The following is a 187,539-nucleotide window of genomic DNA, read 5'->3' as shown; positions in this document are numbered from 1 at the left end:
AACGATTGAAACGCTCAGAGCCTACGTTCAGAGTCAGTCAACGCCAGATTGATCTTTAAAGCCCTGCGGGCTTTTCGCCTTATATCCCCGCCCGCACTGGCCGAGGGTTTACGGCGTTTTTCGCTAAGTTCGGTTTTGAAAATCTTTTGATCAACAAGGCAAAAAATTAATACCGTTATTAATTTTTTCTGCCCGATTCTCTTTGTGAAGTGACCTACTAAGTATAGTTATTTTATTTAGTGATATTTCATGGGGTGATTATGACAATTAAAAATAGCCAGAAACTGCAAAAAAACTCCGCAACGACGACGACACCACAAATGAATCGTACGATTCATTATGTCTTATCAGGCATGATCGCTCTTAGTGCAGGTCTACCCAATCATCTGGCCGCACAGGAAAATGAATCCCAAAAGACCAGGGAAAAACCGGAGAAACCAGAAAAAATGCTCATATTTCCTGCACTTTCAGTTGTTAATGGCTTAAATAACAGCGTCAGTGCTGGCAGCTCAGTATTGAAAAAAGAGGATATTGAACGCACCCAGGCGGATAATATTGCCGAACTGCTTGATCAACTTCCCGGCGTTTCTATGTCGGGATCACCTCGTCCAGGCGGCCAAACTCTGAATATCTGGGGAATGGGTGATACAGAAGACGTTAAAGTCACCTTAGATGACGCACCGAAAGGCTTCGAGAAATATCGCCAAGGCTCTATCTTTATTGAGCCTGAATTAATCAAGCGAGTCGATGTCGATAAAGGCCCGCATAATCTACTTGATGGTAATGGCGGATTTGGCGGAACAGTCAAAGTTGTCACCAAAGATGCCAGTGATTTGTTACGGCCGGGAGAAGATTTTGGTGGATTGCTGAAATACAGTTATCACACCAACGACCAACAAAATATTTATAGCAGTGCAGTTTATGGCCGGACAATAGAAGGCTTCGCTGATGGCCTGTTATATATGAGTAAACGGGATGGCGGCAATATTAAACGCCCCGATGGTACCCACTTTGCTTTCTCTAAAAGTGATCAGGCATCTTATTTACTGAAAACGAATTTTTACCTAAACGATGCTAATACGTTGACACTTTCCGCTACGCGTTTTGATTCTGATGGCTGGCAACCCTGGGCAGCAAAGAGTAATGAAATAGCCGTTCCGTCAGAAGCCGAGGTTGAAAAATATGGTTGGAATGAAGCCTGGCGCCGGAAATTGGTTTATCGTGATCAAACAGACCAAAATTACACAACTAAATGGAATATTGCACCGGAAGATAATCTGTTACTTAACCTGACAGCAACCTATGCCTATTCGAAAACAGAGCAGCATGATAAACGCTCTGAAAAAGCCCATAACGGTTTTATTGGTTCATTGGGAAATGAAAGCTGGATCAACTATGTGGATAACTTAATAGATATAAATAACAAAAGTGATTTTATAACCGGACCAATAGAGCACACATTATTAGCTGGAGTTCGTTGGCATAAAAATCAACGTAATACCCTTATCCATGATAAAAGCAAAGACAAGAGACCTGAATATAATTATGGCTATTTTCAGCCAACCTATATGCCTTCTGGCGAGCAAAAAACGAATAGTTTCTATTTACAGGATACGATGGTTATCGGCAGTGTTACTGTGACACCCAGTGTTCGCTATGACCATATCACCAATATTGGCAAACCCAATATCGCGGCAATCTACAATGATAACTCACCGAATGTAGGTCATGATTACAGCAATGTCACCTATACTGGCTGGTCTCCTCATTTTGGTATCATGTGGAAAGCAACCCAAAACCTGTCACTATTTTCGGATATCAGCCGGACATGGCGCGCTCCGTTGGTGGATGAACAGTATGAAATGCAATATGCACAGGCAAGTATCACTGCCACCAGCCGTAATCTGGATGTAGAAAGAATGACAGGCTTACGCTTCGGTGCGATTCTGAATTTCAATAGCCTGCTAGCAGACCAAGATAGTTTGCAAATCCGTACAACGTTATTCCGTAATAGAGGCAAAGATGAAATATTTGTCCGTCGTGGAATAGTATGTAAATCACCGGATTGCGGAAAGCCTGTATCTAACTACCGTAATTTACCGGGATACACCATTCAGGGGCTGGAAATCGAGACTTTCTACGACAGCACTCATTTGTTCGGAAAACTGTCTTATTCAACTATCCGTGGTCAGAGAGATGCTTCACCACGCAATCCTTGGGGTAATAAAACTTGGATTGCGGAAATTCCACCCACTGCTGCCCGCACTATGTTAGGCATAAAAATCCCTCAATGGCAGATGGCAATAGGCTGGACCGGAGATTTTGTCCGTAAGCAAGATAGATCGCCTAAAGATGGAGATCCAATGGCAACACTCTGGTCAATACCCAAAAGCAAAGGTTATGCACTGCATGGTTTATTCGCTAGCTGGCAACCTGATTTTCAACAAGGTCTTGAAGCACGTGTAACAATAAATAATTTATTTAATCGCGATTATAAACCATACCTCAACGAATCTTTTTCAGGAATTGGACGTAATATTAAATTCAGTGTCTCCCAGAAGTTCTGATTTCTCACCTGATAGTTCCCTCTCTATGAGGGAACGTAACTTGATAACAATAACTTGACAACCAATGGCCATATAAAAATAATAATCATTATCATTTGTTAAGATTGTTAGAAATCATAATGCCAACGCAGAAAGCCACATCTGAGCCTAATAGTTTTACTCATCAATTTTATTCTGAGCATTATGACTGGTTATATAATTGGCTACTCCACAAAGTCCCTTGTCCCTGCCATGCAGAAGATCTAACCCAGGACACTTTCCTGAACATTCTGTCTCGCTCAAACGTATCAAATATCCGTCAGCCACGGCCTTTTCTGACAACCGTGGCCCGCTGCCTGATTGCCAATTATTACCGCAAGAGAAAAATTGAGGAAAACTATTTAGAGTATGTGAGCGCCATACCAGAAACGACTATGCCTTCTACAGAAAGCAAATTTGCTGTATTTGAACAACTTGAAAAATTAGAAATCACTCTTGATAAATTACCAAGCCGGGTAAAAAAAGCTTTTCTGTTAGCACAACTGCAAGGTCTACGTTACAACGAAATCGCTGATCAACTGCAAGTTTCTTCCAGTTCAGTAAAACAGTATTTACAACAAGCACATAACAAATGTAAAAAAATTCAAATTCTCACTTAAAATTTAAAAAAACCGTGTTATATTCAAAATTAATTTCATTAAGAAATTATTTATGGTGTTAATTATTTTAATTTAACTATAACTGGATATTATGGAGAAAATTATGCGACACGGAATTACCGCTACAATCCTACTTTGCTGCTCTGTCAGCGCTTTCGCAACAACACCACAAATTATCGCTCATCGTGCTGGTACGGGTGATGCACCTGAAAATACCGAGTACGCAATTTCCAAATCCCTGGAGAATAAAGCTGACGCTATCTGGATCACTGTTCAGCTTTCAAAAGATGGCATTAAATCAGAATGGCTATAGGTTCACAGGGAAAAAGCGGTAGTGCCAGAGTTATCTATCTTCTAGCGACTGAAGATATTATCTATCTGGTGATGGTTTATCCGAAAAGTAAAAAAGATAGCTTAACGGATGCCGAGAAAGCAGAACTGAAAAAACTAACAAAATTACTAAAAAATGAGGTGTAACATGAGTTTTTTTGACGAGTTGAAAGCATCCCTCGAAGAAGCAGTTGAAATTAAACAAGGTAATAAAGCTGCAGCGCGTGTGACCCAATACAAAGTTGCCGATGTTAAAGCCATCCGTGCTCAACTTAACATTTCACAGGCAGAGATGGCGGAGGCTTTAGGCACTAGCCTTGATACAATTAAAAGCTGGGAGCAGAAGCGTCGAAATCCGACAGGACTAGCGGCAAAAGTGTTAGCTATCATCCAGGACGACCCTAATTTCTATAAGGCTCTGGCGACGCATTGATTAGCCGTAGTTTCCTCTTGGCTTTCGATATTGATCCCCAAAATAGTACCGCACCTTAATTTATAAAAAGGTGTTAATACATATATACCCGTTATCTTTCAAGTTGCCTCTTGGTTGACTGCACTCACTTACCCCGGCCACAGAGTTATCTATGCTCCCGGGGATTCGCGCCCTTACCGTCGCGATCCATCTTGAAATCCATTGGGTATAAGGCGCATTTTCCAAACTCAAGATAAGCTTTTTAATAATCAATCCTCAATTTCTTTAAGCGTGAGATCAATGTCGTTGGGTTCATTCCCAACAATTTTGCTGCGCCATCATCACCGAAAATTTTCCCTTTGCATTGTTTAACGGCAAGAGAGAAATTTTTAATTTCCAAGTTTTTTAGTTGTTGCATGGTCAGCACGTCTTCGATTTGTTGAAGTTCATTATGAATATTCCGATGCAGAGTTTCATTTTGCGGTTGATCTTGTTCTAGCAAATATTGAAAGGAAACAGCGCCTTGTTTGGCTGTAATGAGTGCGCGTTCAATGACATTTTGCAGCTCACGAATATTACCAGGCCAGTCATATTGCTGTAGTCCTAAAATATGCTTTTGTGAAAATGGCAGATAATTAATTTTACGCTTGTCACAAATCAACTTCGTAAAGTGTGTAACCAAAAGCGGAATATCTTCTTTACGGTCACGTAAGGCAGGTGAATAAATCGGGAATACATTTAAACGGAAATACAGATCTTCACGAAAGCGTTTGTGTTTAACTTCTTCTTTTAAATTGCGGTTGGTAGCGGCAATAATCCGCACATTCACCTGCCGCGTTTTCTCTTCACCGACCCGCTCAAAGGTGCCTTCCTGCAATACACGCAATAATTTACTTTGTAGCTCGATAGGAATTTCGCCAATTTCATCTAAAAACAGTGTGCCCTGATCTGCCAATTCAAAACGTCCGGCACGATCACGCACAGCCCCAGTAAATGCACCTTTGACATGTCCGAAAAATTCACTTTCAAACAGTTCCGAAGGAATGGCGGCACAGTTGACCCGAATAAGTGGTTGCTGTTTACGGTGACTGGATTGGTGAATAGCCCGAGCAATCAGTTCCTTGCCTGTACCCGATTCACCATAAATCATTACATTAGCATCGGTTGGGGCAACCACCTTGATTTTTTCGATAATCTGTAAAATGGATGCACTACTACCAATAATTTCATGGTATTGATTTTCTTGTAAAATTTCTTCTTGCAGATATTCATTTTGCTGTTCCAGTCGGCTTTTTAAATCTTGCAATTCTTCAAGGGCATGGGTCAGTTGCCTTTCAGTATTCAGCCGATCAGTAATATTGCGGAACACCACTACCGCGCCAATAATTTCTCTGTCACGAATCACAGGGGTACTGGTAAATTCCACTGGAAAACAGCTGCCATCACGACGCCAAAAAATTTCCTGAACACCTTCATGCACAATACCGTCATGTACCGCCGCATAAATCGGGCACTCTTCTACAGAATAGTGTTCGCCATTTTCATGGGTATGGTGATGAATCTGATGGATATTATTACTCAGTACATCTTCAGGTTGCAGCCCCAACATTTTCGCCCCGACAGGGTTAATAAAGGTACACAAGCCTTGTTTGTTGATACTGTAAATACCGTCACCAACTGAACTCAGCAATAAATGCTTGCCTGTATCGGAATCAATAAACAGCTCTTGTAAAACTTGCTGTTCTTTTAAACCTGTGCCGATGACTTCATCAGCATTTTTATTGAGTTGGCGCTGTTCTAAATCTTTGACATCCACCAGCGACCATATCAGCAAGGTTTTATTTTTATAGGGCAATGAAATAGAAGTAATATCCAACTGGATTTTTTCACCATTTTTATCCAAGGTATACAGCTCATTGTTCCAGGCCCGACCTTTTACCAACGCTTCTTCGGTAAATGCCACAAGGTACGGCAGCTGTCTGAAATGACCAAAAATGGAAGTTACCGTTTTTTGAATAATTTCATGACGTTCATATCGTAATAATTGGGTGGCGCTAATATTCACATCAATAAATTGATTCAGGTGTGGATCTAACACAATTAATGCCTGTGGCGCGTGTTCAAACACCAACGGGCGAATCGAATTTTCAGAAACTACCCAGTCCGAGATAAAATCAGTCGTATTCATACTATGCCCGTCATCTTTCAAGTTGCCTCTTTGTTGGCTGCACTCACTCACCCCGGTCACAGAGTTATCTATGCTCCCGGGGATTCGCTCCCTTGCCATTGCGATCCATCTTGAAATCCATAGGGTATATGAAATTTCATAATTAAAGTTATGAAATTTCATAATACTACGAAAAATCGTAGCTCCCTAGCAGTTCTATTTATCTCCAAAAAAATATTTTTATAAAAATTAAATGTTATTTTTCAATTCGATAGTAATTAACCTCCGCCAAAAAGTATAACTTGGCACAACTCTCGCATTAATACAGTCAGACTAGACTACATGTTGGTTCATTCCCAAATAACATTGAACTAGGAGTTGGTTATGCCAAAGATCGATATTGAACAATATAAAGACGGCGATTTTCTTGTTGATTATGAGGAAAAAGTGTTTGAGGACGTCAAAGCCCAACCAGGTGAAAAGGCATTGGTGACTTTCCATACCGTTGCATTTGAAGGATCAATTGGACTGCTCAATGTGTTACAGGCAAAGCGTTTATTGCGTAAAGGCTTTGAAACCAAAATCTTGCTTTACGGCCCAGGTGTGCAGTTGGGTGTACAACGCGGTTTTCCAACTTTAGGGGCAGAAGCTTTTCCCGGTCATCTGGCCGTCAATAATCAGTTGAAAGCCTTTATGGCAGAAGGTGGCGAAGTCTATGCTTGCCGTTTTGCGTTGCAAGCGATGTATGGTCAAACCGAAAAAGCACTTATTCCAGGAATTCGTCCTATTAATCCATTAGATGTGATGGACTTAAAACTGCTGATGCGTCGTGACAATGCCTTAATCATTGATACTTGGACTGTCTAAGTCAACATAAACTATATCAAAAAGATAACGGGTATATAAGGGGATAAGGTTATGAACCGAATAATTAAAGCGGCCGCAGTGCAATGTAGTCCTGTGCTTTATAGTCAAGCCGCAACGGTAAAAAAAATCTGTGACATTATTTTAGAGCTTGGAAAACAAGGCGTGCAATTTGCAGTTTTTCCTGAAACCGTCGTGCCTTATTACCCTTATTTTTCCTTTGTACAACCGCCATTTGCCATGGGTAAAGAGCATTTAAAGCTGTTGAATGAATCGGTGGTTGTACCTTCCGAAGCAACCTTAACGATTGGTCAAGCCTGTCTTGAGGCCAACATGGTGGTGTCGATTGGCATTAATGAACGTGCAGGCAGTACGATTTACAACGCGCAACTGTTATTTGATGCTGATGGTTCAATCATTCAGCATCGCCGAAAAATTACCCCAACTTACCATGAACGAATGGTGTGGGGACAAGGTGATGGCAGCGGTTTACGTGCCATTAATTCTGCGGTGGGACGTATTGGTTCGCTGGCATGCTGGGAACATTACAACCCGTTGGCACGTTTTGCCTTAATGGCAGATGGTGAGCAAATTCATGCCGCCATGTTTCCTGGTTCGTTGGTAGGGCAAGTCTTTGCCGATCAAATCCGCGCCACCATTCAACACCATGCATTAGAGTCCGGCTGTTTTGTGATCAATGCCACCGCATGGTTGCATCCTGAACAGCAGCAGCAGATTATGCAGGATACTGGCTGTGATATCGGTCCAATTTCGGGAGGATGTTTTACCGCCATTGTCTCTCCCGAAGGCAAATTCCTGACTGAACCGGTTACACAAGGGGAAGGTTATTGCATTGCCGATCTGGACTTCAGCCTGATTGATAAACGCAAGCGTATGATGGATTCGATTGGACATTATAGCCGTCCTGAATTGCTCAGCCTATTGATTAATCGTCGTCCAACACAGGTATTACACGAACTGAAAGTTGAAACGTCAGATCAAAGTCATCCCGAAAAGCTCTCAAAACTCAATGAAAAACATGTCGAAACCGTATTGATGTAAACCTAATCGATAGGGGGTTAAAGATGTCTGCAATACAACTATTAACCGATTTGCAATGTAATGGTCTGAAATGGGAAGGCAAGTTTGGCTTGTCCCGTAAAGGCGGCGCTGGACCAAGTGATCATAAAGCGCTGAGCCTTGACGGGCAGACCATGATGATTCCGGTGCTGAACCTTGCAGCACAAGATTCTCCCTATACCGCCAAACCTGAACCGCACTCTGACAAAGTGATTGTCTTTAAAAACCGGATTCCTGTGGCGACCTTAACTGCGCCTGCACGGCCACGTTTTTACGATTTAAAAACCGCAGAAGGCATTGCCTACGAACAAATTGCCACCTTACATAGCCGTGATGTGCTGGCGACAACGGTGTTACAACATTGCATTCGTATGAAGGATAAGGCAACTGCCTGCCAATTTTGCTCGATTGATCAGTCATTAAAAGAGGGGCGAACCTTAATCCGTAAACGCCCGGAACAATTGGCTGAGGTAGCGAAAGCCGCCGTTGAGCTGGATGGCGTCAAGCAAATGGTGATCACCACCGGTACGCCAAACACAGGAGATCGTGGCGCCAAGATTTTATATGACTCAGTTAAAGCGATTAAGGCGCAAGTCGAGTTGCCAATACAGGTACAGTGCGAGCCACCTGATGATTTTGCCTGGTTTCAACGTTTAAAAGATGCAGGAGCGGTGTCGATTGGGATGCACCTAGAGGCAGTGAGCGAGCGTGTACGGCAGAAAATTATGCCGGGCAAAGCCGAAGTATCGTTGGAAAAATATTTCGCGGCATTTGAGGCCGCCGTCGCGGTGTTCGGTCGGGGACAGGTTAGTACCTACATTTTGGCTGGTTTGGGCGACACCGAACAGGAAATCGTGGAGATGACCGCCCAACTGACTGAAATTGGCGTGTATCCATTTGTGGTACCGTTTGTGCCGATTCAAGGTACACCATTAGAACATCATCCTAAACCGGCTCAAGCTTTTATGCAGTCGCTTTATCCAAAAATTGGACAACAACTCAAACAACATGGTTTGAACTCAGAAAACACTCAAGCAGGCTGCGCCAAATGTGGCGCTTGTTCTTCGCTGAAAGCGTATGAATAAGGAGAATGTGATATGGAACTTTCTCACTCTCCTTATGAAGGGCTAAAACAATTTCTTAGCGATGACATTGCCATCAAAATAGTGTCGGAAGATTGGGAGCGTCGCCAATATTATCGTTTGCGTGAAATAACCTTTCGCGATGAACAGAAAATCTTGCAAGAAGATCGTGACGAATACGATGTTAAAGCATTAGGTATCGTTGCCATTGAGAAGATGTTTGGTGAGCATGACCGAGTGATTGGTGCAGTACGGATCTTCCCTGATGGCGAACAAACGTGGTATGGCGGGCGTTTATGCGTAGAACCTTTATATCGGCGTCGCCACATCATTGGTAAAGCGTTAATCAATACCGCAGTATCCACCGCCAAAAACTTGGGATGTCGTACTTTCTTAGCCACCGTGCAAAGTCAAAACGAACGCTATTTCCAAAGGTTGTGTTGGGATAGTTTGCATCAGTTGACCGTTGCCAACATTCCGCATGTGTTGATGCAGGCACAGATTGAAAACTATCCGCTACCGCATGTCCCGATACAAGCCTATATGCAGAAGGAGACGCGCTGATGGAACTCAGTCAATTACTCGAAATGTTAAAACAGACACCCGCTATACAGTCTAAGCTGGCGATTGCTAACAGTGTTTCAATCAACACAACTTGCCATGTAAATTCATTGGATAGCTTATATGCCCATCCTGGAGATGACACGGCGGCGCTGTTGCTAAATGGTCAATATATATTGCACGCCTGTGAAGGCATGTTACCCAGTTTTGTGGCTAATCATCCTTATTTTGCAGGATGGTCAGCGGTCATGGCGAATATGAGTGATATTGCTGCAATGGGTGGGCGGGCATTATCAGTAGTGAATAGTTTGTGGCATACCAGTAGCGAACATGCCCAGTTATTAATGCAAGGTATGCAGGATGCTTGTCGTGCTTATGGTGTGCTATTGGTTGGCGGGCATACCCATCTTGGGGTCGTTTATCAGCCCACTTTATCCGTTGCGATTCAAGGTATAGCGCGAAAACTGCTCTCGGTATTACATGTCAAACCACAACAAAAAATTCTGATTGCTTTAAATTTGCAAGGACAATTCCACCCCGAGACCACTTATTGGAAATGCTTTGAGCGTGTGCCTGACCACATTTTACAGTCACAAATTGCCTTATTGCCGCAATTGGCAGAGGCAAATCTGGTTCATGCCGCCCGTGATATTAGCAATGCTGGCATCTTAGGCAGTTTATTGATGCTGCTCGAAGCCACGGCATCAGGGGCACATATTAACCTGGATGCCATGCCTAAACCTGATGATGTGGACTGGTTTAAATGGCTACAAATCTTCCCCAGTTTTGGTTTTCTACTGACTGCCGATGCAAATGAATGTGAAGACATTATCGAACTGTTTCATCGTCAGGGCATTACCTGCGCGGTGATTGGTGAAACCAATGTCAATGGTGTAGTTACCGTACAGCAACAGCAGCAATACGACATATTTTGGGATTTTAACCACCAGGTGTTTACCGGTTTTTGTTATGCCGATGCTTTAAAAAAGTTACCGGCTCAATCCGTACAGATTAAACCTCAAAGTCAGCAGGAGTCTATGTTATGCCCAGTGTGAATTTTACTGTGAAATGGCCTGATGGGAAGTTGACTCAATATTACTCACCCTCAACGGTGATTTATGAATATCTATCTATTGGACAACCTTATCCAAGTACGCAATTCTTGCATCAAGTTGAAAATGGTCTGCATGCCGCATCGGAAAGGGTACGGGCACGTTATGGCTTTTTCTGTAGTTCGGCCATGGACAATCTGGCGCTGATCAAACGCCAGGCCAAACTCTTCGGGCTAAATCCAGAAGATCAAATTGAAGTGATTGAAATGACGAATCAATGAGAGGGATATTCCATGTTAAGTATCCAAAATCAAATGTTACAGCCCAATTATGATGTGGTGATTGTTGGTGGTGGTCAGGCTGGTTTATGTATCAGTCATTATTTACAAACAGCAGGCATTGACCATGTGATATTGGAAAAAGAATCCGAGTTAACTCATAGCTGGCGTCGTAAACGTTGGGATAATTTTACCTTAGTAACACCGAACTGGCAGTGTTTATTGCCTGAACATCCTTATCAAGGGAACGACCCCGACGGTTTTATGACAAAGCCTGAGATTGTGGCCTATCTTGACGAATTTATTGAAAAAACCCATCCTCCTGCCATTTTAAATATTCAGGTAGAACACGTGAAAAAAGTGGCCGCACATCAGTTTGTCATTAAAACCAATCACGGCACAACCACAGCCAAACAGCTTGTCGTTGCAGCAGGTGGGTATCACACCCCGATTTATCCAAAACTCAGTGATGCCTTGCCAGAGCATGTGAAAGTGATGCATTCGGAAGAATATTTAAATGTAGATCAACTGCCTAAAGGTGCGGTGTTGGTGGTCGGGTCAGGGCAATCCGGTGCACAAATTGCCGAAGATTTACATCTGGCAGGCAAAAAAGTCTATTTATCGACAGGCAATGCCCCACGTTGTGCTCGCTTTTATCGCGGCAAAGATGTAGTGAAATGGCTGTTTGATATGGGTTATTACGAAACGACTGTCAAAAATCATCGTTACTGTGAAGAAGTACGTAACAGTACCAACCACTATGTTACAGGGAGAGATGGTGGGCGTGATATTGACCTGCGTAAATTTGCCTTAGAAGGAATGCAATTGTTCGGACATTTTGATGACTTTAAAGAGGGTCAATTCTGGTTTAAACCTAATTTATCAGAAAACCTAGACAGTGCTGATGATACTTATAATCGCATTAATGCCTCGATTGATGAGTATGTAGAGAAAAACAATATTACTACCGATGAACCTGCCTCGGTGTATCAATCGGTTTGGCAGCCTGAGCGGGAAATCACACACATTGATTTAGCAAAAGAAAATATCACTTCGGTGATTTGGTGTATTGGTTTTAGACCAGATTATTCCTGGATTGATTTAGATATTTTTCAAACCAATGGTTATCCAGAACATGACCGTGGTATTACCATTGATCCGGATGTCACGTTTATTGGTTTACCGTGGTTATATACATGGGGTTCTGGACGTTTTCTGGGAATCGATCAGGATGCCGCTTACGTAGTGCAACATATTGAGCAACAAATAAATCAGCAAAATATACATATGCCCCCTACGCTGATCAAAGGTGCTAAATCTGAAATCAAAGATAAAAGAATATCTCAAATGTGAAATTCCTAACTTCACCTGACAGAGGATTTTTAAACTCGCTAAGGTGAGTAGAACGGTCAGATCACTCTGGTCATTCTACTCACCCTGGACTTTATCAAGAGCCTGTCTCACCCTGAGGCTGAAAAAGCCGGCACGAAAGAAAGACATGATGGTACGAATACATTAAAGGACAAAGTATAACGACGGATTATTGGTATTTCTCTATTGTTTAATGCTGAGAATATCGCTCATTTCAACAATTAATGATATGACATAATTATTATAAGAATAATAGTTCCCAAAAAAATATCATAAGTGTCTTATATTTAATCCCTGACATTTACCCGAAAATTAACCAATATAAAAATCATATCTAATTCATCACTAATGTATTAACATATAATAAGAAAAAACTTTCAGTAATTATTAAATTCATACTAAATAATACATCTCTTCGACAAATAAAGTACTTTGGCCTTTATCTAAGGATAAAAAACATGAAAAATGACGCTTTATATGACCCTATTGCACATCTTTACGAGAGCTTTTCAGACAGTACTGACCATATCAAAGTAGAAATCAGAACTATGTTCGATCTGGCAGGAGATATACACGGGAAATCAGTGTTAGATTTAGCCTGTGGATATGGTCTTTTTAGTCGAGAATACAAAAATCGTGGTGCGTCAAAAGTCATTGGAGTCGATATATCAGAGAACATGATAGCCATTGCGAAAAGCAAATCACAACAATACGGTGACGACATCGAATTTCACGTAAGAAATGTCTGCAAAATGGAGTCATTTGGCAAATTTGATATAGTCAATGCAGCCTGGTTATTCTGCCATGCAGAATCTCTTGAAGACCTTGAAACTATGTTTCGTGTTATTGCCGAGCATCTCAAACCTTCCGGTAAATTAATTGCGTATACCTTTGAACCTGATTGTCAATTAGAAAAAGTTAATTATGAGAATTATGGTATAAAAATTCTGAGTAAAGAGCCTGTGAAAGACACAACTTTCGTGAGAGCTGAATTTCTTACCACACCACCCAGCCCTTTCACTATGTATCATTGGAGTCGTGAGCAATATCAAACAGCGATCCAAAAAGCGGGGTTCAAACAATTTAGATGGCAAAAACCCATGCTATTAAAAAGCGATATTGAGGCTCATCCCCAAGGTTTTTGGGATGATTTTCAACGAAATTGCCTTGATACAGCTCTTATTTGTCAATTTTAACCAGATAATCCCCTGATCTGCGGTCTTTCCTATACAAATCCCCCGATTAAAAATCGAGGGATTTTTTTGAATTTCCCTCGTCCCGCCAGACAACTCTTCCAGACCTCCAACCTGACCATTTAAAAGCGTGAATATACCTGTTATCTTTCAAGTTGCCTCTTTGTTAGCTGCACTCACTCACCCCGGTCACAGAGTTATCTATGCTCCCGGGGATTCGCTCCCTTGCCGTCGCGATCCATCTTGAAATCTATTGGGTATATAAAGAGATTAAAACTTTCATATGAACAGGCTAATTTAATTCAAAAAATGAAATTTTCAAACAAATAGTAAATTATGTTTAATATAAATTAATTAAACATTAAAAAAGAATTGAAAATAAATCAGCAAGAAAAAAATACAATATAAATAGATTCATATTAAAATATTTTCTCGCCGTTATTTTACGAAGCAAACCACGATGATTATACTTAATAAAAAGCAACCCTTTCTTTCCGAAAAAAGGATAAATAAGTAGATAAATAGCTTTAATACCGGGGTTCCTTTCTAAAGCACTGAGGCTTTTATTTACCTGTTCGAGTTAATCGTTTTGTTTGTCTGAAAGGGTTGGGAAAACAGAATTTAAAGCATTTTATTTTATCATTTTCATACTTATATATTCATTCTCACCTCATCAGGTTAAATCAGATTTAGATGGGAGGCTTTGCTCTGTTACTCAGTTTTAAGCATGATAAAAGCCTAAGCCTGTAAAGGGTTTGAGTTATTATATAATCGATGTGGCTTTTTTTTACACAATGATGTTATACTCAAATTGGAAACTCCATCCGTTAAATACCGATGTGACAATTTTTGATTTTAAGAATATTAAAGGAAGTTTCACGATGACATATATACCCAATAGATTTCAAGATGCATCGCGACGGCAAGGGAGCGAATCCCCGGGAGCATAGATAACTCTGTGACCGGGGTGAGTGAGTGCAGCCAACAAAGAGGCAACTTGAAAGATAACAGGTATAAAAGATACAGGCCCTCTTGGGAAGGTTATATGGGGGACTTTCTAACAGGTAATGTTGGAATTAATCAATTTAGGGATCAATATCAGCTCTTTGATACGATTGATCTTGAGAAACAGTTAAACGAGAATACAACATATATTGCACTGCTATCCTTAGAAGAAGCGAAAAATGTTTTAGCGGATATTGATTCGCCAAAACCCAAAAGCCCATTTATGAAGAAAGTGTTTTCGGTTGCCGATCCCATATCACTCTATGCAGGTAATATACGCGACGCTTTTGACTTTACAAATGTAGTAAGAGAATTTAAAAGATTAGGAATTAAAGCCACAGAGTATGTTGGTAAACATGGGCAAAAATATATTAAAATTTCAGGTCATGCGGGGCTTAGAAAAATCATCACGGCTTCGAGATACAGCGCTTCTAATATGAAGATAATATCTATGGGGATAGGGCAACAAGGAATAAACAGTGGCATAGTTAAAGGAGTTAAATTCAGTATATTATTTGCCGCAGCTTATCGAACGGTTGAATATATCTTTAAGGATGAATACACACTGGCTGATTTCTTAGGCAATATTGCAGTAGATCTGGCTAAGGCGGCAGTAGGGGCTTTTGCTTCCTGGGTTGTAGGCGTTGCTCTTTCATTTTCATTTGTGACAGGTGGTAGTGTAATTGTTGTGGCTGGTGCAATGCTTGCTATAGGTGTTGCGACGGTATATTCACTTGATTTTTTAGATAAAAAATTTAAAATTAGTGAAACTGTGATTAATTTAATCAAAACAGAAATAGAGAGAAAACCAAGAACACCAGAAGCTAATTTCAATCAATTTCTTCATAACTGGGTGAAATATGGAAAATAAGAAAAATATCATACCAATAATCTGTGCTCTTGCTATTTTTATTTTATCGTCATGTACTTTCTTTTTGACAGGAGAGAATTTGATTTCTTTAATTAAAATGGATGAGAAAATAACATTCTCAGGTCCTGTTTTTATAATATTTTTTTCTTTTCCTTTTATTTCGTATCTTATGATTCTATCTATTCGTGTTAATATAACTGGCCGTTACCCTAAGCATCATGATACCTATGTTAAATACACAGCCGTAATAGCTTTTTCTTCATTTATTTTAAGTTTTCCTCTATCTTTTTATGTGGATTATAAATTAAAAAGTGAGAATTATTTGGTATGTAAAAGAATATCCTGGGCGTCACCTAATACCTATGTAAAAAATATTAAGCTATGTGATTAATATTATTGTGTTTAATTTCTTCATAACTGGGTGAATTATGGTAAATAAAAAAAAGATCCTGCATATTATAGGCGCTTTTTCTTTTATTATTCTAACGTTATTTACTTTTTTTTCTAGCGGAGAAAATTTAATTTCCTTAGTTAAAATGGAAGATAAAATAACATTCTCAGGTCCTGTTTTTATAATATTCTTTTCTTTTCCCCTGCTTTCATATAGCATGATTTTTGTTATTTACTTTAATATAACTGGCCGTTGCCCAAAATATCACGATAATTTTATTAAATGTTTTGGGATGATAACTGTCATCTCATTTTTTTCGAGTTTCCCCCTATCTTTTTATGTGGATTACAAATTAAAAAGTGAGAATTATTTGGTATGTAAAAGAATATCCTGGGCGTCACCTAATACCTATGTAAAAAACATTAAGCTATGTGATTAATATTATTGTGTTTAATTTCTTCATAACTGGGTGAATTATGGTAAATAAAAAAAAGATCCTACATATTATAGGCGCTTTTTCTTTTATTATTCTAACGTTATTTACTTTTTTTTCTAGCGGAGAAAATTTAATTTCCTTAGTTAAAATGGAAGATAAAATAATATTCTCAGGTCCTGTTTTTATGCTATTTTTTGCTTTTCCTTTCCTTTCATACTTTATAGTTTCTGTTATTTTCCTTAATATAAAAAATCGCTGGCCAAAACATCACGATAATTTTATTAAATGTTTTGGGATGATAACTATCATCTCATTTTTTTCGAGTTTCCCCCTATCTTTTTATGTGGATTATAAATTAAAAAGTGAGAATTATTTGGTATGTAAAAGAATATCCTGGGCGTCACCTAATACCTATGTAAAAGACATTAAACTATGTGATTAATATTATTGTGTTTAATTTCTGCATAACTGGAGGGGTTATGATAAATAAAAAAAAGATTATGCATATCATCAGCGCTTTTACTATTTTTATTTTAGCGCTATCAGGTTTCTTTTTGACTGGGGGAAATTTAATTTCCTTAGTTAAAATGGAAGATAAAATAACATTCTCAGGTCCTGTTTTTATAATATTTTTTTCTTTTCCTTTTCTTTCATACCTTATAGTTTCTGTTATTTTCCTTAATATAACAAATCGCTATCCGAAACATTACGATAGTTTAATTAACTATTTTTTGGTGATAGCTATTGTTTCATTTATTTTAAGTTTACCCCTATCTTTTTATGTGGATTATAAATTAAAAAGTGAGAATTATTTGGTATGTAAAAGAATATCCTGGGCGTCACCTAATACCTATGTAAAAAACATTAAGCTATGTGATTAATATTATTGCGTTTAATTTATTAATAACTGGGTGAACTATGGAAAATAAGAAAAATATCTTACCAATAATCTGTGCCATTGCTATTTTTATTTTTATTTTTATTTTTATTTTTATTTTTATTTTTATTTTAGCGCTATCAGGTTTCTTTTTAACTGGGTAAAATTTAATTTCTTTAGTTAAAATGGAAGATAAAATAACATTCTCAGGTCATGTTTTTATAATATTTTTCTCTTTTCCTTTGATTTCATATCATATGGTTTTAGTTATTATTGTTTATATAACTGGTAGTTATCCTAAGCATCATGATACCTATGTTAAATATTCAGCCGTAATAGCTTTTTCTTCATTTATTTTAAGTTTTCCTCTATCTTTTTATGTGGATTATAAATTAAAAAGTGAGAATTATTTGGTATGTAAAAGAATATCCTGGGCGTCGCCTAATACCTATGTAAAAAACATTAAGCTATGTGATTAATATTATTGTGTTTAATTTATTAATAACTGGGGTAATTATGGTAAATAAAAAAGATCTTGTAAATACCCGATTAAACTCACTTTACACTGTTTTAATCGGTCACATTTAATCTGACATCCATTCTTGATAGTTGTCAGCTCAGCTAAACGTGGTTTCGTATACGTTTTAATAACTCTGCATAGTAACATATCGCTACTTTTCGAATCATTTTCGCGCCCTGTTAACACTTAAATCTCCATTCAATCCACTTTTTATCCCTATCTCCCCCAAATACTAAAAGTTCGCTTTGCTCTCAATTAGTATTCAGGAAAGAGAATTCCGCAAATTCGTTAAACTCAGATAATCCGACGTTTCTCTAATTGAATCTGCCGAGCCGCTTCACGCGCCATTCGCTTTTTACGAGCATCACAAGGTTCTGGACAATCACAGACTTTCTCTACGCCAATGCTGCCTAAACCACCACAACTCCCTTGTATGCTTTTACGTTTAATCATATAGCCCAACGACATTCCCGCAAAAGCCAGCAGGAAAAAGACGAAGGCTGCAATAAATACTTTCAGCACTTCTTTCCCCTTCTCATTGATTTTTCTGTAGGTATGGCTCAAAGGCTTTACTGTAACGCTCTTCAAAACCTTTCTTCGTTTTTATAATCATAAAAACTGGGATATTAAGTTTTTCTGCTACTTCCATCCCTTTTTCCGGCCCTAAAACATTCAGTCCGGTAGAAAGCCCATCAGCGCTCATGCAAACTGGAGCAATCACCGTAATAGAGACTAAATTATGAGAAATAGGGTTCCCTGTTTTTGGGTCAATCGTATGTGAATAACGCACACCATCTTGCTCAAAGTAATTACGGTAATCACCAGAAGTCGCTATCGACATATCCCCAGGCGTTATTACTTCCTGAGCACTTTGTGCCATTCCGGTGTCAGATGGCTTTTCAATCGCAATCCGCCACGCCAGATCTTTACCATTATGGCCTGATGTACGGACTTCACCACCAATATCAACCATATAATCTTTGATATCTTGGGATTCCAGATATTCAGCAACAACATCTACACCATAACCTTTAGCAATAGATGACAAATCGACATACAGCTCTGGAACGGTTTTAATCAGGTTATTGCCTTCTACCGCCAGTTTCTCAATCCCTGTCCATTCACGGCGTTTTTCTAATTCATTCTCAGAAGGTGCTTTCGTCACACGACCTTCAGGACCAAAACCCCATAAATTAACCAATGGGCCAACCGTCACATCTAATGCACCATCCGTCAATTTACTAATATGAATCGCTTCCTTAACGACTTTGGCCGTCGCTGGCGATACAGGGAATGGTTTATTAATTTCACGACTTTGATTAAAACGACTCAATTCAGAATCAGGGCGATAAGTCGACATCTGGTCGTTAACTTCTTCCAGCAAACGATCAATCTCTTTTTGCAGCGTTTCTGGTGAAGGGGCCGATGAATTTGTAACAAATTTGATGGAGTAGTAAGTCCCCATCGTTTGCCCATTAATATTTTTCTGTTCCAAACCACCACATGATGCCAACAGCAACACTGCAAACGTTAACGCTATCCAGCTATTTATCTTTTTACGCACAATATTAATTACTCTTCTGAATCGTTAGCGCCCACAAAATTGTGGGCGCCAGTCATTAAAATCAAATTATTTATGACTTATCAGCCACCGAAGTCATCTAACATAATATTCTCATCCTCAACACCGAGATCTTTTAACATCTTAATCACTGCGGCATTCATGACCGGAGGCCCACACATGTAGAACTCACAATCTTCAGGAGCTGGATGATCCTTCAAATAATTCTCATACAGAACATTATGGATAAAGCCGGTGTAACCATCCCAATTGTCTTCAGGCAATGCATCAGATAAGGCAACATTCCAGGTAAAATTTTTATTTTCAGCCGCTAGTTGATCGAAATCCTCTGTATAGAACATTTCACGTTTAGAACGAGCACCATACCAGAAACTAATCTTACGTTTGGAATTCAATCGATTAAGCTGATCAAAGATATGAGAACGCATTGGCGCCATACCTGCTCCACCACCGATGAAGATCATTTCCGCATCAGTATCTTTTGCGAAAAATTCACCGAACGGACCAGAAATAGTCACTTTATCACCGGGTTTGAGTGACCAAATATAAGAAGACATAATTCCCGGAGGCGCTTCCGAATCCCTTGGCGGCGGCGTCGCAATACGAACATTAAGCATGATAATACCGCGTTCTTCCGGGTAGTTTGCCATCGAATAAGCCCGAACGGTTGGCTCTTTCACCTCAGAAACGAAACGGAACAAATTAAATTTATCCCAGTCTTCACGGTATTCTTTTGGCACATCGTAATCCGCGTAACGCGCAATATGTGGCTGAGCCTCAATCTGAATATAACCACCCGCACGGAAAGGTACGACTTGCCCATCAGGGATCTTCAATTTCAGCTCTTTAATGAAAGTTGCTTTGTTATCATTGGAGATAACTTCACATTCCCATTTCTTAACACCAAATATCTCTTCTGGCAGGCTGATTTTCAGGTTCTGTTTTACATTGACCTGACAAGCCAGACGGCAACCCTCTTTCGCTTCACGCTTATTAATATGAGAAAGCTCTGTCGGCAGAATATCGCCACCGCCATCTTTAATTTTTACGCGGCACTGACCACAAGATCCACCACCACCACAAGCAGAGGATACAAAAATACCCTGGCTTGATAACATATTCAGTAATTTATCACCGGCAGGAGCAGTAAAGCTCTTTTCCGGATCACCATTAACTTCAACTTTGATATCCCCAGTGTTAACTAACTTTGATTTTGCGAACAAAATCAGCGCTGTTAGTACCAACACAATCAGGGTAAACATCACTACGCCTAAAATTATTATATCCATGAACTCTTCTCGCCCTTATAGCTGCACACCGGAGAAGGACATAAAGCCCAATGCCATTAAACCGGTGGTGATAAAGGTGATCCCCAACCCTTTTAAACCAGCCGGAACATCAGCGTATTTCATCTTTTCACGGATAGAAGCCAGCAGAACAATTGCCAACATCCAACCTATACCTGAACCAAAGCCATACACGATGGATTCAGAAAAGTTATAGTCACGTTGCGCCATGAAAGAAACACCACCGAAAATTGCACAGTTAACGGTAATCAGTGGCAAGAAAATGCCAAGAGCGTTATAGAGTGAAGGGAAATAGCGATCAAGGATCATTTCCAGAATCTGCACCAACGCCGCGATTACACCGATAAAGGTGATAAAGTTCAGGAAGCTAAGGTCAACCCCTTCAACCAATACACCATCACGCAAAACCAGGTTATACACCAAATTATTGGCAGGAACGGAGATCCCCAACACCACCGTTACAGCAATACCCAGACCGAACGCTGTCGCTACATTTTTCGATACCGCCAGGAAAGTACACATTCCGAGGAAGAAAGCCAACGCCATATTCTCAATAAAGACAGCGCGGACAAACAGGCTAATATAATGTTCCATGTTGTCAGTTATCCTTTCTCAACCTGCGCCGGTTTCAAAGTCCTCAGACCCCAAATCAGCATACCAATAATGAAAAACGCGCTAGGTGCTAACAGGAACAATCCGTTCGGCTGATACCAGCCACCATTCTGTACGGATTCCATAACAGTAATACCAAACAGTTTACCGGAGCCGAACAACTCACGCAGGAAGCCAACCAGTACCAGAATAACCCCGTAACCTAAACCATTACCGATACCATCCATGAAGCTCTCAATGGGAGGGGACTTCATTGCATAGGCTTCTGCACGTCCCATCACGATACAGTTGGTAATGATAAGGCCAACAAATACAGACAACTGCTTGGAAATTTCATAAGCATATGCCTGCAAGATCTGATCTACGACGATAACCAGTGATGCAATAATTGCCATCTGTACAATAATTCGCACACTGCTAGGAATGTAATGACGGATCAACGAGATAAAAAAGCTGGAAAACGCAGTAACCAATGTTACCGCCATGGTCATCACCAATGCAGTTTCCAGTTTGGTTGTTACAGCCAGCGCTGAGCAGATCCCCAGAACCTGCAATGCAATCGGGTTGTTATCCAATAGTGGCCCAAGAAGGACTCGCTTTATTTCTTTACTATCAGCCATCTTTCAACGCTCCTTCGCGCACTTTTTTCAGGAACGGACCAAAACCGTTATCCCCTAACCAGAAATTAAACATATTCTGGACACCGGCAGAGGTGAGAGTCGCACCAGACAAGCCATCAACACCATACGGGTCATCAGTAGCCGCACCGCCACGGACAATTTTGATTGCCGGATTACCTTCATCGTTATACAGTTTTTTGCCTACCCACTGCTTACGCCATTGTGGATTATCAACTTCACCACCCAGCCCCGGTGTTTCACCGTGCGAATAATAAGTGATACCACGAGCCGTTCTGCCATCCACATCAACGGAGATAAAGGCATACATGACAGACCACAAACCAGAACCATAAACAGGCAAAACGATTTCACTGGTTTTACCCTGCTCATTTTTCACCAGATAGACCTCGGCCATATTGGCGCGACGGCGGATTTTCGCCAGATCTTTCTCAGGTGGTAATGCGATACTGGTATCATCACCGCGCAGTGCATCGTTCAAGTTAAACTTGCCCTGACTGCTTTCAAGCGTTGCAGTCTCCAGATTCAGTAACTCAGTTTTAATACGGCTTCTGAACGTTTCTTTAACTTCATCAGCGCTCATTTGAGGTTTCAATAAGCCAGCAACATCAAGAATATTACGTTGTTTATCCAGCAGTTTTTGTTCCTGTTGCTGAGATTTCAACCCTACCGCAGAACCTGCTACAACAATTGAGCAAACGAGACATAGCACAAAAACAACGATAAACGTTCTGCCGATGCTGTCATTATTTTTGGGTTTATCATTAGCCACGGGCTTTTCTCCGCTTAATATTGGCTTGCACTACCAGATAATCAAACAATGGCGCAAACAGGTTTGCGAACAGAATCGCCAGCATCATACCTTCTGGGTATGCTGGATTAACAACCCTGATAAGAACACACATCACACCAATCAGAATGCCGTACCACCATTTACCTTTATCAGTAAATGAAGCGGATACCGGATCTGTCGCCATAAAAATCATACCAAACGCGAAACCACCCAGAACCATATGCCAATACCACTGCATTGCAAACAGAGGATTAGTATCTGAGCCGATAGCATTCAACAAGTAAGAAGTTGCAACCATACCCAGCATAACCCCGGCGACAATGCGCCATGAAGCAATGCGGGTAAACAGAATAAGTGCGCCACCGATGAAAATCATCAGAGTAGACACTTCACCGATAGAACCAGGAATATTGCCAATGAAAGCATCCATCCAGGTAACAGGTTGGCCGGTAACCGTATTCACTAATCCCTGACTACCACCAGCCGCCCATTGAGATAACGGGGTCGCACCAGAGAAACCATCAGCCGCAGTCCATACCAAGTCTCCCGAAATCTGTGCAGGATAAGCAAAGAACAGAAAAGCTCGGCCAGCCAGTGCCGGGTTTAAGAAATTACGGCCTGTACCACCGAAGACCTCTTTCGCAATGACAACGCCGAATGTAATACCCAGCGCCGCCTGCCACAGAGGAATCGTTGGTGGAACAATCAGTGCAAACAGAATAGAAGTAACGAAAAATCCTTCGTTAATTTCATGTTTACGGATAATGGCAAACAGTACTTCCCAAAAACCACCAACCACAAATACGACGATATAAATGGGCAGAAAGTAAGTGGCACCAAGCAACATTTTACTGCCGTAACCCGCATCCAGCGTCAGTGATGCGCCCAAAAATTGCGCAACACGATAGTGCCAGTCAGATGCCAAAATTTGTTGCAGTTCGGCACCATTGTATAAATGATACAGTGCCGGAATCGCCTGCTGACCAACGTTATACATCCCCCAGAACATTGCCGGGAATACCGCCAACCATACCGTGATCATCATACGCTTTAGATCGATAGCGTCACGGACATGAGCACGGCCAGAAGTTACTGTACCTGGTGTATAAAAAATCGTGGTTACCGCTTCATACAACGGATAATATTTTGCTAACTTGCCTCCGGGCTCAAAATGGTGCTCAATTTTTTCAAAAAAGTTTTTCAGGCCCATGGATTATCCTTCCTGCTCAATCTTAGTCAGCACTTCACGCAATACCGGACCATATTCATATTTGCCCGGACAGACGTAGGTACAAAGTGCCAGGTCTTCCTCATCTAACTCCAGGCAACCCAGCGCCTGAGCACTGTCGGTATCACCTGCAAGTAAATCCCGCAGCAAATGTGTTGCCATGATATCCAAAGGCATAACACGCTCATAGTTACCGATTGGTACCATAGAACGTTCACCGCCATTAGTTGTGGTTGAAAAAGCAAAACATTTATTTTTCAGGAAATGACCAATAGTAGTACGAGTAATAGAAAACTTATCAGAACCCGGCATGATCCAACCGAACAGCTCTTTTTCACGGCCTTCACGCAAAACAGAAACCAGAGTGTGGAAACGGCCAAGATAATGGCGAGCGTCATCTGACTGAGTACCGCACAACACAGAACCTGAAATAATACGGTTTTCACCCTCTTTCAATTGATCCTGAGTCAACTCAAGCAAATCTGCCCCCAGACGGGTACGTATAAGACGTGGCTTCTCAACCTGTGGACCGGCTAATGCAATAACACGGTCAGTATAAAGAGTACCCGTAGTGAACAACTTACCGATAGCAATCACATCCTGATATCCCAGGTGCCATACAGTTTTAGTTGCACTGGCGGGTTCAATAAAGTGAATGTGAGTTCCAACTAATCCCGCCGGGTGCGGACCAGAGAACTGATTATAAGTGATTTGTGCATCATTACCGACATTCGGCAAACTTCCTACACCGTGGCAAACATGAACTTTACCTTCAGTCAGTTTAGTCAGCACATTCAAGCCATCAATGAAAGCCTCTTCTTCGGTAGCAATAATAACCTGTGGATTGGCAGCTAAAGGCTGAGTATCCATAGCAGTTACAAAAATTGCTTTTGGCGAGGAGCCAGGAACAGGACTTCGGCTGTAAGGGCGGGTACGCAGAGCAGTCCATAACCCGGAATCGATAAGATTCTTTTCTACTTGTTGACGAGATAACTGAGAAAGTTGGGCACGATCATAACGGTCAAAATTAACCTGTTCGTCTCCCGTTATCTCAATCACAATTGACTGCAAAACACGTTGTTCACCGCGATTAATCGCCACAACCTGCCCACAGGCCGGACTGGTGAAAACCACACCTGGATTCTTTTTATCTTCAAAAAGAATCTGCCCTTTTTTAACATGCTCACCTTCCTTAACCAACATAGAAGGACGCATTCCAACATATTCTTCACCCAACAATGCTACGTGGCAAATAGTCGGACCGTCTTCTATCACTTGAGCAGGCACCCCTGCAATCGGTAGGTCGAGTCCTTTTTTAATTTTAATCATAAGATTTGCACAAGTTTATCAATTAAATCATATGCTACAAATTACCTGGTGGTAATATAGCCACTCTATAAAAAACCCCTTAAGTCACGAATTGTGCTCAGGTTATTATTCTCCAATAATCATTACGATTTTCTCTTAATCTCAAGGCGGCAATTTTAACATCTCCCCCCTTAGACTGTCTGACTAATCAAGTGATTTAGTTCAAGCAAACAGGAATAATTTTGGCACTGAACCGTTAATAGATCGCAAAAAACGAACTATTATATCACCTTTACCGACAATTGATTATTTTTTGATCTTATAATCACTTTGTAGAAAAAAGCCATGGTTATTATTTTTTATTCACAAAGTTGATAACTCATGGCAATCTTAAGCTAAATTTTTAGTTAATTCGCTATGTCTCTATATGGTAGTCACATGAAAAAAACTGCTGCTTTTGCTGCAATAATATTGATGCTTTTTAGTTCATTCCCTATCTGTGCTCAGGATACTCCTGTAGAGTTTAAGTCAAACTCGTCTACACAACTTGGTTATCCTGTATTCATCCAAATATTCAAAGAAGAACGGATGCTAGAGCTCTATATTAAAAGCAGCCATGGAAGCTACCAACTGGCTAAAAGTTATCCCATCTGTAATTACTCTGGCGGCCTTGGTCCCAAAACCACAGAAGGGGATCTAAAAAGCCCAGAAGGTTTTTATCGTGTAAAAACCAGTCAATTAAATCCGAATAGTCGGTATTACCGATCTATTAATCTCGGTTTTCCAAATGAATACGATAAATCCAGAGGTTATTCCGGTAACTATTTAATGATCCACGGAGAATGTAAATCTGTAGGTTGTTACGCTATGACTAACAGTTATATGGATGAAATCTATCATTATGTAAAAAGTGCATTACTGAACGGACAATATGAAATTAATATCAGTATTTATCCATTCAGAATGACACCACAAAATATGTTACGTCACCGGGCATCTTCCCATTATATGTTTTGGCTGCAATTACAACCGGCCTATGAGTATTTTATAAAAACCCATCGACCGGCTGCTATCAACGTCATCAATGGTCAATATGTTGTTAACGCTATACCGATTAAATCGCCACTTTTGCAAAATCAATCACAATATGCGTTCACCAAGGTGAAATAATGCATAGCAACCCGGCTCAATCCGGTTCCAGGATTCATTGCCGGTTAAAGGCTGGGTAACAATGACAGAAACTACATCATCCGGCTGCGTGTGCTGCTGGAAATCAATTTCAACATCCTGATCCAGAAGCTTTGCTTTCCCAAATGGTGCTCGTCGGGTAATCCAATAAAGATTAGTTGAACAATATGCCATCACAAAACACCCATCTGACAATAGCATATTAAACACACCTTTCTTTCTGAGTTCGTCCGCTAATGAAGCAATGAAACGAAATACTGCTGACCAATTAGAGGGAGTCCTTGGATATTTTTGTGAGAGTCGATGCAAAATCCAACAAAAAGCATGTTCGCTGTCAGTTTGCCCGATGGGGCGATATTGACCTGTTTCAAGCTGCCGATAACCTCGAAGCTGCCCATTATGGGCATAAGTCCAATTACGTCCCCACATTTCACGAATAAAAGGATGAGTATTTTCCAACGCAACATTACCGCGGTTAGCCTGTCGGATATGAGAAACCACCACTCCAGATTTAATCGGGTATTCCTGCACGAAGCGGGCAACGGGTGAATTATAACCCGGTTGATGATCTTTAAATGTGCGACAGCCCCGCCCTTCATAAAAAGTGATCCCCCAACCATCTTTGTGGGGTCCAGTATGACCACCACGCTGAATCAGACCACGCAAACTAAAGCAGATATCTGTTGGCACATTTGCACTCATGCCAAGTAACTCACACATTTCCTACCTCTGTAGCCTGTAAAATCAAGCTTTAATCATCTCTTTTTCAATAAGTTGAATCAGTATATGAATAACTTTGATATGAATTTCCTGAATACGATCTGCATAACCAAAATGCGGGACACGAATTTCCACATCAGCCGTTCCTGCCATTTTGCCGCCATCCTTGCCTGTCAGCGTAATTACTTTCATGCCTTTTAGACGAGCTGCTTCAATGGCTTTAATAATATTACCGGAATTACCGGAAGTAGAGATACCCAGTAACACATCACCCTCTTTCCCGACCGCTTCCATATAACGGGAAAAAACAAATTCATAGCCAAAATCATTACTGACGCAAGAAAGATGGCTGACATCAGAAATTGCAATAGCCGGGTAGCCAGGACGGTTTTCACGGTAACGGCCCGTCAGTTCTTCAGCGAAATGCATCGCATCACAGTGCGAGCCACCATTACCACAGGACAGCACCTTACCACCTGCTTTAAATGAATCAGCCAATAATACCGCGGCTTTTTGAATCGCTTCAATATTCGCATCGTTACTTAAAAACTTTGCCAGTGTATCTGCGGCTTCACTCAATTCACTACGGATCAGGTCTTGATACATAGGTTCCTCACTTCAGTCAGGTAATCTTTAATTTTGTGCCAAATGTCAGTGTACCGGATCAGGAGAATTGAAAGAAGACACCATCACATTTCAGAAAAATTAATCCATGTCCGATCACCATGAGTTTGTGAGCTACATTGTAATTAAGATGTAAATATATTGATAAAAACGCCTTAGTCGTCTAAAAAGAAAAGAACACCGCAACAGGTCAGACCTCTGATGACTTACCCTGAGATTAACCGGGAGCTTTATTATGACCACATTTAGTATTGTTCTATTTTTAGTGTTAATTGGGATGCTTTGCTACCACAAAGTAAACCTCAATCTCAGCAGCCTACTGCTCCTTGTCTATACCGTCTTGATGAGCGCTATTGATGCATGGAGCTACTGGATGTTGTTACCAATGGCCATTATTCTGTTCCCGCTGAATTTTGCGCCAATGCGTCATTCCCTACTTACTGTTCCGGCCTTAAAAGCCTTCCGTAAAGTGATGCCAAGTCTGTCCCGCACGGAAAAAGAAGCTCTTGACGCCGGTACTACCTGGTGGGAAGGAGAACTGTTCCGCGGTAAACCCGACTGGAAAAAATTACATGACTATCCAAAACCTCAGCTAACTGCTGAAGAGCAAGCGTTTCTAGATGGACCTGTAGAAGAAGCTTGCCGTATGACAAACGATTTCCAAATAAGCCATGAACTTGCTGATTTGCCGCCTGAATTATGGAACTACCTAAAAGAACATCGTTTCTTTGCCATGATTATAAAAAAAGAATATGGTGGTCTGGAATTCTCTGCTTATGCCCAAGCGCGAGTATTGCAAAAATTGGCGGGTATTTCCGGTATCTTGGCAATCACTGTCGGCGTACCTAACTCCCTCGGTCCAGGTGAATTATTACAGCACTATGGTACTGACGAGCAGAAGAACCGTTATTTACCCGGGCTTGCCCGTGGTGAAGAGATCCCATGTTTCGCACTAACCAGTCCAGAAGCTGGCTCAGATGCTGGATCTATCCCAGATACAGGCGTCGTTTGTATGGGAGAATGGCAAGGTGAACAAATTCTGGGTATGCGTTTAACCTGGAACAAGCGTTACATTACACTTGCACCTATCTCCACCGTGCTTGGTCTGGCTTTCAAACTTTCTGACCCAGACCATTTACTGGGTGATACAGAAGAATTGGGTATTACCTGTGCATTGATCCCAACCAATATACCGGGAGTAGAAATTGGCCATCGCCATTTCCCACTGAATATTCCATTCCAGAATGGCCCAACTCGCGGTAAAGATGTTTTCGTGCCAATCGACTACATCATTGGTGGACCGAAAATGGCCGGACAAGGCTGGCGTATGTTGGTTGAGTGTCTGTCTGTTGGCCGTGGCATCACGCTACCTTCAAATGCAACGGGGGGCGTGAAAAGCGTTGCTATGGCAATTGGCGCATACTCTTATATCCGCCGTCAGTTCAAAATGCCAATTGGTAAAATGGAAGGAATTGAAGAACCGCTGGCACGCATTGCTGGTAACGCCTATCTGATGGACGCCGCTTCAACACTTGCTACAACAGGCATTATGCTGGGCGAGAAACCCTCTGTGTTATCAGCTATTGTAAAATATCACTGTACCCACAGAGGCCAGAAATCTGTCATTGATGCAATGGATATTGCTGGTGGTAAGGGTATTTGCCTCGGTCCATCCAACTTCCTTGCCCGTGCTTATCAAGGTGCACCTATCGCCATTACCGTTGAAGGCGCTAATATTTTGACCCGCAATATGATTATCTACGGTCAAGGCGCTATCCGCTGCCATCCTTATGTCCTTGATGAAATGGCCGCTGCTGAGAATAACCGTATCAAAGATTTTGATAAAGCATTGTTCCGTCACCTTGGTCACGTTGCCAGTAATCTGTTGCGTAGCTTCTGGCTTGGCCTAACCAATGGCCGTACCAGCAGTACACCCGTCAATGATGCAACACGCCGTTACTATCAGCAATTAAACCGTCAGTGCGCCAACCTTGCGCTATTATCAGATGTAGCAATGGGTGTATTAGGTGGCAGCCTGAAACGCCGTGAACGTGTCTCCGCCCGTCTTGGAGATGTTCTGAGTCAAACCTACCTAGCTTCAGCAACTTTAAAACGTTATGAAGATGAAGGTCGTCAAAAAGAAGATTTACCGCTAGTACAGTGGGCTGTTCAGGATAGTCTGTATCAGGCTGAACAGGCGATAGATAACTTACTACGTAACTTCCCAAACCGACTGGTTGCTGGTCTGATGCGCGTTATTGTCTTCCCGTTAGGACGCGTAAATTCGGCACCATCTGACCATCTAGATCACAAATTAGCACAACTCTTACAACAGCCTTCAGCTACCCGTGATCGCATTGGTCGTGGTCAATTCCTGACACCCAGTGAGTACAACCCTCACGGATTATTGGAAGAAGCTCTGCAAGACATTATTGCCGCAGAGCCGATCCATGCCCGTCTGAGCCGCGAAGCTGGTAAACGTCTTGGCTTTACTCGCTTGGATAAACTGGCAGAACGAGCATTCGCAGAACGTAAGATTACTCAAGAAGAGGCTGAAATTCTAAAACGGGCCGAAGCAAGTCGTTTGCGTTCTATTAATGTCGATGAGTTTGAACCAGAAGCACTGGCTGTTCCCGTTCCAGTTAAAAAGCCGAGAACAAAAGCAGCTTGATACTGACGGCTGAAAAAGAGTGAAAATTAATCACGGGGCGATATCCCAAGGTATCGCCCCGTATTTTATGACAAGGATACCTCTTCCAATGCTAATAACTCTTCAATCGTTTGACGACGACGAATCAATTGAAACTTGCCATTAATGAGCAACACTTCGGGGATAAGCGGACGGCTATTGTAATTAGAAGACATCGACGCACCATAAGCACCCGTATCATGGAAAACCAAATAATCGCCAACCTGAGCAGGCGGCAACATTCTTGGCGCAACTCCCCCCCCCTCAACCTGCGTAAAAACATCACCTGATTCACACAACGGACCCGCAACTAACGTTTCCTGTAATGGCAACTGCTCAATTTTACGTTCATCAGAAGGCAGAACTGAAATATGGTGATAACTGCCATACATTGCAGGACGCATCAAGTCATTGAATCCAGCATCCACCAGAACATAATTACGGCTACCCATCTGCTTAACCGCCCGGACTTCTGCCATCAGAACACCAGATTCCGCAACCAGAAAACGTCCCGGTTCAATTTCTAGCTCAACGTTATGACCCAAGTGTTGCTCAATTCTTTTGCGTGCATCATCCCACAACCCAAAATAATGAGTGATATCGATTTGTTCATCTCCCAACTGATAAGGGGTAGATAACCCCCCTCCAGCTGAAATTGCCTGAATATCTTCACCACAGAGAATAACCTGCTCAACCATTGCATCACACACACTGGCAAGGTGCTGATAATCAACACCAGAGCCAATATGCATATGTAAACCAAGCAACTTCAATTCATAGTGACGTATTTTCTCAATTGCCTGTGGCAGATCCTGGTACCAAATACCATGTTTACTATTTTCACCACCCGTATTGGTTTTCTGACTATGACCATGACCAAATCCCGGGTTAATCCGCAACCATACCGGATGCCCTTTTCTATATTGACCAATCTGCTCCAACATATCGATAGAACCCACATTAACCGGAATATCCAATTCAATTACCCGTTCAAGTGTTGGCACATCGATTAAATCAGCGGTAAAAACAATGTCTGCCGTTTCTTGACCAGAACAAAACCCGGCACGCAAAGCTCGTTCAACTTCACCCAGCGAAACTGCATCAACCTTCACACCATACTCACGCATAAGGCGTAAAATATGAGTATTAGAGCAAGCTTTCTGGGCGAACCGAACCACATCAAACTGATGTAATATTTTGATTCTCTGAATAATTGTTTCGCTATCATAAATCCATAACGGAGTACCATAAGTCTCTGGCAAACAACTTAGATTCTCTGGTATCAGAGCAAAACAATTATTACAGACAAAAGTATTCATCAGGGTTTCTCTCACAAAATCAGTAGATAACCTATTATTGTCAGTAAAAAAACAGGAATAAAAATATCTGTTTAGCTATAGTCTATTCATCTGTGATATCGGATTATCATCTGAAGGGATCATCTATGTCCTCTTGTTCATGGCGCCATATTGAAATCTTCCATGCAGTAATGACGGCAAAAAACCTGACGGAAGCCGCTGTTTTATTACAAACATCACAGCCGACGGTCAGTCGTGAATTAGCACGATTCGAGCATTTGATAAAATTCAAACTGTTTGATCGGGTAAAAGGCCGCTTGCATCCGACAGCACAAGGATTACGCCTTTTTGAAGAAGTTCAGCGCTCTTATTATGGGCTTGAAAGAATAATGAATGCAGCTGAAAGTATCCGCAAATTTCAGCATGCCCAGCTTTCTATTGCCTGCTTGCCGGTATTCTCTCAATCATTGTTACCGAAAGTTTGCCACAATTTCGTTCGCCAATATCCTGATACTAATTTGACAATCATTCCACAAGAATCCCCTCTGCTAGAAGAATGGCTGTCAGCTCAACGCTATGACCTCGGTTTGACTGAACATTTGCAAACACCACCAGGTACTCAAAGAGAAACCTTAATCACGATGAATGAGATTTGCGTACTGCCCGCAACTCATCCACTCAGTCATAAATCATTACTAACACCCGAAGATTTCAGAGAACAAAATTTTATTAGCCTATCGATAACAGACAGCTACCGCCAGCTCATTGATGGGATATTTGCAGAGCATCATATTAACCGCAGAATGATTATGGAAACTCACAGTGCTGCGTCAGTATGCGCCATGGTACGGGAAGGTATCGGTGTTTCTATTGTTAATCCACTGACTGTACTTGATTATATGGGCTGCCACGGCCAATCTGAAATATGCGCCCGCCCATTCAGTATTAACATTCCTTTTACTGTCAGTCTGATAAAGCCCATTCATCGCCCTTCTTCTGCGCCAGTCGATGCCTTTATTGAATATCTGAAAGCTCAGATCATACTATTTCCTCAGAAACTGGAGTCAGCTTTTCAACATTAAGTTTTGCCAGTATGGAGAAGAAACAAACCATTTCACTAAAAAATCCAGTAATGCCCTAAGCGTTACTGGCATATTTTGACGGCTGGCATAAATGCCATAAATCCCCATAGCCTGAGGTTGATATTCCGGCAACAACTGAATCAATTTTCCAGATGCCAAATGAGAAGCAACGGAATAATAGGGTTGCATAGCAATTCCAGCGCCTTGCAATGTGGCTTCCATTAATACAATGGATTCATTAGCACTTAAAGTACCACTGACGGGAACAGAATATTTCTCCCCCAGGCGTTCAAATAACCAAAGGCTTTTGCCAAAGAAGTTATAAGTCATACAATTATGCAAGGCCAAATCAGCGGGTTTTTGAGGGATCATTTTACCCGTCAGATAGGAAGGGGCAGCACAAACAACTGAATGACAAGTCGATAGCGGTCTAGCGATCAAATTCGGTTCTAAATTATTAGTGATCCGTAATGCCAAATCTATCCGCTCTTCAACCAAATTTATTGCCTTATTACTAATCTGCATATCAATGGCTATCTGAGGATAAATTTGCATAAACTCAGGGATAGCGACAGACAATGCACTCATTGCCAAAGACTGAGAGCTGCTTATCCGCAAAAGGCCACTCAGCTCCTGCGCTTCGACTGGTTGATGAACAGGTATCTCCTCTGCCAGTTGCAATAACTTGCGACTGCGCTGATAGGCAATCTCTCCTGCTGATGTCAGGCTGATCTTTCTAGTTGTACGATGTAACAGACGTACTCCCGCCCATTTTTCCATTTCAGCCAGATAACGGGATACCATTGCCCGCGACATATCTAACCGTTCCGATGCAGCAATCATGCTACCTTGTTCTACAATTATAGTGAACACCTGCGCAGCAGTGACTCTATCCATCAATTAGCTCGATTTATGCAACAAATAATTGCCAATTATGCGGTTTTTCCATCGAAAAACGCAACTTATTATGAACCTTGTTACACACAACATCAGGAATTCAATCATGACTCGCAAAACAATACTAAATATTGCGCTGGCTGGTATCCTTTCTATGGGTACCATCTCTCTGGCACAAGCCGTTAACCTAAAACTGGATGTTTTCAATCCAGGTGAAAGAAGCATATTTCCCGTCTCTTCTGAGCTCATCATCGGTGATAGAGAAGTTGTACTGATCGATGCTCAGTTCCAAAAAAATGACGCTGAAGCACTGGCCAGAAGAATTAAATATACCGGCAAAAAACTGACAACTATCTATATCAGTCAGTCCGATCCTGATTTCTATTTTGGCCTTGATACACTGACCAAAGCGTTCCCTAACGCAAAAGTCATTGCATCACCAGAAACCATTAAAGAAATCAAAAATACCAAAGATGGCAAACTAGCTTATTGGGGAGGTGTTCTGAAAGAACAGGCCCCAAAAAAAGTTATCGTGCCGCAACCGTTGGAAGGTAACACTTTTACAGTTGACGGTGAGAAGTTAATCGTCGAAGGCCTTAATGGCCCTGCAGCTGACCGTACTTTCGTTTGGATTCCAAAACTGAAAGCGGTAGTCGGTGGCGTCACCGTTTCAGGCAACATTCATGTCTGGATGGCAGATACACAGACTAAAGAGTCGCGTAAAAACTGGATGCAAACATTAGATCGTATACAAGCACTGAAACCAACAATTGTGGTTCCGGGACATTTCATTGGTAACACACCAATGACATTGGAATCAGTCAAGTTTACGCAAAGATACCTGACTACTTTTGAAAAAGAGTTATCAAAAGCAAAAGATGCAAAAACGCTGATAGCAGCAATGGAAAAGTGCTATCCAAAACTTGGAGACAAATCCAGTCTCGAATTAAGTGCTAAGGTGTTGAAAGGCGAAATGAAGTGGCCTCAATAAATCGATTAACTCTTTTTCAGGAATAAGTAATATGCCCGGAATGACTCTGCATTATATCTATGATCCACTGTGTGGCTGGTGTTATGGCGTTTCCCCTCTGATACAAGCAGCAAAAGAGGTCGCAAATGTGAAAATTGAATTACATGGCGGCGGAATGCTGACAGGTGATAACAGACGTCAAACAGACAGCGCATGGCGTGATTATGTCCTTAGTCAGGATAAACGAATTGCAAGCCTTACCGGGCAAGTTTTCAGTGAGCAATATGTCACACTGCTAAACGATAAATCACTGATTATGGATTCATTACCACCAATATCAGCCATTCTTGCAGCAGAAAAACTGGCTGGTAAAGGTGTCGAAATGTTACTGGCAGTACAAAAAGCGCATTATGTTCGTGGATTAAAAATCAGTGAAACTGAAACATTATTGAATTTAGCAAATGAATTACAGCTTAATTCAGAATTGTTCCAGCAGGAGCTGACACTGAATAATGAATCAGAAAGTCTCCAACACATTAGGAAAAGCCGTGAACTATTGGCAAAATTTGGCGGCTCTGGCTTCCCGACGTTTATTTTAGAAAATAACAGAAACGAGCTATCTATTATTTCTCTTGATAAATACCTGGGACAACCCAAACGTTGGCAAGATGCATTGATTCACTATCAGTTTTGATACCACAATTTTAACTACTGGCGCCCATACATTTTCAGCTATCGGGCGCCATCCACGATACCCCATCAATTCCCTTTAAATTCATGTGGATCATGATGATCGCAGAAAGAGCTATATATGGGCCAAAAGCAATAGACTCTTGGTAATTTTCTCGTATTCTCCACATCCACAAGCACCCAATCACACCAAATAATGAGGATAAGAGCATTAATAAAGGAATTGCACCAATCCCCAACCAAGCACTAACCGCCGCCATTAACTTAAAATCCCCATATCCTAATCCTTCTTTATCACAAATTATTCTGAATAACCAATAGATCGACCATAAAATCAAATAACCCGCAATCGCACCTGTCACAGCTTGTTCAATAGGCACAAAAGTTTGATTCAAATTCAATAATAATCCTAACCATAAAAGTGGATAATTTATTACATCTGGCAATAACTTAATTTTTATATCAATAAAAGAAAGTATAATTAGCATCCAAACAAATATTAAAACAACATACAAATGGAAATTCAATGGAAAATAAATCATAAAAAAAGCCGTTATAAACAGCGTCACTAATTCAACCTGGAAATAACTAAAAACTATCTTTTCATACCCATAAATAACTTTAGGGAATAGTGACACCATTTTATTCAAAGTTATTCCTGCCACTATTCCAATAAAAACGACCAGAATAAAGACATTAATGTTAAAATCCACTTAATAAAACACCTCTAACTTTATTATACAATTAAAATTTCGATTAAATAACAAAACAAATATTCATTATGTCTTTAGCATAAAAAGATAATAATAAACATCGTCACTTTAAAACAACAAAAAAATATAAAACAGTCAAATTAAATATAAATATGCGAGCAGACTCGCAATATCTATCCAGAGATAAAAAGAGATGTCAGAGATAACTTGATAGTTGGATTAAGCCTCCTTTATCATAGTCACCATTATTTATTGCCATATGTATATACCCAATGGATTTCAAGATGGATCGCGACGGCAAGGGAGCGAATCCCCGGGAGCATAGAGAACTATGTCATAGATAACTATGTCATAGAAAACGATGTGACCGGGGTGAGTGAGTGCAGCCAACCAAGAGGCAACTTGAAAGATAACGGGTATACCCCCGCAGGAAGGAAAGAAAAACATGCGTATACCCCGCATTTATCATCCAGAATTACTCTCATCTAACACTGAAACTTATCTAAGTGATGAGGCAGCTAACCATGTCGGGCGGGTACTCAGAATGAGTCATGGTCAACAGTTACAACTATTTGATGGCAGTAATCAAATCTTCAATGCTGAAATTACAGAAGCCAGCAAAAAATCGGTCAAAGTACATATCAGTAATAGCACACTTGCCGATAATGAATCACCACTTAATCTACATCTAGGGCAAGTCATCTCCCGCGGTGAGAAAATGGAATTCACCATCCAAAAATCTGTAGAGTTAGGGGTAAATACCATCACACCGCTAATATCTGAACGCTGCGGCGTAAAGCTGGATGGAGACCGGCTGGCTAAAAAGCTCCAACAGTGGCAGAAAATTGCGATTGCCGCCTGTGAACAATGCTGTCGTAACCGTATTCCTGAAATTCGCCCAGTGATGCAACTTGAACAATGGTGCGCCGAAAATGACGGCAGCTTAAAATTGAATTTACATCCACGAGCCAGCCAAAGTATCAATACCCTGCCTTTACCTGTGGAAAAAGTACGTTTATTGATTGGCCCAGAAGGGGGTTTATCAATAGATGAAATTGCTATGACGGCTAACTACCAATTTACTGATATCCTGCTAGGACCACGAGTCCTGAGAACAGAAACCACAGCGCTCACCGCAATTACTGCATTACAAGTGCGTTTCGGCGATTTAGGTTAAGGAGAAAGAATGATCAAACTCGGAATAGTGATGGACCCAATTTCATCCATCAACATCAAGAAAGACACCAGTTTTGCTATGCTATTGGAAGCACAACGTCGCGGCTGGGAACTCCATTATATGGAGATGAGCGATCTCTACTTACATCAAGGGGAAGCTCACGCACGAACCCGCCTATTGCAGGTAGAAAACAATCCACAACAATGGTATCAACTGAATAAAGAACAAGATCTGGCATTAGAAACACTAGATGTTATCCTGATGCGCAAAGATCCTCCATTCGATACTGAATACATTTACACCACATATATTCTAGAGCGTGCTGAAGGGAAAGGTACCCTTATCGTCAATAAACCCCAGAGTCTGCGCGATTGTAACGAAAAACTATTCACAGCCTGGTTCCCTGATTTAACGCCAGATACATTGGTTACCCGCAACGCTATTCGCCTACGTGAATTCCATCAGAAACATGGTGATGTCATCTTTAAACCTCTGGATGGCATGGGCGGTGCATCCATATTCCGTCTGAAAAAAGATGATCCAAACGTCGGTGTTATTATTGAAACTCTGACAGAACATGGCAGCCGTTTTTGCATGGCACAAAATTTCTTGCCTGCGATAAAAGAGGGCGATAAACGGGTATTAATTGTCGATGGCGAACCTGTTCCTTATTGTCTGGCACGCATTCCAGCGCAAGGTGAAACTCGTGGTAATCTTGCTGCGGGTGGTCGTGGCGAAGCGCGTCCACTTTCAGAAAGTGACTGGGCTATAGCCAAAGCTGTTGCTCCCGTCTTACAAGAAAAAGGGTTAATTTTTGTTGGACTGGATATCATCGGTGACAAACTAACCGAAATTAATGTCACCAGTCCAACCTGTGCACGCGAGATAGAAGCTGCTTTCCCTGACATTTCAATAACTGGCATGTTGATGAATGCTATTGAAAAACGATTAGCGAAATAAAAAACTCTTTTTGTTAATTTGCTTGTCAGGATTTGTCATTTATGCCTTTAGCCCACATACTATGGGCTAAATAACTCTTACATATCCAGGTTAATTACTAGAAATAAAATGAATCTACAGCACCATTTTCTTATCGCCATGCCCTCATTATCTGATCCCTACTTCAAACGCTCAGTTGTTTACATTTGTGAACACAATGAAAATGGGGCAATGGGATTGGTGATAAATAAACCTATTGAGCAAGTTTCTGTTCGGAAAGTTCTGCAAAAACTGAAAATATCGCCAGAAGATCAAGATGAAAGTATCAATCTAAATAAACCAGTCATGACGGGTGGCCCTCTTGCTGAAGATCATGGTTTTATATTGCACACACCAAAACCAGGTTTTAGCTCAAGTATCAAAATCTCCGATGACACGATGATCACCACATCGAAAGATGTACTTGAAACCCTGGGTACCCCTCGTCAGCCAAAACAGGTATTGGTCACGCTGGGGTATGCAAGTTGGGAAAAGGGTCAACTCGAAAAAGAGATAATGGAGAACAGCTGGCTAACAGCAAACGCTGATCCACATATTATTTTCAACTCACCAATCGCGGACCGCTGGCGGGAAGCGGCATCTTTACTCGGCATCAATATCTATAACATTGCCTTACAAGCAGGACATGCATAGATGAGTAACCGTACAATAATGGCTTTCGATTTTGGCACCCGTAGTATCGGCGCAGCTATTGGACAGGAAATTACGGGTACTGCCAGAGCATTAACCTCGTTTAAAGCCACAGATGGTATCCCCAACTGGCAGCAAATCGAAAAATTACTTAAAGAATGGCAACCCGATCTGGTTATCGTTGGCCTTCCTCTCAATATGGATGGTACTGAGCAATTTGTAACAATACAGGCTCGTAAATTTGCAAACCGGCTGCATGGCCGGTTTGGTGTACAAGTTGAACTCCAAGATGAACGCCTGACCACGGTTGAAGCCCGTGCTCATCTATTTGACCGTGGTGGTTACAAAGCCTTAGATAAAGGTAAAGTAGATGCTGCTTCGGCTGTCATTATTCTAGAAAGTTGGTTTGCGCAAAATTACTAACAAAAGTCATTGATCGCATTTTCTTTAACCCTCATTTCTTGCTGTTCTGCTAGTAATCCCTGTAATTTACGCTGCTGCCAGCCTTGCTCATAGGTTTGCATCCCACTGGCAGCACCTGTCTGCATAAGAGTTAATATCTGGTGATTTTTTCCTTCCCGTATCAGATGACTAACCGCTTGATTAACCACCAATATCTCATACACGGCAATTCGCCCTCCTCCCCGCGCAGAGACTAATTGCTGTGCTATCACCGCCTTCAAACTCCCTGCCAATTGGCTACATACCCATCCTTTTTCTTCAGCTGAAAAAATATCCACCAGCCGATCAATTGTCTGTATAGCCCCTCTGGTATGTAAAGTTGAAAATACTAAATGCCCCGTTTCTGCCGCAGTTAACGCCAAGCGAATTGTCTCTTTATCCCGTAACTCACCTAACAACAGTACATCAGGATCTTGTCGGAGAGCCCCTTTCAATGCTTCCTGATAGCTGGACGAATCCAAACCAATTTGTCGTTGTTGTATCAGGCAATTGCGGCTACGGTGGACAAATTCCACAGGATCTTCCAATGTAATAATGTGCTGACAGCAGTAACTATTCAGCATATCCACAATGGCAGTTAATGTTGTAGATTTCCCGCTACCTGTAGCACCTGCTACCAAGATCAATCCACTTTCTTCTCGCAAAATCATTTCACCGATAATGTCAGGCACTTTTAATTGTTCCAAAGTGGGGCACTGAGATGTAATTAAACGCAAAACTACTGACAACCCAGATTGCTGGCGGAAAAAGTTTCCTCTCAATCGTTGGCCATTTTCTGTCTCCAGCGCAAAATCTACATGTCCACCAGTTAATAACTGTTGTCGCTGATTTTCTGATAAAAACTGCCGGCTCCACTCTTCCAGCAATGCATTATTTACAGAGGGCAGTTGAGTTTGTGGATAAAGCACACCATCTATACGTAATACAGGAACTTGCCCAACACAAAGATGCAGATCTGAAGCATTATGCTTTACACTAAGGGCCACTAACTTATCCATATTCATTTTTTAATCTCCTGAGTCACCATGAACAATATTGAACAAAATTTACAAGATGTCAGGACCCACATAGCCATTGCTGCACAGAAATGCGAACGCGCTCCAGAAGAAATTACCCTGCTTGCAGTCAGTAAAACCAAGCCTGTGGAAGATATCGAAAAAGCAATAACTGCCGGTCAGCGCCAGTTTGGTGAAAATTACGTGCAAGAAGGGGTAGAAAAAATTGCTCATTTTGCAAATCATGATGATCTGATATGGCACTTTATCGGCCCATTACAGTCTAATAAAAGCCGATTGGTAGCAGAAAACTTTGACTGGTGCCATACCATTGACCGCCTGAAAATAGCACAACGGCTGAACGAACAACGCCCAGAAGGAATGAAACCGCTGCATATTCTTATTCAAATAAATATCAGTGACGAACAGAGCAAATCAGGTATTCAACTTGATGAATTACCAATGCTGGCAGCCGAAGTAAATAAACTTCCCAATGTGAAGCTACGCGGTTTAATGGCAATACCCGCACCAGAATCTAACTATGAGAGACAATTAGTGGTTTTCAGGCAAATGGAACAAGCTTTCCTTAATCTGAAAACTAAATATCCTCAAATAGATACCCTTTCAATGGGGATGACTGATGATATGGCTGCTGCTATCAACTGTGGTTCCACATTAGTACGAATCGGGACGGCGATTTTCGGTTCACGTCAGTATCACAACTAACCATTTCAATGCGACGAGGTACCCAATGGAAAAACGTAAAATTACCTTTATTGGTGCAGGAAATATGGCTCACGCCATCATTGCTGGATTAATAAAAGGAGGTTATCCCGCTGAGCTGATTAATGTCTGTGCACCAAGTCATACTCGCCGTGATGTACTGGCAAAAGAATATGGCATCAACAGCAGCAGTGATAATATTCGCTACGCACAGGAAGCTGATGTCATTGTTCTGGCAATAAAACCGCAAGTGATGGCAGATGTTTGCCAACCTCTAAAAGATCAGGTGAATTTCAGTAACAAGCTGGTTCTATCTATCGCATCAGGAATTCCTGTTGCACGTTTTAATGTTTTATTACAAGACAAACTCAATATTGTCCGTATTATGCCAAACACCCCTGCATTAGTTGGGCAAGGATTGAGTGGATTATTCGCACCTGAACAAGTTCGCCAATCTGACCGAGATTTTACTGAAGTATTGATGAACAGTGTCGGTAAAACCTACTGGGTAAAGGATGAAAACGGCATCAATGACATTATCGCCATAGCAGGCAGTGCGCCCGCTTATTTCTTCCTGTTTATGGAGTCAATGCAACAGGAAGCAGAGCGTTTAGGTTTTGACAGTGAAACAGCCCGTGAAATCGTTTTGCAAACGGCTGTGGGTTCTGCGGCACTGGCCGCATCAAAGGAAAATCTCCCTTTTGCAACCCTGCGCGAACAGGTAACATCTAAAGGTGGTACTACTGCGGAAGCATTACATATTTTTTATGAAGGCAAATTGCCGGAAATCGTATCCAATGCCATGCAGGCAGCTATTCGCCGGGCACAGGAAATGGAAAAACAATTTTAATCTTATCAGGGCTGCTAAATGCAATTTTTAACCTTTATTCTATCCACAGTGTTGGATTTATACATCGCTGTTTTATTACTTCGTGTATGGATGCAATGGGCGCGTTGTGATTTTTATAACCCATTTGCCCAATTTATTGTGAAAATAACTCAACCTATCGTTCGTCCATTACGCCGAGTTATACCCGCTATTGGCTCGCTCGATACTGCCTCGATTGTTTTCGCTTACATGCTGGTATTGTTTAAATTCATCATGCAACCTTTGTTCAATAGCGGTGAGGTTGTTTTCCACACACTTTTCTTTCCTATCGGGTTAATCGAATTGCTGACAGCAGCCGGTAAACTGGTATTTTGGTTAATACTGGTACGTGCTTTACTAAGCTGGATAAGCCAGGGGCGCAATCCGATTGACTATGTTCTCATGCAACTGACAGAACCACTAATGGCTCCTATTCGCCGTATTATCCCGGCAATGGGCGGCCTCGATTTCTCTGCAATGATCGTCATTTTGATTCTCTACGCACTGAACTACCTTCGTGCTGATGTTATCTCATGGCTAATACAGTAAATAAGAATTTAAATTAGGTTCAAAATGATGCAAAAAGTTGTTCTGGCAACCGGCAATCCCGGAAAAGTTCGTGAACTGGCGCAATTACTGGCTGATTTTGGTCTGGATATTGTCGCTCAAACTGAGCTAAACGTAGATTCTGCCGAAGAAACCGGGCTAACATTTATTGAAAATGCCATTCTTAAGGCTCGTCACGCCGCACAAGTTACCGGCCTGCCAGCTATTGCTGATGATTCCGGCTTATCCGTAGATATCCTTGGTGGTGCTCCAGGCATCTATTCAGCCCGCTATGCAGGTGAAAATGCCACTGATCAGCAGAATCTGGAAAAACTGTTAGATACGATGAAAGACATTCCTGATGATCAACGTCAGGCCCAATTTAACTGTGTGCTGGTTTACATCCGCCACGCAGAAGATCCAACTCCACTAGTATTTCATGGTCGTTGGCCGGGTGTCATTGCCCACAAGCCTGCCGGTAATGGTGGTTTTGGTTATGATCCCATCTTCTACGTACTGGAACTAGGCTGTACTGCGGCTGAGTTAACTGGCGAACAAAAAAATGCCGTTTCACACCGTGGGCAAGCACTGAAAATGATGTTGGATACACTGCGTGATGCTTAAACTTCCACCACTAAGTCTTTATATCCATATTCCGTGGTGTGTACAAAAATGTCCTTACTGTGATTTCAACTCTCATGCATTGAAAGGTGATGTTCCACATCAAGAATATGTTGACCATTTATTGGCAGATCTGAAAGCAGATCTGCCGATGGTCAAAGGGCGAGAAGTTACTACTATCTTTATTGGTGGTGGAACCCCCAGCCTACTCAGTTCACAAGGGATGCAACAATTACTGGATGGTGTTCGTACTCTCTTGACCGTATCGCCGCAAGCTGAAATGACTATGGAGGCCAATCCGGGTACGGTGGAAGCCGACCGTTTCAGCGGTTATCAGCAAGCAGGTATTAACCGAATATCCATTGGCGTTCAAAGTTTCAGTCCAGATAAACTGGTACGCCTTGGCCGCATTCACGGACCGGATGAAGCGAAACGGGCAGCACGTTTAGCTGCCAGTCTGGGGTTACGCAGTTTTAATCTGGATTTGATGCATGGTTTACCAAGCCAAAGCCTCAATGAAGCACTGGATGATTTACGTCAGGCAATCGCATTATCGCCTCCGCATCTTTCATGGTATCAGTTAACTATTGAGCCAAATACCAGCTTTGGTTCCCGCCCTCCGGTTCTGCCTGATGATGATGCGTTGTGGGATATTTTTTCACAAGGTCACCAATTGCTGACAGCAGCGGGTTATCAACAATACGAAACTTCTGCTTATGCCAAACCAGGTTACCAATGCCAGCATAATCTCAACTACTGGCGCTTTGGGGATTACCTTGGTATTGGCTGCGGTGCTCATGGAAAAATCACATTTGAAGATGGTCGTATTCTGCGTACAGTAAAGACCAAGCATCCTCGTGGATATATGCAGGGGCGCTATCTGGATAAACAACATCAGGTAGAAAATGAAGATCGGCCATTTGAATTTTTTATGAACCGATTCCGTTTACTAGAAGCAATGCCAAAACAAGATTTCAGTGATTTCACTGGATTATCTGAATCTTCAATCCGCCACCCAATAGATCAAGCCTTAACCACAGATTATCTTGCTGAAACAACAACACATTGGCAAATTACGCAGAAAGGTAAATTATTCCTGAATTCATTATTGGAGCTATTTCTTTAACACAAAATTATCCCCGAAGAATTCAGCCTCACAACAATCATCTCGTGTATGAAAGGGTTTCGAGTCTATTCACAATACATTTATCCCCATTGGGCTGCAGTGGGGATTTCCAGACGGTAAGAGTGATTGCTCAGTATCAGATTACTGCTTACGAAAGGCTAATTCCCAGCAGTTAGACAAACTAATAACCGAAAAATGACCTAAATATTTAGTTAAAACAGATACATCCATATAGAAAGTTATTATATTTTATAACTGTAATTACAAATAAAATAATATATAATTTACAATTCAATGATAAACAATAAAATGCCAATATATTGAAAAAATAATCATCCTAAATCAATAACATTAATATTTTACAATTTTTCCTGTAAATATATTTATCCATGTGGACAATAATTAATAACGATCATCAATAAACGTATTAATTCCAATCAAATAAAATTAAAAAATATATTTACCACAAGATTATAACAATAAATCTTTAATATATGTGAATTGCGACACAATAATATAATTTAAATTATCTCAAATACGACTATATTTAATTTGTGCTTGGTTATATTTCTATTCACAAGCACGAACATTTAAAAAATTTTAATTTCACTTTTCTTGGAGTAAAAAATGAATATTGAAAATAAAGAAATGTTATATACCTTGTCCAAAGAAGACCTCGCCACAGAACTAACTCCGTATTATCAAGATTTTTATGATCAACTTTCCGATCATCAAAAGGAAAATATTAGCTTTGACATGGTTGTAAATGATGCTTACAAGAGATTGCATTTTAATAATTCATCTCCAACTGATACTGATGTAGGATTAAAATTAATAGAGTACGCAGGTGAATCTCCATGCACTCTTGCAATTGGTACAGTTGTCGCAGATGCTTTTAAACTTGCATTTAAATTCATGGGCATACATGAATCCGAAAGAGAATCAGCCACACAGATATTATTGAAAAAATTAGGTCATGATGCTATACATGATTTATTTACTATAGTTCATAACATTAAGAACTCTGATTCTATTACTGATAAATCAAAGCATACTTGGTCATTAATTTCCGCAGTTGAGGATATTTTAGGTATTTCTGGAATAACTGATTGCTTAAAAGAGACAATGCATTGGTACAACTGGATGATTACTGGAATAACTGCAGTAGCACAATTAACTATATGGTTTGCTACAGGTGGAGCTGCATTTATTGTAGAAATCGCACTGGCTGGTCCTGCTATAGCCAGATTGGCACTTGACTCTGCAAACGCAGTCAATACTTGCTCATAAGACCTTTATATTTAATTTCATTTAATTATCAAGGAACTTATTGTTTATTATAAGTTCCTTTCAATATAAATATCATTTTTATATCACAAATATAAATAGGTTAAATACTAAATATATAAAATTAATAATGATTACTGGACACCTATTGAATATAAAAATTATGACATTTCCCCTAGTTATTATTTTATATTTCACCAAGTGGAATAACCCAGAATTTTACAAAAACCTTAGTTTTAATTTTCATTGCTGAAAATAAGAAGATAAATAAAGCCTCATAATAATACATTTGCTTTATTTTAATACTCAATTTGGTTATATATGAAAAACTTCCGATAACAGATTTATTATTTAAACTAACTCAATCCTTTATTTAGCAAATACTGAAATAAAACAAAGCCAAATGAAATACTTAAAAGAAAGAGAGCCTGATAATACCTGACAGTTACCAGTATAATAACCGATAACTGTCAGCGAAGATCTGAATCCTATATTGTAGAACTTCAATCACTACCACAAATTCAACATGATCAAAGTCACCTGATTAAAGAGCATTCTCAACAGCATTGATTTGTGCCGTCAAGCTTTCCAAACCACCACCAGACAAGTACCACAGATCAGATTTTAGATAAGTAATTTTGCCATTCTTATACGCTGAAGTGGATTTTACTTTATCATCTTCAAACTGTACTTTGTCCAGCTTACCTGCATGAATTGCTTCACTACGATCAATAATTAAAATCACATCCGGATTAGCCTGAGCAATCATGTCAGAAGTGACTACACGGCGTTTAGTTTTACCCTCATCAGCAGTTGCGGGTAATTCCGCTTTGTGTGCCTTAACCACGTCATAGACTACGCTCTGGTCACTCAGAATTAATTTACCTGCGTTATGCAGCAATACTAAAACCTTAGCACCAGAAGCCTTCGCTTTATCCTGAGCTTTAGCAATTATTTTTTCCAGATCAACAATCTGTTCTTTTACTTCACTCTGTTTACCAAACAATTCACCTAATAACTTCAGGTTACTTTCAACTGAAACCAAGTAGTTTGTGCTGTCAGTTCCCAGATTAATTGTTGGTGCTATTTTTGACAGATTTTCATAAGAAGGGCCTTGGCGGGCAGTGATAACGATCAGATCCGGTTTAATTTGTGCCAATTTTTCCAAATTTGGCTCTTTTATACCACCTGCATTTTCTACCCCTTTAGGCAAATTATTGCGGAGATATTCAGGTGTATTATCAATAGGTAATGCAACAACCCGATCTGACAATTCTAATTTAGCCAATGAATCGTAAGTACCGAAATCAAATAAAACGACTTTCTGAGGATTCCTTTTAACCTCAGTTTCACCAGAGAGATGTTTAACTGTAACCCTATCATCAGCCTGAGCTATAACAGCATTTGGAGTGAATACAGCAGACGTCTGACTCACTGCAGAATGGCTTGCAACAACAAATAATGAAGCCAGAACAACAGGAATTATCTTTTTCATATATCGTGCCCCAAGAAAAATATTAATAAGAATTTGCATTCTAGGTAGCAAGAAAAATATGTCAATACAAATAAGAATCAATTTCAAATTGATTCTTATTTGTCATTATTAATGATTATTTAATAGAGTTAAGTAATTCAATTCGTTGTTGTTCAAGAGTACTCACTTTACCGCAAACCTTTTTACCAAAACGCTGGAAATCTTCTTCTTGTACTTTCCATTCAGCTTTCAAATTATTCTGCAATCCACCTAAACTACCCAGCAGAGATTGTAGTGCCTGATTATTATCACCGTTCAGACTGAACTGTTTATTACCAATCTCATTGATGCTGTCCTGCAAAACCCCACCAAGGCTTTGTTCAATTAAGCTACGACTATCTTTTTCAACTTGCTTAATCGCCTGATGATGGAATGCCATACCATCCGAACGGATTTCAATAATCTGGTCTATCTGCTTATTCAGCCCTGATTCGAGTTCAGACAATCGGTTACGCATATTACTATCCTTACCCATAGTATCAACCACAACTTTGTCTAGAGATTTACGGGCAGTTATCAAATGCTTGCTTGTCTCTTGTTTTATCCAGGGTAAATCCTGCCGTAAAGCCTGCTGATAACGTCGGGCTTTCTGACGCTGCTCAGTATTTAAGTTCAGGTGATTACCGTCACGGATAATCGAGCCATCAGGTGAAATCTGGAGATTGCCACTCGCTCCCACAACCTGAACTGATTTAGGCGTGATAATAATGTCATTCTGTGGGTTTACCTGGCATTCATAACGTGCCTGGGCTTGAGCAACAAATAGCAAAGAGACTGCAATGATAGTTTTGCGTAACATATTTTCTCCTCAGAAAACCACCTGAACGTTAAAAAACAGATCGACCTATACGATCGGCTAATAATTCTAAGGCAGCACAACCGGCTAAAGAGTTCCCCGAACGATCTAACTCTGGTGACCAAACAGCAACAGTAAACTCTCCCGGCACGATACACACAATTCCACCACCAACACCCGATTTTCCTGGCATACCAATTCTGAATGCAAATTCACCTGAACCATCATACATACCGCAGGTCATCATTAATGCATTAATCTGCCGGGTCTGGCGAGGGCTTAAAATCTGCTGCTCAGAACCAATCGTACTCCCCTGATTCGCCAAATAAACGAAACATCTGGCAAGTTCAATACAGTTCATTTTTAAAGCACAATAATGGAAATAAGTTTGCAACACAGCGAGCACATCATTATCGAAATTACCGAAAGATTTCATCAAATAGGCAATCGCGGCATTCCGGTGAGAATGTTCCATTTCAGAACGAGCAACTTTGTTGTCATAACAAATGTCAGAACAACCAGCAAGTTTGCGTACAACTTCCAGCATACGCTGTTTAGGTGCACTCAACCGCGACTGCAACATGTCACACACAATTAATGCACCCGCATTAATAAAAGGGTTACGAGGTTTACCTTTTTCCAGTTCCAACTGAACTAATGAGTTAAATGGTTGACCGGAAGGTTCCTGCCCGACCCGCTGCCAAATTTCCTGTTCCTGATAACGCGTCATCGCTAAAGTCAGACTAAATATCTTGGAAATAGATTGAATCGAAAAACGCTTCTCAGCATCCCCAGCTTGAAATATTTGCCCATCAATGGTGCAGATAGCTATTGCCAGGTTATCAGCGGGAACTTCCGCTAATGCAGGAATGTAATTTGCCACTTTCCCTTGGCCAATCAGGGGGCGAACTTGTCGCAAAATATCCGACAATAACGTGTTAGAGAACGTTGTACTACTCACTGATTTTACTCCAGACAAGGGCACCCAAAAACTAATAGGTACCCCTGTTGTTATTCATTCAGGCTATTTTACAGCGATATATCAATCAATCCCACCAAACGTCAAACAATTCAGAAGTCATGACATCTTCCATACCACGATCCTTTAGCCACTTCTCAACTAATTGGCGATGTTCTTCTGTACACATACCAATTTTTTGCAGGCAGATTAAACCTTCCCAATGCAAATAACCACTAGCATCCAATGCTAAACCATTAGATTCAATTAACTCATCAATAAATGCATCAACGGTACTGTCGATAACATCAACAGGCGTGTTAGATGGAAAGCTCCACTTAACAGAAAAGCCCAATTCTTTGAATTCGTCAATGTGCATCTTTTTACGCAAACGACGACTGCGGTTTTTAACCATTACTTAACCCTCTTAAACATTATATCCCACACGCCATGCCCCAACCGCTGACCGCGCAATTCAAATTTGGTTACCGGGCGCGAAGATGGACGCGGCACATAATCACTATTTTCAGACAAATTAAGATAATTATCCACGCTATTCATCACTTCCAACATATGTTCAGCATATGGCTGCCAGTCAGTCGCCATATGGAATACACCCCCCACTTTTAATTTGCTTCTTATCAATTCAGCAAATAGTGGCTGTACAATCCTGCGTTTATTATGACGTGCTTTATGCCACGGATCTGGAAAGAAAAGCTGTACCATTTCCAGACTGTTATCTGGGATCATATTCTCCAGCACTTCAATAGCATCATGACACATCACCCGCAAATTGCGGATTTCTTCATTTTCAGCGGAAGCCAGGCAAGCACCGACACCAGGCATATGTACTTCAATCCCGAGAAAATTTTTTTCAGGATTCTGATTTGCCATCGTGACAAGAGAAGCTCCCATGCCAAAGCCAATTTCCAACACAATGGCAGCGTCACGCCCAAAAAGCGCCCCCATATCCAGCTTTTCTGCCTGGTATTCAACGCCTATTTTGGGCCAAAGATTATCAAGTGCTTGTTGCTGACGATTAGTTAACCGACCCTGACGGCGAACAAAACTCCGGACATGACGCAGTGCCCTGCCATTCTCATCAAATTCTGGTGAAATTACGTTATTTATCATAGTATTTCTGTCAGTTTTAACGGCATTTATTCAGGAATTCATGGCTGCTTTACTGGCAAACCACCTAAAGAGAGCGCATTATCCAAAGATAGACGATTTTAGCAAGCCCAGAAGTTACAAGTACAATTTTAATCCCAAATTGCGCAATACCACGAAAACAAAGTTCCGGTTTACAGCGAGGTTACACTATGTTGCAATCTTGCTCACTAAACACTGATTTTCCCTGAAGATAATTATCCTAATGATAGAAGCAAAGCAATTCGCCAAAGTGGTACTAGATTGGTACTACCTTTACGGTCGTAAAACCCTGCCTTGGCAACTAGAAAAGACGTCTTATCACGTCTGGCTTTCAGAAGTGATGTTACAACAAACTCAAGTTGCAACAGTCATTCCCTATTTTCAGCGTTTCATTTCACGTTTTCCTGATGTGACTTCACTCGCCGCCGCGCTGCTTGATGAAGTCCTTCATTTGTGGACTGGCCTTGGTTACTACGCTCGTGCCCGCAACTTACATAAAGCAGCACAACAAATCGCGGAACGACATCATGGCAAATTCCCGACAACATTTGATGATGTCGTTGCCTTACCTGGTGTCGGTCGTTCAACAGCAGGTGCAATCCTTTCACTTTCTCAGGGTAAACATTTCCCTATTCTTGATGGCAATGTTAAACGAGTACTGGCTCGCTGTTACGCTGTGGAAGGCTGGCCGGGTAAAAAAGAGGTTGAAAACAGCCTTTGGCAAATCAGTGCTAATGTAACACCGGCAAAAGAAGTGGAATACTTTAATCAGGCAATGATGGATTTAGGGGCAATGGTTTGTACCCGCAGTAAACCAAAATGCGAAATCTGCCCGTTGAAGCAAGGATGTATCGCTTATGCGAACCATAGCTGGACAAAATACCCGGGTAAAAAACCTAAACAGCGCATTCCTGAAAAAACAGCTTATTTCCTGCTGATGCAACATAACAATTCGGTCTGGCTGGAACAGCGCCCCCCAACCGGGATCTGGGGGGGGTTATTTGCGTTTCCTCAGTTTGAAAGTATAGATTCACTGAATGGCTGGCTGGAACAATCAGGTATTTCTCACAGCAAGCATGAGCAACTCACCGCATTCCGCCATACATTCAGCCATTTTCATCTGGATATCGTACCGATAAAAATAAATATTTTATCTTTTGTTGCCTGCATGGATGAAAATAAAGGACTTTGGTATAACTTACAGCAACCCGCGACTGTTGGGTTGGCAGCTCCAGTTGAATATCTGTTGCAACAACTGGGCTGAATCCCATACTCGCTATATTTGAGGATTTATTATGAGCAGAACTGTTTTTTGTACTTTCTTACAACGCGAAGCCGAGGGACTGGATTTTCAGCTTTATCCAGGAGAGTTAGGCAAACGCATTTTCAATGAAATTTCCAAAGAAGCATGGGGACAGTGGATGAGCAAACAAACCATGCTAATCAATGAGAAAAAGCTTAACACCATGAACCCGGAAGATCGTAAATTACTTGAACAGGAAATGGCTAAATTTCTGTTCGAAGGTCATGATATTCAAATTGATGGATATACCCCACTGGAAAAATAATATATACCCAATAGATTTCATCAGAGCCGCTGGCTCTGATGTTGTATTCAACACCAGATGGCAATGTAAGATGAAAAAATTGTTAGCTCTGTTTGTTATTGCCCCACTTCTCGTTTCCTGTACCAACACCAAAAATATCGAATACAACGAAAAATATATAAAAGATACCAACGGCTTTGATATTTTGATGGGCCAGTTCGCTCACAACATCGAGAACATTTGGGGATTGCACGAAGTATTAATTGCAGGCCCAAAAGATTACGTTAAATATACCGATCAATACCAGACCCGCAGCCATATCAATTTTGAAGCTGGGACGATCACCATTGAAACAATTTCTCCGACTGAATCAACAGCACATTTGCGCCAAGCGATTATCTCTACCTTATTAATGGGTGATGATCCAGGTTCAGTTGATCTCTATTCTGATACTAACGATATTCAGATCAGTAAAGAACCATTCCTTTACGGGCAGGTTATGGACAATAACGGTCAGCCGATCCGTTGGGAATGGCGGGCAACACATTTTGCAGATTACCTGATTACCAATAAATTACAGAAACGCCAGTCTGGTTTACATATAATCTGGTCTGTCACTATGCAATTGGTGCCGAACCATCTGGATAAACGTGCACATAAATATCTGCCGCTGGTTCGTCAAGCTTCCATCAAATATGGTGTGGATGAATCCCTGATTCTGGCAATTATGCAAATAGAATCCAGCTTTAACCCGTATGCTGTCAGCCGTTCTGATGCACTTGGGCTGATGCAAGTTATGCAATATACCGCTGGCCGTGATGTCTTTAAAATGAAAGGCAAATCAGGACAACCAAGCCGCAGTTATCTGTTTGACCCAGAAAATAATATTGATGCTGGTACTGCATATTTATCGATATTACAAAACAGCTACCTGAATGGCATCATTAACGCAACATCTCGCCGTTACGCGGTAATAACAGCTTACAATGGCGGTGCTGGCAGTGTATTACGGGTATTCTCCAACGATAAGAAAAAAGCAGCTCAAATCATTAATAGCATGGCACCGGGTGATGTTTATGAAACCTTAACGACCAAACATCCATCGGTAGAATCACGCCGCTATCTGATGAAAGTAAATAAGGCCCAGAAAAGTTACCATCATTAGAATATTAAAATGTTAAGACAGTGAAATAATAACGGAGAGCAGTTTTTCTACTCTCCGTTATTATTTGCTTATATTTTTAGCCAACAGACTAATTTTAGGGCATAAATTACTATTTCAGAAGAAATCTATTGACGAGTTCTACCAAATACGGTTTAATGCGCCCCGTTGCCCGGATAGCTCAGTCGGTAGAGCAGAGGATTGAAAATCCTCGTGTCGGTGGTTCGATTCCGCCTCCGGGCACCAATTCAAAGTGCGTTGATTGAGAGATAAAAAGCTCAATGAGCGTTCGATGCTGGAACCTAAAAATGCATCGCATGGCCTTATTCAATCATGCAATATTTCGATGTTAATTAAAGGGGTTCTAGGTTCAGGATATCTGAGAAATCAGATGTCCTTTTCTTTGTTAGAGCGCAATACTTACAACAAGTTCTATTGCAACTGTCAAGCCATCCAAACCAAAATCAATGAATTATCAGTTCAGTTGCCAATGTATGCCGGAAACGGTGTGGGCCCACATCAAATCCACACTCCTTTGATAAGCGCCGAAAGAATGATTTTATCGTCTGTAACTGGTCGGTTTCACTTCCTCTGTCTATTTTGGTGGTAAAATAGTTCACACAAAACAGGGGATCACTCAATTTTGCCCCAGCAGCCTGAGCACGTTCCAGCAAAATCTCCAGTCGCGGATACAGCCATTTCACCACTGGCACCTGATGTTCATAATGGTTCTTACTCCCCTCGGAGCAAAGAATAATCCGACGCTCATGCAGGTCAATATCCCCCAACCGGATATGTAATAACTGATTTTGCCGCATCCCGGTATAACGCAACGTATCCAGTACCGTCAGCCAGTACCAGGTCGGATATAATGCACAGCGGGCACGATGGTTATCCCCTGCCTGTCGCTCCCGCTCTTCAAATTGCCCCATCGTGAGATACAAGGTTGTCAGTTGTTTTTTGGTTAATGTTTTCTTTTTCTTCTTGTTCACATTAACCACGACACCATTAAAGGGGTTTTCCTCCTAGGGCAGTATTCTTTCTTTTATCGCCAAATTAAATAACGCCCGCATATGCGCAATCTTACTATTCTCGGTCATACTGTCCATCTCTACTTCCTCGCTTCATCAATTTAAAAACCATTGCGGGGCGCAGGAAAGTATAGCCGATATCTCCGCACCAAAGGGGTATTCGGTTCCCGTGGGATAAAAATTCACGTCTTACCCGGTTCGGTGACGCCACTGATTCCTCAGGGCAAATCCGATAACGATGTCCCCCCGGTTGGCGACTTGTCAGACTGCACTCTTTCATCAAACGACGCACCTTCCAGCGACCTACCGGAATACCGGCTTCTCTCAGTTGGTGCATTAACGTGCGACTCCCCGCCGTCCCACGGCTGGCCGAGTACAGTTCCCTGAGCCGCACCTTAATTTTCAGTCGGCTATCATCAATCACTTTCCGGCTCCCGACATAATAAGCACTACGGGAAACATTCAAGAGACGACAAAGGTCAGTAACCGACCAACGCCGACTTAGCCATGTGATTAAAGAGTAAACTTGCCGGGTATCTCGCTCATCAACATGGCAGCCTGCTTTAAAATGGCTTTCTCCATTTCCAGACTCCTGACCTGGGCTTCCAGCGCTTTAATGCTCTGTTGTTCAGGCGTTAGCGCGATACCGGAAGGGGTAATCCCGTTCAGTTCGGCCTGATATTGTTTTATCTACTTGCGCAAGGTGCTAGGGTCGAGTTCGAGAACCCGGGCCACATCAGGCATACGTTGCCGGTGTGTAATAACTTGTGTAATCGCTTCCAATTTGAATTCCGTGGAGAAGCGATGTTTAGTTTGATGATTGTTCATGCATTACACCTCAATCGATTGTTGTAACATTAACAGGCTTTGGATGTGTCCGGGAATATTAGACCACTACAGACTGAGGTTATTTTGTTCATCCCTGACACGTTTTGGTCTGAATCGATAGTGCTTCCAAATACACTGGACACATTCTATTTTCCTCTTTAATCCTTTCTTGCATGAGCCATCATTGAATGAAATTCTTGCCTTTTTTACTTGTCATGACTGACTTAACGAAAGAACCAGATACACACTTCGTTTACCCGTGACTGAATTGGAAACGTTTGAATCATTGCGTGCTATTGTCATCGATTAATTTTTATTACCGGGAAAAGAGTTTTGCCTTGTCCCTGCCAGAGGATGTATTAAGATTTTTGGAAAAAAGGGAGATTAATCGTGTTTAAAAAAATTAAAATCCTGCTGGCGGGAACATCCGCAGGAAAAAAGTCACTTCCACAACCAAAACCCACCTCCATCTCAGAGACGGTCAAAGCAGGCTACTTTTTGCCGTCTGAGTCTAGGCTGTTGCTGGATACTTCCCGGCGCCGACAGTGTTTACAGTCTCTATGGGACAATAGTGCATTACCCCAAACACACTATCAGTCTCTGTGGCTGGCCCCGTTACATGAGTATGTTGAATTGATGCAACAACTTCCGGCTGCACCTCAGGGACCTTATGCCCATAAGAGTGGCTTGATACATCTACAGGATATGGCATTCCGGTTGGCATTCGAGTTAGCCGAAGAAATGGGGGGACAAGACTGGGAAATGATGACACATGAGCGGTACAACAATGAAATCTGGAAATAACGCACGGAAAGCTTCTTTGTCTCCCGATAGTCTGATTGCTTTTACGTTAGAGCAAATGAATACAAGACTGGCAGCGCAAACTGAGAGGGATGAGAAAAAACAGTTGCGTAGTAGGCTGTTGTATCTGGGGAACATGCATGGTGCTATGCCCCGTCAGTTAATGCTGGATACCCGATTATCTCCGCTCGATAAGATGGCCTGGATAATGATACGACTGTATGCGCAGCAAAATACGGGGGCGGTCTTCCCTACCTATGATGAACTGCAATTGCAACTGGCCTCTCCACACAGCGGTAAAGCCTCCCGGGAAACCGTCAGCCGGGTATTGTTGATGTTACGAATAACCGGCTGGCTAAGTTTGTGCAAACGCGTCAGAGATGAAAAGGGGCGTGTTAGAGGAAACATCTATGCCCAGCATGATGAGTCTCTGACATTTCATGATGCTGAAGCACTCGATCCGAGTTGGCTGGACACGGTGGGTGAGGCGTGTCGTCACAAGAATCGGGCCATGAGTCAGACTGCCTGGGCGGTATTGATGGAAATTAAGGATGATCCGATGATGCGCCATCGCCGTTCCCGTATTGAGTTACTGGAAAATCGGTTAGGTCAGGTACAAACGCCGCAGCAAATGGCGGCGCTACAGACTGCATGTTTACCGGGTTCGGAAACCGAACTTAATCAAAAAGGTCGGAACAGACCGGGTTCGGGATACGAATTCAGTACAGGAACAGGAGGTGATAACCCGAATTCGGAAACCGAACTCAGCCTGAAATCAAAGGGTTATGACAGAGTTCGGCAACCGAACGGTTACGTACGTCATTTCACACAGAGTGTGAATAAAAATACGTACGTAGCTCCATCGGATGGGGACGACCCGATGGATAAGCCTCTGTTGCCCACGATGTTAAGCAAGCAACTCTCTAATGACGATATCAGCATGCTGACAGAACAGCTCCAGGCACTTCCGCCTGCTCAGAGGCATTTGGTGTTGGAGAGTCTGAGTGCCCCACTGGAAAATGGCTCGTTAAAAAATTCGGTGGGTTACCTCCTGACGCTGATGAAACATGCCAGACAGGGGGCGTTGAGAAGCTCCGGTACAGCAAATCAGGGGGAAAACCCCGGTATGAAAAAGCCTGTGCCTGTCAGAGCCGTCAGAAAGACAGACCTGCTTTGCCAGAGGCGCAAAGAAAGGCCAATCCTGCCGTGATGAAAAAAGTGATTGCTGAAATCCGGCAGAATTTTATGAAGAATAAATAAGTGGATGCGATGTTCACCATATCACTATGAGTACATGGTGCGAAAAATATACAGTGATTAGGGCCTAATCATAGTGCAAAAAACATACAGTGATTAGAGTCTAATCATGGTGCGAAAAACATACAGTGATTAGAGTCTGATCATGGTTCGAAAAACATACAGTGATTAGAGTCTAATCATTATGGTTATGGGATGCCAATCAGGTTTTTGGGGTGAGCAAAAAAGAGTTTTGAATTGTAGTCACAGGCTGATAACGCAACTATCTCAGCGATATCCTTATGTCACAGAGAGAATGTACCATGACTGAAACTAAAGAGACACATGCTGTTCGCTCAGGCGCACTGCATTCCTCACTTACCATTGAGTTGCATACTCATTACGCTATTGGCCTGTGAAATGGCGACGACAATACGAACGTGAAAATTTATTGGCTATGCCTACCGAAGTAAAACAAAAGGTATTTCTGGAAAGTACGATGCAAACGTTATTGCTGGATACATCTTTGTGATAGCTGGACTGTTCTTTTTCTGGGCGATATTTCCATTGTTTACACACGTTCCAGTAGGATTGCGTGCCATCACTCTACATCATAAAGTCAATCAAGTGGCTTCAATGATTTAAGAGCTTACCTAAGCAATTAGTATTAAAACCTGCTTTTTGCTCATCGCTGCACGGGGTTATTGTTGCGGGCAGTTTGGTGTCAGAGGCTGACATTATTAACCTCATGAAGTGCTGTTTAGCGGGGAAAGGATCACTTTACTACTTGATTCACAATCGGGACTCACAATCACTGCTTAGTTTATGGTAAGTCTGACTATTCGGCCTCACCCATTTCGCCAAGAACCAATCGTGCTGTAGACTGCCGTCCTTAGAAAATAAGTCTTTGCCCTGAATAAGAGAGAAAGAGAAAGTATGCCTTGTCTTCTCCACTCCAGTGTAGAGGCTAGCAACGATTTCAATATCTTTCCCATACTTTTTTTCAAAGGCTTTATTCAGGATATCTACAAAGTAGACTTCATGAATACCTGTGCCTGATTCTGGTGGAAAGGTATGTATATTCTGTAAATCAAGCCCGTCCATAAGCTCACTAAGCCCCGGAAGAAGAATTGATTGACTGATCATAACCCACAGGGTCTGACCGGGTTTGATTGTCAGAGGCTCATTTCGATTCACATCAGAGGTAAAAGCGCACCTTGATTGCCAGCCTGCATTACCCTTGGTAGCCAAATTGCTTCCTCGAACATCAATATTAGCTGAGACAATCATCATGGGAGACGTGTCGTAGTTCCTGATTTCTATCATCAGGAATACTTCATCTTGCCCCTCTTTGATGTGTGGCATGGTACGAAAGGGCTGCATGCGAGCTTTGATAACAGAAATATTCTCTTTTGCAGAGATCCAAGATTGGACTATGTCCTTCACATTGTTAAGGGTTACAAATCCTGTGGCAAGAGCAATAATACCAGTAGTTATAGCAAGAACGGTTTTCCATTTAGCTTTCAGATACTGGGTTAAACCTACCGTTGCCATCCTAGTTACATATCCTCGGATATCAATGAGATGTATTCAATATATACAGAACAGTGCTATCCCTCAACAATGTTTCTGTGGCATTGACACCCATTGCTGACTACAGAGCCGATTAATCCGTTTTTCGCTCATAGCTGACTGTCAAATAGGATAGCGATTAATCGAAATAATTTACCTTTTATCAGGGAAAATAAGGCTATTCCGTTTCTCCGTTCTGGTAACAGATCTGCTTAATATAACGTCCACGCCCGTCACCGTGACCCAAATCCATTGCGACCAGCGCCAGTGTCTCCTGTTCACTAAAACCCTGCGCTTTATAATGTTCACCGGATTGCTGGGCAAAATGATAGCGCATACTGTGCGGGGCTTTATTCCCCGTTAGTCCGGTATTTCTGACAATATAGCGGTAACGATCGATTGTCTGAGTGATCGTTAGCTTATCAATCAGTTTGCCATTGTGCCCCGCCTGCTCTCGTTCCGCGTAGGTTATAGCATGTTGTAAGGCATCCCGATCCGATATGGTCGTTTGTCTGGGCCGCCCGCCTTTGGTACCAAAGACTACCCTTACGGATGTATGACCATTTTCCAGCGCATTTTTCCAGGTGGCTAAGGATTTATAGGCTTACACCGCTTCTTTGGTGCGCAGTCCCAGCACATACGCCAGTTGCATGACCGCCGCTACGCTTCGATCTTTTTGTTCGGCCTGCTGAAAAACTTTTCTGAATTCTGCTGGAGTCAGTGCCGTTTTTGTTCCCTTACGGCTGATATTTTCGATCCCCAGTGCCCGGTTGTTCAAGCGCGCATTGTCGATGGAGGCCAGCTTGTGTTTTCCAGCCTGCGTTAGGATCATGCGCAGCGCCGAAGCCTGTTGTCAGGCCGCGGGTTAAAAAACAAACTAATTAAGTCGATTCAGGCAGAAAAATGCCCGTGAAACGTGGTGACTTTGAGTAACGCGTGGTTCAAATCTGGCGTAAAGTCAGACCTGACGTGCTCTGGACATTGGCCGCCCGGCGGCGTCACTTGGTAATCGCTTCGCGCCAACACAAGTGACGCCGCGTAATTTTCGTGACGTTTATCGTGATGAAGACAAAACGTAATTGAATGTTGTACCGGTTAAAACGGTATCGGTTAGCGTGGAACAGAAATGCTCTGCTCTATTGTGTGGTAAGTCGGTATCACGATCAAACCGAGAACTTTCATTGCCAGACGAGGGGTAGGTGTCTTGACAATATCTGCTTCCAAAAGTACGCAGATATACCGCATCACATGCTCTCCCTTTCAAGCTACAGGAGTTTTTTGCCACCTAATGGTTGATCCTTGCAGGCGAGGGATCTTGTGTAGTTACAGCTAGATCCTGTATCTGTTGAATTGAGTAAGATCAAATTTGTATTTAATATTACAGTGTGAAGAAAACCATTTCCATGACGGGAATGGTTTTCTTCCTATTTATATTAACCCTGCGACAATACACGAATATACGTCATCAATCATGGTTCTAGCTCCAAGCTTACACAGAGTTAATACCATTAATAATCTTATGAGGTGCTAAAAATTTTAGTATCACAATACTTCTCCGTTTGGAAACTCGCTTAAGCCGTTTTCCGAAGAAAAATAAAAGATACTATGGATAAAAATATGGCAAGTATTACAGTAGAACCTGCAACTACAGCAAGACCCGACGCAAAGGCATCACTTGCTTGTTCTCTGAGATAAGCACCTTTAACTCCCCCCAACGTGGAGGCTTCTGCCATAGCGATAGAAAATGAGTTCGCAGCATGTTCTACAATAGAACTATTAATATCACTACTAGCAAGACCTCCGGTTAAAATTCGTTGGTAAACAGCTGTCCCTAGTGTACCGAAAAGGGCTATACCTAGCCCCATACCAAGTTCAGTCGCCGTTTCAGCTGCTGCACCTGCTGAAGCACTCTTGCCTTCGGGAGCTGAGGAAATCACGATATCAGTACCTAGTGCATCAAAAGGACCTGATCCTAAATACACAGCAACAATACCTGCTACCACCCACACTGGGCCTAGTTGAACGCCAAGCGCTATAGTAACAAGACCTACTGACATCACGAGAAATCCTGTCCCAATAACTGCTCCACTGCTTTTCATTTTCCTTGAAAGAGTGGGAGATATAAGCGCTCCTATAAGCAGTCCAATTGATGCGCCAGCAGCAACAGGACTTAATCCGTAAGCCAGCTGGAGATATTGAGGTACAAAAAGAGTTAAACCTCCTATAATAGAAGGCCCCAATAAAAGTATCATCAATGCAGTCGCTAGCCCTGCATTAGATAGGATCATTTTAAGATCCAGAAGGGGGTTATTGACTTTAAGTTGGCGAATAACAAATACTCCTCCGGCAATAAACCCCCACGCTAAAACCACAGTAGTACTTAGCTTTATTTCAGTACTGACAAGTCCTTTAAACCCATAAACAAGCGGAAGTATAGTAGCAAGAAAAAGTATACTACTAATCCAATCGTATTGTTTTTGGTTTTCAAGCTTAAATCCTTTAGGAAAAACTATCGGACCAGCTATTAGCAAGGGGAGTATTACGGGAACAGCTAAGAGAAAAATAGCTTCCCATCCAAAAAATTCCAATAAAGCGCCACCTATTATTGGCCCAAGAGCAAATCCAGCCATGAAAGCAGCAGTCCATATCGCAATTGCTCGTCTACGCTGGTGTGGATTTTGGAATAGCTCACTTATCAGCCCAAGGGTCGCTGGCATAAGTGTTGCACCAGCAATGCCTAGTGCTGCCCTTACTATAATTAGCGTAGAGGAGGTTGGTGACATAGAAGCTACAGCTGAAAGCACTGCCCCCAATTAATAAGACGCGACGATTTCCCCAACGATCACTCATTCCTCCCATTGGCATGAGAAATCCTGCAATCATGAGTGGGTAGATGTCTAAAATCCACAGTTCTTCTACTGACGTAGTGTCTAGAGAGGCAGCTATGTGCGCTAAAGCCAAGTATAATGCACTCATATCTAAAGCAAGCACAGCGGTTGGTAAACAAAGCAGGCAAAGTGTCAGCCAAGATTGTGATTCGTTCAACGTTATCCGCTGACCTGTTTTTATTGACATTAAAACCCTCCTATTTGCTCTTTTGCTCTAGAATCAATTTATTGTAAGTTTTGATAAATCTAGCTGCGTCTGAGTAGCAAAGCATAATTACTAGCAGAACTAAATCTAAAGAGAAATCCCTATTATTATTTTAAAGTTAAACTCACAATTCAAGCTGCTGAGTAATTAACCCGAATTCTATTTAAACCGTCACAGAAAAATCGCCTTCCTAATAGAGAACTTTCAGTGATGGCTTCTTCCATTTAAGACAATAAGCAATCAAACCACCTAAAACGGTCAACATAAATCCTTTTATACTTCGGTGGCGAGAATGCTCTATTTGAGAAAGGGTTTTCAATTGCCCATTAATCGTTTCGATGATAAAACGCCTTGATAACATTATCTTATCCCACTAGCCAGCAGGCGTGCTTTCATATTTCGGCGCTTTTGGGTGACGAAAGTGACACCGGTTTTGCCTAAATCGTCTGCCAGTTCCTGACTGCGATAACCTTTATCGCCGTAAAGTGAACCCGTTAATTCTGTTGTTAATTCGCGAACAGGTTCCCGATCATCCACATTACCGGCAGTCACTTTCAGCGCCAGAATTTCGCCCTGATGGTTAACAACCAAGTGTAATTTGAAGCCGTAAAACCATATATGGACGCCCCGATTATGCAAGCACTAAATTGGTACGGTTTGCGACCATATATCCAGCGTCATAAAGGGCTTATTTGCTCGCGCCATGATGTCATCCGCACCCTGTTTCCTTATCATCCGTCATCGGTATGTAACTACCTCGGTTTTACTCAGGTTATCGCAGGGCCGATAGCCGTTTTTTCATCAGTGTTTGCAAACTCGGTGTTTGCTCAGGGAAAAGAGACGATTTTTCCCGCCTGAACTGTGTTGCCGGGGGATTAAACCACACTAGGCAGACAGTTGCCGGCCATTGGCAAATTGAGATGCGCTGACGTCACTCACGAAAGCAGCCGCAATAAGGGGACCGACACCGGGAATAGTGAGCAAATGGTCATAACCCGGTTGCTGGCGAGACAGTGCCGCAATTCCTTTATCCATATCCATATCATGTTTTGGCAAGGTCAATGCCAACCACGTTGATCGTATTCATGAGCTGTTCTCCCGAAATTCAGTGCATCGGAAAAAAAGATGGCACTGTTTACCGCTGAAAAAGGGGACGTCCATCACATCACCCCATTGAATTTTTTCCGCGCTTCTCTATCCCGGCAAAGACCTTATGTCGAGGAATGCGAATGTTATAGCAGACACTCAAACGGGTGGAATCAATAAAAGCAATGCCTGTTGGTTTTCCTTTTCATTGAGTCAGATAGGGGCATAGTGGCACCAAAACGGAAGGGGCCACACTGACCAAACGAGGATAGCTGAGCAAGGCGGGAAAATCGTTATGGTGATATTTCCAAATATGTTCTAGATAAAAATGTTTAAAATCACGGTAATGTGACAGATGAAAAATTGTCATGATTTCACTGGGATACATGTGACCTTATCGGCGGAGTAAATGAGACAAAATTGTTCCCATTGCGGGATGAAAGGTTTGGATGCGTTCATGACATTTTCCTCCCCGGAGCTGTTTTCAGCGTTCACCAAAACATGGCTCCTGGAACAGACTTCACGTCAATTGCTTATCCAGAATTCGAGTTAAAGTTAAACTTGGATCGTACCTGAAACCACTAGGTAATAGGTGGTTCAATAGATCCAAGTATAATGTGTCAATGTGACAAACCAAACATTAACAGCCTTTTATGGCTGCTACTGGCGCATACCTACAGCAAGCCGATTCATTCCGTTCATCAGAGCGATCGCAAAAGTGAGATCAGAGATTTCTTTGTCAGAGAAATGCTCTTTCACGGGTAGATAGTCGTTATCATCAGCGTGTGTGTTAATCACATACGTCAGTGATTCAGCCCACGCGAGCGCCGCCTTTTCACGGGAAGTAAATTGAGAGCTGACACGCCAACCTGCTAGTTCTGCTAGGCGACGCTCAGACTCACCATGTTCACGTAATGCTTTGGTATGCATATTTAAACAGAATGAACAGCCATTAATTTGTGATACACGCAGATAGACTAGTTCGATAATTGGTAAACCTAATGGACTACCTTCCAATCCTTGTTTTACCTGACGGAATCCCTGCAACAGATCTGAGGAAAGTTCATAGTAAGCAAGACGTAAAACAGACATAATTAATACTCCTAAAAATTAACTAAGTTAGAAGAAATGGTATATAACGTTTTGTCTGAATATCAGAATTTCTACAATTGTTCTTTAGTAAAGAACTTTTCAAAATAGTAGATCACTTGGAGGGAATTCAGTCCAATTTTTGCGATCTGATCAATTGCAAAAAATCCCAAGCCACTAAAAGGACTGAGTTATGCCTATCATAGCACTGATACCCCGCAATGAACGACGCCAGATGAAAAAAATTATCCAGACCACCCGAGATAAAAATTATGCACGCAGATTCATGTCCATGTTGATGCTACATCGCGGTGAGTCTGTCTCACAGGTCGCCAGAACCCTTTGTGCCGGGCGTTCTTCCGTCAATCGCTGGATAAATTGGTTTACTTTATATGGCCTGGAAGGTTTGAAAAGCCTGCCTGCGGGCAGACCCGCTGTCTGGAATTTAATCCCACTTTATCCTTTGCTATCTTTTTTATTGCACCATTCTCCTCAACAATTGGGTTGCTTGCGTTATCGTTGGAGTCTTGAATTTTTTATAATTAAAATCAATGCATTATTAAATATAAAATTACCCATCAGTACCTTCTATCGTTACTTACATAAATTTCGCCTCTCTCTGGTTCAACATTGATATACAGCATCAACTCGCACTCCAGTAAATGCGCATCCAGATAACACATTTCAGCCCGACCTGATGCAACACATATCTATGCCACGCCAGTACCGGTTGTCGGATCACTTAAGCAAGCCGACTATTTACGCCAGCAAATACCGGGAATGTATTCACCACCTTGCGATAACTTGACCGTAAGCTTTCGATAGGTTTGATCAATCATGATTTATTTCTACAGAAAGAATGATTCAACCGGAGACAGGAAGAGCTTTATGCCCCTCCTGTGGTTTTTCCTGCTAGCTCAAGACAGTGAAGGCACCTGTATCGCCTGCCAGCTTAACGGTTTTGCAGCAAGCTCTTGCGAACACCGTCTCCCCACTCAACTTAGCCAAACCAAGGCTCTCCGCGTCCGTGACCTAGGCAACAGCATTCGCCGCCGTCACCAGCTACTGGATGGCCCAAGACAGTTCAAACAAACCATCCTTAGCCACTCCCATCCTGGTAAAACTCTTGACCAAGTGATCAACGTTGATCACCGACAAGGAACCTTCTAGCTTGATTTGCAAATGCTGGTGCGTCACAGCCTGACTACCAAACGCCTTACGTATCACCAGGGCCGTGCCATTGGCCGAGTCGGTCAATATCAGGTCATCCCCGTGACGGCTGACGAGGATTTTTTCCGCATCGGTCACCGGCATGATCACGCGGTCCAGAGCCTTGCTTAGATCATCGTTGTCGCTTGGGTCATCGTTGTCAATGACGACTGTGCGGTAATGCGACCACATTGGTTGACTGAGGCGATAGGTATCGCTATCAGCACCGCCATGCAGCACCACGCTATCGACACCGTCGATCGGCGGTGGGTTCAGCTCGTCACAACGATCATCCGCGCCCCCGCCCTGAAACAATAGTGACGAATCAATGCGCTCGACGCCGGAGTAACGGTTCAGCTTCTGCTGATAGCCATTTTTAACCCGGTATAGCGTCTGATCCCCTGGGCTATACACGTACGCGCCCTTCTTCCCGGCAGCAATTCCGACGAAACGCAGGTTGTCCGCAGCAGGGATGCCACCGCGTAAGAACACCTGACCACTACCAACATCGAACCAGCCTTCTATGTCATCGTCATCACCTTGCAAAATCAGCACGTCTTTGGCTTGCCGCTGAGCGGCAACCTCAGCAAGTGCCTGCGGCAGACGAGCGAGGTTGTCCTGCTGCCAGCCTTTATCAACGGACACCAACCGCAATTTGTCGTCATTGATTCGCAACAGGATCTCACCCTTGACGGTGGTCAAGCGCAGCCCGGCATCAACTTGCTCCGCCGCCTTGAGGTGCAGTTCAGGTGTCAGTTCACTGGCAGCGGGAAGCTGCGCCGAAGCTTCAAGCACCGCGTCGGTACCGAACGCGGCAACCAGCGCATCGGCAGTCATAGGCGGCTGACGATATAATTTACCGCTGGCGGGTTCGAACAGTCGTGCGTTGGAACCGTCCGCTTCGAAACCCAAGAACTGTAGATGCTTGTCTTGCAGGGGAGCCGAAGCCACCACCACTTGGCCGTTGTGGTACCACACCGGCAGCAAGTTGTCATTGGTGCCTTTGACCCCGAACACCGCTAGAGTGGCTCTGAAGCCGGTAACATCAGCCAAGTCCTTCCACCAGTGGGTACGTTCCTTGAGCCAATGCTCGTTGACCGCTGCGTAGCTAAGCTGTCCCAGTGCATCAAGCCGGGCAACACGCCCATCCTCGGTCATCACAATCAGGTGACCGTTCACATTGATCACGTTAGCCAAGGCCGGTGTGGTGACCCGTAATGCGCTCGGCTGGTTAGCATCGAGTACCTCCTGCCCCGGTCCTTCTTGGCGGAACAGAACCTTTTGCTTCTTGCTGTAAAAGAAAAATACTTCCTTGCTACCGGAGCCTCCGAGCTGCGGCATGCTCCCCGCCAACACTAGGTCGGCGGGGATCTTCCAGGCACTGCAAATCTGTTCGTGCGCTTCGAAGTGCCAGTTCTGATCCGCCGGTGGTGCCAGATTTGGTTTGATTAGCATCCCGTCGCTGGTACGTATCCAGTAGCGATGCGGCACGCGAGCCGCATCCAAGCCAAACACAGTGACCAGCTCCGCACTGGTTGACTGGATCAGCCGTGCGCCCAGAAAATACGTCGGAGTCTTGCGCGAGGTACTATTGCTCTTATAACCCTGGTGTATGACCTCGAGCGCATCATCATGCTGGCCAGTCCGTGCCAAAAGCTGAAGCAGTTCATCATCACCCACCGCGCTAACCAACTCCATTCGGTCACCGAGGATCTGATAGCCCAGCTCAGCCGTATCCTTCTCCTTTAGCCGATAATGGCGCGCTAGGTAGACTGTTTCTCCCTCCTGCCATAACCGACTGATCTCACCGTCATTCTGGTTGAACCATGGTTCAAACTGTGCATCGACCTGTCCGGTGGTGATGTATACCCGCCACACCGCCACGTTATCGGCGTCGTAGAAATAGGCATAGTCGTCTATCACCGCACCCAGTTGGGCATGTCTGGCCTGTTCCTGGTCAGTGTCGGTAAACAACATACGGTCCTTGACCACATCGTAGAACGCTCGACCGACATCTCGCCCATTGTGGCGGTAGTTCTCGACCACTACGTACTGTCCGTGTAGCTGATGCGCCTTGTTCAGTTCTTTTAGGTGCTGTTCGATTTGCTGGCCTGGTCCCTGCCATTCGTTCGCATTTATGCTTACCAAATCAACGGTCAGCTTCGAGTTAGAGAAAACGACTGCGTGCACCTCACCCTTGCCACTGACCACAGATACCGGCCTGCTCTGGGCCGGGTCAAGCTCTACCACAATCCCGCCGACTACCAGCTGGTTCTGCGACACGCTGATGCTGTCACTGGCTAGCTGACTGCGGTCGATGATCCACTCACTGGCAACAACGTTGGTGAGCTTAACTCGAGTGCCTTCGTTGAGGCCAATCTGGTACTTACCCCCGGCACCCTTGAGCTCGTAACGCAGGTAGCCATGCAGCTCCTTGGGTAGCTCAGGCACCACCAGTTGCTGGTCGCGCTTATCGAGCACCACCTCAATCGAAGTATCGACATACTCATGATGAATCCTACGGATCGTCTGCTCACCCGGAAAGATGTAGAAGTCGTAGTCGAACCGCTTGTCTTCTTCAAGCCTGCGGATCACGTCAAAGCCAGCGTCGTGGCGTGTGGTAGCACCGGGGAGCAACATGTATTCATATTTGATGTAGGACTTGGGCGTGCCCGGCAGGATCACTACACTATCGCCGTACTCAAGAGTCTTGGAAGCCTCCTTGTAACCAATGCCGCTGCGCACTTCGATCGCCTGACCTCGGTCATGGACCATTCGCGGAAAGTCGCCGATCCAGAAGAAGTAATTGATTTCCCCCGAACCGGTAGAACCGGAATGGGTACGGTAGATGTACTGGCTGTCGAAGACTATCTGGTCATTTTTCAGGTCGAGGCGCTTGACTACCGCCCCAGGCAGGGGCACCAGCACCTTACTCTCGTTCTCGACTTTATGATCATAGCCGTTGTTGCTGTAGGCATGATCAACCGCGTAGAAGTAACGGCCCACCGCTTTGGCATCCTCGGCGACCGCACCAAAAGCCTGCGCCAGTGCCGTAAAGCCCACTGCAAGCCCGCCAAGGATCACTCCGGCCCCACCAAGTACTGCCGCAGCCGTCGAGGCGCCGACCAATCCGGCCCCCACCCCTGCTACGCCGGTAACTAAGCTAGCCGAGTCGAACGCCAGCTGGGTACCGAACACGCCCTTCTGCACATCGTTCTCGGCGTGGGCCAATTCATAAGCATCCAGACCGACCATGGCGAAGCCAAACAACACACCGGCGCCTTCGTTGACAGTGTGGCCTAAGCTCAAGGTAAAGTCCTTGAGCGAGGTTTCGCCAGCCATCACTTCGCTGCGCAGCGCCGTGCTTACCAGTTTAGTGATCTTAGCCACATCCTGGATACCACCGTGGGCCATCTGGGTCAGACCAAGATAACTGTGGACCTTGAGTGCAGTGGCTAGATCAGGCGAAGCTACTCCGCTTGCAGCATCATGACGGTTCTTGTCAGCAAACCACTGGATCAGCGTCTGGACCATAAACCCGGCGTTCAATCCATCCACCGGCTCAACCTCACCAATCCCGCCGCGAGGCTGTATCCGGCTATTCTCCAAGGTAAAGTGCTCGTTCAGCACACTCATGTGTTCATCGACGAAACGACGGAATTTGACAAAGGTGCTATCGTCGGTGATCAACCAACGGGTCTGCTCAGGTTGGTCACGGTTAATAAACTGGACCCGGTAGCGACCTTCCCTCCGTTCTTCGGTTGTGGCAATGATCGGTAGCCAGTGGCTATCCAATTGGTGCTCTTGTGCCAGCCGGATGCTAGCGGCTTCAAACCGTGCGCCCCATTGCTCGGCATCAAAGGTCTTCAGCACCGTGCTCAGTCGCAAGTCTTCCGTAACCCGCTCTTGTGCACTCACCGCCTGTTCGACCTGGCGCCGTTGCCCGATAACACTAGCCAGTTCCTCGAACCGGGTCAGGTCGGCCACGTTTAGGCCGTTACCCACGGATACCTCAGCCATCTTATCGGTATTGATCTCAACCAAGTTGAAGGTCGGCTTCGACTTGCTGCCGAACGAGCCGTAATGCGCAGCCAAGTTGCGTCCCACCAAGTGCTTCTCCATCGCCCTAGACAAATTATTCGTGTTGTCGAAGGCAAAGATTCCGACATTCGGGTCATAGAAGTAGTAGCGACGCCCTTCGGCTGTGACAGTGATCCCGACCATCATCGAGTGATTCTGGGTATTTAGCGCGAACATCGAAGGGTGGGTCGTTGCAGATAACCGCGACACCACTTCGGACAAATTGAACAGATCCAACAACTGTGTGGATGCCTGAACGGCTTCAACATTAGAGTGCAGTTTGATCAGGCTGTTCTTGAGCAGCGTGGAACTGCCCGCCTGCGGGTCAGCAGAAGCAAAGAACAGCTTTTGCACTAAGCTGTTGATGCCGGTCTCACCGCCTCTAGCCAATGCCACGGCCATAGCCCTAACCAAAGGGTAACAGCGACCACTGAATCGATCACCAACCAGCAACAGATAAAAGTCCTGTGGTATCAGGCGATTGAAGACACTGCCGGCGTCATGGAAGTCTTCACTGAACACTGCGGTCTGCCGCAGTACCTTGTCGATGTACTCGGCCTGGCTGGCTTTGGTGATACGACCGCTCAAGGCGCCCCGTTGCTTAGTGGCGAGTTGTCCCTCAAGAAACAGGAGCTTCATGTCCAGGACTGACGTTTTATCATCCACCCCGGGGATCTTAATCTCACGGAAGTTACGTAAACCATCGGTAAACTCAGTACCCAATACACCACGCTGGTAAGCCTCGGCGATCGCATAACGCTCACCCACGCTACTGATGCGCTTCCCGCCCTGAATGGCCGTATCGTCAATCCGTACCACCGCAGCGCTGCCGTCTTTGGCCTTGATCTGTTGCCAGAGCCAAGCCTTTTCGACAAAGTCGGCTTCACGCAATACTGAATCGTACTGCGACCTGTAGTAGTCCTGCGTAAGATTGAGTTGCTTGATCTGCTGGTCGATCAAGGCCGTATCGCTTGAGGTGCGTCGTGCTTCCTGGAGCTGGTAGCGTTTACCCTCCACCCGGTCGATGTCGGCTGAGACCTTGGCTTGAACTGCTTCGCGCAACCGGGTCCATGCAGCAATCGCTGGATGTTCGGGAGAAAACTCGCCCTCTTTGTAGACACCGTCGGTAACCCCTTCAACCGACACGCCAAACTGCGTTGCGACTTTCTTCAGTTGTTGGTGAACTTGCTCGCGGTAGGTAGCAAACTTGCCCTGATTACGCTGCCCCACCTGACTGTCGGCGGCCTGGATCGAGAGTGACTCCCCACCACCGCGCAACTTCGGCCAGATCATCTGTCCATCTCGTTGATATTCTTGACGCTGGAACACCAGTTGCCATTTACCATTGACGTACTGCATGTACGCCGCGGCAAGCCCCTCAGCGGTACCGGATACTTGGTAATCCTTATAGTCGACCGCCATCTCCACGTTGTCGTACAGCAGCGAGCTGTTGACCCGGCCATCGTGGTAAACCCGGTAGGTCTTGTCGTCAAGATTGGTCACCACCAGCGAACCACCTGACAACGTACTGGTGAAGAGGTAGTTGCGCAGTGCCGCCTGCTTAGGAATGTCCACATAGGCGGGCGCTGCATTGGCCTGATTCGAACCGTTATAGCCAAGGAAGTACGCCGCCACGCTGTTTGTCGATATGTCACTAGTTCTTTGCCCGGTGTATTCAAGCTCATACAAGTTAGGCGTGACCTTCACCAACTGGGCATTACCCTCTGCCGGCAGGCGGCCCGACTTGACCAGCGCCTCAGCACTGATGGTATGGGTTTTAGCGAACTGTATAGGATCGGTGGCAAACCGATGGATATCGGCACTGCCTTGGCGGGACTCAAATCCATCACCTACAGACGCCAATCCGGCCCTAAGTTCGAGATCCTTCGCCGCCTGCCCCAACAGCGCCGGCATTGGGCCAATGCGGGTAAAACGAGGTGGATGAAACTCATCAGCCACCGGCAAACCCTGATTGATGATCGGCAAGACTCGCGCCATTACTCCGTTATACAATTCACCCTGCAACACCATCTTGCTGCCTTCAACGCGGTACTCGTCGAACATCTGCAATATGTCCTTACCGATACTACCTGCACCCTCCGGTTCGTAACGCGCAGCAACGTAGAAGGTTTCGAAGAACGAATGATAGCCGTTACGGATCATGAAGGCCGCATTGGCCATCTGGAACTGCCAGTACTGCTTGACGCTCAACGCGCTACCGAACAATTCCGGCAAGGCATTGCTGACAGTCTGAGTGGTCCCGGAAATTCCCCCCACGAACGGGATGTCCAGGTCATTCATGTAACGTGTGGCGTCATTATTAAGGTCCGGACGGAACTGGTTGTAGCTGCGATATTTATCATCCTTGATCAGGTACGGACCATCGTGATACGCCAGCTCCTCAGAGCTAGTATTGAGGAGCAGATACGGGTCAGGCTGATTCAAACGGTTATTGATCATAACCTTGTTGTCACCTAGCGCGGCGTGGGGATTGACCGGGACTGCGGCTTTGGAAAGGCTATCGGCTACCGGACGTAAAACATGGAACAATACCTGTTTGCGCAAGCTCCTGCCTTCATTACTCAACAGCGCCGCCTCAACTACCGGACGCAGTTGCACATCGTCGCTCTCAAGGCCATTAGGACCGGCCAACAGCAAGGTGAGCAACTTGCCATCCAGCAAGCGCTCAACCGCAACTTGATCGAAAACCTGTATTTTGGGGTTGTTTGGATGCTGTGCTGCATTGGCGCTAGCAACCCGCTGGGTTTCCGCTTCGACAGCCTGAATGCGCCACTGTTCATACAACGGTGCCAACAAATTCTTGGTCTGGGCAATATCACTTTGCACATAGCCACTTTGCAGGACCTTGACTACAGCTGGATTTTTCACTAGGTTCTCCGCCAACCCGAATAGCAGCGGATCATTATCAGTACTATGCCAGACCGAAGCGGCAAATGCCTGTTCCCACAGCACCTTGTTCAGATTATTGCCCTTGATATCACGCATTCTGTCATAGGTGTACTCCGACTCCAACACCCCTGCGGGGGTGATGTGATTGCGTTCTAGCAAACGCACCAGTTGCTGCTCGAACGCTGTACGTTCGCTGCTGTTAAACAAACGACTGGCCTTCTCACCATCGTCTCGCAATCGATCCAGCTTCTCGAAAAATGCGGCATTGTATTGATACAATTCGGCGGTCTGTGCCTTACTCAAATGACTGCTGCTAACCTTGTCGCCATCAACGCTCATCACCACAAAGGGTGTTGCGGACAGGTAAGTTTTGTTCGGAGTTTTGCCCTGTGGCATTTCCAACAAGTATTGGCGACTGGCAAAACCAACCGAGCGTTCCAGCTCATGGATATTGACGAAAAGCCCGTCACGGTCCGGGTGGTAACTGTTCTGGCGAAACCCCTCCAGACCGATAGTCTGGAAGCTGGAGATATCAGCATTCTGGTTGATCAGGTCACTCAAGACGCCTGGCAATGGTACCTCACGGGTGATAGTGTTATTCAGAGCCTGACCAGACACCTGAATCCCAATCTGGTTCGGCACCTTACGATCAACATTGGTCAACAACATCTTGCGGCCATTACCCAGCAACTGCGCTTTGAAGCCTTCGCGCAAAGTGCTTTCCGAAACCAGGTAGTTGGCAAAGTACTTCTCGACGAATGTAGTTTTGACCAGCACTGAGCGAATTGGCGTATAGGTCGGCGAGCGGAAAGATGGCGGCTCACTTTTGAGCCGGTATTGTTGTTGCCAGGCCAGAGAGCGGGCTGCGGTACCGAAGGAAAAGTTAAGTACACCGTCCGTCGGCACGACCAGCCTACCATTCTCTAGGAAGAAGTCCTTGAAGCGACCATCAGTGCTGACATTGACCAGCGCGACGTTCATGCGGATGTAGCCAGGACGTTCCTCCATCATCAGTAGTGAAATATTTACCGGCAGATCATCGGAGGCTTGGGGCACCTTGGTCAGCGCGGCGAGGGCCGTAGCTTCTTCCGTAGGAGGTACCTTGAGCAAGGCGTTGTAGCGGGTATTGACGTCCCTGTAAGCCTGCAATTCGGAAAATAGCGTCACATATTTTTGGCCGAACGTGGAAACAGCCACCTGTGTGGTCAGTTGCTGTTCCAGATGCTTGATCTTGGTATCCAGTTTGGCCTGCTTGCCCACCGCATCCTCCCTCAAGGTCACCGCATTCAGGGTCTTGGTACCACCGGGACTGAGGATGGCTAAAGCCCTATCCCAAGTGCTGTCAAAGTGCGTCATGGCCGTCTGCTGGCGGCTGTACAACAGGATGTCACGGTCTAATTGCTGCTTGTAAGTGTTGATCGCCGGCGTATCGAGCACATTGATCATCTGCTGCCGTCTTTGCTGTAGCGTCTGCAACTGGTCGCCGACAGAAACGGGGTTGTCCTGCATCTGAAAATGCTGGGCAGCCAGCACACTCAGGGTACTCTGCTGCATTTCTTGCAGCCGTTCGTTTACCTGCCTGATATAGTCGGCACGCTCGTCAGGGCTCATGTTGAACCATTCGGTCTGACGACCTGCTGCTTTGATCTGTCGATCGATCAGGGTATTAAGCAACTTCGTAAAATCTTTAGATATAAAAGCCATTGCAGTGATCCTTTGTCTGTTTTTGAAGAAAGCCCTTCGCACCGCGAAAGACGGTCTGTCGATACGGATTTGTTATTCAATTACTCGGGAAATAGTCGCAGACCATGGTTCTTTAGGTTGATGAATATTGGATAGTCAATAGTTCTTTGCTCTGTAGTTGCGGTCATCATTATTTCCTCTATTTTTCGTTTATATTGCAGATCACATGAGTGATAACATGGGAATATAATCAATTTTCGGTATATTTAAATATCAATTATTAACAACTGGTATTATTTATTAAAAAAATTATGTTCACGCGAACATAGTTTCAATTATGTTGTTACGTTTTTTATAATATGTTGAATAAATAATGACTAATTTCATAAAGGTTATTTATTGGCGAATTGTTATATCTAATTTTTGCGTTATAACGCGATATTTAAAAACCCAACAACAAAAATTAATTCATTAAAATCAATAACTTAATACAATAATTTACTATTATTGGATTAGATGTCTGTATTTAAAAAAACCACCTCTTTATTTATCAAAAAAAACCGTCATGGGTGTCATTTACATGACCTAAAAAATTCTCCGTCTGCCACTAGAAAAGGCAAATTCAGACAACAGCAAAGACAATCAATATTGTCTGATTAATATCCAACCTCTTTCCTACTTAACATCGATATACAGCATCAACTCGCGTTTCAATGTATATCCGGCAATACTAAAGCGGCTTATTAACAACAGACAATGCGATATTTGGCCTGATCGTTTCAATGTTAAGACACGAAAGCTGAGGAGGTACACATGCTAATTTCCGACAGTTGTCATTGTAGGAATATTGAATTTACCTTTAATTGGAAACCAGATCCTCTGGAAATTCCGGCACGAGCATGTACTTGGGAATTTGGTACTGTCGGTGGCGCTTATTTACTAGCCGCGCTTGGAGCATTGTTTTACCTAAAAAAATGAAACACTAAACTAACCTTTCCAATCACTGAATCCTGTGCATCAGGATTCAGTACTATGACAGGCAGGTAAACGCGAAGAATCTACCTATCCGTCATTCTGTATCTCGAACCCAGCTGCTTTCCAAGCTGGAAATCCCTCTTCCAAACGCCGCGCAAGAAACCCCTTTGATCGCAGTATCTTCATCGCATTAAGGGAAAGTACACAATATGACCCACGACAATAAGCTACAACCTCTTGCTCTTTATGCAGTTCTGACAAACGCCACTCAAGTTCTTCAGCTGGAACATTGATAGCCCCTTCTTGTGCTGGGCAGCCCCTAAAAGTAAACGCATCCTGTGTTCACAAATAAACCTGCTTAAAAACCTCGGTGTAAATCTACCGAGGTACTCGTGTCAACGGATTCGCTTGTAAGATACTTTAAAATGATCGAAGATATCTGCATAAGTCAAATCGCACATCTTCCAAACACGTCAGATTACTGATAAGCCTCACTCACAGTAATATGGGTAGGTTCTTGGATCACTGTCACCATAGGTTTATTCATTGTGACTGTTCCCCACCCTATCGGATATAGGGCCAGGGTTTACGGCGGATTTCACTAATGTTATTAAATAATTATCTTTCCCAGTAAGATTCTTCCAGGCTATCTTCTTTTTCCGGCAAACCACGGCTTAATCGTGGGGAATGCTGACTCAATACCTGATAGCTAACTCTGTTTGAATATTTACAAACCTGAGCAAGGGATGAATATGTCAGGTAAATACGAGCATGCTTACTGGAATTCGGCACATTCATTCTGTGATAGTTGTTAGCCGTTATATCATGCAGTAAAGCAGATAAAGCACCATCACCTGCACCATTGGTATTCATAATTTTTTCTGGTCCACCCATATAAGGTTCAATATGAGAATAAACCTTCATAGGCGTCTGGCAATCAGATTTACGCATAGCACGGCTAAATTCATAACGGTTAAATTCAGCAATAGCCCCCGGTAACAATGGATGAGTTGTCTGGCGCTTATAATCTTCTTCGGTATAACCCGCCATATATAATCCAGCCGGGCCAGCAGTACACAAAACTAAATCTACCCAATTTAGTGCCATATCTGAAGCCAATAACGGATCACTGAAACCAGTAAGCTCATATGCTTCATCTTCATTCATTGCGAGAACAGAAATATTCTCAGCCAAGAAATCACGCCACCATTGTGGATCATCAGCAATAACATACTTTGTCCCCAAAGTCAGAACGACAGGAACACTATGCTTTTTCGCATATTCAATAGCTTTCATTGTTGCTTCAGGCATTGGCTCTCCTGGTTTGCAACGAACCAAATAAGCGGTTAATACTAATGCTGAAGCTTCAGCAATAATCTGTTCGGGAATACTCTCAGGCTTAATTTGATTCATTTGTCCGGGACTGATGGCAAAAGTCCGTTCACCATTTTCTGTTACCAAAGTAAAACAGCGGCCAATTGCTCCATCCACACCTTGCAAGTAATTTAGATCAGTACGGCTAGAGGTATTACACAAATAGCGATAAGCATAGCTGCCAATCTGAATATTGTTACACATAGCTCCCAGTAAAACGGAGCGATCATCGGCAAGAACTGAGTAATTATGGAGGGTATTACCGATAGTACCACCAGCAAATTCGTGGCTAATAAGATTATTATCAGTAAGTTCTTTATACAAGGTTTCAGCTACATCATCTTCAATAACTAATGAGTGTCCCTGGCTAAGGTTATAACGCCGGATAAAACCTTCGTCTACTTTCGCTTCAATATCCACTAATATCTGATCGATACCAACGATATAAGCCCGATTATTCTCACTATCCATCATGTCTTTAATTGGCTGGAGTAAGGGATCACGCAGGCTGACAGGAAAATAGTGTTTTGATTTACGTTTACCAGGGAATTTCATATTTGATTGATGCTATAGAGACATAAAGATGCAGCATACTAACACACTAAAAACAGACAAGCAGCAAATGACACAATGACACAATGACACTTGCTGCCAGAGAACATTAAGCCGCTTGTTGACGACTACGCACCATGTGACGAATCATAACGAAAATTACAGACAGTATCAGGCCGATAAAAGCACTGCCTACCAAAATAAGCAGGCGCTTAGGCGAATCTTTCGCCGTTGGTTCATAAGGAGCCTGCATATATCTGAACGGTTGGAAGTCAACTTTATCTATTTTAAGTGATTTAAGTTCATTTATATAGAACATACGGTTACGTAAATCAGCATCAATTGAGGCTGGATCTTTAATTTCTTCCGTAATTTTTAACTTACGCTGTAATGCATCAGAGCCTAAAGCAATAGAGTAATCTGGATCGTCTTTGATCATTGCTCCTTCACTAGAAATAGGTTTTTTAATTCCCGCTGAATTAGCAATGGACAATGCATGTTTCAGTCGCTCAACATTAGCTTTCTGTATATTACTCACGCGGTTTAAATCAACTTGGTATAAACCATCAGAGTAAGCAATCTTCTGTTTAACCATATCACCCAATTCGTTTTTCACTTGGTCACGAACAACAGACGATGCATAGTTAATGTAACCATTTAGCAAGTTATATGCATCTTCAGCTGTCTCTGCACTGAAAACCAGTTTAACCTCACCATTGTCATCATCTTTTTCCACTTTTGAAGAAGATGAAATATTATCATTTAAAATTTTTTCAATAAGTTTTCTTTTTGCAAGTGGTGAATGATCATCTGATTTAGCTACCAGATTTTTAAAATACTCCGTATTAATCAGATATTCTTCCTGTAAAACCCGTGAATTAAAATTATTCAAAAAATTATGATACAACGACGATGAAGTTACCGATGGTTGTAAACTTAAAACCTCTAACGTAGTCAGGAGATTTTTAAGTGGCTGTATTTCTTCAAGTTGAGGTTGAATAACTGAAGCTGAACTAGTCCATTTTTGAGGCATTAAAGATGCTACAGTAAAACCAATAACAGCAAAAACGATAGTAACAGCAATAATCAATAATTTTGATTGAAATAAAACAGAAAATAACTCAAACAAATCGATTTCATCGTCTTGTTTTGAATTGTAATAATTAAAGTATTCTTCATTGAAGTTAGTGCTTTTAACCGGTTTGTTAATCATTATTTATATCCAAATTCAAATATGACTGTTACTAATTACTCTACAAAACATCATCCCACTGAACCCTATGGTTAATTGCATTTATCCTAAAAAACCAAGTATGGCAGTTCAGATAGATAGGCACTTGTGTAGGAATATACCATTAAAGAATCAATTAACCCTAATGATAGATTAATTCCATTACTACTCAACTCTACCTCTGACAAACCTGTTCACTAACGCCTCAAGCAACAAAATATGACGACTATTGTCGTTAAGCGCCGGAATATATTCAAATTTCTCTCCACCAGCATTAAGAAATATCTCCTGATTCTGCTGCTTTATCTCTTCAAGAGTCTCTAGGCAATCAGATGAAAAACCAGGACAAAGTACCTGAATATGTTTTATTCCCTGATCAGGTAAGGATTTCATAGTCTGATCCATGAATGGCATCAACCACGGTTCTCGACCAAAACGAGATTGATAAACCATCATGACTTGCTCTGCTGGATAATTAATAGTTTGCTTTAGCAATCGTGTTGTTAACTCACATTGCTCCGCATAAATATCACCAGTATCAACAAAACGTTGAGGAATACTATGATAGGAAAGCAATAATCTATCCGGTTGACCATGCTCGTAAAAACTCTTCTCAATTGTCTCCTTCAGTGCAGAAATATAAGCCGGATGATCGGCATAACTGCGAATAAAGTGAACTCCAGGAATAGTGCGGTATTTCTGTAATGCTAGACTAATACCATCAAATACAGCCGCAGATGTGGAACTAGAATACTGGGGATAAAGTGGTAAAACAATCAATTGTTCAACATTCTGCCTGAGTAGATTGTCAATCGCCTGTTCAATAGATGGAGAGCCATAACTCATTCCTAGTTCAATAGGAGTGTCTACTAATTTTTCTGCCAATAATTTCTGCTGACGACGGCTATATACCAACAGAGGAGAACCTTTATCAGTCCAGATTTTCTGATATAACTTCGCCACACGTGAGGAGCGTAAAGGCAAAATAACACCATGTAATATTGGTTTCCAAATTAGTTTGGAAACATCTACAACTCTTTTATCACTAAGAAACTCGGCTAAGTAACGCTTTATAGCCGCAGTTGTCGGCTGATCAGGAGTGCCAAGATTAACTAATAAAACGCCATACTTATCACTTTTGCTCATTATGCCGACTTCCGATTGTTTTCACTGATGAGAACCCTAACATAATAAAATACAGATGAAAATCGTGTTTATCCATGAGAACAATAAATAAAAATCAGCTGAAATAGTAAAGAAATAATATAAGATTAAGGCAGCTTAAAGCCGCCTTTTAAGAATCACTCAGCTTGATTAATCAGAATTTTGGTTAATTCTTCGCTAACTTCAGACACCTTTCGAGTACCATCAATTTTGAAGTATTCAGTGTTGCCTATCTCAGCTTCTTTCTGATAGTAGGATACCAAAGGTGCAGTCTGCTGATGATATTCAACTAAACGTTTACGCACGATATCTTCGTGATCATCTTTACGGATAGTCAGTTCTTCACCAGTAACATCATCTTTGTTTTCCATTGCAGGTGGATTAAACTTGATATGATAAACACGCCCAGATAATGCATGTACACGGCGTCCAATGATACGTTCAATAATCAGCTCATCAGGTACATCGAATTCCAGAACATAATCAACATTAATACCGGCTTCTTTCATTGCATCAGCCTGAGGAATAGTTCGAGGGAACCCATCCAACAAGAATCCATTGCGGCAATCATCTTGTTTGATGCGCTCTTTTACCAAAGCAATGACGAGTTCATCGGTAACCAGCTTGCCATTATCCATCAGCTCTTTTGCTTGTAAACCCAATTCTGTGCCAGCCTTAACTGCAGTACGCAACATATCACCGGTAGAAATTTGAGAGATCCCATATTTCTCCATGATAAATTGCGCCTGAGTCCCTTTACCGGCGCCCGGAGCGCCCAGCAAAATAATACGCATTGCGTAAATCCCCTTGCTAATTAGTTTTTATATTTTAAGAAAACGAATCACCATACCATTTGGAGTGGGGTTCGCTCAAGGAAACAGGTAAACGATTTCGTGATATTTTTCTGCAAAAAATAAACCACGCCCCATTTCACTACCAGAGGCGTGGTTTACAATCGTTACCAGGATATAACTAAATCAAGCTTTTTCAGATAGTAATAGCTGATTCATACGACGGATAAACTGATTTGGATCTTCCAATGTGCCGCGCTCAGCAAATAATGCCTGATCGAACAGTAGTTCGACCCAATCAGCAAATTGTGTTTCATCACTAATATCAGCCGCCAGTTTTACTAATTGATGATCAGGATTCAGTTCAAAATTGTATTTAACTTCCGGTACCTGCTGACCAGCCGCCGCAAACAATTTCGCCATCTGTGTACTCATTTCATCCGCGTTTGTTGTTACAATTGCCGGAGTATCAGTTAGACGGTAAGTCAGTTTGACCTCTTTTATCCGATCGCCAAGCAATGTTTTCACACGTTCAACAAATGGCTCTAGTTGCTTTTCAGCTTCTTCCTGCTCAGCTTTGTTTTCATCTGCCAGTTTATTCAAAGATTCATCAGCCTTACTGACTGACTGGAATTTTTTACTATCAAACTCAGTAAGATAGCTCATCATCCATTCATCTATGCGATCTGACAGTAGCAGAACTTCGATACCTTTCTTACGGAACAGTTCCAAGTGAGGGCTGTTTTTCGCCGCAGCATAACTATCCGCAGTGATGTAGTAGATTTTATCCTGACCTTCCGTCATCCTACTAACATATTCTTCCAGAGAAACTGTCTGCGCAGAACTGTCATTATGGGTAGAAGCAAAACGTAACAATTTAGCAATAACTTCTTTGTTAGTATTATCTTCTGCCGGACCTTCTTTCATCACCAAACCGAACTGTTGCCAGAATTGCTGGTATTTTTCTGCATCATCTTTTGACAATTTATCCAGCATCTGTAATGCACGTTTGGTCAGTGCATTACGCAAATTACGGGTAATAGAATTGTCTTGCAGAATTTCACGGGAAACATTCAGCGGCAAATCATTGGAATCAATCAGACCACGAACAAAGCGCAAATAGTTTGGCATGAACTGTTCTGCATCATCCATAATAAACACGCGTTGGACATACAGTTTCAATCCGTGTTTATGCTCACGGTTCCACATATCCCACGGAGCCTGAGATGGAATATAGAGCATGCTGGTATATTCCTGTTTACCTTCTACACGATTATGGCTCCAGATCATCGGATCAGTAAAATCATGAGAGATATGTTTGTAGAACTCTTTGTATTCTTCATCTGTAATTTCAGACTTACCACGAGTCCACAAGGCTTGGGCTTTATTAATCTTTTCCCAAGTTACTGTATCTTCTTCGCCTTCTTCTTCACTCTTATTTTTAGTTTCAATTTCAACTGGAAGAGCGATATGGTCAGAATATTTGCTGATAACAGAACGCAAACGCCAGTCATTCAGGAATTCATCTTCCCCTTCACGTAAATGAAGAGTGATCTCTGTACCACGAGTTTCTTTTTCAATATCAGCGATAGTGTAATCGCCTTCACCAACCGATTCCCAGAATACCCCTTGATCGGTTGAAGCACCAGCAGCACGAGTACGTACAGTGACTTTATCCGACACAATAAATGCAGAGTAAAAACCAACACCAAATTGACCAATTAGCTGGCTGTCTTTCGCCTGATCGGACCCAATAGACTCCAGGAAAGCTTTTGTTCCTGATTTAGCGATAGTCCCAAGATTATCAATTACTTCATCACGGGTCATACCAATGCCATTATCACTAATCGTAATAATTCTCTTTTCTTTATCAAAAGAGAGGCGAACACGCAATTCACCATCATTTTCATAAAGATCTGGGGCAGATAATGCGCGGAAACGTAATTTGTCAGCAGCATCGGAAGCGTTTGAGATTAGCTCACGAAGAAAAATCTCTTTATTAGAATAGAGTGAATGGATCATTAATTGCAGAAGTTGCTTTACTTCAGACTGAAATCCACGGGTTTCCTGACCTTTCATACTCATTTGTTACCTCAATCTAAATCCAGTTCAGACAGATAAAATCAGACGATGAAGTTCAAATGGGGATAAATAAACTGAATTTCAAGTTAGGTTATTCAAAAGAATGTAAAATAGGGTGAATAAGTTAAATATTTAAATAAATTATAGCCATACGCTGCATAAATGCAGCGTCTCAAAATCTTCACGGTTTGATCTATAACAGGCTACGCAACAATATTTTTCCAGTCAGACAAAACCATAAGGCATTGGCAGAAAATTAATAAGTAATCTTCTGCCGCCCAGCAAGTGAATGCGACAAAGTTGTGCCATCTACCATTTCGAGTTCACCACCAACCGGTACACCATGAGCGATACGGCTTGCAGTTACCCCGTACTGAGCGCACATCTCTGCAATATAATTAGCAGTTGCCTCTCCTTCTACTGTCGGATTGGTCGCCAGAATGACCTCTGAAATCACTTCAGTGGAGAGACGTTCCTCAAGGCGATCCAACCCAATATCCATCGGACCAATACCATCCAACGGAGATAGGTGCCCCATCAACACAAAGTAGCGCCCCGCAAACTGACCAGTTTGCTCAATGGCATGAATATCCGCTGGGCTTTCAACCACACAAATTTGACCATTTTGCTGACGGCGTGAGTTGGCACAAATAGTACATTGCTCCTGCTCAGTAAAGGTTCGGCAATATTTACAGTGTCCAATTTCCGACATTGCTCTTGTTAATGCCTGAGCCAAACGCATTCCACCACTGCGATCACGCTGTAGCAAATGAAAAGCCATCCGCTGCGCAGATTTAGGACCAACCCCTGGCAAACAGCGCAATGCTTCCATCAAGGATTCAAGGAGAGGACTAGTTTGCATCAGAATGGCATCTTAAAACCTGGTGGCAGTTGCATTCCGCTAGAAACGCTTGCCATTTTCTCTTTCTGAGTTTCTTCGATGCGACGAGCTGCGTCATTGAATGCCGCAGCAATGAGATCTTCTAACATCTCTTTGTCGTCTTCCATCAGGCTTGGATCGATTTCAACACGACGGCAATTATGAGCGCCGTTAATGGTCACTTTAACCAAACCTGCACCAGATTCACCAGTCACTTCCAAATTGGCAATCTCTTCCTGCATTTTCTGCATTTTGTCCTGCATTTGCTGGGCCTGTTTCATCAAATTGCCCAAACCACCTTTACCAAACATAGTTTTCTCTCTTCGCTATGGCTACATCGTACAACAGGTACAGATTGCAGCGGTTAGACCGGCCGGATACTCTCTTCATCCAATTCAGCATCAAATACTTGCCTTAATGTCTGAATAGTTTTATCCGCAATAATTGATTGGCGAGCTTGTGCCAACTTCTCTTCATAAATGGCTTGTCGCCACTCCAACGGGGTTTTCTCCGCCGGATTATCATCTTCAATAATGCTGAATTCAATCGTTACACCATACAACTCGCTTAATGCTTCCGTTAATGACTTTTGTGCAAAAGCGGAATTAAGGTGACGCTGGCTCGAACGCAAGTGTAAACAGATCTGATTACCACTAACCTGCTCTTTGAACGCATTTAATGCTAATTGTTGCACCAGCTTAGGAATTTTAAGTTTATCAACTTCTGCTGCCCATGCATCTCTTTGTTTGGATTCTTCCGCTAATTTCTCTGCCAGCTCTGGTGTTTTCTCATGTTCCAACGCTGTTCTTAAAGCCTTTGGCGTAGCCACATAAGTTTCTGGTTTTTTCTCAACATTCTTAGCACGCCAACGGTAAGCTTCTTTTTTCTCAGGCTTGTTTTCCTGAGTTTTGACTACCGATGATTGAAGTTGTTGCCCAGACACTGCGGCAATCCGTTCCAGTGCCGAGGGCGCCGACCTTGTCTTAATAGACGTAGCCGGTTCAGACTTTTTTGGTGGCGTTTGCTCTTGTTGCCGAGATAACGCATTCCTTGCTTTTAGTAGTTGCGCGGTCGGGCTTGATACAAGTGCCTGAGGTATCTGAGGCTCTGTCTGGGAAGTTTTATCCATCTGTACCAATTCACTAACATGATTAGTAGAAGGAATGCTCTTCTGGTGGTCATGTTGCAGCTGTGCTGTGGTGGATGGCATAACCGCGGGTTGTACCATCGGTACAGAAACCTCTTCTATGACTGTTTTTGGATGAAATGCCAAAGCCCTGAGCAAAGCCATTTCAACGCCCATTCTGCGTTCTGGTGCATATGCCAGATCTCTACGACCAATCAGTAAAGTTTGATAATAAAGTTGCAAATCTTCCGGTGAGATAGCCTTTGCTAATAGCCGCAAACGACCGTCAATTGAAGAAGGGGCGATCTCTGATTGCGAAGGTAATAATTGGATCATTGCAATACGATGCAGCAATGAAAGAATATCCACCAACAAATTTTCCCAGTCAGAACCCCGTAAACCAACTTGCTCCACCAATGCCATAACCTGTTGACCGTCAGCTCGGACCAATGCTTCAATTATTGATAGAGACTGTTCATCATCCAACGTTCCCAACATCCGGCTGACTATTTCAGCCGTCACCTGTCCTTGTCCCATAGCAATAGCCTGATCTGTCAGGCTTAAGGCATCACGCATACTGCCATCAGCAGCACGAGCCAAAAGCTGACGAGCACGACTGTCACTCTCTAGATGTTCAGCTTTAAGAATATGCTCAAGCTGATCGCTTATTTGAGCGACATCCAGCGCTTTGAGATGGAACTGTAAACAACGAGAAAGAATGGTCACTGGCAATTTTTGTGGATCAGTCGTTGCCAGTAAAAATTTCACGTGCTCAGGCGGCTCTTCCAACGTCTTCAATAATGCATTGAAGCTGTGCCGAGAAAGCATATGCACTTCATCAATCAGATAGACTTTAAAACGCCCTCGAGTTGGAGCATATTGCACGTTATCCAACAGTTCACGCGTATCTTCAACTTTGGTACGAGAAGCAGCATCAATCTCAATCAGATCGACAAACCGTCCTTGCTCGATTTCAAGACAATTAGCACATTTACCACAAGGCTTATCAGTAATACCTGTTTCACAATTCAACCCCTTGGCAAACAAGCGGGCAATCGTTGTTTTTCCAACTCCTCTGGTGCCAGAAAACAAATAAGCATGATGAAGCCGGCCATGGGCAAGACCATTAGCTAACGCAGTCAGAACATGTTCCTGACCAATCACATTAGAGAATATTTGTGGGCGCCACTTACGGGCAAGTACCTGATAGCTCATTGATACCGGGGAAATTGAATATAATTGGGCACCATGCTAACACAGCCCCGCCATAGACAGCGAGGCCGATATGTCAGTAATGCGAAAATAAGCAGATTAATGACCTGGGAATTCAAGCAAGGTAAAGCTACTCACACCTTGTCTTTGCAGACGCTCAACGCCCCCCAAATCAAGCAAACCAATAACAAAGGCCGCTTCAAAAACTTCACCACCTAAACGACGAATTAAGTGGGCGGTTGCCTCAACAGTACCACCGGTTGCTAACAAATCATCAATAACCAGCACCTTATCGTTCTCTATTATACTATCCTTATGCATTTCCAGTGTATCGGTGCCATACTCCAGATTGTAAGTTTCACTCAATGTTTCACGAGGTAATTTACCTGCTTTACGCACTGGAACAAAACCAACACCGAGACGCAACGCAACAGGGGCTCCGAATAGAAAACCACGAGCTTCAGTACCAACAATTTTTGTTATGCCCTTGCCTTGATATCGCTCTACCAGAAGATCAATTGTTGCCTGATAGGCTGGAGGGTTATCCAATAAGGTTGTAATATCACGAAAAAGAACCCCTGCTTTCGGGTAATCGGGAATAGTTTCTATGCTGTCTTTAATAAATTGCAGTTGCTGCGCGTTTGCGGTCATAATCGGTGCCAGTGAGTAGAACACGAAGGTGCTAAAATCTATGCAAACTGATAGAAAAAAGCAACCAATGAACATTCATTAGCCTATTTTTTGTCGTTCAAAATCAATTCTGCTTCACAACACATAACCACTTTAGGGTATAAATGAGTACACGAAATTTATTAAATTTGCTCGAAAAACAAGTTGGTATACTGGCAAAAGAGATCGCTCCACTAGCAAACACACCATTTTCCACTGCCCGGTTTGATCAGGCTTTATTTAACCGACATAGTGATAAGCTCCGTGACTATCTCCAAGAAGTAAAGCACAACATGGAACAACTCAAAAAGTGTGTTCAGGATAACCAGACAGAACAAGTCGCATTTCTGGCTGAACGTTTAACGAGCCAAATAGAAGCATTAAAGCGTGAATTATCTACCCAGTCTCTGAGAAAAAAAGAGAATCAGTTCGAGCACAAACAACAAGCTACTGACCTGTATCATAAACTCGCTGAGCATCAGGATTATGAACGCCGTCTACTCGCAATGATCAAGGATAGAGAACTAAGATTGAATCAACAAACTACACTTAGTAATCAGCAAAAAGTACAAAAAGAAATTGCTGCCTTAGCAGGAAGACTAGCACGTTGCCGCCAGTCTATGATACGAATTGAAAAATCAATCGAATATAAAGAGAACACAGATTAACGACTCAGATGAGGAATGTTTTATGTCTGTCGAACACGCACCGCCTGAAGTTCAACTTGCTGTTGATCTAATCTATTTGCTGGAGTGTAATGAAATCACTCCTGAAATTGCACTCGCCGCACTGGAAATAGTCAAACGTGATTATCAAGCAAAGGTAGTGAAGCAACCACAATCTACAAGTGAATAATTAGGTGATTTACTCCAAACACCTCAATAGATATAGATACCTCGTCGATACTACAAAAGATCCGCATTAGTCTTAATGGGTTCTTACACACTCCCAGTTCAGCCTTTGTAACATTTCAAATGGCTTTGTGTTCACTTCGCCTTTAATTCTTCCCGTCGCTTCCTTTTAGGAACGTTGAGGCATAATCATCAACAGCAATTCGAGTACAAAGTTGCTCCCACTCACAACCTACACAGGCGGCCCTTACAATCCCACGTCTGAAAGCCCATCGAGCCTGTCTAAAATAGGCTGAATCAAGTCTTAATATATGACCTATTTCGACAGGCCAACCCATAAGAGTGCTAACAGCTTCTAAAGCATGGCTATCCCGAATAATGACACTTTCTCCTAAACAATGAGGGGCATCCTCTCCAAGTAAAGGCATACATATATCATCTGGCCCCGCCACAATCAGGATGTCTTCGTCCCGAATTCGGGGAATAATTTTGTTGTAGTTTTCAATAAAACTAGGGGAATATCCGTTGCCGGCGTAGGTAAGAATACAAAGAAGGTGGTGACCTCTCAGAGATATTGTCATTATCGCGCTCCTGAACATGGTCAAGTGTTGCATTATTATACAACCAGTGTTATATGATCAATTTTCCTAATATAAAAAAATAAACTAGGAATTGGCTATCATGTTGTCAAGGTGGGTATCAAACGAACTTATCAAATTATCATCAGAAAGCTTGCAAGCACTCATAGATAACAAGATTCCAGCAGCAGTAATAAATAATTTTGCAACGACAGAGGAATCTGAACAGCTTTCAACTGCAATACTGAGTATGAAAGCAAAACCTTATGAATTCGGGAGACCGGGTTTTTACCTAGGAAATCCGTTAGCTCATTATCGTAACCGCCCCAAAGAAGAGTACTTTGCTCAAGTCAGCGCAGCTGAGAAAGAACGTACTCAAATCATCAATCAGGCTTTTGATCCAGTCGATCGGTTTATACGATGTATCGATCATGATACAGATTTCAACATTTCAGTCGCAGAAGAGCCGGGATTAGGTCCCTATTTTGCCGGTATCGTTCGCATTATCTCCGGTGGTTCTGACTTGCATATAGACTATGCACCCACTTTTGCGAAAGGAAACCTAGTTATCGGAGATGTGTCTACCCAGCTTGCCTGGAACCTCTATGTTTCGTCTCCCTCTCAAGGAGGAGAAACTGTGATCTATAATCAACCATTCAAAAATACCATCGTAGATAAAACATATAAGCCATATGACAGTTCTCTATTGGTTGATTGCGAATCTTTTACCTTCCAACCTCAAGTTGGTTCCGTCGTCATTTTCAATACTAGTAATCCTCATATCGTCTTGCCTGCGGGAGGCAATCGGATCGCCACAGGCTCTTTCATCGGTCTATTAAGTGAGAAGTATCTGATCCTATGGTCGTAATGCATTTTGATAAGATGCTGGAGTCTAAGCATGAAGATGCCCTTTTCTTACGCTACTGCTGTTCTGTTCATCGTGACGATCATCACGGGAGGAACATCGTGGTATGCAGCAAAACTGCAATTAACTGACGTTTCACCTGTAATATCTCTGATTTATCGTTTTGGGTGTGCATCAGGATTGTTACTTCTGATAGCAGCAATTTCGCGGGAAAAACTCACATATACCTGGCGCGATCACCTTTCCTTCGCTTCGCTCGGAGCGTGCGGATTTGCTGTTGCATTCTTACTAATTTACAAAGCTGCGGCCTTGATCACCACCGGTTTAATCGCTCTCACCTACTCTTTAGTCATATTATTCAATTCCGTGAATACCACTCTCTTCCTGCGACAATCAACTTCACGAACAGTTCTGGTAGGTGCGCTAGTCGGTCTGGCAGGGATAATTTTAGTCTTCAGTCCAGAATTTTTTAATAATGAGTGGAATTGGGTGGGATTCGGTTATGCCATCTCCGCAACTCTCGCGTTCTCATTCGCCAACATTTCCGCAGTTCAATTACAAAGAAAAGGTATCACTGTTCTACCAATGACCGGTATTTCTATGGGATATGGCGCTATATTCCTGCTCAGCTATGCTTTATTAACCAAGCAGACATTTGGTTTTGATCCGTCACCAGTCTATGTAGCATCTCTATGCTATTTGATCCTGTTTCCTTCTGTGATTGGATACACAACTTATTTCGCTGTTGTTGGCCGTTTGGGTGCAGAACGAGGAGCTTATACGATGCTTCTCGTTCCACTTGTCGCATTAGCCATCTCCAGCGTGACAGAAGGCTATCGTCCAACTATCTGGGCCATCATCGGTACAATGATGACTCTTAGCGGCAACTATTGGGTGCTCACAACCAAGTATCAACCAGTCACAAAGACCAACGTTTAAAAATGTGACTCATGAGTGGGGTAAGCCCGACGAACAGTTTTAGCAATCAAGATAACCAATATGACTTTGATAATATCTCCTGGTATGAATCCAACCGAACCTACGGTTGCTTGCCAAAGGTTGATATTGGCAAATACTGCAACCCATGGAATGCCAATCACGTAAACAAGCACTATCCCACCAAAGGCAAGAAATCCAGATTCTTTAAAAACATTCAGCTTTGCAAGATTCTGTTCATACAAATAGCCGATGACAAAAGCTGCAATCGGCCATGCCAAAACAAAACCACCACTCGGACTGAGAAATACCCCAAATCCCCCCATACCTCCAGCCATTACCGGTAATCCAATTGCAACGAGCACACAAAAAAGCAGCAATGCTAATCCCCCGCGTTTTGCACCAACAATAGCACCAGCGAGCATCGCTCCCATTGATTGAGCCGTTATCGGAACGCCCACAACAGGAAGTGCTAATGGTGGAAATAAACCCAGCGCTGCGGTTAGTGCAGCAAATAATGCGATATAAACAATATCTTTCGTGGACATTTGATCCTCTTTCTTTTCGATAAGGCTACAAATTGTGCTTTATTTACTGTTTGATTTTTTTTTCTCAAACCCGGGATCATAGGAGCGGGCGTCGATAGCAGCGGAGATATCATCTGCCATCTTAAGCGTTCTTACAATAACGGGCACCGCAATTGCTATGACACTCTTGTCAAGACCTCTTGCCTTCTGCGCTTCCCGTACCTCCCCTGTAATTGACGCTAGAACAGGGATAAATCGTAAAGCAAGCGATAATGCCAAGCTCACTTTTCCAGGATTAACACCAAAATAGTACAACCACCCAAAACCCTTTTCCAATGCGTCAATCATATCAGAGGTACGAGTAGTGAAAGTAACCAACGAAGCCAGCAGCAAAAGTGAAACAAGGCGAACTACCACAAGAACACCAACAGTCCAATGATGCAAAAACACTTGGACGATAAAAATAAGTAACAGAACCCATATAGCAGGCCGCAGTTGCGCCCAAGCTGTTTTCAATGAGATTCTGGCTAACAAATATAAAAGTATGATGCCTGCCAAAGCTGCAACTGAAAGCTCAATACGCGGAACAACGAAAAGTAATGTTCCCAAAATAATCAAAGAAACAATCTTGAGCCCTGGGCTGGCTCGATGCACAAATGATGAACCATGCTCATACCCAGACAAACTCATGACATCATCCTTATATATTCAGGAATAGCGATAGTGGGAATGTCATCGACAACCACCTGACCATCATCAAAAACAAGTACGCGATCAAACCCCGCCAAAAACTCAAGGTCATGAGATACCACAATCACAGTTTGAGATAAGTTATCGATTGCTTCGGCAACACGGCGCTTATTTCTCAAATCAAGCAAAGTTGTAGGCTCATCGAAAATTATGTAAGCGGGGTCCATCACAAGAACACCTGAGATTGCAAGGAGTTGTTTCTGACCGCCACTTAAAAGATGGGCAGGATGCCCCCTAAACTGAAGTAAATCATATCGTGAAAGTGTCTCCTGAATTCTCTGCTGAATCGTGTCTTTGGTAAAACCGAGATTTTTCATTCCAAAGGCCAAATCCTCTTCAACAACGGGAAAAACGATCTGATTGTCAGGATTCTGGAATACAAAGCCGACCTTGCGCCGGATCGCTTTACCATCTGTTCTAGTGTTCAAACCATCCACCAGAACATCACCACTTTTCGGTACCAATAATCCATTGAGAAGACGCACGAATGTACTCTTGCCACAGCCGTTACTACCTATGATGGCAATTCTTTTTTCCTTCAGCTGCAAATTTAAGTCTTTTAATATCACACGCTGGCCGTAGGCATGCGTTACATTTTGTATTTCCAGCATAGATAGTTATCCCTCAAAAGTTACCGACCAACTACGTAATGCTGTATCAACTCAGAACTATGCCTGATCGCAAAACCTACCAGGCAATCTCAACCAATGTACTGATTTCAGCACCATCAACCAATTTCAATTCGCTGGTATCACAAACATCTGTATCAGTCTTGCTGAATTCTTCCGGTATATTTTGCACAGTCAGAATCTCCAGAATTTGCTTTAGGTTATAACTTTCCTTAGGGTTACACTCTTAAGGCTAGTAGCAATAGTATCTGATATTAGATATAACTTTGGGCCAGCTTCTAGGTATTGTTCTTTTTATAGATAAACGAAGAGCACAAGATAATGACTTTTGACCATTAGCCAAGCTATTAAGCAATTACCAAAATAGAATTCCTCTATATTCTGATTCTTCATTTTTCAACAATTTTCATATACTCACTATATTTAAGCACATCGATAAAGCTATCCGTTAACAATTCAGCTTCTTTCTGAATATCAAAACTATCTGGTGCAAACAACCAATTCTCCAGCAAACCGGTTATCAACCCTCTCAACATGATAGCGGCTCGCCTCAGATTCAGATTATAAGGAAGCTGACCTGATGCAATGCAATTAGAAAGTGACTCTTCAATACGAACATAGTCTGCAACACACAGTTCCTGACGAGCTTCCACCAAGGCAGACATTTCACCAACAAACTCACATTTGTGGAAAAAAATCTCCATCAATAGTCGACTTTTCGGATCGTCAACAACCGACGTCAAAATATGAATTATGAAAGTTCTTAAAATCAGGAGTGGATTATTAGAATATTTTGCTTGATACTCTTTTTCTAATTCATCAATCTTAGAATCTGACATTTTACAAGCTTCAGAAAACAGGTCTACTTTATTTTTAAAGTGCCAGTAAATTGCTCCTCGGGTTACCCCAGCCGCTGTGGCAATATCTGTCAGTGAAGTAGCCGAGACACCACGCTCAGAGAACTCTTTTATAGCCGCGTCTATAATCTGTTGCCGGGTCTCCTCAGCCTGTTGTTTAGTTTTTCGTGCCATATACTCTGTTTTTAGCCTGAAGTTGATTTACATACATTCATGTATGTTTGTATTATAGCATGCTGTTATCAATGGAGTAATGGTTTTACGGATTGAAAGATTAACATTTAAAAATATTGAGGTTTACTTATGCGAACAAACAGGGGAGTTTTGCCTCTGGCTACAGTACTGGTACTCTCAGGCAGCTTAGCTCTTTCAGGATGTAACGACAAAGACTCTCAGCAAGCTGCTGGGAACCAACAGGCTCCTGAAGTCGGTATCGTGACGCTGAAAACTGAACCTCTGATGGTCACGACCGAACTACCAGGCCGAACATCAGCTTTCCGTATTGCAGAAGTCCGTCCGCAAGTAGGTGGTATCATTCTGCAACGCAATTATGAAGAAGGAAGCGATGTAAAAACAGGGACATCCTTATACCAAATAGATCCAGCGACTTACCAAGCTGCCTATGACAGTGCAAAAGCTGACTTAGCAAAAGCTCAAGCTAATGCAGAGATTGCGCGCCTGACAGTAAACCGCTATAAGCCACTGTTAGGAACAAACTACATTAGTCAACAGGAGTTTGATAAAGCCAATGCTGATTATGCACAGGCGAATGCAGCAGTACAGGCAGCAAAAGCGGCTGTAGAAACTGCCCGTATCAATTTGGCCTATACTAAAGTGACCGCACCGATTAGTGGCCGCTCCGGCAAATCGACTATTACAGAGGGTGCTCTGGTCTCTGTTGGTCAACCAACAGCACTGACGACTATTCAACAGTTGGACCCAATTTATGTGGATGTTACTCAGTCAAGCGATGATTATCTGCGCCTCAAAAATGAAATCGCCAAAGGTATTGTGCTGAAAGAGAACAGTAAACCTAAAGTTCATCTGATCATGGAAAACGGTAAAGAATACAGTGAAACAGGCTATCTGGAATTCTCCGATATTACGGTAGATGAAACAACGGGTTCTATTAATATCCGTGCAGTATTCCCTAATCCGAAAGAAGAATTACTGCCAGGTATGTTTGTTCGTGCAAAACTGGAAGATGGTGTTCGTCATGACTCAATATTGGTTCCCCAACAAGGAGTTACCCGTACACCTCGTGGCGAAGCTAGCGTCATGGTAGTTGGTAAAGGTGAAAATGTCGAACTACGCATTATCACTGCAAATCAAGCTATTGGTGATAAATGGCTAGTAACTTCCGGCCTGAAAACAGGTGATCGGGTTATCGTCACTGGTTTACAAAAAATTAAGCCCGGTATACCGGTCAAAGCAGAAGAAGTGGATTTAAACGCAAAACCTGCTGCAAACCAGGCTGAGCCTGCGAAAAAGTCTTAATTAAGGAGTCGGTGATTCATGCCTAAGTTTTTTATAGATCGGCCAATATTTGCATGGGTAATCGCAATCATCACCATGCTGGCTGGGCTGCTGGCAATTATAAAATTACCTGTGGCGCAGTACCCTACTATCGCACCACCGGCGATTTCTATCTCCGCAACTTATCCCGGTGCTGATGCGACTACTGTGCAAAACACAGTTACCCAAGTTATCGAACAAAATATGAATGGTATCGATAACTTGGTTTATATGTCTTCCGACAGTGACTCTGCTGGGAACATGAACATTACACTAACCTTTGAAGCAGGCACTAACCCTGATATTGCACAGGTACAGGTACAAAACAAACTGCAACTGGCTATGCCTCTGTTACCTCAGGAAGTACAGCAGCAAGGGATACGTGTTGATAAGTCCACCAACGCCTTCCTGATGGTCACAGGATTCACCTCTGAAGATGGAACCATGTCTCAGGAAGATATCTCTGACTATGTAGGTGCAAACATTAAAGATCCTCTGAGCCGTGTAACTGGTGTAGGTGATGCAATGCTATTCGGTAACCAATATGCCATGCGTATTTGGTTGAATCCAGACAAGCTCATTAACTACAAAATGACGACTCTGGATGTAATAAATGCAATTAAAGCACAAAATAATCAGATAGCAGCCGGCCAATTAGGGGGAACTCCCCCAGTTCCAGGTCAACGGTTGAATGCTTCAATTATTGCCCAAACCCGCCTGACTTCACCTGAAGAGTTCAGTAATATTCTTCTACGTATCAATACAGACGGTTCTCAGATCCGTCTGAAAGATGTAGCAAAAGTGGAGCTAGGTGCAGAAAACTACAACCTCATTGGCCGCTTTAACGGCAAACCTGCTGCGGGTATCGGTATCAAACTAGCAACAGGTGCTAACGCTCTGGATACATCTAAAGCGGTAAAAGAAGCCCTAAAAAATATGGAACCGTTCTTCCCTCACGGGCTGAAAATCGTATATCCATATGACACCACCCCATTTGTTAAAATTTCTATTAACGAAGTAGTAAAAACACTAGTTGAAGCCATTATGCTGGTGTTCGTGGTAATGTATCTATTCTTGCAAAACTTCCGCGCAACACTTATTCCTACCATTGCGGTCCCAGTCGTATTGTTGGGAACATTTGCGATACTCGCCGCATTTGGCTATTCAATAAATACATTGACCATGTTCGCTATGGTACTCGCCATTGGCTTACTGGTAGATGATGCCATTGTTGTTGTAGAAAACGTTGAACGCGTTATGCAAGAAGAAGGACTATCGCCGAAAGAAGCAACCAAGAAATCAATGGGGCAAATCCAAAGCGCCTTGGTTGGTATCGCTATGGTACTGTCTGCCGTATTTGTTCCAATGGCTTTCTTTGGCGGCTCAACCGGTGCAATTTATCGTCAGTTCTCAATCACCATCGTATCTTCAATGGTACTGTCTGTATTAGTAGCATTAATCCTGACGCCTGCTCTGTGTGCTACCATGCTGAAACCAGTTGCTAAAGGTAGCCACGGTAAACAAACCGGAATCTTTGGCTGGTTTAACCGAATGTTTGATAAAAGTACCCACCACTACACTGACAGTGTCGGCCGCATTCTACGCAATACAGGCCGTTATTTGGTGATTTATGTATTGCTGGTTGCGGGTATGGCTGTCATGTTTACTCGTCTGCCATCTTCTTTCCTTCCTGAAGAAGATCAAGGCGTATTGTTGACAATGGTTCAATTGCCAGCAGGTGCAACACAAGAACAGACACAGAAAGTTTTGGATAAAGTAAGTCACTATTTCCGTACAGAAGAAAAAGATCGTGTAGTTTCTGTATTTACAGTAAATGGCTTTGGTTTCAATGGTCAGGGGCAAAATACCGGTCTGGCATTTATGAGCCTGAAAGACTGGAGTGAGCGTCCTGGCTCTGAAAATAAAGTACCTGCTATTGTTGCCAGGGCAAGTGCTCACTTCCAGCAAATCAAAGAAGGCATGGTTTTTGCGTTTAACGTCCCTGCAATCGTAGAGTTAGGCTCAGCAACCGGTTTTGATTTCGAATTAATGGACAAAGCAAACCTTGGGCATGACAAACTGACCGAAGCCCGTAACCAATTGCTTGGCATGATACAACAACGCCCAGATATGTTAGTAGGTGTTCGCCCTAATGGTCAGGAAGATACTCCTCAATATCGGGTTAGGATTGATCAGGAAAAGGCTGAAGCTTTAGGTGTTTCCATCTCTGATATCAATTCAACGCTAAGCACGATGTTTGGTAGCCACTATGTAAACGACTTTATCGACCGTGGTCGTGTCAAAAAAGTTTACGTTCAGTCAGAAGCACCTTATCGTATGCTGCCAAGTGACATCTACAAACTATATGTCCGTAACAAACAAGGTGAAATGGTTCCATTCTCTGCCTTTGCAGATACGTCTAAAGAACCATGGTCGTATGGCTCACCACGTTTGGAGCGCTATAACGGTCTACCATCAATGGAAATTCTAGGTGAAGCAGCTCCAGGCAAAAGTACTGGTGATGCAATGGCCTTGATGGAAGAATTGGCATCCCAATTACCAAATGGCATCGGTTTTGACTGGACAGGTATGTCTTATCAAGAACGCCTGTCAGGTAATCAGGCGCCTGCTCTGTATGCATTGTCATTGATAGTGGTATTCCTCTGCCTAGCTGCACTGTATGAAAGCTGGTCAATTCCATTCTCAGTCATGTTGGTAGTGCCATTGGGTATCATTGGAGCTTTGTTAGCAACGACATTCCGAGATCTCGATAACGACGTTTATTTCAAAGTTGGCTTGTTAACCACCATCGGCTTGTCAGCAAAAAATGCAATCCTAATCGTTGAATTTGCTAAGGATTTGATGGAAAAAGAAGGCAAAGGGCTGATAGAAGCTACGTTAGATGCAGTAAGAATGCGTCTTCGTCCTATTCTGATGACATCATTGGCATTTATGCTGGGTGTCATCCCTCTGGTACTGAGTAACGGAGCAGGTTCCGGCTCTCAAAACGCAGTAGGTACCGGGGTATTAGGTGGAATGATTGCCGCTACTTCGCTAGCTATCTTTTTCGTACCGGTATTCTTTGTGGTTATCAAACGACGTTTCAGTAAGAAAGCAGAGGAGATTGAACCAGCATCAGAATCTCACTAATGCAACTAACAATAATCGGAAGGCCGTTTAACGGCCTTCTTAATATAATAGTTGCTTCCATTAAGCAGATTCTGATCATCAACCTATCCGCTTAACTTTTGCATAATTTCGTTCAAATTTAATTAAAATCACCCTTTATGAGTAGAAAATATCCTTAAAAATCCGCACATTACTAACTTTAATAAAATTATTGGGAAAGTTGTTGGGCAAGAACTGCTTTATCTTTTTTACATTAAATGACAAAAAACAATACCAGCACATAGTGACTTATGTAATAATGATGTTATATTCGTTGATTATTGTAGCCATCAGGCTATAATCTGCTGTTACTAGCGTCTGAGGGTAGTACTATTTTATATAAGCCTACATATTAATTCACATATACTGGCCGATATTTATAGTTTATTGCGTTAAGGGTATGAATTTTTGTTAAGAGATGATTTTGCTTTACCAAAAGCAAACCAGAATCATCTGTAAAAAAGATAAATAATCCCAAAGAACGATTATAGGCACATAATAATAATCTCTCGAAAAAGAGTTTCTATAATACATGTATATGTTTAGCGCCTTTGACTCAAATTAAGTAATAGCATATACAGGGGGATCAACATGGCATGGATGAATAATTCACTAGGATGATATGATATTGCTGAATTAAAATGCTTATGTGAGAATCTAAGACAAGAAGTTACTTCCAGTGTTAGAGTACACCGATACTGGTTGTGTAAATAACATTTACGTCTCAGGACAATTTAAAGCTAAATGAATTGATTGAGTACATATCAACTTTCGTTTAGCACGTTAAAATCAAATATTCTGATGATTTCAGCCTTCTTGCTTGAATTGATGAATATTTTGATGGTACATATACCTATACTTTGTTTGTAAGCAATGAGATTAGTTTTTCTAAACTTACAGAATGCCCCAAAACTAATGAACGTTTAACCAGCATTTTGTTGTATGACTTAAATTGTTCCTTGAGAAAAATTTGGCTGATATTTCCTTAAATAATTTTTTATATATGTTAATAAGAAAGGCAACTATGACTAAAACTGATTATCTGATGCGTTTAAGAAAATGCACCACGATTGATACACTAGAGCGTGTGATTGAAAAAAACAAATATGAACTTTCAGGAGACGAACTTGAACTATTCTACTCTGCTGCGGATCATCGCCTGGCTGAGCTGACCATGAATAAACTGTATGACAGAATTCCACCTTCAGTATGGAAATACGTTCGCTAAAGTAGTCTTCATCAGACAAAAAACGATCCGGGCCGGTAAAGTGCTATCGGCTTATTAGGTCAGCTATCAACAAAATTGGCGAGGGCTCTGCCAGCGACATCCCGGCACACACATCCCTTGCTATAGCTGCTTCCTTCCGGACCTGACCAAGTTAACAAGTTAGCGTTGCGGGAGAACCAACAGAGCCCCCATTGACTGATTGCTTTGGCTTCAAAGCGGCGCCATTATCATTCATACCTGTCTAAATAGCAAGACAAGCAGGTTCGAATGATGATTTCTTATACATTGAGAATAAATACTCAAGAACATGTATTATCTAACCGCTTTTAGTATAATTTCGATATCTTTAGTCTTCCCATTATTAATTACTTCATATGCAGTATCTGTAACAAACATTAAACGATTATGTAGAGAAACAGAAGCACTGACGACAATACGCGCATTTGGCTTAACGTCGCTTGGACGATAAGGCAGAACAAAATGAAAAGGTGATTGTTTTCCGTCTAAGCGTTCTCTCTTCTGGGATAAAGTAATTGAGGGTGCATCAGCCAGAGATACATCAGATAAAGACACTGTCAGAATAGCATCCGCTGGCAATGCAATACGCTGTAAGATATTGATATTGCCTTTAACATAATGCTGTTTTACTGGATTTTCAATCTGCTCTACCCGAGTATCTACTGTCTCGGTGCCTTTGCTATTACACCCAACCAAAGCAGCTGCCAGTAATACACTCGTAGATATTTGCCATAATTTCATACACACTTCTCCATTCTTAACTGATCTATATAAATAATAAAATGAATTTGAATATCAAACCATTAAATCTAAGCCACCTAAATTATAGATTAGAAAAATGAATATAAGTCCCAGATAAATCTCATATTCTTTATTGCACTACTATCAGGGCCTGAAACATTTACAATTTAGTTATTTATCTATCATTCATTAATGGGACAATAATCACCTGTTATATTTCTAATAACCCAATAAAAAACAAAGGCATATTATGAGTAAGTCATTACACAATCTGATCAATTTGATGAATCTAGAAAAAATTGAAGAAGGCATTTACCGGGGTCAAAGTAAAGACTTAGGTTTTCCTCAGGTTTTCGGAGGGCAAGTGATCGGTCAAGCACTCTATGCTGCCACACAAACTGTCGCAGATAATCGGATCAGTAATTCTTTCCACAGCTATTTCTTACGTCCCGGAGACAGTAGTAAACCTATCGTCTATGACGTTGAAATTTTACGTGATGGAGGAAGTTTCAGCGCCCGACGAGTGAGCGCGATTCAAAATGGCAAACCTATCTTTTATATGACAGCCTCATTCCAAAGCTATGAAGAAGGTTTCGAACACCAAAATATGATGCCAGATGTACCATATCCAGAAGAACTCACCCCTCAAGATGAAATTGCGAAGAAAATATCTCACCTATTACCCCAAAGAATGCAAAATATTTTTCTCTACCCATGCCCGTTTGAAATGAGGCCCGTAAAATATTACAGCCCATTTAATTGTCCACCAGAAGAACCTATACGCTATGTCTGGTTTCGCAGTAATGGTGATATGCCTGCTAATCCTTTAATTCATCAATACTTACTTGGCTATGCCTCTGATTTTAACTTTCTACCAACAGCATTGCAGCCTCATGGTGTTGGATTTCTTGAGAAAAATATCCAGATAGCAACTATTGACCATTCCATGTGGTTCCACCGCCCATTTAAACTGGACGACTGGTTACTATATGCTATAGACAGCCCATCAGCCTCTGGGGCCCGTGGCTTTGTTCGTGGACAGATTTACAACCGCGAAGGGGTACTTATCGCCTCGACTGTACAAGAAGGACTGATTAGAAAGCGAACCAAATAAAATGTAACAAAGGCAGCAAATAAGAAACCAATATCACACTTTATGGCCTTACCGCTGCCGTTTCGTTTATATTACAGATTAGTTATAAGCACTTTCGCCGTGAGCATTAATATCCAATCCTTCTCTTTCAGTTTCAACAGTAACCCGCAGCCCTACCAGTAGATCCGCTATTTTGAAAGCAATAAACGCAACGATTACTGACCAAACTACACAAACTAATATGCTGAAAGCTTGGATACTAACTTGCTCCAACATAGCTATTCCTTCAGAATAACCGGTTCCTCCCAACGACTTAGCTGTAAAAATCCCGGTCAAAAGACAACCAACTATCCCACATACGCCGTGTATACCAAATACATCACACACATCATCAGCACGTAACCACCTTTTCAGGATCACGACTCCCCAAAGTCCTGCAAAACCTGCTATCAGACCAATGATAAGAGCCCCACCGACACCAACCGTTCCCGCAGCTGGTGTAACACCAACCAGCCCAGCAATACAGCCTGAACAGGCACCCAAAAGTGATGGCTTATTACGGAAGAACCATTCAGCGAAAATCCACGATAAAATAGCAGCGGCTGTCGCCACAACTGTATTCAAAAATGCTAGAGCAGCTATCTCATTAGCTTCACCAGCAGAACCTGCATTAAAACCAAACCAACCGATATAAAGTACAGCTGTACCGATGAAAACCATTGGTAGATTATGTGGCTTGAATGCTTCTTTCCCAAAACCAGTACGTTTTCCCAATAAATAAGCACCAACCAGCCCTGCTACAGCCGCGTTAATATGCACAACCGTGCCACCAGCAAAATCTAGCGCCCCATCTTGTGAAAGTATCCCCCCTCCCCAAACCATATGCGCCATAGGTAGATAAGAAAACGTCAACCATAACACACTGAAAATCAATAAAGCTGGAAAGCGAATACGTTCCCCTAAGGCACCAGTAATCAAGGCGACTGTAATACAAGCAAAAGACCCTTGAAATGCCACATGAATTAATTGATAAAAACTGCCAGTTAAATCAGTCAATACCAAGTTCTTCAACATCATCTGACTAAAACTACCGAAGAAACCATTTCCCGGTTCAAAAGCCAAGCTGTAACCGTAAATTATCCACAACACACATACCAGAGCAAAACTCACCATAACCTGAGCCATCAGAGATAAAACATTTTTGCTCCGCAACAATCCACCGTAAAACAGAGCAATGCCCGGAATTGTCATAAACAAAACAAGTACTGTACAAATCATCATAAAAGTATTATCTGCTTTGTCGGCAACACTTTCTGCCGCTTGAGATAATGATGGTAAACAACTGGCTGCAATACCGACAGCCACAGAGAATTGTCTTTTCATATATATTATCTCTATCAGTGACTTATAGTGCTGCATCATTGGTTTCGCCTGTTCTGATACGAATAACTTGCTGTAATTCGATAACAAAAATCTTACCGTCACCAACTTTTCCAGTGAAAGCGGATTGCTGAATAGCATGAATTACCTCCTCAACTAATTCATCTGCTACAGCGATATCTATCTTTACTTTAGGTAAAAAGTTAAGGCTGTATTCAGCTCCACGATAAAGCTCGGCATGCCCTTTCTGACGACCAAATCCTTTTACTTCTGTTATAGTCAGCCCCTGAACACCTAGACCAGAAAGAGCCCCCCTTATATCCTCCAGTTTGAATGGCTTTATAATTGTCGTAATGAGCTTCATATATCCTCCTACCACTCGGTTATTGTGTTTGCAATTAAGTAGATAGCAAGGGATGTGCCAGAAATTAAAAACATATAAAAATCAAATAATAATAAAGAAAATACAAATTACGGGGAGAGGAAGAAAGGGAGAGCAACGAATGTACTCCCCCATTAGCGCACTAGATTAGTGCAAATAAGGTTAAATCAATATCTCTTTCTCAGAAATTGCGCCGCATTCATTTAATGTATCACCTACTTGTTGTAGCTGATACATCTGATAATAACGCCCACATTCCGCCAATAACTGCTGATGGCGTCCTTGTTCAATAATTGCACCACGATGCAGCACTAGAATAGTATCGGCTTCTACAATAGTGGACAAACGGTGAGCAATAACAATCAAAGTCGTTTGCTGACGAATCAATCTCAAAGCCTGTTGTATCGCTTGTTCTGTACCTGAATCGATATTTGCTGTCGCTTCATCAAGGATTAAAATTTGTGGTGTTTGCACTAACACCCTCGCCATAGCAAGCAATTGTTTTTGCCCTGCTGACAACGTATTACCCTGCTCTCCCAAGATAGTATGAAGACCATTAGACAATGAACGTACTAATTCAGCTAATTGTACTGTTTCCAATACCTGCCAGACTTTCTCTTCTGAGATATTCCGACCAAGCGTAATATTACCAAAGAAAGAGTCAACAAGAACAACCGGGTCCTGCTGAACTATTGCCACTCCATTACGTAACACCGAATGAGACAAGGATGATACAGATCGTCCGTCAAGGTAAATTTCCCCCTTCTGCCACGGGTAATACCCCATCAGTAAATTTGCCAACGTACTTTTACCACTGCCAGTATGCCCAACCAAAGCAACAAAACCGTGGGTCGGAATCTGCACATTGATATCTTGTAACACTACTTTGTTATCTCGGTAAGAAAAACTCAAATTTTCTATTTCAATCCGACCGCTGGATAACGGCTGACTATCTATACCATAACCTTGTTGAGGACTATCCATTAACTCAAATATCCTCTCACCAGAAACTACAGCTTGTTGCAGGATAGATTGCTGAGCAGCCAGTTCGATTAGTGGTTCATTCAGTCGCCCCAAGTAATTAATAAAAGCATACAATACCCCAACACCAATCACTCCTGATCCACTGAATCCAAACAGCACTATAAGACCACACAACACCATAGCCGATAACAAACTCAGTAATGGCCTCAATAAAATCCCATCCAACCGTAGTGCCTGCATTCTCACTTTATAATGAGCACGGTTAGTCAACAATATACGCTCACCAAAACGAGCCTGTTGCCTGAATTGCTGAACAACATGCATTCCATTGATGATCTCGTTAAAGTTATCATTAATATCAGCCAGATAACTACGTACCCTCCGAATAATAGGTGTACTCAAGTGCTGATATATTGCCATGACAATCAACACAACAGGGAAAATAAGAATAGCAACCAATGCCATACGCCATTCCAGCATAAACATAGCAATCAGCATCGCGCCAATTAGTGCTATACTGCGGAATACTGCTGGAACCACATTGACATAAAGATCTTTAATAACTTCAGTATCGTTCGTTACACGGGAAATCAATTGCCCGACCGGTTGATTATCAAAAGCACTTAAAGGCTGGCGCAATGCTGCATTCATCACATCAGTACGAAGTTGCTGAACTACATCAACTGACACTTGATTAAATAATAAAGCTTGAAAATAATGCAATGCAGCTGTAATCAGTTGCAAAACAACAAAGGTTATAGCTAACCCTGTAACCACTTCAACAGGCATATTACCCGTTGCAACCATATTATCGATAAAATAACTAATTAAAACCGGGCCGCTTACTTCCGCAATTGCAGCCCCCCACAGCATCAGTACCGCCAGCCCTAATGGTTTACGATAATTTTTTCCATAAACTAACAGACGTTTCAGAGAAGGCCACAATTGACGAACCTTAGTCATCTTTATTTCCTTCTACTACTCCATCCTCGTCATCTAGTGCTGCTTCAAGTTGCTGATAATGATACATATCACGATACCATCCTGGCTGTTCTACCAATTGTTGGTGCCGCCCTTGATGTATAACAGAACCTTGCTGCATCACCAGAATATTATCTGCATCAGTTAATGCAGATAGGCGGTGAGCACTGATAATAACGGTGCGTTGTTGCCTCCATTGGCTAAGGTTTTGCAAAATATTGTACTCAGTTTGCCCATCAACTGCCGATAAAGAATCATCCAGAATTAAAATCTCTGCATCTAAAAGTAAAGCCCTGGCAATAGAAATGCGTTGTTTCTGTCCACCAGATAGCATCACACCACGCTCACCCACTTCCGTTTGATATCCCTCAGGTAAACTAAGAATATCTTCATGGACATTGGCAAGACGGGCAACCTCTTCAATTTGTTCCTGTGTTGCATCTGGACATCCCAAAGCAATATTCCTAGCAACTGTATCTGAAAATAGAAAAGGTGTTTGATTTACAACAGCAAACCGCGCTCGCCACTCATCTAACCGGATATCAGTAATTTTTATCGATTGGAAAAGAATTTCCCCATCAGTCACATCAAACTGTCTTTGTATCAGCGCAAGTAGCGTGCTCTTACCTGAGCCGGTCGGACCACAAATCCCCAGCAACTGCCCGGGAGCTAAACAGAAATTAATCTGACTCAGAACAGTTTTGTTACTTTGTGGATAATTAAACGCTTTGATATTTACATTCAAAGTACTACGTTCAGGCGATAAATGGCGGGTACCATCCTCAATGACCGGCGGCTCTTGCAACAAACTACGGATACGGCTGTATGCAGCACTTCCCCGTTCAACAATATTAAACATCCACGCCAACGCCAACATTGGCCAAATCATCAGGCCGAGATACATCACGAAACTAGTGAGTTCACCAAGTGTCAAAACACCATTCAACACCATCCAGCTACCACCACCTATAGCCAAAAAATTTGACATACCGATCGCAATAAAAATTGTCGGATCAAATCTGGCATCCACTTTAGCAACATACATATTCTTACGGCCAGCTTCCACAGCAACCTGTTCAAACTGATTTGATTGCAGATCTTCAAGGCCAAATGCCTTGATCATTCGGATACTGCTCAAACTCTCTTGGACTTGGTTATTCAGAGCAGAAAATGCACCTTGTGCGGATTTGAAACGGCCATGAAGCTGATCACCATATCGTTTAATGATAATTGCCATAATAGGCATAGGTAACAAAGATAGCAGAGTTAACTGCCAGCTGATTTGTACACTCATCATAATCATCACTGAGCAACCCATAACCAACGAGTCAACTAAAGTAAGAACACCTTCACCCGCAGCAAATACTACACGATCCACATCATTAGTAGCACGGGCCATCAAATCCCCCGTACGGTGACGCAGATAAAATTCGGGATTTTGACGGCTAAGCTGCCGGTAAAAATTATTGCGTAATTTAATCGCTAATTGATATGACGCCCCAAACAACCATAAACGCCATATATAACGCAGAATATAAACCATCAATGCAACGACCAGCATAACACCAACCCATACCATCAATTGGTTAGATGACATAGATCCGGTACTAATACCGTCAACAATTGCACCCACTAGGTATGGAGGAATCAGTAGCAAAATAGAGATAATAATAAGCAGAGTCACTGCTCCAAGATAGCGACGCCACTCGCTGCGGAAGTACCAACTTAATTGAGAAAACAATCTCACACGTGTATATCCCGAAGTAGAAATAAATAATGTAAATATCGATCAAAATTCAGAGTGATTGAACTAATTTTCTAAATAATAATCAGTTATTCTGGTATCGGCAATGCAGTAGTATATTTTATTTTTTCCATCGCAAAGCTAGATGTAACATCAATCAATCCAGGAATACCGTTAACCATACGCTTATAGAACAGATCATAACTTTTCATATCCACAACTTCTACATGCATTAGATAATCACATTCACCAGCCATCCGGTAAAAAGCTAAAACTTCTGGCATCTGCTTTATAAATGCCACAAATTGCTCATACCAACCACTGTTATGCTGCTGCGTTCTTATCATCACAATCACTGTCAATCCTAATCCTAACTTTTCACTGTCAAGCAGAGCAACTTTGCCAACGATATATCCTTCATCTTCAAGCCGTTTTAGCCGTTTCCAGCAAGGTGTGGAGGTAAGATTAACTGCTTCCGCCAATGCATTCAGTGACAAGCTGCAATCTTTCTGTAATAACTTAAGCAATTTGCGGTCTGTTTTGTCTAACATATCCACCTCTTATAGAAAATTTTTCCATAAAGAAACCACATATTAAGAAAAATAATAATCCATTTCTCCCAGTATAAAGTTAATCTACTCATCATCAATTATATTCTAATCAAGAGTTAGTAATTTATGTCACACAACTGGACTACCAAAGCAATCAAAGAGATTCAGGCAGACTATCAACGCAGTTCTGATACTCACCTTATCCGCCTTAATTTACTGGCTTTTCCTGGTATCCATTTATACCTAAAAGATGAAAGTACTCACCCAACCGGTAGCCTGAAACACAGGCTTGCCCGTTCCTTATTCCTTTATGCACTCAGCAATGGTTGGATCAAGGAAGGTACTCCAATTATCGAGTCCTCATCTGGTAGTACTGCTGTATCAGAAGCCTATTTTGCCCGTCTGCTTGGATTACCTTTTATTGCTGTTATGCCGTCATATACTGCGAAACGTAAAATTCAGGAAATTGAGTTTTATGGAGGAAAATGCCATTTTGTCGACCATTCAGCACAAATTTATGCTGAATCAGAGCGACTAGCAAAAGAGCTTAATGGTCATTATATGGATCAATTTACTTATGCCGAGCGTGCAACAGACTGGCGAGGTAATAACAATATTGCTGAAAGTATTTTCCGTCAGATGCAAATGGAACCATTTCCTGAACCAAATTACATCGTTATGAGTGCTGGCACTGGCGGTACTTCTGCTACTTTAGGACGCTATATCCGTTACCAAGGGCACAACACCAAGTTGATCGTTGTTGATCCGGAAAATTCTGTATTTTATGACTGTTACCGTCAAAATTGTTGTGACACTCTTAGCAATTGTAGCAGCAAGATTGAGGGTATTGGCCGTCCTCGGGCAGAACCTTCTTTTATTCCCTCAGTTATTGATGACATGATACAAGTACCCGATTGTGCCAGCATTGCAACAATTTATTGGCTAGAAAAACTACTAGGCAGAAAAGTGGGTGCATCTACAGGGACCAATATCTGGGGAGCCCTCTTTCTCGCTAAACAAATGCATGAACGTGGAGAACAGGGATCGATAGTAACTTTGCTGTGTGACAGTGGTGAACGCTATCTTGACACTTATTACAACCCAGATTGGGTAAAAAGCAATATTGGTGATATTTCACTTTACCTCAAGCAACTACCCAATCTCTGTAGTTATAAGTAACATAACCGTTTTATTTCAATGAGGATGTTACAATGAGACGAGCTGTTGTTGTATTCAGTGGTGGACAAGACTCCACCACATGCCTTATTCAGGCGATTAATCAATATGACGAAGTACACTGTGTCACTTTTGATTATGGTCAGCGCCACCGTGCTGAAATCGATGTCGCACGTTATATCAGCCATTCTCTTAATGTTGTTGCGCATAAAGTTCTGGATGTCACATTGCTTAACGAACTCGCTCTTAGCAGTCTGACTCGTGATAACATCCCTGTTCCTGACTATAATGAAAGTGAAAAAAGTACCATACCCAACACATTCGTTCCTGGTCGCAATATCTTATTCCTGACTCTAGCTGCTATATATGCTTATCAAGTTGAAGCTGAGGCAGTCATTACTGGCGTATGCGAGACTGATTTCTCCGGCTATCCTGATTGCCGTGATGAATTTGTCAAAGCCCTGAATAAAGCTGTAAACCTTGGCATTGCCCGTGATATCCGTTTTGAAACCCCATTGATGTGGCTCAACAAAGCTGAAACTTGGGCGTTGTCTGACTACTATCAGCATTTAGACTTTGTTCGTAGCCAGACACTAACTTGTTACAATGGCGTTCAAGGTAATGGTTGTGGTACATGTGCTGCTTGCCATCTCAGAGCTAACGGGCTAGAACAATATCTGGATGCGCCTGAAAAAATAATGACTGAAATGAAAGCAAAAACACATTTAGCCTAATGCAAATGGCAATGGGAGCCTTTTGCTCTCATTGTCCTGTTTTCACCAAAGCTTTCATTATTTCACGTAGTTCACCTTCAATAGACAACGCTTTCTGCGTTTGTCTATCAATCCAAACAAACGTAGTTTTCGCATCTGCAATAGGTTGATTATCCTTTCTACGTATTATCTGCTGAGAAAACACACCACTTCTATTTCTCAACTCCGTTAATCGGCAATCCACCTCTAATTCATCACCAAGAACTGCTGAACTACGATAATTAATATTAATGTTAACCACCGCGAACCCAACATCATTTTTCTGTATCCATTCCACTATAGAATATTTGTGCAACCATTCCCAGCGGGCACTTTCCATAAACTCCAGATAGCGAGCATTGTTCACATGTTGAAATAAATCTATATGATAGCCATGAACTTTTATAATTGAACTCATAATATTGCCTTTAATGTTAAAGTCACTCATCTGACCAGATTGATTTAACAATAGCAAAACAAAAAATTGACATTAATTAAAGTAATTTATATGTGATCTACTTCACAACATCCTCAATCACAAAACAAGTTATGAATGAGGATGCTGGATGATACGCTAGTAACTCAACTTACTTCGGTTCCGCTCAATGAAAACCGGCCCTATTCCCTGAACCTCCTGTAATTGTTCCACTGTAGTAAACGCACCATGTTTTTCACGATATTCAACAATTCCCTGTGCTTTTTTTACCCCAATACCACTCAGTGCTTTTGCTAACTCCTCTGCACTTGCAGTATTAATATTTACCACCCCCTTTTCTTCTACTTTCAAAGTGTCTTGACGCTGTAACTGCTTTTCTGATGAAGAATTATTGGTAGTATTGGCTGTTTTAGCTACTTTGTCTTTTACTTGCTCGGCAGCAATTGCAAATTGTCCCCCACACACATAAAGCAAGCTAGCAAGTAAAATAGATAAAACTCCCGATTTTTTCATATCAATCCCTCCATGTTTTATTTGACGCCGAGAAGATTGCCACAGATAAATTTAATCACAATGAGCAAGTATCAGATATGCGAAAGGCCGCGAAAGCGGCCTTGATTAGCAAGATAATTACAAAGATATTTGCGATATTCCCCGCAAACTTTATTCGATATGACCTAACTTAATTTTAGCCTTTTCACGCAGGTTAATCAGTAAAGACTCCAGCATAGCGTTACCTATCTCATTCTGGTAACTATCAGTCATACCTTTAATTTGCTCTTCCGATATAACACCTGAAGTAACTTTATCCAATTGAATCAGAACAATGTCATCCAGACTATTTTTCACTAAACCATACTCGGCTTTATCTTCTTTTGGCTGTGGTAAAGCAAATACTGCATCAACCAATGCATTATTCTGAGGTGTACGTTGAATAACCTGAGACTCACCAAACTTAATACCAGCATCTTTCAAGACTTGTTCACCTTTGCCTTCTTTTAAAGCGGCTAACAATCTCTCACTTTCAACTTGAAGCTGTTTTTCAGCTTTCTGACGCTTAACTAGTTCGGTAACCTGTTCTTTAACTTTCTCAAATGGTTGCACTATTTCCGGTTTGTAGTTATCTACACGCAGAACAAAGGCACGATCACCTTCAACGGAGATCACATCAGAGTTAACACCTGTTGGTCCTTGTCCATCAACAAGATTACCTTCAAAAATTTCATGAATAACAGAACCAAAGTTAATCTCTGCTGGCACATTGTTACGATCAAACCATCCCGTTGTCACAACCTTAGTACCTGAAACCTCCTCAGCAGCAACTAAGGATTCATTATCGTTAGTAGCCGCATCACTAACTTTCTGTTGTAGAGCATAGAAAGCATCTACCGCTTTTTCCTGCTTAACCGTTTTCTCAATTTCAGAGCGAACTTCAGACAAAGGTTTGGTTATTTGAGGCTTAACATCATCCAAATGGAAAATGGCGAAGCCATTAGGAACCTTAATAACGGAAGAAATTTGGCCCTTCTCTTTCAAATTAGCTTTTTTCATCTCTTCAGGAAGAGAATCCTCTTCCATCCAGCCAATCTCACCATTATTTTTTGCTGAAAACTTATCTGTGGATTTTTTAGCCGCCAATTTGCCAAAATCAGCACCTTTATTCAGCTCATCAAGCACTACTTTGGCTTCAGCTTCAGTTGCAAGCTGAATCAGGCTATACTTTTTCTGTTCTGGCTGAGTATAGCGCTTCAGGTTATGCTCATAGTAAGTATCAATATCAACTGATGTGACAGAAACTTTATCTATTTCATCTGCGGCATCCATTTTGATATAGCTGACTTTCACTTCTTCAGGAGCAATAAAACCGTCCTTTTTCAGATTGTAGTAATCTTGTAATTCTTTATCTGTTACTTCTTGCTGAGCCTGAATTTTCTTTAGCTCCAATGTCACCAAACGAACGGTTCGTTGTTGCAGAAGCAGCTCAGCATTGAGTTTTACTTCACCAGGCAGTACGACTTCACTATCAGAAAAAGCCATAATTAATTGCTGATTAATTAAATTCTGGCGTGTTTGTTCAGCAAAAACATCCGGACTAAAATTCAAACGATTGAGCAGTTCCAAATATTTGTTGTTATCAAATTTACCGTTTGTCTGAAAATAAGGGGTATTTCGGATGGAATCCTTAACCTGCTCATCGCTAGCAGACAAACCCAACTCACGGGAATATTGATCAATCAACGCATTATTAACCAGGCGTTCTAAAGCCTGACTACGAATCTGCTTCATGCTTTGTTCATTACTCGCCAACACAGAGAATTGATCTCCTAGTTGTTCTTGCAACATGTTTCTCTCTTGCTGAAATGCCTGCTCTAATTGAGCACGACTGATAGTCTGGCCATTCACTTCGGCAGCATAACTACCAGTTCCACTTGTCAGATAGCCCCCAACACCAGTCAGTACAAAAGACAAAATAATGAGAGCCAGCACGATTTTAAGCACAGGACTGTTTGCCGCCGTGCGTAGGTTGTCCATCATAAAGAGGCAAAACTCCGCTTTGGTGAAATTGAAACTACCATATTACGCTAATTCAAGCGCTAAGAGAAAAAAAGCACACCAATCAATTGATGCGCTTCTATTCTAACTTACCAAATCTGTCTCGTCAGTTTAGTTTGCCGATATAACAAGCACTGACAAACAATATTTAGTTTGTGTTACCGTTAACAGCATCTTTCAAACTCTTACCTGGACGGAAAGCAGGTACTCTAGCCGCAGCAATTTTGAGCTCTTTACCTGTCTGAGGGTTACGACCAGTACGTGCAGAACGTTCACGAACAGCAAAAGTACCGAACCCTACCAGAGCAACATCATCACCATCCTTCAATGCACCCGTTACAGAAGAAATGAATGCATCTACTACACGCCCTGCAGCTGCTTTAGAAATATTAGAGTCAGCAGCAATTTTGTCGATCAATTGTGATTTATTCACTCTTATCATCCCCATATAGTATTTTACTATCGCATCAGAACCCTAGCGGATAACCCGATAGCAGTGCCGTTATATCAATCCTTTCCAATATTGGCAAGAAATCATAAGACAGCCAAATATTTATCAGACAGTTCATCGATACAAAAAAGCTGGCAAGTCTGAGTTAACTTACCAGCTTATATTTCATCCATAACTCTTGAAATCGTTCACTATTTTATATTACTTCACTGACACCAATTCTGCACCAAACACTGGGTTCTGCAATGTAATAGTTAAAACATCTTCAATACGCTTAACCGGATGGATCTGTAGATCTGCAATAATATTCTGTGGAATCTCTTCCAGATCGCGTTTATTCTCTTCTGGAATTAAGACCGTTTTAATCCCACCTCGATGAGCAGCCAATAGTTTCTCTTTCAAACCACCAATCGGCAGAACCAAACCACGAAGTGTAATTTCACCTGTCATAGCAACATCAGCACGAACTGGATTGCCTGTCAGACAGGAAACCAATGCTGTACACATAGCGATACCTGCACTTGGACCATCTTTAGGTGTCGCCCCTTCCGGAACATGGACATGGATATCCCGTTTCTCATAGAAATCAGAGTTGATACCCAATTTATCAGCACGGGCCCGAACAACGGTTAATGCTGCCTGAATCGATTCCTGCATGACTTCGCCCAGTGAACCGGTATAGGTCAGTTTACCTTTTCCTGGAACACACGCGGTTTCAATTGTCAGTAAATCACCACCGACCTCAGTCCATGCAAGTCCTGTAACCTGACCAATGCGGTTTTCTGTATCTGCACGGCCATAGTCTACACGTTGAACACCCAGATAATCTTTTAGGTTATCTGCACTGATCTCAATGTGTTTCAAACTCTTATCCATTAGCAATGTCTTCACCGTCTTACGGCACAGCTTAGAAATTTCTCGCTCTAAGCTACGCACCCCAGCCTCACGGGTGTAATAACGGATAATGCCAATGATGGCACTGTCATCAATAGTTAATTCATGTTTTTTCAGAGCATTACGCTCAATCTGCTTAGGCAGCAAATGACGTTTGGCAATATTCAGTTTTTCATCTTCGGTATAACCGGACAGACGAATAATCTCCATACGATCCAATAATGGTGCAGGAATATTCATGGAGTTGGATGTTGCAACAAACATGACATCTGACAGATCGTAATCAACTTCCAAATAATGGTCATTAAATGCCACATTCTGTTCCGGGTCCAAAACTTCCAGTAAAGCAGAAGCTGGATCACCACGCATATCAGATGACATTTTGTCAATTTCATCCAGCAAGAACAGTGGGTTTTTCACCCCAACTTTGGACATTTTTTGAATCAATTTGCCCGGCATAGATCCAATATAGGTACGGCGGTGACCACGGATTTCAGCTTCATCACGGACCCCACCCAGTGCCATACGCACATATTTCCGCCCAGTCGCTCGCGCAATAGACTGGCCTAAAGAGGTTTTACCTACCCCAGGAGGGCCAACTAAACATAAAATTGGCCCTTTAATTTTGCTGATTCTGCTTTGTACTGCTAGATACTCAAGAATACGCTCTTTAACACGCTCCAGACCATAATGGTCGGTATCCAAAGTTTCCTGGGCGTTAACTAGATCTTTTTTAACCTTACTGCGAGTAACCCACGGAACCTGTACCATCCAATCGATGTAACTACGGACAACAGTTGCTTCCGCTGACATAGGCGACATCATTTTCAGCTTTTGCAATTCAGCTTCCGCTTTTTCACGGGCTTCCTTTGGCATTTTTGCCGCTTCAATTTTGCGCTTGAGAGTTTCATACTCATCAGGCGCATCATCCATTTCACCCAATTCTTTCTGAATTGCTTTCATTTGCTCATTCAGGTAGTACTCGCGCTGGCTTTTTTCCATTTGTTTCTTCACGCGGTTACGGATTCGTTTTTCTACCTGTAACAGATCAATTTCTGATTCCATCATTGCCATCAGATATTCAAGGCGCTCAACGACATCAGACATTTCCAGAACAGTCTGTTTATCATTGAGTTTCAGTGGCATATGCGCAGCAATTGTATCAGCTAGTTTAGCTGCATCTTCAATACTGTGTAACGAGGTCAGAACCTCTGGTGGAATTTTCTTATTTAGCTTAATGTAACCTTCAAACTGATTAATAGCTGTCCTTATCAAAACTTCCTGCTCACGCTCATCAACGATCGGTGAATCAAGATACTCAGCCTGAGCAGAAAAATGCTCACCATTATCAGCCAGAGTCGTGATACGAGCACGTTTCAACCCTTCAACGAGTACTTTTACAGTACCATCAGGCAGTTTTAACATCTGTAAAATAGAAGCTACTGTACCAACGGAGAAAAGGTCATTAACCCCTGGCTCATCAGTTGAAGCTTCTTTTTGCGCAACTAACATGATCTGTTTGTCATGATCCATTGCTGCTTCCAGGCAGTGAATAGATTTTTCACGCCCTACAAACAGTGGGATCACCATATGTGGGTAAACCACCACATCGCGCAAAGGCAATACAGGGATTTCTATGCGTTCGGAACGCTCAGGATTCATAGAGCTCTCTCTTCGTTTAGCTTTCGCCAGTTTTTAGGGAATCTCGTGAAACACGGTTCTCACGAGTTTCACATCATAGAATATAAAATATATGGGGACAGGAATTTGACATTCAATGGTACAGTACGCCAATAAAAACAAAATGAGGGTAACCCCCTCATTTTATTCAATAATACCCAGTTTAATGAATTCCCTGTCCTGATCTCAATCACTCACCAGAAACCTGAGCATCCGGTTTGCTGTAAATCAGTAATGGTGCAGATTGACCATTGACAACAGATTCGTCTACAACAACTTTTCCAACATGTTCCATCGATGGCAGATCATACATAGTGTCCAGCAATGCACCTTCAACAATAGAACGCAAGCCACGAGCACCTGTCTTACGAACCATTGCTTTCTTAGCAATAGCGGTCAGGGCTTCAGTTCTGAATTCCAGATCGACACCTTCAAGGTTAAACAACGCCTGATACTGCTTAGTCAACGCATTTTTAGGTTCTTTCAGAATCTGAATCAACGCTTCTTCACTCAGTTCGCTGAGTGTAGCAACAACAGGTAACCGCCCAATAAATTCAGGAATCAGCCCAAATTTGATCAGATCTTCTGGTTCAGCCTGGGCAAGAAGTTCACCTTCAGTCGCTTTTTCTGACTCACCTTGCACCTTCGCACCAAAACCAATACCGGTACTGGTATTTAGACGCTGACCAATTACTTTATCCAGGCCAGCAAACGCCCCACCACAAATGAATAAGATTTTAGAGGTATCTACCTGTAAAAACTCCTGCTGAGGATGTTTACGTCCCCCCTGAGGCGGAACTGCCGCAATTGTACCTTCAATCAGTTTTAATAGTGCTTGTTGTACACCTTCACCAGAAACATCCCGGGTAATCGATGGGTTATCAGATTTACGTGAAATTTTGTCAATTTCATCGATGTAAACAATACCGCGCTGGGCTTTTTGCACATCGTAGTCACATTTTTGCAGTAATTTCTGAATAATGTTTTCTACGTCTTCACCCACATATCCCGCTTCAGTCAGAGTAGTCGCATCCGCCATAGTAAAAGGGACATCGAGATAACGGGCCAGCGTTTCAGCCAACAGCGTCTTACCACTCCCTGTCGGTCCAATGAGCAGAATATTACTTTTACCTAATTCAACACCGTTACTCATATCACCATTACGCAACCGCTTGTAATGGTTATAAACAGCAACTGCCAGCACCTTTTTCGCCGTTTCCTGGCCGATCACATAATCATCCAGATGTTGACGGATTTCATGAGGAGTTGGTAATGCACTACGCTCACGATGTGGTACAAGTTCTTTAATTTCTTCGCGAATGATGTCGTTACATAAATCCACACATTCATCGCAGATATACACTGACGGGCCAGCAATCAATTTTCGCACTTCATGTTGGCTTTTCCCGCAGAAAGAGCAATACAGCAGCTTTCCTGAACCGTCTTTGCGCTTATCTGTCATCAGTCACAACCTCACTTTATCAACTGCTACCCCAGATTCGTCTGGCAAAGCAGGAAACTTCTGCTATTACCCCGAGAACAACATTGCCTTACCAAATGATAATGGTAAGGCGAATATTTATATTATAGCTTCCGGGAATAATAAATTAATCGCGATGGGTAAAAATCTTATCAACCAACCCATATTCTACGGCTTCACTTGCTGATAAGAAACGATCACGTTCTGTATCTTTCTCGATTTCTTCGAGAGGTTTTCTCGTATGCTTAGCCATCAAACTATTCATACGCGCTTTAACCTTAAGTATTTCCTGAGCATGAATTTCAATATCTGTAGCCTGCCCTTGGAAACCACCTAATGGTTGATGGATCATGACCCGGGAATTTGGTAAACAGAAGCGTTTTCCTTCTGCACCAGCGGTCAGTAAAAATGCCCCCATTGAACACGCCTGTCCCATACAGATGGTGCTGACATCTGGTTTAATAAACTGCATAGTGTCATAAATAGACATTCCCGCAGTAATCACACCACCTGGTGAATTTATATATAAGAAAATATCTTTTTCCGGATTTTCTGCCTCAAGGAACAACATCTGGGCCACAACCAGGTTTGCCATATGATCTTCAACCTGACCCGTCAGAAAAATAATACGCTCTTTTAACAGACGTGAATAAATATCGAACGAACGTTCCCCTCGTGCAGTCTGTTCAATTACCATCGGCACCAAAGCCATATGAGGCACATATTGATCCCGCTTGTCGCTATATGACATTTCCGTCTCCTAATAGAATTCATGTTGGTGCCATTCATAACCGATTCTACTTGAGATAAGCGATGATGACCATGATTCAAAGTTAGCCAATCAAGGGAAGACCTCCCCTGAAAAATTTTGCAATCATATACATAATATGAAAAAGGATCTGGGGTTAAATCCACTTTTTTCAAGAAAAATCTCGCCTTCCACGAATAAAAAAACCTGCAAATAAATCTACGGGTCAGATTATTAACAGAGCGTTGTTTTTTTATCCATTACTTTGTTCTAATAAAATATCGTACAAAAAAAGAGCTGATTGCCATGTTCATGTTTAAGGATATCACCTTCTACACAACTTCATCCCTGAAACGATCTCCCTCAAAGGGTAGGGGGTAGTCGCCTGGAACCATCTGGTCCGTAAAGTAGATACACTGAATACTATCTAATAGTTAATCTGGAATTCCCCCCACTAACCAAACCTTCATTTTGAATTTCAGGGCAATTATCTGTTCAAAAAGGACTCGTTTCACCCGTTTTTCAGGGAGAATTACCAGTATACTTTAAGATCGCGCAAAAAATACCCCATTTGATAAAAGCCAAAAATTAGCCACTTGTGTTTATAATAGATTGATATTTCTGGTTAAAAACATAGAAAATGTCATAAGTTCTCCTTTGGGCCTCTCATTAACAATAAATTATTCAATCTTGTTAATTGATTGGAATTGATGTCATCAAAGGAAAAAGGAGATATTTTAAATGTATCAAAATTTCGTAAAAATTAACCCATGTGTAGTAGGTAAAAAAAACGCAACTGAAAATATTCCACTCGTAACCAAAAAGAAAATAACCTGGCACTTCGATAGAAAAAAATTTCTTTCTGAATATCTTAAAGAATTATTTGTTGTAGGTAACACTTATATTTATTCGTGGATGGATGAAAACGCAGAGGGATATCTAGGCGGATTTTGGGAAATATTTGAGTTAAGTAATGGAGGTTTTTTTGTAGCTCCTCCAGATGGTTATGTGGTTTCTCTTAAAAATAAATTTAAAGGTTATTTAAATTCCGAACAGTGTGGAATAGCTGTAACTTTTTATACATTAAAATATTTCCAAAACCTAGCAAAATGGAAAAATGACGAATTACTTTATGAACACTACTCAATGATGAAAAATTGTTTATTTGAATATATTGCTACATTTAATACCAGAACACAAAAACTGCTCATTTCCGTTATATCTTAATTTTTCTATCAATTAGTTATATCCGATTATTTCTTGTAACCGATCAGACAGGTGACTAAAAAATGGAGTCATAAAAAAGACTTATATTATTGACGAGAAATAAGCCACCTCGTTATTGTAAAGTTCATTATCGAATTGCGCCCACAATTCGGAAAATTATAAAATCAAATTAATAAAATCTGACCAGGTAACTGGTCAGATTCCCTTACTATATCCAATAGATTCCAAGTTGTAGCGCGGCGGCAAGTGAACGGCCCCCAGGAGCATAGATAACGATGTGACTGGGGTAAGTCAAAACAGCCAACAAAGCAGCAACTTGAAAGAAGAAGGGTATATTAATTTATTGTATTATCTAATCCTACTACTGATAAGGTGTTATTTTTTTAGGCTACTGATCGTTCCTTTAAACAGATAGATTCAGATGAGTGAGAAAGTTCATCTCCGCAGTACCAACACAAAACAAGCTATCTTTCACCAGCTGGTCAATTATATCGAACATAGTGCAGCACCAAATTTTAAACTTATTTTATAAGCATTTTTTCTGACGGTCGTCAGCATGAGCTAAATGGCGAATTAAACCTAAGCGAGCATCAATATGCTGCCTGCGATTCGTCATGATACTAGTAGCCTCCATGTACATATCGCTGTCAATCCTATTAACTATAAAGCAACCCGCATATAAAAAGATTATGACATGTTACAACAATGCCTTATGCCTTAGAGCACTTTAGCGAAAATAAGGGTTTACACCAAACGAGTGATAATCAGCCTAAATACACCTTCTCGCAGTTGGCGGCGGCTTTCCTGATTAAGAGAAGATTAAGCCGCGCTCTTCATTTTGATTCAGGGAAATTTTTCTTCAAGAAATCAGAAAGTGAGCACACTGAATCTTTTATATGTTGAATTTCTAAATGGTAAAGATTCTCAATTTCAACATTCGATAAGAAAAGGCTCAATACTTTCTTTGCAAAGATATCATCTTGAATGTAGAAATAGCATTCTGGATAATTAAGTTTTTTAGCAATGGCAACCACAATTTTAAAGGATGGTGTATAGCGGCCAGTCTCATAATTTGAGATCATTTTTCGTATATCAACACCATCTAATTCAAGCAGTTCTGCCAACTCTACCTGCTTCAGCCCTCTGTGCAATCGGGCTTCTTTTAAACGTTTCGGTACCATTTTTTCCTCGCTCACTTTTTCACTAGCATAACGATTAAATCAAAAATGTGAGGTTCGCTTAGAAAGCAAAACTTGAATATAAAGCAAATTGTTGTATTATTACTTGATATTCAAGCAACCATAAAATTTATTTATATATTCCTACCTCGCGGATAGGAAATGGGGGCGGCTTCCCTAAAAACTAAGGAGGAAAGAGTGAACTGCTGGTATGTGCTCTATTGCACTGTTCAGGATGTCGAAAAAATTTCACGGCGAGTCAGTGCATTAGGTATTAATGTTTTTCGGCCTATGTTGATAAAAGTCTCACCTAGAACGGACTGCAATTCCTTCCGATATACCCAGAAGCCTATGCTTCCAAATTATCTTTTTCTGCAGTTTGATATCCATAAAGTTCACACAACAACAATTACTAATATTCCAGGAGCTATTGCATTTGTCCGTTTTGGAGGGGAGCCTTGTATTGTTCCACAGCACATTATTAACGAATTGGAACATTCAAAAGAAGTTCTATTAAACCTTCAAGATAAGTCTGTGGAATGTCTTAGCGCAGCTCCTTTACTTCTTGCTGAAATTCAGCACATTGCGCAAATTACTTCAGTACATGAACGCCAATGCGCATTTTTACGCTTTCTCGAAAGCCGTGAAATCCGTTATAGCGTTTCCTGATTCTTTAAAAAATATTTTTTTCAATCTAGCCGCTAACGTTTATGTTAGCGTTTTTTTTCTCAATAGGCATTTTCCATGTCAAAACGGAAACCAAGGAAAAGTCACTACAATAGTCGTTACTGAGTAGGTAATCACCGATATCAGGAGTCATGCCATCATACCCGTGAAATTAGTTAATTAACTAAAAATAATATCAAACCGAGTACTTTTGCATTTTTTAATTAATCAATTTAGTAATCAAAATAGAAAGCTCTTATTAATGACATTCAAGAAAAAACTTCAATCACTGGGGTAGTTCTGGACATAAAGGATCTCTTCTGATCACAGTGATACTTGCAAATGTGTTTTTATCTGAATGTTCCGTATCTACTCCGAAAGTAAAGCAAGCTTCGGTAAACAAACGGATCAATAGCCAAATATTAAAAAATAGCTTTAAGCAATCAGCTACAAAATCGAACCCACTATCCTCAACGACATAGGAATACCCATGAAGCGTTATTTTCTTGCTGGATCGGCGGCTGTGTTATTATTGGCTGGATGTCAAACCCAAGTATTAAATAATCCTCCCAAGGTGGCCCCAGAAATAACCGTCGTTACTGAGCAGCAACAAATTCTTGGATTAGAAGGTGTCGCAAAATCACCTAAAAATATGGCAATGAAAAATATTGGTAAAGGACATGAAAATAAAACGACTATTGCAGCCTTAACTCCCCCCAAGGTAACCATAAAAACACCTGTCATTGCTTCACAAAATGCAGGAAAAATGGAAGTCACAAAGCAAGCTCCTAAGCCAAGGGCTATATCATCGAATACATTTAAAGGTACAACGACTATAAAACCAATCAATTTAACGCAGAATCCTCCTCCCGTTACCCCAGTTGAAAAACAATGGCGTATTGAAAAAGGAACAACATTAAAAGACGGCATTATGGCTTGGGCAGTAAAAGAAATGTGCTCAGCGGCAGATTCCATTAATTGGACGGTAATATGGGAAACCCCGATTAATTATCGTATAGATGCCCCATTACAATTTAAAGGTCATTTTAAATCAGCACTCAATGACGTATTTAGTCTCTACCAATACGCCCAAAAACCCCTGTATGTAGAAACCAATACACCACAATGTCTCATTCAGGTTATGGAACAATGAGGTGTAGTCATGGGGTATCTACTGCTTTCCTTTTTCCTTGTTGTATTGACTCTGACAAGTCTTTATGAAAATCGTCAGAATTCACAGCTGGATGTTGTTGAAACCTTAACGATTATGACACAGCGAGCAACTGAAACTGTTCAGTATATCAATGCGATAAATGATTACCTTTATGATCATCCTGACGTGAACGCGACACCGAATGAGATAGTATTAAAACCTGACCAGATCGGCATGAAGCCAAATCATGAAATCTATCATGTAATTTTTAAGCAGCGTGTTTATGTATGGCAAAAACCTGAGCGTGGGTTAATGAATGCTCTCAAAACACAAACTCTATCTTCTGCGTTGCTTGGCACAGTTAAGCAACGTCATCTCATCGACAACAGTGGCAAAGATATGACCGTACCAGTACCGATAAGAATTCCCGATGGCGCGGTTGTCTATCTGAACTAATCAATAGGATAAAAGCATGTGTAATAAAATATTTGTTCTAACGCCAATATTGGCGGCGTTAGTTCTATCCGGCTGTGCCAGTATCGAGCGTATCAATAACAATATGCAACATGCTGATAACGATTACGCCCGAGCACAAGAGCAAATGAACCGACTGAAATCAACAGGGCCGATGGTTGGAGAAGCAAGAAGCCAGTGGATTAACCCTGTTCCGATTATTGAAAAACGTCAAACTCAAAAGTCCGTACCTGATTGCACCATTACACTAAATCGGCAAGGTAACATCACCCTCAACGAAATCTCTCAACGCATCGCTGGTGTTTGTCGAATCCCGGTGACGGTAACCCCTGATGTTTCAATGGTATTAGGCAGTACTGGAGGAAAAACCCAACAACTGACAAACAATATCCCATCGCCTGATGCGAACGGTATGGTGCCTCTAGCTACCATGGGAAATTCATTTCCAGCTATATCTGCTAATCCTTCTGGTACGCTGAATGGGCTGTATTGGAGCGGTTCACTGTCAGGGCTGCTTGATAGCGTGACCAGCCGGTTAGGGATGTCATGGCGTTACGAAAAGGGACGAATTTATCTCTACTACCTGGAAACGCGATCTTTCAATATTGCGTTTATGGATTCTAAAGCAGAATTCAATTCAAAAGTCGTCAGTGGTACGACATCAACAGCGGGAAACAGTGGTGGTCAAAGCGGAAATGCCATTACAGGTGATGCTAATACCTCACAAACGACCACAATGGAAATTAAATCTTCTCTGTATGCTGATTTGCAGAATTCAATTAAAACCATGTTGACTCCAAACGTTGGACGAATGTTCCTTTCGTCTGGGCATTTGACGGTCACTGATGCACCACAAGTTTTGGATGTTGTAGGACAATTTGTGGCAGAACGTAATAAAGAATTGAACCGTCAAGTCGTACTGAATGTGGAAGTCTTGAGCATTGAAAAACATAATAAAGATCAAATTGGTATTGACTGGAATGCCATATTTAGCAGCGGCAGTGTTGGAATGACGTTAACCAGTGGATTTTCCGGAGCAGCTGAAAACGCCATGACCGGAGGATTGTCTATTGTTGATGGTAAGTTAGCTGGTTCAAAAGGCTTTATCAAAGCACTTTCTGAGCAAGCTAAGGTCAGTGTAGTCACTCAACAGTCTAGTGCAACGACCAATATGACATCACTGCCGCTACAAGTTGCTGAGCAAGAAGATTATGTAGCGCAAGTGACTACCGAGTCTACCGCCAATGTCGGAACATCGACTTCTATCCAACCAGCCACAATTACAACCGGATTCAACATGACATTGCTGCCATACATCATGCCGGATGCGAATAATCTACAACTGCAATTTTCAATCAGTCTTTCTGATCCACCAACTCGCAGGACATTTACTAGTGGAGGAAGTTCGGTAGAACTGTTGAATACTAAATTGAAGACCGTCAATCAACGCGTCAACATGAAATCAGGGCAAACCATTGTACTTTCTGGATTCCAGCAGACTAACCGAAAAGCGGGAAAAGAGGGAGTTGGGCAGCCTTGGTTCTTTGGCTTAGGCGGTGGTCAACAGAATGAAGATGCAGACACAATGTTAGTGATCCTGATTACGCCAGTGATTTTACAGGAAGTATAATGCAACAGCACAACAACACTATGACAGCCACGCCTGTCATTCGAGGGCATATTGCATTTCTTGCTGGTGTTACCTGGGAACCAGTTTCATCGCGTGATCGCAGAAATATCAAGGGATTGGCTCGACGGCTGGGTGCCGATCACGTAGTGACTTATCGTTACCGTGATAGTGAAGGCCAAGCCCAGTTTGTAGCCGGCCTAGTCCGTCGATCAACACTGACATTACCTAGAAAAATAAAGGGACTCTACTCATTGGGTTTGTTGATAGCCTCTCAACAGATTAAGAGTGGCTATACCATTATGCCATTAGAGACGGACAAATTTGCCTTTGTCAGCAGTATTGATGGTGTGTTGATAAACGATGTAGTAGGCAACCGCCTCCATATCGAACAAGCACGAGAAACCTTTACGCAATTTAACCACGAACCTAAAGACGGGTGGCAATGTTTTGCACCGACAGATTGGCACATTGACGGTAGCCAGCCATTTAATCTTGATGCATTCCTAAATGGGAGTCGATTTCCTGCTTCTAGCCACTTTTACTCAGCATCCATGAAAAAAACGCTATTTGGCATGGTGACATTCGGGATTGCGGTTCTGGTCAGTTACTGCGGTTGGACGCTTTATAGTGACCACCAAGAAGCGATTCGACAGGAAGCTGTCCGTCAGGCGATATTGGCTCAGCAGCAGGAAAATATATCGGCGAGTTCTGTCATTATTCCTCCATGGATTACCCAACCGCGATTGAAAAATTTTGTGAATACCTGTGCTGCACGTTGGCAGGCCGCTCCTATATCGCTGGCTGGCTGGATCTTCAAGGAAGCACAGTGTTCTCAGGAGGGTTCCATCCGTTTTGCCTATACCTTGCCTGATGGAGGCAATGTCGGCGATTTTGCCCATCGAGTAAAACAAACGTTTACTGAGCATCCTTATTTCAATTTACCGGGGAGTGGCGATATTGGTGGTTTTAACCAGTCCATCTCATTTGAAACACCAGCTGATAAACGCGAATTGCCAAAGGGAGAGGTACAAATCCAGCGATTAACGACATTCACCCAACAAATGCGACTACCTCTCACTCTTCAGGAAGAGGATAACCGCATTGTGACTCCCTCAGGAGAGGAATCGGTATTGCCTTGGCGGACATTTAGTTTGTCACTCGATACAACTATCCCACCAACTCAATTGTTTGCAGGGATAGATGATATCGGTATCCGACTCAACCAAATCACTCTGGTGTTAAGTCAGGGACGACTGAACTACAAAATTGAAGGAAAACTCTATGCAAAACCGTAATTACTTATCCCTTATTGTTGTTCTAATCTCAAGTACATGTCTACCTGCCAAAGCATCAACAACAGATAACGAAATAGAAATGCCCCAAAAGACCAAACCGCCAGTGATGACAAACTATACCTTACATCAGCTGGAACAAATTCAGGCTGAAACGGTGATCCTAGAAGCGCAAGCAGCACGAGCACGGGCGCAAAAAGAACTTGCTGAAAATGTCAGCGAAAATATAACAACAACAATGTCCTCTGTTACTGACAGTGAAATGCATTCATCGGTCATGCCCAGAATGCAGCAGTTACCTCATATTCAAGAAATCTACGGAACAGGTAACCGGTTAATTGCCCGCTTAGGATTGCCTGATGGCAGCTGGGTTGAAGCCACAACAGGGCAATTTATTCCAGGTACAGCGTACAAAATTAAAGCGATCACGGCACTCGAAGTCCGAGTATCCAACGGCTCAAATGAACGCTCTTTACCATTTAATTAAAAGAGGAATGGTATGACAAATTTTGTCATTGAATCACCACCGCAGGAGATTGCCCGCTATATCTGCGTCACACCAAAGGAGGATGACATACTGGATATTTGCTACGCAGAAAATCGTAGCGGGGATTTCTTGATACAAAACTATGTTAGTCGTGTACAGAAAGCTAACCCTGGTCGAACTCGTTGTAGAGCTGTTTCGTTAGATGAAGTAGTACAACTGAATGATGCTCAGCAAAATAATAGGACACAACTTTCATCGACTCAAAGCAAGGTTCTGCGCTACTTTCGCGAGGCAATTAAGCTTGGATCATCAGATTTGCATTTTACTATAGGACGCGATAACAGCGATTTTTGCTATATCGAAGCACGGGTACATGGTGAATTGCTGGTGCTAGATTGTATTGATAAAGAGGAAGGTTGGGAGCTAGCGTCAACCATCGTGTTGTCGATGTGTGATGTGACTGAAAAACAGTTCTACCCAAACCAGCATCAAGATGGTCGGATTGCTGAAGCATTTGTGAAACCGCTAGGAATATTTGGCGCTCGTTACGCACATATGCCAGCTGTCGGCGGGTTATATGCCGTTATGCGCCTGATTAAAGATGATGGTGCTCAAGTGCCGAGTTTTGAATTGCTGGGATTTCTACCGCAGCAAATAAGTACCATTAAGAGGCTTCTGTGTCGGCCGGAAGGAATTATTATCCTGTCAGGTCCCACTGGTTCAGGGAAATCCACCACATTACGCACGGTATCCGCTGCCTATTTATCGATGAACGGATACACCAACCGGTTACCAGTGAAACGGTTACTGACCATTGAAGATCCCCCAGAAGGTCGTATACCTGGAGCCATTCAAACACCAATAATTGCGGATAAAAAGAATGTACAAGAAGTCAGTCGCGCCTGGTTACTCTCCATTGCCTATGCCTTACGCTCTGATCCGGATGCCATTCTGAACGGTGAAATTCGCGACTATGACTCGGCGATGGCGGCGATTAAAGCTGCAATGACTGGGCACTTGATGATGACCACTCTGCATGCTAATAACCCTATCAACATTATTGAGCGTCTGGAAACCGAAGGTGTACCAGGCCGGTTGATCGCCGACCCTCAACTATTGATGGGATTAATCAGTCAACGTCTGGTTCAACGCATCTGTCCGCACTGTAAGCGTTCCTATGCATCAGTTGCCTCCCAATTGACCCCCGATGAGCGGGCGTTGATAGAACGCTACTGCCAACCTGAAAAGGTGTTTATGCGTCATGGTGACGGTTGTGAATACTGCTACAAAGGCATTATTGGGCGAGTTGTTGTGGCTGAGGTAATTTCTCCAGATGCCCAGTTTTACAAACTGTACCGAACTGATGGGCCGACAGCGGCTAAAACCTATTGGCATCGTTCATTAGGAGGAATTACTCGTAATCAGCATGTTCTACATTATATCAATACCGGAGAGGTTGATCCCTTGGCTGCTGATGCTATCTGCCCGCTTGATGAAGACAGCTACACGCTGTTGAAGGAGGACTAGTGTTTAAGCAACAGCGAGAACATGCGTTATCCGTAGATGTTCAGGTGTCTGCGGTTGTTCGCTGGATATACCGTAAAACTTTTTCAGCCAAAGATCGGATTGCCTTTTACGACATGCTGGCGTTCCTGCTGGATAACAATAAATCGCTACGGCAGGCATTGGTCGATATGCGTAATGTAGCAACAGATTTTGGCAAGAAAAAGCATCCAATTGCCGTGCTACTGACGGACTGCATTCAAGCGTTGGATAAAGGTCAGGACGCGCTGGAAACCATGCTGATGGACTGGATTCCGGTTCAGGAAGCTACCTTAATAGGTTCTGGGGTGTTAGCAGGTAATATTGCCGATGCTTTGCGTCGTGCCAGCCGCATTGTACAAGGGAAAAGTGAAATGACATCAGCGTTAACAGGCGCGGTAGTGTATCCCGCGTTTTTGCTTTTCCTTGTTGTACTGATGATGAATCTGGTGTGTGACAAATTTATTCCTCAGTTAGCGAAATTAGTTCCGCGAGAGAAGTGGCAAGGACCACTCAAACAACTGACCAATATTTCGGAATTTTTTGTTCATCATGGCATAGTCATTATTTCCATTCTGTTACTGCTTTCAGGACTGATTTATTGGTCATTGGGACATTGGCAACATCGGAAAATTGCCGATCTCCTGCCACCTTGGTCTGTTTACCGAACTGTTCAGGGTGTCTATTTCTTGCTCAACATTGCTGCATTATTGCGGGTCAATATCCAGGTATTAAATGCCGTGAAAATGTTGGGCGAAACCGCCAGCCCTTGGCTAGAAACTCGAATCAACGAAACCGTGCATTACATGAATCAGGGCCAACATCTGGGACTGGCTTTAAAGAGTACCGGTTACCACTTTCCATCAAAGGATTGTGTTAACCAAATGATGTTATTAACGGAGGAAAGTGGCACCGAAAATATTCTGGAACATTATGCTGATCGCTGGCTGGAGCAAACCATTAAACAGGTCAAGAAGAAGGCTGCGTATTTAATGGCACTGTGCTTCTTGCTGGTGTTTTCGTACATGTTGCTGCTGTTACTGGCAACGAAGGATTTGAACAATCTAGTTAATCAAATGGGGTAAACAATGAGTGTAAACATAAAGGATCACATAATGATGATTGATGCAGAAAAAGCAGCTGAACAACAGAGAAATATGTCTCTGCACCGGGGATTCCTGAGTCTAGAAATGATGGGCGTACTAGCCATTATCGCGGTTGCGATTGTGCTGTCTGTAGGGGCTGTATCTGGAATGTTCAACAAAAATACAATCAATGACGAGATATCTAATGTGCAGATGCTGGTCACACAATCACGAGGAATGCTGAAAACACAAGGTGAATATCCATTTACAAGTGCGGCCAAAATGACAGGGACACTGGTTCAGTTTGGTGGAGCACCCGGCAACATGACCATTAATGGGGATAAGTCTTCAGGAAATGCCAAAATTGCCAATGGCTGGGGAGGTGATGTCATCGTTTCACCAGAAAAAGTTCAAGGCTCAACCAACAATAAAGGGTTTTCTATCACCTATAAGAATGTGCCTCAGGAAGCTTGCACTATGATAGTAACTAAACTGAGTGGTAGTGCCATGATCCATGAAATGAATATCTCAGGAACCAATAATATTGGTGCTATTAGCGCCGAAAAAGCAGGTACCCAATGTAAAGCTGACAATGGCTCAGTTGGCATAAACACGCTTATCTTTAAATCAAACAGTTAATTGAATTATAAAATTCACCCTTTTTCCGACAGAAAAGGGGAAGTTCCCCTTTTCTATTTTTTAGGCGGGAAAGATGAAAATAAAAGCATTATTGTTGATTGCAGCTATTATTTTTTGTTTTCGTACTCATGCCTTCTGTTTTAATGAAGCAGGGGCAAAATACCGAATTGATCCCTTATTACTGAAAGCGATCGCAACACAGGAAAGCGGCCTTAACACACAAGAAATGAATATCAATCGTAATAAAAAGGGCAAGGTTCTTAGTATCGATTATGGCCTGATGCAAATCAATTCTATGCATATTCCAGAATTAAAACTTCTGGGAGTAATTCAGTCTAAAGATGATCTGTTAGATAATTCGTGTCTGAATATACAAATAGGCGCTTGGATTTTAGCAAAACATCTACAGAAATGTGGCATTAACTGGACATGCCTTGGTTCATACAACGCAGGATTTAAAAAAGATAATGATAGCAAGCGAATGAATTATGCCAGAAAGATATATGCCTTGTACTTACCAGCATTGCAGGGAGAAAAGCGATGAATCACTGGCAGACAACATTCGGTTATATGGTGCTGGCTGGCATTCTGTCAATTCAGTGGCAACTGCTAGCTGCATATGTAGCAAGACGCTTTTTATCCATGTATAACGAATCTCCACTTTCATCGGTCTGGCCTTTTGTGAAGTATGTCATTCCAATGTTTACTCTGTTTTCCGTGATGATGGCCTGGAATGAGATATCTTTAATTCATCTTTTATTCTTCATTATCTGTAGCGGATTCCTGTCACTGTTTATTTTTTTGGATAGTGCCAGTCGCTGTTTGCCTCAGTGTTTTACGGTGACATTCTGGCTGATAGGAACCGTTTATCGTTCCTTAATACATCCAGACACATTATTCTTCACTACATTCACCTCCCTGATATTGTTTGGCGTGCTGTGGTATGTACGAGCGGCTTATAACCAATGGGCAGAACAGGAGTTATTCGGTCTTGGCGATGTATACCTAATAGCAGGATTAGGAATGTGGTTTTCTATACTGTTTTTATTTTGGATTATTGGGATCGCTGCGGTGATAGGAACGCTATTTCTGCTGATTAAAAAAATACGTGATCCATTGCGGTGGCAGAAACAAGCAACTTATCGAACTGCACCATTTGCACCATTCTTATGTGGAGTCGCGGCAACGTGGTTGCCGTGGATTACCCGAGGTTGAGAACGTGAACAAAAAGTCTCTTACTACATTGATGCCACATCGTGGTTTTGTCTCGCTGGAAGTATTAGCCGCTTTGGCTATCATCTCGTTAGGGGCAATTTATGCTGCTGAAAAGTACAGTGAATATCTTAATGAAAAAGAATGGAGTGTAGCAGCTACACACGCCAGCACGTTTAATGAAGCAGCTAAGCAATATATAGCTGACAACACGGATACAATCTTGACTAAACCCTTACCATTTCGCATCACTTCCTCCTTACTGATAAAAGAAGGCTATCTTCAAAAAGGATTTTCGGAGAAAAACAGTTTTGGTCAAGGCTATGTAACCGGCGTAGTTAAAAACAGTAAACTTAAGAACAAACTTCAGGCTTTGACATGCAGCGTCAATGGTTCAGAGATTACCTACAAAGGCTTAAGGGCGATATCAACGCAAATTTCAGGGTTAGGCGGATATATTGATGAAAAAAATATTGCGACAGGTGCTTATAATGGCTGGAGCAGTCAGCCCAAAGATTTTGGTATTGATTGTAAAAAGGGACATATTGCAATAGCACTTTCATCGGAAGTGTTAGGTACAGCATTACAGGAAAGCGACCGCCTTTATCGTTTTAATGTTAACAATAGACCTGAGCTAAATCGTATGTATACGTCTATTGATATGAATGGTAATAATTTGGACAATGCTGATAAAGTTAATGCAAAAACGGGGCAATTTTCGAAAAATGTGATATCAGAAGGTGATATTAAAAGTAACAGTGGTTGGCTTGTGACACAAAACAATAAAGGCTGGATGAACAGCACCCATGAAGGTGGCTTTTATATGTCAGATAAAGATTGGATACGTAGCGTCAACAATAAGGGGATTTATTCAGGTGGACAAATTAAAGCAAAAGAACGTCTTACTACCGAAGAATATCTGTTATTAGAAAAAGTTGCAATTGTTGGAATGCAGTGTTCTCCAAAGGGTTTAATCAGTCGAGATAAAGAAGGAGCTATTTTAGCTTGCCAAGCGGGTAAATGGAGTAAATCAGGTGGTACAACAGCTCAATTATCCGAAAAAGGATGGTGGAAGGATGAAGGAACGGGATTAATCTATCAATGGTCTGATGGTATTTGGGTAGGAGGAGAAGAAGAAAGGCAATATATTAAATTTCCAATACCATTCCCAAATAAAACATTATCTCTATCGGTTACCGCTAGAATAAATAGTCGAACATATGGAGATATGTTTTTTCAAATTTACGATTTTGATAAAAATGGTGTGACCGTCATTCCAAATGGTGATCATTACGGTTCACAAATAAAACCTTACGTGATTGCTATAGGTTATTAGAGATAAAAATCAGGGTATATATACCCAAGAAACTTCAAGATGCAGTTTTTATCACCTGAAAATGGTCGTTAATTCTAGACATCAGCGAGTCCGCTATATCAGGTAGTGTTGTGGTGAAAAATTTGAATACGTTGTCTCGAAATTCATGTTTATTAGCGAAATACGGTTATTTCGAACATGTTCATTCATGACCTTCCATAATCGCTCTATCGGGTTTAAATTTGGGCTGTATGGTGGCTTACGCCTCATGAGACTCTAGAACTATTTGTGATAAACTTAAAAATGATATATTGAACATGTGTAAGATGTTGTGTGCTCTGTACAGATTTTTTGCGCAGAACTTGAGACAATTATTCAGATAAAGATAGGAGAAATCGGTGAAAATTGCTATTTTGAGAAGGAATGGTCTGGGAGACTTAATATGTACGCAGCCTTTAATAAATTACCTAAAATTAAAACACCCATCATCTGAAATACATTTATTCATTGAATTCAATAATGAAGAATTGACTAAATATCTTTGTCCTGATGTCATAATACACACTATACCAAAAGGAAATAAATATACCTCTCTTTTAACTACAGCATTAAAACATAGAAAAGAAAAATTTGATATGGCGATTTCTGCAAAGACCTCGCCTATGAAACTAAATAATTTATTCTTATGGGTTGTAAATGCAAGAAAACGTTATGCTGTAACAGGCCATAAAAAATGGCATGAGAAATTAATTAATGTCCCAACGGATTTCAGAAGAATTGATGGATTCCATCAATCACTAAAATTATTAAAGATTTTTGATCCAAAAATAGAATCAATACCATTTGATTTATCTCCAAAGATCGTTATGAAAGATTTTAGTGGTTTCTCAAACAGTAAGTTTCCTAAAATTTTATTTTCTGTATCTAATAATAGGACAAGAAGTCAAATTACAAATGAAAGAATGGCATCAATAGCGAACGAAATTATAAAAAATTTTCCTGATGCATATTTTTTGATCTCAACACTCCACAAGGATAGAGAAAAAGCTAATGAACTATTAACCATGATAGAGGGAAAATCACAGATTATAGAAAGCGAAAATCTTAAATCTTTTCTATCACTAATAAATAGTGTTGATCTTGTTATCGTTGGTGATGGTGGCATTTGTCATTTGGCAGCAGCTCTTAATAAAAAAATAGTTGCTCTTTACGGTGTAACAAAACCTCAAAATTGGGGACCTCTTATTTCAGATGAACTATGCATAACACTATACGATAAAGAGAATGTGAATAATCTTTCATTGCAAGAAATATATTTATCAGCTCTTAAACTTCTTTCGTTGACATAATTTATTGGGAATAAAAGCCATACAAAATTTTCATAATTTTAGCAGGGCTTGCCTGCAATCTGACCCGCAGATAAATCTGCGGGTTCATTTCACTAAGATGATAAACTCATTATCTCACGGCAAAGCCAAAACTTATGCCATTTGATTCTGATTCATTAACTCGTTGAAAGTAGTTTCTTTTTCAGAAATTTTTGCTTTACCCAGAAGAATTTCAACAGCTTGTTCTTCCAGAGCAATATTGCGAACATTGCCCATCAATTCTTGGTTTTTACCATAGAATTCGATCACTTCCTGAGGATCTTCATAAGCAGAAGCCATTTCCTCAATCAGTCCTTTAACACGCTCTTCGTCAGCTTTCAGCTCATTGCTACTGATAACTTCGCCTAACAACAGGCCAACAGCAACACGACGTTTAGCTTGTTCTTCAAACAGCTCACGAGGCAATTCCAGAGCTTGTTTTTCATTGCCACCAAAACGCTGAGCAGATTGACGACGCAGAACATCAATTTCACCATCAACAACTGCCGCAGGAACTTCAATTTCATTAGCCTTAACCAAGCCATCGATAACCTGAGATTTAATACGGTTACGAACTGCATTTTTCAGTTCACGTTCCATATTTTTACGTACTTCTGCACGCAGGCCGTCAACTGTACCATCAGCGATACCGAAACGTTTGATGAATTCTTCAGTCAACTCTGGCAATTCACGCTGTTCCACTTTTTTCAAAGTGATAACAAACTTAGCCGCTTTACCTTTCAGATTTTCAGCATGGTAATCTTCTGGGAAGTTCACATCAATGGTAAATTCTTCACCCGTTTTATGACCAACAATGCCCTCTTCAAAACCTGGGATCATACGGCCCTGGCCCATAGCCAGAACAAAGTCAGAAGCTTTACCACCTTCAAACTCTTCATCATCAATAGAACCATTGAAATCAACGGTAACACGATCTTCTGCACTAGCAGCTTCTTCGGTTTCTTTCCATTCAGCCTGCTGCTTACGCAAAGTTTCCAGCATTGTGTCAACATCTTCGTCTTTGACTTCAACAACAGGTTTTTCAACTTCAATGTTTTCCAGATCTTTCAGCTCAACTTCTGGATAAACTTCGAACTCAACAGAAAAAGTGAAGTCTTCACCATCTTTGAACTGCTCCGGTGCATAGCTTGGAGCACCAGCTGGATTGATCTTTTGTTCGATGATTGCATTAATAAAATTACGTTGCATCAGATCACCCAGAACATCCTGGATAACAGAAGCACCATAACGTTGTTTAATGATGTTCATAGGCACTTTGCCTTTACGGAAACCATCAATACGAACTTTTTTTGCTACATTGACTAACTCACTACTAACTGCTTTTTCGATATCGGCAGCAGGAACGGTGATTGTCACACGACGCCCAAGGCCTTGAGTGGTTTCAACAGAAACTTGCATCTTTTTACCTCAAAAAAATCATAGTGCTCGGTCAACTCCAGAGACCATGCGGCTGGCACACGTTCTGTGTACCAATCACAACACTCTCTAAGAACCGGGGCGGTCGCATTTAAAAACCGAGAATCCCTGATGTCAGAAGCGTCCCGAAACCATTCTAAAAATTAGACGCGACATTATAGCGATGCAGACGGTGTGAGTCGAGAATTGCTGACAAAAGCCGAACTATAATATTATTGATTATTACCACCCCGACATGCTGGTGAAGCTAAAACGGTATCCTGTAATTCATTCCACTCTTTTTCTGTATAGGTATGCAACGCCAAAGCATGAACACCTGCGGCCAGTTCTGCCGACAATATTCCGTAAACGGAACGATGACGGTTTAACATGCGTTCACCAACAAATTTATCACTAATAATCACAACCTTAAAATGGCTTTCAGAACCTACGGGTACATTGTGACGATAACTTTCATCAATAACCTCTAAATATGAAGGGTTAAATGCCGTCTGTAATTTCTCTTCTATATCCTGATACACCATATTACTCTCCTTAACCACACAGCAGTCATGTTATCAACTATATTAATGATTTTAGTCTATTCTTCATGAGTTATAGCATCAGCACATTAAAATACCTTTAATCGAATCCCATATTATCAGGTTTTTATATATGTTTACCCCATCGGGGATATGCCGCGATCAAAGGCGGTGTTATTATTGCAACAGTTTATACTATTGATAAGTATTACTGGACATCCTTATCACTGATGAGAAAATCAACATGTTGAAAAGAATCTTTTTGCCGCTTATTACTCTTTTTCTCCTTACAAGTTGCGCTGCTCCCAGCAATACTCTGACCATTGATCCTAAAATTACCCTGCCAACAGCAGACCCAACTATGAGTGCTATCACCATCAGTATCAGCGGTGCCGACAATCGCCAGTCTCAAACACTTGCTCAAGTTAACCGCAATGCCAAGCTGGAAGTACTGAAACCATCCCGCGATCTACGTTTTCTGCTCCAGGAAATCCTGGAAAAACAGATGGCCGCCCGTGGTTATATGATTGGCTCTCCAGCCAATGCCGATCTGCAAATTATTGTGAACAATCTGTATGCAGATGTTAAGGAAGGCAGCCTGCGCCATAATATTTCAACAAAAGCCGATATTTCTATCATCAGTGCTGCACAAAATGGAAGCAAACAAGTTAAGAACTATCGCACCAGCTACAATGTCCAAGGCCCTTTAGGGGCAACAAATGAAAAAATTGCTGATGCGGTAAATACTGTACTATCTGAAGTTATAGCAGATATGGCCCAAGACTCATCTGTCAGCAACTTCATCAAACAAAATGCCCACTAATTAAGGATTAATTGCTTACTCTGCCCCTCAGGGGTAGAGTTTGGGAGGCCCATGTCTTATCGTTATCTCACCGTTTTTACTCAACATAATTCACGTATCTTACTTTTACTCGGTTTTGCTTCTGGTTTACCTCTCGCACTCACTGCCAGCACCTTGCAAGCATGGATGACCGTTGAAGACGTCGATCTTAAAACAATAGGTTTCTTTTCCCTTGTTGGCCAAGCATATGTTTTCAAATTTTTCTGGTCCCCTTTTATGGACCGGTTTACCCCCTCTTTTCTTGGACGTCGCCGTGGCTGGTTGCTTGTAACACAGTTATTACTCATAGCCAGTATCGCTGCAATGGGCTTTCTCCAACCGTCTCAACATCTATGGTGGTTAGCCGTACTAGCGGTAACTGTTGCTTTCTGTTCCGCATCACAAGATATCGTCTTTGATGCTTATAAAGCAGATTTACTGCACAGCGAAGAACGGGGGGTAGGTGCCGCAGTTTCAGTACTGGGTTATCGATTAGCAATGTTAGTTTCGGGTGGATTAGCATTATGGATCGCAGACCGCTATATTGGCTGGCAACATATATACTGGTTGATGGCAGGATTGATGCTAATTGGCGTCTATGCGACTTTAAGGGCTAAAGAACCTGAAGTTGACATTCTTCCCCCTAAAACACTCCAACAAGCTGCAATAGAACCATTAGCCGATTTTTTCAGTCGTAATAATGCATGGCTGATACTGTTGTTGATTATCATATATAAGCTAGGAGATGCCTTTGCTGCCAGCCTAAGTACCACGTTTCTTATCCGTGGTATTGGTTTTGATGCTGGTGAAGTCGGCATGGCCAACAAAACACTGGGATTAGCCGCAACCATCGTTGGGACATTATATGGCGGTTATTTAATGCAACGATGGAGTTTATTCCGCTCACTAATGATATTTGGCATTCTTCAAGCTATCTCCAACATCGGATACTGGCTGTTATCGATTACTGACAAAAATATCTATACCATGAGCAGCACCATCTTTTTGGAAAACCTCTGTTATGGAATGGGGACCGCTGCATTTGTTGCTCTGCTTATGGCTTTATGTAACAAATCGTTCTCCGCCACACAGTTTGCGCTATTATCTGCCTTATCAGCTGTTGGGCGGGTATACGTCGGCCCAATTGCTGGTTGGCTCGTTGAATTATATGGCTGGTCAAACTTCTACTTATTTTCCATAGCCGTTTCTGTCCCAGGGTTATTACTGCTACTGATCTGCCGTCAGACTCTAGATTATACCCAGTACACTAATGATTTTATACCACGCACTAAGTTCAAAAATTTCTATCGACTGGCTCTTGGATTATTGTCATTAGCAAGCATCCTTCTTACATTTTGGTTAATTACCATAATCACCAACGCTCTTACCTGGACTAGTGCACCTGATCTGGCCGAACACTTACTATTATGGGGAGTCCAGATTGGTATCGCAGGCATTGTCTTAGGTTGTTTTCTAGATTATCTCGCATTAATAAAGAACAAACCGGCTTAAAGATATAAATATTAAATTAATTTATTAAAAGGTTGACTATTGTCAACCTTTTATATTCCCTTAAACATTTAAGTGACAATGATCACATTTCAGCTAGTATTTTGTCGAAAAGTGCTATTTTTGAGCAACTATTTAATTATTGAAGATTCATATCCGCATAGAATCAGACTATCATTTTAAGGCTTATATAAATTAGCTTTAAAAACAAAAAATTCTTTTCATGGATGCGTTAGAGAAATTTATGAGAAACACTATTCTAGCTACTGCTTTGTTTACGACTGTCTCAGTCCCAGCTTATGCTGAATATCAATGGGGCTTTGCCAATGTCAGCATGAACTATCTTGACTGGACTAGCCATACTACACATAAGTCAGGGCAAACTACTCATAAAGACGACTTTGCCTACCTGGAATTGGAAGGTGGAACTGGGTTTGACTGGGGTGAATTATACGGTTTTTTTGACCTGGAAAATGCTTTCAACAGTAAGCATGCTCAACCTGGCGATAACCAAAGATATACCTTTAAAACAACCGGGCGCTTCTATCTGGCTGACACTGGTTTTAATCTCTACGGCCATGTTTACGGTACTTACTCCCTACCCGGTAAAGCACATGGCGGAAATTTCCATGAGGTAAATACCCTTTATGGTGTTGGCTACAATACTGAGCTTGCTGGCGTCTGGTTAAAACCATTCGTTGCATTGCATTATGTTGATCAGACTTTCTACTCCGGAAATAACGGCTACGTTGTCGGCTGGGTAGCCGGTTATGATTTTCAGCTCTGGCAAGAGAAATTCAGTGTAACTAACTGGAATGAAATGGAGTTCAACCGGAATGAACGCTATGGCAATGGTGGTCGGGACGGCATTAATGGTGCAGTAGCATTGTGGTGGACACCTCACCAATCCTTCACAACGGGTATTCAATATCGGTATGCCGATAATAAATTAGGTGAAGGATTCTGGCAGGATGGGGTTGTCTACACTATCAAATATAATTTCTAATTATTGATTTTAACTGTGAGTTACTTCTTGCTGTAGCTCGCAGTTAATTTAATTCTTAAATAAAATTCCGCCACAAAAATCTTTAAAGTAATTTACTATTTTCCTTTCCGCCGAAAAATATAAAATTATTTTCGTGTAAATTAGTATTTCGGCACCATTTCGTTACATTTAAATAACCTTTTCAAGCTAACTTCTGATTAATCCTACATTTGCATGTGATCCCATTAACATAAAGGACCAACAACTCCACAACTAACTATTACAAATGTTTACACTCCAATGGCCTTACCGTAGAATGCCCCCACTGATGAAACGACAATAGAGCTTTTGTTATTTGGAGTCGTTAGATGAGACTTATGAAATACAATAAAAGTATTGGGATATTGTCAATACTCGCAGCCACTCTTATGCTAAGTGGTTGCGATATGGTATTGATGAATCCTAAGGGCGCTATCGGCGCTGAACAAAAAACACTAATACTCACGGCTATTGGCCTGATGCTTATCATTGTTATTCCGGTAATCATCATGGCATTTACATTTGCCCTGCGTTATCGTGAAACCAACAAAAACGCTACCTACCGCCCTAACTGGGCACACTCAAATAAAATTGAGCTGGTAGTGTGGACTGTTCCTATCATTATCATTATTATTTTAGCAACCATTACTTGGAAAACAACCCACGAGCTTGACCCATATAAACCACTGGTCAGTGATGAAAAACCAGTGACTATTGAAGTGATTTCTCTTGATTGGAAATGGCTGTTCGTTTACCCGGAGCAAGGCATCGCTACAGTTAACGAAATTGCTTTCCCTGCCGGGGTTCCTGTTAACTTTAAAATCACCTCTGATTCTGTGATGAACTCATTCTTCATTCCACAATTAGGTGGTCAAATCTATGCAATGGCTGGTATGCAGACGAAACTTCACTTAATTGCCGATGAACCTGGCACTTATAAAGGTTTGTCCAGCAGCTACAGCGGTCACGGTTTCTCTGGCATGAAATTTACTGCCACTGCTACCGCAGATCGTGAAGGTTTTGAACAATGGGTTCAAAAAGTGAAAGCTTCTCCCAAAACCTTGGATACCATGCAAGCGTTTGATGAGTTAGCCAAACAAAGCCAAAATCATCCGGTTGAATACTTCTCAAGCGTTAAGCCTAACCTGTACCACGATATTATTGCCAAATTTATGGACGGCATGAATATGCATGGCGGCCATAGTGCAACTGCAGGTCATAACATGAATATGAGCGAAACTGCTCATGCCGGAGTTGAGGAATAAAGTAATGTTGGGAAAATTAACACTTGATGCAATCCCATTGCATGAGCCCATTATCATGGTTACTCTTGCAGGGATTCTCTTCGGAGGGCTAGCAATTGCCGGAGCCCTGACCTATTTCCGTAAATGGAAATGGCTGTGGAGCGAGTGGTTAACCAGCGTTGACCACAAAAAAATCGGTATTATGTATATCATCGTGGCAATGGTCATGATGCTTCGTGGCTTTGCTGATGCCATCATGATGCGTGGTCAGCAAGCTGTTGCCTCTGCCGGTGAAGCGGGTTTCCTGCCACCACACCACTATGACCAGATCTTCACCGCCCACGGTGTCATCATGATTTTCTTCATGGCGACGCCTTTTGTTGTCGGCCTGATGAATATCGTGGTTCCACTACAGATCGGCGCCCGTGACGTAGCATTCCCATTCCTGAACTCACTGAGTTTCTGGTTCTTCGTCGTCGGTGTTGCACTGATCAATATCTCTCTGGGTGTTGGTGAATTCGCTCAAACCGGTTGGTTAGCTTATCCTCCGCTTTCAGGTATAGAGTATAACCCTGGCGTTGGGGTCGATTACTGGATATGGAGTCTCCAGATATCCGGTATCGGTACATTGCTGACAGGCGTTAACTTCTTTGCCACGATTCTGCGCATGCGTGCTCCTGGCATGTCTATGATGAAAATGCCTGTATTCTCATGGGCAGCACTGTGTACTAACGTACTGATCATCGCAGCCTTCCCGATTCTAACTGTTACCATTGCTCTGCTGACTTTAGACCGTTACATGGGCACCCATTTCTTCACCAATGATATGGGCGGCAACATGATGATGTATATCAACCTAATATGGGCTTGGGGCCACCCTGAGGTTTATATTCTGGTGCTGCCGGTCTTTGGTGTTTTCTCTGAAGTTACAGCGACGTTCTCGAAAAAACGACTGTTCGGCTATACCTCTCTGGTATGGGCAACTATTGCCATCACCGTATTGTCATTCATCGTATGGCTGCACCACTTCTTTACGATGGGTTCCGGTGCGAACGTTAATGCCTTCTTCGGCATAGCTACCATGATTATCTCGATTCCTACGGGAGTTAAGATCTTCAACTGGCTGTTCACTATGTACCGAGGCCGTATTGAATATAAAACGCCAATGTTGTGGACTGTCGGCTTTATCGTCACCTTCTCTATTGGTGGTATGACTGGGGTTCTGTTGGCCGTTCCGGGTGCAAACTTCGTTCTGCATAACAGCCTGTTCCTGATCGCACACTTCCATAACGTCATCATCGGTGGTGTTGTCTTTGGTTGTTTCGCTGGTACCGCTTACTGGTTCCCGAAATCCTTTGGTTTCACACTAAACGAAAAATGGGGCGTCCGCGCATTCTGGTTCTGGATCATAGGCTTCTTCATCGCCTTTATGCCTGTTTACGCGCTTGGCTTTATGGGCATGACTCGTCGTATCAGCCAAGATATCAACCCTGAATTCCATACTCTTCTTGTTGTTTCCGCAATCGGTGTTGCACTGATCGCAGTAGGTATCCTGTGTCAGGTCATTCAATTCTACGTGAGTATCCGTGACCGTGACCAAAACCGTGACCTAACTGGTGACCCTTGGGGTGGGCGTACTTTAGAGTGGGCAACATCTTCTCCACCGCCGTTTTATAACTTTGCTGACGTTCCACATGTTCAAACCCGTGATGCATGGTGGGATATGAAAGAAAAAGGCACAGCTTATAAACGTCCTGCTAAATATGAAGAAATTCATATGCCTAGAAATGCAGGTGCCGGTGTGATTATTGCTGGCTTCAGCCTGATTTTCGGTTTTGCTATGATTTGGCATATCTGGTGGATGGCTATCGTAGGCTTCGCTGGCATGATCATCACTTGGATCGCGAAAAGTTTTGATGAAGATGTTGATTACTACGTACCCGTTGCTGAAGTTGAGCAAATTGAGAATCAACACCATGAACAAATTAGCAAGGCAGGTCTGAACCATGTCAACTGAAACTATGACTAACCACAATCATGCCCATGAAGATCATGGGCACCACGATGCGGGAGCCACCAAAGTATTCGGTTTCTGGATCTACCTGATGAGTGACTGTATTTTGTTCGCATGTCTGTTTGCGACTTATGCAGTGCTGGTTAACGGAACCGCAGGTGGCCCATCTGGTAAAGAAATTTTCGGCCTCTCTTTTGTATTGGTTGAAACTTTCCTGCTGCTATTCAGTAGTATCACTTATGGTTTTGCCATGCTAGGCATGAATAAAGGTAGCATCAGCCAAGTTAACACTTGGCTCGGTATGACTTTCCTGTTCGGCCTTGGCTTCGTAGCGATGGAATTGTATGAATTCCATCATCTAATTGTAGAAGGCTACGGCCCTGACCGCAGTGCATTCTTGTCTGGATTCTTTGCACTGGTTGCTACTCACGGTATCCACGTTACCTGTGGTCTGGTCTGGATTATCATCATGATAATTCAGGTAACACGCCGCGGCCTAACAGATGTTAACAAAACCCGTCTGAATTGCCTGAGCTTGTTCTGGCACTTCCTGGATGTAGTGTGGATCTGCGTATTTACCGTTGTTTATCTGTTAGGAGCTATGTAATGAGTCATTCGAATACAGCTCATACTGGAGCTAGCCACGGTAGCCTGAAATCTTATCTGATCGGCTTTGTTCTTTCAGTCATCCTGACAGTGATTCCATTCTGGATGGTAATGGATGGTTCTGCCTCCCATACGACTATCTTAACAACGGTAGTCGCGCTGGCTGTTGTGCAGATTCTTGTTCATTTTATCTACTTCCTGCACATGAACACTTCGTCAGAAGAGCGCTGGAACTTAGTCGCATTGCTGTTCACTATTTTGATTATCGGTATTGTTGTTGTTGGCTCGCTATGGATCATGTACAACCTCAACATTAATATGATGGTTGATTAAAGAGCTGCATATATGATTAAGCAATACCTGCAAGTAACTAAACCAGGAATTATTTTCGGCAATTTAATTTCTGTGATCGGTGGTTTTCTACTCGCCTCGAAAGGGGTGATTGATTACCCTTTGTTCTTATCGACTCTGCTCGGTGTTTCATTAGTCGTGGCTTCTGGTTGTGTATTTAACAACTACATTGACCGTGACATTGATCGAATCATGGAAAGAACAAAAAACCGGGTCCTTGTGAAAGGGCTTATTGATCCGAAAATCAGCCTGATTTATGCATCAATATTGGGTATTGCTGGCATTGTGTTGCTCTATGTAGCAGCTAATGCCTTAGCAATGCAATTAGCGATTATCGGTTTTGTCGTATATGTAGGGGTTTACAGCCTTTACATGAAAAGGAAATCTGTCTATGGCACGTTGATTGGCAGTTTATCCGGTGCTGCACCTCCGGTTATCGGTTATTGTGCAGTGACGGGTCAGTTTGATACGGGCGCGTTGATCCTGTTACTGATTTTCAGCCTGTGGCAAATGCCGCACTCCTATGCCATTGCTATTTTTCGTTTCAAAGATTATCAGGCAGCAAACATCCCAGTATTACCGGTAATTAAAGGTATATCTGTGGCGAAAAACCACATTATCCTTTATATCCTGGCATTTATGATTGCAACCCTAATGCTAGCAATCAGCGGTTACGCGGGTTACAAGTATCTGGTTGTTGCAGCAGCAGTGAGCGTCTGGTGGCTGGGAATGGCGTTATCCGGTTACAAAACCGCTAACGACCGTGTTTGGGCCCGTAAGTTGTTTATATTTTCCATTGTGGCAATTACTTCCCTAAGTGTCATGATGTCTGTTGACCCGACTGTGTCCTCAGAAACCTTTTTAACTTACGTCCGATAATTCTTCCTGATGGCAGTGGTATGCACACTGCCATTATTTCCCTTTCATACTCATCCCCTACCCTTATATAGCCAATAGATTTCAAGTTGCAGTGCGGCGGCAAGTGAACGCATCCCTGGGAGCATATATAACGATGTGACTGGGGTAAGTGAACGCCGCCAACAAAGAGGCAACTTGAAAGATAACAGGTATAATTCAATATTATTAATTCAATTAACTATTTACCGCTTGTCAAAAACCTATCTACAATGACGTATCAAAATACTTCGAGGTAATCATGAACGATAATAAAATGACGCCACTTGAGCTTCGAGCAACATGGGGCTTAGGCTCAGTTTTTTCTCTGCGTATGCTGGGCATGTTCATGGTTCTTCCTGTTTTAACAACCTATGGCCTTAACCTAAAAGGCTCTACCGAAGCACTTATCGGCATTGCTATTGGTATTTATGGTTTAACTCAGGCAATTTTCCAAATCCCTTTTGGTCTGCTTTCAGATAAAATCGGCCGTAAACCCCTAATTGTTGGTGGACTAATACTCTTCGTACTTGGCAGTATCATTGCAGCTCTCGGCGATTCCATCTGGGACATAATAATTGGAAGAGCACTACAGGGAGCTGGGGCCATATCTGCTGCAATTATGGCTCTGCTTTCTGATTTAACCCGAGAACAAAATCGAACTAAAGCAATGGCTTTTATTGGCATTAGTTTCGGAATTACTTTTGCTATAGCAATTGTACTCGGCCCCATCCTTACTCATGCCATTGGATTAAATGGATTATTCTGGGGAATTACCATTCTGGCCGGCTGTGGCATTCTGATAACATTATTTGCTGTTCCCTCTACAGACAAACGTATCCTTAACCGTGAATCGGGCATTGCTCGTCACAGCTTCCATAAAGTTCTCGCTGATAGCCAGTTACTGAAACTTAACTTTGGCATTCTCAGTTTGCACACTTTACTAATGGCAAGTTTTGTCGCTCTACCTTTAGCTATGCAGAAAGCAGGATTTCCAGCACAACAACATTGGAAGGTTTATCTGATCACCATGCTGATTTCATTCTTATCTGTTTTGCCCTTCATTATTTACGCAGAAAAAAAGCGCCGCATGAAACAAGTGTTTCTGTTATGTATCGCTATGCTATTTATTGCTGAAATTGTTTTATGGTCAGCGGGGCGCCATTTATGGGTGATTTTTATTGGAATACAAATTTTCTTTATTGCTTTCAATATCATGGAAGCTATTCTGCCATCACTTATCAGTAAGGAAGCGCCAGCAAGTTATAAAGGTACGGCAATGGGTATTTATTCCACCAGCCAATTTTTAGGCGTAGCTTTAGGGGGTAGCCTTGGTGGTTGGTTATATGAACTAAAGGGAGCATCGCTAGTATTTATGGCGGGTATCGTACTGACAACCATTTGGTTCATTATCAGCACGACAATGAAACAACCCCCTTATGTCAGCAGTATCAGAATTTCGCTGCCAAAAAATATAGTCAATAAGGCATTATTGGAGCAAAAAATTCTTATTCAGCCGGGTGTTTGCGAAGTCGTTATTGTGCCAGAAGAGTACAGCGCGTACATAAAGGTAGATACCAAACAGACAAATAGAGCACAACTTGAGCAATTGATAGCCAATAATGACACGATAGATTAAGTATCAAACCTGAACATATAAAAAGCGAATAAAAAACCACTCATTCTGGTTCAGTATTAAGCCAAATTGGGAATGGGGTTTCCGGTCAGGAATACCCCACTCCACATCAGGCTAAATATATCAATCCATTAAGCGGCAATAGTTAGCCAATATGAAAAAAATCAATCCCGGAAATTAGTAAACTGAAATGGCTGTCCTAACTCTGCTCCGCGAACCAATGCAATAACACTTTGCAAATCATCACGAGCTTTGCCGGTTACCCGCACCTGCTCACCCTGAATCTGTGCCTGCACTTTTAATTTACTATCCTTAATCAGCTTTATAATCTTTTTGGCCGTAGGGGTATCAATCCCCTGCTTCAAAGTTGCTTCAACGCTGTAAGTCTTACCACTGTGCAACATATCATCAGGGATATTCAATGCAGCTCCATCAATACCGCGCTTAGCCAGCTTTTCACGTATAATATCAACCAATTGATTTACCTGAAAATCTGACTCACTGGCAATCTTGATAGATTCACTTTTTTCATTTAATTCAAAACTAGCGCTGACATTACGGAAATCCCAGCGTGTAGCAAGTTCGCGCTGTGCGTTTTCTACTGCATTGCGAACTTCATGTATATCAATTTCTGAGACAATATCGAAAGATGGCATTATCCGTGACCTCCTGATAATCAATAAGTTGGCATGATAACCGCTTTCCATTATCAGCAAAAGCTCTATACTCGGATTAGCGGGATCTTGTTATTTCCATTCATTATGACAGCGTCTTTCAAAAGGTATATACCCTATGGATTTCAAGATGCATCGCGACGGCAAGGGAGTGAATCCCCGGGAGCATAGATAACTATGTGACCGGGGTGAGTGAGTGCAGCCAACAAAGAGGCAACTTGAAAGATAACAGGTATATATGAAGATAACCGTTCTTGGCTGTGGCGCTATAGGAAAACTGTGGCTGGCAGCATTATCACAACAAAAACATCAAGTACAAGGTTGGCTAAAGACTTCCCAGTCTTATTTATCTGTTCATATTGACGAAATTAATGGCGAAGTCTTCAACCAACCAATCCCAACTAATAGCAATGACCATCTTGCCAACAGCGAATTATTGATTGTCTGCCTGAAAGCATGGCAAGTCGCTGATGCAGTTAATGATTTACTTCCCAAACTTTCAGCTGATTGTCCAATCTTATTACTGCACAATGGTATGGGTACTCAGGAAAAATTGCTATCAGCGCCTAATCCAATACTTCTTGGCGTCACAACACATGGCGCATATCAGAATGCCCAACAGGTTTATCATACCGCTTCCGGGCTAACATATATTGGCTCAGCAACGCCAAATGCTACCGGACTCAGCTCTTTAGCTAATGTATTACATCGATCTTTGCCGAATGTTACATGGCATGATGAAATTCTCTCGATTAGCTGGCTGAAACTTGCCGCTAACTGTGTCATAAACCCACTAACGGCACTTTATGAATGCCGGAATGGAAATTTACTTCGTTACCCGGAACAATTGAATCTTTTGTGCGAAGAAATTATTCAGGTTATGCAACGAGAAAACATACCTATCTCTATCGACAACCTGACTGCCTATGTCTACGATGTCATTGAGCGCACAGCAAAAAATTACTCTTCCATGTTGCAGGATGTCCGCGCAAAACGCCGCACTGAAATTGACTATATCACTGGTTATTTATTGCGCCGTTCCTATGTACATGGCCTAGCTACTCCTGAAAATACCCGTATCTATAACCTAATAAAACATAAGGAGGACAACCATGAATACTTCAGCACTCATCTGCCTGGCTCACGGTAGTGAAGAAACAGAAACCGTTACAACAATCGATTTACTGGTACGTGCTGGCATCAGTGTTACAATCGCCAGCACCGCCAGAGATGGAGAACTGGTTTTAACCTGCTCCAGAGGCGTGAAACTGGTCGCGGATATCACTCTGGAAAAAGTTATTGATGACTCCTTTGATGCCATCGTCTTACCCGGCGGTATGCAGGGCGCGGAATGTTTCCGGGACAACCCGCTAGTTATCGAAAAAATCCGCAAAGCACATTATCAAGGGAAAATTATCGCTGCAATTTGCGCAGTCCCAGCCATCGTGCTTGAACATCACAATTTATTCCCTGCTAGTAAGATGACCGGCTACCCCAGTTTGCAAGATAAAATTTCGTCCGATAAATGGATTGATTGCAGAGTCTATTTTGATGATCGCGTCAATCTATTGACTAGTCAGGGACCAGCAACGGCTTTCGATTTCGCTTTAAAACTGATTGAATTATTAAAAGGACGAGAAACAGCAGCAGAGGTCGCGGCTCAACTCATATTACCACAAGGTGTATATACCCTTCATCTTTCAAGCTGCTGCTTTGTTGGCTGCGTTTACTTACCCCAGTCACATAGTTATCTATGCTCTTGGGGATGCGTTCATTTGCCGCCGCACTGCAACTTGAAATCTATTGGGTATATTCCTATCAGGACTGAAAAAATAGCCAAAAATATCTTTCTTTATATGATTAGTTGGGGTTCACGTATGGAACCCCTAAATGTTTAATGAAAGCAATTAAGGCCGATAAACCTTCACATTATCAAAACCCTGCTCAGTTAAATAAAGGGCCTGTAAACGACTCATTACCCCACGTTCACAATAGAGCAAATAAGTTTTCTCCTTTGGCAAATCACCAAACTGGCTACTCAACTTATAGAATGGCAGTGATTTAATCTCTATGCCATTCATCTGTAATGGCCGCTCGTCTTGTTCATCAGGTGAGCGAATATCCAGTAGTACATCCGTCGGAGCGAATTCAGTCACTGTCTCAACTTCAACTACTTGCTCACGACTTTGTTCCGCGATCTGGCGGATATCCACATTCTGAGCTTCACTGACAACTTTTTCCAGAATGTCAAAATCGAAGTTAGCCTCTTCCGCTTCAATTTTGGCTTTAACCGCTTTTACTGTCGGACTTTTGGAAATAACACCACAAAACTCAGGCATTGTACGAGCAAAATCCTCAGTGCCAATTTCACGTGCCAACCTGATAATATGCTCTTTATCATGTGAAATCAGTGGCCGCAGAATCAACGTATCCGATGCATTATCAATCAAACGCAGATTAGTCAATGTTTGGCTGGAAACCTGCCCTAAAGCCTCACCGGTAACAATAGCCTGCACCCCATAACGCTCTGCAACTTTAGAGGCCGCTCTTACCATCATCCGTTTAAGCACTACCCCCATTTGACCATCATCAACTTTTTCCAGAATTTCAGCGACCACAGGCTCAAAATCCACCGCAACGAAACGGACCTTATGGGAGCTACCAAAACGGTTCCAAAGATAATGAGCGACCTGCTTCACACCAATTTCATGAGCAGAACCACCAAGATTAAAGAAGCAATAGTGAACACGACAGCCACGGCGCATTAACATATAGCTGGAAACACCAGAATCAAATCCCCCAGAAATCAGGGACAACACATCTTCCTGCGTTCCGATAGGAAAACCACCAATTCCCTCATAGCGGGCTTTTACCAAAATCAGCACATCCTGATCAATTTCCAAATTGACGGTAACATCAGGATGATTAAGTTTTACTTTCGCTGATTCAATATGCTGGTTTAAACCACCGCCGACATAGCGTTCTACTTCATTGGAAGTAAATTCATGTTTACCACGGCGTTTAACCCGCACACAAAATGTCTTGTTATGGAGCAATGCGCCATAAGCCTCATAAGCTTGTTCAAAGATATGATGCATGTCACGAAACTCACGCTCTTCTACTTGCAGGATATGGTGGATACCAGGAATACGTGTCAGCACATCACAAATTTGAGGGCCAAGGTTTTCATCTTTAGTGCGAACTTCGATATTATCCCAATGGCGAACCACTGCGATATTATCGCCCAACGTCTTAAGTACATTGCGAATATTACTGGCAAGAATTTTAATAAAGCGCAAACGAACAGTTTGGCTCTTAATCGTGATTTCTGGGAATAATTTAATAATAAACTTCATAGTGAGTTATAGTAGTAGTTAGGAGTTTTGATAAATAAAACTGACAATCATGTTCTGGTAGTCAAATCAAGCTGCGAAGTATAACACCATCTCGCTACATGGCGCGTAAAAAATACAAAACCAGCTAAGGATTTGTTTGCACCAGCATAATAGGATAGTCTGCCTCCCCAGGCGAATTCTGTATAAGATAGTAAAAAGATTATGCCAAAGAAAAATGCAACATCAGAAAACACAAACAGTACGCCAGAAACGGCACCGACAATGACGTTTGAACGCTCATTAAAAGAGCTAGAACACATTGTCGTCCGACTAGAATCAGGTGAACTGGCACTGGAAGACGCCCTGAACGAGTTTGAGCGTGGTATTCAATTAGCCCGTCAGGGACAACAGACTTTGCAACAAGCAGAACAGCGGGTACAAATTCTTCTTAACGATGATGCCCAATCTCCGCTGAGTGATTTCTCCCCGGATACTGAATAAACCTATGTCTGAACAAAATTCCATTCAATTTGAAAAGCAGCTTAAAACCTATCAGCAACGGGTCAATAAGGTTCTGATAAACACATTATCTTCACTGACGTTTTCAAATAGCCCACTGGTTCAAGCAATGCGGCATGGCACGTTACTTGGTGGCAAACGCCTGCGCCCATTTTTAGTTTATGCAGTCGGTGAAATGTTTGGATTATCCGCCAACAATCTGGATGCTCCAGCCGCAGCTGTTGAATGTATTCACGCTTATTCCTTAATTCATGATGACTTACCCGCCATGGATAACGATGATTTACGCCGTGGGCAACCAACCTGCCATATTAAATTTGGAGAAGCTCACGCTATCCTAGCGGGAGATGCACTACAAGCTTTGGCATTTGAAATCTTATCTAAAAGAGAAATGCCCGATGTTACAACAGCTGATCGTCTTGAAATGCTAGCTGAATTGGCGACCGCCAGTGGCATAGCCGGCATGTGTGGCGGCCAATCCCTGGACTTAGAAGCTGAAGGCAAACACATTGATCTTCATGCGCTAGAACAAATTCATCGTCATAAAACTGGGGCTCTCATCCGTTGTGCTGTCAGAATGGGAGCCTATGGTGCAGGCCAGAGTGGACATAACGCTTTACCTGAATTAGATCAGTATGCTCAAGCTATTGGCCTCGCTTTCCAAGTTCAGGATGATATTCTTGATGTTATTGGCAGTACCGAAATGATCGGAAAACGTCAAGGCAGTGATCAACAGTTAGGAAAAAGCACCTATCCCGCATTATTAGGGTTAGAACAAGCACAGCAAAAAGCACACCAGCTGTATCAAGAAGCACTAAAAGCGCTGAATAAACTGGAAGAAAAATCTTATAACACAACAACGCTGCGCACACTTGCCAGCTTTATCATTGAACGTAATAGCTAAGGTTTGCTGGTAAATTTATCCACTGGCAACTCTCTATTAATAAACACTTCTTAACGAGCATCAAATGAGCATTGATATAGCCAAATACCCAACATTGGCATTAGCGGAAAACCCTGAAGAACTTCGTATGTTACCAAAAGAGAGCCTGCCGAAGTTATGTGATGAACTTCGGCAATTCCTGCTAAACAGTGTCAGTCGCTCTAGTGGTCATTTTGCCTCGGGTCTTGGTACCGTTGAGCTGACTGTGGCGTTACATTATGTTTATAAAACACCTTTCGATAAGCTGGTATGGGATGTCGGTCATCAGGCTTATCCTCATAAGATCCTGACAGGACGTCGAGATCGTATTGACACAATTCGTCAAAAGAATGGGCTTCATCCTTTCCCATGGCGGGACGAAAGTGAATACGACACCTTATGCGTCGGGCATTCATCAACCTCTATCAGTGCTGGGTTAGGTATGGCGGTTGCCGCTGAGCGCGAAGGCAAAGGCCGTCGTACCGTCTGCATTATCGGTGACGGCGCGATAACTGCCGGTATGGCTTTCGAAGCGATGAACCATGCTGGGGATATCGACCCGGATATGCTAGTCATTCTTAATGACAACGAAATGTCTATCTCAGAGAATGTTGGTGCGTTAAATAACCATCTGGCCCAGCTTCTTTCCGGCAAGCTCTACACCACATTGCGGGAAGGCGGAAAAAAAGTCTTTTCCAACCTGCCACCAATTAAAGAACTACTGAAAAAGACAGAAGAACATATTAAAGGAATGGTCATTCCTGGCACTTTGTTTGAAGAGCTGGGCTTTAACTACATTGGGCCAATTGACGGGCATGATGTGCTGACATTGACCCAAACTCTGAAAAACATGCGGGAGTTGAAAGGGCCACAGCTACTGCACATCATGACCAAAAAAGGCCGTGGCTATGCACCCGCAGAAAAAGATCCTATCAGTTGGCATGCGGTACCTAAATTTGATCCAGCGACGGGTACATTACCTAAAAGTTCAGACAATCGCCCTACTTTCTCCAAAATTTTTGGGGAGTGGTTATGTGAAGAAGCGGCTAATGATAAAAAACTCATGGCAATCACACCTGCTATGCGTGAAGGCTCTGGTATGGTGCGTTTTTCCCGCGAATATCCGGATCAATACTTTGATGTCGCTATCGCAGAGCAACATGCCGTCACTTTTGCCGCAGGTCTGGCAATTGGTGGTTATAAGCCTATTGTCGCTATCTATTCAACATTCCTACAACGTGCTTATGACCAAGTCATTCACGATGTTGCAATTCAGAATTTACCGGTCCTGTTTGCAATAGATCGTGGCGGTATCGTTGGTGCTGATGGTCAAACACACCAAGGAGCCTTCGATCTCTCATTCCTGCGTTGCATTCCTAACATAGTGATTATGGCGCCAAGTGACGAGAACGAATGTCGCCAGATGTTACACACAGGCTATCATTATCAGCAAGGTCCGGTAGCCGTGCGTTATCCACGAGGAACAGGAACTGGCGCAGAACTTCAACCATTTGAGCAATTGTCAATTGGTAAAGGTGTTATTCGCCGTCAAGGTAAAAAAGTAGCTATTCTAAACTTTGGTACCCTGTTACCCGACGCGATAACAGCAGCTGAATCACTGGATGCTACCGTTGTTGATATGCGCTTTGTTAAGCCACTGGATAAAGAGTTGATTCTAGAAATGGCTGGCAACCATGATTTACTGGTCACTCTGGAAGAAAATGCCATTATGGGCGGGGCTGGAAGCGGTGTTAATGAACTGCTGATGCAAGAAGGTCACCTTGTGCAGATTCTAAATATCGGCCTACCTGACCAGTTTGTGCCACAAGGCAACCAGGAAGAAATCAGAGCTGATTTAGGACTGGATGCTACCGGTATTAAAAATAGCATTAACAAAAGGCTGTTGTCCTAAATAACTAGCGGCAACATAACCAGCTTAGGGAAATTAAGTGCTGCGTACTTCCTCATCCGGCAAGTGCTGAAGCTCCAACGCAGTCTCACACTGCCGGGATCGTGATAGCAACACTAACCAGTGGTCAATTGCCTGTATTCAGTTTACGGGCAACTTCCAAGGGCTTTGAACCAGACAGTGCCCGGATCAGCCGATCACAGCAGCTTGTTCAGGTTGATATACCGTTATCAATCCCATGCTACTGGAGTCTAATAAAGCAAAATTCCATGAGTAAATTGCGTGAACATAGAGTTCACGCAAACTTATTCAGGTTTAATATAATTATTAGAATTTATCGGGGCGGCATTTTAATTATTATCCTGCCTATTTTTTTAAAAAAATTAGTAACTGGGGGTGAGATATGTTTATATTCTTCAATGACTTTACTATTCTTTAAATCATGTCTTATATGTTCATATTTGGTTTGCACATTTCCTATCTTCGCCTTAATATCAGAATCGCCACTAATAACATAACTCAATTTTTTTAAGTTCTTCCCTAACTTATCTAAATCTTTTAATATTTTTTTTAAATTTCGTTTTTCCACATTTTTTTCCAATTTTTCAATACGACTCATGATCTCCTTGTACTTTCTGCTACTGCCAATTTCTTTATCTCCCTTTCCATATGTAGCACTTTTCACTCCAGTCACCGATTGCGATAAGCTTTTTACCAAACCCGAGATCCTTGAGGCTGTATTTGAAGAAAGCTTATCATCAGATTTTTTGGCGAAAACATGGGAGAAAACAATTTAATAAGTTCATATTAACAAGTTCATAAGGCCAGTCTTTTTAGACTAGTGGAAATATTAAATGTTCCGGTTATACCGAGAAGTTGAGTATTATATATAAAAACACTTACCTCCAAATAAGAATTCAAAAATTAACAGAAAAAATCTCTTCTGTTATATTAAGTTTCAAAAAAATCATGCTATGTCAGTTATATAATTATAAAATTGTTGTATCGCATTAATAACATTGATAGGTAATTCTGTACAGCTATTACCGAGTTTAAGGTGATCGCTTATGCAGCTATCATTATATTAATCACGATTTCAATTAAGTATCTGAGGGAGGCTAAAATAGCCTCCCTTTAGTTAAAATACATTTTCTTGAATAATCAAATGCTATATTAATTCGTTAAGCATATTATGGGACTCTTTGATAATTGACTAAATAGCAATGTATTTTTTTTAAGTCGTGATAATTCTATATAATAGTCATTGCCCCCAATCTCATAAAAAAAAGACATTAAATTAATAGGCGTATTATCGATAGTTTTAGGTTGTGAATTCGTATATTTTACAACATAAATTCCGTTATTATCGTCATCAGAATAAGTAAAACTAATTATTCTATCCAGAATATAATGTTTTGCTTCATCCTGAAGAGTACCATAAATGCTAATAGTACCTTTTCCGTTCCCATGAAAGAGATGAATAGTATTCACATGCAGAGTTATCATTTCATCTTTAATCTTCTTTCTGATAATCACCTCTGTTTCACAATTCAATGGTCTGGTTTTCACGTAAGAGGATTTATAGATGAGCGAGGTTATAAATAGCACTACTGCTAGAATAAATAGAAAAAAACTACGATATATCATATGGATGCTCCGTAGTGATTTATAATAGAGAGGCAATGGTTATATTTTCCTGACGGTGCTATGGAGCAAATTCCAATAAAGTACGTTTTTGCAATATTATTTTCAGGCATGATTCTCCGATGGAAAATGGACTGTTTTACGCTCTGGCAATCAATCTTTTCGTTGCTAATATCTTGTTTAGCCATCTCTCTTAATGTTGCCTTAGAATAACCGAGTTTATAATCGAGCGAAAACACTTTGCATTTGCCTGTTGTATAAAGATAGGAATAAGGTTCTTGGGATATTTCCACTGTCCTTTTCGACAGAAAAAATACATAAAAAGAAAGTAACAAAAAGATAAACGCAATACCTAAAAAAATACGGGATTTTAACCATTTATTTACATGGTTATTCCTGTGTTTTTTAAGAACACGATTTTCACCTTCAGGGTCCTCCACTCTCGGTCGATCTTGGCTATGCAAGCTATTAATATCTGACTCTGATATTATGATATCTGTATCTGCGTTGTTTTCTTCTTCGGGAGATTCCTGCAATGATACTTGTATATCTGCCTCCAGTCGGAAACCTACTTTTGGGATTGTTTTAATTATGGTTAAATCGGTACTTAAGCTGGCAAGATTTTTTCTTATTTCACTTATGTAAGAATTTAAATTACTATTTGAACCGGTAAAACCATAATCTTCCCAAACATTCTTCAGTAAATCTTCTCTAGGGATCGTTTCACCATTATTTTTTATTAACTCAAGAAATAGGCGGCTAGCTGGATTTGAGAGTTTTACTGTGTTTAATGGATTATTGAATAATGCTAATGTCTTTTCTTTGGGATCAAAGACAACAATAATATTTATAACATATTTCATGAAACTCATACTCTTCCTATCAAGATCTCTTGTATTGTTATACATGCAAAATAGCATATCAACAGGTTCTTTCATTTTTTTAATAAATAATGAAGGATAATTTGAATCTCTGAGATGTTGCCGGTTGCAACTTTTCAGGGTGAAAGAGATTGATACAATTGATAGAGCTATGATTACAAGTCTCTGAACCTGACGCATAATCTCTATGCTGGCTTCACTAAAACTCATGTATCTATTGCATGACACCCATTCCGTTTTCAGATTTAGGAAGAACCGTTCCCTTGGGCTATTGACACTTCTATGTCCAGCATTGTCACGGAGTATATTTTAAGTTAGCCAAAATGATATTACCTAATCAACCGGTTTGTGGGAAAACAGGTCCAACACAACTGTCAGTTTTGTTGATTGGTTGTTATAAGTCATGTTAATGAACTTGCTTAGTCGTCAAATATCATACGAAATAATTAAGAAAAGTTTTTTCCTGATTTTTTACAGCACTGTTGAAAGTAGTAGTCAGACTGACTCCCTCGGTAAAAAATGTTTCTGTGCTAAAGAGAGCATATAGCATTCGAATTTATACCTGTTATCTTTCAAGTTGCCTCTTTGTTGGCTGCACTCACTCACCCCGGTCACAGTGTTATCTATGACAGTGTTATCTATGACATAGTTATCTATGCTCCCGGGGACTCGCTCCCTTGCCGTCGCGATCCATCTTGAAATCTATTGGGTATATAAGTTATTGATGAAATTTAAAAAAACGGGGGATAGACTTGTTAGCCTTAATGACTTTAAAACCATGTTAGGAATTAAAGATAAACATTTACAATTTAGAGATTTGAATAAACTTCTTTTAAAACCCGACATTAAAGAATTAAATCAAAAAAATAAAAATAGGGATTTGAATCACCATTTTTACATTCAACTTTAATGCAAGTAACAAACAATATTTTAGGTTTCTATTTCTTGATTGATATTACTATTGTAATTAAAACAATTCCGAGCGCTTTTTGGATTACGTTACGCTAGTCGATATGTCGGACGCCACTGTTATTTCAGTGACGTCAATTTTATTATTCTGCTATTTGGTTTACTTGGTCAATCGCCACACAAAATTGTTCATCAATCTTCACTAAAATTCCTGTAGCAATCACTTCATTTCCACTTTTTAGTATTACTTCTGACTGAACAAAATTCGTTAATGACTTTACTTGTCCTTTCTGCAAATGAATTAGCTCATCAAGTGTCATGCTACAATTAGCCACCACAACGTCTAGCTTTACGCGCATAGTTTATTACCTCTCAGCGAAAGAAACTACAGCTCGGCGGACATCTCGAATTTCTTCCTGAGCTGAGGTGATCTGTGTCATCATATTTTTAAAATCTTGCTGCAACTTATCTAAATCCACCTGAGTGCTATCTGAATATGCGGTCATAGTGGCATTCATTGACTGTAACTGATCGTAGTTAACAGTTGTCTTACCCCCAGTAATAGCATTTATCCCTGAAGGATCTTTCAGTGTTTCTTTTATATACCTATCAATTTCATTATATACAGAGCTACTATTAGAATAAATATTCGTTGTCTTATCTATTTTTGTCGGGTCTAACTTAGATATATTCTCCGTCATCAGCGTTCCCCAAAGACGATTTATTTCTGCTACGGCCTTAGACTTTTCTGATATTTCCATAGCTAAAGCTTCGGCTTTTGCAGTCTGCGTAATGATATATTTCGAAAGCAATGCATCAATCAAGCTCAACGGATCTCTGTGGGTAGAGGTGGCCTGTTTGAAAGTACTTTCTACAGTTTTACTGTCCAATACAGTGACAGTATCATCAACAAATTTTTTTCGCTGAGTGAGCGCATCAAAACTCAAAAATGATGCCTCAGAATTTACTATATTATTATGACCATAAGAAAAAGTTATTGAATCCGTCATATAGTTACCTATTATCTATGAATGAAATAAATCTTACTTTTGTTATCTTTCTTAAAAATAATCTTTTCTTCAGAAATTGAATCAATTACCCCAAACCCCGGTACATTGCTCCCTTCCCAATAACGCACTTGTTGATCATATATATATCCGCCTCCCTGAGTTGAAAAAAATACTGAATAAGGGAAGTCTTGTGCATCAATTATTTGACTATCATCATAATTTGATTTCAATTGAGAAAGTTCAGAGTTATATCCTTTAGATTTTAACAATTGGCTTGCTTTGGCAAGGTCATTCACTAACCAGACATCATCTTTACGTACAAAAGTTATCCCGTATTCGCCAAATAATTGCATTATCAGCATTTCCTTTTCAGGAAAATCAACCCGAATTTGCGTGTAATTCTCTTTATCTATCAGCTGATAAGAGAGTGGTTTACCACTGCTATTAGAGACAACTCCAACATTCAGATGTGCAGCTGCCGGATAATTATCACTCTGAATAACTTTAGTTTGATTTTGCCAGCCATCAGGGAGTTGCTGTTTTATTTTCTGATCAAATACATAAAGTTTTCCATCTTTTATATATCCACTGCCCACCTTATTGAAATACTCACCAATGTTTTTTTCCTGCTGATGTTGGATAAGAAACAATACCACGATCAATACAAACAAACTCAATAAAAAGGTCATTAACCCTAATGTACCATAGCGCATAAAATAGAAACGCTTAAGCTTTGGGTTACGATTGCCCTGGGAAAAAACGAAAAACCTCAAACCTGAAATTGAATAAATAACATTTTCTTTTAATTTTATTGTTCTTTTTTTCCACCCATTTAAATAAAGCCCTTTTTCTTCAAGTTTTATAACAAGATTTACATTACCAGAAAGATATTCTGGAACGCTCAACGTGTTATTATCCGTGACTTCCTGTTCACCGGTTAGCAATAACCTTGGTTCAATAGGCAATGTCAATCCATTCAAATACCCCTCTGTGAATTCAATCAACCACATTATATCAACTTCTCTTTCATCAAATTCCGAACAAGTTCAACCGTTTCATTAAGATAGTCATGCAACTGATTGGTGTGCTCCGGTATTAGAAAACTTCTAACTAAAAAATAGCCTGTATTATTAATTAAGGCAATGTAACTATCTAACATCAAATGGAAATTACCATTCAATTCGAGAGCTTTCACAGGCTCCAAAGAGGCTTTACTTAATGATACAAGCAAAATCAAATGCCCCGGCAACCCGGCATGTGTTCCATCTTCAATCCTACACTCTATCTCACCATACATTCCCACTAATGCTTGATTGCCATCAAAATTTATACCTGAAGCTTTCACTGACTGAATGAAATCACGCATTAAGAAGATAAATTTTCGATTATTCATGGTGCTAACCTCACCTCAATCATAAAACGACGCTGCTGTACGCGTTGTAATGCTGTACTTTCACTGTTCTCGACACTGCCTCGTATCAAAATCGGAATATCTCGCAGACCTTCCTCAATCAAGAATTGACGAACAGATTCAGCTCTCTTATTGGCTAATACTTTGTTCATCGGATAATTTCCTGATGAATCCGCGATACCGTAAATAGTCATTTCAGAGACGGGTATTGATGACAATTCTTTCAATACTACCAGTAACGTAGCTTTACCTTTACTGGTCAACTGTGATTCATTAACCGGAAATAATTCTGAAAAAATAAGATGAACCAATTTACTACCACCAAATTGAGTAGAAACGGCTAAACTCTTATTCCCATTATCACTACCAAACTGAACAGTAACATCTGAACGCTTATTCCAACTTTCATCACTGAAAGGTTGAAGATTTTTTCTTTTAACAAAGTGAGGATCACTTAAATAAGACTTTCCACAATTAGAAATCTCATCAAAACCATAGGTACTGAGGTTTGCAATATAAAATCTAGATGGTTTCATTGCTTCTTGCACCTCAACACAGGCTCTTTGATGTGGAGAACCATCAGTGTATTCTGGCGGCTGTCTCACCCAGAACCGTAAATTATCAACATCGTCAACATTAGTGTAAACCAAATTATATATGTCTTGTTTCCAGTCCATATCCAAGAATAAATTGCCATCCTTGATTTTACTGCTGCAAGCACTAATGCTCATTACGCCGAAGAATAGCCATATGCACTTAATTTTTAACAAAACTTTTTTTCCTATTTAATGCAACAATAATCAACGCAATATCGCGATAGAATTCTTTATCAATATAATTCTCCCCACGCTTCATCTTATGCAAAATTTTTCTAGCTAATGGCTTATCCTCAATAATTGGCACCCCTAACGACTCGTAATAACTCCTTTTTCCCAATGCCATATCATTAGTATAAATACTCAATACAATAGGAGCCTGATCAATTTCCGGTTCATAACAAATTGGCACTAAAATATGCGTTGGATTTGCTAATGCAAAAGTTGGACGCCGGCCTTTTGTCATAGGTTCATTCATTAATTCACGCATTTTATGTCGTCTTTCCATTTTTATCAGCGGTGAACCTTCTGTATCCTTCATTTCATTTTTCATTTCTGTCATCGTCATACGATTCTTTTTTTGAAACCGATAGGATTCAAATAAAAAGTCCACCGCACCGACACAAATGCCATAGATAACCATCAGAAGAGAGGCTCCCCCTATATAGTATACTAAGTCATACACAAAAAATGACGGGTTACTGACTTTATGTAATTTATTTAATTCAACGCCATAAGTATCGAAAACATACTTAAGTAGAAAAATCAAAAACACAAGTTCCAGCACTTTTCTAAATGAATTGATAATAGCATCAAAACCTAACGTATTTTTAAATCCATTAACCGGATTAATCTTATCAAGATTAAAACCAATCCCTTTCGTATTCAACACAACCTTATTAATCACCACCCAATTAACTATAAAAAAGATAAATTTCGCTATGGCAAAAAGTACCATAATAACAGTCAAAGATACCAGAACAGAGTCAAAACCAGAGGATAAATCCGCATAGACAATAAATTCAACCCAATAATTGAAATCACTGAACAATAACACAATAAAAATAGATATTGATATAAAGAATAGAATAATAGCAAAAGTAGGCTCTGCCAATTCCGTTTTCGGGAACTGCCCTTTCTTTCTCAAATCTCGCAACTTTTTTGCTGTAGGCGGATATTTTTTAGGTTCTGTTGATTCCACTATTACACCCTATTATCACGGAATTGTAACCTGAAGCATTTCAGTATCTTTAATGAGGTTGGAATTAGTAATGTCACTATAACTGCAAACCGCAAGTGAAGAGACGACCTGATGCATAAAGGATTTCACAAAATTAACTTCTGCATCACTGACTACCAATACAGGTTTAACTTTATTTTTTTCAGTTAACCGACAAATTTCATCTCGCAAAGACTGTCTCACTGACATCAGCATATCTACATTTTCCTCCTGACCACTCACAAAAGACTCCATCAGTTCAGTTAATTCAGCAGGTAATATCGCAGCAAAAATCACACCATCTTGATTGACTAAACGAGAAGTAATTTCATAGCGAGCTTGGGTACGTATTCTCATAAGCCAATTTTTGGGTTCACTATCCAGCCTTGACCAATAGATCAATGATTCAAAAAAACTAATAGAATCTAAATAAAATTCAGGGCAATTGATCATCTGTTTAATAACATCATGTACTCGATTTATACCTATAGCAGAATCAATTTCCTTCTTCATGACTTCGCTTGCTTTAGATAAATCATCAATGATATTACTTGTAAATTGAATATTATATTTCTCAATTAACCGCTTACGTAAGAAATAACTAATAATGACTGTCAAATTATTGGTTATTTCTGATGAATGAATAAATATCTCATCCCCCAGAATGTCGTCAACACCAATAGCCTTATTTTGTACAAATGAATATAATTTAATCCCTAATACACTCACCTCAATATCACTTTCTAAATGAGGATCGACTACCACACAGGGTTTCCCCATGCTCTGTCCCCAGAGCAGATTCTCAATTCCAACCACACCATCATAGATAATATATTGATGTTTACTATCTTTAAGACGAAAAGTTAGGGATTCGAACAGTCCACTTCCCTCGCCGTCCAAAATTTTAACCGCCGTGTGAGATTGCCCTCGCCGAAGAAAAAATGCGATTGCAAGACAAACAATAGAGATTGGAATACACACATACATTAAGTCGGTGTTGAGCATCCCCAAAAACATCATGATCAAGCCAATGAGCGCCAGGTTTTTCCAAAATGCACCAATCTGAGTTGCCAGTTGCCCCATGAAAGAGCTAGACTTTTCATCTACCCCTTTAATTCTCGTCAGGTACACCCCACAGGCTACCGATAATAATAAACTTGGAATTTGTGAAACCAAACCATCGCCGATGGTTAATATCGAAAACCGCTGAACGCTCTCAGAAACAGAAAGATCAAATTGATTAATCCCAACATAAATACCGCCAAACAAGTTCACGAGGCTGATCAATATCCCAGCTATCGCATCCCCTTTAATAAACTTCATTGCGCCTTCCAGTGAGCCAAACAGTTTATTTTCTGTGCTCAACTCTGCTCGCAATGCCTGCGCCTGCTCCCCGGTAATCATATTGTTTTTGAGATCGCCATCAATCGTCATCTGACGTCCCGGCATCGCATCAAGAGAAAAACGAGCCCCTACTTCAGCGACCCTCTCCCCGCCTTTTGTCACCACCAGAAACTGAACAATGGTAATGATGACGAAAATAATCAAACCAGAGAGCAAACCAGCCCCCATGACAAAATGGCCTATAATTTCAATGACCATTCCTACTTCATCATTTGCAAGAATATTTCTAGTTGTAGCAATCGATAATAATAGTCGAAAAGTTGTCAGTAACAGCACCACCGTAGGAAGAAAAGTGACTTTTAATGGTTTGTCATTCTCCAACATAATAACCAGCAGCATTACCGAGATAATAAAACTGGACAGAACAAAGATATCAATAACAAATCCTGGGAGTGGTAACAATATTACAGCCGGTAATAATAAGGCAATAATAACGCTACTTGGCTTTAACCAACCAGAAAACTCCCCAAACTGCTTAATCATCAGATATATTCTCTAAACAAGATTTAAGTTCAGATAATAATTCTTGCGTGTTAATACTCACCATACAGTCGTCATTTTCAATAGTTAATGTGGTCCCGTTATCACTGTAAGATTTGACAATCACCAATGACTTCTCTACGTCATTTAATTCAGCATGTAGCGCATCACTCAAATAGCCAATCAGACTATCACTTTGATTCATTTTTATCAGTCTGTTGCGAATAGCTGATGCCATGCTATTCCTGGCATCAGCAATAGCTTCACTCAGTCTTTTTTCCTGTGCATCGAGCAGTTTATTCAACTGCTCTTCTGCCTTTTCAAACCATTGCTGCTGTGAAAGAGTTAATTGATGAATGACTGACGCTTGTAAATGGCTAATATGTTCATTTAACTCCCGCTCTTTATCCTCTATCATTTGAATTGTTTGCTGTTCAATAAGTTTCTGAAACTCCTGAACCTGCTCTTCAATGGCCATCAGCAATGCATGAGCATCACTATAAATGCGAACATGCGATTTCTTAATAATACTCGAGTGATGATCACGCTTAAATACAAGCAGGGGAATCGCCTTATATGATGATTCTATTTCAATAAACAAAATACTATCCAGTGGTAACTCTTAATAAAGAATCAACAATAAACTTTACTCTCCCCTGCACACAATGGAAACAACGTGAAATATCATGAACAGGCAAAGCGAAACATATCATTCATGTGAAAAATTAAGCTGTTTCATCCTGAATGGAGATACCACCCGAGCCTCACCTTTTTGATTCCAAATATTCAAGTTCACCGGCTTGTCCATCCCAATATTATCCCGATGTGATTGGGAAAATAATTTCACTTTCTCAGGATCTAATCCTTGAGTCCTTACCCTATCAGTATAATTATTCCCTTGATCGGAAATAATTGCCGGCTCTGCTACTCCCGCTCCAGTATTAGTAACGTTGACGTTATTCCTCACGCCGCGGATATGATTATCACCCCGCCCGGATATCGCCCCCTGCGAAGTTTTCATCCCGTAATCCGCCTTCACGGTCGGCCACCGTTGTTTCTCAGCCGCCGCCGCAATTCCCGGCGCCGGGCTGGCAACCTGAGGGGGTTGTTCTGTCGCTGGCGCGTTATTCCTCACTCCGGCGGTATAATTATCACCCCGCCCGGATATCGCCCCCTGCGAAGTTTTCACCCCATAATACGCCTTCACTGGCGGCCAGTGTTTTTGTTTCTCAGCCACCGCCGCAATTCCCGGCGCCGGGCTGGCAACCTGAGGGGCTTGTTCCGGCGCTGGCGCGTTATTCCTCACGCCGCCGGTATGATTATCACCCCGCCCGGATATCGCCCCCTGCGAAGTTTTCACCCCGTAATCCACCTTCACTGGCGGCCACTGTCGTTTCTCAACCGCCGCCGTAGTCCCCGGTGTTGGGCTGGCAACCTGAGGGGTTTGTTCCGTCGCTGGCGCGTTATGCCTCACGCCGCGGGTATGATTATCACCCCGCCCGGATACCGCCCCCTGCGAAGTTTTCACCCCGTAATCCACCTTCACTGGCGGCCATTGTTTTTGTTTCTCAGCCGCCGCCGTAGTCCCCGGTGTTGGGCTGGCAACCTGAGGGGTTTGTTCCGTCGCTGGCGCGTTATGCCTCACGCCGCGGGTATGATTATCGCCCCGCCCGGATACCGCCCCCTGCGAAGTTTTCACTCCGTAATCCACCTTCACTGGCGGCCATTGTTTTTGTTTCTCAGCCGCCGCCGTAGTCCCCGGTGTTGGGCTGGCAACCTGAGGGATTCGTTCTGTCGCTGGCACAGATTCCGCCGTCAACGGCACTACTTCACCTATATAGAGTTTCATCCCATTTTCAAGATGAATCATTCGCTGCGCTACAGCCACCATGTCCGAAGAATTTATGATATTTTCTGAATTCGGCAATTCCTGCAATTGATCAGTAAAGTCCACTTGATCAATTTCATTTTCGTGTTCAACGTATTTAATAACCGGAACATCTTTGAACTTTTCTTTTAATTGATCAATAAGCGTGGGTTGATGCTTATCATTATTTTTATCTTCAGAGCGAGCTTTCTCATCAATCATGTCTTGATCAATACGTTCAGATTTTTCACCCTCGCTTTCTGGATTATCTATTTTTACTTCTTCTGAATGATCAGTTTCAGAAATATCAGGTCGCTGAGCTTCTTCATCAACAACAGGCACTGACCAACGACGTGCTGACCTATTAGGGGAGTGAAAGTCTGGCTCATTCAACGGCTCCCGTGGTTTATCTATATCCGATTTATTCTCATTATTTCCTTGAGGATTACCTAGTAAATACTGGGAACCCCCATACATCGCCATAGCAGAAGCATTACCAAACAACACCACAAATGCCGTAGGTAACAAACTGATTCCTGCGGTAAATGGAGCCAAAGCAATTCCAATAACAGAAGCGAGAGTTAAGGTCCCTACATGAGCTATGGCTTTACTCTTATTACTGATTGAATTGGATGTTCTCAATTTTGCTTGTTTCTTTGTTTTTGCTGTTGTTTCTTTATCTGCTAACGGCAACAAAGGTGACTCTACATGCACAGCAGACGGCAGCTCATTATGCGCATGTATTCTTTGGCTGCTGCCTCCTGTAATAATTGAATTTATGACACCCACTTGAGATATTTCAGATTCAACTACTGGAGAAGCGGTATTGATATTATTATTACCTGAGGTAACAGATATTCTTATTCCAGATCCTGACATATTAAAATCTCATAATTTGTAAAATGTGAATGACCATATTTATCAGCTCTTTTTCTTGATAATTATTTTCAGAAATAACAGCCGTTAAATACCCATCTACACGAATCATCATGCTATCAAATGTCTTATCGATGTTTGCCAACGCCTCCATGATCTCTTCAGTATTAACAATATGTACCAACTGGAAAAAAGGAAGAATCGGAAAAAGCAAATAATCCTGAAAAAACTCAATCACTTGCTCTTCATTATTTTCCAGGCGCAGCAAAAAAGATTCAATATGGTCTTTCGTCATTTATTTATCACATAATAAAACAAGATCTTCATTACTTAAATCACGAATCTCTTGCGTTTCCAGTAATGTTTCAAACAAAATCACATCCAGAGACAACTTCAATGTTCCTGGCCAGGAACGTTTTCGCCCTCGGAGATATTCCGAATCAATCTTCAAGTAGTTTAAATCACACAGGATTGAGTAGTATTCATCGTGTATTTTAGCCTTAGCAGAGACTAAAATAGACTGCTGCTCCCGTTCACTCTTACTGATATAACGCTCAAACTGAATGCCATACTTTCCCATATGATGAGTAAAAATATACTCAAGATAAGAGGGGGAGAATAGTTTAGTATCTACATTAAGTATTCGCCGTGCCTCTAAACAGGATAGGTAAAACTCGCCACTTATTCCTACATGTTCAATACGTAGAAGAAAAACATCCTGTTCTAAATCATCTGTATTATGTAAGCCATTAAAATCGATAGATAAGTCTTCATTATCAAAGCGTTTACCTGCTACCCGATTAAATTGTTTAAAAAAAGCACCATCTAATTCAAGCAAAGGTAAAAAATTTTCCTTCTCTTCCATTTAAACACTCCCTCGGTTTTTCGATAGTAAAGCCAAGACGTTTTGACTCATTGAAAAATCCTCATCATCAATCCAGTCCCGGAGTGTTTTTGGCATACTGCAAACAAAATTATATAATAAATTATAAACTTCCATAGAGGATTTTTCCCTGAAATCCTCTGACTGAACCAAACTCAAGATAAATGAAATATTATGAAATTTATTATCAAAAATCCCTTCAATAATGGCTAAGTTTACCATTTCATCAGAGTAATCACGCAGCAGGGAAAACCACTCAATAGTCGCGGCCTTATCAAGAAAAATGTCTGGGTTTGACAATCCATTCCAGCTTAATCGTTTTGATTTATTCTTAAGCATTTCATAAGGGTCCAGACGTAAACTGCTGGTATTAGAATGTCTGATTTTCTTCGAAGGTATTTTTTTATTCATTAACACCTCTTTGCTTTAATCTAACTTTATGCTTTTCGTAACAACGGCATAAATTTAATAGCGTCATCAAATCAGATATGACATTGTCTCTTGCTAAAAGATTTTGAATAAGTTCAGCATCCACCTCGAGTAAATCATCAGTATTCATCTCTAATTTCTCAAGATACACACTTAATTTTTCATAAACATCTTTGGGGTATAAATAGCGAGAATGATATGCTGATTGAACAACAAAGAGCGTAGCATCATCCAGCTCTTCTGGTTCAGGTAACTGATCAACGTAGCCATGCCAGTCACTAATTGCTCTAAGAAGATCCCCATTAACTCGTCTGGCAAAATCGCGCTGATTTCTTCGCGTTGATTGAACAGACCTAATTCGGAATAACTTAGGTCTTTTTTTAACCAGTCGCTCAGCGGATTTGATATCACGAACTCGGCGAATCTTACCCTTATCATTAAGTTTATGTTCAGTCGCTCGGCTTGGAGATTCAGGCGATGAAATAGCCCTAATTCCCCTAAACTGTGAAAAAGAAGTTGGTAATATCGCCATATACTGATAGTGCGAGCGACAAGCGCTCGCTCCTCCTCAATTAACGGTTAGTAACCAAAGCTGCACCCTGAATAGCTTCCATCATCTTTAGCAATTGCACCAATTCATTACCTAAACTCTCAATGAATTGCGTCAGTTGCTCGTCAAATTTCTGCTTCGTCTCTTTTGATGCCTGATTTTCCTCATCATGTCGCACATTATCCGCATGTAAGAACTCAACCCCATCAGAGCCAATCTTATTGGACATTTGAGTTAAGTTAGTAACATTATTATATTTAGCCGTTCTGGCTTGCTGTAATGTTGCGGAAATGTCATTACGCTGTTGTGCCGAAAGATCAGAAACTTTGCCCTCCGGCAAATGTTTATCTTTTACTGTCTTAAACTTGCTGGTTTGGTAGGCAGATGCGGTTTGTATCGTCATGGAAACAAGAGATATAGCCATATTAATACCAAATTTAACCTGCGCAGTTTCCTTTTTGTTTTGTGCCAGAGCAATGCCCAGTTCCAACGTGGACATCGCTTCATCAATTCGATTGAACAGCAACTGTGAACGCAACTCTTTTGATGAATCGATTATCATACCGATCAGTTTCATTAGCTGGCCCATGCTAACAGTCCCCGATTCAACCTGTTGATTTAGAGACTTAGCCAGAGGCTCAATATTCGCCATTTTTGCGCTAATTACCTGTAATTCCTTATTCTCTACCCCGGTCTTAAGTTGGTCTTCGAACGGAGATGTCATAGCGGATACAGCACTGAATTGAATGTTTGACATATCTCATTTCCTTTTTACAAATGTATACTAAGCATCTTTTGATTAAACTCACGTTCATCACTCTTGATTTTGAAAAGAGATTCAAACGATTTCGTCAATGCTTTCATCGCCGTACTTAACATAATTTGAAGTTGCTGAAAGCGGGCTTCCATCTCTTCTTGTTCAGCCTTACTAACCTCAAGATCTTTCATTACTGAAGCAGATTTGATGGCATAACCACTTCCGACCACAGAAACAACATCGGATGAAGCGGATGTTACCTGACCAATTCTCGCTGCTGCCAATTTACCACCTTTGGCAAACTCTTGTATCTTCGCAAATAAAGGTTCCAGCAACTTTAATGCTTTATTAATAATATTCTGCGCTTTTCCTGCAATCGTGTTGAACGCTTTAAAGGATTTAAGCACATTCATGGCTTTCTCAACCAGTTCTACGGCTTTAGCCGTCGTACTGGCGATAGTTTTACTCGCAGAAGCTAAGATATTGCCTGGGTTAAAACTCAACACGGCCCCCACGATGCCAATGATCACTTCTAATGAGACGTTTACCCAATTGCGAATTTTTTCATCAACACCGCAAGCCTCAAGAATTTTATCTACAACCTTAGGCACGACGATTGCAGCGACCATAGTACCGATCATCACTGCGGCCATAACCGGATTAAACGGGGCTATGACAATAGCAGCAATAAAGCCAAGGGCCATTCCAAGCTTGCCCCAAAAACCTTTTTTCTTCTCAGCCGCTGCCTGCTCTTCCAATTTCTGCATACGCTCATTCAATTGTGCGATTTGTGCATCCTTTAATGTTGCAATCAACGCCTTCTTAGCTTCTGAATTTTCTTTAGCTGTGCCAGACATTCCATTAGCCAATGTCTTAGCCGCCTCAGCAATCATTCGCCACAACGCATTCTCCGATAGTGTGCTGCCTGGCAGAGGCTGTGATGGAGAAGCTGATGGTTGCAAACCTTTTTGCCCTGATTTTTGCAGCTCAAGCTGCTGCTCTTTATTTTCTTCCGTGCGGATATATCCGACATCAGAAATAACATTGATGCTAGTCATTTAACCTCCATACGGGCCTGGTAAATGGAGTTCGTTTAACCAAAAGAACGTGAACTCCGTAACACTGAGAATAAATCTCAGAAGTGATATTTTTAATTTCTCATCAGATATTACGAGCTATTGCTAACTGCTCATCCTTGCAAATCTGAAACCAATATTTGAGTGTTTGCTGAATCATTTTCACCTGATCACCAATACGGTTAATTTCTTCTAATTCATCTTCCGATAGCTCTCTACCAGGGAAATTACTATATAAATTAACCAAATCATTAAGATCTATACCGCTACCAAGCCAATCAAGACGACCGTCTGGCAACATCCGCCAGGTTGTATTTGCTTCAAGCCAGTTTAAAGAAGCGCTGGAATACTTGACGTCTTTATCATCTAATTCAAATTTATCTTTAACGAATTTATCCACGTCTTCCAGACTGCCAGTCAATATCAGTTCAACTTCTTCCTTGCTCATACTTTGATTCTCAAGCAAAGAACTTAAAAGAAACAATCTAAGCATAGGGCTTATTACTGTGGCAGAAGTAGGATCGTTAATATTTATATTTCCTCCGCCCTTGTTAAGCCACCACCCATATTCATCTTTCCACCCTTTAATAATCTGATCGGATATGGCTTTTCCCCCACCGGCCTTCCCCAGCTCTTGCATAACTTGATCGAGAAATGAGCCAGAAGGAATCTGGCCATTTTTCATAATGCCGTCATAAAGTTTAGCAACCACAGCGCCAAGCTTTTCTGGGCTATTCCATGCTTCCTCATGCAGTGAATGACTACCACTACCTGTACTTTCCAATATATGACTAATATCTACTTTATTCTGCTCGTACCAACTTTCTAACCCATACTCTTGTGGATTACACATAATCTCAAGTAATGCCAGCTGGAATAAATCTTCCAGATCAGTTGGCTGAACCCCATCGGCTTTTATATTGTCAAACATCAACATTAAGCTGGATCTAAACATTTCTACGCCGCCATTAGTCCACCCTTGTATGCGTTCTAATTTTTGCGCATAAATCTCAATACTATTAGCTAGTGCCAAAGCAATTGCCTGTTCAGCATTGATGCCCAACATTGCCAATACAACCTGTTTTTGCTGTGTGGCTATCATTGCCAGCACCGATGCATTGGCGTCATTGGGCATTGTCGCTAAACGTTGGTCAATCTTTTCATGTTGAATTTCAGAACCTTCTATAATTTTTATGTTATTCATGGCCAACTGCTTTTGGCCTTTAGCATCGTCATTATGATCAAAGGGAACTATTTCATTTGACGACCTACTAGAAGGATACAAAGTGTGAATCATTGATATTTTCCTATTAGTCTACTCTCTGATTCTCTGATGCTTAATTTAATAAAAATCAAAATAAAATAATTTAAACTCTTTGATTTAAAAATAAAACCCGAGCATGCATTTAACGTGTGATAAAATATATATACCTGTTATCTTTCAAATTGCCTCTTTGTTGGCTGCACTCACTCACCCCAGTCACATAGTTATCTATGCTCCTGGGGATTCGCTCCCTTGCCGTCGCGATGCATCTTGAAATCTATTGGGTATATAAAAACCACAACCAGCTACTGGTTGAATAGATCTTCGAAATATTCATCACACTTCATCTATACCCTTCATCTTTCAAGCGGCTGCTTTGTTGGATGCGTTCTCTTGCCGCCGCACTGTAACTTGAAATCTATTGGGTATATTTCTTAATTCTCATTTTTATAAATATCAGCATTAAATTATCATCATAAAACGACGCTATCAAATGTGGTGTTGAATAATAGCACCCTGTCATGTTTTAGAAAGTCTAAGCATTCATCTGTTTAATTTTTTATCAAATATTACGAGCTATTGCTAATTGCTCATCCTTGCAGATCTGAAGCCAATATTTGAGTGTTTGTTGAATCATTTTCACCTGATCACCAATACGGTTAATTTCTTCTAATTCATCTTCCGATAACTCTCTACTAGGGAATTCGCTATATAATTTTTTCAGCTCTTTAATTTCGATTCCATCACCTATCCAATCGATCTGGTCGGTATTATGTTTATCTTGCATCTGCCAATTAGCATGATCAATAAGCCACTGCAATGATGCACTCTTATATTTACCCTCTTGCCCATCAAATTCTGAAGCAACGAATGCATCTATTTCGTCCACAGATCCCGTTAGAATAAGCTCAACAGATTCCTTGCTCATTTCTTTATTTTCCAGCAATGAACTCAAGAGAAACAGTCTGAGCATAGGGCTGATTTCTGTAGCGCTTCCGGGCTTATCTCGATTAACCCACCATCCATAATCATCCGTCCATCCACTGACTATCTGATCGGATATGGCTTGTCCCCCACCGGCCTTCTCCAGCTCATACATAATTTGACCGAGAAATGAGTCAGGAGGAATATTGCCATTGCTCATGATGCTGTCATAAAGTTTAACCACCACAGCGCCAAGCTTTTCTGGGGAGTTCCAATTCGTCTCATGCAAGGAATGGCTGCCACTACCTGTACTTTCCAATATATGGCTAATATCTACTTTATTCTGCTCGTACCAACTTTCCAGCCCATACTCTTGTGGATTACACATGATCTCGAGTAACGCCAGCTGGAATAAATCCTCCAGATCAGTTGGCTGAATCCCATCAGCTTTTTTATTTTCAAACATCAACATTAAGCAGGATCTAAACATTTCTACGCCGCCATTAGTCCATCCTTGTATGAACTCTAATTTTTGCGCGTAAATCTCAATACTGCTAGCTAATGCCAGAGCAATTGCCTGTTCAGCATTGACGCCTAGCATTGCCAGTACAACCTGTTTTTGCTGTGTGGCTATCATTGCTAGCACCGATGCATTGGCATCATTAGGCATTGTCACCAAACTCTGGTCAATCTTTTCAAGTTGGTTTTCAGAGCGTTTTATCACTAAAAGCTCCTGACCTTCAGAACCATCATCCTGAGATAAGGGAGCTATTTCAATAGGCGATCTGCTCAGCGTATTTAAGATGTTAATCAAAATATTTATCTCTCAAGTATCAATATAGGGCTTAAGCTGCCGCTGTAAAAATTGATAACGTTTGCAATAAAAATCACTTAAATTCTCTGGTTTAACAATATAAAATACAGCGCTAGAATTTGCGTACTCTTTTAATTTATAGTGACACAATGCAATATTTATCAATACTTCATCTAAATCACAGGTTGGATATGTTTTCAACACACTTAATAAATCCAACGCTTTTCTAAACTCTTCTTTTTCTAAATAGATAGAGGCAAGGCTACCAGGCCCCCGATGATCATAGGGACTAAGAACTGAATAGGATAAAAATACTGCCTCTGCTTCCTTTAGCTGCATATTAGCATAAAACTTAACGCCTAAATTGTATATTGATTTAAGTTGATTTATTGTGATTTTATTTGATTTTGCTAATGTCGCAAGTTCTCTCTCTATCCTTTTTCCATCAAGAGAATCCAAAAAAACCTCAAAATCATCACTTGCATCATTATCTTTTTTTACATTTAACTGATGATTCATATAAGTATCTCTTTCTCTTTATTTAACATTATTTTCAATCATCCCAAAAATAAGAGATTTTAAATATTCAGGACGCCCCACTATAACCCGCCCCTCTGGTAACTTAACACCCAGTCTTAAGGACCAAACAATTGCCTGACGCCGATTAACCGCCGCTAATACGATAAGACCAAGCTCTTGCGAAGTATAACCTCCAGGTATTTCTCTGAAAAAAGCCGCCTCAGACCACAAATAATAATTCTGCGGCAGTTTTTTTCTATAACCTAACCAATCTAACCCAGTATAATTTAACCTCGCTCTCTGATATTGAGCCACGAGTGAAAGTAACTCAATGACCTTAGACACTCTGGTTCTGGACGAAGAAAACCACATAACAATTTCTTCATCACTTAACTCAGTAATAATGTTAAATGCTTCCTCATTCAGAAAACCCTTTACCAAATAGTAATGAAGAATTTTATAGTAATGTCTTTTAGATTTTTTCATCAACTATCGATTGTACTAAATATTCAACGGTTAGAATATCTCGTTCAGAAACAATGCCTTTCAAGAATTTTTCTATACTACTTCTACTGGTAGCATCTAATTCTTTAATACTAATGATAAGAACGGAGACTCTTTTACTTTCATTACCCGAAACCATCACATTAGAGCGTAATACATCAGGTATGACATTCAGCTTATTGTATATCTCTCTCCCTTCTAACAGATTACTTTTAATATTTTCTAACTTGCTTAAACTTGCAAACTTTGATTCCAACAAATCATTAAGATCCTCCGTCTGAAAGTAAAAATTGAACCTTGATAGTAGGGTCCTTGCTTCCATAACGTGAGTCTCATTAACGAAAATAGAATAACCATTTTTTGTTGAAACCAAGTCGGCGTTAATCTGAGATTGATTCAATAATACTAATACTTTATTCGCAATATCTGCCGATTCAAACATAGCAATAGAGACTCCATTGCTATCATGGCATCCTACTAACAAAAAAAAGAGAAAACCACGAATCACATTTCTCAAACGTATCATCACTGAGCCTTCATAACATCATTAACAGCTGTTGCAGATTTAGAGGCTACCTTTGTTACCATTTCCTGATACATCGAAAACTGGAACACAGCTTGCTGAAGCGCGAAAGTGTCCGTAACTGTTATATGCCCTCCACTCGCATTAACTTCGTTCAAAACATCAAATATCTCTTTAAAACCTTCACCTACATTATTATAAGTTTTTTCAAAAACAGTCGCCTGCTCGTTCCGTATACTCGCAATCTCAAAATCATTCATCTTTAACTCATTATCCTCTGTCTGACAACACAACCATACTTACCACCAAAGTACCAGCCTGAAACTGCTTGTATAGTGAATTTTTCAGAATTCATCTTGATTCAAAAATTTGAATTTACCAAGTAGTCTACATATATCACTCATGAATTTAACATTTCCCAGCCAAATAATTTCGATTTATTAGGCACTTATTCTATTGAAGGATAAGGACTGTATTATTACAAAACCACTGTAATCTCAGCGCTGACTAATAAATGTGATTAATCCTGTCGTTATCACTGATGAAAATAAGGATGAAAGAATAACGATATATACTAGATTTAAAAATGACTTACTAACCGCAGGAAAAATGCTACTTTGAAGGCTCAGTTCATCAGAAACAGCATCTATTTTTTTATCTTGACGACTAAAAGATAAGCTAACTTCTTTAGGTAACAAATTTTCTTTAATACACCAATTATCAAGTTTTTCATCAATGATAAAAATATATCCTTCTTTTGGTATAGTTTTTATTTCACAAGTCAAATCATCAAATCCAGATAACGCTTTCCGAAGATTAGAAACAGCCTTAGTCAACGACGTTTCATTAACAATCACTGCTCCCCACACTGATTCATGGATCTGTGTCTTATTAATCACTTCATTTGGATTTTTACAGAATAACTCTAACAGGCTTGCTTCCCTACTTCCTAACGTTATTTCCTGAACTGTAGATGAAATATTACATGTTAAGCTGTTAAAAAATACATTCCGGCCAATAACATAATCTTTCATTTTATAACGCCTCTAAAATTCACACCAAATGTCTGGCTAATCAATATAATAAGGAGCTCAAACAAATCTCAGCAATAAGATCTTCCCTCCCAATGGGAGCAGATGACGTTCGTCTCCCCAAGCCTTCTACACAACGATACTATTCAACTAACCTCATCAAGCAGCACTTTATTTCACATACCATCATATTCAGCCATAAGTACCTTGAAGAAAGGAAGTTGCATTGAAAATCACATAAAATATAGTTTTTTATTTCAAAAAAAATAAAACATATAGATTTATATTACAAAACCGGCAGATAATTCAGCTTTATATCGAAGTCTCAGAAAATGCGACATCTCTACTTAGTCATAGCCATAACCAAAATATTTTTCCTTTTTATCATTTGACATTTGAATGTGGTTGCACTCAAAACCACAAAATTTAGCATGGAAAAACTGTACTAACGGTAGAGTTCACAGTCCGTCAAATAACCCGCCAAAAGGCAGGTTACCTATTATTTTCTTGTTGTTACTGGCCAGTTGTTATCGAGATAATTCACCATTATTAAAACTGTCTTTTTAATAAAACCTTCCACCATCTCAATTCACTAACATTCATGTTAATTCAGGGGTGAATAAATTAATCAATTTTAACTTTTACTTCACCCATTAATGATTTCATAGACAATATTAAAGGATACTAATTTATCTAACAATTTATCATCTAAATTTTTACTTTCCACATCCAGATGAGTGAGTACAACAAGTTTTTTCTGTTTCACATTCATATGTAACTCCTCATCTGCTATAAAAACCTCCATAACTTGTGATGATTTCATTTGTAGAACCCGAAAATCTTTAATTGGTATTTCTATAAAAATTAGTAATGTAAAATCATCGTCATAGGTTATATATATCTCTGCCCCGCCGTTTAGTTCAATACAAACAGGTTTATTGCCATCAAGCCGTGACAACATCACCGCATCCAAACCTAACTTCTCAATTAAAACTCTGGAAATAATATTTCTAAAATTTTTCAACGTAATCATCCTTATAAATTTACTTTTGTTAATAACAAATTACAAAACACTAAATAATAATTGAAACTGTTCGTACACATCTTTCCCTGCATGGGTTAAAAGAATGAAAAGCACAATCAACTTTGCAGTTAATGGCAACCCTGGATCTTGTACACTGAATATAGTTTGTAACAGACCAACAGACACACCAGTAATAACAAACCAGATAGAAAATATGAAAACTCCATCTTTCAAAATACTCAAACACAATGCCGCAACATCAAGAGCAGTCATCCTCGCCTCCCTCATTGAACCATGCTTTTTCTCCAGTTATTTTAAATAAATAGCGCATACCTTTAAAGAAAACACGATAATTACGAGCCACCGGGTTGCGATAAAATGCATCAGCAGGTGAATTTTTCAGATTAGCTAAATAGGTATATTTTATACTTTCATTTAGTAATGAATTTTGAATCCAACCAGTACTATTGTCGAAATTAGAAATATTCGAATACAATGAATTAGATTTATAGACAGTATTTTTAAACATAGGGCCAACACTAACTTCTACAGCAGAAAATCTTGCTCCAACAACCGCCCTATCGCAATGGTTAAAATCCTGAGTACCCTTTATTTGATTATTCTTTGGAACGTATGAATTCACTATCCTTTCTGGCGACACCATAGATAGATACTGCAATCCCTGCTGGAACTTATAGGGTAATGATAATGGATTCTCTTTTACTATGTCGGAGAAAATATGAATGTATTGAGAAACATCTTCTGTCTGGAAATCTTCCTGCTGAATTTGAGTGTTATATGGCAAGGCTTCATTGCACTTACCCAATCTAGCCTTATCACTTAACCCCTGCGGTGAAAGTTTCCCCTCCATGCCCACTTTATTATTAGTTGGTGCTCTGTCAGCATTAAACCGTAAATTAGATTTTGTCTGGAAACCTTCCCGCTGAACTCGATTATTACCTGACAAGGTTTTATTATATTGACCCAATCTAGCCTTATCGCTTAACCCCTGCGGTGAAAGTTTCCCCTCCATACCCACTTTATTATTAGTTGGTGCTCTGTCAGCATTAAACCATAAATTAGATTCTGTCTGGAAACCTTCCCGCTGAACTCGATTATTACCTGGCAGGGTTTTATTATATTTACCCAATCTAGCCTTATCACTTAACCCCTGCGGTGAAAGTTTCCCCTCCATGCTCACTTTATTATTAGTTAGTGCTCTGTCAGCATTAAACCGTAAATTAGATTCTGTTGGCTGGAAACCTTCACGCACTCGAGTACTGCCTAGCAAGGCTTTATTATATTGACCCAATCTAGCCTTATCACTTAATCCTTGCAGTGAAAGTTCCCCCCCTATACTTACGTTATCATTAGTTAGCGCTCTGTCAGCATTAAACTGTAAATTAGATGAGGCTTGGAAAGATGAAAAACAAAGATTATCCGGTTCTTTTTTTTTCACCTTCCTTTTTTTATCTTTATGAATCGATGACATTCGTTTCATCTCTTTAACAAATTTAACATCATTCATTGTTTCTTTAAGAACACTTTTAAAACCCTGATCTGCATCATCAGAATTCAAAGACTCAGGCTCATCTATACTGATTAATTCTAGTTTCATTCCCGCCTCTTAAGTCAATTGTTTTTTTAATTCATCCAATACATCTTTCCGCTTCTCTAACCTCAGTTTTTCCGATTCTGCTTTTGCTATTTCTATTTCTATTTTTTCTAACTCTTGCTGAACGACAGATACATCAAATACCAAAGATTCTATTAACGATCGAATATTCTCTCTGCGCCTAAAAAAAAACTTTAGCGCATCAACCTCATCTTCAACATTTAACATCTTCAGCTTACTTTGCGCTGTTTGTACATCTTGCCAGTAATCGGTAATAGTCATTCTCAACATATCATGTTGTTTATTAAGTTTTTTTAATTTCCTTTGCTGCTTACCAATTCCGATATCGATAATGCTAATAATCTGACAGAATTCTTTCCATCTCTTGGAGGGTTTCTTCATACTCTACCCCTTCATACCCTTGCTTTAGAAAATTCATAATTTCTGGATAGAGTTCTATTGCATTATCGGTCAATAAATCGTTACCCTTCTCGTATTCCCCTACACGAATCAATAATTCAACATCAAAGTAACGATATACCATATCTTTAATCCGTTCAGACATTTGTACATAACGTTTATCCTGAATCTTATTCTGCAATCGACTTTTACTTTTCAGTACATCTATTGCGGGATATCTTCCCGTAGATGCAATCATCGTTGAATAAACCAGGTGCCCATCAATTAAAGATTTAACTTCATGTGCAATAGGATCGCTATCAATATCAGTTTCAATTAACACGGTAAAAATACCGGTAACCGAACCATAAACGGAATTACCACAACTCTCGACTAATCGTGACAAGGCGAGAGAAACACCGATAGGTATTCCTCCCTGAATAGGGGTTCCATCCAGCATTGCTTGAGCTCTGGCAAAACGAGTTAAAGAGTCAAAATAGAGCACCACTTTTTTCCCTTGCTCCATAAAATAACGGGCAATAGAAACAGCAACCAAACCAGAACGGACTTTCTCTAATGGATTAGCTTCGGACGTCGACACAATTGTTATTGCTTTCCTAATGACTTCTGGACCTATTTCTCCTTCCAAAAACTCAACGACTTCACGAGCGCGTTCACCAATCATGGCAAAGATTACAACATCTGCATCCATATTATTAGCCATAATAGAAACGGTAGTGGTTTTTCCTGCCCCTGCTGGGGCAAATAACCCTACGCGCTGCCCTTCTCCGATAGTAAAAAGGCCATCAATTATTTTCAACTTAGTCGGGAATACTTTTTCAATTGAAGCCCGATTTTTCAAAGGAATAGGTTCAATCGAAATAGGTAAGTCAAAATATTCTTTATGCTTTTCAAGATAGGCATCACCATAAAGTGATTCACCATAGCAATTAATAACCTTCCCTATCAGCGCATCCTCATTCATTGGGAAACAAAATCGACGATATGGAATTTCAACTTTTCCATTACGCTGAACAGTACCGGGTTGTAGCAGTTTTATTTCTATCTGATGCCCGGCTATTTTCATAATTTCCCCTCGGATACGCTCGCCCTCAACGGTATGTACCAGACATTCCTGCCCGACAAACGTATCAACGTTCACATAGCAGATAACCATATCTTGATAGGACTCTTTGATTTTAAAAAACCGTTGCAACATTAATCAATCACCTGAAATGAAACCGCAATATATCGTTTGTATTTACGCTTCGTTAACTTGGTATTTTTAAATATCTCACCTAATAACGGAATACTCGATAAAACTGGCACGCCTGATTCAGAAGATAGCGTTTCTATATTATCAAAACCACCCAAAATAATCGTTTCATTTGGTTTAATAAATGCTTCTGAGGATAATGATTGCGAGCTGATTTTTGGCGGCTGGGAAACGCCATTCTGGTTACTACTTTTATCATCATCAAAGTGTTCCTCGATATATTCAAGCTTAGCCTGAACACCACCGGAAGGAAGTACACGACCGGTAACATAAAGGCTATTATCCGCCTCTATCTTCAGGCTCTCGACCTCTTTATTAGAAACCAGATTCACCGTTATCGTATCTTTCTTACCAAAATGCCCTTGATGGTTTTCCAATATAAGTAGGTTAGTAGAATAAACGCTTCGTGCTAATCCATTACTATACATGGCCTGAAAGTTATTTAAAAAATCCTTGGTCGCGGAATAAGGCAGAGTCAATATGTCATATATTCCTGTAGAACCATTCAGCATTGAGCTGTCGGCACCAAAGTGCTCTGTTCTGTCCGCAGCGACATCATACACTTTCAGGGAAAACATCAATTGCTTTCCTTTAACATCAATCATTGAGGCAATGCGTTTTGCCAGTGTAATTTCGTCCGGGGTACCGCGTACCAGTAAGGCATTAGTACCTGGAATAACCTGAACTTTTGATGTTTTTTCCTCCTGCTCTAATTTTTGCTTATCACCCTCATTTAACTTTACCTTGTAGGCACGTTCCAGCATTTCACCATCTGCCGCATTTTTAAATTGGCCCATATTTGAAAGAGCACCAGAAATAAGTGAACCTGCCCCAGGGAAATTAACCGACCCACCAAAGGTATTGATATTACGGTCAACGACCGATAGATAGTTAAACTCAATCCTGGCAATTTCAAGATCATTACCGTTTTCCAAAAATTCGTTATTGTCTGTCATGCTCGAGTATGACAGAACATCATTGATAAAATTACGAGGCCCGGAAAACAATAAAGAGTTTCCTCTTTCTATCAATTTTATCTTTATCGTACTATTAGTTTGAAAAGCATATTCAAGCTCAGTTAACAGGACTTCGGGAGAGATATTCTTCGGTTTATAGGTATAATTTATATAAGACTGCCCTGACTGTACGCTTATCGTCCCACCATAAATATACCAGTCAAAATCATAGACATCCGAAAGTTTAGCCAATAATTCTGTGCCTTCTCCTCTCAGCACCTGAGTTAACGGCTGTCGACTTGTCTTATCATCCAGACCATCTACCAGTTTTAATTGCTCATCTTTCGCAATAGCAATTAAAGCCTCTTTGAGGTTCATTTCATCTTTTTTCAGCATAACTTGTGCATTAGCTGTAGTGCCTATCAAGCATAGCAAGAAAAAAAATACGACCTTACTCTTCATCTAAAATTTCCTTCATTGCTTCTTGATGTTGTTTTAACATCTTAATTGTATTATTAGTTATCATATATTGAATTATAATTTCAGCCATCTCTTCATCAGGGATAATCTCATCATCTGTATCAGACTTTATCGACTCATTTGATACCAATTTAGTTGGTGACTCCTCCTCTTGACTCATTTTTGTCATCATCTCCTGAAAATCTGAAAATTCATTTGGTATAGCAAAATGAAGTGAAGGAATTGATATTTCATTCATGGGAAACCCCGGTCATTTTCTGGAATAAATACAATTGATCATTAAAAAACCATGTATTCAAAAGGATAATCACGAGTATTGTTTTTAGGTCGGCAGTAACAAATATTGATAATGAGGATTTTTTGAAAAATAGATCTACCATTACCACACAAATCGAAATAGATATGATGACAATCATATATTTACTTGCCACTATTGCCGTCATTTTCAGATAACCAACGATTAAAAAGTACAGTCGTTGAAAATCCATATCGCTGTACTCTCCAGTGCCAATACTGATGTCACCATTTAGTAAGTTAATAATAGGTGTAAATAACGCACCGTTATCCAAAGCATACATAATGAATAATAAACCACTCATCCTGGCTAATGCTTCAGACTCTTCAGTAAACCGCTTATCCTGAACCGATTGTTCATTGAGTAACAAAAGTTGCTGAATAATACTACCAACCATACTACCCAACCAAAAAGGAACTGAGACAAACAATGCAAATACCACAGCCCTAACAACCCAAAGGTAGTCTGGTGCTCCTCCCCAATCCTGAGAACCCACATAAACAGCAAAAAATACGGATATTGCAGTGATCGTTATATTGTCAAGAAACAATCGGGTTGGATTATATATTTTCAGAAATAAGAAGAAAGCAGCATAGCTTAACCAACTGGGGAAGAGAAAATTTTCCATCATCCGTCCAATGTATTGAACAAAATAGTCCAGCCGTCGGAAAAATAAAATACAGCCAATTTAATCGGTATTGATATGACTGTAGGCGATAGCATGCTCATACCAACACCACTAAGGATAATAGCAATCAAGAAATCTATACTGACAAATATCATATAGAGTTTAATTCCCAATTCGAACCCTTTGTATAAATCCAGTATTAGCCCCCCAAGCAACGGTTTAAGCACACTGCCACTCCCATCATTAAACTCTATGGGAAGAGTAAATAACTTTTCTAATTCCAGAGATTTGCGTTCAGCCCTTGCTATTATTTCAGGGAAGTATTCGTCAATACGTGAAACCAAATGATACATAGTCACATCACCTGATTTGCTCAGATCATTATTGCTAATCCCTAATCCGCCAATAGGATCAATTATCGGTATTGATTTATCATACGTATCAGTAAAATATGGCTTAATTCTTTCCAGACCCGGCTCTAAATCTCCCCAAATACTATTTAATGCTAAAAGGGCAGCTAATAGATTCACAACAATAGATGGTGGTATTTGTTGAGTCCCCATAGCATTTTTCAAAATATTCAAGACAATATTGTACTTAACAAAGCCCGAAAAGCAGATGAAAAAAACAGCTGACAGAAGCACCAGGCAAAGCAATATTACCAGGTTCACCCCAGAGTAAGCATTTTCTGGACTCAACAAATGTACCATTAAAGACTCTTCTATGTTAAAAATATATTTTACTACCCTTTTTTCAAGGCAAATATTAGATATTACGTGCTGCCGCTACGATATTATCTTTTACCGCTTTTAACGTGGATGTCCCTGTTTGAGCGGCAATACTTTGATCTGACATCAATTGCTGAAGCTTTAATGAGTCCGCAGATGAAAGGTTTAAAGCCCCACCTTCTTCGGTATGAGCTGTTAGAAACTCTTCAATTGCTGTATCTGCAACTTTAATGAATTCCTGAAATGTGCCAGCAGCATCAATCGTAGTCAGTCGACCATCTGTTAAATTGGGTTTGCTTACTGTCCCAGCCATTAGATATAACCTCTTTATAAAAAATAGAATTCTACTTTACTCATTCATACTGAAGTAGATTATTGAATACAGTTAATAACCTATATTCGAGGCACAAGACTACCCATACCATCGTAAAATCACCAGTGAAAAAAAAAGACTCAGTTTTTTTTGATTTTATGTGGCTAATCAGAAAAAATCACAAACATGAAATAGCCGCAGGAGCGTCCCTCATGTATTCTCTGTTAACTGACTGAATACGAAAACAATAATTTTTAGCTTTTAATATAACAATATAGAAAAACATACAGTTAAAATTATTACTGGCTCTGACATAACCGCATCTAACAACACCAATTGGCCGTACATTTTTCAATTCTCCCTCTTCCAACTATTCATTTTGTCGACTGCAATTGATTCAAAATGACCACAATTAAATTTTCTCCTTACTAAATGTGAAATTCAGATTTCTTGAGCCATATGATAGGTATCAATGTGTTTCAAGGTGCCATATGAGCCAACAAAGATACGACCATGTTAAATAGATTTTCATTCTAATGAGCCATGAGTATACTTAATCATTCAATAACCCAGATAAATTTTTCTACTCATAAATTTAAAAAGAGTTACTCTAAAAATATTTTTCCAAGCAAATCAAACACCAGGATGGAAAATATGCGATTCGGTCTAATTATTTCAATTTTTCTAGCTATATTCATTACCGGGTGTACGACAAAAATATCTACAGAAAATCAGACTGATACAAAGTTCAACCAAATTAATAGTTCAGCTAAAGATTGTGTAACCGAGCTTTCTAAGAAAATAACAGGGAACGAGGGGAAACATGTTTTTACATTTGCCTTCTATGTAAGTTCACAATCTGAACCACTTGGTAACAGTAACTATACCAAATCTGTAACAACTGGAATTCCCTATTTTACCGAGACTACTTTGGATAATGGAGATCCGGGCAGCGCCTGGCGCAATTGTATGCTCAAACACAATGCTTTGGTTCCACAAATTAAGTTTCCGAAAACATAGTGCCTAGCATTGGCTCTGACTTTTGATGATTCATTTATCTTTGCAAACAGATATTCAATATCTGACTCTTTTCATAATTAAAATATGAATCTAATCAGCCCAATGTCTTTCATTCATTACCAGTTCAGCTTTTATTTTGAAAGTATGTAATGTCATACCGAATTTTATCACTGGATATACCTGTTATCTTTCAAGTTGCCTCTTGGTTGGCTGCATTCACTCATCCCGGTCACATCGTTATCTATGCTCTCAGAGATTCGCTCCCTTGCCGTCGCGATCCATCTTGAAATCTATTGGGTATATAAGAAAATTTTAACCAATTAACTCCACTCATCATGAAAAGAAAATTATGAATAAAGTTTCACTTTTTTTCATTTTATTCATCATTATAACAGTGTAATCATTTCATTGATGAGCACCTTTGTAAAAAATTAAAAATTGCCCCCTAGATATGTGGACATGCTTTCAACATAAATTTAAACCCAGCAACAGCCTTTCAAAAAGGTTAATTTGAAATATGAAAATGATGAGATTAAAATCTCAGTGGATAATATTAAGGGACCGTTATGCCAACAATAACCCATACTTATCAATCATAAAGCATTATTGGGGTTTCAGGAACAATGTAACGAAAAAAACCATTAAGAAGCTATTTTAAATGACCAAAAATTTAAATCATACCTGTTTTAATAATGTTGTGTCGTTTTTGTTACATACAAATGATATACAGGCAGGCTTATCAGAAGGGAAGCCATAGCTGAAAATTTTTGCTATAGATAGCGTAAAACCCAATTCAATGGCTGATATTTAACTCAATTAACCAATTTCATTTTAACTAATTTTTTTTTATGAATATTTTTAATTTTTTATATGGAGAGTTATGTTTTGAAAATGCACAATAGTATCAATATTAATACAATCAACTCCGAAATAAGTTGCTTGTCAGCAAAAGCTAGTGAGCTGGAAAAAAAACAGTTTCTTCTTTTAGGAAAAATCAACGGAATAAAAAACACACCTGAAAATTTAGAGGCACGTAAAAATATTCGCTCTCAACTATCTGTTATACAACATGACTCAGAAAAACTCCGGGGTGATGTAAGTGTAAAATCAGATAATATCACCCAACGTCAACGTTGGGTAAAAGATGATAATCAAAATATTTCTAAACTCACAACAGCTATGGAAAGTTTAAGTAATGTAAAAAATTTGGGAGGAGAAACTGAATTAAGGCTAAAAAATGGAAAGCTAAAACCAGTCAATACAGGATGTATTAAAAATATTATTCACAAAAATCGCTACGCAGAAGAAAAAGCACAAGCAAAAGATAAATATAATTCGGGGGATAACAATCTTTCGATAAACTTTATGAAACACAAAATAGAATCCACAAAAAAAGATATTACTAAACTTGAAAGTGAAATATCTAAATTAGAAGATGATATAAAACCTATTCAGAAGAAAATAGATGAATTAAAAAATCAGAAGCAGGTATTAGATGAAAAGGATTCTTCGCTGAAAGAAAAGACCGCATTGAAATATAAGCCGGCGGAAATGGAATTAAAAGAAGTTGATAATACGTTAAATAATATTCAATCTAAAAAGCTTAAGTTAGAAGCTAAGCTTGTTGAGTATCATAAAAAAGCCAGCGCAAGGTTGTTAGAATTCGGACGTATTTACCACTCTAATGCTGGATGCTCAGTATTAAATAAAGCAGCAAGAGCAATATATCGAAAAAATAATCTTAGTGATTTACCAAGCATCAGCAGTAAAGCAATCTATAATGAATACTACAAAGCCCATGCTGATAATTATCGACAAAAAGAATGGCAGAACGTGAAATCATTGATAGAGCAAAGTTGTCAAGGAAATACAAAAGACATAGTTCAGGCTGCGGCAGATGATCTCTATCAGCCCCAAGGAAAAATGATAAAGACTTATCGGGGACAAGGTATTACAGAAGCCGGTTATAATAAATTAGTAAGGAATTTTGAAAATACTAAAAGGAATAACCCAGATCAAATTCCAGTATTCAAGGCTGCTCAATTTTTCTCAACGTCAAAAACTAAATCTGTAGCAGAAGGATTTAGCGTTGCCGGAAGAGGAGAACGTGCGATATTATTTGTTGTGCAAGGTAACAGTGGTAGGAGTTTACGTGTTGATTATGGCCTGCAATTTAACAATGGTGGTGAAAATGAAGTTTTATACTCACCCAAAGCATGCTTTGGAGTAAGTAAAATTGAAGGGAATACCATTTATTTACATGAAACTAAATACCATGAAGATACGCCAGTTATGCCATACGAATAACTGGACAATGGCAGGAACTTACACGGCATTTCTGCTTATTATTACTATTAGTAATAATAAGCCCAGATAAGCAAAAATCATTAATATTAATGCAGGCGGCAATATCGCCTGCATTATCAGTATCATACCTGTTAGCATATATATACAGACAATTTTAAGCACATTGTTCAGGAGAGAATAATGTTATTAATTTACTTTAATCAGTGAACCAACCATGCACCTGATTACAGATATACCCAATAGATTTCAAGTTGCAGTGCGGCGGCAAGAGAACGCATCCCCAGGAGCATAGATAACGATGTGACTGGGGTAAGTGAACGCAGCCAACAAAGCAGCAACTTGAAAGATGACGGGTATATTTATTATTTAAAATATCTCGCCGATAACAATGGAAAAATACAGTTATCGAGCAACTTTTTAATATCATCCCAAATGCTATCTTTATTATACTCTCCGCTGAATATGACAACTACAGCGTCTAACTCCGGGCATATCAACAAGACCTGACCACCATTTCCTATGGCAGAGAACCACTTAAAATATTTATTCAACTGGCAAGAATAGTAACCGCCAATAAACCAGTGATATCCGTAACACTTATAGTCGCTATCATCTGTTTTTACCCGGACTTTAAGGATCTCCTCTATCCATGCTGAAGGGATGATATCAATACCGTTATACCGCCCTTTATTTAGCATCAATCGCCCAATTTTTAACACCCCCCGACCTGTCAAGCGAAGCCCAGATGCCGCTGAGTCAATACCATCCCTTCCTTTATACCAATGAAATTGATTTATCCCTAACTTGGTAAATAAGGTTTTATCTCCAAAATTAGATAGGGTATGCCCAGAAGTCCGATCAATTATGCCCCCCAGTAATGCTGAGCATCCTCCTGAGTAGTTCCACCTCTTGCCCGGAATACTAATAACTGGTTTGGAAAATATATAATGATACCTGTCTGGTGAATGTTCCATTGCGATTTCATCATTTTTTATATCATCATATGGATAGTTTTCATTCCAATCCATACCTGATGTCATTGTTATAATATGCTCTACTTTCAATCCATTATATGAATTGTTTTCCCTATATTCAGGATATACGTTAATTAACCTATCCTGGAGTTTTGGAGCCTGATGATATTCTATCGCCGCTCCATATAAAATAGCTAAAATGCCTTTGGTAATTGACCTTACGTCATGTAATTTGTCCTTGTCAAAAGTCACTTTGCCGTTTTTTTCACCCCAGCATTCATCTTCTCCAGAGAAATATTTCTCCAGAACTATTTGGTCATTCTGAGAAACTAATAAAGCATGTATGTTAGGATATAAAAAACCTTGTAGCGCATTATCAAAATCAATATTTAATAACATAATTTTGTCTCTATTTAAAATAACCAATTCAATCTATTCTTTTATACCCTTCATCTTTCAAGCTGCTGCTTTGTTGGCTGCGTTCACTTACCCCAGTCACATCGTTATCTATGCTCCTGGGGATGCGTTCTCTTGCCGCCGCACTGCGGCTTGAAATCTATTGGGTATATATTATAATAACAACAAGATTTACATAATATTACGTTCGGTATTTAAATATTATTTTTATCCCTCCAGCGCCAGTCTTAGCTCCATAGGAACTGTTATTATGTTGGTTTTATCCTCTGATATATTTTCAATTTTCACCAAGAATTATTTAATAATCACTAAAGCCAAATTATGAAATAAATTATTTTTTAAGAAAATAAGAATTATTTTAAAAACAAACCAGATGATATATGCCATACTTCTCATTTCTATCGATTTCCGTTTGACTTAAATATCATATAAAACAGGAAATTGAAATATAAAACACTTATCAAACATAGATTATTAATTAACACTTATACCCGTCATCTTTCAAGTTGCCTCTTTGTTGGCTGCACTCACTCACCCCGGTCACATAGTTATCTATGCTCCCGGGGATTCGTTCCCTTGCCGCCGCGATGCATCTTGAAATCAATAGGGTATATACCTATTAGGTATTTTTTACAATTTAAAAGGCCAATTAAATACCCATTTACCAACCATAAATATGATATAAACAATAACATTATTAATTTTTTTAAAATTTATACTTAAGTTAAAATAAATATGTATTTTATGTTATTTAAATAAAAATAAAACTTTAAGTTTATTGAAAGGAAAAATATGCGCTACACTCATGCAGCGCGCCAAACTTAATATCAACCTCATTAGCGCACATCAGAAAGCAAAAACCTGATAGGACGCCAATAACCAGACAATCACGAACGAAAATATAGCCGCGATAATATCATCCAACATGATACCTAATCCACCGTGAACATAGCGATCAAACCAGCGAATTGGCCACGGCTTCCACATATCAAAAATACGGAACACAATAAAACCAGTCAAAACCCACTGCCAGTTAATAACTGGAATTGCCATCAGCGTGATCCACATACCGATAAATTCGTCCCAAACAATACTGCCGTGGTCATGTACTTTCATATCATCAGAAGTACGCTGGCAAATCATTATCCCAAACAACATCCCGATAATAATAACCAACCAGCAAATCCATTCTGGAAATTGCATCAGTAATAACCAAAATGGAATAGAAGCCACAGATCCCATTGTCCCCGGTATTATCGGCGATAAACCACTACCAAAACCTGTCGCTAACAAATGCCAAGGATTACCCATCCGTAAACGACGTTTTGCTTCATCCATGAGTTTCTTCCTTAATAAAATGATCAAACCCTTTCAGATCCAATTTAATCTCTTTATTATTGCTGTAGTAACGAATTCCTTCCGATTCCGGCATAATCTGCCCGATACAACTAAAACTAGCCCCAGTATGAGCCAAAGCGATTTCTAAAGCACCGCGATTCCTTTCCGGGACGGTAAAACATAATTCATAGTCTTCCCCGCCACTCAAAGCCCACATCAGAGCCTGCTGTGGTTCAATATATTGGCTCATCGCATCGGAGTAAGGAATCGCATCCAGATTTATTCTGGCCCCACATCGACTGGCTTTCAGGATGTGCCCTAGATCGGAAATCAATCCATCAGATAAATCAATTGCTGATGTTGCCAGCCCACGCAGCGCCTGCCCTTGCAAAATACGAGGTTGCGGCCTGAGATGACGTTGGATTAACCAACTACAGGCTTCAGGATCAGCGATCTGCAAACGGTTTTGTAACAGAGCCAAACCCGCCGCACTATCACCCAACGATCCGCTCACATAAATCCAATCGCCATTTCTTGCGCCAGTACGTCTCAATGCTCTGCCTACGGGAACCAAACCATGAATCGTTAACGTCAGACTCATTGGTCCGAGGGTGGTATCACCACCAATAAGTTGCATACCGTAGTAGTTCAATTGTCCAAACAGGCTATCGCTGAACCCTCTGAGCCAACTTTCATCCACTTCCGGTAATGTTAACGCCAATAAAAGCCAGGCAGGATCAGCACCAACAGCTGCCAAATCACTAAGATTCACAGCAAGAGATTTATAAGCTAAATCTTCAGGAGAGATATCAGGTAAGAAATGAACGCCTGAAACCAAGGTATCCGTACTAACAGCCAATTGCTGTTTATCGGCTATCGTCATCAATGCACAGTCGTCACCAATACCAAGATTGACATCACGCCGATTAGTTGCCTGACGATCAAAATAACGTGCAATGAGGTCAAATTCGCCACATGCCATAATAAAATCCCAAAAAGTTACTGATGATTATGAACATAAGGCCGGGGATAACCGGCCTTACAAATCATCGTCTGCGGTGGGAAAAACCCGGCAAGCAGTTACTTTCTTTTCTTACGTACTGCTGGACCCGATTTATCCAGTACTCCATTCACGAATTTGTGACTATCTTCAGCACCAAAGACTTTTGCCAATTCGATAGCTTCGTTAATAGCCACTTTATAAGGGACATCATCACGATAACTTAGTTCAAATATAGCGATACGTAAAATGGCTTTTTCTACCTGACCTAACTCTTCGAGCTGACGGGAAAGATAAGGAGCCATAAAAGCATCCAGTTTAACCGCATTCACAGCTACCCCTGACAGCAATTCACGAAAATAGGTTACGTCAACATCAGTGACGTCCTGCTCCGACAAAAACTGTAATTCAATATCAGCAATGTCATTGCCAGATAACTGCCATGAGTATATAGCCTGAACAGCGCACTCACGAGCACGACGACGAGCAGCAGGTTTCACAAGATTCCCCTTAATTAAAACTAAAATCAGCCTTTAATGGCATTAATGACATTGACCATTTCCAAGGCGGTTAATGCAGCTTCTGCACCTTTATTACCCGCCTTAGTTCCAGCGCGCTCAATCGCCTGTTCAATGCTTTCTGTAGTAAGAACACCAAATGCCACTGGAATTTCACTGGTCATTGCCACATTAGACAGACCGGAACTGCATTCACCAGCAACGTATTCAAAGTGAGCGGTACCACCGCGGATAACTGTACCCAGCGCGATAACTGCGTCATATTTTTGAGTTTCAACCAGTGTCTTCACCGTCAATGGTAATTCATATGCACCAGGAACCCAGACAACAGTAATATTTTCTGAGGCAACCTGACCGATACGCTCAAGCGCATCTACCGCGCCGTCTAACAGACTGTCATTAATGAAGTGGTTAAAACGTGCAATAGCAATCGCCACACGGGCTTGTGGAGCTGCAACAACACCTTTGATTACGTTCATAGCCTTCCTTTATCTGTTCATATCCGCAGGGGGCGGATTCTATCATATTCTTTCGTTAGCTGCGCCTGCCGATTTAGCAACAAAGTATAAAAACAAGCAAAGTGACTGCTCCCCGCCGTAAACGGCGAGTCTTCCCACTTCTCAGGCCGCAACCGTCTGTGTGACGGATTTACGCTGGCCTCCATGGGCAGAAACGACGAGTCCCGCCGCCTGTAATTCCTGTATGCCCTTGCGCCGGATGTTGAGCGCCGCATTGATA

182 protein-coding genes, 1 tRNA gene, 1 other RNA gene and 11 pseudogenes are annotated in these 187,539 nt (G+C 41.3%); 86 read left to right on the top strand and 109 right to left on the bottom strand.

Annotated features, from left to right (window positions below; all coding sequences use genetic code 11):
• The first annotated feature begins 260 nt into the window (after positions 1-260).
• The 5 genes and pseudogenes from EAE89_RS05340 to nadS all read left to right on the top strand — a co-directional run bounded on the left by EAE89_RS05340 (position 261) and on the right by nadS (position 3,968).
• Complete coding sequence (locus EAE89_RS05340; RefSeq protein ID WP_244866166.1) at positions 261-2,567, top strand: TonB-dependent hemoglobin/transferrin/lactoferrin family receptor; 2,307 nt, start codon at positions 261-263, stop codon at positions 2,565-2,567.
• A 119-nt stretch (positions 2,568-2,686) separates the two neighbouring features.
• Complete coding sequence (locus EAE89_RS05335; RefSeq protein ID WP_214085472.1) at positions 2,687-3,205, top strand: sigma-70 family RNA polymerase sigma factor; 519 nt, start codon at positions 2,687-2,689, stop codon at positions 3,203-3,205.
• A 103-nt stretch (positions 3,206-3,308) separates the two neighbouring features.
• A pseudogene (locus tag EAE89_RS05330) lies at positions 3,309-3,500 on the top strand (glycerophosphodiester phosphodiesterase family protein); the annotation flags it as partial.
• 2 nt (positions 3,501-3,502) lie between these two features.
• Positions 3,503-3,682: pseudogene (locus EAE89_RS05325) on the top strand (type II toxin-antitoxin system RelE/ParE family toxin); the annotation flags it as partial.
• Between the two features lies 1 nt (position 3,683).
• On the top strand, positions 3,684-3,968 hold the full coding sequence (nadS, locus tag EAE89_RS05320; protein ID WP_214085471.1) for a NadS family protein: 285 nt from the start codon (positions 3,684-3,686) through the stop codon (positions 3,966-3,968).
• Positions 3,969-4,209: 241 nt separating this feature from the next.
• On the opposite strand, the gene EAE89_RS05315 is transcribed toward nadS, so the two are convergent.
• The gene (locus EAE89_RS05315; RefSeq protein WP_244866164.1) at positions 4,210-6,234 is read right to left on the bottom strand and encodes a sigma 54-interacting transcriptional regulator; all 2,025 of its coding nucleotides are present in this window, start codon (positions 6,232-6,234) and stop codon (positions 4,210-4,212) included.
• Between the two features lie 264 nt (positions 6,235-6,498).
• On the opposite strand from EAE89_RS05315, the gene EAE89_RS05310 reads away from it, so the two are divergent.
• From EAE89_RS05310 to EAE89_RS05245, 14 genes and pseudogenes are all read left to right on the top strand, one after another.
• Positions 6,499-6,981: an MSMEG_0572/Sll0783 family nitrogen starvation response protein gene (locus tag EAE89_RS05310; protein ID WP_214085470.1), complete on the top strand. Its 483-nt coding sequence runs from the start codon at positions 6,499-6,501 to the stop codon at positions 6,979-6,981.
• A 51-nt stretch (positions 6,982-7,032) separates the two neighbouring features.
• On the top strand, positions 7,033-8,040 hold the full coding sequence (locus tag EAE89_RS05305) for a Nit6803 family nitrilase (RefSeq protein ID WP_214085469.1): 1,008 nt from the start codon (positions 7,033-7,035) through the stop codon (positions 8,038-8,040).
• 23 nt (positions 8,041-8,063) lie between these two features.
• Positions 8,064-9,143, top strand: a complete 1,080-nt coding sequence (locus EAE89_RS05300; protein WP_214085468.1) for an MSMEG_0568 family radical SAM protein — start codon at positions 8,064-8,066, stop codon at positions 9,141-9,143.
• Between the two features lie 12 nt (positions 9,144-9,155).
• Positions 9,156-9,704 carry an MSMEG_0567/Sll0786 family nitrogen starvation N-acetyltransferase gene (locus EAE89_RS05295; RefSeq protein WP_054481126.1) on the top strand — a complete coding sequence of 183 codons (549 nt, stop codon included), beginning with the start codon at positions 9,156-9,158 and terminating at the stop codon, positions 9,702-9,704.
• Positions 9,704-10,756 (top strand): sll0787 family AIR synthase-like protein, encoded by a 1,053-nt coding sequence (locus EAE89_RS05290; RefSeq protein WP_188093293.1) that lies wholly within the window; start codon positions 9,704-9,706, stop codon positions 10,754-10,756. Before EAE89_RS05295 ends, EAE89_RS05290 begins: the two co-directional genes overlap by 1 nt.
• Entirely contained in the window at positions 10,744-11,034 is a 291-nt protein-coding gene (locus tag EAE89_RS05285; protein ID WP_054481122.1) for an MSMEG_0570 family nitrogen starvation response protein, read from the top strand. The genes EAE89_RS05290 and EAE89_RS05285 overlap by 13 nt, the downstream gene beginning before the upstream one ends.
• 12 nt (positions 11,035-11,046) lie before the next feature.
• Positions 11,047-12,384, top strand: coding sequence for an MSMEG_0569 family flavin-dependent oxidoreductase (locus tag EAE89_RS05280; protein WP_214085467.1), 1,338 nt, complete (start codon positions 11,047-11,049; stop codon positions 12,382-12,384).
• Between the two features lie 476 nt (positions 12,385-12,860).
• Positions 12,861-13,598 carry a class I SAM-dependent DNA methyltransferase gene (locus tag EAE89_RS05275; RefSeq protein ID WP_054481118.1) on the top strand — a complete coding sequence of 246 codons (738 nt, stop codon included), beginning with the start codon at positions 12,861-12,863 and terminating at the stop codon, positions 13,596-13,598.
• A 1,042-nt stretch (positions 13,599-14,640) separates the two neighbouring features.
• Positions 14,641-15,471, top strand: coding sequence for a hypothetical protein (locus EAE89_RS05270; protein WP_214085466.1), 831 nt, complete (start codon positions 14,641-14,643; stop codon positions 15,469-15,471).
• Entirely contained in the window at positions 15,461-15,862 is a 402-nt protein-coding gene (locus tag EAE89_RS05265; RefSeq protein ID WP_214085465.1) for a DUF1240 domain-containing protein, read from the top strand. The genes EAE89_RS05270 and EAE89_RS05265 overlap by 11 nt, the downstream gene beginning before the upstream one ends.
• A gap of 37 nt (positions 15,863-15,899) precedes the next feature.
• Positions 15,900-16,301 (top strand): DUF1240 domain-containing protein, encoded by a 402-nt coding sequence (locus EAE89_RS05260; RefSeq protein ID WP_188093294.1) that lies wholly within the window; start codon positions 15,900-15,902, stop codon positions 16,299-16,301.
• Between the two features lie 37 nt (positions 16,302-16,338).
• Entirely contained in the window at positions 16,339-16,740 is a 402-nt protein-coding gene (locus tag EAE89_RS05255; RefSeq protein WP_054481788.1) for a DUF1240 domain-containing protein, read from the top strand.
• 37 nt (positions 16,741-16,777) lie between these two features.
• Positions 16,778-17,179: a DUF1240 domain-containing protein gene (locus EAE89_RS05250; RefSeq protein WP_149615986.1), complete on the top strand. Its 402-nt coding sequence runs from the start codon at positions 16,778-16,780 to the stop codon at positions 17,177-17,179.
• Between the two features lie 37 nt (positions 17,180-17,216).
• A pseudogene (locus tag EAE89_RS05245) lies at positions 17,217-17,654 on the top strand (DUF1240 domain-containing protein).
• A gap of 335 nt (positions 17,655-17,989) precedes the next feature.
• Here EAE89_RS05245 and nqrM read toward each other — a convergent pair.
• The 8 genes from nqrM to EAE89_RS05205 form a co-directional block, all read right to left on the bottom strand.
• The gene (nqrM, locus tag EAE89_RS05240; protein WP_054477994.1) at positions 17,990-18,217 is read right to left on the bottom strand and encodes a (Na+)-NQR maturation NqrM; all 228 of its coding nucleotides are present in this window, start codon (positions 18,215-18,217) and stop codon (positions 17,990-17,992) included.
• A gap of 13 nt (positions 18,218-18,230) precedes the next feature.
• Entirely contained in the window at positions 18,231-19,259 is a 1,029-nt protein-coding gene (locus tag EAE89_RS05235) for an FAD:protein FMN transferase (protein WP_422615503.1), read from the bottom strand.
• A gap of 80 nt (positions 19,260-19,339) precedes the next feature.
• Complete coding sequence (gene nqrF / locus EAE89_RS05230) at positions 19,340-20,566, bottom strand: NADH:ubiquinone reductase (Na(+)-transporting) subunit F (protein ID WP_054477991.1); 1,227 nt, start codon at positions 20,564-20,566, stop codon at positions 19,340-19,342.
• 15 nt (positions 20,567-20,581) lie between these two features.
• Positions 20,582-21,178: an NADH:ubiquinone reductase (Na(+)-transporting) subunit E gene (gene nqrE / locus EAE89_RS05225; RefSeq protein ID WP_149615989.1), complete on the bottom strand. Its 597-nt coding sequence runs from the start codon at positions 21,176-21,178 to the stop codon at positions 20,582-20,584.
• An 8-nt stretch (positions 21,179-21,186) separates the two neighbouring features.
• Complete coding sequence (locus tag EAE89_RS05220; RefSeq protein ID WP_054477987.1) at positions 21,187-21,816, bottom strand: NADH:ubiquinone reductase (Na(+)-transporting) subunit D; 630 nt, start codon at positions 21,814-21,816, stop codon at positions 21,187-21,189.
• Positions 21,809-22,606 carry a Na(+)-translocating NADH-quinone reductase subunit C gene (locus EAE89_RS05215; protein ID WP_054477985.1) on the bottom strand — a complete coding sequence of 266 codons (798 nt, stop codon included), beginning with the start codon at positions 22,604-22,606 and terminating at the stop codon, positions 21,809-21,811. Before EAE89_RS05215 ends, EAE89_RS05220 begins: the two co-directional genes overlap by 8 nt.
• Positions 22,599-23,837 (bottom strand): NADH:ubiquinone reductase (Na(+)-transporting) subunit B, encoded by a 1,239-nt coding sequence (locus EAE89_RS05210; protein WP_054477983.1) that lies wholly within the window; start codon positions 23,835-23,837, stop codon positions 22,599-22,601. The genes EAE89_RS05215 and EAE89_RS05210 overlap by 8 nt, the downstream gene beginning before the upstream one ends.
• A gap of 3 nt (positions 23,838-23,840) precedes the next feature.
• On the bottom strand, positions 23,841-25,184 hold the full coding sequence (locus tag EAE89_RS05205; RefSeq protein WP_149615990.1) for a Na(+)-translocating NADH-quinone reductase subunit A: 1,344 nt from the start codon (positions 25,182-25,184) through the stop codon (positions 23,841-23,843).
• Between the two features lie 417 nt (positions 25,185-25,601).
• Here EAE89_RS05205 and EAE89_RS05200 point away from each other — a divergent pair, with 417 nt between their 5' ends.
• Complete coding sequence (locus EAE89_RS05200) at positions 25,602-26,333, top strand: L,D-transpeptidase family protein (RefSeq protein ID WP_054477979.1); 732 nt, start codon at positions 25,602-25,604, stop codon at positions 26,331-26,333.
• Here the strand turns inward: EAE89_RS05200 and EAE89_RS05195 are convergent.
• Together EAE89_RS05195 and lpcA are read right to left on the bottom strand one after the other, a co-directional pair.
• On the bottom strand, positions 26,304-27,071 hold the full coding sequence (locus tag EAE89_RS05195; RefSeq protein WP_054477977.1) for a class II glutamine amidotransferase: 768 nt from the start codon (positions 27,069-27,071) through the stop codon (positions 26,304-26,306). The two genes, EAE89_RS05200 and EAE89_RS05195, sit on opposite strands and share 30 nt — an antisense overlap.
• Positions 27,072-27,095: 24 nt before the next feature.
• Positions 27,096-27,677, bottom strand: coding sequence for a D-sedoheptulose 7-phosphate isomerase (lpcA, locus tag EAE89_RS05190; protein ID WP_054477975.1), 582 nt, complete (start codon positions 27,675-27,677; stop codon positions 27,096-27,098).
• A 253-nt stretch (positions 27,678-27,930) separates the two neighbouring features.
• On the opposite strand from lpcA, the gene fadE reads away from it, so the two are divergent.
• Entirely contained in the window at positions 27,931-30,366 is a 2,436-nt protein-coding gene (gene fadE, locus EAE89_RS05185) for an acyl-CoA dehydrogenase FadE (protein WP_054477972.1), read from the top strand.
• Between the two features lie 65 nt (positions 30,367-30,431).
• Here fadE and lysA read toward each other — a convergent pair whose 3' ends face one another.
• Entirely contained in the window at positions 30,432-31,703 is a 1,272-nt protein-coding gene (gene lysA / locus EAE89_RS05180; protein WP_149615992.1) for a diaminopimelate decarboxylase, read from the bottom strand.
• Between the two features lie 125 nt (positions 31,704-31,828).
• Between lysA and EAE89_RS05175 the strand changes: the two genes are divergently transcribed.
• Positions 31,829-32,764: a LysR family transcriptional regulator gene (locus tag EAE89_RS05175; RefSeq protein WP_149615993.1), complete on the top strand. Its 936-nt coding sequence runs from the start codon at positions 31,829-31,831 to the stop codon at positions 32,762-32,764.
• Here the strand turns inward: EAE89_RS05175 and EAE89_RS05170 are convergent.
• On the bottom strand, positions 32,747-33,661 hold the full coding sequence (locus EAE89_RS05170) for a LysR family transcriptional regulator (protein ID WP_054477966.1): 915 nt from the start codon (positions 33,659-33,661) through the stop codon (positions 32,747-32,749). The genes EAE89_RS05175 and EAE89_RS05170 overlap by 18 nt on opposite strands.
• Positions 33,662-33,767: 106 nt before the next feature.
• Here EAE89_RS05170 and EAE89_RS05165 point away from each other — a divergent pair, with 106 nt between their 5' ends.
• Positions 33,768-34,652 carry an MBL fold metallo-hydrolase gene (locus tag EAE89_RS05165; protein ID WP_054477963.1) on the top strand — a complete coding sequence of 295 codons (885 nt, stop codon included), beginning with the start codon at positions 33,768-33,770 and terminating at the stop codon, positions 34,650-34,652.
• Between the two features lie 31 nt (positions 34,653-34,683).
• Complete coding sequence (locus EAE89_RS05160; RefSeq protein ID WP_054477962.1) at positions 34,684-35,325, top strand: DsbA family protein; 642 nt, start codon at positions 34,684-34,686, stop codon at positions 35,323-35,325.
• A 34-nt stretch (positions 35,326-35,359) separates the two neighbouring features.
• Here the strand turns inward: EAE89_RS05160 and EAE89_RS05155 are convergent, their stop codons facing one another.
• Positions 35,360-36,034, bottom strand: a complete 675-nt coding sequence (locus EAE89_RS05155) for a prepilin peptidase (RefSeq protein WP_339423034.1) — start codon at positions 36,032-36,034, stop codon at positions 35,360-35,362.
• Positions 36,035-36,479: 445 nt separating this feature from the next.
• Here EAE89_RS05155 and rsmE point away from each other — a divergent pair, with 445 nt between their 5' ends.
• From rsmE to ruvX, 4 genes are all read left to right on the top strand, one after another.
• Complete coding sequence (gene rsmE, locus EAE89_RS05150; protein WP_054477958.1) at positions 36,480-37,211, top strand: 16S rRNA (uracil(1498)-N(3))-methyltransferase; 732 nt, start codon at positions 36,480-36,482, stop codon at positions 37,209-37,211.
• 9 nt (positions 37,212-37,220) lie between these two features.
• Positions 37,221-38,171, top strand: coding sequence for a glutathione synthase (gshB, locus tag EAE89_RS05145; protein WP_214085464.1), 951 nt, complete (start codon positions 37,221-37,223; stop codon positions 38,169-38,171).
• A 108-nt stretch (positions 38,172-38,279) separates the two neighbouring features.
• A complete protein-coding gene (locus EAE89_RS05140; RefSeq protein ID WP_054477954.1) occupies positions 38,280-38,843 on the top strand; it encodes a YqgE/AlgH family protein in 564 nt (187 codons plus the stop codon).
• The gene (ruvX, locus tag EAE89_RS05135; RefSeq protein ID WP_054477952.1) at positions 38,844-39,263 is read left to right on the top strand and encodes a Holliday junction resolvase RuvX; all 420 of its coding nucleotides are present in this window, start codon (positions 38,844-38,846) and stop codon (positions 39,261-39,263) included.
• On the opposite strand, the gene EAE89_RS05130 is transcribed toward ruvX, so the two are convergent.
• Complete coding sequence (locus tag EAE89_RS05130) at positions 39,260-40,306, bottom strand: type IV pilus twitching motility protein PilT (protein ID WP_054477951.1); 1,047 nt, start codon at positions 40,304-40,306, stop codon at positions 39,260-39,262. The genes ruvX and EAE89_RS05130 overlap by 4 nt on opposite strands.
• Positions 40,307-40,327: 21 nt before the next feature.
• Here EAE89_RS05130 and EAE89_RS05125 point away from each other — a divergent pair, with 21 nt between their 5' ends.
• The 6 genes from EAE89_RS05125 to EAE89_RS05100 all read left to right on the top strand — a co-directional run bounded on the left by EAE89_RS05125 (position 40,328) and on the right by EAE89_RS05100 (position 45,471).
• Positions 40,328-41,023, top strand: a complete 696-nt coding sequence (locus EAE89_RS05125; RefSeq protein WP_054477949.1) for a YggS family pyridoxal phosphate-dependent enzyme — start codon at positions 40,328-40,330, stop codon at positions 41,021-41,023.
• Positions 41,024-41,048: 25 nt separating this feature from the next.
• A complete protein-coding gene (proC, locus tag EAE89_RS05120; protein WP_054477947.1) occupies positions 41,049-41,870 on the top strand; it encodes a pyrroline-5-carboxylate reductase in 822 nt (273 codons plus the stop codon).
• A gap of 18 nt (positions 41,871-41,888) precedes the next feature.
• Positions 41,889-42,437, top strand: a complete 549-nt coding sequence (locus EAE89_RS05115) for a YggT family protein (RefSeq protein WP_054477946.1) — start codon at positions 41,889-41,891, stop codon at positions 42,435-42,437.
• 27 nt (positions 42,438-42,464) lie between these two features.
• Entirely contained in the window at positions 42,465-43,058 is a 594-nt protein-coding gene (locus EAE89_RS05110) for an XTP/dITP diphosphatase (RefSeq protein ID WP_149616048.1), read from the top strand.
• On the top strand, positions 43,051-44,181 hold the full coding sequence (gene hemW, locus EAE89_RS05105; RefSeq protein ID WP_149616047.1) for a radical SAM family heme chaperone HemW: 1,131 nt from the start codon (positions 43,051-43,053) through the stop codon (positions 44,179-44,181). The genes EAE89_RS05110 and hemW overlap by 8 nt, the downstream gene beginning before the upstream one ends.
• Before the next feature lie 627 nt (positions 44,182-44,808).
• Positions 44,809-45,471: a hypothetical protein gene (locus EAE89_RS05100; protein ID WP_214085463.1), complete on the top strand. Its 663-nt coding sequence runs from the start codon at positions 44,809-44,811 to the stop codon at positions 45,469-45,471.
• Positions 45,472-46,012: 541 nt separating this feature from the next.
• On the opposite strand, the gene EAE89_RS05095 is transcribed toward EAE89_RS05100, so the two are convergent.
• The 5 genes from EAE89_RS05095 to trmB form a co-directional block, all read right to left on the bottom strand.
• A complete protein-coding gene (locus EAE89_RS05095) occupies positions 46,013-46,963 on the bottom strand; it encodes a siderophore ABC transporter substrate-binding protein (protein WP_054477938.1) in 951 nt (316 codons plus the stop codon).
• Positions 46,964-47,078: 115 nt separating this feature from the next.
• Positions 47,079-47,801, bottom strand: coding sequence for a YggN family protein (locus EAE89_RS05090; protein WP_214085462.1), 723 nt, complete (start codon positions 47,799-47,801; stop codon positions 47,079-47,081).
• Positions 47,802-47,829: 28 nt separating this feature from the next.
• Positions 47,830-48,759 (bottom strand): glutaminase B, encoded by a 930-nt coding sequence (gene glsB, locus EAE89_RS05085; RefSeq protein WP_149615994.1) that lies wholly within the window; start codon positions 48,757-48,759, stop codon positions 47,830-47,832.
• Between the two features lie 85 nt (positions 48,760-48,844).
• A complete protein-coding gene (locus tag EAE89_RS05080; protein WP_054477933.1) occupies positions 48,845-49,171 on the bottom strand; it encodes a YggL family protein in 327 nt (108 codons plus the stop codon).
• Positions 49,171-49,890 carry a tRNA (guanosine(46)-N7)-methyltransferase TrmB gene (trmB, locus tag EAE89_RS05075; RefSeq protein ID WP_214085461.1) on the bottom strand — a complete coding sequence of 240 codons (720 nt, stop codon included), beginning with the start codon at positions 49,888-49,890 and terminating at the stop codon, positions 49,171-49,173. Before trmB ends, EAE89_RS05080 begins: the two co-directional genes overlap by 1 nt.
• A gap of 241 nt (positions 49,891-50,131) precedes the next feature.
• Between trmB and mutY the strand changes: the two genes are divergently transcribed.
• The 4 genes from mutY (at position 50,132) to EAE89_RS05055 (ending at position 52,863) form a co-directional block, all read left to right on the top strand.
• On the top strand, positions 50,132-51,172 hold the full coding sequence (gene mutY / locus EAE89_RS05070) for an A/G-specific adenine glycosylase (protein WP_214085460.1): 1,041 nt from the start codon (positions 50,132-50,134) through the stop codon (positions 51,170-51,172).
• Positions 51,173-51,203: 31 nt separating this feature from the next.
• Entirely contained in the window at positions 51,204-51,476 is a 273-nt protein-coding gene (locus tag EAE89_RS05065) for an oxidative damage protection protein (RefSeq protein WP_054477928.1), read from the top strand.
• Positions 51,477-51,546: 70 nt separating this feature from the next.
• A complete protein-coding gene (gene mltC, locus EAE89_RS05060) occupies positions 51,547-52,620 on the top strand; it encodes a membrane-bound lytic murein transglycosylase MltC (protein ID WP_054477927.1) in 1,074 nt (357 codons plus the stop codon).
• 167 nt (positions 52,621-52,787) lie between these two features.
• A tRNA-Phe gene (locus EAE89_RS05055) sits at positions 52,788-52,863 on the top strand.
• A gap of 218 nt (positions 52,864-53,081) precedes the next feature.
• Here the strand turns inward: EAE89_RS05055 and EAE89_RS23490 are convergent.
• The 3 genes from EAE89_RS23490 to EAE89_RS24330 all read right to left on the bottom strand — a co-directional run bounded on the left by EAE89_RS23490 (position 53,082) and on the right by EAE89_RS24330 (position 54,476).
• Complete coding sequence (locus EAE89_RS23490) at positions 53,082-53,609, bottom strand: site-specific integrase (protein WP_262499879.1); 528 nt, start codon at positions 53,607-53,609, stop codon at positions 53,082-53,084.
• Positions 53,610-53,703: 94 nt separating this feature from the next.
• Positions 53,704-54,072 (bottom strand): IS3 family transposase, encoded by a 369-nt coding sequence (locus EAE89_RS05045; protein WP_072161845.1) that lies wholly within the window; start codon positions 54,070-54,072, stop codon positions 53,704-53,706.
• Between the two features lie 266 nt (positions 54,073-54,338).
• Positions 54,339-54,476: a transposase gene (locus tag EAE89_RS24330; protein WP_072161844.1), complete on the bottom strand. Its 138-nt coding sequence runs from the start codon at positions 54,474-54,476 to the stop codon at positions 54,339-54,341.
• Between the two features lie 390 nt (positions 54,477-54,866).
• Between EAE89_RS24330 and EAE89_RS23485 the strand changes: the two genes are divergently transcribed.
• From EAE89_RS23485 to EAE89_RS23480, 3 genes are all read left to right on the top strand, one after another.
• Complete coding sequence (locus EAE89_RS23485; RefSeq protein WP_054477925.1) at positions 54,867-55,280, top strand: TraI domain-containing protein; 414 nt, start codon at positions 54,867-54,869, stop codon at positions 55,278-55,280.
• Positions 55,249-56,487, top strand: coding sequence for an STY4528 family pathogenicity island replication protein (locus EAE89_RS05030; RefSeq protein WP_244866162.1), 1,239 nt, complete (start codon positions 55,249-55,251; stop codon positions 56,485-56,487). Before EAE89_RS23485 ends, EAE89_RS05030 begins: the two co-directional genes overlap by 32 nt.
• A gap of 349 nt (positions 56,488-56,836) precedes the next feature.
• Positions 56,837-56,932, top strand: a complete 96-nt coding sequence (locus EAE89_RS23480) for a TIGR03761 family integrating conjugative element protein (protein WP_223178566.1) — start codon at positions 56,837-56,839, stop codon at positions 56,930-56,932.
• 373 nt (positions 56,933-57,305) lie between these two features.
• On the opposite strand, the gene EAE89_RS05025 is transcribed toward EAE89_RS23480, so the two are convergent.
• From EAE89_RS05025 to EAE89_RS05005, 6 genes and pseudogenes are all read right to left on the bottom strand, one after another.
• Entirely contained in the window at positions 57,306-58,067 is a 762-nt protein-coding gene (locus EAE89_RS05025; protein ID WP_054477922.1) for a hypothetical protein, read from the bottom strand.
• Between the two features lie 196 nt (positions 58,068-58,263).
• A pseudogene (locus tag EAE89_RS05020) lies at positions 58,264-58,935 on the bottom strand (integrase domain-containing protein); the annotation flags it as partial.
• Positions 58,936-59,195: 260 nt separating this feature from the next.
• Positions 59,196-59,330, bottom strand: a complete 135-nt coding sequence (locus EAE89_RS23965; protein WP_262499882.1) for a hypothetical protein — start codon at positions 59,328-59,330, stop codon at positions 59,196-59,198.
• 326 nt (positions 59,331-59,656) lie between these two features.
• Positions 59,657-60,868 (bottom strand): MFS transporter, encoded by a 1,212-nt coding sequence (locus EAE89_RS05015; protein ID WP_200905759.1) that lies wholly within the window; start codon positions 60,866-60,868, stop codon positions 59,657-59,659.
• The gene (locus EAE89_RS05010) at positions 60,774-61,160 is read right to left on the bottom strand and encodes a hypothetical protein (protein ID WP_214085459.1); all 387 of its coding nucleotides are present in this window, start codon (positions 61,158-61,160) and stop codon (positions 60,774-60,776) included. Before EAE89_RS05010 ends, EAE89_RS05015 begins: the two co-directional genes overlap by 95 nt.
• A gap of 208 nt (positions 61,161-61,368) precedes the next feature.
• Positions 61,369-61,793 (bottom strand): annotated as a pseudogene (locus EAE89_RS05005) (IS982 family transposase); the annotation flags it as partial.
• A gap of 18 nt (positions 61,794-61,811) precedes the next feature.
• Between EAE89_RS05005 and EAE89_RS05000 the strand changes: the two are divergent.
• Positions 61,812-62,036 (top strand): hypothetical protein, encoded by a 225-nt coding sequence (locus EAE89_RS05000; protein ID WP_188093300.1) that lies wholly within the window; start codon positions 61,812-61,814, stop codon positions 62,034-62,036.
• Here the strand turns inward: EAE89_RS05000 and EAE89_RS24525 are convergent.
• The 3 genes and pseudogenes from EAE89_RS24525 to EAE89_RS04985 all read right to left on the bottom strand — a co-directional run.
• Positions 62,001-62,159, bottom strand: a pseudogene (locus tag EAE89_RS24525) (transposase); the annotation flags it as partial. The gene EAE89_RS05000 and the pseudogene EAE89_RS24525 sit on opposite strands and share 36 nt — an antisense overlap.
• A 187-nt stretch (positions 62,160-62,346) precedes the next feature.
• Positions 62,347-62,723, bottom strand: a pseudogene (locus EAE89_RS04990) (transposase); the annotation flags it as partial.
• A gap of 201 nt (positions 62,724-62,924) precedes the next feature.
• Complete coding sequence (locus EAE89_RS04985; RefSeq protein WP_054477914.1) at positions 62,925-63,356, bottom strand: carboxymuconolactone decarboxylase family protein; 432 nt, start codon at positions 63,354-63,356, stop codon at positions 62,925-62,927.
• A gap of 190 nt (positions 63,357-63,546) precedes the next feature.
• On the opposite strand from EAE89_RS04985, the pseudogene EAE89_RS04980 reads away from it, so the two are divergent.
• Positions 63,547-63,960 (top strand): annotated as a pseudogene (locus tag EAE89_RS04980) (helix-turn-helix domain-containing protein); the annotation flags it as partial.
• A 455-nt stretch (positions 63,961-64,415) separates the two neighbouring features.
• Here EAE89_RS04980 and EAE89_RS04975 read toward each other — a convergent pair.
• Complete coding sequence (locus tag EAE89_RS04975) at positions 64,416-73,256, bottom strand: TcdA/TcdB pore-forming domain-containing protein (RefSeq protein WP_214085458.1); 8,841 nt, start codon at positions 73,254-73,256, stop codon at positions 64,416-64,418.
• Between the two features lie 792 nt (positions 73,257-74,048).
• On the opposite strand from EAE89_RS04975, the gene EAE89_RS04970 reads away from it, so the two are divergent.
• The gene (locus tag EAE89_RS04970) at positions 74,049-74,213 is read left to right on the top strand and encodes a hypothetical protein (protein WP_161804221.1); all 165 of its coding nucleotides are present in this window, start codon (positions 74,049-74,051) and stop codon (positions 74,211-74,213) included.
• A gap of 84 nt (positions 74,214-74,297) precedes the next feature.
• Here EAE89_RS04970 and EAE89_RS04965 read toward each other — a convergent pair whose 3' ends face one another.
• From EAE89_RS04965 to apt, 10 genes are all read right to left on the bottom strand, one after another.
• Positions 74,298-74,504: a rhodanese-like domain-containing protein gene (locus tag EAE89_RS04965; protein ID WP_268794958.1), complete on the bottom strand. Its 207-nt coding sequence runs from the start codon at positions 74,502-74,504 to the stop codon at positions 74,298-74,300.
• 324 nt (positions 74,505-74,828) lie between these two features.
• A complete protein-coding gene (locus EAE89_RS04960; protein ID WP_054477912.1) occupies positions 74,829-76,139 on the bottom strand; it encodes an inosine/guanosine kinase in 1,311 nt (436 codons plus the stop codon).
• 106 nt (positions 76,140-76,245) lie between these two features.
• A complete protein-coding gene (gene wzz(fepE) / locus EAE89_RS04955) occupies positions 76,246-77,349 on the bottom strand; it encodes an LPS O-antigen length regulator Wzz(fepE) (protein WP_054477910.1) in 1,104 nt (367 codons plus the stop codon).
• A 183-nt stretch (positions 77,350-77,532) separates the two neighbouring features.
• Positions 77,533-78,513: a ferrochelatase gene (gene hemH / locus EAE89_RS04950; protein WP_214085457.1), complete on the bottom strand. Its 981-nt coding sequence runs from the start codon at positions 78,511-78,513 to the stop codon at positions 77,533-77,535.
• Positions 78,514-78,668: 155 nt separating this feature from the next.
• Entirely contained in the window at positions 78,669-79,325 is a 657-nt protein-coding gene (gene adk / locus EAE89_RS04945; RefSeq protein WP_054477906.1) for an adenylate kinase, read from the bottom strand.
• 183 nt (positions 79,326-79,508) lie between these two features.
• Positions 79,509-81,401 (bottom strand): molecular chaperone HtpG, encoded by a 1,893-nt coding sequence (gene htpG, locus EAE89_RS04940; RefSeq protein ID WP_200905760.1) that lies wholly within the window; start codon positions 81,399-81,401, stop codon positions 79,509-79,511.
• Between the two features lie 259 nt (positions 81,402-81,660).
• On the bottom strand, positions 81,661-82,266 hold the full coding sequence (gene recR, locus EAE89_RS04935; protein WP_054477903.1) for a recombination mediator RecR: 606 nt from the start codon (positions 82,264-82,266) through the stop codon (positions 81,661-81,663).
• Positions 82,266-82,595, bottom strand: a complete 330-nt coding sequence (locus EAE89_RS04930; RefSeq protein ID WP_021323842.1) for a YbaB/EbfC family nucleoid-associated protein — start codon at positions 82,593-82,595, stop codon at positions 82,266-82,268. Before EAE89_RS04930 ends, recR begins: the two co-directional genes overlap by 1 nt.
• 53 nt (positions 82,596-82,648) lie before the next feature.
• The gene (gene dnaX / locus EAE89_RS04925) at positions 82,649-84,625 is read right to left on the bottom strand and encodes a DNA polymerase III subunit gamma/tau (protein WP_214085456.1); all 1,977 of its coding nucleotides are present in this window, start codon (positions 84,623-84,625) and stop codon (positions 82,649-82,651) included.
• A 96-nt stretch (positions 84,626-84,721) separates the two neighbouring features.
• Positions 84,722-85,273, bottom strand: coding sequence for an adenine phosphoribosyltransferase (gene apt, locus EAE89_RS04920; protein WP_149616003.1), 552 nt, complete (start codon positions 85,271-85,273; stop codon positions 84,722-84,724).
• A gap of 143 nt (positions 85,274-85,416) precedes the next feature.
• Between apt and priC the strand changes: the two genes are divergently transcribed.
• A complete protein-coding gene (gene priC, locus EAE89_RS04915) occupies positions 85,417-85,959 on the top strand; it encodes a primosomal replication protein PriC (RefSeq protein WP_054477897.1) in 543 nt (180 codons plus the stop codon).
• Positions 85,960-85,981: 22 nt separating this feature from the next.
• Complete coding sequence (rsmS, locus tag EAE89_RS04910) at positions 85,982-86,146, top strand: pleiotropic regulatory protein RsmS (RefSeq protein WP_072161843.1); 165 nt, start codon at positions 85,982-85,984, stop codon at positions 86,144-86,146.
• Positions 86,147-86,288: 142 nt separating this feature from the next.
• On the opposite strand, the gene EAE89_RS04905 is transcribed toward rsmS, so the two are convergent.
• A complete protein-coding gene (locus tag EAE89_RS04905; RefSeq protein WP_054477895.1) occupies positions 86,289-86,723 on the bottom strand; it encodes a DUF1284 domain-containing protein in 435 nt (144 codons plus the stop codon).
• 100 nt (positions 86,724-86,823) lie between these two features.
• Between EAE89_RS04905 and EAE89_RS04900 the strand changes: the two genes are divergently transcribed.
• Both EAE89_RS04900 and EAE89_RS04895 read left to right on the top strand, forming a co-directional pair.
• Positions 86,824-87,588 (top strand): 2OG-Fe(II)-dependent halogenase WelO5 family protein, encoded by a 765-nt coding sequence (locus tag EAE89_RS04900; protein WP_214085455.1) that lies wholly within the window; start codon positions 86,824-86,826, stop codon positions 87,586-87,588.
• Positions 87,589-87,618: 30 nt separating this feature from the next.
• Positions 87,619-88,524 carry a DMT family transporter gene (locus EAE89_RS04895; protein WP_214085454.1) on the top strand — a complete coding sequence of 302 codons (906 nt, stop codon included), beginning with the start codon at positions 87,619-87,621 and terminating at the stop codon, positions 88,522-88,524.
• On the opposite strand, the gene EAE89_RS04890 is transcribed toward EAE89_RS04895, so the two are convergent.
• From EAE89_RS04890 to acrR, 4 genes are all read right to left on the bottom strand, one after another.
• Entirely contained in the window at positions 88,521-89,069 is a 549-nt protein-coding gene (locus tag EAE89_RS04890; protein WP_054476960.1) for a biotin transporter BioY, read from the bottom strand. The two genes, EAE89_RS04895 and EAE89_RS04890, sit on opposite strands and share 4 nt — an antisense overlap.
• Before the next feature lie 39 nt (positions 89,070-89,108).
• Positions 89,109-89,738 (bottom strand): energy-coupling factor transporter transmembrane component T family protein, encoded by a 630-nt coding sequence (locus EAE89_RS04885; RefSeq protein ID WP_054476958.1) that lies wholly within the window; start codon positions 89,736-89,738, stop codon positions 89,109-89,111.
• The gene (locus EAE89_RS04880; protein ID WP_054476956.1) at positions 89,735-90,409 is read right to left on the bottom strand and encodes an energy-coupling factor ABC transporter ATP-binding protein; all 675 of its coding nucleotides are present in this window, start codon (positions 90,407-90,409) and stop codon (positions 89,735-89,737) included. Before EAE89_RS04880 ends, EAE89_RS04885 begins: the two co-directional genes overlap by 4 nt.
• A gap of 407 nt (positions 90,410-90,816) precedes the next feature.
• Complete coding sequence (acrR, locus tag EAE89_RS04870) at positions 90,817-91,458, bottom strand: multidrug efflux transporter transcriptional repressor AcrR (protein WP_054476954.1); 642 nt, start codon at positions 91,456-91,458, stop codon at positions 90,817-90,819.
• A gap of 129 nt (positions 91,459-91,587) precedes the next feature.
• Here acrR and EAE89_RS04865 point away from each other — a divergent pair, with 129 nt between their 5' ends.
• From EAE89_RS04865 to EAE89_RS04855, 3 genes are all read left to right on the top strand, one after another.
• A complete protein-coding gene (locus EAE89_RS04865) occupies positions 91,588-92,781 on the top strand; it encodes an efflux RND transporter periplasmic adaptor subunit (protein WP_054476951.1) in 1,194 nt (397 codons plus the stop codon).
• Positions 92,782-92,799: 18 nt separating this feature from the next.
• On the top strand, positions 92,800-95,949 hold the full coding sequence (locus tag EAE89_RS04860) for an efflux RND transporter permease subunit (RefSeq protein ID WP_054476948.1): 3,150 nt from the start codon (positions 92,800-92,802) through the stop codon (positions 95,947-95,949).
• A gap of 1,042 nt (positions 95,950-96,991) precedes the next feature.
• Positions 96,992-97,195, top strand: a complete 204-nt coding sequence (locus EAE89_RS04855) for an HHA domain-containing protein (RefSeq protein WP_011147992.1) — start codon at positions 96,992-96,994, stop codon at positions 97,193-97,195.
• An 85-nt stretch (positions 97,196-97,280) separates the two neighbouring features.
• Here the strand turns inward: EAE89_RS04855 and ffs are convergent.
• Both ffs and EAE89_RS04845 read right to left on the bottom strand, forming a co-directional pair.
• Positions 97,281-97,377, bottom strand: an RNA gene (gene ffs, locus EAE89_RS04850) — signal recognition particle sRNA small type.
• Between the two features lie 130 nt (positions 97,378-97,507).
• A complete protein-coding gene (locus tag EAE89_RS04845) occupies positions 97,508-97,954 on the bottom strand; it encodes a YbaY family lipoprotein (RefSeq protein WP_054476945.1) in 447 nt (148 codons plus the stop codon).
• A gap of 250 nt (positions 97,955-98,204) precedes the next feature.
• Between EAE89_RS04845 and tesB the strand changes: the two genes are divergently transcribed.
• Positions 98,205-99,068 carry an acyl-CoA thioesterase II gene (gene tesB, locus EAE89_RS04840; protein ID WP_054476942.1) on the top strand — a complete coding sequence of 288 codons (864 nt, stop codon included), beginning with the start codon at positions 98,205-98,207 and terminating at the stop codon, positions 99,066-99,068.
• Between the two features lie 78 nt (positions 99,069-99,146).
• Here tesB and amtB read toward each other — a convergent pair whose 3' ends face one another.
• From amtB to EAE89_RS04815, 5 genes are all read right to left on the bottom strand, one after another.
• Positions 99,147-100,430 (bottom strand): ammonium transporter AmtB, encoded by a 1,284-nt coding sequence (gene amtB / locus EAE89_RS04835; protein ID WP_054476972.1) that lies wholly within the window; start codon positions 100,428-100,430, stop codon positions 99,147-99,149.
• 22 nt (positions 100,431-100,452) lie between these two features.
• Positions 100,453-100,791 carry a P-II family nitrogen regulator gene (gene glnK / locus EAE89_RS04830; protein ID WP_054476937.1) on the bottom strand — a complete coding sequence of 113 codons (339 nt, stop codon included), beginning with the start codon at positions 100,789-100,791 and terminating at the stop codon, positions 100,453-100,455.
• 180 nt (positions 100,792-100,971) lie between these two features.
• Entirely contained in the window at positions 100,972-102,756 is a 1,785-nt protein-coding gene (locus tag EAE89_RS04825) for a SmdB family multidrug efflux ABC transporter permease/ATP-binding protein (RefSeq protein WP_149616009.1), read from the bottom strand.
• Positions 102,749-104,521 carry a SmdA family multidrug ABC transporter permease/ATP-binding protein gene (locus EAE89_RS04820; RefSeq protein WP_054476933.1) on the bottom strand — a complete coding sequence of 591 codons (1,773 nt, stop codon included), beginning with the start codon at positions 104,519-104,521 and terminating at the stop codon, positions 102,749-102,751. The genes EAE89_RS04825 and EAE89_RS04820 overlap by 8 nt, the downstream gene beginning before the upstream one ends.
• Before the next feature lie 86 nt (positions 104,522-104,607).
• The gene (locus tag EAE89_RS04815; protein WP_054476931.1) at positions 104,608-105,069 is read right to left on the bottom strand and encodes an Lrp/AsnC family transcriptional regulator; all 462 of its coding nucleotides are present in this window, start codon (positions 105,067-105,069) and stop codon (positions 104,608-104,610) included.
• 126 nt (positions 105,070-105,195) lie between these two features.
• Here EAE89_RS04815 and EAE89_RS04810 point away from each other — a divergent pair, with 126 nt between their 5' ends.
• On the top strand, positions 105,196-106,248 hold the full coding sequence (locus EAE89_RS04810; protein WP_054476929.1) for a PLP-dependent cysteine synthase family protein: 1,053 nt from the start codon (positions 105,196-105,198) through the stop codon (positions 106,246-106,248).
• Between the two features lie 32 nt (positions 106,249-106,280).
• Positions 106,281-106,979, top strand: coding sequence for a 7-cyano-7-deazaguanine synthase QueC (queC, locus tag EAE89_RS04805; RefSeq protein WP_054476927.1), 699 nt, complete (start codon positions 106,281-106,283; stop codon positions 106,977-106,979).
• Between the two features lie 28 nt (positions 106,980-107,007).
• Here queC and EAE89_RS04800 read toward each other — a convergent pair whose 3' ends face one another.
• The 7 genes from EAE89_RS04800 to clpP form a co-directional block, all read right to left on the bottom strand.
• On the bottom strand, positions 107,008-107,415 hold the full coding sequence (locus EAE89_RS04800; RefSeq protein WP_054476924.1) for an acyl-CoA thioesterase: 408 nt from the start codon (positions 107,413-107,415) through the stop codon (positions 107,008-107,010).
• A 156-nt stretch (positions 107,416-107,571) separates the two neighbouring features.
• Complete coding sequence (locus EAE89_RS04795) at positions 107,572-107,946, bottom strand: ComEA family DNA-binding protein (protein ID WP_054476922.1); 375 nt, start codon at positions 107,944-107,946, stop codon at positions 107,572-107,574.
• A gap of 150 nt (positions 107,947-108,096) precedes the next feature.
• Complete coding sequence (gene ppiD / locus EAE89_RS04790; RefSeq protein ID WP_054476920.1) at positions 108,097-109,968, bottom strand: peptidylprolyl isomerase; 1,872 nt, start codon at positions 109,966-109,968, stop codon at positions 108,097-108,099.
• A gap of 166 nt (positions 109,969-110,134) precedes the next feature.
• Positions 110,135-110,419 (bottom strand): nucleoid-associated protein HU-beta, encoded by a 285-nt coding sequence (gene hupB / locus EAE89_RS04785; RefSeq protein WP_083451878.1) that lies wholly within the window; start codon positions 110,417-110,419, stop codon positions 110,135-110,137.
• A 219-nt stretch (positions 110,420-110,638) separates the two neighbouring features.
• Positions 110,639-112,993 carry an endopeptidase La gene (gene lon, locus EAE89_RS04780; protein ID WP_054476915.1) on the bottom strand — a complete coding sequence of 785 codons (2,355 nt, stop codon included), beginning with the start codon at positions 112,991-112,993 and terminating at the stop codon, positions 110,639-110,641.
• A gap of 208 nt (positions 112,994-113,201) precedes the next feature.
• Positions 113,202-114,473 (bottom strand): ATP-dependent protease ATP-binding subunit ClpX, encoded by a 1,272-nt coding sequence (clpX, locus tag EAE89_RS04775; protein WP_054476913.1) that lies wholly within the window; start codon positions 114,471-114,473, stop codon positions 113,202-113,204.
• Between the two features lie 145 nt (positions 114,474-114,618).
• Positions 114,619-115,242: an ATP-dependent Clp endopeptidase proteolytic subunit ClpP gene (gene clpP / locus EAE89_RS04770; protein ID WP_054476911.1), complete on the bottom strand. Its 624-nt coding sequence runs from the start codon at positions 115,240-115,242 to the stop codon at positions 114,619-114,621.
• A gap of 738 nt (positions 115,243-115,980) precedes the next feature.
• On the opposite strand from clpP, the gene EAE89_RS04765 reads away from it, so the two are divergent.
• Complete coding sequence (locus tag EAE89_RS04765; RefSeq protein WP_054476909.1) at positions 115,981-116,466, top strand: antirestriction protein; 486 nt, start codon at positions 115,981-115,983, stop codon at positions 116,464-116,466.
• Between the two features lie 833 nt (positions 116,467-117,299).
• Here EAE89_RS04765 and EAE89_RS04760 read toward each other — a convergent pair.
• On the bottom strand, positions 117,300-117,662 hold the full coding sequence (locus EAE89_RS04760) for a helix-turn-helix transcriptional regulator (protein ID WP_262499883.1): 363 nt from the start codon (positions 117,660-117,662) through the stop codon (positions 117,300-117,302).
• A 180-nt stretch (positions 117,663-117,842) separates the two neighbouring features.
• On the opposite strand from EAE89_RS04760, the gene EAE89_RS04755 reads away from it, so the two are divergent.
• The 12 genes from EAE89_RS04755 to pilV all read left to right on the top strand — a co-directional run bounded on the left by EAE89_RS04755 (position 117,843) and on the right by pilV (position 129,160).
• Positions 117,843-118,313 (top strand): transcription termination/antitermination NusG family protein, encoded by a 471-nt coding sequence (locus EAE89_RS04755; RefSeq protein WP_149616011.1) that lies wholly within the window; start codon positions 117,843-117,845, stop codon positions 118,311-118,313.
• 487 nt (positions 118,314-118,800) lie between these two features.
• Positions 118,801-119,463: a toxin co-regulated pilus biosynthesis Q family protein gene (locus EAE89_RS04750; protein ID WP_054476905.1), complete on the top strand. Its 663-nt coding sequence runs from the start codon at positions 118,801-118,803 to the stop codon at positions 119,461-119,463.
• Between the two features lie 9 nt (positions 119,464-119,472).
• Positions 119,473-119,919, top strand: coding sequence for a type IV pilus biogenesis protein PilM (gene pilM, locus EAE89_RS04745; protein WP_149616013.1), 447 nt, complete (start codon positions 119,473-119,475; stop codon positions 119,917-119,919).
• A 16-nt stretch (positions 119,920-119,935) separates the two neighbouring features.
• Positions 119,936-121,567, top strand: a complete 1,632-nt coding sequence (pilN, locus tag EAE89_RS04740) for a PilN family type IVB pilus formation outer membrane protein (protein ID WP_214085453.1) — start codon at positions 119,936-119,938, stop codon at positions 121,565-121,567.
• A complete protein-coding gene (gene pilO2 / locus EAE89_RS04735; RefSeq protein ID WP_214085452.1) occupies positions 121,567-122,862 on the top strand; it encodes a type 4b pilus protein PilO2 in 1,296 nt (431 codons plus the stop codon). Before pilN ends, pilO2 begins: the two co-directional genes overlap by 1 nt.
• Positions 122,849-123,346, top strand: a complete 498-nt coding sequence (gene pilP, locus EAE89_RS04730; protein WP_149616016.1) for a type IV pilus biogenesis protein PilP — start codon at positions 122,849-122,851, stop codon at positions 123,344-123,346. The genes pilO2 and pilP overlap by 14 nt, the downstream gene beginning before the upstream one ends.
• A 12-nt stretch (positions 123,347-123,358) precedes the next feature.
• A complete protein-coding gene (locus EAE89_RS04725) occupies positions 123,359-124,873 on the top strand; it encodes a GspE/PulE family protein (RefSeq protein ID WP_054476894.1) in 1,515 nt (504 codons plus the stop codon).
• Positions 124,873-125,973 carry a type II secretion system F family protein gene (locus tag EAE89_RS04720; RefSeq protein ID WP_339423033.1) on the top strand — a complete coding sequence of 367 codons (1,101 nt, stop codon included), beginning with the start codon at positions 124,873-124,875 and terminating at the stop codon, positions 125,971-125,973. The genes EAE89_RS04725 and EAE89_RS04720 overlap by 1 nt, the downstream gene beginning before the upstream one ends.
• A gap of 3 nt (positions 125,974-125,976) precedes the next feature.
• Entirely contained in the window at positions 125,977-126,612 is a 636-nt protein-coding gene (locus EAE89_RS04715; RefSeq protein WP_244866157.1) for a type 4 pilus major pilin, read from the top strand.
• Between the two features lie 73 nt (positions 126,613-126,685).
• On the top strand, positions 126,686-127,156 hold the full coding sequence (locus EAE89_RS04710; protein WP_054476890.1) for a lytic transglycosylase domain-containing protein: 471 nt from the start codon (positions 126,686-126,688) through the stop codon (positions 127,154-127,156).
• Positions 127,153-127,827 (top strand): prepilin peptidase, encoded by a 675-nt coding sequence (locus EAE89_RS04705; RefSeq protein ID WP_054476888.1) that lies wholly within the window; start codon positions 127,153-127,155, stop codon positions 127,825-127,827. Before EAE89_RS04710 ends, EAE89_RS04705 begins: the two co-directional genes overlap by 4 nt.
• Positions 127,828-127,831: 4 nt before the next feature.
• Positions 127,832-129,160 carry a shufflon system plasmid conjugative transfer pilus tip adhesin PilV gene (pilV, locus tag EAE89_RS04700; RefSeq protein WP_149616017.1) on the top strand — a complete coding sequence of 443 codons (1,329 nt, stop codon included), beginning with the start codon at positions 127,832-127,834 and terminating at the stop codon, positions 129,158-129,160.
• Between the two features lie 34 nt (positions 129,161-129,194).
• On the opposite strand, the pseudogene EAE89_RS04695 reads toward pilV, so the two are convergent.
• Positions 129,195-129,397: pseudogene (locus EAE89_RS04695) on the bottom strand (transposase); the annotation flags it as partial.
• A 140-nt stretch (positions 129,398-129,537) separates the two neighbouring features.
• On the opposite strand from EAE89_RS04695, the gene EAE89_RS24145 reads away from it, so the two are divergent.
• The gene (locus EAE89_RS24145) at positions 129,538-130,488 is read left to right on the top strand and encodes a glycosyltransferase family 9 protein (protein WP_214085451.1); all 951 of its coding nucleotides are present in this window, start codon (positions 129,538-129,540) and stop codon (positions 130,486-130,488) included.
• Between the two features lie 132 nt (positions 130,489-130,620).
• Here EAE89_RS24145 and tig read toward each other — a convergent pair whose 3' ends face one another.
• Positions 130,621-131,925, bottom strand: a complete 1,305-nt coding sequence (gene tig, locus EAE89_RS04685; RefSeq protein WP_214085450.1) for a trigger factor — start codon at positions 131,923-131,925, stop codon at positions 130,621-130,623.
• Positions 131,926-132,155: 230 nt separating this feature from the next.
• Positions 132,156-132,467, bottom strand: a complete 312-nt coding sequence (bolA, locus tag EAE89_RS04680; RefSeq protein WP_054476881.1) for a transcriptional regulator BolA — start codon at positions 132,465-132,467, stop codon at positions 132,156-132,158.
• A 241-nt stretch (positions 132,468-132,708) separates the two neighbouring features.
• On the opposite strand from bolA, the gene EAE89_RS04675 reads away from it, so the two are divergent.
• The 9 genes from EAE89_RS04675 to EAE89_RS04635 all read left to right on the top strand — a co-directional run bounded on the left by EAE89_RS04675 (position 132,709) and on the right by EAE89_RS04635 (position 142,586).
• Positions 132,709-133,287: a lipoprotein gene (locus EAE89_RS04675; protein ID WP_054476878.1), complete on the top strand. Its 579-nt coding sequence runs from the start codon at positions 132,709-132,711 to the stop codon at positions 133,285-133,287.
• A gap of 51 nt (positions 133,288-133,338) precedes the next feature.
• Positions 133,339-134,817: a muropeptide MFS transporter AmpG gene (ampG, locus tag EAE89_RS04670; protein ID WP_054476876.1), complete on the top strand. Its 1,479-nt coding sequence runs from the start codon at positions 133,339-133,341 to the stop codon at positions 134,815-134,817.
• Between the two features lie 241 nt (positions 134,818-135,058).
• Positions 135,059-135,820 carry a nucleoside-specific channel-forming Tsx family protein gene (locus EAE89_RS04665; RefSeq protein ID WP_054476874.1) on the top strand — a complete coding sequence of 254 codons (762 nt, stop codon included), beginning with the start codon at positions 135,059-135,061 and terminating at the stop codon, positions 135,818-135,820.
• A 347-nt stretch (positions 135,821-136,167) separates the two neighbouring features.
• Entirely contained in the window at positions 136,168-137,103 is a 936-nt protein-coding gene (gene cyoA / locus EAE89_RS04660; protein WP_054476872.1) for a cytochrome o ubiquinol oxidase subunit II, read from the top strand.
• A 4-nt stretch (positions 137,104-137,107) separates the two neighbouring features.
• The gene (cyoB, locus tag EAE89_RS04655; protein WP_054476870.1) at positions 137,108-139,099 is read left to right on the top strand and encodes a cytochrome o ubiquinol oxidase subunit I; all 1,992 of its coding nucleotides are present in this window, start codon (positions 137,108-137,110) and stop codon (positions 139,097-139,099) included.
• Positions 139,089-139,703: a cytochrome o ubiquinol oxidase subunit III gene (locus EAE89_RS04650; protein WP_054476867.1), complete on the top strand. Its 615-nt coding sequence runs from the start codon at positions 139,089-139,091 to the stop codon at positions 139,701-139,703. The genes cyoB and EAE89_RS04650 overlap by 11 nt, the downstream gene beginning before the upstream one ends.
• Entirely contained in the window at positions 139,703-140,035 is a 333-nt protein-coding gene (locus EAE89_RS04645; RefSeq protein WP_036772850.1) for a cytochrome o ubiquinol oxidase subunit IV, read from the top strand. Before EAE89_RS04650 ends, EAE89_RS04645 begins: the two co-directional genes overlap by 1 nt.
• Before the next feature lie 12 nt (positions 140,036-140,047).
• Positions 140,048-140,932, top strand: a complete 885-nt coding sequence (gene cyoE, locus EAE89_RS04640; protein ID WP_054476866.1) for a heme o synthase — start codon at positions 140,048-140,050, stop codon at positions 140,930-140,932.
• 277 nt (positions 140,933-141,209) lie between these two features.
• Positions 141,210-142,586 (top strand): MFS transporter, encoded by a 1,377-nt coding sequence (locus EAE89_RS04635; RefSeq protein ID WP_214085449.1) that lies wholly within the window; start codon positions 141,210-141,212, stop codon positions 142,584-142,586.
• 161 nt (positions 142,587-142,747) lie between these two features.
• On the opposite strand, the gene EAE89_RS04630 is transcribed toward EAE89_RS04635, so the two are convergent.
• Positions 142,748-143,239 carry a YajQ family cyclic di-GMP-binding protein gene (locus tag EAE89_RS04630; protein ID WP_054476864.1) on the bottom strand — a complete coding sequence of 164 codons (492 nt, stop codon included), beginning with the start codon at positions 143,237-143,239 and terminating at the stop codon, positions 142,748-142,750.
• A 256-nt stretch (positions 143,240-143,495) separates the two neighbouring features.
• On the opposite strand from EAE89_RS04630, the gene panE reads away from it, so the two are divergent.
• Both panE and yajL read left to right on the top strand, forming a co-directional pair.
• Positions 143,496-144,407, top strand: coding sequence for a 2-dehydropantoate 2-reductase (gene panE / locus EAE89_RS04625; RefSeq protein ID WP_214085448.1), 912 nt, complete (start codon positions 143,496-143,498; stop codon positions 144,405-144,407).
• Positions 144,370-144,945: pseudogene (gene yajL, locus EAE89_RS04620) on the top strand (protein deglycase YajL); the annotation flags it as partial. The gene panE and the pseudogene yajL, both read left to right, overlap by 38 nt.
• Positions 144,946-145,164: 219 nt before the next feature.
• On the opposite strand, the gene thiI reads toward yajL, so the two are convergent.
• Entirely contained in the window at positions 145,165-146,613 is a 1,449-nt protein-coding gene (gene thiI, locus EAE89_RS04615; RefSeq protein WP_172908825.1) for a tRNA uracil 4-sulfurtransferase ThiI, read from the bottom strand.
• Positions 146,614-146,814: 201 nt separating this feature from the next.
• Between thiI and xseB the strand changes: the two genes are divergently transcribed.
• From xseB to dxs, 3 genes are all read left to right on the top strand, one after another.
• A complete protein-coding gene (gene xseB, locus EAE89_RS04610) occupies positions 146,815-147,093 on the top strand; it encodes an exodeoxyribonuclease VII small subunit (protein WP_054476858.1) in 279 nt (92 codons plus the stop codon).
• Between the two features lie 4 nt (positions 147,094-147,097).
• Positions 147,098-148,015: a (2E,6E)-farnesyl diphosphate synthase gene (gene ispA, locus EAE89_RS04605; RefSeq protein ID WP_214085447.1), complete on the top strand. Its 918-nt coding sequence runs from the start codon at positions 147,098-147,100 to the stop codon at positions 148,013-148,015.
• A 64-nt stretch (positions 148,016-148,079) separates the two neighbouring features.
• Positions 148,080-149,945: a 1-deoxy-D-xylulose-5-phosphate synthase gene (gene dxs / locus EAE89_RS04600; protein WP_054476854.1), complete on the top strand. Its 1,866-nt coding sequence runs from the start codon at positions 148,080-148,082 to the stop codon at positions 149,943-149,945.
• Between the two features lie 331 nt (positions 149,946-150,276).
• On the opposite strand, the gene EAE89_RS04595 is transcribed toward dxs, so the two are convergent.
• The 3 genes from EAE89_RS04595 to EAE89_RS04585 form a co-directional block, all read right to left on the bottom strand.
• Positions 150,277-150,627 carry a hypothetical protein gene (locus tag EAE89_RS04595; protein ID WP_161804213.1) on the bottom strand — a complete coding sequence of 117 codons (351 nt, stop codon included), beginning with the start codon at positions 150,625-150,627 and terminating at the stop codon, positions 150,277-150,279.
• 488 nt (positions 150,628-151,115) lie between these two features.
• A complete protein-coding gene (locus EAE89_RS24320) occupies positions 151,116-151,448 on the bottom strand; it encodes a FidL-like protein (RefSeq protein ID WP_420806657.1) in 333 nt (110 codons plus the stop codon).
• Positions 151,449-151,585: 137 nt separating this feature from the next.
• Entirely contained in the window at positions 151,586-152,677 is a 1,092-nt protein-coding gene (locus EAE89_RS04585) for a winged helix-turn-helix domain-containing protein (protein WP_054476849.1), read from the bottom strand.
• A gap of 445 nt (positions 152,678-153,122) precedes the next feature.
• On the opposite strand from EAE89_RS04585, the gene EAE89_RS24315 reads away from it, so the two are divergent.
• Positions 153,123-153,377: a replication initiation protein gene (locus EAE89_RS24315; RefSeq protein ID WP_149616028.1), complete on the top strand. Its 255-nt coding sequence runs from the start codon at positions 153,123-153,125 to the stop codon at positions 153,375-153,377.
• A 142-nt stretch (positions 153,378-153,519) separates the two neighbouring features.
• Here EAE89_RS24315 and EAE89_RS04575 read toward each other — a convergent pair whose 3' ends face one another.
• The 32 genes from EAE89_RS04575 to EAE89_RS04420 all read right to left on the bottom strand — a co-directional run bounded on the left by EAE89_RS04575 (position 153,520) and on the right by EAE89_RS04420 (position 179,227).
• A complete protein-coding gene (locus EAE89_RS04575) occupies positions 153,520-153,735 on the bottom strand; it encodes a FliM/FliN family flagellar motor C-terminal domain-containing protein (protein WP_054476845.1) in 216 nt (71 codons plus the stop codon).
• A 6-nt stretch (positions 153,736-153,741) separates the two neighbouring features.
• A complete protein-coding gene (locus EAE89_RS04570) occupies positions 153,742-154,386 on the bottom strand; it encodes a hypothetical protein (protein ID WP_054476843.1) in 645 nt (214 codons plus the stop codon).
• 11 nt (positions 154,387-154,397) lie between these two features.
• Complete coding sequence (locus EAE89_RS04565) at positions 154,398-155,396, bottom strand: hypothetical protein (protein ID WP_149616030.1); 999 nt, start codon at positions 155,394-155,396, stop codon at positions 154,398-154,400.
• Positions 155,396-155,779: a hypothetical protein gene (locus tag EAE89_RS04560; protein ID WP_072161816.1), complete on the bottom strand. Its 384-nt coding sequence runs from the start codon at positions 155,777-155,779 to the stop codon at positions 155,396-155,398. Before EAE89_RS04560 ends, EAE89_RS04565 begins: the two co-directional genes overlap by 1 nt.
• The gene (locus tag EAE89_RS04555; protein ID WP_200905752.1) at positions 155,776-156,567 is read right to left on the bottom strand and encodes an OmpA family protein; all 792 of its coding nucleotides are present in this window, start codon (positions 156,565-156,567) and stop codon (positions 155,776-155,778) included. Before EAE89_RS04555 ends, EAE89_RS04560 begins: the two co-directional genes overlap by 4 nt.
• Positions 156,554-157,594: an EscU/YscU/HrcU family type III secretion system export apparatus switch protein gene (locus EAE89_RS04550; RefSeq protein WP_054476840.1), complete on the bottom strand. Its 1,041-nt coding sequence runs from the start codon at positions 157,592-157,594 to the stop codon at positions 156,554-156,556. Before EAE89_RS04550 ends, EAE89_RS04555 begins: the two co-directional genes overlap by 14 nt.
• A 15-nt stretch (positions 157,595-157,609) precedes the next feature.
• Positions 157,610-159,499: an FHIPEP family type III secretion protein gene (locus EAE89_RS04545; protein ID WP_214085446.1), complete on the bottom strand. Its 1,890-nt coding sequence runs from the start codon at positions 159,497-159,499 to the stop codon at positions 157,610-157,612.
• Entirely contained in the window at positions 159,492-160,097 is a 606-nt protein-coding gene (locus EAE89_RS04540; protein ID WP_244866155.1) for a hypothetical protein, read from the bottom strand. The genes EAE89_RS04545 and EAE89_RS04540 overlap by 8 nt, the downstream gene beginning before the upstream one ends.
• Positions 160,098-160,205: 108 nt before the next feature.
• Positions 160,206-162,242 carry a hypothetical protein gene (locus EAE89_RS04535; protein ID WP_214085445.1) on the bottom strand — a complete coding sequence of 679 codons (2,037 nt, stop codon included), beginning with the start codon at positions 162,240-162,242 and terminating at the stop codon, positions 160,206-160,208.
• 1 nt (position 162,243) lies between these two features.
• Positions 162,244-162,534 carry a hypothetical protein gene (locus tag EAE89_RS04530; protein ID WP_054476833.1) on the bottom strand — a complete coding sequence of 97 codons (291 nt, stop codon included), beginning with the start codon at positions 162,532-162,534 and terminating at the stop codon, positions 162,244-162,246.
• On the bottom strand, positions 162,535-163,104 hold the full coding sequence (locus EAE89_RS04525; RefSeq protein WP_054476831.1) for a hypothetical protein: 570 nt from the start codon (positions 163,102-163,104) through the stop codon (positions 162,535-162,537).
• Positions 163,105-163,533, bottom strand: coding sequence for a hypothetical protein (locus tag EAE89_RS04520; protein WP_036773133.1), 429 nt, complete (start codon positions 163,531-163,533; stop codon positions 163,105-163,107).
• Complete coding sequence (locus EAE89_RS04515; RefSeq protein ID WP_214085444.1) at positions 163,526-164,083, bottom strand: hypothetical protein; 558 nt, start codon at positions 164,081-164,083, stop codon at positions 163,526-163,528. The genes EAE89_RS04520 and EAE89_RS04515 overlap by 8 nt, the downstream gene beginning before the upstream one ends.
• Before the next feature lie 40 nt (positions 164,084-164,123).
• Positions 164,124-164,858, bottom strand: coding sequence for a hypothetical protein (locus EAE89_RS04510; protein WP_054476826.1), 735 nt, complete (start codon positions 164,856-164,858; stop codon positions 164,124-164,126).
• Between the two features lie 14 nt (positions 164,859-164,872).
• Positions 164,873-165,916 carry a VspD gene (locus EAE89_RS04505; RefSeq protein WP_214085443.1) on the bottom strand — a complete coding sequence of 348 codons (1,044 nt, stop codon included), beginning with the start codon at positions 165,914-165,916 and terminating at the stop codon, positions 164,873-164,875.
• 103 nt (positions 165,917-166,019) lie between these two features.
• Positions 166,020-167,231: a hypothetical protein gene (locus tag EAE89_RS04500; protein ID WP_214085442.1), complete on the bottom strand. Its 1,212-nt coding sequence runs from the start codon at positions 167,229-167,231 to the stop codon at positions 166,020-166,022.
• A 529-nt stretch (positions 167,232-167,760) separates the two neighbouring features.
• Positions 167,761-168,846 (bottom strand): hypothetical protein, encoded by a 1,086-nt coding sequence (locus EAE89_RS04495; protein WP_339423031.1) that lies wholly within the window; start codon positions 168,844-168,846, stop codon positions 167,761-167,763.
• Positions 168,847-168,948: 102 nt separating this feature from the next.
• Complete coding sequence (locus EAE89_RS04490; protein ID WP_054476818.1) at positions 168,949-169,455, bottom strand: hypothetical protein; 507 nt, start codon at positions 169,453-169,455, stop codon at positions 168,949-168,951.
• An 18-nt stretch (positions 169,456-169,473) separates the two neighbouring features.
• Entirely contained in the window at positions 169,474-169,941 is a 468-nt protein-coding gene (locus EAE89_RS04485) for a hypothetical protein (protein WP_149616035.1), read from the bottom strand.
• A complete protein-coding gene (locus EAE89_RS04480; protein ID WP_149616049.1) occupies positions 169,928-170,485 on the bottom strand; it encodes a type III secretion protein in 558 nt (185 codons plus the stop codon). Before EAE89_RS04480 ends, EAE89_RS04485 begins: the two co-directional genes overlap by 14 nt.
• On the bottom strand, positions 170,485-170,742 hold the full coding sequence (locus EAE89_RS04475; RefSeq protein ID WP_054476814.1) for a hypothetical protein: 258 nt from the start codon (positions 170,740-170,742) through the stop codon (positions 170,485-170,487). The genes EAE89_RS04480 and EAE89_RS04475 overlap by 1 nt, the downstream gene beginning before the upstream one ends.
• 237 nt (positions 170,743-170,979) lie before the next feature.
• A complete protein-coding gene (locus EAE89_RS04470; protein ID WP_054476812.1) occupies positions 170,980-171,516 on the bottom strand; it encodes a winged helix-turn-helix domain-containing protein in 537 nt (178 codons plus the stop codon).
• 643 nt (positions 171,517-172,159) lie between these two features.
• Positions 172,160-172,546, bottom strand: a complete 387-nt coding sequence (locus EAE89_RS04465) for a hypothetical protein (protein WP_072161814.1) — start codon at positions 172,544-172,546, stop codon at positions 172,160-172,162.
• Between the two features lie 30 nt (positions 172,547-172,576).
• A complete protein-coding gene (locus EAE89_RS04460; RefSeq protein WP_015835584.1) occupies positions 172,577-172,810 on the bottom strand; it encodes a flagellar biosynthetic protein FliQ in 234 nt (77 codons plus the stop codon).
• Positions 172,797-174,155, bottom strand: a complete 1,359-nt coding sequence (locus EAE89_RS04455; RefSeq protein WP_214085440.1) for a hypothetical protein — start codon at positions 174,153-174,155, stop codon at positions 172,797-172,799. The genes EAE89_RS04460 and EAE89_RS04455 overlap by 14 nt, the downstream gene beginning before the upstream one ends.
• Before the next feature lie 9 nt (positions 174,156-174,164).
• The gene (locus EAE89_RS04450; protein WP_054476806.1) at positions 174,165-174,554 is read right to left on the bottom strand and encodes a hypothetical protein; all 390 of its coding nucleotides are present in this window, start codon (positions 174,552-174,554) and stop codon (positions 174,165-174,167) included.
• Positions 174,508-175,770, bottom strand: coding sequence for a type III secretion system ATPase VscN2 (gene vscN2, locus EAE89_RS04445; protein ID WP_054476803.1), 1,263 nt, complete (start codon positions 175,768-175,770; stop codon positions 174,508-174,510). The genes EAE89_RS04450 and vscN2 overlap by 47 nt, the downstream gene beginning before the upstream one ends.
• Positions 175,770-177,245, bottom strand: coding sequence for a secretin N-terminal domain-containing protein (locus tag EAE89_RS04440; protein WP_054476801.1), 1,476 nt, complete (start codon positions 177,243-177,245; stop codon positions 175,770-175,772). The genes vscN2 and EAE89_RS04440 overlap by 1 nt, the downstream gene beginning before the upstream one ends.
• Positions 177,235-177,501: a hypothetical protein gene (locus tag EAE89_RS04435; RefSeq protein WP_054476800.1), complete on the bottom strand. Its 267-nt coding sequence runs from the start codon at positions 177,499-177,501 to the stop codon at positions 177,235-177,237. The genes EAE89_RS04440 and EAE89_RS04435 overlap by 11 nt, the downstream gene beginning before the upstream one ends.
• The gene (locus tag EAE89_RS04430) at positions 177,494-178,186 is read right to left on the bottom strand and encodes a hypothetical protein (RefSeq protein ID WP_054476798.1); all 693 of its coding nucleotides are present in this window, start codon (positions 178,184-178,186) and stop codon (positions 177,494-177,496) included. The genes EAE89_RS04435 and EAE89_RS04430 overlap by 8 nt, the downstream gene beginning before the upstream one ends.
• Positions 178,186-178,896 (bottom strand): EscR/YscR/HrcR family type III secretion system export apparatus protein, encoded by a 711-nt coding sequence (locus EAE89_RS04425; protein ID WP_054476796.1) that lies wholly within the window; start codon positions 178,894-178,896, stop codon positions 178,186-178,188. The genes EAE89_RS04430 and EAE89_RS04425 overlap by 1 nt, the downstream gene beginning before the upstream one ends.
• Positions 178,897-178,951: 55 nt before the next feature.
• Entirely contained in the window at positions 178,952-179,227 is a 276-nt protein-coding gene (locus EAE89_RS04420; RefSeq protein WP_015835592.1) for a hypothetical protein, read from the bottom strand.
• A gap of 654 nt (positions 179,228-179,881) precedes the next feature.
• On the opposite strand from EAE89_RS04420, the gene EAE89_RS04415 reads away from it, so the two are divergent.
• From EAE89_RS04415 to EAE89_RS04405, 3 genes are all read left to right on the top strand, one after another.
• Positions 179,882-180,247 (top strand): hypothetical protein, encoded by a 366-nt coding sequence (locus tag EAE89_RS04415; RefSeq protein WP_054476794.1) that lies wholly within the window; start codon positions 179,882-179,884, stop codon positions 180,245-180,247.
• A gap of 149 nt (positions 180,248-180,396) precedes the next feature.
• Positions 180,397-180,534: a hypothetical protein gene (locus tag EAE89_RS04410; RefSeq protein WP_161804212.1), complete on the top strand. Its 138-nt coding sequence runs from the start codon at positions 180,397-180,399 to the stop codon at positions 180,532-180,534.
• A 598-nt stretch (positions 180,535-181,132) separates the two neighbouring features.
• Positions 181,133-182,554: a hypothetical protein gene (locus EAE89_RS04405; protein ID WP_214085439.1), complete on the top strand. Its 1,422-nt coding sequence runs from the start codon at positions 181,133-181,135 to the stop codon at positions 182,552-182,554.
• A 362-nt stretch (positions 182,555-182,916) separates the two neighbouring features.
• On the opposite strand, the gene EAE89_RS04400 is transcribed toward EAE89_RS04405, so the two are convergent.
• The 6 genes and pseudogenes from EAE89_RS04400 to EAE89_RS04375 form a co-directional block, all read right to left on the bottom strand.
• Positions 182,917-183,927, bottom strand: coding sequence for a serine hydrolase domain-containing protein (locus EAE89_RS04400; RefSeq protein ID WP_214085438.1), 1,011 nt, complete (start codon positions 183,925-183,927; stop codon positions 182,917-182,919).
• Between the two features lie 864 nt (positions 183,928-184,791).
• Positions 184,792-185,283 (bottom strand): phosphatidylglycerophosphatase A, encoded by a 492-nt coding sequence (gene pgpA, locus EAE89_RS04395; protein ID WP_214085437.1) that lies wholly within the window; start codon positions 185,281-185,283, stop codon positions 184,792-184,794.
• A complete protein-coding gene (gene thiL, locus EAE89_RS04390; RefSeq protein WP_214085436.1) occupies positions 185,276-186,265 on the bottom strand; it encodes a thiamine-phosphate kinase in 990 nt (329 codons plus the stop codon). The genes pgpA and thiL overlap by 8 nt, the downstream gene beginning before the upstream one ends.
• A gap of 98 nt (positions 186,266-186,363) precedes the next feature.
• On the bottom strand, positions 186,364-186,783 hold the full coding sequence (gene nusB, locus EAE89_RS04385) for a transcription antitermination factor NusB (RefSeq protein WP_054476784.1): 420 nt from the start codon (positions 186,781-186,783) through the stop codon (positions 186,364-186,366).
• A gap of 26 nt (positions 186,784-186,809) precedes the next feature.
• The gene (gene ribH, locus EAE89_RS04380) at positions 186,810-187,280 is read right to left on the bottom strand and encodes a 6,7-dimethyl-8-ribityllumazine synthase (protein WP_054476782.1); all 471 of its coding nucleotides are present in this window, start codon (positions 187,278-187,280) and stop codon (positions 186,810-186,812) included.
• Between the two features lie 141 nt (positions 187,281-187,421).
• Positions 187,422-187,539 (bottom strand): annotated as a pseudogene (locus EAE89_RS04375) (RNA-guided endonuclease InsQ/TnpB family protein); the annotation flags it as partial.

It is taken from the genome of Photorhabdus heterorhabditis (assembly GCF_018448905.1).
Lineage (GTDB): Bacteria > Pseudomonadota > Gammaproteobacteria > Enterobacterales > Enterobacteriaceae > Photorhabdus > Photorhabdus heterorhabditis.
The sequence above is the reverse complement of the archived record's forward strand: the minus strand, read 5'-3'. Positions and strand labels throughout refer to the sequence as shown.

Bases quoted from the DNA above. Each gene is read 5' to 3' on its own strand.
- EAE89_RS04430 (WP_054476798.1), bottom strand. From the start codon at position 178,186: ATGGAAAATTTTCTCTTCCCCAGTTGGTTAAGCTATGCTGCTTTCTTC.
- EAE89_RS04970 (WP_161804221.1), top strand. From the start codon at position 74,049: ATGCTAATTTCCGACAGTTGTCATTGTAGGAATATTGAATTTACCTTT.
- EAE89_RS04490 (WP_054476818.1), bottom strand. From the start codon at position 169,455: ATGAATCATCAGTTAAATGTAAAAAAAGATAATGATGCAAGTGATGAT.
- EAE89_RS05025 (WP_054477922.1), bottom strand. From the start codon at position 58,067: ATGGCAACGGTAGGTTTAACCCAGTATCTGAAAGCTAAATGGAAAACC.
- EAE89_RS04455 (WP_214085440.1), bottom strand. From the start codon at position 174,155: ATGAAACTAGAATTAATCAGTATAGATGAGCCTGAGTCTTTGAATTCT.
- glnK (WP_054476937.1), bottom strand. From the start codon at position 100,791: ATGAAGCTCATTACGACAATTATAAAGCCATTCAAACTGGAGGATATA.
- EAE89_RS04710 (WP_054476890.1), top strand. From the start codon at position 126,686: ATGAAAATAAAAGCATTATTGTTGATTGCAGCTATTATTTTTTGTTTT.
- lysA (WP_149615992.1), bottom strand. From the start codon at position 31,703: ATGAATACTTTTGTCTGTAATAATTGTTTTGCTCTGATACCAGAGAAT.
- EAE89_RS05260 (WP_188093294.1), top strand. From the start codon at position 15,900: ATGGTAAATAAAAAAAAGATCCTGCATATTATAGGCGCTTTTTCTTTT.
- clpX (WP_054476913.1), bottom strand. From the start codon at position 114,473: ATGACAGATAAGCGCAAAGACGGTTCAGGAAAGCTGCTGTATTGCTCT.
- ampG (WP_054476876.1), top strand. From the start codon at position 133,339: ATGTCTTATCGTTATCTCACCGTTTTTACTCAACATAATTCACGTATC.
- thiL (WP_214085436.1), bottom strand. From the start codon at position 186,265: ATGGCATGTGGCGAATTTGACCTCATTGCACGTTATTTTGATCGTCAG.
- dxs (WP_054476854.1), top strand. From the start codon at position 148,080: ATGAGCATTGATATAGCCAAATACCCAACATTGGCATTAGCGGAAAAC.
- EAE89_RS05270 (WP_214085466.1), top strand. From the start codon at position 14,641: ATGGGGGACTTTCTAACAGGTAATGTTGGAATTAATCAATTTAGGGAT.
- EAE89_RS05170 (WP_054477966.1), bottom strand. From the start codon at position 33,661: ATGGATAGAGTCACTGCTGCGCAGGTGTTCACTATAATTGTAGAACAA.
- rsmE (WP_054477958.1), top strand. From the start codon at position 36,480: ATGCGTATACCCCGCATTTATCATCCAGAATTACTCTCATCTAACACT.
- mltC (WP_054477927.1), top strand. From the start codon at position 51,547: ATGAAAAAATTGTTAGCTCTGTTTGTTATTGCCCCACTTCTCGTTTCC.
- nqrF (WP_054477991.1), bottom strand. From the start codon at position 20,566: ATGGATATAATAATTTTAGGCGTAGTGATGTTTACCCTGATTGTGTTG.
- EAE89_RS04465 (WP_072161814.1), bottom strand. From the start codon at position 172,546: ATGATTACGTTGAAAAATTTTAGAAATATTATTTCCAGAGTTTTAATT.
- EAE89_RS04635 (WP_214085449.1), top strand. From the start codon at position 141,210: ATGAACGATAATAAAATGACGCCACTTGAGCTTCGAGCAACATGGGGC.
- EAE89_RS04985 (WP_054477914.1), bottom strand. From the start codon at position 63,356: ATGTCTGTTTTACGTCTTGCTTACTATGAACTTTCCTCAGATCTGTTG.
- xseB (WP_054476858.1), top strand. From the start codon at position 146,815: ATGCCAAAGAAAAATGCAACATCAGAAAACACAAACAGTACGCCAGAA.
- thiI (WP_172908825.1), bottom strand. From the start codon at position 146,613: ATGAAGTTTATTATTAAATTATTCCCAGAAATCACGATTAAGAGCCAA.
- nqrE (WP_149615989.1), bottom strand. From the start codon at position 21,178: ATGGAACATTATATTAGCCTGTTTGTCCGCGCTGTCTTTATTGAGAAT.
- EAE89_RS04885 (WP_054476958.1), bottom strand. From the start codon at position 89,738: ATGAGTTTGTCTGGGTATGAGCATGGTTCATCATTTGTGCATCGAGCC.
- EAE89_RS04815 (WP_054476931.1), bottom strand. From the start codon at position 105,069: ATGTTAGACAAAACAGACCGCAAATTGCTTAAGTTATTACAGAAAGAT.
- ppiD (WP_054476920.1), bottom strand. From the start codon at position 109,968: ATGATGGACAACCTACGCACGGCGGCAAACAGTCCTGTGCTTAAAATC.
- EAE89_RS05065 (WP_054477928.1), top strand. From the start codon at position 51,204: ATGAGCAGAACTGTTTTTTGTACTTTCTTACAACGCGAAGCCGAGGGA.
- mutY (WP_214085460.1), top strand. From the start codon at position 50,132: ATGATAGAAGCAAAGCAATTCGCCAAAGTGGTACTAGATTGGTACTAC.
- EAE89_RS05100 (WP_214085463.1), top strand. From the start codon at position 44,809: ATGAATATTGAAAATAAAGAAATGTTATATACCTTGTCCAAAGAAGAC.
- EAE89_RS04900 (WP_214085455.1), top strand. From the start codon at position 86,824: ATGTTGTCAAGGTGGGTATCAAACGAACTTATCAAATTATCATCAGAA.
- pilO2 (WP_214085452.1), top strand. From the start codon at position 121,567: ATGCAACAGCACAACAACACTATGACAGCCACGCCTGTCATTCGAGGG.
- EAE89_RS23480 (WP_223178566.1), top strand. From the start codon at position 56,837: ATGACTGAAACTAAAGAGACACATGCTGTTCGCTCAGGCGCACTGCAT.
- pilN (WP_214085453.1), top strand. From the start codon at position 119,936: ATGTGTAATAAAATATTTGTTCTAACGCCAATATTGGCGGCGTTAGTT.
- EAE89_RS04675 (WP_054476878.1), top strand. From the start codon at position 132,709: ATGTTGAAAAGAATCTTTTTGCCGCTTATTACTCTTTTTCTCCTTACA.
- EAE89_RS04470 (WP_054476812.1), bottom strand. From the start codon at position 171,516: ATGAAAGATTATGTTATTGGCCGGAATGTATTTTTTAACAGCTTAACA.
- panE (WP_214085448.1), top strand. From the start codon at position 143,496: ATGAAGATAACCGTTCTTGGCTGTGGCGCTATAGGAAAACTGTGGCTG.
- EAE89_RS05315 (WP_244866164.1), bottom strand. From the start codon at position 6,234: ATGGCAAGGGAGCGAATCCCCGGGAGCATAGATAACTCTGTGACCGGG.
- vscN2 (WP_054476803.1), bottom strand. From the start codon at position 175,770: ATGTTGCAACGGTTTTTTAAAATCAAAGAGTCCTATCAAGATATGGTT.
- EAE89_RS05285 (WP_054481122.1), top strand. From the start codon at position 10,744: ATGCCCAGTGTGAATTTTACTGTGAAATGGCCTGATGGGAAGTTGACT.
- EAE89_RS04895 (WP_214085454.1), top strand. From the start codon at position 87,619: ATGAAGATGCCCTTTTCTTACGCTACTGCTGTTCTGTTCATCGTGACG.
- rsmS (WP_072161843.1), top strand. From the start codon at position 85,982: ATGTCTGTCGAACACGCACCGCCTGAAGTTCAACTTGCTGTTGATCTA.
- hemH (WP_214085457.1), bottom strand. From the start codon at position 78,513: ATGAGCAAAAGTGATAAGTATGGCGTTTTATTAGTTAATCTTGGCACT.
- EAE89_RS05220 (WP_054477987.1), bottom strand. From the start codon at position 21,816: ATGGCTGATAGTAAAGAAATAAAGCGAGTCCTTCTTGGGCCACTATTG.
- trmB (WP_214085461.1), bottom strand. From the start codon at position 49,890: ATGATAAATAACGTAATTTCACCAGAATTTGATGAGAATGGCAGGGCA.
- EAE89_RS05090 (WP_214085462.1), bottom strand. From the start codon at position 47,801: ATGTTACGCAAAACTATCATTGCAGTCTCTTTGCTATTTGTTGCTCAA.
- EAE89_RS04515 (WP_214085444.1), bottom strand. From the start codon at position 164,083: ATGGCGATATTACCAACTTCTTTTTCACAGTTTAGGGGAATTAGGGCT.
- EAE89_RS05210 (WP_054477983.1), bottom strand. From the start codon at position 23,837: ATGGGCCTGAAAAACTTTTTTGAAAAAATTGAGCACCATTTTGAGCCC.
- EAE89_RS04845 (WP_054476945.1), bottom strand. From the start codon at position 97,954: ATGAAATTATGGCAAATATCTACGAGTGTATTACTGGCAGCTGCTTTG.
- EAE89_RS04890 (WP_054476960.1), bottom strand. From the start codon at position 89,069: ATGTCCACGAAAGATATTGTTTATATCGCATTATTTGCTGCACTAACC.
- tesB (WP_054476942.1), top strand. From the start codon at position 98,205: ATGAGTAAGTCATTACACAATCTGATCAATTTGATGAATCTAGAAAAA.
- adk (WP_054477906.1), bottom strand. From the start codon at position 79,325: ATGCGTATTATTTTGCTGGGCGCTCCGGGCGCCGGTAAAGGGACTCAG.
- EAE89_RS04585 (WP_054476849.1), bottom strand. From the start codon at position 152,677: ATGAGTTTTAGTGAAGCCAGCATAGAGATTATGCGTCAGGTTCAGAGA.
- apt (WP_149616003.1), bottom strand. From the start codon at position 85,273: ATGACCGCAAACGCGCAGCAACTGCAATTTATTAAAGACAGCATAGAA.
- EAE89_RS05010 (WP_214085459.1), bottom strand. From the start codon at position 61,160: ATGTCAATAAAAACAGGTCAGCGGATAACGTTGAACGAATCACAATCT.
- EAE89_RS05265 (WP_214085465.1), top strand. From the start codon at position 15,461: ATGGAAAATAAGAAAAATATCATACCAATAATCTGTGCTCTTGCTATT.
- EAE89_RS05295 (WP_054481126.1), top strand. From the start codon at position 9,156: ATGGAACTTTCTCACTCTCCTTATGAAGGGCTAAAACAATTTCTTAGC.
- EAE89_RS05130 (WP_054477951.1), bottom strand. From the start codon at position 40,306: ATGAATATGGATAAGTTAGTGGCCCTTAGTGTAAAGCATAATGCTTCA.
- EAE89_RS23965 (WP_262499882.1), bottom strand. From the start codon at position 59,330: ATGCGGTATATCTGCGTACTTTTGGAAGCAGATATTGTCAAGACACCT.
- EAE89_RS04475 (WP_054476814.1), bottom strand. From the start codon at position 170,742: ATGAATGATTTTGAGATTGCGAGTATACGGAACGAGCAGGCGACTGTT.
- EAE89_RS04715 (WP_244866157.1), top strand. From the start codon at position 125,977: ATGAGTGTAAACATAAAGGATCACATAATGATGATTGATGCAGAAAAA.
- EAE89_RS05160 (WP_054477962.1), top strand. From the start codon at position 34,684: ATGCCCGGAATGACTCTGCATTATATCTATGATCCACTGTGTGGCTGG.
- EAE89_RS04560 (WP_072161816.1), bottom strand. From the start codon at position 155,779: ATGAATAATCGAAAATTTATCTTCTTAATGCGTGATTTCATTCAGTCA.
- EAE89_RS04665 (WP_054476874.1), top strand. From the start codon at position 135,059: ATGAGAAACACTATTCTAGCTACTGCTTTGTTTACGACTGTCTCAGTC.
- EAE89_RS04750 (WP_054476905.1), top strand. From the start codon at position 118,801: ATGAAGCGTTATTTTCTTGCTGGATCGGCGGCTGTGTTATTATTGGCT.
- hemW (WP_149616047.1), top strand. From the start codon at position 43,051: ATGCTTAAACTTCCACCACTAAGTCTTTATATCCATATTCCGTGGTGT.
- EAE89_RS05290 (WP_188093293.1), top strand. From the start codon at position 9,704: ATGGAACTCAGTCAATTACTCGAAATGTTAAAACAGACACCCGCTATA.
- EAE89_RS24330 (WP_072161844.1), bottom strand. From the start codon at position 54,476: ATGAACAATCATCAAACTAAACATCGCTTCTCCACGGAATTCAAATTG.
- EAE89_RS05340 (WP_244866166.1), top strand. From the start codon at position 261: ATGACAATTAAAAATAGCCAGAAACTGCAAAAAAACTCCGCAACGACG.
- EAE89_RS04440 (WP_054476801.1), bottom strand. From the start codon at position 177,245: ATGAAGAGTAAGGTCGTATTTTTTTTCTTGCTATGCTTGATAGGCACT.
- gshB (WP_214085464.1), top strand. From the start codon at position 37,221: ATGATCAAACTCGGAATAGTGATGGACCCAATTTCATCCATCAACATC.
- EAE89_RS04420 (WP_015835592.1), bottom strand. From the start codon at position 179,227: ATGGCTGGGACAGTAAGCAAACCCAATTTAACAGATGGTCGACTGACT.
- EAE89_RS04880 (WP_054476956.1), bottom strand. From the start codon at position 90,409: ATGCTGGAAATACAAAATGTAACGCATGCCTACGGCCAGCGTGTGATA.
- EAE89_RS04435 (WP_054476800.1), bottom strand. From the start codon at position 177,501: ATGAATGAAATATCAATTCCTTCACTTCATTTTGCTATACCAAATGAA.
- cyoE (WP_054476866.1), top strand. From the start codon at position 140,048: ATGATTAAGCAATACCTGCAAGTAACTAAACCAGGAATTATTTTCGGC.
- EAE89_RS04930 (WP_021323842.1), bottom strand. From the start codon at position 82,595: ATGTTTGGTAAAGGTGGTTTGGGCAATTTGATGAAACAGGCCCAGCAA.
- EAE89_RS04500 (WP_214085442.1), bottom strand. From the start codon at position 167,231: ATGATTCACACTTTGTATCCTTCTAGTAGGTCGTCAAATGAAATAGTT.
- EAE89_RS05300 (WP_214085468.1), top strand. From the start codon at position 8,064: ATGTCTGCAATACAACTATTAACCGATTTGCAATGTAATGGTCTGAAA.
- EAE89_RS04960 (WP_054477912.1), bottom strand. From the start codon at position 76,139: ATGAAATTCCCTGGTAAACGTAAATCAAAACACTATTTTCCTGTCAGC.
- EAE89_RS24320 (WP_420806657.1), bottom strand. From the start codon at position 151,448: ATGATAACTCTGCATGTGAATACTATTCATCTCTTTCATGGGAACGGA.
- EAE89_RS05205 (WP_149615990.1), bottom strand. From the start codon at position 25,184: ATGATTAAAATTAAAAAAGGACTCGACCTACCGATTGCAGGGGTGCCT.
- EAE89_RS04825 (WP_149616009.1), bottom strand. From the start codon at position 102,756: ATGACTAAGGTTCGTCAATTGTGGCCTTCTCTGAAACGTCTGTTAGTT.
- EAE89_RS05110 (WP_149616048.1), top strand. From the start codon at position 42,465: ATGCAAAAAGTTGTTCTGGCAACCGGCAATCCCGGAAAAGTTCGTGAA.
- EAE89_RS04480 (WP_149616049.1), bottom strand. From the start codon at position 170,485: ATGATACGTTTGAGAAATGTGATTCGTGGTTTTCTCTTTTTTTTGTTA.
- EAE89_RS04705 (WP_054476888.1), top strand. From the start codon at position 127,153: ATGAATCACTGGCAGACAACATTCGGTTATATGGTGCTGGCTGGCATT.
- amtB (WP_054476972.1), bottom strand. From the start codon at position 100,430: ATGAAAAGACAATTCTCTGTGGCTGTCGGTATTGCAGCCAGTTGTTTA.
- acrR (WP_054476954.1), bottom strand. From the start codon at position 91,458: ATGGCACGAAAAACTAAACAACAGGCTGAGGAGACCCGGCAACAGATT.
- EAE89_RS04855 (WP_011147992.1), top strand. From the start codon at position 96,992: ATGACTAAAACTGATTATCTGATGCGTTTAAGAAAATGCACCACGATT.
- EAE89_RS04525 (WP_054476831.1), bottom strand. From the start codon at position 163,104: ATGGAAGAGAAGGAAAATTTTTTACCTTTGCTTGAATTAGATGGTGCT.
- EAE89_RS05140 (WP_054477954.1), top strand. From the start codon at position 38,280: ATGAATCTACAGCACCATTTTCTTATCGCCATGCCCTCATTATCTGAT.
- EAE89_RS05310 (WP_214085470.1), top strand. From the start codon at position 6,499: ATGCCAAAGATCGATATTGAACAATATAAAGACGGCGATTTTCTTGTT.
- EAE89_RS04460 (WP_015835584.1), bottom strand. From the start codon at position 172,810: ATGACTGCTCTTGATGTTGCGGCATTGTGTTTGAGTATTTTGAAAGAT.
- queC (WP_054476927.1), top strand. From the start codon at position 106,281: ATGAGACGAGCTGTTGTTGTATTCAGTGGTGGACAAGACTCCACCACA.
- EAE89_RS05195 (WP_054477977.1), bottom strand. From the start codon at position 27,071: ATGTGTGAGTTACTTGGCATGAGTGCAAATGTGCCAACAGATATCTGC.
- EAE89_RS05280 (WP_214085467.1), top strand. From the start codon at position 11,047: ATGTTAAGTATCCAAAATCAAATGTTACAGCCCAATTATGATGTGGTG.
- EAE89_RS05115 (WP_054477946.1), top strand. From the start codon at position 41,889: ATGCAATTTTTAACCTTTATTCTATCCACAGTGTTGGATTTATACATC.
- EAE89_RS04570 (WP_054476843.1), bottom strand. From the start codon at position 154,386: ATGACGGATTCAATAACTTTTTCTTATGGTCATAATAATATAGTAAAT.
- EAE89_RS04485 (WP_149616035.1), bottom strand. From the start codon at position 169,941: ATGAAAAAATCTAAAAGACATTACTATAAAATTCTTCATTACTATTTG.
- priC (WP_054477897.1), top strand. From the start codon at position 85,417: ATGAGTACACGAAATTTATTAAATTTGCTCGAAAAACAAGTTGGTATA.
- EAE89_RS04575 (WP_054476845.1), bottom strand. From the start codon at position 153,735: ATGCGCGTAAAGCTAGACGTTGTGGTGGCTAATTGTAGCATGACACTT.
- EAE89_RS24315 (WP_149616028.1), top strand. From the start codon at position 153,123: ATGCTCCCGGGGACTCGCTCCCTTGCCGTCGCGATCCATCTTGAAATC.
- pilM (WP_149616013.1), top strand. From the start codon at position 119,473: ATGGGGTATCTACTGCTTTCCTTTTTCCTTGTTGTATTGACTCTGACA.
- EAE89_RS04800 (WP_054476924.1), bottom strand. From the start codon at position 107,415: ATGAGTTCAATTATAAAAGTTCATGGCTATCATATAGATTTATTTCAA.
- EAE89_RS05305 (WP_214085469.1), top strand. From the start codon at position 7,033: ATGAACCGAATAATTAAAGCGGCCGCAGTGCAATGTAGTCCTGTGCTT.
- htpG (WP_200905760.1), bottom strand. From the start codon at position 81,401: ATGAAAGGTCAGGAAACCCGTGGATTTCAGTCTGAAGTAAAGCAACTT.
- EAE89_RS05250 (WP_149615986.1), top strand. From the start codon at position 16,778: ATGATAAATAAAAAAAAGATTATGCATATCATCAGCGCTTTTACTATT.
- proC (WP_054477947.1), top strand. From the start codon at position 41,049: ATGGAAAAACGTAAAATTACCTTTATTGGTGCAGGAAATATGGCTCAC.
- EAE89_RS04810 (WP_054476929.1), top strand. From the start codon at position 105,196: ATGTCACACAACTGGACTACCAAAGCAATCAAAGAGATTCAGGCAGAC.
- bolA (WP_054476881.1), bottom strand. From the start codon at position 132,467: ATGGTGTATCAGGATATAGAAGAGAAATTACAGACGGCATTTAACCCT.
- EAE89_RS04425 (WP_054476796.1), bottom strand. From the start codon at position 178,896: ATGGTACATTTGTTGAGTCCAGAAAATGCTTACTCTGGGGTGAACCTG.
- EAE89_RS05125 (WP_054477949.1), top strand. From the start codon at position 40,328: ATGAACAATATTGAACAAAATTTACAAGATGTCAGGACCCACATAGCC.
- EAE89_RS05275 (WP_054481118.1), top strand. From the start codon at position 12,861: ATGAAAAATGACGCTTTATATGACCCTATTGCACATCTTTACGAGAGC.
- pgpA (WP_214085437.1), bottom strand. From the start codon at position 185,283: ATGGATGAAGCAAAACGTCGTTTACGGATGGGTAATCCTTGGCATTTG.
- cyoB (WP_054476870.1), top strand. From the start codon at position 137,108: ATGTTGGGAAAATTAACACTTGATGCAATCCCATTGCATGAGCCCATT.
- EAE89_RS04545 (WP_214085446.1), bottom strand. From the start codon at position 159,499: ATGATTAAGCAGTTTGGGGAGTTTTCTGGTTGGTTAAAGCCAAGTAGC.
- EAE89_RS05335 (WP_214085472.1), top strand. From the start codon at position 2,687: ATGCCAACGCAGAAAGCCACATCTGAGCCTAATAGTTTTACTCATCAA.
- cyoA (WP_054476872.1), top strand. From the start codon at position 136,168: ATGAGACTTATGAAATACAATAAAAGTATTGGGATATTGTCAATACTC.
- EAE89_RS04765 (WP_054476909.1), top strand. From the start codon at position 115,981: ATGTATCAAAATTTCGTAAAAATTAACCCATGTGTAGTAGGTAAAAAA.
- EAE89_RS04565 (WP_149616030.1), bottom strand. From the start codon at position 155,396: ATGTGGTTGATTGAATTCACAGAGGGGTATTTGAATGGATTGACATTG.
- ribH (WP_054476782.1), bottom strand. From the start codon at position 187,280: ATGAACGTAATCAAAGGTGTTGTTGCAGCTCCACAAGCCCGTGTGGCG.
- EAE89_RS04415 (WP_054476794.1), top strand. From the start codon at position 179,882: ATGCGATTCGGTCTAATTATTTCAATTTTTCTAGCTATATTCATTACC.
- EAE89_RS05000 (WP_188093300.1), top strand. From the start codon at position 61,812: ATGCAAGCACTAAATTGGTACGGTTTGCGACCATATATCCAGCGTCAT.
- EAE89_RS04410 (WP_161804212.1), top strand. From the start codon at position 180,397: ATGTCATACCGAATTTTATCACTGGATATACCTGTTATCTTTCAAGTT.
- dnaX (WP_214085456.1), bottom strand. From the start codon at position 84,625: ATGAGCTATCAGGTACTTGCCCGTAAGTGGCGCCCACAAATATTCTCT.
- EAE89_RS05165 (WP_054477963.1), top strand. From the start codon at position 33,768: ATGACTCGCAAAACAATACTAAATATTGCGCTGGCTGGTATCCTTTCT.
- tig (WP_214085450.1), bottom strand. From the start codon at position 131,925: ATGCAAGTTTCTGTTGAAACCACTCAAGGCCTTGGGCGTCGTGTGACA.
- EAE89_RS04645 (WP_036772850.1), top strand. From the start codon at position 139,703: ATGAGTCATTCGAATACAGCTCATACTGGAGCTAGCCACGGTAGCCTG.
- EAE89_RS04630 (WP_054476864.1), bottom strand. From the start codon at position 143,239: ATGCCATCTTTCGATATTGTCTCAGAAATTGATATACATGAAGTTCGC.
- EAE89_RS05175 (WP_149615993.1), top strand. From the start codon at position 31,829: ATGTCCTCTTGTTCATGGCGCCATATTGAAATCTTCCATGCAGTAATG.
- EAE89_RS05015 (WP_200905759.1), bottom strand. From the start codon at position 60,868: ATGTCACCAACCTCCTCTACGCTAATTATAGTAAGGGCAGCACTAGGC.
- pilP (WP_149616016.1), top strand. From the start codon at position 122,849: ATGCAAAACCGTAATTACTTATCCCTTATTGTTGTTCTAATCTCAAGT.
- fadE (WP_054477972.1), top strand. From the start codon at position 27,931: ATGACCACATTTAGTATTGTTCTATTTTTAGTGTTAATTGGGATGCTT.
- EAE89_RS04860 (WP_054476948.1), top strand. From the start codon at position 92,800: ATGCCTAAGTTTTTTATAGATCGGCCAATATTTGCATGGGTAATCGCA.
- EAE89_RS04510 (WP_054476826.1), bottom strand. From the start codon at position 164,858: ATGTCAAACATTCAATTCAGTGCTGTATCCGCTATGACATCTCCGTTC.
- EAE89_RS04400 (WP_214085438.1), bottom strand. From the start codon at position 183,927: ATGTTATTAAATATTGATTTTGATAATGCGCTACAAGGTTTTTTATAT.
- EAE89_RS05255 (WP_054481788.1), top strand. From the start codon at position 16,339: ATGGTAAATAAAAAAAAGATCCTACATATTATAGGCGCTTTTTCTTTT.
- EAE89_RS04975 (WP_214085458.1), bottom strand. From the start codon at position 73,256: ATGGCTTTTATATCTAAAGATTTTACGAAGTTGCTTAATACCCTGATC.
- ispA (WP_214085447.1), top strand. From the start codon at position 147,098: ATGTCTGAACAAAATTCCATTCAATTTGAAAAGCAGCTTAAAACCTAT.
- clpP (WP_054476911.1), bottom strand. From the start codon at position 115,242: ATGTCATATAGCGACAAGCGGGATCAATATGTGCCTCATATGGCTTTG.
- EAE89_RS04450 (WP_054476806.1), bottom strand. From the start codon at position 174,554: ATGAAGAAACCCTCCAAGAGATGGAAAGAATTCTGTCAGATTATTAGC.
- EAE89_RS04505 (WP_214085443.1), bottom strand. From the start codon at position 165,916: ATGACTAGCATCAATGTTATTTCTGATGTCGGATATATCCGCACGGAA.
- EAE89_RS04795 (WP_054476922.1), bottom strand. From the start codon at position 107,946: ATGAAAAAATCGGGAGTTTTATCTATTTTACTTGCTAGCTTGCTTTAT.
- EAE89_RS04650 (WP_054476867.1), top strand. From the start codon at position 139,089: ATGTCAACTGAAACTATGACTAACCACAATCATGCCCATGAAGATCAT.
- lon (WP_054476915.1), bottom strand. From the start codon at position 112,993: ATGAATCCTGAGCGTTCCGAACGCATAGAAATCCCTGTATTGCCTTTG.
- recR (WP_054477903.1), bottom strand. From the start codon at position 82,266: ATGCAAACTAGTCCTCTCCTTGAATCCTTGATGGAAGCATTGCGCTGT.
- lpcA (WP_054477975.1), bottom strand. From the start codon at position 27,677: ATGTATCAAGACCTGATCCGTAGTGAATTGAGTGAAGCCGCAGATACA.
- EAE89_RS04865 (WP_054476951.1), top strand. From the start codon at position 91,588: ATGCGAACAAACAGGGGAGTTTTGCCTCTGGCTACAGTACTGGTACTC.
- EAE89_RS05095 (WP_054477938.1), bottom strand. From the start codon at position 46,963: ATGAAAAAGATAATTCCTGTTGTTCTGGCTTCATTATTTGTTGTTGCA.
- nadS (WP_214085471.1), top strand. From the start codon at position 3,684: ATGAGTTTTTTTGACGAGTTGAAAGCATCCCTCGAAGAAGCAGTTGAA.
- EAE89_RS04520 (WP_036773133.1), bottom strand. From the start codon at position 163,533: ATGAATAAAAAAATACCTTCGAAGAAAATCAGACATTCTAATACCAGC.
- EAE89_RS04725 (WP_054476894.1), top strand. From the start codon at position 123,359: ATGACAAATTTTGTCATTGAATCACCACCGCAGGAGATTGCCCGCTAT.
- EAE89_RS05080 (WP_054477933.1), bottom strand. From the start codon at position 49,171: ATGGTTAAAAACCGCAGTCGTCGTTTGCGTAAAAAGATGCACATTGAC.
- ruvX (WP_054477952.1), top strand. From the start codon at position 38,844: ATGAGTAACCGTACAATAATGGCTTTCGATTTTGGCACCCGTAGTATC.
- EAE89_RS04905 (WP_054477895.1), bottom strand. From the start codon at position 86,723: ATGACAATATCTCTGAGAGGTCACCACCTTCTTTGTATTCTTACCTAC.
- EAE89_RS05200 (WP_054477979.1), top strand. From the start codon at position 25,602: ATGAAAAAAACTGCTGCTTTTGCTGCAATAATATTGATGCTTTTTAGT.
- EAE89_RS04535 (WP_214085445.1), bottom strand. From the start codon at position 162,242: ATGTCAGGATCTGGAATAAGAATATCTGTTACCTCAGGTAATAATAAT.
- EAE89_RS05030 (WP_244866162.1), top strand. From the start codon at position 55,249: ATGAGCGGTACAACAATGAAATCTGGAAATAACGCACGGAAAGCTTCT.
- EAE89_RS04530 (WP_054476833.1), bottom strand. From the start codon at position 162,534: ATGACGAAAGACCATATTGAATCTTTTTTGCTGCGCCTGGAAAATAAT.